We start from the raw sequence: 224,003 nt of genomic DNA, 5'->3' as shown, positions 1-224,003 counted from the left end.
ACGGAGTTCCCATGACCGCCACCCCCGACACGGCCCCCGGCATCGCCACCGTCCCCGGCGCCGCCTCGACCTTCGCCGACCGCCACATCGGACCGCGCACGTCCGACGCCGGGAAGATGCTCGAGGTCCTCGGGTACCCGAGCCTCGAGAAGCTCGTGGACATGGCCGTGCCCGCCAGCATCCGGCTGGACCGCGCACTCGACCTGCCGGCGGCCCTGAGCGAGACCGAGGTGCTGGCGCAGCTGCGGCGGATCGCCGGCCGCAACCGCACCGCCGTGCAGATGATCGGCCAGGGCTACTTCGACACCGTCACCCCGCCGGTCATCCGCCGCAACGTCCTCGAATCGCCCGCCTGGTACACCGCCTACACCCCCTACCAGCCGGAGATCTCCCAGGGCCGCCTCGAGGCCCTCCTGAACTTCCAGACCATGGTGCAGGACCTCACGGGCCTCGACATCGCCAACGCCTCGCTGCTCGACGAAGCCTCCGCCGTCGCCGAGGCCGTGCTCCTCATGCGCCGCTCCGGCAAGAACAAGGGGCGCACGGTCATCGACGCCGACGCCCTCCCGCAGACCGTCGCCGTGGTCCGTGGCCGCGCCGAGGCCCTCGGCTTCGACGTCGAGGTCGCCGACCTCTCCGCCGGCCTGCCCGACGGCGACATCAACGGCGTCGTCCTCCAGCAGCCCGGCGCGTCGGGCGCCCTGCGGAACCACGCCGCCGTCATCGGTGCGGCGAAGGAGCGCGGCGCACTCGTCACCGTCGCCGCCGATCTCCTGTCGCTCACGCTCATCACCGCCCCGGGTGAGCAGGGTGCGGACATCGCCGTCGGCTCCGCCCAGCGCTTCGGCGTGCCCCTCTTCTTCGGCGGCCCGCACGCCGCCTACATGGCGGTCCGCAAGGGCCTCGAGCGCATGCTGCCCGGCCGCCTCGTGGGAGTCTCGAAGGACGCCGACGGAGCACCCGCCTACCGCCTGGCCCTGCAGACCCGCGAACAGCACATCCGCCGCGAGAAGGCGACGAGCAACATCTGCACCGCGCAGGCGCTGCTCGCGATCGTCGCGTCCATGTACGCCGTGTACCACGGCCCCGAGGGCCTGACGGCGATCGCCCGCACCACGCACCAGCGGGCCGTCGCGCTCGCCGCGGCCCTCGAAGGGACCGGCGCCGCCGTCGTGCACGACGCGTTCTTCGACACCGTCCTGGTCCGCGTGCCCGGCCGCGCCGCCGAATACGCGGACGCCGCCGAGGCACAGGGCTACAACCTCCGCCGCGTGGACGCCGACCACCTGGGCATCTCCTGCGACGAGACGACCACGCCCGAGCACGTCGCGGCCGTCACCGCCGTATTCGGCGGCACCGTGGGCGCTTCCGGGACGCAGGGCGAGCGCATCCCCGAGGAGCTGCGGCGCACCTCCTCCTTTCTGACCCACCCCGTGTTCTCGCGGCACCGCTCCGAGACCGCGATGCTCCGGTACCTGCGCAGGCTCTCCGACAAGGACCTCGCCCTGGACCGCACCATGATCCCGCTGGGCTCCTGCACCATGAAGCTCAACGCGACGGTGGAGATGGAGTCCATCTCCTGGCCCGAGTTCGCCTCCATCCACCCGTTCGCGCCCGAGAGCCAGACCGAGGGCTGGCGTGAGCTGATCACCGACCTCGAGGACCGCCTCGCGGAGATCACGGGCTATGCGCGGGTGTCCCTGCAGCCCAATGCCGGGTCGCAGGGCGAACTCGCCGGGCTCCTCGCCATCCGCGGCTACCACCGCTCCCGCGGCGACGAGAACCGCACCATCTGCCTCATCCCGTCCTCGGCCCACGGCACCAACGCCGCGTCCGCCGTGCTGGCCGGCATGAAGGTCGTCGTCGTCGGCACCGCCCCCAACGGCAACATCGACCACGACGACCTGCTCGCGAAGATCGAGCAGCACGCCGGGAACCTCTCGGCCATCATGATCACCTACCCCTCGACGCACGGCGTGTTCGAGGAGGACGTGCGCTGGGTCTGCGAGAAGGTCCACGACGCCGGCGGCCAGGTCTACATCGACGGCGCCAACCTCAACGCGCTGGTGGGCCTCGCCCAGCCGGGCGAGTTCGGCGGAGACGTCTCCCACCTGAACCTCCACAAGACGTTCTGCATCCCGCACGGCGGCGGCGGACCCGGCGTCGGACCCGTGGCCGTGGCCGCGCATCTCGCGCCGTTCCTGCCGGGCGACGCGAACCGCGACATCGCCACCGACGGCGGCCCCGACGCCGAGGGCGGCACGCCCGTCTCCGGGTCGATGTACGGCTCGGCCGGCGTCCTGCCGATCTCCTGGGCCTACGTGGCGCTCATGGGCTCCGAAGGGCTCACGAGCGCCACGGCGCACGCCCTCCTCGCCGCCAACTACGTGGCCGCGCGCCTGACCGAGCACTTCCCCGTGCTCTACACCGGCGTGCAGGGCCTCGTGGCGCACGAGTGCATCCTGGACCTGCGACCCCTGACGGCTGCCACCGGCGTGACCGCCGAGGACGTCGCCAAGCGCCTGATCGACTACGGCTTCCACGCGCCCACGCTGTCCTTCCCCGTGGCGGGCACGCTCATGGTCGAGCCGACGGAGTCCGAGGACCTCGCCGAACTGGACCGGTTCGTCGACGCCATGATCGCCATCAAGGGTGAGATCGACCGCGTGGCGTCCGGCGAGTTCGGCATCGAGCAGAGCCCCCTGCGCCAGGCGCCCCACACGGCACAGGTGCTCATCGCGGACGAGTGGACGCAGGCCTACCCGCGCGAGCTCGCCGCCTACCCGCTGCGGTCCCTCCGCCACGACAAGTACTTCCCCCCGGTGCGCAGGATCGACGGCGCCCACGGCGACCGCAACCTCATCTGCTCCTGCCCGCCCATCGAAGCCTTCGAAGACTAGGAACCCCATGAGCGAGCAGAGCAAGCACACCGCCCTGTACACCCAGCACGAGGCCCACGGTGCGTCCTTCACCGACTTCGGCGGGTGGCAGATGCCCCTGAAGTACCGGAGCGAACTGGAGGAGCACCACACCGTCCGGAAGGCCGCGGGGCTGTTCGACCTGTCCCACATGGGCGAGGTCCTCGTCAGCGGACCCCAGGCCGGCGAGTTCCTCAACTACGCCCTCGTCGGCAACCTCGCGATCATCGCCGTCGGGAAGGCCAAGTACTCCCTGATCTGCAACGAGGCGGGAGGGGTGATCGACGACCTCATCACGTACCGGCTCGCCGAGGACACCTTCCTCGTGGTCCCGAACGCCTCCAACGCGGACGTCGTCGCCGAGGAGCTGCGGCAGCGGTCCAAGGGGTTCGACGTCGCCGTCGAGGATCAGTCCGAGGCCACCGCCCTCATCGCCGTGCAGGGCCCGACCGCCGAGGCGGTGCTCCTCGACCTGGCACGGCCCGAGGACGCGGAGGCCGTCCGCGGCCTGAAGTACTACGCCGCCGTCGAGCTCGAGCTGGCGGGACTGCCCGTCCTGCTGGCCCGCACCGGCTACACGGGTGAGGACGGCTTCGAGATCTTCATCGGCAGCAACCTCGCCGTGCGCCTGTGGGACGAAGCCCTGCGGGTCGGCGCCGTGCACGGGCTGCTGCCCTGCGGCCTCGCAGCCCGCGACTCCCTGCGGCTCGAAGCCGGCATGCCCCTCTACGGGCACGAGCTGGGCCTCGACACCAACCCCTTCGAAGCCGGCCTCGGACCCGTGGTCAGCACCAAGAAGACCGACGACTTCGTGGGACGCTCGGTGCTCGAGCCGCTCAAGGCCGTCGAGCCCGCGCGGCGCCTCGTGGGCCTCCGCGCGGTCGGCCGCCGGTCCGCGCGCGCCGGGTACGACGTCGTCGTCGACGGCACGCGCGTAGGGACCGTCACGTCCGGCCTGCCGAGCCCTACCCTCGGCTACCCGGTGGCGCTCGCCTACCTCGAGTCGCAGTACGCCGCGCCCGGCACCGAGGTGCAGGTGGACCTGCGCGGCCGTCCCGAACCCTTCACCGTCATCCCCACGCCGTTCTACCGGCGCGAGAAGCCCGCCGGTACCCCGCAGTGACCATCAGCGCCTTCGACCTCTTCAAGATCGGCATCGGTCCCTCCAGTTCGCACACCGGCGGACCGATGACCGCCGCCTACCTCTTCACCGAACTGCTCCGCGCCGACGGACTCCTCCCCGGGACACAGCGCGTCCAGGTGGACCTCTTCGGATCCCTCGGGGTGACCGGCCACGGGCACGGCACCGTCAAGGCGGTGCTGCTCGGCCTCGAGGGCGACCAGCCGCACCTCGTGGATCCGACGACGGCCGACGCACGCGTCGCCTCCATCGGCGAGGGCCGGTCCCTGCATCTCGCCGCGGAGCACCGGATTCCCTTCGATCCGGAGACCGATGTGGTGCTGCACCGCCGGCAGAGGCTCGAGTTCCACACGAATGGCATGCGCTTCTCGGCATATTCAGCCGACGGGGAACTTATACGAACAAGGGAATACTTCTCCGTCGGCGGCGGCTTCGTGCTCGACGAGGACCAGATCGGCGCCGAGATCGCCGATCTCACGCCCGTCCCCCTCTCGCATCCCTTCGATACCGCGGACCAGTTGCTCGGCATCTGCCGGACCAAGGGATGGTCCTTCTCGGACGTCGTCCTCGCCAACGAGCTGTCCTGGCGCTCCGAGGCCGAGGTGCGCGCAGGCCTGCTGGAGATCTGGTCCGTCATGCAGGACACCATCCGGCGCGGCACCACCACGGGCGGCATCCTGCCGGGCGGCCTCAGCGTGCGCCGTCGCGCCGAGCGGCAGCGCCAGCTGCTGGAGAAGGCCGACGACCCGACGGACCGGCTGGGCACCATGGAGTGGGTCACGCTCTTCGCCCTCGCGGTCAACGAGGAGAACGCCGCCGGCGGCCGTGTCGTCACGGCGCCGACCAACGGCGCCGCGGGGATCATCCCCGCGGTCCTGAAGTACTACGTGGACTTCGTCCCGGGTGCGGACGAGGACGGCGTGGTCCGCTTCCTGCTCGCAGCGACGGCGATCGGCTCGCTGTTCAAGCGCAACGCCTCCATCTCGGGTGCCGAGGTGGGCTGCCAGGGCGAGGTGGGCTCTGCGTGCGCCATGGCGGCCGGAGCGCTGGCCGAGGTGCTCGGCGGAACCCCCGAGCAGGTCGAGAACGCGGCCGAGATCGGGATCGAGCACAACCTCGGCCTGACGTGCGACCCGGTGGGCGGGCTCGTCCAGATCCCCTGCATCGAGCGGAACGCCGTCGGCGCCATGAAGGCGATCACCGCGGCCCGGATGGCGGTACGCGGGGACGGGCAGCACCACGTGTCCCTCGACGTCGCCATCAAGACCATGCGCGAGACCGGCGCGGACATGATGGACAAGTACAAGGAGACCGCCCGCGGTGGTCTGGCGCTGAACGTGGTGGAGTGCTGACGCGGCGTGGCTGATCTGCCGGTCCGCGTGGAGGTCGTCCCGGCAGACGGCCTCGCGCAACGGCTCCGTGCATCCCTTCCCGTCCCTGCCGTCCTGACGGTCACGTGCCTGCCGCACCACGGTCCGCGGGAAGCCGTGGAGGTCGCGGTGGACCTCGCGGCGGCCGGCTACACGGTGATCCCGCACCTCGCCGCGCGGTCCGTCCCGGACCGCGCGGAGCTCGCACGCTACGTGGCGCAGTGCCGGGACGCGGGGATCACCGACGTCTTCGTGATCGGCGGGGACGCCTCCACCGCTGCAGGGCCCTACGCGTGGAGCGGGGCGCTGATGGAGGACATCGCCGACCTCTCCGGGGGTGCCCTCCGCATGGGGATCGCGGTATACCCGGAGGGCCACCCGGGAACGGCGGAGGACGAGCTGGCGAGGACGCTGCGCGCGAAGCAGGAGCTCGCCTCCTGGTGCGTCACCCAGCTCTGCTTCTCCCCGGACACCCTGCACGCCTACCCGTCACGGCTCCTGCACGCGGGCATCACCCTGCCCGTCTGGGCCGGCGTCCCCGGACCGGTGCGCATGACGCGCCTGTTCCGGCTCGCCACCACGATCGGGGTGGGACAGTCCCTCGGATTCCTGCGGCGCTCGGCCGGTGGTACCGAGACCGGTTCGGTGGTCCGGCAGCTGATCTCCTCGGCGTCCTACGACCCGGCACCGCTCGTGGCGGCACTCGACGGCGCCGGCTACGCGGGGCTCCACCTGTACAGCTTCAACGACCTCGCGGCACTCGCCGCATCAGGCCTCACCCGGTCGGACGGGTAGCCCCGACGCCCTCCGGGCAGGACATGGAGCCCCCAACCCCGGTCTACCGCCGGGGGTCAGGCCCGCCCGGTGTGTCCGTCGATCGCCGAGACCACCAACGGCCAGAGGTCGGGTGGCGGCTGCTGATGCCCGACGCTGGGCAGCGGGAGCAGCTGCGCGCCGGGGATCTCGGCGGCCAGGGCCCTGCCGTGCTCGATGGGGAACAGCGGGTCCGTGGTGCCGTGCAGGACCAGGGTGGGGGCGGCGATCTCCTCGAGGCGGGCAACGGTCAGCGGCCCGTCGTCGAGGACGAAGTGGTTGGTCAGCAGGGCGGCCATGTCCCGGGTCCGGTCCACCTCCTGGGCGGCGAGCAGCCGGCAGCGCGGCTCGTCGAATCCGCGGCTGCCCGCATAGGGCCGTTCAGCCTCCACCCTGTACGCCACCACGGCGTCCCTGTCGCTCCAGTCGGGTGCGGGCGCGGGATCGGCGAGCACTGCACGCAGGCGGGGGATGGGCGGTGGCAGGTCCCGGGGGCGCCCGGCCGGGACTGCGGGGCTGGTGGAGGCCAGGCACAGGGTCAGCACCCGGTCGGGGTGGTCGAGGGCGAGGCGCTGTGCGATCGCGCCGCCCATCGACAGTCCCACCAGGTGCGCACGGCCGACCCGCAGGGCGTCCAGGATGCGCAACGGGTCGGTGACCAGTTCCCCGGCGGTGTACGAGGGGCGTCCTGGCAGTGAGTTGCTCGATCGACCGGTGTCGCGGTGGTCATAGCGCACCACGTGACGGCCGGCGCCGGCCAGCAGCCGGCAGAACCCGGTCTCCCACCAGACCATCGACTGGGCTCCGCCGGCGATCAGCAGTACCGTCGGATCGGCCGGATCGCCGAATGCCTCGATGCACAGGTCGACGCCGTCGGTGGTCACGATCCGCTCCGTCATGGGCCCTCCCGGTTCACTCCGAGGGTAGACGTGCCGCTGCCGGCGTTCTCATCGCGGGTGGTCGGCTCCGCCCCCGTCCGTTCACTGCCGCCGGGACTGTTCGCCCGCTGCCTCCGGACGCGACGTGGGAGTCACCGGGACCTGACGGGTTTCGTGGTGTATCGATGATTCCGGCGCAGTTCTCGCGTCTTCCTACCGGACGCACGGATCAGGCACCAGCATCGGCGACAGGAGTGTTTCGACATGGCTGCACCCCAGCTCTACATCAGCTTCCCCGGGACCGCGCGGGAGGCGCTCGGCTTCTACGCGCAGGTCTTCGGCGGTGAGCTGTCCCTTCACACGTATGCGGACTTCGACAGGCACGACGGTCCACCGACCGCCATCGCCCACGGCACACTGGACGGTCCCGTCGCCCTGGCAGGAGCGGATGCGGCCGCGGGCGAGAAGACGGTGCGGTTCGAAGGGGTGATGCTCTCGTTGCTGGGGACCGCCGAGCCAGCCGTCCTCCACGCCTGGTTCGCCGGACTCTCCGATGGCGCGACGGTGGTCGATCCCCTGGCCCCGAAGCCGTGGGGCGCCTCGGACGGGCAGGTCGTCGACCGCCACGGACTCCACTGGCTCATCGGGTACGAAGCCGCCACGTGAGCGCCCTGCGGCGGGCCTGCTTCCCGTCGCACGGCTTGCGCAGCGGTGAGGCATCGGGATCCCCGGAGCGCCGTGGCCAGCAGGGATCAGCCGGGTCGGCCGGGGTCAGACGACGGCGATGACCGGCTTCTGCCGCTGGGGCGCGAGCTCGCCGATGATGCCGCGCAGGAGGCTGCGCAGTTCGAAGGATTCGAGGCCTTCGCCGACCATCAGCGTGCGCTCGATGTCCTCGGCCCTGGCCAGGGCCTCGATACCGGACGGGGTGATGGTGATGCGCTGGCTGCGGCGGTCGATGCTGTCGCGGATCCGCGAGATGAATCCCTGCCGCTCGAGCTTCTCGAGCGTCTTGCCGATCGTCTGTGCCTGGACGTGCACGGCGAGCGCGAGCTTGGCGCCCGTCATCGTGCCCTCACGGGACAGCACACCGAGGGTGGTGTAGCCGGCATGGGTGATCCCGATGTCGAGGAGCCTCTCGTTCCACGCGTGGTCCACGAGGCGGGCGGCCGTGGTGAGCAGGCGACTGGTTGACCACTCTTCCAGTTCAGGCATGAGATTTTCCTTCCGGGGCTGAAACACCCGGCCGGTACTGCTGACCAGCTCCGGCCGGGTGTCATGTCCTTGCAGCTGATCGATGAAGCACGGGACGGGATCAGCCGCAACAACTCTATGATGCACTTGAAAATTCAAGTTTTCCCGGTGGCCCGTCCGAAGCTTGCGGCAAGACGACGGCCCGGAGACGGGGCGTCCGCACGGCGAAAGCGATGATCTGTGCGGCGACGACGCGCGCCGCGGAGTGCTGGACCACATGCGCCTGCCCGTCGACCTCCACCAGCACGCCGTCCCGCGCACGCGCTGCGAGCTCCCGGCTCCACCGTCCTCGCGCCACCGGATCGCGCCCGCCGCGCACCACCAGGACGGGGCAGCGGAGCTGCTCGACGGCGCGTTCGAGGGGGTACTGCATCATGGGGAGCAACTGGCGCACGTACCAGCGCAGGCCCGTCCGGAGGTAGTCGCCGTACACGATGACGTTGGCCGACGGGCTCTCGCGGAACGTGTCGTGCCCGAGGGAGACGGCCTGCTGCAGGATGGTGCGTCGCTGCCTGTCCACCACCGGACCGATCAGGACCACCCGCTCCGCGAGGGCCGGCGCCCTCAGCGCCGCCGCTGTGATGAACTGCACGCCCATCGAGTGCCCCACGAGCGTGCAGGAACCGACACGGAGGGCGGCCAGCGCCTCGACGATCAACCCGGCGTGGTCCTCGACGCCGAGGTGGGTGCGGGGGCGGGGCGAGGGACCGTACCCCGGGAGGTCCACCGCGTGGACGACGGCGTCGGCCGCGAGTTCCGCGCGGAGGCGGTCGAAGTAGCGGTGGGTCATGCCCAGTCCGTGGACCAGCACGTACGGGCTCCGTGGGGAGGTGGGGTTCTCCGGTCCGGGTGTCGTGCGGATACGGACGGTGAAGCCGTCCACCTGCACAGTCCGGAGGGTCGTCGATTGCATCCCGGCAGTCTACGGGTGCCGGGGAGCGGTTCCTCCGGATTCGTTGAGGGGAATCGGCATCTCGGGGCGACCTGCGGCCCTCGGATGTGGAACTCTTGTCTCATGTCCGTTCCCACGTCCCAGCGCACGGCGCTGATCATCGAGGACGATCCGGATATCAGCGAACTGCTCGCCACCACGCTGCGCATGAACGGCTTCACGACCGTCGAGGCCCGGTCCGGCTTCGAGGGCCTGGCGGCGCTCGCCGAGTACGCGCCCGATCTGATCACGCTCGACCTCAACCTGCCGGACCTCGACGGCGTCGAGGTGTGCCGGCAGTGCAGGGCCTCCAGCGACGCCTACATCGTGATGGTGACCGCCCGCCAGGACGAGATCGACCGGCTGATCGGCCTGGAGATCGGCGCCGACGACTTCATCGGCAAGCCCTTCAGCCCCCGGGAGCTCTCGGCGCGCGTCTCGGCGATGTTCCGCAGGCCCCGGACGGGTGCGGGTGCCGGCACCCCGCAGCTGACGGAACCGGACGGGAACGCCCTCCTGCGCCACAGCGATCTCACCATGGACGTGGAGGGGCGCGTGGTCGCCCTGAACGGGCAGGAACTCGCGCTGACGCGCATCGAGTTCGATCTCCTGGAGACCCTGCTGACGGGCGCCCAGCGGGTGTGGACGCGCGAGGCACTCCTGAACCGTGTGTGGGGCGACGGCTGGAGCCAGGACCACCACCTCGTGGAGGTGCATATCCGCAACCTGCGCAAGAAACTCGGCGAGGACACGAGCAACCCCCGTTACATCCGGACCGTGCGCGGCGTGGGGTACCGGATGATGCCGGGCGACACCGGGCGCTGACCGGGAGGGGGCTCCGGGTTTGCCCCCGGATGGAAGACTGGATGCGTGGCCCATCTCGACGTCTCCGGTATCGACTACTTCCTCTCCGACGGCAGGCAGCTGCTCAACGGCGTGGCCTTCAAGGTGGGCGACGGCCACAAGACGGCCCTGATAGGCCCGAACGGCACCGGCAAGACCACCCTCCTGCGCATTATCTCCGGAGATCTCGCCCCCGATGAGGGGGCGGTCAGCCGCTCCGGCTCCATGGGGATCATGCGGCAGTTCGTCGGGCAGGTGCGCGACGACACGACCGTCCGTGACCTCCTGGTCTCGGCCGCGCCGCCTGCGCTCGCCGCGGCCGCCACGCGGATCGACGACGCCGAACTCGCGATGATGGAGACCGACGACGAGCCCGCGCAGATGAAGTACGCCCAGGCCATCGCCGACTGGGGCGACGCCGGGGGCTACGAGCTCGAGACCACGTGGGACGAGGTCACCATGGCGGCCCTCGGTGTCCCGTTCGACCGCGCGCAGTACCGGGCGGCGTCGTCGCTCTCGGGCGGTGAACAGAAACGCCTCGTGCTGGAGGCGCTGTTCTCCGGCCCCGACGAGCTCCTGCTCCTCGACGAGCCGGACAACTACCTCGACGTCCCCGGCAAGCGCTGGCTGGAGGCGAAGCTGCGCGAGTCGAAGAAGTCCGTGCTCTTCGTCAGCCACGACCGTGAGCTGCTCGCCAACGCGGCAACGCGCATCGTGACCCTGGAGCCCGGGGCGCTCGGGGCGTCCTCGTGGACGCACGGCGGCGGCTTCGAGACCTATCTGAAGGCGCGTGAGGACCGCAACGCGCGGTTCGAGGAACTGCGCAAGCGCTGGGACGAGGAGCACCTCAAGCTCAAGGAACTCGTCAACATGTACAAGAACAAGGCAGCGTTCCGCTCCGACATGGCCAACCGGTACCACGCGGCGCAGACCCGTCTCGCGAAGTTCCTCGAGGCCGGTCCACCCGAGGCGATCCCCCTCGAGCAGAAGGTGTCGATGCGCCTGCAGGGCGGCCGGACCGCCAAGCGCGCCGTCGTCGCCCAGAAGCTCGAACTGACCGGACTGATGAAGCCGTTCAGCACCGAGATCTGGTTCGGGGACCGCGTGGGGGTGCTGGGCTCCAACGGCTCCGGGAAGTCGCACTTCCTGCGGCTGCTCGCCGCCGGCGGATCCGACCCGGACAAGGAGCACCAGCCGGTGTCCGACGTCGACATCGCCGCCGTGCCGCACGAGGGCTCCGTGAAGCTCGGGGCGCGCATCCGGCCCGGATTCTTCGCGCAGACGCACGCGCGGCCGGACCTCCTCGGCCGCACCCTCGTGGACATCCTCCACCGGGGCGACGAGCACCGGTCGGGGCTGGGCCGTGAGGCCGCATCCGCCGTCCTCGACCGCTACGGACTGGCCGCGCAGGCCGAACAGCCCTACGACTCCCTGTCGGGAGGTCAGCAGGCGCGGCTGCAGATCCTGCTCCTGGAGCTCTCCGGAGCCACCCTCCTGCTGCTCGACGAGCCGACGGACAACCTCGACCTGCACTCGGCGGAGGCGCTCGAGCGGGCCATCGGCGCCTTCGAGGGAACCGTCATGGCCGTCACCCACGACCGCTGGTTCGCCCGCAGCTTCGACCGGTTCCTCGTGTTCGGGTCCGACGGCAAGGTGTACGAGACGAAGGAACCCGTGTGGGACGAGAGCAGGGTGGTCCGGGCGCGCTGAGCCGCAGCCGCCCCGCACTCCCCAGTCCCTCCACAGGCCCTCCACAACGTCATCCACAGGGTTGTCCACAATTTGTGGACAACCCGTTGGCGGCGTCGGCTCCCGGTCGTGGAGCACGTCCGTGAACCACGTTTGTGGACCACGGCGGCTGCCGCCTACGGTGGCAGAGTGAAACCTGCCGTCCGAGCCGCCATGATCGCCACCTACGCCATCTTCGGGCTCAACGGTCTCGTCTTCGCGAGCTGGGCCGCACGCATCCCCGCCGCCTCGGACACGCTGGGGCTCGGAGCCGGCCAGATCGGCACCCTCCTCCTGGTCGGTGCCGTCGGCTCGATGCTGTCCCTCCCCCTCGCGGGAGTGATCTCGGCCCGCTTCGGCACCGGGAACACCGTGCGGATCGGAGGCACGGCCGCCGCTGTGGCTGCCACGTCCGTCGCGGTCGGCCTGGCCATCGTGTCCGTGCCGGTGGTCGCCGTCGGCCTGTTCCTGTTCGGGTGCGGGATCGCCCTGTGGGACGTGGGACAGAACATCGAGGGGGCCGACGTCGAGCGCCTCGTGGGCCGGACGATCATGCCGCGCTTCCACGCCGCGTTCAGCGGCGGCGCGTTCGTGGGCGCCCTCGTCGGCGCCGGGCTCTCGGCGATGGACGTGTCGCTGTCCGCGCATCTCGTCGCCGTAGCGGTGCTCAGCCTTGCCGTCTCCCTGTGGACGCCCCGCCACTTCCTGCCCGAGACGACGGCGGACGACGCCCCGACCGCACCGGAGCACGACGGCACCCGCCAGCGGGGGCTCGGTGCATGGGGCGAAGCCCGGACCCTGCTGATCGGCCTCGTGGTGCTGGGGGCAGCGCTGACCGAAGGCGCCGCGAACGACTGGGTGGCGAAGGCGAGCGTGGACGGGCTCGGCACCACCGAGAGCACCGGAGCGGTCATGTTCGCGGTCTTCGTCGCGGCGATGACGACGGTGCGGTTCCTGGGCGGCCCCCTGATCGACCGTTTCGGACGCGTGCGGGTCCTGCAGGCGAGCCTGGGGTCCTCCCTCGTGGGCCTCGTGATCTTCGTGGCCGCACCGAACGTGCCGCTGGCGGGCGTCGGGGCCATCCTGTGGGGCGCGGGCGCCGCACTCGGGTTCCCCATGGGGATGTCGGCGGCAGCGGATGATCCGACGCGTGCCGCCGCGCGCGTCTCGGTCGTCGCCACCATCGGCTACACCGCCTTCCTCGCCGGGCCGCCCCTCATCGGTTTCCTCGGCGACGTCGTCGGTATCCGCAACGCCCTGCTGGCCGTCGGTGTCGCCGTGCTCGCCTCCTTCCTCGTGGCCCCTGCAGCCCGTGAACGGCCGGTCGAGAGCGACGAGCCATTGCGGACAGCATCTGACCGAAGTCCCTAGGTTCGCCGAAGGGGCGGTCCTACCCTTTTGGAATGGCGATTATCGAGGCAGAAAGTCTGAAGAAGACCTATTCGTCGAAGAGCGGGCCCGTCCACGCGCTCGACGGCATGAACCTTTCCGTTCCCCAGGGAACAGTCAAGGCCCTGCTGGGCCCGAACGGTGCCGGCAAGACCACCGTGGTGAAGATCCTGACCACCCTCATCCAGCCGACCTCCGGCACGGCGCACATCGACGGCATCGACGTCCTGCGGGACCCGAAGGCAGCACGGCGCATCATCGGCGTCTCCGGGCAGTACGCGGCGGTCGACGAGGGACTGACCGGCTTCGAGAACCTCGAGATGGTCGGCAGGCTCTACCACCTGAGTGCCCGTGAGGCGAAGCACCGGGCGCAGCAGCTCATCGACCAGTTCGAGCTGACGGAAGCCGGCAACCGGCCGGTCAAGGGCTTCTCCGGCGGCATGCGGCGCAGGATCGACCTGGCCGGTGCACTGGTGATCAACCCGAAGATCCTCTTCCTGGACGAGCCGACCACCGGGCTGGACCCCCGGAGCCGCCTCGCACTCTGGGGCATCATCAAGGACCTCGTCCGCGACGGCACCACGCTGCTCCTCACCACGCAGTACCTCGAGGAAGCGGACCAGCTGTCGGACGACATCGCGGTGATCGACGGCGGCAGGACCATCGCCGAAGGGACCGCGGACGAGCTGAAGGCCCAGATCGGCGGACACCGGGTGGTGGTCTCGCTCGTCGAGGCCCCCGACGCCCCGCTCGCCCGCGAGATCCTCGGGCGCCACGGCGACGGCGAGCCGAGCGTCGGTGGGGACGGCCGCACCGTGGAGGTCGCGGTCACCGACGGCCCCCGCGCCCTGCAGTACATCCTGTCGGATCTCGGCGAGGCGGGCATCGAACTGCACGACGCCGGGATGAGGCGACCGAGCCTCGACGACGTCTTCCTCAAGCTCACCGGTCACCGGACCGAGGAGACACACGAGACGGCAACGCAGAAGGAGGCGGCGGCATGAGCGTCCTGGCACCCGAGGGCCGGCAGCCCGAGAACCAGCGGTCCAGGGCGCGCGACGCCGCGTCCGAGGCTCCGTCCGAACTGTCGATGTGGTTCTCCGACGGCTGGACCGTCACCAAACGCAACCTGACGAAGCTGAAGCGCTCACCGGACATGCTGATCTTCGCCGTCCTCCAGCCGATCATGTTCGTGCTGCTGTTCAGCCAGATCTACGGCGGGTCCATCCAGGTGGAGGGCAGTGACTACACGCAGTACCTCATGGCGGGCATCTTCGCGCAGACGGTGATCTTCGGCTCCACGTTCTCCGGCTCGGCGATGGCCCAGGACCTGAAGGACGGCATCATCGACCGGTTCCGCACCCTGCCGATGAGCTCCTCCGCGGTACTGATCGGGCGGACCAACAGCGACCTCGTACTCAATGCGCTGTCGGTGGTCATCATGATGGCCACCGGGTTCGTGGTCGGGTGGCGCGTCAACGCGTCCATGAGCAGCTTCTTCGCGGGCCTCGGGCTCCTGCTGCTCTTCTCGTACGCCTTCAGCTGGGTGATGGCCCTGCTCGGCATGTCCGTGAAGTCCCCGGAGGTCATCAACAACGCGTCCTTCATGATCCTGTTCCCGCTCACGTTCATCTCGAACGCATTCGTGCAGTCGCAGAACCTGCCCAGCGCCCTCGAGACCTTCGCCAACTGGAACCCGGTCTCGGCTCTCGTACAGGCCGCCCGCGAACTGTTCGGCAACACGGGTACCGTGCCGGCGCCCGACGTCTGGCCGATGCAGAACGCGGTGCTGACCGTGCTGATCGGTGCCGCCCTGATGCTGGTGGTCTTCATTCCACTGTGCATCCGCAAGTTCACCCTCATCAGCAGCCGCTGACCGGAGGCGTCGTCCGAAAGGGGTACGGCCCGTCCGCCCGTGATCATCCCTGGGGCCGGTGATACCCACCGGCCCCAGGCCTACTGTTGGAGGTACCGGTCCCGCAGCAGCGGGACCGCCCGAACCCCCTCCAGTCAAAGGACGCACCATGATCGAGGCTCAGGCCCTGTCGAAGCGGTACGGCGCGAAAACCGCCGTGGACGCCGTCTCCTTCACCGTGCAGCCCGGCAAGGTGACAGGCTTCCTCGGCCCGAACGGTGCCGGCAAATCCACCACGATGCGCATGATCGTCGGTCTCGACAACCCCAGCGGCGGCCGTGTGACCGTCAACGGGCGGCCCTACGCCCAGCACGGAGCACCGCTGCGCGAAGTCGGTGCACTGCTGGACGCCAAGGCCGTGCACACCAAGCGCTCCGCGTACAACCACCTCCGCGCCATGGCAGCCACCCACGGCATCCCGAACAGCCGGGTCAAGGAGGTCATCGAGCTCACGGGCCTCGGTCCCGTCGCGAAGAAGAGGGTGGGAGGCTTCTCCCTCGGCATGGGCCAGCGCCTCGGCATCGCCGCAGCGCTCCTCGGGGACCCCCACACCGTCATCCTGGACGAGCCCGTCAACGGCCTGGACCCGGAGGGCGTCCAGTGGGTGCGCCACCTCGCCAAGGGCCTCGCCTCCGAGGGCCGCACGGTCTTCCTGTCCTCCCACCTCATGTCCGAGATGGCCCTGACCGCCGATCACCTCATCGTGATCGGGCGCGGCCGCATCATCGCCGACGCCCCCATCCAGTCGATCATCGACGGACAGGGCAGGGCCCGCGTGCGGGTGCGGGCCGACCGGCCGCAGGATCTCCTCGGCAGCCTCGCCGGCGAGGGGGTCACCGCGCAGGTCCTCGAACCCGAGCTGATCGAGATCACCGGCGTCGACCCCCGCCGCATCGCGGAGACCGCGCTGCGGGAACGCGTCCTCGTGTACGAACTCACGCCCCTGCAGGTGTCCCTCGAGGACGCCTACATGGAACTCACCCAGACCGAAGTCGAGTACCACTCGCACGACCTGCCGACCGCCGACCAGGCTGCCGCACCAGTGGAAGGACGCTGACCATGGCAACGTCGACCTCGCCCGCCCCCGCCCAGCAGCGGCCCCGGCCGAACCGCGAGTCCGGACCGGGAGTGACATTCGGCCGGGTGCTGAAATCCGAGTGGATCAAGGTCACCACCGTCCCCTCGACCGTCATCCTCATCGTCTCGACCGTCATCGTGATGGTGGGACTCGCCGCACTCGCGGCCTGGGCCCTCTCGATGACACAGCAGGACTTCGACTCCGCCGGGGGCCCCCCGGGCGGCCCTCCCCAGGGCTTCGACCCCGCCGAGCAGGCCTTGATGATCCCCTCATCAGGGCTGATCTTCGGACAGCTGCTCTTCGCCTCGCTGGCCGTCGTCCTGATCGCGTCCGAGTGGGCGACGGGCATGATCCGCTCCACCATGGTCGCGGTGCCGAAGCGCGTGCCGGCACTGCTGGCAAAGAGCGTCATCGTGGCGCTGGTGGCCTTCGTCGTCGGCGCAGGATCCGCGTTCCTCTCCTATCTGGTGGCGCAGCCCATCCTCGGCTCTGACCTCGACTTCAGTCTGTCGACCGAGGGTGTCCTCCCGAGCATCCTCAACACGGGCACCTACCTCGCTTTCATCGCCATCATCTCGATGGCCATCGGCACCCTCCTGCGCAACACCGCCGGCGGCGTGGTCACGGCCGTCGCGTTGTTCTTCGTGGTCCCCCTGATCATCGTGAACCTCCTCTCCGGACTGGCCGACTGGATACCCGACGCAGCCCGCTTCCTGCCCACCAACGCGGGTGACCGGCTCGTCGCCATCACGACGGAGAGTGACGCCCTCACCCAGTGGGAGGGCGGCCTCGTGATGGGCGCCTGGGCGCTCGTGCTCCTCGTGGTGTCCCTCCTCGTTACCAAGAAGCGGGACGTCTAGGAACGCCTCACGCCCATGGACCCGACCCTTGAGTGAGAATCGCCCGATGAGGGAGACCGCGGACCGGACGCCCGCGGTCTCCTTCACGGAGCTCAACGCCCGACGCCTGGGTCCGTTCCGTCGGTTCTTCCGCAAGCATCCGAGGGCCATGGACACGGTGGTCATCATCGTGTTCGTCCTCTTCGCTTTTCCCGGCGCCCTCCTCCTCATCATCGACTCGGACAACTGGGTGGGTCTTCCCGGCGTGGTCCTGGCGGCCGCGGCGCTGGCCTTCCGGCGCGACCGGCCGCTGCTCGTCCTCGCCTTCGTCTCGGTCCTCGACGTCCCCGTCAGTGTCCTGACCGAGGGCGGGGGCAGCAGCGGCGTGGCGACGATGTTCGCCCTGTACACGGTGGCCGCCACCTACCCGCTGCGGCCGACGCTCGTGGCAGCGGTAGTGGCGACGGTCTGCTCGGTCAGCACCCTGTTCCTCATCCCGGTCAGCGCGTTCGAGGGCGCACCGGGTGTGGTGTGGCTGCTCAGCGGCTTCATCGCGATGTTCATGGGGATCGCGACCGGCGTAGGCATCACGGTGCGGCGGGACCGGGAACACGAGAGCGAGCTGCGCGAGTGGGCCGCCCGCAACGCCGAGCTGGCGTCCGCGGGGGAGCGCAACAGGATCGCACGGGAGATGCACGACGTCGTCGCGCATTCACTGACGGTCATGGTGGCGCTCTCCGACGGCGCCGCCGTCGTCATGAAGCGCGATCCAGACCGCGCCACCGCGGTCCTGGGGGAGCTGTCCGGCACGGGCCGTACCGCCCTGGCGGACATGCGACGGGTCCTCGGGGTCCTCCGTGCCGAGGCCGCGAACGAGACCCTCGGGCCACTGCCCTCGTCGAGTTCCCTCGCGCAGCTCCTCGACGGATTCCGGGCGGCCGGGCTGCCACTCAGGGTGACCACGAGCGGCCCGCGGCTGCCGGACGATCCCGCCTTCCAGCTGACGGTGTACCGGATCCTGCAGGAGTCGCTGACCAATGTCCTGCGGTACGGCAAGGGCGTTACTCTGGTGGACATCTCGATCGCCCGCACCGGGGACGAAGTCACCCTGCGCGTCGCCGACGACGGCCGGGGCGCCATGGGTCCGACCGTGTCCCTCGGCTCGGGCCAGGGCATCGCCGGGATGCGGGAGCGCGCCGCCATCTACGCCGGATCGGTGGAATGCGGACCCCGACCGTCGGGCGGCTGGATCGCGGAGGTGCACTTGACAGTTCCCGGCGCCGACAGCGGAACGGGAGACCAACGGGGGAGAGAGAACGATGACCACCGACCACAGCGCGCCCATCAGGGTTCTGCTCGCTGACGACCAGCCCCTGCTGAGGATGGGCTTCCGGCTGATCCTCGAGGGTGAGGCGGACCTCGAGATCGCCGGTGAGGCGTCCACAGGAGCCGAAGCCGTCCGTCTCGCGGCGGAGCTTCAGCCCGACGTGGTGCTGATGGACGTCCGGATGCCTTTCGGCGACGGGATCGAGGCCACCCGCCAGATCACCGCCTCGGGTTCCGGCTCGCGCATCATCATCCTGACCACCTTCGACCTGGACGAGTACGCGTTCTCGGGCCTGCAGGCGGGAGCGTCGGCGTTCCTGCTGAAGGACGTGGCACCCGAGGACCTGGTGCACGCGGTGCGGATCGTCGCGAGCGGAGACGCCGTCGTCGCACCGCGCGTCACCCAGCGGTTGCTCGAGACCTACGTCCGGTCGCTGCCGCCGGCACAGGCGACGGCGACCGTCCCCGACCGGCGGCTCGCGGAACTGACGCCGAGGGAGCGGGAAGTGCTCGAGGCGATCGCCGGGGGGCTCTCGAACGCCGAACTCGCAGCCCTGTTCTTCCTGTCGGAAGCCACGATCAAGACCCACGTGCGGCGCATCCTCACGAAACTGGACCTACGGGACCGCGTGCAGGCGGTCGTGTACGCCTACGAGAACGGGATCGTGGTGCCGGGTCCGGCGCACTGAGGGCCGATCAGCAGGAAAAATCCCTCACGAGGGATTGCTTGCCTGTCCATGCGCCGACGTTGGCACGAATGCTCAGTGTGTACGTGGGGTACTGCAGGAATCCTCTCGGCACGGTGAAGGTCGCCGTCCGGCCCACCTTCAGCTCCTGCGGCGGTGCGACATCCGTGGTCGTCCCAGGCTTCGTCAGTGTCAGCGTGTAGGACGTCGCCCGGTCCACCGCGCCGAAATCGGTGACTGCCACGGTCATCGTTCCCGAGAAGGGTGGACAGTTCGCCGAGGCGGTCATCCCCACCGGAGCCGGCACTGTATAGGCCGTGACCTTCATCGGAGCCGTCGCCGCACCGGAGAAGGCGGCCTGCGCGATCGTCGGGGCGCAGGTGAACACCACGACGGCGATCAGCACCCGCACGAGGAAGCGGACCCGCCGCAGTCGGCGTGGGGCGCGGTGCCGGCTCATGGTCGTCCTTCCTCGTGCTGGCTGCGGGTGTCCGGTGGAGACGCCGGTGCCCTGTCGTCCTGGACGTGGGGGTCCTGGGCGCCGGGGGTGGGGGGGGTTAGCGGCTGGTGGCTGCGCGCTGGGTGGCGGTGAAGGCGAGGTTCACGGTGCTGGCCAGGCCCTGGAAGGTGTTGCCGGCGGTGGTGGGCAGGGTGGCGGTGACGCGGAGGTTGTCGGCCTTGGTGCTGGTGACCGAGGCGAGGTTGTTGAGGACCACGTCGGTGCCGATGATCGGGCGGGTCGGCAGGACCGTGGTGGTGGTCCCGGCGCAGGTGTAGGTGTAGGCGGGGGCGGTGCCGGTCTCGGTCCAGGGCACGGTGCAGGCGTCGACGGTGACCTGGAGGCCGTTGAGGGCGTCGGTGGTGAGCAGGGTCGGGGTGCCGACGGCGGTGGTGCTGAGGGTGACGCCGCCGAAGTTCTGGTTGCCGGTGTTGGTGAGGGTCGCGGCACGCTGGATGGAGTCGCCCGGGACGATGCCGGTGGCGGCGACGGTGAGGCGGTTGGCGGCGGTGCCTTCGGCGCCGAGGGCGACGTTCACGGAGCCGGCGGTGACGTTCTCGCTGGCGGAGGTGGTGGAGGTGAAGGAACCATAGGTGCCAAGGCCTGCGACGGAGGCGGCGACACCGAGCAGGGCGACCGAGGCCAGGACCTTGCCGGAGGTGGACTTCAGGGTGATGCGGGAGATGCGTGCCATGGTGAGACCCTTTTCCTGGAATCTGGTGGTGTGCCGTCCGGCACCCCCAGTGGGTCCCGGTTCTTCTGGTATCCACTCTGATCGCGCAAGCTAAACCGCAGCCTGCGTTTCGCGTGCATCCTCGGCGAAGGAAATCCGAAGACCGCGTGAAAACCGAAGAAAGAGCGAAGCGGGGGTCGAAGACAGGCAGAGCCGGCCCCTCCAGCAGCCCATCCGCGCATATCTGGTTGAATCGGAGGATGACTTCAGCACCCGCGCACATCCAGGACCTCGGCGCCTACGTCGCGGCCTCGCCGTCGAGCTTCCACGCCGTGGCGGAGGGCGGGCGACGCCTCGCCGCGGCCGGTTTCCGTGAACTGCGGGAACAGGACGCCTGGGAGGGCGGTTCAGGACGGTACTTCGTGCTCCGCGACGGCGCGCTCATCGCCTGGGCCGTCCCCTCGGGCGCCGGTCCCACCACCGGGTTCCACATCCTCGGCGCCCACACGGATTCGCCGTCGTTCAAGCTCAAGCCCCGGCCCACCACGGGCAAGTACGGCTGGTTGCAGGCCGGCGTCGAGGTATACGGCGGACCGCTCCTGAACTCCTGGCTGGACCGCGAACTCGCCCTCGCGGGCCGGCTGACCCTGCGCGACGGCAGCGAGCACCTCGTCGCCACCGGGCCGCTGCTGCGCTTCCCGCAACTGGCCATCCACCTCGACCGCGCCGTCAATGACGGCCTGAGCCTCGACAAGCAACGCCACATGAACCCCGTCTGGGGCCTGGGCGACCCCGCGGACGCAGATCTCCTCGGGCTCCTCGCCGGCAGTGCCGGCATCGATCCGCGGGAGGTGGGCGGGTTCGACGTCGTCGTCGCCGACACGCAGGAACCCCGCGTCTTCGGGGCGCAGGGCGGATTCTTCGCGTCCGGCCGGCTCGACAACCTCTCCTCCGTGCACGCGGGTCTCACGGCGATCATCGCTGCGGCCTCGGACGAGCAGGCGGACGGGCCGATCGCGGTACTCGCCGCATTCGACCACGAGGAGGTCGGCAGCGGGTCCCGTTCCGGTGCGAGCGGGCCGTTCCTCGAGGACATGCTGCTGCGCATCTCGCTCGGCCTCGGTGCCGGGACGGAGGAGCGCCTGCGCGCGCTGGCGTCGTCGTTCTGCGTGTCCGCCGACGCCGGGCACGCCGTGCACCCCAACTACGCGGAGCGCCACGACCCCGCGAACCTGCCCGTCCTCAACGGGGGGCCGCTCCTGAAGATCAACGCCAACCAGCGGTACACCACGGATGCGCCCGGTGCCGCCTACTGGGCGGAGCTGTGCCGCGCGAGCGGCGTGCCCTACCAGGAGTTCGTCTCCAACAACGTCATGCCCTGCGGATCCACGATCGGACCGCTGACGGCCACGAGGCTGGGCATCCGCACGGTCGACGTCGGAACGCCCCTGCTGTCCATGCACTCGGCGCGCGAACTGTGCGGCGTCGACGACCCGGGACACCTCGCTGCGGCCACGGCCACCTTCTTCCGCGACGGCCGGTAGGGCAGGAGTTCGCCCCCGGTGGATCGTCCGGTAACATTGATACGTCTGTGCCAGAGCCCGTCGGCGGTAAATACCGCGGACGGCGGCCGGATCAACGCTAAAGAACCTCCTGTTGCGGAGAGACCGCGACCGCTTAGCCCAGAGGAGGTGGGTTCACACATGCGTGCATATGAATTGATGGTAATCATCGACCCCGATGTCGAGGAACGCTCCATCGACCCGACACTCGAGAAGTTCCTCAATGTCGTCCGCAACGGCGGCGGCACTGTGGACAAGGTGGATATCTGGGGACGCCGGCGCCTTGCGTACGAGATCCAGAAGAAGACCGAGGGCATCTACGCCGTCGTCAACTTCACCGCGACCCCGGCCGTGGCTTCCGAGCTCGACCGCCAGCTGAGCCTCAACGAGACGATCATGCGCACCAAGATCATCCGCCCCGAGGAGCAGAAGGTCTCCGCCGAGTAGTCTCGGCAGATCCCTCATCCATCCACCCCGCTCCGGCGGACAGGAACTCAAGGAGGCACCATGGCAGGCGAGACAGTCATCACGGTGATCGGCAACCTCACCAACGACCCCGAGCTGCGGTTCACGCCGTCGGGATCGGCGGTCGCCAACTTCACCATCGCGTCCACTCCTCGTACGTTCGACCGTCAGACCAACGACTGGAAGGACGGCGAAACGCTGTTCCTCCGTGCGTCGGTGTGGCGTGAAGCGGCCGAGAACGTCGCCGAGACCCTGACCAAGGGAACGCGTGTGGTGGCGCAGGGCCGACTCAAGTCGCGTTCGTACGACACCAAAGAAGGCGAAAAGCGCACCGTCATGGAGCTCGAGGTGGACGAGATCGGTCCGTCCCTGCGCTATGCGTCCGCGAAGGTCACCCGTACCCAGCGCTCCGGCGGCGGGAACGGCGGCGGCTTCGGCGGCAACTCCGGTGGCAACCAGGGCGGCGGCTTCGGCGGCAACTCCGGTGGCAACCAGGGCGGCGGCTCCGGCTGGAGCGGCGGCCAGCAGGCCCAGCCCGCGGATGACCCGTGGGGCGCGCCCTCCGGCGGAAATTCGCAGGGCTGGGGCAACGGCGCCGACTCCGAGCCTCCCTTCTAGCATCTCCCAGGCAGTGCGGTCCCGTTCCCGGAACCCCTGCCGCAGTTCCGCGAGGAACTGGCACCTCCCATCCCGCAGAATCGTTCTGCGGGCTCCAACAGTAAAAGGAGCACCACGATGGCTAAGGCTGAACTCCGTAAGCCCAAACCAAAGTCCAACCCCCTGAAGGCCGCTGACGTCACCGTCATCGACTACAAGGACGTAGCCCTGCTGCGTAAGTTCATTTCCGATCGCGGAAAGATCCGTGCCCGTCGCGTCACCGGCGTGACCGTGCAGGAGCAGCGCAAGATCGCCCAGGCAATCAAGAACGCCCGCGAAGTCGCGCTGCTGCCGTACTCCGGCGCTGGCCGCGGCTAGGGAAAGGGACCAACACAATGTCGAAGCTCATTCTGACCCAGGAAGTCACCGGACTCGGTGCAGCAGGCGACGTCGTCGAGGTGAAGAACGGTTACGCACGTAACTACCTTCTGCCCCGCGGTTTCGCCCTGACGTGGAGCAAGGGTGGCGAGAAGCAGGTCGAGTCGATCAAGGCTGCCCGCTCCGCCCGCGAGCACGCGTCGCTCGAGGACGCCCAGCGCCAGGCGGCCGCACTGTCGGCCAAGCCCGTCACCCTGACCGTGAAGGCCGGTGGCTCCGGCCGCCTGTTCGGCACCGTCAAGGCCGACGACGTCGCCAAGGCCGTCGAGGCCGCAGGTCTCGGCAAGATCGACAAGCGCAAGGTCGAACTCCCGGCTCACATCAAGTCGGTCGGCTCGTACCAGGCCAACGTCCGTCTCCACGAGGACGTAGCAGCAGTCATCGACCTGGACGTCGTCGCCAGCTAGTAGCTCGCGACCCAGGTCCACCAGGAAGCCCCCGCCCATGGCGGGGGCTTCCTGCGTTCAGGGGTGTCCTCGGACTCCTCGGGGAGCTATTCCCGGTGCGCTTCGGGCAGGTCGTCCGTTCCTGCGCACCGAGCGTGCCGGGTGTCCCGAGCGTCCCGTGCGTCCCGGGTGTTGCCGGCCACCGTCCTTCCCGGTCGCCGGCGTGGACGGCGGAGGAGGCCGGCGGGTCCAGCCGTGCCGTGCCGTCCCGCTGGAATATGTGCCTGCGGGTATGCAGTGCCGGAAAACATGCGCCGCGGAGACTGGTGCGGTGGTTTGACACCGGGCTGAGGAGTACCCCGGGGTTCATATGCCCTCGTCCGGGCTGACTGTGGCGCGAACCGTGAGGAACGGAAGGGTGGCGGCGCCGGAATATGGGCCGAAGGCGCACCTGCCGCACCCTCGCGGAGGGAGTTGTCAACAGTGTCCCTGTGGACGGAGCGCCCCGGAAAATAGATTCGATCCACACCCCGGGGATAACGTTTGCGCAGGTCAGAGCGGCTTTCAGCGGAAAGAAAGTTCACTGTCCACAAGGGTTGTCCCCATCCTGTGCACAAGATAGGGCCCACTATCCACAGCATCTATCCACTTACCCACACCCCCTGTTGGGATAGCGCTTGGCCGCCTCCATGCGGGGGGCTACCGTTGCCGGAGATTCCCAATAGTGAGGGCAGCGGGTGATAGGCCTGTCCTGTCAGACTCGCCCCGGGAATCCGGTGGACCGCCCTGGCGAGCACCGCTTCGACAGCAGGAGAAAGGCCCTTCAGTGTCCCTGGCACATGCAGATTCATCGACGGACACACGTAGCCCGGAGTTCTCGCGCACGCCTCCACAGGACCTCGTCGCGGAGCAGTCGGTGCTCGGGGGGATGATGCTCTCGAAGGATGCCATCGCCGACTGCGTCGAAGTCCTCCGGGGGCTCGACTTCTACCGGCCGGCCCACGAGAGCATCTACGAGGCCATCATCGACCTCTACGGGCGCGGCGAGCCGGCCGACGCCGTGACGGTCTCCGACGAGCTGACCAAGCGCGGGGAGATCTCCCGCATCGGGGGGCCCGCCTACCTCCATACGCTCATCCAGTCCGTGCCGACGGCGGCCAATGCGGGCTTCTACGCGGAGATCGTGCGTGAGCGTGCCGTGCTCCGCCGGTTGGTGGACGCGGGAACCAAGATCGTACAGCTCGGCTACTCCAACGACGGCGAGGTGGACGACCTCGTCAATGCCGCTCAGGCCGAGGTGTATGCGGTGGCGGAACGCCGTACCGCCGAGGACTATGTCGCCCTGAAGGACATCATCGAGGGGACCGTCGACGAGATCGAGTCCGCGGGTCATCGTGGGGAGGGCATGACCGGCGTGCCGACCGGTTTCTACGAACTCGACGAGCTGACCCAGGGCCTCCACGGTGGCCAGATGATCGTCGTCGCGGCACGTCCGGCCATGGGCAAGTCCACCTTCGCGCTCGACTGGGCGCGCTCCGCCGCCATCAAGCACAACATGGCCACGGTGTTCTTCTCCCTCGAGATGGGCCGCAACGAGATCGCGATGCGCCTGCTCTCGGCCGAAGCGACGATCGGTCTGCAGGACCTGCGCAAGGGCACGATCAAGGACGAGCAGTGGGGCAAGATCGCCACCACCATGGGACGCATGAACGACGCACCCCTGTTCATCGACGACAGCCCGAACATGTCACTCATGGAGATCAGGGCGAAGTGCCGCCGCCTCAAGCAGCGGCACGACCTCAAGCTCGTGGTGCTGGACTACCTGCAGCTGATGTCGTCCGGGAAGCGTGTGGAGTCCCGCCAGCAGGAGGTGTCGGAGTTCTCGCGCGCACTCAAACTGCTGGCCAAGGAGCTCAACGTCCCGGTGGTCGCGCTGTCACAGCTCAACCGTGGATCCGAGCAGCGGACGGACAAGCGCCCCCAGGTCTCCGATCTGCGCGAGTCCGGATCGATCGAACAGGATGCGGACATGGTGATCCTGCTGCATCGCGACGACGTCTACGACAAGGAGTCGGCGCGCGCGGGCGAGGCCGACGTGATCGTCGCGAAGCACCGTAATGGACCCACCAAGACCCTCGTGGTCGGCTTCCAGGGCCACTACTCGCGCTTCAACAACATGGCTGCGGACGGCGGCGGCTACTAGTCCTTCTTCGGACCGAGCTCGTTGATGACCGTCTTCAGCCGATCGCGCAGGTCTTCCGACGCGAGGCCGTCCTCGGCCATCAATTCGTTCTCGATGTTCTTCGCCCGCTCCAGGGCTTTCAAGCCGGCCGAGGTGATGGTGATGCGCTGGCTTCGGCGGTCGGCGGTGTTGCGGAGGCGGGTCACCAGGCCCCGCTTCTCCAGTCGGTCCAGGGTGCGTCCTACGGTCTGTGCCTGCACGTGGACGAGTTGCGCCAGGCGGACGCCGGTGAGGGTCCCTTCCCGCTCCAGCACTCCCAGCGTGGTCAATCCTGCGTGCGTGATGCCGATCCCCAGGAGTTTCTCGTTCCATGAGTGCTCGACGATGCGGGCCGCGGTCGTTAGCAGGCGGCTGGTCGACCAATCGTTCAACTCCGGCACGATGGCGTGTCCTTCCCCTTGGTTCATACGCGGTGAATCCTTTGTGTACCTACTACTTACTGTAGACAACTTTGGCCCAAATAGACAGCATGCTTATCATCGTGAGGCAGTGAGTCCTGGGCAACCCGGGGGTCCGTGGCCGGTGTGTCGGCCGGGAGCGGGCCCGGAAGCCGAGGAGGGCCCGGAGCGCAGCTCCGGGCCCTCCTCGCAGCGCAGCGCTACCTAGAGGTTCTTGCCGTGGCGGGTGTCATCCGCGCCCTCGACCTCGATTTCTTCCTTGCGTACTTCGCCGTTGACCGTCTCGTTGCTGGTCACCGTCTCCTTGTCGAGGCGTACGCGCTCGACGGGCACGGTTTCCTTCTCGACGACGGGGCGCTCGGCGTTGAGGACTACTTCGTGCTCCTCCTCGCTGATGGCCGGTCCGTCGTAGGCATCACCGCGGTTGGCGTCCGTGATGGGCTCGCGCTCCACGCGGACTTCCTCGCGGCTGACGGGAACCGTCTCGGTGACGTTCTCGGTCACGACGTACTTGCGCAGGCGCGCGCGGCCGGCTTCACGACGCTCGGTACCGACGTGGAGCTGCTCCTCCGAGCGGGTCATCGCCTCATCGGTCGTGGGACCGGAGGTGTCGTGACCCACCGCGTTGCGGCTCGTGTGGGTGTCGGTGCCCGAGTGGGTGCCCGTGAGGTCGGCGTCGCGGCCCGTGTGGGTGTCGGTGCCCGAGTGGGTGCCGGTCACGCCGGCGTGGCGGCCCGAGGTGGTGTCGATGTCGACGTCACGGTCGCCCTGTCCGACGGTGCCGGTGGTCGTCGTGGTGTCGGTGCCCGAGTGGGTGCGCGTCGTGTCGGTGTGCCCGCTGGTGCCGCCGCCGATCTCGTAGTGACGGTAGAGGCGGTCCTCTTCCTCCGGGCTGAGGTTCCCGTCGGATTCGATGCGGGGGGCGTCCTTCACCTGGTGCTTCGAGTAGGGCACGCGGACGTCATGGCCTTCGACGTCTGCACCCTGCAGGGGAACGAACGACTCCGACGTGCCGAACAGGCCCGTCTTGGCCGTGACCCAGCTGGGCTCGCCGGTCTGGTCGTCCAGGTAGACCTGTCCGATCGAGCCGATCTTCTCACCATCAGAACCGAGGACGTTGCCGCCGTTGCCGAGCAGGGTGTCGATGTGTTCCTGAGTAATCATTTCCTTCTCCTTCTGAGCCATCTCATGCGAGGGGTATGGAATTCCAGTTGCACCAGGGCCGAAGCCCCTGCGAGTCAACGGCCTCTAGAGTAAGCACACTTAGTAGTTAATTGGAAGCATGCTTAGCGTCTATCGGCCGATCCCGGAGTGGACCAGTGCCCGCCACTCACGCGGACCCGCGCCGGACAGCGGCCGAAGATCCGCGGTTTCCCGCGAGTTTCGTGCCGGCGCGTGCTTCCGTATGATGACAGGAAGGTCCAGCCACCGGCCGAAAATCCCCGAACCGAGCCAGTGCATGGATTCAGAGCGAAGCATCCGCTATGACGTCTCCCGAGACCGTCCAGCAGCGAAGCGGTCTTCGCCTCCTGGGCCACCGGCCGGCAGGTTCTGCAAGCCCCGGAAAGGGTAACCATGCCAACAGCACGGTCCCCACACATCAACAACGTCATGATCGCCGCAGCGGATCTCGAGGACGCGGAGTTCCAGCACGACCGGCTCGTGCTGGCCTGCGGAGAAGCGATCCGGCAGGCACTGGCCGCCGGTTCCACCTACCTGCAGATCGCCCAGGCGGCGAACATGACGGAGGCGGAAGTGCGGCGCCACGCCGAGGCACCCTCCGTCGGACCGGACGTCCTCGAGGAGCTCGTCGTGCCCTTCGTCGCCGAGCGCCCCGTCCCGGCTTTCGCGGAGGCGGCACGCCCGCAGGAGGACCCCACGGTGGTCGACCTGGCCGGCAGCGCCGCCCGCGAACCCGATGCCGCTCTCTGACGCCGTGTCCGATGTGCCCGGAGCAGGGGGCGCCACAGCCTTGCTGATCATCGACATGCAGAACGCCTTCTTCGAGGACGCCATGCTGGCCCGCGTGCAGCACGCGCTGGTCGGTGCCTGCAACCGACTGATCGACGCCGCACACCACGGGAACTCTCCCGTCCTCCTGGTGCGCACGGAGCACCTCAGGGACCGCTCCACGTGGACCCTCTCGATGCTGGACGACGACCAGGGCTTCATCTTCCATGGCTCGCGGCAGGCGGACCCGGTGGACGGTCTGCGGGTCGACGGGCTGGAGACCCTGACGAAGACCCGCGACAGTGCGTTCTTCGGGACCGACCTCGCCGAACGCCTGCGGGAGCAGGGCGTGGAGCGGCTCGTCCTCGCGGGGGTGTCCACACACAACTGTGTGGCGCACACAGGAGCGGACGCCTTCGCCGGCGACTTCCGAGTCAGCTATGCGCTCGACGCCATCGGCAGCACCAACCATCAGTACGCCGAGGCCATGCTCGAGATCCTGTCGGTCGAGTACCGGCAAGCCATCATCGGCCAGGAGGAGGCCGAGGCGCTCCTGCGCTGAACACCGTCTCGGGCGCCGAGCGTCTCCAGGGCGTGGCGGTGCCCTGGACGACGAAGACCATCGGGTGGAACCCGATGGTCTCCGTCGATCAGTGCCGGTGTGTCAGCGCTGCTGCACGTTGGACTTGGCGTCCTGAGCGCTGCCCTTGACGTCGCTGGCAGCGTGCTGGCCCTCGCTCTTGACGTCGCCGACGGCGTGCTGGCCCTCGTCCTTCACCGTCTGCACGGAATCGGCGGCCGACTCCTTGACGGCCTGGACGGCTTCCTGAGCCGGCTCCCGGACCTCCTCGACGACCTGCTTCGCTGCCTCCGCGACCTTCTCCTTCAGGGGGGCGGCCTGCTCCTTGAGCTGCGAGGCGGCCTGCTGCTCCTTCTGGCTGGCGGGGATGAGCGACGCCACCAGCAGTCCGGCGCCGAAGGCGATCAGCCCGGCGGCAAGGGGATTGCCTGCCGCCTTGCTGCTGATCTGCCGGGGCGCGCGCTGGACGGCCTGGCCCGCATGATGGGCCGTGTCCCTGGCCGCTCCGGTGGTCGACTGGGCGCTGCCGATTCCACTGTGGAGGCCGCTGCCTGCAGCGTCCCTCGCGTGCCCTGTCTTGTCCTTGACGGTGCCGGCCACGTCCTCTGCCTTGCCGACCACGGAATCCCTGACATCTTCTGCCTTGCCCATGACGGTCTCCTTCACATTGCTGAAGCTGTGCTTGACCTTCTCGGTCTGGCGATGCGCGATGTTCGCCGGGTTCACTTTGTCCGCGACGGCGTCGACGTCGGTTCCCAACTCCTGGCGGGTGCGTTCGATATCTGCGCGGATCTCGTCTGGTGTCTGGCTCATCGTGTCTGCTCACCTGGTTTCAGTGTCGGCGGGATCTCTTTGACGGTCTCCGCTGTCTGCGGGAGGCCCTTGACCTTCTTGACTTCCTTCTTGCCCTGCAGCGCCAGCACCGCGGCGATGATGCCCCAGATGACGGCCACGATCACGGCGGCCCAGCCCAGGGGCATGAGCGCTCCGAGTCCCCACATGAGGGCGAGGGACAGGAAGAGGAGGACGAAGTGACCGCCTACTGCGGCGCCGGCGAACATGCCCGCGCCCTTTCCGGCGTTCTTCGCGGATTCGGTGGCCTCGGCCTTCGCCAGGGCCACCTCCTGGCGCATGAGCTTGGAGAGGTCCTTCGTCACCTCCCCGAGGAGTTCGCCCACCGAGGCGTTGGCGGAGCGCTGCTCCGCCTCCGACGGCGGGGGTGCGGCGGCCTGGTGTGCGCCGCCCGTGTATGCCTCACTCATCAGCGCAGACCCCCGTCATTCGGGAGGGTACGCACGGGAGGGGTTCCCGGCGGGATGGTGGGGTAGTCGTCCGTCGGGTCCACGAAGGCGGGGTTGGACCCGGCGACGTGCTGCCCGTGCGTGGTCTCGTCGAAACCGGCGGTGGCGGGCGTGCCGCTGTAGGCGTCCGTGTCGACCTCGGTGTAGCCGGGGTAGGTGCCCGTGGAGGTGCCCGTCGAGGTGAATCCCTGGCTGCCGGTGCTGTTGTCCGAGGAGTGGTTGCCGGTGAAGCCTCGCGTCAGGCGTCCGACGATGAGCCCGGACCCTGCGGCGATGGCCAGGAACGTACCCGGCTTGCGCCGCGCGAAGGCCTTGACGTCCTCGAGGATGTCGGAGGCGTCACGGCCCTCCAGCCAGTCCGCGGCGGTCTCCGAGCGCTGCGAGGCCTGCCGGACGACGCCGGCCACCATGTGGTTGTCCGACTTCTCGGCCATCGACTTCAGCTCGTTCGCGATGCCGCGGATGCCCTCGGTGATCTTCTGCTGCTGCGAGCCGGCCTGGCTCTTCACCTCGGAGGTGACGGTGCCGAGCAGGTTCCTGGCCTGGGAGCCGGCTTCAGCCGCGACGCTCTTGGCCTCGGAGGCGGCGGTGCCGGCCACGTTCTTGGCCTCGGAGGCGGCGGTGCCGGCCACGTTCTTGGCGGCGGCCTTGCTGTCCTGGCCGACCTGCTTGGCCTGATCCTTGGCGACGGAGGTCTTGGAATCGTCAGAGCCGGAGTTCCCACCAGTGGTTCCCGTGGTGCCGAGCTCGGTTGCTCCGAGGTTCGACGTGGACGACTCGTTGCCGGTCGTGGAGGGAACCAGGGGATCCTGCGGCCAATTCTGCGTAGTCATGGTTCTTCCTAACGTTGATATTGCCGTTAAAGCGGACGCTCCATCGTGTTCTCGATACGACGGTCCGGCAGCTCGTGCTGGACGTATCACCAAAGCTAAGCATGCTTACATTCCCTGATGCAAGCCCTTTCTGGGGATTGTGCAAGCTCTAAATAAGTACGCTTAGTAACTTCCGAAAATCCTAGGGTCGTACTTACCGTCGATACAAGAGGACGCCTGCGGCCGCTTCCAGAAGGAGCGGGTCCAACCTCGGGTTGTCGCTACGTGGGAGGTAACATCAGTGTTTTTCCCACAAGCAGGAGCTCCAGTACAAGGCCAGCCCCGACAAGCCGGACGCCGTCTACGCCCGGAAGCTCCAGGAGGTTCTCGGCGGCCAGTACGGGGAGATCACCGTCGCCCTGCAGTACAGCTTCCAGGCCTGGAACGCGCATATCCCGGGTAAGTACCGTGATTTGCTCTTCGGGATCGGCGCGGAGGAGTTCGGCCACGTCGAGATGCTCGCGACGATGATCGCCCAGCTGCTCGAGAAGGCGCCCCTGGGTATCACCGAGGACGCCGTCCAGGCAGATCCGACCGTTGCGGCGGTGCTCGGTGGCACCGATCTGCAGCACGCGATCGTCGCCGGGGCCGGGGCCCGTCCCGTGGACAGTATGGGAAATCCGTGGCAGGGCAGCTACGTCACCGCCAGCGGGAATCTGCTCGCCGATTTCACGGCGAACGCGAACGCGGAGATGCAGGGCCGCCTGCAGGTGGCCCGCCTGTACCACATGACCGACGACCACGGGATCCGGGACATGCTGTCCTTCCTGCTGGCCCGGGACACGATGCACCAGAACCAGTGGACCGCCGCCGCCCGGGAACTCCAGGAAGCGAAGATCGAGGAGCTTCCCGTGCCGAGCAACTTCCCGCTCAAGAAGGAGGCCAGGGAGGTCTCCTACCAGTACCTCAACTTCTCCGACGGCAAGGCCGCAGCGGAGGGAAGCTGGGCTTCCGGGCCCACGCCCGATGGGAAGGGTGAGTTCACCTACCACGAGGGGCCAACGACGAGCGCGCCGATGCCGCCGGCCACCCACCCCGATTCCCGTTTCTACGGCACCACGGAGATCCCGAACACCGTCGAGAAGATGGCCGGCACCGTGCAGGACAAGCTCAACCGCGAATAACCGTTCGAGTCACCCCAAGAGAAGGAGATCCTGATGGCAAATCCGAACAACCGCACGGTGGAGGGTGGCCGGACCACCCTGCAGCGCGCTGCACAGGCAGTGGGGATCGTGTTCCTGCTGGTCGGGATCCTGGGGTTCATCCCGGGAATCACCTCGAACTACGACACGATGATGTTCGCCGGACACCAGTCGGAGGCCATGCTGCTCGGCATCTTCCAGGTCTCGATCCTGCACAACATCGTCCACCTGCTGTTCGGCATCGCCGGGCTCGCGATGGCGAGGACCGTTTCCGGAGCGCGCTCGTACCTGCTCGTCGGTGGCATCATCTACGCCGTCCTGTGGATCTACGGCCTCGTCATCGGTCAGGAATCGTCCGCCAACTTCGTCCCGGTGAACACCGCCGACAACTGGCTGCACTTCCTCCTGGCCGTCGGCATGATCGGGCTTGCCCTCGCCCTGAGCCGCGGTGCCCGTGACAGGTCCAGGCGTGCCTGATCGCGGCGCACCCTCTGAAGGGTGACCCGGTGCTTCCGGAGCCACCGTCCCGGAAGCAGCAATGATGACGCCGGATCGGCGGTACCCCTGGTGCCACCGGTCCGGCGTCGTCGTTCCCATCCCGGGTGGGGACCGGATGGGGCCGGGTGGGCGCTGTGTCGGAGAAGGGAAGTAGGCTTGCCTTCGATGTCCGGCCCGCCGGCCGAACCCGACAGAAGAGGTCCTCGATGAAGCAACCCTCACCACGCGGCGAAGCCAGTGCCCTGCTCCTGGCCGTCATGGCCGGCACCGTGGACCCGGCGGGGGACGCCCTGTCCCACCTCGAGACCGTCGTCGAGGCGGCTGTGTCCCGGACCCCCGACATCCTGCTGGACGACGACCTCCAGCTCACACTCTTCTGCCTGTACGAACTGCACTACAGCGGCATCGACGGCGTGAATGACGAGTGGGAGTGGAATACCCGCCTGCTCGGTGTGCGGCAGCGGATCGAAGCGGCCTTCGAGGCGCGGGTCCGCGCCGAGGCGGTCGTCGGTGCACTGCCCGACGCCACCAGCGAAGCAGTCTGCGCGGAGCTGTTCCGCATGACCGGTGAGGACACCGGGCCCAGCATGTCCCGCTTCGTGGCGAAGTCCGCGACGGCCGACCAGCTGCGCGAGTTCCTGGTGCACAGGTCCATCTCCCAACTCAGGGAGGCCGACCCGCACACCTGGGCCATTCCGCGACTGGCCGGGCGATCGAAGGCCGCGCTGGTGGAGATCCAGGCCGACGAGTACGGCAACGGCCTGCTGGCGCGCATGCACTCGGTGCTCTTCGCCCGGACCCTGCGGGAGCTGGGGATGGACGACACCTACGGTGCCTACCTCGACGCCGTGCCCGCCATCACGCTGGCCTCCAACAACCTCATGTCGCTCTTCGGGCTCAACCGCCGGCTGCGGGGCGCGATCGTGGGGCACCTCGCCGCCTACGAGATGACGTCCTCCCAGCCGAACCGCCTGTACTCGCGTGGTTTCACGCGGCATGGGTACGGCGAGCCCGCGACGGGGTACTTCGACGAGCATGTCGAGGCCGACGCCGTGCACGAGCAGATCGCCGGCCGCGACATGGCCGGTGGACTCGTCGAATCCGATCCCCTCCTCCTGCCGGACGTGCTGTTCGGTGCCGCAGCGGCGCTCGCCGTCGACACCCTCGTGACGGCACACATCATGGGCGCCTGGGAGGACGGTCGCTCGTCCCTGCGTCCCTCCGAAGCGATGGCCGCGTGAGCGGGGAGGTCCAGGGCGGGGCGGGAGAGGCGGCCGGGCCCGCGCGCGCGTTGAACTCCGGCGCCGCCAGTCCCGTGTCCGTCGTCGCATGTCCCAACGGACCCCTGCTGATCCGCGGCGACTTCGAGCTCCTCGGTGCCGACGGCAAGGAGCTGCCCCGGACGCGCCGTACGGTGGCGCTGTGCCGCTGCGGGGCGTCCGTCCTGAAGCCCTACTGCGACGGCTCGCACAAGCTCATCGGGTTCCGCTCGGAGCCCTGAGCCCACGGCAACGGGGGAACGGGTGCCGCGCCTCGAACGGTCCGCCGGTTGCCGGTGTCCTCGCCCTGTTGAACAACACACCTCCCTTGGACATGCTGGAGGCAACAGGATGGAGACCGGGTGGCGATCGACCTGAACAGCGACGTAGGAGAATCCTTCGGCAACTGGACGTTCGGCGATGACGCGGGCATCATCGCATCGGTCTCCAGTGCCAACGTGGCCTGCGGGTTCCACGCGGGAGACCCGACCGGCATCCGTGCCACCTGCGCCGCCGCCGCTGCCGCCGGCGTCACAGTGGGTGCACACCCCGGATACCGGGACCTCGCGGGCTTCGGCCGGCGGTTCATCGACGTCGACCCGGTCGAACTGACCGACGACGTCGTCTATCAGATCGGTGCGCTGCAGGCCCTGGCACGCGCCGCAGGCACCTCCGTCCGGTACGTGAAACCCCATGGTGCGCTGTACAACACGATCGCGGTCCACGAGCGGCAGGCCCGCGCGGTGGTCCGGGCGGTCCGCGAGGTCGACGACGCCCTGCCGCTCCTGGTGCTTCCCGGCACGGTCATCGAGGCCGAGGCGCGTGCCGCGGGGTTGCGGACCGTGGTGGAGGCCTTCGCGGACCGCGCCTACCTGCCCGACGGCGCCCTGGTGTCCCGGCGTGATCCCGGTGCCGTGCTGCACGCGGAGCCCGACGTCGTCGAGCACGTCCTGCGGATCGCGACGGACGGCGAGGTCGTGGCCATCGACGGGTCCCGCATCCGGATCGCCGCCGAGAGCATCTGCGTCCACGGGGACACGCCGGGTGCCGTCGCGATGGCCGCCGCCGTGCGCCGTGCACTGGTCTCCGCGGGCGTGGACGTCGGTGCCTTCGCCTAGCTCCGCCGGCTCCGGCGGCGACCGGGACGGCAGCGCCGGCAACGGTGGCATGGGCGGTCCGGGCAGCGCCGGCAACGGTGGCATGGGCGGTCCGGGCAGCGGCACAGCGGGCGACGGTGGCATGGGCGGTCCGGGGATCACGCTGCGGCCGGTCGGTGATCATGCGCTCCTCGTGGAACTGCCCGGTCTGCCGGAGGTGCTCAGCCTGCAGGCCCAGCTGCGGGAGCACCCGGTCGACGGGCAGGTGGACGTGGTGCCCGCGGCCAGGACCGTCCTCGTCACGCTCGAGGACGCCCGTCACGTCGAGGCCCTCGCGAACCGGCTCCGGACGCTCGATCTGTCTCGGTCCGCCGGGCAGGACGACACGCTCATCACCATCGAGGTGCACTACGACGGTGATGACCTGACCGACGTCGCTGCCCGGACCGGATTGAGCGAGGACGCCGTGATCGCGGCCCATACGGCCACACCCTGGGTCGCCGCCTTCGGAGGTTTCGCGCCGGGCTTCGCCTACCTGACCGGCGGCGATCCGCGCCTCGGGGTGCCCCGACGGGATTCCCCCCGCACGGTGGTCCCCGCCGGGTCCGTGGCACTGGCGGGCGAGTTCTCGGCGGTCTATCCACGGCGGTCGCCCGGAGGATGGCAGCTGATCGGGCGGACGGACGCGGCGCTGTGGGACATCCACCGCGCTCAGCCCGCACTGATCAGCCCCGGCAACAGGGTCCTGTTCACGGCGGTGCGGGAACTCGTCGAGGTCCGCTCCCGGGTGCTCCCGGCCCCGGTGGTGCCACCCGACCCGTCGTCCCCCCGGGCGGACGCGACACCGGCCCGCGTGGGGCTGACCGTCGTGCACCCGGGACTCTCCAGCACGCTCCAGGACCTGGGCAGACCCGGGCTCATGGCCCTCGGCGTCGCCGGGGCGGGCGCGCTCGACCGCGCCGCCCTCCGGCAGGCCAACAGGCTGGTCGGCAACGGCGCCGGAAGCGCCGTGATCGAGAGCCTCAACGGCGGGCTGGTGCTGGAGGCGGAGGAGGACCAGGTGCTGGCCGTGACCGGAGCCGACGTCCACCTGGCCATCTCCCGGCCCGACGGCGGAGAGCGCGAACCCGCACTGTGTGCCCCGTTCCTGCTGCGTGCGGGCGAGGTGCTGCGGCAGTCGCTGCCGGTGGCGGGCCTGCGGACCTACACGGCGGTGCGGGGCGGGTTCGAGGCCGACGAGGTGCTGGGCAGCCGGTCCACCGATTCGATGTCCGGGCTCGGGCCGCCCGCCCTCACGCCCGGGACGCGCGTGGCCGTGGGTCGGCCGGCGGCGGGCTCGGTGGTCGGGAACCCCGAGGAGCCGCGGCGTGCCGGCATGCCGGAGGTGCTGCGCGTGGTTCCCGGTCCGCGGGACGACTGGTTCGACGACGGGCTCGCCCGCCTGTGCGGGACCTCCTGGACAGTCACGGCCCAGTCGAACAGGATCGGGTTGCGGCTTGACGGTCCCGCCCTCGAGCGGACCCGGGAGGGAGAATTACCGAGCGAAGGCACGGTGCGTGGCGCCCTGCAGATCCCACCGTCGGGCCTGCCGGTGCTGTTCCTCGCCGATCATCCGGTCACGGGCGGGTATCCGGTGCTCGCCGTCGTGGCCGCCGCGGATCTGGACCGGGCAGCGCAACTCGCCCCGGGGTCCGTGGTGCGGTTCCGGATCTGACCCGACTCGATCGATCCATGCCCGCTCAGGATGCGGCCACGAACTGACCGCATCTCCCCATAGCGTGGTGGGACGACGCGAGGGAAGGAACCGCATGCGAATCGCCGTCACCACACCGCAGGGCAACGTGGGCCGCCACCTGGTACGCATGCTGATCCGGGCCGGGGTCAGGCCGGTGGTGCTCACCCGCCACCTCGGAGACGTCCCAAGGGACCTGGGTGAACACGTCGAGTCGGTCGAGGCGGACTCGCGAGAGCCGAGCCAGGTCATCTCCGCAACCGTCGGCGTCGATGCCATCTACTGGGTCGACCCGCCCGCCGAGTCGGCCGACCCGCTGGAGGACTACGGTCGCGCGACGGAGGCCATCGTGGCCGCAGTCGAGACGAACCGGATCGGGAGGGTCGTCTTCCAGAGCAGCATCGGAGCGGAGAAGCGTCACGGCGCGGGGGAGATCGACGGCCTCGCCGCAACAGAAGTCGCCCTCGACGCCTGCGGCGTGGATGTCACGCACTTGCGGTGCGGCTACTTCTTCACCAACCTGCTGTACGAGGCAGAGTCGGTGAAGTCCGGACAGCTGCAAACCGTCCAGCCTCTCGATGCTCGGATGAGCTGGGTCGCCCCGCGGGATATCGCCGAGGTGGCTGCGCTCATCCTGCTGAATCGCAAGTGGGGCGGGCGCCGCGTCCAGGCCGTTCATGGCCCGGAGGACCTGACGTGGGTCCAGGTCGCAGGGATCCTCACGGACGAACTCGAGCGGGACGTGCGCGTCGAGCGGATTCCCGTCGAGCAGATGCGCACGCAGTACATCCAGGTCGGTATGCCACCTACCATGGCGGATGCGGTGCTGGGGATGTCCACCGTGGTGCGGGATGGTTTCGTGCCCGAGCAGGCCCGTTCGATCGTCACCACCACACCCTCCACGCTGCGGAGCTGGATCCGCGAGGAGCTCATCCCCGGCCTCTGACGCCACCGCTCGACCGGATCGATGGCGGCCGCGGAGGGGTCGCGCATCGATCCGGGAACAGGGAGGGCATCCGCTGCGATCGATCGACGTCCCCGACCAGTGCATTCAGCGGGCAGGCTACTGGTGCCCGAGCCGGTGGACCAGCACCTCCAGGGCCGCCCGCCTGTACTCATCCCGGGCCTGGCTCGACGGAAAGGCGTCGAGGAAACGTAGGGCGCGCCGCTCCCGCTCCTCGAGGGCGAGGAGCTCGTCATCCGCGACGGACGTGCGGGAGGTCACTGATGGTCCCCTCGGTGCCGGTATCGGAGGCGCCTGCCCGCCCCACGGCCAGTCTAGGATGCCCGCGTTGCCGGCGCCTCCCCTGCCGGTGTCGGGAGGACTCCGTTGACCTGCGCCTCCGCCACGGGATCACGCTCGGCGTCCCGCCGCACCAGGAAGGTGAGAAGTGCGGCCACGGCGCACAGGGCCGCTGCTCCGAACCAGGCGATCGTGTACTCGCCGGTGGCGTCCCGGATGAGGCCGGCGCCCACGGCCGCGGCGGCCGCGCCGAACTGGTGTGCGGCGAAGACCCACCCGAAGACGAGCGCACCGTCGGCGCCGAAGGCGGAGCGGCAGAGCGCGACGGTGGGCGGCACCGTGGCCACCCAGTCGAGCCCGTAGATGACGATGAAGATGACCATCGGGGGCTGGACGGTCGCCGCGAGCAGGGCGGGCAGCACGAACAGGCTGACCCCGCGGAACAGGTAGTAGGCGGCGAGGAGCACCTTGGGGTCGAACCGGTCGGTGAGCCAGCCGGAGGCGATGGTCCCGACGATGTCGAAGACCCCGACGACGGCGAGCAGTCCTGCCGCCGTCGTCGTCGCCATGCCGTGGTCGTGGGCCGAGGGGATGAAGTGGGTGCCGATCAGCCCGTTGGTCGTTGCCCCGCAGATCGCGAAGCCGGCGGCCAGCGCCCAGAACGTGCGGTGGTGCGATGCGGCGCGGAGCGCTCGCAGCGCCCGAACGGCGGCGTTGGTCGGTGCGACCGGTGCGACCGGTGCGACCGGAGCGGGCGCGGACGCTGGGACGCCCGGTTGTTCGCCGTAGGGGCGGGCGCCGACGTCGGCCGGTGCATCGTGGAGCCACACGAGCACGAGAGGGATGACCGCGAACGCGCCGGCCGCGACGACCAGGGACGCGACGCGCCAGTTCGCGGACTCGACCAGGGCGGCCATCACCGGCAGGAAGACGAGCTGGCCCGCGGCGCTGCCCGCGGTCAGGATGCCGACCACGAGGCCGCGGCGCCGGACGAACCAGGTGGAGGCGACAGTCGCCGCGAACACGAGGGCGATGCTGCCCGTCCCCAGCCCGATCAACACACCCCAGGTGAGCAGGATCTGCCACGGGTCGCGCACGAGGACCGTGAGGGCACTGCCGGCACCGATGACCAGGAGTGCGAGCGAGGTCACCCGGCGGATGCCGAACCGCTCCATGAGCGCGGCGGCGAACGGCGCCGTGAGCCCGAAGAGGACGAGATTGATGCTGACGGCGAGGGACAGGACGCCGCGTGACCAGCCGAACTCCTCCTCGAGCGGCACCATCAGGACGGACGGGGCGGCGCGGAAACCCGCTGCTCCCACGAGGGTCAGGAAGGCCACGGCCGCCACGATCCAGGCGGGGTGGATCGGCCGTCGGCGCCGGGCGGGCGCGCCGACGGCGCTCACCGGGCGACCGCCGTCGCCAGGGGGGATCGCAGGGGCATGACGGTCAGGGTAAGCCGCTTCCGTCGGGGAAGCCAGAGTGCGGGTGATCCGGGCGCTGCCTCCGGGGAAGGGGTGCACGCGGAGTTTCGCGGCCTGAAATGCTGCCGAAACCACCGCTTCGTAGCGTTGGGGTGGACACCACTTCCACAGGGGCCGCCATGCAGACGTTGAGGGTCAGGTACGTGCCCTGGACCAACCCGGTGGCCGTGGGACTGCGGGAAGCACTCCGTGCGGAGAACGACCGCGGCCGGTCGCCCGCACTCCTTCCGGCAGCGGTGGACGACGGCACCGGCATCGCGGTCTTCCTCATCGCCTATGAGCTGGCCACAGGGCAGCCCGTGGGCTGCGGCGGCCTGCGGCTCCTCGACACGGCCCGTGCGGACGTCGACTCCATCTACGTGCTGCCGTACGCCCGCTGGTCGGGCGTCTCGCAGGCCATCACGGAGGAACTGGCGTCCTGGGCGCGGGCGCACGGCATCACAGCGGTGGGCCCGGGCGACGCCCTCGAGCGGTTGAACGCCCTGCGGCTCTAGGGTCGTACCGCACTCCGATCCGCGTCACACAGCAGAATGCCCGGGGTCCAGGGACCCCGGGCATTCTGCTGCGGTCCGGGAGCTACTTCCGGGGCGCTCCGAGGTCCACGGGATCCTCGTCGGTCAGGTAGGCGAACTCGGAGTGGGCGGAGATGTCGATGCCCCGCAGCTCGTCCTCCTGCTCGATCCGGAGGCCGATGGTGCGCTGGATGACCTGGGCGATCAGCCACGTGACCACGAAGGAGTAGGCGAGCACGGCGACGGTTGCGAGCGCCTGGATGCCGAGCAGCTCCAACCCGCCACCGTAGAATGCGCCGGCCACCCCGTTCGGTGCGTCCGGTGTCGCGAAGAGACCGATGAGCAGCGTCCCGAGGACACCGCCGATCAGGTGCACGCCGACGACGTCGAGCGAATCGTCGAACCCCAGGCGGAACTTCAGTTCGATCGCGAGCGAGCACACGGCTCCCGCGATCGCACCGATGGCCAGGGCTCCTACGGGGCTCACGGCGCCACAGGCGGGCGTGATGGCGACGAGGGCGGAGACGAGGCCGGAGGCGGCCCCCATGCTCGTGGCGGCGCCGTTACGGATCCGCTCCACCAGGGCCCAGGCGAGCAGCCCGGCCGATGCTGCGACGGCGGTGTTGAGGAACACCACGGAGGCCGACTGCCCTGCGGAGAGAGCCGACCCGGCATTGAAACCGAACCAGCCGACCCACAGCAGGCCGGCTCCCACGAGCACGAGTGGACGGCTGTGCGGCTTGGCGTGGTCCACCGTGGGCCAGCCGTGGCTGCGGCCGAGCACGAGCGAGAGGGCGAGGGCGGCAATGCCCGCATTCATGTGCACCGCCAGGCCGCCGGCGAAGTCGATCGCACCGAGGTTGTTGGCGATCCAGCCGCCGACCACGGAGCCGTCCTCCGAGCTGAAGGCGAAGACCCAGTGGGCGATCGGGAAGTAGACCAACGTGGCCCAGACGCCCGCGAAGATCATCCAGGCCCCGAACTTCATGCGGCCTGCCGCGGCGCCGGCCACGAGCGCCGTCGTGACGCAGGCGAAGAAGAGCTGGAAGGCGGCGAAGAGGATCGGCGGGATCGATGCGGCCGGGTCCTCGGCGAGCAGCTGGCCCATGCCGGCGTACTCGGCGACATCCCCGATCAGCCCGAGCCCGCCGACCGAGTCGCCGAAGGCCATCGAGTAGCCGAACAGGGCCCACAGCACCGCGACGAGGCTCGCCCCGCCGAAGCACATCATCATCATGTTGAGGATGCGGCGGGAGCCGACCATTCCTCCGTAGAACAGGGCCAGAGCCGGGATCATCAGACAGACGAGCGCGGAACTGGCGAGAATCCAGGCGACGTTTCCAGAGTCCATGGGAAGTCCTTTTCCGTGATGGCGCTTGCGCGTACCGGACGGGACTGAGCCCGGGACGGCACCTGGTGCGGTGCTGGACCGGGGATGGCACGCCGCGCTGAGTCATGGTAGGCAGCGCCACGTTTCGGCACCCGGCGGAAGCGGTTAACTCTGGGTTACGCGGTGTACCAGCACTAGCCTCCGGCGACCGACTGGATGATCATGACGGTCGCGCCTGCAGGGACGGCCGTGCCGAGCCCATCCAGTCGGCGCACGTCCTCACCGTCCACGTAGATGTTCACGTAGCGCCTCAGCGCTCCGGTCTCCTCGCGGATCCGCTGCTCGAGCAGCGGGCGTCCCTCGCCGAGGCTGTCCAGCAGCGACGAGACGTCGCCGGGACCGGGCAGGTTCATGCTGACCTCGCTGCGCCCGTCGACGTAGGGGCGCAGGAGGGTCGGGATCAGGACGGTCACCAGGGTCGTCGCAGCCATGGCACGAGCCGATCAGGCCGGCACGACGGCGGCGCGGACCGAGAGCACGTCCGGCAGGTTCCTCGCCACCTCCCGGAAGGTGCGGCCCTCGTCCGCGCTCGCATAGACGGTCCCGCCGCGCGTGCCGAAGTAGACCCCTGGTGTCTCCGCCGTATCGACGCACGCGGCGTCGCGCAGGACCGCGTTGTACTCCGCCTGCGGCAGGCCGGCGTCGCAGGCCTCCCAGGTGGCACCGCCGTCGTCCGTCCGGTGCACCTGCAGGTGGCCGTCGGGCGGGATGCGCTCGCCGTCGGCCTTCAGGGGGATGACCCACGCGGTGCCGCTGCGGTGGGGGTGGGCGAGCATCACGAAGCCGAAGTCCGCCGGCAGGCCCTCGGCGATGGACTGCCACGAATCCCCGCGGTCCGTGCTCGTGTACACGCCGTGGTGGTTCTGGGCGAACAGGCGGTCGGGGTCCACGGCGTCGCGGGCAACCTTGTGCACGCACTGCCCGAACTCCGGGTTCGGGTCGGGCATGAAGTAGGCGCTGATGCCCTTGTTCCGGGGCTGCCAGGACGTCCCACCGTCGTCGGAGCGGTACACGCCGCCGGTGCTCATCGCCACGTGGAGGGTCTCGTCCGCAGGACTGGGCAGCACCGTGTGGGCGGCCGCTCCGCCGAAACCGGCACCCCATTCGCTGCGGTGGGGGTGGTCCCAGAGGCCGCGGTTGAGCTCGAAGGTCTCGCCGTGATCGGTGGACTTCCACACCGAGATGGGCTGGCATCCGGCCCAGACGACGCCGGGACGGTGCTCTGCGTCGGGCTGGATCTGCCAGATGCGTTCGAGGGAGACACCCTCGTCCGCCCCGAAGCGGAGGCTGCCCTCCTGCGGCTCGGTCCAGGTCTCGCCGAGATCGTCCGAATGGGCGATGCAGGGCCCGAAGTGCCATGACATGCGGCCGGCGAAGAGGCGGGTGCGCCCGCCGCGCGTGTCGATGCCGACGCTCGGGATCTCCTCCATCAGGAATTTCGGTTCGGAGAGCGTCCAGGTCTCCCGGTCGGGACTCGAGGCGAGCCAGAGGCCTTTCTTCGTGCCGATGGCGAGGACGGTCGTCCCTGGTGTCTGCATGGTGGCCCCCGTTGGCGTCGAACCGGTTCCGGACCGGCGGTGTGGTGCGGATCACTCGGGATGATGTCACCGACCACTCGATTTGTACAGGCTCGACTACCCGCTTCTGTCCGTAATCGCCGGGCAGGTGTTCCGGCCGTGCCACAGTGAATCTATTCGGTCGCTGGGAGCGAAGATCCGTTCGTCCCTGGAGGCATCGAGTGAGTGAGATCGTCCTTGGGCGGGCCGCGCCGTCGCGGCTCTGTCCCGGCCCGCCGCACCTGCCCGGCACACGCCGGCACTGTGCGGGAAAGCACTGCATGGAGGACCGGGGAGGGCTGCTCGTCCTCTGGTGGGTGCCGGGCTCACGGCTGACCCCGGCCGACGTCCTCGGCTCCTACGAGGCGATCCGCGAATTGTCCGACGGCTACCTGGTGCCGCTCGTCGCCCACCTGCAGGGGCTGGTCGGGATCACCGCGCACGCACGCTCCCTCCTCCTCGAGGGGTCCCTGACCTCGCGCGTCGCTCTGGTGGGGACCGGCCCGGTGGACCAGGTCATCACCGGGTTCCTCGAGCAGGCCCTGACGGAGAGCCGGTACTTCACCAGCGTGTCCGACGCCGTGGCGTGGGCGAGGTGTTCTCGGCCCAGCTAGGCGCCGAAGAGCGGGCGGAGGCACGGAAGAGCGCCAGGTGCCGCCCGGACCTACCCGAACATGGGTGTCAGGAAACGGCGCTCGTACCGGCGGATGCATTTGCTGTCGCGGGCCAGATGATAGGCGTCGATGCACTCGGGGTCCGTTGCCGCCTCCTGACGGTACCGCTCATAATCAGCGAGTGAGGGAAAGGTGAAGAGCGCGTAGGCGATATCGCTGTCACCCCTCGCTGGGGAGGAAATACCCGTGGTGATTGCCACCCAGTCTCCCGACGAGACCGATCCAGCGCCGGCCGTATTCCTCGAAGTCGGCGAGCTTCTCGGGGTCGATCTCGTAACGGAGGTGGACGGTGATCATAGGCTCGTCTATCCGGTCAGCGGCTCTCGTTGTAGGCGTCGATGATCGATTGCGTGATCCGGCCTCGGGAGCTCGGGTTGTAGCCGTTGTCCTGGGCCCACCGGCGGATCTGCTGGGTCTCCTCGCGCTTCGAGCGTGACGACGCCTTGGGGGCGGCGGACGATTGCTTGCCGGAACCCGCCTTGCGTCCCTTGTCGACGTACCCGGAGAGGGTGGTGCGCAGGGACTGGGCATTCTGCTCGGTGAGATCTATTTCGTAGTTCGTGCCGTCGAGGCCGAATCGAACCGTTTCCTGTGCTTCTTCGCCATTGAGGTCGTCGACCAGATGGACCTGTACCCGCTGTGACATCTCATTCTCCTGCATTGTCCGGACGAATTCATGAGCCCCAGATTCCGACCTTATCGCGTATTCCTCGGCATTTCGACATAAAGCCGTACCGGTGGAGGATGAATGTGTTCCAGCGCACGAATGCGCGGGCCTCACTGCAGGAGGCGTGCCGTTGCCGCAGCGAATTCGGCGTCCGTGAGGAGCCCCTGTTCCCGGAGTCCGGTGAGCCGTGCGAGGCTCTCGACGAGGGGGGCCACGGGTTCCGCCCTGTCGCCGGCGTGGCCCGCCCGCAGCGGAGACGGCGCCCTGGAGTCCGGGATGGCCAGGGACCACGCGCGTGCGGTGGCGGGTGCCGGGGCGAGCAGTCCCGGGCGATGACGGCGTCTGGCGGGCATCGATGCCTCCGGTCGGGAATCGTCTCAGGTGGCCGCGGCGCCGTCCGCGAGGAAGGCCCTGACCACGGCGTCGTGGGGAACCCGGGCGTGGAGTGCGGTGGTCCCTCCGCTGTGGCGCACCTGCTCCGCGACCCGCTCGGCCCAGCGGTACTCGACGGCGGCCATGAGCGCCACTTCGCCGGCACCGACATGCCCTGACGCGAGCGCGATATCCGCCTCGCTCAGCAGGGTCATGGCCTCACCGTCGACCACGAGGTCCTTCCATGCGTCCCGCAGGCCCGAGTCGAGGTCGGCCACGGAGAGCACCCCGTCCGGGGCCCGGCTGAGCACCACCACGTCGATCAGCGCCACGGCACCGACGCGCACCGCGTCGCCGAAGGAGTCGAGGACGGCCGGTGCCACATCGGCACCCGGGAACGTATAGACGAAGACATCGACAGGCCCGACCCTCATGCTGCCCCTACCTTCCGCGCTGTGCCGTGTCCTACCCATGATCGGCTCACGGGATCGGCCTGATCCTCACCCGCACCGGGTGGTCCGGGCCGTCGTTGCGACCGGTGTACGCGGGGTGGGCACCGGCCGGTCCCGCACGCTGCCGGGCGACGCCAGGAGGGCGTCGCCCGGGTCTCACCCTGTACGGGTGATACTCCCCGGACGGGAAGGAGGCAAGTTGGTCTCGGGCCGGAAAGGCTCCGGCATCCCCGTGGGAAGGCAGAACGATGGCAACACTGTCCGTGTGGAAATTCAACGACGCCGACGGCGCGAGCGGAGCCGAGCAGGTGCTGCTCGACCTGCAGAGCAAGGAACTCATCCGGGTGCGCGACGCCGCCGTCGTGTCCTGGGCCCAGGACGCCAAGAAGCCGAAGACACGGCAACTCCACAACCTCACCGGCGCCGGGGCGCTCGGCGGATCCTTCTGGGGCTTCCTGTTCGGGATCCTCTTCTTCGTCCCGCTGCTGGGCGTTGCGATCGGAGCGGCGGTGGGTGCCCTCAGCGGCTCCCTGGCCGATGTCGGGATCGACGACTCGTTCATCAAACGGATCCGCGAGAAGGTCACCCCCGGCACCTCCGCGCTGTTCCTGCTGAGCTCGGACGCCGTGCCGGACCGCGTCGCGGAGGCGTTCCGGGGCGTGCAGGCCGAACTGCTCGAGACCAATCTGAGCCGCGAGGACGAGAACGCGCTGCGCGCTGCCTTCGCGCCCGAGTGAGGTCCCGTGGTGTCTGCTCCCGTGACCATCCCGGCGTCATACTGGGCCTGATCCCTTGGCCAACCCTCCACGGCGGGATCACACTTGATGCATTCCGGGATCACGTGGGCCGGGGGCGGCTCGAGACCGCGGGGAGGGGTGCGTGGACATGACCGGCGTGGTGCGACGCAAGACCCGCGTCCCCCCGCGCGACGAACGCGAGGTCCCCCGACCGCGGTTGACCGACCTCCTCGATGCCCTGCGGGGCGAGGGCGGCAGGATCCTCCTCGTCACGGCCGCCGCGGGCTTCGGCAAGACGGTCCTGGCCGCCGAGTGGGCCCGCCTGTGCGGCGAGGCGGGCGACGACGTGGCCTGGGTGACGCTCGATCCGTCCGATGACCGTCCGGGGCGCTTCTGGCACCTGCTCGACGCCGCCCTGGCGGGGGAGGAGACGGGGCGGCAGGGGGCCGACGACGATGTGCCCGCACGGACGGCGATGATCGATGCCCTGATCGACCGCTGGGCGGAGCACGGGAACGAGGTGGTCCTCGTGCTCGACAACTGCGAGCATCTGGGGCATCAAGGGCTGCTCACCGAACTGGACTACTTCATCGAGCGGACCCCGGCCTCGGTGACGGTCGTGCTGTGCGGACGCAGGATCCCCGACCTCCGCTCCCTGTACAAGCTGGACCTCGACGGGGCGGTCGGTCGGCTGGCGCAGGAGGACCTGGTGATGCGCCGACGCGAGATCAGGAAGCTCTTCGCCCCGGCCCGCACCGACGCGGAGCTGCTGCTCGACACCACGGAGGGCTGGGCGGCCGCCGTCGCCCAGGTGCACCGTGCCGCCACGCCCGACGCCCTCACCCGCGGCGACCCCCACAGCAGGGAGCAGCTCCTCGAGAAGCTGTGCGGACCGCTGTTCAGGGCCTACCCGCCGGAGATCCGCGAGACGCTCGCGGTCATGGCCCTGGTGGATCCCTTCACCGCGTCCGACCTCGAAGTGGCCCTCGACCGGACGGACGGGGCGCTGCTCGTGGCGCGGACCGCCCTCGAGACGGGGATGGTGGTGGCGGTCAGGGGGCCCGGACCACCCGACCGGTTCCGGTTGCACCGTCTGCTCGGCCGGTGGTTCGCCGGGTCCGGCCCCGGCAGCGGCACCGTGGACCCCGAAGTGATCCACGCACGGATGGCCCCGCACCGCCTGAGGCAGGGCCACCATGTGCTCGCGCTGCGCCATGCGGGCAGGGCGCACGACGAAGACCTCCTGCGGCGCATCGTGACGGACTCCGGGCTGCACCTGCTCTGGCAGAACGAGTTGCGGGCACTGGCTGCCGCGCTGAAGGACATCGGTCCGACCCCGTCCGCGGAAGTCGCGCTGCTCGAGTGCCTGGTGGCACTCGCCGAGGGCGACCCCGGGAAGGCCGCGCGGACCGCGGTCTGGCGGGAAGGATCCGGTGGCACGGACTGCCGGCTGGCGCCCCCGTTCGACACCCTGAACGTCGGGCTGGAAGCGCTGCTGCTGCTCCCGGAGGGCCGGGCGGCCGAGGCGGTCGCCCTGCTGCGCCGGCTGGATCTCGAGGACGTGCCCCCCGACGTCCGGCTGTTCGTGATGAACACCCACGTGGCGGCGCTCATCGCGGCAGCAAGAGTTCCCGAGGCCCGGGCACTGGCCCGCAAGACCCTCAAGGCAGCAGGCACCCGGGCCAACCCTGGTGCCGTGATCGACGCCGGCATGGCGAGTGCCTCACTGGCCACGATCAGCGAGGACTTCCCGGAGGCGGCAGCACAGGCGGACGCGGCGATCCGGCGCGGCGAGGACCACGGCCTCCGGTACAGCCCTCGGCTCCGACCCGCGCACCTGATCGCGGCGTGGGCCGCGTTCCACGTCCTCGACGACGATGCCGCCGGCCTCCACAACGCCTTCGTGTTCAAAGCCGTGACCGTCGCACCGATCGTCGCCCACTCGTCGGCGAAACTGGCCCTGATCCTCTCCTTCCCGACGTCCCGCCGACGGGAGGATGTCGCCGAGGAACTGCTCGACAGGGTGCGGTTCGACCTGACACAGGGTGCCTTCCCTGCCGACGTCGCGCTGTGCTCGCTGCAGGCGGCCGAGATGATGCTGGCCCTCCGCTGGTCCGATCACCTCACACGGCTCAAGGTGGACCTGCGCCGGACCCAGGGCATCAGCGGGGAGCTCCACACCATCTCGGCGTGGGAATTCGTGGTGTCCGGCCAGCTCGCCCGTGCCCGCCAGCTCCTGACGAGCGTCACCTCGGAGTTCGTCACCAGCCAGAGCCGGGTGGGACTCGTCGCGGCGTGGGCCATGCTCGGCCGCGTGGAACTCCTGGAGGAGCGCCCGTTCAAGGCCCGGGAGGCATTCGAGCATGCCCTGGCGATCGCCGCCCGGCACCGGACGGTGCGCGGTTTCACCTACGCGGGCGATACGGTGCGGCAGACCCTCGAGACGGACCGGCACCACTTCCCCCGTTACGGGCGCGAGATCGACCTGATCGGCCGGCACGCCGCGCCGCCGGAGTCGATCATCGGGCCACCGCTCACCCCTCGGGAGGAGGAGCTGCTGGCCCTGCTGCCGACGTTCGCCACCGTGGAGGAGCTCGCCCACGACCTCCAGATCTCGACGAACACCGTGAAGACCCATATCCGGGGGATCTACCGGAAGCTGGGCGTCCGCACCCGTCGGGAGGCGATCGCCGCGGCGGCACGGCTCGGCGTGGGAGCGCCTGCCGCCACTCCCACGCACGCCCTGCGCCCGACGATCGTCCGCTGACCAGGTCCGACCCGCCGGGCCCGGGCCGGCTCACCCGTTGCGGGTGAACGGCCCGCGCCGGTGCCCGAACACGGCAGGGCGTCAGTAGCATCGGCGGTATCGGTGGGAGGAAGGCGGCCCGGTGGCTCTCGACGGCATTCCGCGCGGTCGCCTCGACGAGGCACCGCCGCCGATCGCGCCGCAACTGCATCCTGCAGCCCGGCGCCCCACGCTGTTCGGCATCGGACTGCGGGTCACGCTCGGCATCCTCACCGCGCTGGTGCTGGCGTCCATCATCGTGTCACTGCGGGGCGTGGTGTTCTCGGTGTTCGCCGCCCTGTTCCTCGCACTCGGCCTCAATCCACTCGTCAGGGCACTGCGCCGCGCCGGACTGCCCCGTCTCCGCGCCGTGGGAGTCATCGGCGTCGCCGTCGCCGTCCTCGTCGCCGGGGTGCTGTCCCTCATGGTCCCCTTCGTCGTGGCGCAGGCGACCGCGTTCCTGCAGGCCCTGCCCGACACCGTGCGCGGGCTGGCCGACGAGGAATGGTTCCAGGGCGTCGACGCCCTGACGGGCGGCGCGGTCTCGGACGTCCTGCGCACCGCGGGGGAGGCCCTCACCCGGCCCGACGTCCTGACGGGCATCGCGGGCGGGGTGGTCAATGTCGGCGCGGGGATCGCGGGGTTCTTCTCGTCGGTGATCCTCATCGCCATCCTCACGCTGTACTTCCTCGCCGGGCTGCCCCGGATCAAGCGGGGCTTCTATGCGCTCGTTCCCGCGTCGCGTCGTCGGACGACCATCATGCTGACGGAGAGGATCGCGGACTCGGTGGGGAAGTACCTCAGCGGCATGGTGGTCCTGGCCCTGCTCAACGCCGTGTTCAGCTTCGTGCTCCTCACGGTCACGGGCGTCCCGTTCGCCGCGCTCATCTCCGTCGCCGCGTTCTTCGTCACCCTGATCCCGCTCATCGGGACCATCCTCACCACCATCGTCATGACCCTCGCGGCGCTGCTCGACTCGCTGGTGGCGGGTATCGTCGTGCTCGTCGCCATGCTGATCTACATGCAGCTCGAGGCGTATGTCCTCACACCGCGGGTGATGAGCAAGGCGGTCCAGGTGCCCGGTCCGTGGGTGCTCATCGCAGCCACGGCGGGCGGCTCCCTCCTGGGACTGCCCGGCGCCCTGGTCGCGATCCCGGTGGCCGCTGCCTGCCTGCTGCTGGTGAACCAGCTCATCGTCCCGCTCCGCCAGGTGCAATAGGCCCCCGGCCTACCGGAAAGGAGGCGACCCGTGATCCGGTTGCTTCGTGCCCTGATCCTCCAGTGGCTCGTGCTCATCGTGGTCCTGGCCATCACCGCGCTGCTCGTCCCGGGCATCCAGGTGTCGGGCGGGCTGTGGGGGCTCATCGTCACCGCCGCCGTCGTCGGGCTCGTGAACGCGCTGGTGGGACCGGTCCTCCGGCTGCTGGCGCTACCCATCACCGTGCTCACGCTCGGGCTCTTCTCCCTCGTGGTGAACGCGGTGCTGCTCTGGCTGTCGTCCCTCCTGAGCGGTTGGCTGCATCTGGGAGGCCTGTTCACGACCGTCCTGGCCGCGCTCGTCATCTCGGTCCTCAACGCCATCGGTACCCGGCTGGTCCTGCCGAGCCGTCCACACCGTGCTGCCGGTACCCGGTAGTACGGCTAGTCCGCGGCCGCCGTCTCCCGCTCGTCGATGACCGGGGGAAGCCCGAACGCCTCGAACATCTCCGGGTACAGGAAATTGTGGTGGCCCGTGATGCGCTCACCGTCCGTCTCGATGACCTGGATGGCCCACGGCTCCCAGAGCCCCGTCTCCACGAAGTGGTAGTTGGCGAACCCGCCGGCACCGTTGACGTGGAACGGGATGAGGCGCCCGTTCTCGCACACGCTCCCCTTGCCGACGAACCAGGCGATGACGTCGTCGGGCCCGCTGAGCCACAGGTCGAAGGGCGGCATGGAGAGCACCACGTCATCCCGCAGCAGGGACACGAGGACATCCATGTCGTACGACTCGAAGGCTTCGCAATACCGCGCCAGCAGGGCCTTGTGCGCCGGATCCTCGAGAGGCATGGGCGCCGCGGGCTCGTAGCCGGCCATCGTCTTGCGGGCCCGCTGCAGGGCGCTGTTGATCGACGCCGTGGTCACCTCGAGCAGCGCTGCGACCTCGGCGGCGGACCACCGGAGCACCTCGCACAGGATGAGGGCGCTGCGCTGGAGCGGCGGCAGGTGCTGCAGCGCGGCCACGAAGGCCAGGCGGATGGTGTCGCGGGCCTCCGCGACGACGGCGGGATCACTGGACAGGTCGACCACGCGGGCATCGGGGATGGGCTGCACGAAGACGTTCTCGGTGAGCGGTGCGCCCAGCATGGCATCGGCGGTCCGTGTGGACGGGCCGAGATCCATCGGCCGTGCGCGGCGCTGGGGGCTGCGGAGCATGTCCACGCAGACGTTGTGGGCTATCCGGAACAGCCAGGTACGGAGGGAGGACTGGCCGGCGAAGGACTCCCGCTTCGACCAGGCCTTGATCATGGTCTCCTGCACGGCGTCCTCGGCCTCGGCCGCAGCGCCGAGCATCCGGTAGCAGTAGCCCGTCAACTCACGCCGGGATGCCTCCAGGAGCTGCTCGAACGGTGCTGTGTCCTCGGTGCCCGGCGGTCTTCCCGGGGTGGTGGTGGCGGGCTGCATGCATCCGAGCGTAGCGACGGCCGTGCCGGCGCGGGGAGAGGATTGCCCGAAAATTTTCGCGGCGTCGATGATTCGGGGCCTTCGGTGTCGTCTACTGGGGACACCACCATCATCGGGAGCTTTCATGCGCAGACTTACAGCAGGCCTCTTCTCCTCCGTCGACGGAGTGGTCGAGTCCCCCCACCTGTGGCAGTTCGACAGTTTCGACGCCGAACTGGGCGCCGGGATGGGCGAGATGATCGACAGGGTGGACACCGTGCTCCTCGGGCGGCACGGGTACGAGGAATGGGCGGAGTACTGGCCGGCAGCGGACGCCGGCGACCCTTTCGGGCGTTTCATCAATCCGGTGCGCAAGTACGTCGCCTCCCGCACGCTCGAGGGTGAGCTGGGCTGGACGAACGCCACCCTCATGGACGCACCCCTCGAGGACTTCGTGCGGACGCTCAAGCAGACCGACGGCGGCGACATCGCCATCTGCGCGAGCATCTCCCTGGTGCGGCAGCTGCTGTTCGCCGGGCTACTGGACTCCCTCATGCTCATGGTCCACCCGGTGGTCGCGGGTGCCGGCCGCCACCTCTTCGAGCCCTCGGATCCCGTGACGAAACTGGAGCTGCAGGACCTCACCCGCACCAGCAGGGGCAACGTCCTGGCCACCTACGGCCTCCGCACGGACTAGGAAGGACCAAAAGCATGTCGTTTCAGGCATACCTCGACGCCGTCGAGGAGAAGACAGGGCTCACCCCGCGCCGGCTCGTCGACCAGGCTCGGGAGCGCGGCCTCGACAGCCCCACCACGAAGGCGGGGGAGATCGTCACCTGGCTGAAGGAGGACTACGGCCTCGGCCGTGGCCATGCCATGGCACTGGTGCACGTCATCAGGAACGGGACCGCCATCAGCGACAAGCACGTGGGAAGCGGCGGGACCCACAGGGACGCCTCGGCCGAGCTCTGGATCGACGGCAAGGCGACCAGGCCCGGACCGGCGGCCCCCCTGAGGGGACGCCACGCCTAGACTGCTGGGCATGGCCGTCCTCATCGATCCACCAGCGTGGCCCGCGCACGGCACCCTGTTCTCCCACCTGGTCTCGACGCAGTCGCTCGAGGAACTCCATCGGTTCGCGGAGGCCGCAGGGATCCCCCGCCGTGCCTTCGACGAGGACCACTACGACGTGCCCGCCCGGCGCTACCGCGAGCTTGTGGAGCGCGGAGCGCAGGAAGTGAGCGGAGCCGACCTCGTGAGGGCGCTCATCGGCAGCGGCCTCCGCGTCCCAGCGCGCCGTCGTGCTTCGAAGCTCCGCGCCGCGCTGTCGTCACGCTGGGCCGCCCTCCTGCCCGAGGACCCGGCCCTGGGTGAGGAACTGCTCGACCGCTGGGCCGAGCCGCACCGGAAGTACCACACGCCCTTCCACCTGCTGGCGCTGCTCGAGGCCCTCGACCTGCTGCTGCAACCGGCCGACCTCCCGCTGCGCCGGGCTGTGCTTATCGCCGCCTGGTTCCACGACGCCGTCCACGCGGGCGTGGCAGGGGAGGACGAACGGGCCTCCGCCGCCCTCGCCGTCGAGCGGCTCGGAGCGGACGGGCCGCTGGCACGGGAGGTGGAGCGGCTGGTCCTGCTGACGGCGGCGCATGACCCGGCACCCGGTGACCGGGCCGGCGAACTCCTGTGCGACGCCGACCTCTCCGTGCTGGGTGCGGCCGAGGATGACTATCTCCGCTACAGCCGGGCCGTGCGGGAGGAATACGCCCATATTCCGGATGAGGCATTCAGCAGGGGGCGGAGCGCGGTGCTGCAGCAGCTCCTCACCCTCGAGCCGCTGTTCAGGACGGCCGAGGGACGCACCCGCTGGGCGGACCGCGCGCGGACGAATATAGCTGCGGAGCTGGCGGGCCTGGGCTCGACCGCGCACTGAGCGCGGCCTACGTCCGACCAACGTCGTACCGGAACGAGTCCGCTCCTACTATGGACATCAACGGTATCCGATATCTAACATATCCATATGCGGATGGCACAACTCAGTGAAGCAAGCTCGATCCCAGTCGCAACGATCAAGCTCTACCTCCGGGAAGGGCTCCTCTCCCCGGGGGCACGGACCAGCCCCAATCAGGCCCAGTACGGGCTGTCCCACCTCCGGCGCCTGAAGCTGATCCAGGTGCTCGTCAAGCTCGGTCGGCTGAGCCTTGCGGCGGCCGGCGAGGTCCTCGACGCCATCGACTCCGATCTGCCGCTGATCGAGACCTTCGGCATCGCCCAGCGGGCCGCCACCCGGGTGGTCGACCGCGCATCGATCCACGACGAGGATCTCGGACGCATCGACGCGCTCATCGAAGACTGGCATGTCCACCCCGACGGCTGCGGACGCTATGACGCCGCCGCCGCACTCACCGCCTTCCGGGAATCCGGGCTGAAGGCCACGGACGACTGGTACCGGCGGTATGCCGACGCGGCGCTCGCCGTCGCGGAGGCCGATCTCGACCTGGTGGACGCCCAGGAGGGGCGGAGCGCGAAAGCCGAGACGGTCGTCGTCGGCACGGTGCTCGGGGACGCGGTGTTCGCCGGGCTGCGCCGCGCAGCCCAGGAGCACGTCTCGTACACCCGGTATGCGCAAGACGGCACAGGCTCCCCGCCCGCGCCGACATCCTGAGGAGAACCGATGTCCCACACCCCGACCGTGCGTCGACCACCCCTGGCCGGCGTCACCTGGCACAAACCGCTCCTGATCCTGGCCGCGCTGATGGCCGTCACCGGACTCGTGAGCGTGGTCGGCCTCGTCGCCGACCCCCGCGAGATCGTCGGTATGCCCGCATGGGCCAAGCCGCTGAAATTCTCGATCTCGATCCTCCTGTACGCCCTGACGCTGTCCTGGCTGATCGGCCAGGTGCGCTCTGCACCGCGGCTCGCCTGGTGGTCGGGGGTCGTGGCCGTCGCGGCCCTCGTCGCGGAGATGATCATCATCGTGGGCGCCGTCCTCGCCGGCACCACCAGCCATTTCAATGTCACCTCACCGCTCCACCAGGCCATGTGGGGCATCATGGCGATCTCGATCGTCGTCGTGTGGCTCGCCTCGCTGGTCATCGGCATCCTCCTGTTCCGGGTGCGGGGCGCCGACCCCGCACGCTCCAGCGCCATCCGGGCCGGCGTGGTCATCGGTCTCGTCGGCATGGCGCTCGGGTTCCTGATGACGAGCCCCACGGCCGCACAGCTGGACGACTGGCAGGGTATCTCCGGCGCGCACACGGTCGGGGCGGGGGATGGCGGCGCGGGTCTGTTCCTCCTCGGGTGGAGCACCGAGGCCGGGGATCTCCGCGTGCCGCACTTCGTCGGCATGCACGCGCTGCAGCTGCTGCCGATCGCTGCCATCCTCCTCGAGGCGGCAACGCGGCGCGTGGCCGTCCTGCGGGAGCCCCTGGTGCGGCGGCGGATCCTCCGGGTGCTCGCGGTGCTCTACACCGGCATCCTGGGGGTCCTCACGCTGCAGGCCCTCGCCGGGCAGTCCGTCATCCACCCGAGCGCCGGCATCATGCTGGGGTCGACGGCCCTGGTGCTCCTGGCCGCCCTCGCCATCGCGGTGATCATGATGCGGGGCCGGAGCCTCGACCGGAGCGCAGCCTCCTTCGGGCCCGCCGCCCGGCCGGTCGCCGGTGGTGCGTCATGAAGCCGCGCACCCGTCAGCCGCTGCCGGCCCGCTCCATCGCCGTCGTCGCCGCCTACGCGGTGCTGTCGGTCGCCGGGTTGCTCGGGACCTGGTACTTCAACCTGACGTACTCGGGCACCGACGGCACCTACGTCGAGGCCTGGTTCGCCAACCCGGCCAGTTCCTCCGCTGCCGTGGACGTCATCGTGACGGCGCTCGTGGCGTGCATCTTCTACGGCGTCGAGGGACGGCGGCTCGGCTGGCGCCTGCGGTGGCTGCTGTTCATCCCGCTCACCTTCGTGATCGCCCTCGCGTTCGCGCTGCCGTTGTTCCTGATGCTGCGTGAACTCCAGCTCGCCCAGGGGGCGCCCCACGAGCGGACCACCGGGCAGAGCCCGATGGGGCAGGCGGCGTGACCCGACGCCGGGGAGAGGAGAAGCCATGGGATCGGTCGACGACTCACTCGCCGCACTGCCGGCTGCGGACCGGGCGTGCCTGCAGCGCGTCATCGCCTGTGCCGGGGAAGTACGGCCCGATGCGCAGGACGGGGTGAGCTACGGCCTGCCGGCGCTCCTCCTCGGGGGGAAGCCGTTGCTCGGCGTCGCCGCCACCGCCAGGCACCTCGCCCTGTACCCGTTCTCGCCCGCCGTGATCGACGCCGTCGCACCGGCCCTCGACGGTTTCGCCCGATCCAGGGGCACCATCCGTTTCACGGCGGCACGGCCGCTGCCCGACGACGTCGTCCGCGAGATCGTCCGCCTCCGCAGCCTCGAGATCACCGGACCGTAGCGGCCAGGAAGGGTGCCCGGCCATCTCGGTTCGGTGGTCAATCCCACCGATCGGTGGCCACGGCTGGAGGAGAGTCCGATCATGGGTGCATGGCATGGTCAGCCCGTCCCGGTCTCGCCGCGCTCGCGGCGATCCTCCTCACCGCGTGCGCCACCCCGGGGTCTCCCGGAGGTCCGGGCGGCGATGCGCCCCGAGCAGCCGCCCCCGCGGCGGTGCAGGCCGACGGCACAGCCGCCGCTCCGGCCGCGGACGGTGAGGTGATCGGCCAGGGCACCGTGCGGCAGGACGGGGCCGACCAGCCCGAGTTCTGCCTGGGCGGCGTCATGGAATCCTATCCACCGCAGTGCAGCGGCCCGCCGATCATCGACTGGGACTGGCAGCTGGCCGGCGGGTTCGAGGAGGCCTTCGGAGTCACCTGGGGCGCCTACGCGGTGACCGGCACCTGGGACGGCCAAGCCTTCACGAGGACGGGCATGCCCATTCCCCTCTCGCTCTACGACGCGATGCCCTTCGACGACCCGCTGGCCGGCAGGCACGGGGCCACGGACCCGCTCGAGCTCGAGCGCATCCGGCAGGAGGTCCATCTCCACCTCCCGGGCCACATCCTGACGGCCGAGACGGAGAGGGGTTTCGTCGTGGTCACCGTCGTGTACGACGACGGCACCTTCCAGGCACAGCTGGACGCCGTCTACGGCACCGACGTCGTCGTCGTGCTGTCCGCCCTGCAGCCCTCCGGCTGATCGGGACGGCAGGCGGAAGGCCGGCCGCGGCTCACCGGAACCTGGACGATCGTGGCGAGGGAACGCCGAGGGAACGCCGAGGGAACGCCGAGGGAATGACGAGGGAACGACGAAGGGAACGCCGTGCAGATCATCCTGTGTGACTCCGAAGAGCAGGTGGGACAGCGTGCCGCCGACCTCATCGAGGCCCGCATCCGGCTGGGCCCGACCGTCCTCGGCCTCGCCACCGGCGGCTCGCCGGCGTCCACCTACACCGAGCTGATCCGGCGGCACCGGGAGGAGGGTCTCGGGTTCGGGGAGGTCACCGCCTTCACCCTCGATGAGTACGCGGGGCCTTCCCGCCGGCCACCCGCAGTCCTACCACTCCACCATCCGCCGTGAATTCGTGGACCACGTGGATCTCCCGCCGACCCGGCTGCATACGCCGAAGGGCGACGCCGCTGACCTCGTCGCGGAGGCGTCCCGGTACGACGCCTCCATCAGGGAAGCCGGAGGCATCGACGTCCAACTCCTCGGGCTGGGTGCCAACGGCCACATCGGATTCAACGAACCGACGTCGTCCCTTCGGTCCAGGACCCGCGTCAAGACCCTCTCCGGGACCACGCGCGCGGCGAACGCCCGCTTCTTCCAGGGTGACGACGAGGAGGTGCCCAAACTGTGCCTCACGCAGGGCCTCGGCACCATCTGCGAGTCCGGGCAGGGCGTCCTCGTGGCGCTCGGCGAGACCAAGGCGGCCGCCGTTCAGGCCATGGTGGAGGGACCGGTCAGTGCCTTCTGCCCCGCTTCGGTGCTGCAGCTGCACCCCAGGGCCGTTGTGGTGCTCGATCCCGGGGCCGCGGCCCACCTGACCATGCTCGAGTACTACCGCGAGGCCCAGGCACTGGACGACGAGCTGCAGTAACGGCACACGTCCTCGTTCGAACGGCATCGCGGTGATGCTGATCTGCTGCCGGGGCCCGGCGTCAGGCCGGTGACCGTCCGACCACCACGGTCGCGCCGATCTCCGGGCGGGTCCTCGACCAGGCCCGGAATCCGGCGGCGCCGAGCAGGCGGACGCAGTCCTGTTCCTGGTCCTCGCCCACCTCGAACAGCAGGTGGCCGCCGGGCACCAGCCACTCCCGGGCCTCGCGGGCCACCCGGCGCTGCAGCTCGAGTCCGTCCCACCCGCCGTCCAGGCTGATCAGGGGCTCATGCTCCCGCGCTTCGGGCGGCAGGGTGCCCACCCGCGACGACGGCACGTAGGGGGTGTTGCAGAGCAGGGTGTCGACCGTGCCCCGCAGCGCCACGGGCAGGGGGTCGAAAAGATCCCCCACATAGAGCTGCGCGCCCGGCGCGGCGAGGTTGCGCCGGGCGAGGTCGACGGCCGTGCCGGAGATGTCCGAGGCGTGCAGGGTCACCTCCCCGACCTCGTGCGCGAGCGCCGCGCCGAGCGCGCCGCACCCGCAGCAGAGGTCGAGGACGGTGGCTCCCGCCGTCGTCAGCGACGCTGCGCACTCGACGAGGAAAGCGGACCGCTGGCGCGGGACGAAGACGCCCGGTCCCACCGCGAGGCGCAGGCCGCAGAAGTCCACCCAGCCCAGGATGTGCTCGAGGGGGAGGCCCGCCACGCGCTGATCGACCATCACGGCCAGGGCGGCGGGGGAAGCTCCGCTCGCAACCAGCAGCCGGGCCTCGTCCTCGGCGAACACGCATCCGGCAGCACGCAGCCGGGACGTCAGCTCCGCTTCGGTGGGGTGGGGGAGGGCAACGGCGTCCGGCGGGTGGTGCGGCATGGATCGGCCCTTCGTCGAAGGCGGCCTGGCACCACGAGGATAGCGGCGATCGGGTCCCGTGTCGCCGCCCCCGTCCCCGTCACCGTCGTTGCCGTCCCTGCCGCTCACCGGTCCTGCAGGACCTCCCGGGCGGAGGTCCACGCGCGGAGACCGTACCTGTCGTTGTCCAGCGCGTGGAAGGCGCCGTCCCCGCTGAACATGTTGCCGAAGTACTGCATGCCCTGCCAGGCGGGGTACAGGTCGTCCGAGGTCCCCGAGAAGGCCTGTCCCACGCGAGCCATCAGGCGGAGGGCGCCGATGCCGCCGGCACGGAGCAGGCGGTACTGCTCGCCGCTGATGCCGGTCATGATCGTCGCCAGGTCCCGGGAGGAGACGGTGTCGCCGGCGATGCGCAGGAAACGCGGCGCGTCCGGGTCGAGGGCGGCGTGCGCGGTGTAGGCGGCGACGTCGTCCTTGGTGGTGAAGGCCATGGGCTGGTCTGCGTCACGCCAGTACAGGACCCTCTTCCGACCGAACAGGATCAGGGGCGCCACGCCCGTGAGCATGTCCGCGAAGGCGCCGTTGAGGACGGAGGTGGCGCGGATCGGCGCGGCGTCGAGGATGCTGCGGAAATCCCGCCGGAGCTGCAGGTTGCGGTTCGAGCGGTCCTTGATGGTGGTGTGGTCGAGGGAGTAGTCCGACGGGATGAACCGCGGGACACCGGTAGCCACGGCCGCCATCAGCAACCGGGTCTGGCGGTCGAGGATGACGGGCGCGAGTCCGCTGAGCGCCGAGACGACGGCGTTGGCCCCACCGACGGCGCCCTTCAGCTCGTCGGTATCCGCGTAGTCCACCGGCACGATCTTCGCCCCGAGGGAGCGTAGGGCGTCGGTGGCGGCGGAATCGCCCGTGGTCCTCGTGAGGACCCGGACTTCGGCGTCCTGGGCGATGAGGGCCCGGGCTATGCGCTCCCCGAGGTCCCCCGTGGCTCCTGCGACGGCGATGGTCTGTGGCATGGGACTTCCTTCGTGTGGAGCCGGGTAGGTCGATCGACCTGCGGCGGCCGGTCGCGTGGATCAGGGGCGACGTCGGCCCGCGTCTCGATTGTGGCATCGATGCAGCATCCGGCCGTGCGCTGCGTGGCGGCAGCCGCTCCCCGGACGGGAAGGGCGCTCCGGACCAGGCACTGCCCACAGGGTGGGTGCGCCGCGCAATCGACCGCTCGCAGGAGGGACGGGACCGCAGGACTCCGGGACCGGGATAGCCTGACGGGATGGAACGCGTCGCCGTGATCTCGGACCTGCACGGGAACGTCACCGCCTTCACGGCGGTGCTGGCGGACCTCCGACGCCGCGGTATCTCCACCGTCTACAACCTGGGTGACGTCGCCGGCAAGGGGCCCCGCGGCTCGGAATGCGTCCGCCTGAGCCGCCTGCACTGCGCGGTCACGGTGCGCGGGAACTGGGACGACTTCCTGCCCAGCGAGACCCCGGAGTGGCGCGACGACGCCGGCTGGTGGTGGCACAACGAACTGACCCCCGAGGACCGCCGGTGGTTGCAGTCGCTCCCGCTGTCGCACGACATCTCGCTGAGCGGTCGGCGCATCCGCATGTTCCACGCGTCGGCGAAGAGCGTCTACCACCGGGTGCACGCCCGGCACAGCGACGAGGAGTTCGACGGCATGTTCGCGGCCACGGAACTCACCGGTGACGGGCCGCCGCCGGACGTCGTCTGCTACGGCGACATCCATGACGCCTTCGTCTCCACCTACCGGAGCAGGACGCTCATGAACGTGGGCAGTGTGGGCAACCCGCTGGACGAACCGCAGGCCTCGTACGTGATCCTGGAGGGAGAGCCGGACGGCGATCGCTCGGCTCCCTTCGGTATCCAGTTCGTGCGGGTGGCGTACGACGTCGAGGCGGAGATCGCCGTCGCCGTCGAGCTGGGCATGCCCGCCCTCGAGCCCTACGCGATCGAACTGCGCACGGCCGTGTACCGGGGGCAGCACGCCGGGCTCGGGATGACCGACGCCGCGCGGACGTGAACTGCGGCCCAGGCAGTTGATCGGGAGCCGCTGCTTGACTCCCGATCAACGCCCCCTGTCCGTGCAAGCACATCGAGGTGGCTAACGTCAGTCCGCGGACAGGTCCGGGCCATTTGCTGCGTACACCCAGTGTGCGGCGCGGTCCCCGCTCCGAGGCCCGCACAGCGGGAAATCCCTCGCCTTGACAGCGGGTCCCTACGCCGCGGCCGGAGGCTCCTGACGCGGGGGTACCACGCTGGCGCCCGGGACCCTGCACATTGGGTAATATGCTCTAGGTCGTTTAGCAGCAGGCGGCCACCACCTTCTCCTCGCAGCATCGCGCGTGCCAGCAGGGAGTTGATGCAAAGGCACATCTGTTGGTACATCACGAGAGGGACAAGAGCCAGCCTGTCCCGGCCCTGCTGCAGGACATGGTCCTCGACAGCGACGACGTCGAGCAGTTCCTGACGAAGCTCGTCACCATGGCAGGGCACACCCTGTCCGCCGAGGACGACGAAGTCCTGTGCGGAGTCACCCTGCTGCGGGACCGGAGCAAGATCACGGTCGCCAGCAACAGCCCTGACGCCCAGAAGATGGACGAGGTCCAGTACGAGTACAACGACGGGCCGTGCCTGCGGGCAGCCCGCCTGGGCACCGTCCACTACGTCGGGGACTTCGAGACCGAGGAGCGTTTCCCCGAGTACAGCAGGGCGATCGCCGACCACGGCATGAAGTCCGCGCTCGGGGTGCCCATCCCGCTCGAGGGTGAGGCGAAGGCGGCGCTGAACTTCTACTCCCCGCTGACCCATGCCTTCACCGAGCAGGCCATCGAGGCGGCGCAGAAGTTCGCCGAGGAGGTCGGGGCATCGCTTCGGCTCGCGGTGCGCATCGCCGGGCTGGCGCAGGCCAGGGCCGACATGCGGGCGGCCATGGAGAGCCGGACCACGATCGACCTGGCCGCCGGCGTGATCATGGGACAGAACCGCTGCTCGCAGGACACCGCCATGTCGATCCTCAAGGCGGCCTCCAGCGCGAGGAACATCAAGCTCCGTGACGTCGCGGCCTCGGTGCTGCAGTCACTCGGCCAGGGGCCGGGGAAGACGCACTTCGAGTAGGCGTCAGCCCTGCGCCGCGGGCCGGTCGGTCAGTGCCACGTCCACCGTCCGCGTGTCCGAACCGCGGCGGGCCTCGACGGAGACGTTCTCCCCCGGGTCGCGCTGACGCAGCGCCGCCAGGAGGTCTTCGGGCGTCGACAGCTCGTCGTCCCCGATCTTCGTGATGATGTCCCCCGGCCGGATCCCGGCCTCATCCGCCGGACCGCCCCGCGACACCGACAGCACCACGACGCCCGTGGTGTCGCGGAGGTTCAGCTGCTCGGCGATCTGCGGTGTGATGGCGCCCGGAGCCAGGCCCATGAACGCGTGCTCGGCCGTGCCGTCCTCACGCAACTCCTCGGCCACCTCCGTGGCGGTAGGGGCGGGGATCGCGAAGCCGAGGGCCACTGCGCCTTGGGTGGGCGGGATGTAGGCCTCGCTGATGCCGATGATCTCGCCGCGCCCGTTCACGACGGCGCCCCCGGAGTTCCCCGGGCTGATCGCCGCGTCGGTCTGGATGAGGTCCACGAGAGACTGGCTCGAGGACGCGGACCCGGGGATCTCGCGGTGGAGGCCCGAGATGATGCCCGACGTCGCCGTGTTCTCGAAGCCGAGGGGCGAGCCGATGACGACGGCGAGCTCGCCGATGCGCGGCAGGCCGGACTGGAACGTGGCGGCGGGCAGGTCGGTGCGGTCGGCGCGCACGAGGGCCAGGTCGGAGACGGCGTCCGATGCCTCCACCGTGCCCGACACCCGCTGCCCGTCGGCGAAGGCGACCTCCACGTCCTGGTTCCCGTGGATCACGTGCTCGTTGGTGAGGACGAGGCCGTCCTCCGTGTAGATGACACCGCTGCCGAGCCCCTCCTCGGTGAAGATGGTGACGACGGAGGGCTGCACCGCATCGACGATGTCGGGGATGCTCATGTCGTCCTGCGAGCCCGACCCGGACGAGCCCGACGAGCCCGACCCCCCGGACGACGGCGAGGCCGACGAGCCGCCGTCCGCCTCGCCCTGTACCTGCGCGGGGGCACTGGTGGAGTTGTCGGTGGGCCCGGTGGCCGTGCAGCCGGTGGCCAGGAGCAGGAGTGCGAGGCCCGCGGCGGCGGGCGACGACGGGATACCGGTGCGGAACATGAGCGGGTCCTCCTGGGGTGGGCTGGTGCCCGGACGGCGGTACGACCGACAGCCACGGCGGTCTCCGGCCACTACCCCAGACTCTAGGAAGGTCCCGCCCCGGGTGACAAGCAGGAGTTGGCGGACCCGGCAGCACTGGACACACGGGATCTCCCGGTCCCGTGCAGGGGGAGCGGGGGCGGCGCCACGGACAGAGCCGAGGGCTTCAGGAGCGCCCGTCGGCGCCCCGGTCCGGTCTGCGGAGCGGGTGCTCGCGCCACGCGTCCCGCTCCGGGGTCTCGGGAGCGTAGCCCGGCCGGAGCAGCGGTTCGTCCGGATCGTCCTCGGGGTTCCGCTTCCGCGGGGCTCCTGTGCGGTGCGTGAGCCAGTAGCCCCAGCCGATGCACGCAGCGGCGGCCAGGACGATCACGATCCCCACGGCGAGCAGTACCGGCGCTTCGGCGGGAACCGTGCCGCCCGAGGACTCCGTGCGCGCGAAATCGGAGACCGCCTGCGGGATGAAGAGGGTGCTGAGGAACAGCAGGACGAGTCCTGCCAGGTACTGCTTGACGCCGACTTTCATGACTCCCCTGGATGTCCTCGCGAGCGGTTCGGGTTCGTTCCAGCTTAGGCCCTGCGTGCGGCGCCTAGGCTGGACGGGTGGATCAGACCCTGCCAGACAACCGCCGGCTCAGCCGAAGTATCCTCCGGCTGGCCGTGCCGGCCCTCGGTGCGCTCATCGCCGAGCCGCTCTTCCTGCTCGCGGACTCCGCGATCGTGGGGCACCTCGGCGTCGACCAGCTCGCCGGGGTGGGCCTCGCGTCCACGGTGCTGCAGACCGCCGTCGGGCTCATGGTCTTCCTCGCCTACTCCACGACCCCCGCCGTCGCCCGCCTGCTCGGGGCGGGCCGCCGGCCCGAGGCGCTCGCGGCCGGGCGTGACGGAGTGGGCCTCGCGGTCCTCCTCGGGGTCGTGCTCTCCGTCGCCGGGTGGACCGCCGCACCGCAGCTCGCCTCGCTCCTGGGTGCGGAGGGTGCGGTCCACGCGTTCGCCGTCGACTACCTGCGCTGGTCCATGCCCGGGCTCACAGCCATGCTCGTGGTCCTCGCCGCCACGGGGGTGCTGCGCGGACTGCAGGACACCCGGACGCCCCTGGTCGTCGCCGGCGCGGGGTTCGGCGTCAACATCGCGCTGAACTACCTCCTCGTCTACGGCGCCGGGATGTCGGTGGCCGGGTCCGCCCTCGGGACGAGCCTCGCGCAGTGGGGCATGGCGGCCGTCTACCTCGTGCTGATCGTGCGGTCCTCCCGGCGGGAGGGCGTGTCGCTGAAGCCGTCCCTCCGCGGCATCCGTAGTACCGCGAGCGTGGGCTCGTGGCTCATGCTGCGCACCCTGTCCCTCCGCGTGGCCATCCTCGCCACGGTGTTCGTGGCGACGGCGCAGGGCCCCCTGAGCCTCGCCTCCCACCAGCTCGTCATGACCGTCTTCACCTTCCTCGCCTTCGCGCTCGACGCCCTGGCCATCGCCGCCCAGGCGCTCATCGGCAAGGAACTCGGCTCCGGGAACCGGCCCCTGGCGCGGGCGCTCACGCGGCGGATGATCCTCTGGGGCGTGGGCTTCGGGGTCGTCACCGGCTGCCTGCTCGCCGCGGTGGTGCCCTTCGTCGGGTGGATCTTCACCACCGATCCCGCCGTCCAGGGCGCGTTCGCCGCCGGGCTGTGGGTGCTCGCCGCCTCCCAGCCGGTCTGCGGCTTCGTCTTCGTGCTCGACGGCGTCCTGATCGGCGCCGGGGACGCCCGCTACCTGGCGCTCGCCGGTGTCGTGAACCTCGTGGTCTACGTGCCGCTGCTGGTCCTCGTGGGCCGTGCGGACCTGACGGGAGGGGAGGGGATCGTGTGGCTGTGGCTGGCCTTCGGCGTCGGGTACATGCTGGCGCGTGCGGCGACCCTCGGGTGGCGTGTCCGGGACGACCGGTGGATGGTCACCGGCGCCACTCGGAGCACCGCGGACCGTAGGGCGTGACCCTTTCGGCGGAGGATACGCCGCCGGCATCCTCGGACATTTCCGCTGCGCATCCCCGATAATTCCTATTTCGTTGACAGTAAAAAAGTGCGGGGCTAGGATCGCCGACACAACCGCATTTCTTCGACATCGATTGCTATTCCCGCCCCGAACCAGGTGAGCCCGAAATAGCCTTTTCGTGTCGATATCCCACTCGTCGTATCGCGATGGAGCGAACATGAGCAGTGTCGGTCTGTTATACGTCGGAGCCGTTCTATTCCTCAATGGCCTCATGCTGATCGGTCTGGTCCCGGGCAAATCAGCGGCCATCCTCAATTTCTTCGTCGGGGCGATGCAGGTCGTGTTCCCGACGATCATCCTGATCCAGGCCGACAACGACCTCCCGACCATCTTCGGTGCCGCAGGCCTGTACCTCTTCGGCTTCACCTACCTGTACGTCGGGGTACTCCAGATGACCGGGATCAGCGGCGAGGGCCTTGGCTGGTTCTCGGTGTTCGTCGCCGCGTGCGCCGTCGTGATCGGCGCCCTCCAGTTCACCCTCGTGGGCGACCCCGTCTTCGGCGTCATCTGGTGGACCTGGGCCGTCCTGTGGCTGCTGTTCTTCCTCCTGCTGGGTCTCGGCAAGGAATCGCTCACCTACGTCACGGGCTGGTTCACGATCTTCGTCGCGCACCTCACCGGCACCATCCCGGCGTTCTTCCTGCTGGTGGGCAGGTACGAGACGAACACAGGCCTGGCGCTGCTGGTGGCCGTGGTGGCGGCAGCATCCCTGGGTGCAGCATTCTTCCTCGGCAGGAGAGGTATTCCGCGTGGCGATGCGTCCTCGCGGGAGGGCGTTGCGGTCTCGCCCGCCTGATCGTCGACTAGCGGAAAGAGGGTCCACTGAATGCCGATCTACGAGTATCGCTGCCCCCGGTGCGATGTCTTCGAGGTGGTCCGCGCCATGGGGGCGGCACCCGGGGTGGACGCCTGCCCCACCTGCGGTGAGCCGGCCCGGCGGAGGTTCACCGCCCCGCATCTCGCCAGGACGGGAACGGCAGCGTTCCAACTGATCGATGCGACCCACCGGAGCGCATCGGAACCGCAGGTCGTCTCCGGCCCGCTCCCGTCGGCGGGGGCACCGAGGACCCAGCCCTTCTCGTCCAATCCGCTCCACAGAAAACTGCCGCGGCCCTGATCCGCGGTACGGCGACAATCATCAAAGGAGATGAAATGCCTGACGTCATATTCCCGCTCGATTCGACCAGGAAATTCGAGGACCAGGAGAAAGTCGGACACAATCGATGGCACCCCGAGATCCCCCCGGTGGCGACCGTCAGGCCGGGCGATTCCTTCAGGGTCCACTGCCGTGAATGGTTCGACGGGGCGATCGTCAACGACGATTCCGCGGACGACATCCTCAACGCTCCCTTGCTCACCGTCCACAAGCTCAGCGGTCCCTTCGCCGTCGAAGGAGCGAAACCCGGCGATCTCCTCGTGGTGGATATCCTCGACGTCGGTCCCATCCCGCAGGAGGACTCGGGCCCGCTGGCAGGGCAGGGCTGGGGATATACGGGCATCTTCTCCCGGAACAACGGCGGCGGTTTCCTGACCGATCAGTTCCCCGACGCCTACAAGGCCATCTGGGATTTCACCGGGCAGGTGGCGACGTCGCGGCATGTGCCGGAGGTGTCCTACGTCGGGCTCATCCACCCGGGCCTGATGGGCACGGCGCCGTCGGCGGGGCTGCTGGCGAAGTGGAACAAGCGCGAGGGAGACCTGATCGCCACCGATCCCCACCGGGTACCGCCTCTCGCGTTGCCACCGGAGGCCGAACACGCCGTCCTCGGAAGCCTGGCTGCATCCGACTTCGACCGGGTGGCCGCGGAGGCCGCCCGTACGGCGCCACCCCGGGAGAACGGCGGCAACCAGGACATCAAGAACCTGTCGAAGGGTTCGCGGATCTTCTACCCGGTGTTCGTGGACGGCGCGAATCTGTCCCTGGGCGACCTGCACTTCTCCCAGGGGGACGGCGAGATCACCTTCTGCGGGGCCATCGAGATGGGTGGTTTCATCGACCTGCGGGTCGATGTCATCAAGGGTGGCATGGACACCTACGGGGTGAGCGAGAACGCCATCTTCATGCCCGGCATCGTGGACCCCCGGTACAGCGAGTGGATCGCCTTCTCCGGCACGTCCGTGACCCTGGACGGCAAGCAGCACTACCTCGACTCGCACCTGTCCTACCAGCGGGCCTGCCTGCACGCGATCGCCTACCTCACGAAGTTCGGCTACAGCCCCGAGCAGGCCTACCTGCTCCTGGGTTCGGCACCCATCGAGGGGAGGCTCTCCGGCGTGGTGGACATCCCCAACTCCTGCTCGACGGTCTACCTCCCCACCGCGATCTTCGACTTCGACATCCGGCCGTCGGCCGCCGGCCCGTACAGGGTGGACCCCGGCATGGGGGCGCCCAGATCGAGCAACGCGTAGGAGGCCTGCCGGGTGGCCCGGTGCCGGTGACCGGCATCGGGCCACCCGGCGGCGCCGTGCCGGCCGGGCTCTGGCGTACCGGTGCCGATGACGGCAGGATGTGGGGGAGGCCCGTGACCGAAGAGAGGTGAGCATGTCCACAGGTGTCGGTGTCCCTGCCGTCGACGAGGTGCTGGCGGAGCTGTCCGCTCTCGAGGATCCCCGGATGCGTGCGGTGAACGAGGCGCACGGAGACGATCACGGCGTGAACCTGTCCGCCCTGCGCGCGGTGGCGAAGCGGCTGAAGACCCAGCAGGACCTGGCGCGTGACCTGTGGGCGACGGGCGACACGGCGGCGCGGCTGCTCGCCCTGCTGATCTGCCGCCCGAAGGCCTTCGACCACGACGAGCTGGACACGATGCTCCGGCAGGCACGAGTCCCGAAGGTGCATGACTGGCTGGTCAACTACGTGGTGAAGAAGAGCGCGCACGCAGAGCAGCTGCGCATCGAATGGCTGGGGGACCCGGACCCCGTGGTGGCCAGCGCCGGCTGGGCGCTCACGACGGAGCGCGTCGGGAAGACACCGGCGGGGCTCGACCTCGCCGGGCTGCTGGACACGATCGAGGCCCGGATGAAGGACGCCCCGGACCGCCTGCAGTGGGCCATGAACCACACGCTGGCGCAGATCGGGATCGCCCACCAGACGCACCGGCAGCGGGCCATCGCCATCGGCGAGCGCCTGGAGGTCCTCAAGGACTACCCGACGCCGCCCAACTGCACGTCCCCGTTCGCACCGATCTGGATCAGGGAGATGGTGGGCCGGCAGCAGGGGGCGTAGGGCATGCCGCCCATGACCGTCGTCCACCCCCACAGCGCTCCCGTGCGGTCGATCCGGGTCGATGCTCGTCGGCCCCACCCGCCAGGCGGAGACCCGTCAGTCGGACACCAGCAGTGAGAACCCGAGATGCGGTACGGCGATCGGGATCAGGCGTCCCGCATCCGCAGGAGGGCGGACTCTCTCGCCGACCAGATGTGCCCCGGAATTCCCCACGACGACACGGCCGCCGGCATTGAGCAGCGCGGCGTTCCCAGGAATCGCCCGAAGCGTGGGCATGAGGATGGCCTCGAGCGTCCTGATCCTGATGTCACAGCCCGCTACTCCCGCGAACTTCCCTTCGAGCTGGATCGGCGCCGAGAAGGTGAGGATGTACTCGTCCATCCCGAGGTAGTCCACATACGGTCCCCACGCGGTCTGTTCGCCCGTCCGGTTCGCCGCGGCGAAGAACGGCATGTTCTGGTAGTCGTAGAAGCGCTCTCCGCCCGGCCTCAGGTCGAATTCCAGCTTCTCGATGCCGTGCTCGCGCCTGATCCACCACTCGAGACCGCCATCCTTGCTCCTGATGGCCTCGGTGGCGAAGATGGCGCCCGCTCCCACGACGAAATCGTGGGAGCCGAGGAATGCCTCCGCCAGGGCCTCCAGGCGTGTGATATCGCCGGGAGTGATCGACAGGGGATGAGGGTGGTCCGACCACAGCGCTGTCGAGTCCGCTGCGAACCTGTGGACATCGAGGCTCAGGGCGTTCATCCAGGCCGCGATCTCACCTGCGGCCTTGAGCGCCGGGATGGTGGCCGTCATCGGCTCTCCTCCTGGTTCGTGGGATACGCGAGGGTCAGTTTGGCGTCCACGAGATGGTGGATGTCGTGGCGGATGTGTTCCAGTATCAACCGCTGAGCCTCCTCGGGCGCGGCGTCCGCGATGGCGCGGGCCACGGCGAGATGTTCGGCGGCCACCCTCTCCGGATCACGCGTCAAGGACAGGGGCACCCACAGGGCCTGCACCGTCTCGGCCTGGAGCCGGATCTCCGCATTCATGAGCCGCGGCGACTGCGCCAGCACCGCCAGTTCGATGTGGAACCGGCTGTCGGCGTGGGCGCGGGCGTCGGAGGTGTCCGACATGACCAGGGCCCGAGCCAGGTCCAGGAGCCTGCCGACCTCGTGGGGTTCGGCCCGTTCACAGGCCAGGCGCACCGTGGCGGCCGCGATCGCCGCATGCTCGTCGCCGAGGTCCCGGATCTCGGCGATGGAGGTCTCCTGGAACCATTTCCTCATCGCCTCCGTCGACGTGAAGGGCTGCTTGACGATGAACGTCCCCCCGCTGCGTCCCCGCCGGGTAGCGACGATCCCCTGTTGCCGGAGATCCGACAGGGCTTCCCTGAGGGTGGAGGGCGCGACGCCGAACATCTCCGAGAGAGCCGTCTCCGAGGGAAGCCGCTCGCCGACCTTCAGCAGGCCCAGGGAGATCGCCTTGGAGATCCTGTTCACGATGGCCTCGGAGCGCTCGGTCTCCGGCAACGATCGGTAGACGTGGGCTTGAAAGGCCGGGGTGGGTGCCAAGAGGAGACTCCATGCGGTGGTAGGACAGCACTGACTCTAGCCGGGCGCCGATCCTCGACGCCGTACGACCGCCGGAGGCACTCGTCGTCGGCGGGCCTCCTCGCGGGCACGACGGCCGATCCGCCTGCGCCCTGTGGTGTCCCGAGTGTATCCGAGGAGATGCGTAATCCGGTGGAAACATAGGTTATGCCACTCTTGCTCCTACCACCAGGGCTCACAGTCCGCAGCAAGCAGCGTCTTCCGGCCTGCATTGCGGTCCTAAACATTTGAAACTATAGTTTTTAGAACGTGGCCCAGCTCACATGAGCCCTGAAGGATCCAGGAGAAGGAACCCGATGCGTGTAGATAGTGCGGAACCGCCCCAGCAGTCTGTGGCCGACGAGGACGCTGAGCATCTTGCCAGCCTCGGCTACTCCTACGAGCGCCAGTTCAAGCGGGAGATGACGTTCTGGGGGAACGTCTCGCTGGGGTTCACCTACCTGTCGCCGGTGGTGGCCGTGTACTCGCTGTTCGCGGCGTCGCTGGGGGTGGCCGGGCCCCCGATGTTCTGGTCCCTCGTCATCGTCGGCGTCGGCCAACTCCTGGTCGCCACCGTCTTCGGGGAGGTCGTCGCGGCGTACCCCGTGGCCGGCGGGGTCTATCCCTGGTCCCGCAGACTCTGGGGCCGCAAATGGGGCTGGATGAACGGTTGGGTCTACCTCGTGGCGCTCCTGACCACCATCGCCAGCGTCGCGTACGGGGCCGGGCCGTTCCTCAGCACCCTCGTCGGCATGGAGAACACCGTCGACTCCATCATCGTCTCAGGCCTGGTGGTCATAGCGCTGGCCACGATCCTGAACCTGGGCGGAACCAAGGTGCTGAACACCGTGGCGATGACCGGCCTTCTGGCGGAGCTCGGCGGTGCACTGGTGGTGGGAACCTGGCTGTTGCTGACGGCACGGCACCACGACCTCAGCGTCCTGTTCCACGCGTTCGGTGCAGGCGAGGGAAGCAACTACTTCGTGGCGTTCGCGGCCGCCGGGCTGATCGGCATCTTCCAGTACTACGGATTCGAAGCCTGCGGCGACGTGGCGGAAGAAGTCCCGAACCCCGGCCGCACCATCCCCAAGGCCATGAGGATGACCATCTACATCGGCGGGTTCGCGGCGATGTTCGTCTGCCTGTCCCTGATCCTCGCGGTCCCCGACTTCGCGGCCGTCATCTCGGGGGCCGACGCGGATCCCGTCGGCAACATCCTCCTCTCCGCGTTCGGGCCGATCGGCTTCAAGGTGGTCCTCGCGATCGTGCTCGTCTCCTTCCTCTCCTGCGTCCTGAGCCTGCAGGCGGCCACCTCGCGCCTCGCCTACTCGATGGCCCGCGACGGCATCCTCCCGGGGAGCAAGCTCCTGAGCACCTTCAGCGAATCGCGCCATGTACCTCCCTACGCCCTGCTTCTCGCAGGACTGGTACCCGCCCTCATCGTCATCGGATCGAAAGTCTCCGGTGACGCCCTGACCGTGATCATCTCCTTCGCGGCCATGGGGATGTACATGGGGTTCCAGATGGTCGTCCTCGCCTCGCTGCGGGCCCGCATCCTCGGCTGGAAGCCGAACGGGGCGTTCCGGCTGGGTGCCTGGGGCATCCCAGTGAATATCGCGGCCCTCGTCTGGGGTGTGCTCGGGATGGTCAACATGGCCTGGCCCCGGACACCGGAGGACGGTTGGTTCGCCAACTACGTCGTCCTGATCTCGGCGGTCTCCGTCGTGGTGCTGGGCCTGGTCTACATGGCGTGGAAGAAGCCGTACCTCAAGGGCGATGCTCCGGCAGCCGATGCCGTCCCGACCGGCGATCGCCGTCCCGTCCTCTCGACTCCCTCGGACGACCGGAGGTAGCAGAACCCATGTTGATCACTGGCATCAAGAGCCGGCCCGTCTACGACGAGCTCACACCGATGGGGACGGGCTCCAACCACATCGCCGCCGCACAGGGCAGCGGCGGAGAGCCGCTGGTACGGCTGCTCGGGGAGATGAGTCCTGAACAGCTGTCCTCGACCACCGTGCTGTACTCGACCGAGTCGTTCACCGGCAGGAACCACCTGGCCGACCTCCGCGCCTTCGCGGTGCGCGAGCTCATCGTGTTCCCGAGCAATGCCGACGCCGTGGGCGGGCTCGACGCGCTCCTCTCGACGGCCAGGATGGGCACCCGGCTGTACCTCTCCGGGTCCGAAGGGTTCATCGGCACGTCGATGCAGGTCGCCACCTCCTACGGCATGAACCGGGAAGAGGTCCTCCGCGAGCACGCCGGTTCCTTCGTGCGGCGCGTGTGGTGCGCACACTGCGGCCACTATTCCGAGAACGTGTCCCGGCGGATCTTCCGATGCCCGGGCTGCGAACGCGATCTGATCGTTCGGGACCACTACTCAGGAAGGCTCGCCGCGTTCCAGGGAGTGAAAGCGGACGGCGAAGTACCGGGCGAGCTCCCGGAGAACGAGGAGTTGGACACATGAGCGAAGCACACCACGGAGCCCTGCAGCTGAGGGTGAAGCAGATCGAGGCCGTCACACCCGAGATCAACCGGTACACGTTCTCCGCGGTGGACGGGTCCTGGCTCCCTCCCTTCTCGGGCGGCAGCCATATCAGGGTCGTCATCCCGTTCGAGGGGGAGACCAGGCGCAACGCCTACTCGCTCATGAGTTCGCCCTACGACACGAGCGAGTACCAGATCGCCGTCCGCCGGGTCGACGGAGGGAGGCGCGGCTCCATCGCCATGCACACGGACGTCCGCGAGGGAGACGTCCTCTCCGCCAGCATCCCGGCGAATCTCTTCCCCGTCTCCAAGCACGCGAGGCACCACGTCTTCATCGCCGGCGGCGTCGGGGTCACACCCATCTACGCACAGCTGGACGAACTCAGCCTCAAGGGAAGCTCGTTCGAACTCCACCTCGCCGTGCGTGGCCCGGAGCATGCCGCCCTGGGCCACGAACTGCAGGAACGCTACGGGGAGAGAGTGGTCCTGTACGGAGCGGGTGATGGGACCCGGCTGAACTCGCACGAGATCCTCGGCGGACTGCCACTGGGCACCCATGCCTACGTGTGCGGACCCTCGCGCATGGTCGACGACGTCATCCGGGCCGCCCACGCCCACGGCTGGACGGACTCGAACATCCACTTCGAGCGGTTCGAGGATCTCGGCTCGACCGGCGATCCTTTCTCCGTCACTCTGGCGCGGTCCGGCGCGGTGATCGAGGTGTCCCCCGAGCAGTCGTTGCTGGAGGCGGTCGAGGAGGCCGGGCACAAGCTCCCCTACCTCTGCCGGGGAGGTGCCTGTGGTGAGTGCGAGACCGAGGTCCTGGAACTCGAAGGCACCATCGACCACCGGGACGACTGGTTGTCCGAATCGGATCGATGCACGAACAAGCTCTTCATGCCCTGCGTCTCGCGGGCCACCTGTACAAAACTCGTTCTGAACGCCTAAGGAGAACACCGATGACAGCGGTATCCAACCCAGCCGGATTCACGCCGGAGGAAACATACACACCGGACGGAGACTACAGATTCACGAACTCCCGGGAGGCGGTTCGCCGCCTTCCCTTCCCGTTCCCGGATGACGAGTACATGTACTCGATGAATCTGGAACCGCATGTCCCGGCCGGTGACGGTGCCCTGAGGGCCGCGTTCGACGTCGATGAGCACTATGTGTCCGAGTGCGCGCACCGCGACCAGATGCTGCGGGAGATGCCGGGTGTCCACTACCTCGCGCTGCCGCACATGATGGAAGCGCAGTGGGACCTCCTGGAGCTCATCTTCGAGTCGTACGACAGGGATTTCCCCGAGCACTTCACCCTCACCAAGAACGGGAACGAGTGGCGGTGGCAGAACCGGCTCCTCGGCATCGATGATTCCTTCACGTTCGGCGATCCCGCCACCCTGCCCATGGACCCGATGGAGTACGCGACACGCCAGGCCCAGGGTGAGTTCGTCGTCCTCGAGGAGAGGGACAACACCCTCGTCATCGGTGCCGGCATGACGACGCAGCGCGCCGACTACTCCCTGCAGTTCAACCTCGGCATGAACTTCTCCGAGTTCCACGGTCCCGTGCCCAAACTGGACAAGATGGGGATCCTCGACCGGGCCCTCAAGTTCCTGCTCCGCATGAAGCCCGGTCACCCCGTCCGGCGGGTCAACTGGTCCCTGACCGTCCACCCGCGTCTCGAGACCTCCGTGGAGACGCTTCCGGACTGGGCGCCGGACCGTGCGGCGGTCACGGCCGAGAACGCGGGGGACATGGTGTACCTGCGCATCGAACTGCAGCCCCTGCATCGTCTGCCCCGGTCCAACGCCATCGTGTTCCCCGTCCGTACCTACCTCGTCAGCCTGGCCGAGCTGGTGGAGCACGCTCCTGACTGGGCGAAACGGGTCCATCGGGCACTCGCCTCCCTGGACCCCGAACTCGCCGACTACAAGGGCTTCCACCGCTACCACGGTGCTGCCGTCGAGTGGCTCTCGCAGCACGACGACGGTGCACCGCTGGCGACGGGTTACCCCTGGTACCCGGAGGGGATCCAGCCCGGAAGGACCCCGGCCGAGTAGCCGCCAGGCCCGGGGCCACCACGGCGTCCGGTGGCCCCGGGCCGGCACGCACCCGGATGCTACGCAATGCGACCTCCGTCGAAGCGCGCGTCGCTTCCGGCGTAGGGTGAAATCGATGAACATCGCTGCCCGATCCCGTTTCCCGGTTCTGCTCCTGCTGGGCATCGTGTTCATCGGTTTCATCCTCCGGGGTCCGATCGTGGCCGTCGCGCCCATCACCGGGCAGATCAGTGACGAGCTGGCCCTGAGCGCCGCCCAGGCGGGGCTGCTGACGACGCTGCCGGTGTTGTGCTTCGCCCTGATGACGCCCTTCGCGTCCCTGTTCGTCGGGAAAGCGGGTGCGAACTTCGCGACGACCACGGCCATCCTCGGTGTCGGGGTCGGCTCCATCGTGCGTTCAGCCGGCGGCCTGGACGCCACCGTCGCCGGCACCATCATCATGGGAGCCTTCATCACGGTCGGCAACGTGGTCATCCCGGTGATCATCCGGCGGGACATCGAGCCCACGCGTGTCGGTATCGTCACGGGGGCGTACACGTCGTCGCTCAATGTGGGGTCGATGATCACGACCCTCGCCACGGTCCCCCTTGCCGCCGCCGTCGGCTGGCGTGGAGCGCTCCTGACGTGGATCGGGTTCGTCGTCCTCGCGGCCGCGGTGTGGCTGACCGCCCTCGGGCCGGGCCGGGCCTTCCGCTGGGGGCCCCTGAAGCCCGCCGTCGAATCGGCCGCCGTCGACACCGTCGCACGCGCCACCGGCGCCACCCTGCGTCCGGTCGCGAAGCCGCGCACCTGGCTCAGCCTGTCGGCCGTCCTCCTCTCGCTGACGTTCGGTGCCCAGGCGTTCTCCTACTACGGACTCACCGCGTGGCTCCCGACCATCCTCGAGCAGGAGCTCGGGTACTCGGCCGGCCAGGCCGGGACCAGCTCGTCGATCTTCCAGATCGCCGCCGTCGTCGGCGCGCTCGGAGTGCCGCTGCTCTCCCAACGGCTGGGCGTCCCGAGGACCTTCGCCCTCGTCTCAGCACTGTGGATCAGCTGTCCTGCGGGACTCCTGCTCGCTCCTGCCGGCTGGCTGGCATGGGGTCTCCTCGGCGGAGTGGCCCAGGGGGGCGGCATCACGCTCGTCTTCATGCTCGTGGTGCAGCTCGCCCTGAGCGGCACCCACGCCCGGCAGCTGTCCGCGATGGTGCAGGGTGCCGGGTATGCCATCGGCGCCACCGCTCCGTCGCTCATCGGCGCCGTCCACGACGCCACCAGCACCTGGGCGCTGCCGATCATCGTCGTCCTGGTGGCCACGCTCGTGTTCGCCGTCGCCGGGCTCACCGGTTCCCGCCGCGCCAGTACCTCACGCACCTGACGTCCCCCTGAGTCTGTCCGGTGGCCCGCCGGAGCCCCGTCCGAGTCCCACCGGCGTCCCGGAGTCCCGCCGGATTCCTACCGGAGCTGACGCCGAGGGGGTGCGGCGCCGCCCGCACCCCGAAGGGCCAGGGCGGCGAGGAGTGCGGCGGAACCCGCCAGCGCTGCGGTGAACGCGACGACGCCGGACCAGCCGAAGTGCGCGAAGAAGATGCCCCCGGCCCAGCCCACGGCGCTGGATCCTGCGTAGTAGGCGAAATTGTAGAGTCCCGCTGCCTGGGCGCGGCCTTCGGCGGCGAGTACCGGGGTCCAGCCGGAAGCGACGGCATGGGCGGCGAAGAAGCCGCCGGTGAAGACGACGAGCCCGACGACGACGACGGGGAGTTGCCCGGCGAGTGTCACCACCAGTCCCGCCACCATGACGAGAATGGCGGAGAGGAGCACCGGGAGCCTGCCGTGCCTGACGCTCAGCCCACCGGCGAGACGGGACGTCCCCGTTCCTGCGAGGTAGGCGAGGAACAACAGGCTCACGAAGGACACGGGAAGTAGGAAGGGCGGGGCTTCGAGCCGGAACCCCAGGTAGTTGTAGACGGCGACGAAGGCACCCATGAGGAGGAACCCCTGCGCGTACACGGCCAGCAGTGAGGGCGACCGGACATTCATCAGGAGGCGCGCGAGAAGGGACGGGCCCTGTCCGCGGACCGTCGGGACGAAGCCGCGGGCCGCCGGGGCCAGGACCAGGAACGTGACGACCGCGCCGCCGGCCATCAGGCTGACCCCCAGCACGCCGGCCCGCCAGCCCAGCGCATCCCCGATGAAACCCGCGACGAGGCGCCCGGTGAGCCCCCCGAGTGTGGTTCCGGCGATGTAGGTGCCCGCCGCTACGGCCACGTGAAGTCTCTGCACCTCTTCGTGGAGGTAGACCAGCGCCGTCGCCGGCACGCCACCGAGCGCGATCCCCTCGAGAAGACGCAACGCGATCAGCACCGGGAACGACGGCGCCACCGCGGCCAGCAGGCCCAGGACGACTGCCGCGCTCATCGCCCAGGCGAGGCTGCGCCGGCGGCCGATCCGATCGGCGACAGCGGACCAGGGGATCACCGCCAGGGCCAGGCCGAGTGTCGCCGCGGAGACCGACAACGCGGCGTCGGAGGGCGACACCTCGTACTCGGCGGCCACGGCCGTCAGGAGACCCTGGAACGAATACAGTTGCGCGAACGTCGCCAGCCCGGCGAAGAGGAGGGCGAGCAGGATCCTGCGGTAGGCCCGGGAGCCCTTTGCATGGCCGTGCCAGGGACCATCACCCATCGTCGCTGGAACCGCCCGCCGCGGTCGCTCCGAGCGGCATCAGGCCGACCATGCGGCATCGTCCCCCGGCATGTCCTGCCGTCATCGGGCGGTGAAACGGCGGTGCAGGGAGGACGGGCAGATCCCGGCGGCTCCGATGACAGCGCGGGTGGAGGTCGTGGCGTCACCGTGGCCCGTGAGGGGCTCAGCGGCCGCACCGAGGATCTCCTCATGACCAGTGGATCTGCGGCGCACCGATGGTCGCGCACGGGGGCGTCCCGGTCCGGCTGATGTCACGCCCTCATTCTTGCACTGTCGAAACGGCGACCTGACGCGCACCATCGGCTCTGCAGGGTGGTGGACGACACCCTGCGCCGTCGTCCTGGCAACGATCACCCATGGTCAGCTCGGGGACGATCGGTCCCACGCCGGTGAGCGGAGGCGCCGACCGGCAGGACCGCGGGCTCCCGCCGGGGGGCGGTGGCCTTCGCGGCACCGTCACCTGCCGGTGTCGAGGCGAGGACTAAACTGGACAGGCCGGAGACCGACCGGCCCCGCTCCCAGAGAGGCCCTTGATGGCTGCTGCATCGTCCGCGCCGAGCGCCGGCCCCGATACCGTCGAGCTGCAGGCGTGGAAACCGTTCCTGGTCCGCGCCGCGGTGAGCGCGCTGTTCGGGCTGGTGACCATCTTCTGGCGTGAACCCTCCACGCTCGTGATGTCCCTGGCAGGAGGGCTGTACCTCCTCCTGAGTGGTGCCGCCTATCTCTGGACGCACCGCATGGCCCACTGGGGCCCGCAGTCGCGGTTACTGACCGACGTCGGTGGCGGACTGCTCCTCGGGGCCGGCATCGCCAGCCTCGTCTTCCTCGACGACCGCAGCTTTGCGTTCGCCGGCGCCGTCGCGCTGGTGATCGCGGGCCTGGCCGAACTGGTGCGCGGACTCGCTGCTCGCACCCACGCCGCGTCACGGGACCTCGTGGTCGTCGGCGTCGTGGGCATCGTCACGGGCGGTATCCTCCCGTTCGTCATGCACCTCGGCGCGCACGCCCTCCTCGGGGTCACGGGCGGCGGGGCCCTGCTCACCGCCGTCGTGCTCGGGATCGCCGGGCTCAGCTACCGGCACGATTCAGCGCTCAGCGCATCGTCCGGATCCGGTGCCCAGGGCGGATCGGACGCCGTAAACTAGAAGCTCTACGTCACGTAGAAACTATTCGGAACCGGAAGGAGTGCCCGTGGCCAACCGCCAGCCGGGGAAACCCACGCAGGGACGATTCCGTCACGGCATCAAGGCACCCCTCGTCTTCTCCGCCGTCCTGGCCGTGGTGGCCGGGGTCGCGACATCGATCTTCGCCACCGGGGGCGGCGCCAAGGAACTGCGGGTCGACCTCGGTCTCACGGCCGCCGGGATCGCCTTCATCGCCTCCCTCGTGATCTGCGCGATGCTCATGATGGCCGAGACGCCCAATGCCGAGCACCTCAGCAAGGGATCCGGCGTCAACCGCTCGTCCCGCACCCCGGACGGGGCCACCCCGGACCCGGCGGCCTCCGCCAAGCGGCCGGCGGGCGAGCCCGACGACGAACCGCGCTTCGGGGAGCGACTGCCGGGGCAGGACAGCTAGCCTCCTTGACGTCCCTGCTAGCCTCCCACCATGGGGGATGACGTAGCAGGATTCATGAGGGATTTCGGCGCGCTCGTGCGCATGGCACTGGAGGCGCAGCCGCGCTCGGCGCGTGGCCGGGAGCTCGTCGACACACTCTCGGCCCACCTCGGAGCCGAGCCCGGCAGCGTGCCGGTCGTCATCGAGGAAGTGGCTCCGCACCGTTTCGTGGATGCCGACATCGTCCTGGGGTCGCTCACGGCGGACGGGCGGTGCGTGGGCATCGGCGGCGGGGACCATCGCCACCACATGTCCTTCAGCGACATGGTCCAGCAGTCGGAGGTCCATCCGAACTTCCCGTTGTCCCAGCCCGACTACGCGAACCTCCCGGTCGGGCCGGACGAGCAGCGGCAGGCGGTGGCGTTGGGCCTCCGGTTGTTCGAGCGTGACGGCGTGCCCCTGGCGCTCCTGCAGCGCAACGCCGAGCCCCGCTACGGCCGGCAATCCGCGTCGCTCGAGGTGATGTGCGCGGACGCCGCCGTCGTCTCCGGGTTCCTGGCCGAATTCCGGCGGAGGATGCAGCGCGAGAGCGTGATGAAGGGGCAGGTGCTGTCCTTCACCGTCGAGGACTTCGGGCCGAGCAGCGCGGGCGTGACGTTCCATCACCGGCCCGCGCTGGACGCCGCCGACGTGATCCTCCCCGAAGGACTGCTGGAGCGGGTCGGCGAGCACGCCCTCGGTATCGCCGTGCATCGGCAGGCCCTTCTCGCGGCCGGCCAGCACCTCAAGCGCGGCATCCTCCTGTACGGCCCGCCCGGCACCGGCAAGACCCACACGGTCCGGTACCTGCTGAGTGCGAGCGCGGGGACGACGGCGATCATCCTCACGGGTGGGACGCTGCAGCATGTGGGCGAGGCGGCCAGGACGGCCCGTGCGCTCCAGCCGTCGATCGTGGTCCTCGAGGACTGCGACCTCATCGCCGAGGACCGCAGTCTCGGCCACGGGCCGCAGCCCCTCCTGTTCGAGGTGCTGGATGCCATGGACGGACTCGACGACGACGCCGACGTCACGTTCGTGCTGACCACGAACCGCGTGGACATGCTGGAGCGGGCCCTCGCGCAACGGCCCGGGCGGGTGGACCTGGCCGTGGAGGTGCCGCTTCCCGGTGAACACGAGCGTGCGGCCCTGCTGCGTCTCTACGCGCGCGGTCTCGCCTTCAGCGAGGACGCCGTCGGGGCCGCGTCCGGGCGCACCGGGGGCACGACGGCCTCCTTCATGCGTGAACTGGTGCGCCGCGCCGTCCTCGCGGCCGCGCTGCAGGGCACCTCGGTGGCGGACGGGCATCTGCTTGCCGCCGTGGACGAGCTGATGGCGGACGGCGCGTCGCTGACGCGGAGCCTGCTCGGGAGCAACGGCCCGGGCCAGGAGGAGGGCGTCCCCGCCGGCCCCGGCGGGTCCTTCGGGTGGGTGCCCGGGGCGCCGCCGTACTCCGGCGGTCATCCACCTGCGTACGGGTCGTCGCTGTCCCTGTCCTTCGACGGGGAGGGCTTCGCCGACGGCGGCTACTCCGAGGACGGTTTCCCGGACGACGGCGTCGAGATGATCGATGGCGCGGACGGCGGGCCGGACGTCCCTCCCGGCGACGCCGGGCGCTAGGGGCGCTGGTGGTGCTTCACGTTCGCGGTCCGGCCGGACGGTCGCTCCGGGTGGAACGACCGTCCGGCCGGTAGGTCCTGCGGCTCAGCGGCCGGTGCGGCGCTTGCTGTAGACGTCGAAGGCCACGGCGAGCAGGAGCACCAGGCCCTTGATGACCTGTTGCCATGCGGCGTCGACCGAGAGGATCGACAGCCCCTGGTTGAGGACGCCCATGACGAGGCCACCGATGACCGCACCGACCACCGTCCCGACGCCACCCTGCACGGCGGCTCCGCCGATGAAGACGGCCGCGATCGCGTCGAGTTCGAAGCTTCCGCCCGCGGACGCCACAGCACTGCCGGCACGGGCCGTGCTGACCACGCCGGCGAGGCCTGCGAGGAAGCCCATGTTCACGAAGATGAAGAAGTTGACCCACTTCGTCTTCACGCCGGACATCATGGCCGCGTAGAGGTTTCCACCCATCGCGTACACGTGCCGCCCGAAGACGGTGCGCGAGAGCAGGAACGAATAGAGCAGCACGAGCGTCGCGAGGATGACGAGGATGATCGGTGTGCCCCGGTTGTATGCGAGCAGGTAGCACAGGTACATGATCGCGACGACGGCGATGGCGATCTTGAGGACGAAGGACAGGGTCCGCTCGCGGGGCAGGTTGAGGCGGCGCAGATCCGCGCGTCCCTTGAGCTGCTGGACCACCAGGGCCAGCGAGGCCAGGGCACCGATGCCGAGCGTGATGAGGTCCGGTGTGCCGGTGGAGGGGAGCGTGCCGGACCCGATGGAGTTGAAGGCCCGCGGCAGTCCGCTGATGGTTCCACCGGTCAGCAGCACCAGGGCCACGCCGCGGAACACGAGCATGCCCGCCAGCGTCACGATGAAGGCCGGTATGCCCACGAAGGCGACCCAGAAGCCCTGCCACGCGCCGATCAGAGCACCCACGAGGAGCGACAGGGCGACGGCGGCACCCCACGGCAGGCCCCAGCTGTTCATCGAGAGTGCGGCCACGGCCCCGACCGTGGCGACGATCGACCCCACCGACAGGTCGATGTGCCCGGCGATGATGACGATCACCATGCCGATCGCGAGGATCAGCACGTAGGCGTTCTGCTGGATCAGGTTGCTGACGTTGCCCGGGTACAGGAGGCGGCCGCCGGTGAGGACCTGGAACAGGAGGATGATGACGGCGAGGGCGGCGAGGATGCCGTACTGGCGCATGTCGACCCGGCGTCGCTTCTTCTTCACGAGGTCGGGCCGGGGCGGGACGGGAGCAGTGGCCTGCTCGGGCGTGGTGGTGGTCATGAGGCCTGTGCTCCTTCGTTCCTGGCGGCGGTCATGTAGCGCATGAGCTCCTCCTGGCTGGCGTGGGCGCGATCCAGCTCGCCGGTCAGCTTGCCTTCCGCAATGGTGTAGATGCGGTCCGAGAGACCGATCAGTTCGGGTAGCTCGCTGGAGATGACGATCACCGCTTTGCCCTGGGCGGCCATCTCGTTGATGATTCCGTAGATCTCGTACTTGGCGCCGACGTCGATCCCGCGCGTGGGCTCATCGAGGATCAGCACGTCCGGTCCGGAGTAGATCCACTTGCTGAGGACGACCTTCTGCTGGTTCCCGCCGGAGAGGTTGCCCACCACGGAGGAGACACTCGGCGTCTTGATGTTCATCTGCTTGCGGTACTCGTCCGCGACGGTGTACTCCCTGTGCCGGTCGATGATCCCCAGGCGCGCGAGCTTGCCGAGCGCGGCAGCCGAGACGTTGACCGTGATGCTGCCGATCAGGTTCAGGCCGTAGCGCTTGCGGTCCTCGGTGACGTAGGCGATCCCGTTGCGGATCGCCTCACCGACGGTACGTGTGTGGATCTCCACGCCGTCCTTGTAGACCCGGCCCGAGATCCCGCTCCCGTAGGACCGCCCGAAGATGCTCATGGCGAGTTCCGTGCGGCCCGCGCCCATGAGACCTGCGAAACCGACGATCTCGCCGGCACGTACGTGGAAGGACGCACGGTCCACCACGACCCGCTCCACGTCGATGGGGTGGTGCACGGACCAGTCCTCGACCCGGAACTTCTCCTCGCCGATGTCCGGTTCACGCGGCGGGAACTGATGGTCCAGCGGACGCCCCACCATGGCGCGGATGATGCGGGTCTCGATGTCGTCGCTGTCCACCACAGGGAAGGACTCGATGGTCTGCCCGTCACGGATGACGGTGACGGTATCGGCGATCGCCCGGATCTCCTTGAGCTTGTGGGAGATGATGATCGACGTGATGCCCTGGGTCCGCAGCTGCTCGATCAGATCCAGCAGGTGCGCGGAGTCGTCGTCGTTCAGGGCAGCGGTCGGCTCGTCGAGGATGAGGATCTTGACCTCCTTGGACAGCGCCTTGGCGATCTCCACGAGCTGCTGCTTGCCCACACCCAGTTCGAGCACCCTGGTGGCGGCGTTCTCCTGCAGGCCTACCCGGGCGAGCAGTTCGGTGGCCTGGAGATTCGTCTTGTTCCAGTCGATCACCCCGCCGCGCTGCACCTCGTTGCCGAGGAAGATGTTCTCCGCGATCGAGAGGTACGGGCTGAGCGCCAGTTCCTGGTGGATGATGACGACGCCGTCGCGTTCGCTGTCGTTGATCGAGCCGTACGCGACCGGCTCTCCGTCGATCGTGATCGTCCCCCCGAAACTGCCGTGCGGGTAGACCCCGCTGAGCACCTTCATCAGGGTGGATTTGCCGGCGCCGTTCTCGCCGCAGATCGCATGGACCTCGCCGCGTTCCACGCTCACCGAGACCCCGTCGAGGGCCCTGATGCCGTTGAACTCCTTGACGATGCCGTCCATCTTGAGGATTACGTCACTCATGCTGTTCTCGCTTCGCTCCCGGGCAGGACGGGGCGCGGTTCATGACCGCACCCCGTCCTTCCCATTCGATGGTCAGAGACCGATGTCTGCTGCCTTGACGAAGCCGGACTCCACGAGCGTCGGCTCGACGTCGTCCTTGGCCACCACCACGGGGTCGAGGAGGTACGAGGGCACGACCTTGGTCCCGTTGTCGTAGGTCTCGGTGTCGTTGACCTCGACCTCGTCGCCGGCGACGATCGAGGCGATCATCGATTCGACCTGGCTGCCGAGCTCGCGGGTGTCCTTCCACACGGTCATCGACTGCTGGTCGGCGAGGATGGCCTTGACGTTGGCGACGTCCGCGTCCTGTCCCGTGATGATGGGCCAGTCGCTGCCCGGCTTGTAGCCCGCGGCGTCGAGGGACGCCTCGATGCCGAGCGCCAGGCTGTCGTTGGGGGAGAGCACGACGTCGACCTTGTCACCGCCGGTGTAGAACGACTGCAGGCGGTTGTCCATCTCGGCCTGCGCGTCGTCCGAGCCCCAGCCGAGGATCCCGATGGCCTTCCAGCCGTCGTTGTCCGCCGGCGACTTCCCGGAGGGGACGACCAGCTGGCCCGATTCGACGTAGGGCAGGAGGACGTCCCATGCGCCGGCGAAGAAGAACGCCGCGTTGTTGTCGTCCGGGCTGCCGGCGAAGGGCTCGAGGTTGAAGGGGCCCTTGCCGTCGGCGAGACCGAGCTGCTCCTCGATGAACTGGCCCTGGAGCTGACCCACCTTGTAGTTGTCGAACGTGGCGTAGTAGTCCACGGCCTCCGTGCCGTTGATCAGGCGGTCGTAGGCGATGACCTTGACGTCCTGCGAGGCGGCGTCCTCGAGGGCGGGGCCGAGGGTCTGGCCGTCGATGGCCGCGACGACGAGGATCTTCGCCCCGCCGGCCACCTGGTTCTGGATCTGGCTGATCTGCTGGTCCGTCTTGTTGTCCGCGTACTGGAGGTCGACGGTGCAGTCCGCGGCCTCGAGCTTCTCCTTGAGTCCCTCGCCGTCGTTGATCCAGCGCTCGAGGCTGCGGGTGGGCATGGAGATGCCGACGTTGCAGCTGCTGGTGGCGTCGTCGCCTCCGGCCTCCGGGGCGGTCGATCCCGCCGGCGCGCAGGCCGACATGCCTGCTGCGACACCGACTGCCAGCAGGAAGGCCGAGACATTCTTGATCGTGGTCATGGGTTGAGCCTTTGAAAAGGATCCGACCGGTGGCGGGCGAACCAGGCACGGGCCGGTGGTGACGGCGGGTGGCCCTGGTCCGCCTGGTGGCTGGATCGAGCTGATACAACGCTGTAGCGCCCGGTCGACGGGGCGTCGACAATATGTAGGCGAAGACAACTTATCCATGGGGCAAGCGTTACATCAAGGGAACCGGTGAACGTTATCGAAGTGAGACGTTCCTCGAGGGTCAGGCGCCCTGGGCCTTCCGGGCGCGGTAGGCCTTCACGTGGGTGCGGTTGGCACAGTTGCCGGTGTCGCAGAAGCGCCGGGACCGGTTGCGGCTCAGATCCAGCACCACGCCGTCGCAGTCCTCGCCCGCGCAGGAGCGCAGGCGGTCGAGTTCGTGCCCCCGGATGACGTCGGCGAGGGCCATGGCCGCCTCGGTGGCCATCCGCTCCTCGAGCGGCGCCTCCGGCGCGGTCGCGTGGAGGTGCCAGTCCCACTCGTCGTGGCGGACGAGCTGGGGCAGGGCGTTCGCCCTCCGCAGGATGCCGTTGACGAGCGCGACGGCGTCGTCCTCCGCCGCGGACCAGATGACTTCCAGCTCGGCCCGCAGGGCACGGACGGCCTCCAGCTCGGCCTGCGAGTGCGTCCGCGAGCCGGAGAACCGCTGCTCCTCGAGGAACCTGTCGAGGCCCTCGGGGGTACCGAGGGGGTCGATGTCCTCTTTCGCGGTGTTGATGAGTGCGGCTGCAGACGCGAGCGCCACTCCCGTGTCATATGTGAAAGGCATGTTGACTCCTGACATCACTCACCCTAGTGTCACGACCATAACCACTTCACACTCATGACACCAGTCATCGACCCGAAGGGAGCCGACGTGACCCTGCGCCCCGCCACCGGCCTCTGGATAGCACTGATCTCCGCGGCATCCTTCGGCGTCTCGGGCCCCTTCGCGAAGTCCCTCCTGGAGATCGGCTGGAGCCCGGGAGCCGCCGTCGGCCTCCGCATCGGCGGTGCCGCCGTCGTGCTCCTGGTGCCCGTGCTGATCGCACTGCGCGGCCGCTGGTCCACCGTGGGCGGCAACGCGCTCACCCTCACCATCTACGGGACGACGGCGATCGCCCTGTGCCAGCTCTTCTACTTCAATGCCGTCCAGCGCATGTCCGTCGGGGTCTCGCTGCTGCTGGAGTACCTGGCGCCCGTGCTGATCGTCGGCTTCCTCTGGCTGCGCTCGCGCAGGGCACCGCATGCCCTCACGATCATCGGGTCCGTCACCGCCGTCCTCGGGCTCCTGCTCGTCCTCGACCTCGCAGGGGATGCCCGGCTCGATCCGGTGGGCGTGCTGTTCGGTCTCGCGGCCGCCGTCTGCCTCGTGGTGTTCTTCCTGATGTCGGCGCGCGTCGACGACTCGCTGCCTCCGCTCGTCATGGCCGGCGGCGGCATGGTGGTGGGCGCTCTCACCATCCTGGTGCTGGGCGTCACGAACATCATGCCGTTCCGCTTCGTGTTCACGGATGTCCAGCTGGCAGGGCGGACGTACAGCTGGGTGGTACCCGTGGCCGTCCTCGTCCTCGTCGCCACGGTCGCGGCCTACGTGACGGGCATCGTGGCCGCGCAGCGCCTCGGGTCCAAGGTGGCGAGCTTCGTGGCGTTGACCGAGGTGATGTTCGCCGTGCTCGCGGCCTGGCTGATCCTGGGCGAACTGCCCGGTGCCGTGCAACTGCTGGGCGGACTCCTGATCGTCGCCGGCGTGGTGTGCGTCCGGCTGGACGAACTGCGGTCCGCGCCGGCCGACGAAGCCGCGACGGTGCTCGACCGCCCCAGTCCGGTGGAGCCGCTGCCGAAGCCGTGAGCGCCCCGGAGTCCCGTCGAAGGCCGTAGTCTCTCGTACACAGCACGACGGCGACGAGTACGAGCCGACGCGGCGGCTGCGGCAGGCCGCAGGCAGGTGCTGCCGTCGCAGGCCCGGCCGATGGGAGCAGGTGGAAGGGGCGTCATGGCGACCGAGCACCACGCGGTAGTCGTCGGTGGGGGTATCGCGGGTCTGACCGCTGCGGCCTCCCTCGTCCGTGAAGGCTGGACGGTGACTGTGCTCGAGCGGGCGCGGGCCTTCACGGAGGTCGGCGCAGGTCTGGCCATCACCCCTAATGGAATGTCGGCTCTCAGCTCTGTCGGCGTCGATGGCCCTGTCCGGGACGCGGGCCACCGGGTGCGCATGGCCGGCACCACCGATGAGCATGGACGATGGTTGATGCGTGTCCCTCCCGCCGGTGCATCCAGCCCGGACCAGGACATCCACGGTATCCACCGGCAGAAGCTCCATGGCCTGCTGTTGACTGCAGCGGGAGGAGCCGAGCTGGTCAGTGGCGCCCGGGTCACCGACATCACTCCCGGAACGCCGGACGGGGCCCGGGCACGCGTGGACTGCGTGGGCGTGAACGGTGACCTGTCCTACGAGGCCGACCTCGTCATCGGGGCGGACGGTCTTCGCAGCACTGTCAGGGGTCTCGTCGCCCCTGGAACGACGCCCCGGTTCAGTGGCAGATCGTCGTGGCGGGGCATAGTCCAGGACCGGGCGCTCGTCACGGACGACGTCACCATCAGGTGGGGCCTGGGAACGGAATTCGGGGCCGTGCGCATCGGAGCCGACCAGGTGTACTGGTACGGGTACGCCTCCTCGAAGGAAGGTCATCGCTGGCCCGACGAGAAAGCCGCGGCCATGCATCATTTCCGCGGCTGGGCCGATCCCGTCCAAGCTCTGATCGATCGCACCCCGGCCGACCGGGTGATACGGCACGACGTCTTCGCACTCGCCCCTGACCTCAGGACCTACACCTATGGACGGGTAGTGCTCATCGGCGACGCAGCACACGCCATGGTTCCCACGATGGGTCAGGGGGCGAACTCCTCACTGGAGGATGGCGCATGCATCGGACTCCTGGTCGGCCGGCCCGTCAACGAGGGAGTGTCCCTGCGATCGGCACTCGGCACCTTCGACGCACTCCGCCGCCCCCGTACCCAGAAGATCGCCCGCCGATCACGAACCGCCGGGCACGTCGGAGCCGACCTCGACGGCAGGATCAGGATCGCCGTCCGTAACACCCTGCTGAGAGTGGCCCCCGCCGGACCAGCAGCGAGAGCAGGAGCATCGATCCTCGCGTGGAGAGCCCCGACCTAGACCGGGACCGACACGGGGACGGTCCACGATGATCGAGGTGCCCTGAGGTCGGGTGCGTGCACCCCTCCGGCCTTGCGGCGCTGGTGCAGTGGATGACCACCACATGACAGGCGCGGCACGCCGGGTCCTGCCCGGCAGCGAGGCCTGTCTTCACTGGCCGGCCGTGAGAACGGATCGTCCGCATCAGCCGTGGTGAGCGGCTCGGGAGACGGGACCTCAGTCAGTCGATTCCAGTGTCCTCGCGGGCCAGACGCCGGTCTCGAAGAAATCGTCAAGAACTGTAAGAGCAGGAGACGGGTCCAGGCCATTGCGCATCAGCCAGGCGTGGTCGTCGTAGGTGGCCGCGTAGCGGTCGCCGGAATCGCACATGAGCGAGACGATACTTCCTGAGCGGCCGTCGGCGATGAGATCCGCGACCAGCTGCCATACGCCCCAGAGGTTGGTTCCCGTCGAGGGCCCGGCGTGCAGTCCGGTCAACGTCCGCAGGTGCTGTGCGGCGGCGACCGATGCGGCATCCGGCACCCGGATCATCGCGTCGATGACGGACGGCACGAAGCTCGGTTCCGAACGCGGCCGACCGATGCCCTCGATGCGGGAGGGCCGGCCGGTCGGGGTCGCGTCCGGCTGGGCCCAGGCCGGATAGAACGCCGAGTTCTCAGGGTCGACGACGGCGAGGCGCGTCGGGTGGCGGTGATAGCGCAGGTAGCGGCCGATCGTCGCGCTCGTGCCTCCGGTCCCAGCCCCCACGACGATCCAGGCAGGCAGCGGATGAGGTTCGAGAGCGAGCTGCCCGAAAATGGACTCGGCGATGTTGTTGTTGCCGCGCCAGTCGGTGGCGCGCTCGGCGTAGGTGAACTGGTCCATGTAGTGTCCTGCCGTCTCCCGCGCCACCTCCTCGGCGCAGGCGTAGACGTCGGAGGCGTGCTCGACGAACCGGCATTCGCCACCGTACTGCTGGATCAGCGCGACCTTCTCCGGGCTCGTCGTCGCCGTCATGACGGCGATGAACGGCAAACCCAGCAGTTGAGCGAAGTACGCCTCGGACACGGCCGTCGAGCCACTGGATGCCTCCACGATGGTGGTCCCTTCCGTGATCCAGCCGTTCACCAGGCCGAACAGGAACAGGGACCGTGCGAGCCTGTGTTTGAGGCTACCGGTCCGGTGTGTCGACTCGTCCTTGAGATATACCTGCACGCCCCAGTGTTCGGGGAGCGGTACGGCGAAGAGGTGGGTGTCCGCCGACCGGTTGCCTTCCGCTTCGATACGCCGAACGGCATCGTCGGACCACGATCTGTCGGGGGCGGTGAACCTGGGCATTCCGCCAGCCTACAAGTTGTCCTCACGGGGTGAGCGGGAGCGTTGCAAGCAGCGTGATGCCTCGCAGGAAGGGCCGGAGCCGTGCGCTCCGTCTGCGGCGTGATGTGGCAGTGCGGGTAGCGGGGTGCGGTTCGAGAACCGATACCTGATCTCCTGAAGACCCTTCTGCTCGGGGCGGCTACAGTGTCATTATGAGAAGAGTTTTCCAGCACGTGATATTTGGTCAGTTGGCCGGGAAGATCTGATGTCGTCGTGACATCGGCTGGCCTCTTCTACGTCTGGGACACCTGGCTCGATGATGCCGGGGCCGGAGTCCTGTGGATCGCGTGGGACGAGTGGCAGTGAGGGTGGCTCAGGTTGCGAGTGCGGCCCTGGTGCTGTTGCTGGTCTCCTGTTCGGACCCCGGCGGGTCCACGAACCCGCCGCCGACGTCGAATCCGTTTCCGTCGGAGAACAGCGGGCCCCGTTCCTCTGTACGGCAGACAACGCCGGCACCGGTGGCAGAACCGGCCCCGACAGAGGATCACCAGTCACGATCCTTGGTGCTGACGACCGAGGCCGGCAGTTCGACCGTGGCCGTTCTGGACCCTGCGGCGATCGGCCATGAACTCGTCGCGAGGATCGAGGTCGGAGCGGCCCCCTGGGACATTGCAGTGGCGGAATCCACGGGTCAAGCGATTGTCGCCACAGCTGTCGGCCTGACCGTGATCGACGTGCATCTGCTGGAGGCGACCAGGGTCATTCCTTACGCTTCCGGACCGGACCGGGTTCTCTATGGCGAGTATCGGCCGGGAGGAACGGGAGTCGCCATCTCGCCGGATGGGCGATTCGGCTACGTTGCGGTCATCAGCGGTGCCGGAGCGGCGGTGGTGGAGAAGGTCGATCTTCGTGATGGGTCACAGGTCGGCTGGGTCGAGGTGGGCCAGCGGCCTTTCGACATCCTCCTGTCCGCCGACGGGACGGAGCTGTACTCGATCAACCATGACGGCTTCTCGGTGCACGTCATCGACGCCTCCGCCATGAGCGCCGTGGAAGTCCCGATCGCTCCTTTCGGGACCGACGGGGGACTGGCTTCCTGGGAGAAGCCTCACTACGGAGCCCTGACGGCCGACGGTTCGCTGCTTCTACCGTTTCAGGGCAGGACACTCGCGATCCTCGACCCGGTGACCAGAGCGACGCGGTTCGAGCCCATGACCGCGAATTCACACCAGCACGGTGCCGCCCTCACCCACGGGAACACCAGTCTGCTCGTGGTAGGAACCGGATCCTTCGGCAACGCAACAGGGACCCCGAACCTGACAGTGCGGGATCTGGCTGCAGGATCCGAAGCGGTCATACCGTTACAGCGGCTCCACGAGAATGTCGTCTCCTGGTCGGCACCGGACGGCGGTCCCGAATACGCGCTTCTTTCCGGAGGCTACACGAGGGATGGATTCTGGGACGGTCTGACGATGATCGATCTGGCAACGCTCGAGCAGCACGAAGTTCTCGGCGTAAGGAGGCCTCAGGCCCTGGCCGTCTTCACGGAAGGGGCCCGGGACCGGTAGGGCAAGGGCTCCACGTAGGACCTGATGAGTTCTCGGTGCTCCCGGAGTGGATTGTCGCTCGCCGGCAGGACGAGGAATTCCGGGTCGATTCCGCGGGGTCCTCGAGGCCCGATGTCGTCCCGCACGCCGCCTCTACCGATCCGCGAGTATCGCCGGCCCCGTGTCAGGTCGGATCGTGGGTGATCAGCCTCTGCCGATGAACGGCATCCCGGAGGCGGTGATGGTCAACTGATTGATGTTCGCCTCTGCTGGCATGGTCGCCATCAGCGTGACGGCCCGTGCTGCCTGACAGACGTCGAAGGTGGGTTCGATCATGCGGGTCCCGTCTGCTTGCAGCGCTCCGCTTTCGACGCCCAGGGCGCCCATCATGCCCGTGGATGCGTTGCCGATGTCGATCTGGCCTGCGGTGATTCCAAACGCGCGGCCCTCGAGGTCGATACTTCTCGTCAGCGCGGTCACGGCGCTTTTCGTCATGGCATAGCCGGCGGCATGGGGGCGCGGTGAGTGGGCTGCGATGGATCCGTTGTTGATGATGCGCCCACCCGAGGGTCGCTGCTGTTTCATTGTTCGAATGGCTTCTGCGGCGCAGAGGAACGACCCTGTCTGATTGACCTGAAGGACCTGCTGCCATTCAGTCGTCGTGATGTCCTCCAGCGGCGCGGATGGTCCTGTGATACCGGCATTGTTGAAGAGCAGGTCCACCCTGCCCCAGTGGGTGCGTGCCGCTTCGAAGAGTGCCGCTACGTCGTCCTGTGAGGTGACGTCCGTGGGTACGCAGAAGGTGTTCTTGAGGGCGGTCGCGGTCTCTTGGAGCGCGGTGAGCGTGCGGCCCGCGAGGACGACGTTGAACCCCACCTCATGCAGCTGCTGTGCAACAGCGCGACCGATCCCGGAACCGGCACCGGTGACCACGGCGGTTCCCGGGCCACGTCCTGCACCGGATTCGTGCTCACCCTGCGTGTGTCGGGGCGGGAACGCTCGCGGGGAACTCATGGCAGGGAGGTGTAGAACGCTGTGGAGGTCAGCCGGCCGATCAGCGCCTGCAGGAAGCGGCCGGCATCGGCGCCGTCCACCAGGCGGTGATCATAGGTGAGCGACAGGTACATCATGGGACGAACGACTGTCGTCTCCAGGCCCGACGGGTCGGCCCGCACGACGAGGCGCTTGGTGACGGCACCCAGCGCCAGGATCGCTATCTGGGGCTGGACAATGATGGGCGATTCGAAGAGCGCCCCGACCGCGCCGATGTTCACGACGGTGAAGGTGGGCTCAGGCAGGGCGGTGGATGGCTCCGGACAATCAGGCTGTGTCCTGATCGCCGCTATGTGCGACGCCGCCTGAGCGACCGTGAGGGTACCCGCGAACGGAAGCAGGCCCGTCCTGTGATCGCCATGGGTGGCGAACGTGATGTGCTCCTGTGCGTGGTAGCTGATCTCACGTCGCCCCTGGTCGTACTGCGCGTTCAGTGTCGGGTGTTCCTGCAGAGTGGCCGCGACGGCGAGAATGACAAGCGCCTGGACGAGGGTGTCAGGGGCCTTCCCGACACCTCCCGGTGCGCCGCTGAGCTTCAGGGCCCACTCGGAAAGCCTGCCCGCGTCGACCTCGTGCACTTGCGTCAATTGGGCCGAGGTCGCCAGTGACGCGCGATGGTCGGTACGGGTGGGGACTGGTGTGGGGTGTCCGTCTTCTCCCCCCTGGGTCAGCGGGGACGTCCCAGCCCCGGGGAGACCAGTGGGCGCTGAAGCATCTGTCCGGTTGGTGACGGTTGCCCGGGTGCCGGCCCGCAGGATATCTGTGCGGCGCGGCCGGGTGCCGCTTGAGGCCATCAGCGCTGGAAGGTCCACCCGCATGGTTCTTGCAAGCTTCCGGAGTTGAGGCGGAACCGGATGCACGTCGAATCCGTGATGACGGGTGGCCGTACCTGACGTCTCCGAAGCGGTAGGGGAATCGCGGGTGTTCCGGGCGGGTGCAGCATGGGATGTGGGCTCTGGCATACCGGTCGTCCTTCGGGTACGGGTCTACAGGCATTGCCTGGCGTCTTGCTGTATCGCCGGGCAGCAATCACTGTATCTTGTATGACGGAATAATGTTTCCGACGGGCGAAAACTTCTGGTTAGGTTGCCCATAGTCTAGGAAGAGGTCCGAATGAGCGTCACTGACGATGTTTCAGATATTCTGAGTGGTTTGACTGTCGGTAAGCCCGATGGGGATCCTGAGGAGACCGCGGAGTGGATCGAGTCCCTCGATGAGTTGATTCGCACCCAGGGCACGGAGCGTGCGCAGTACATCATGCGTTCGCTTCTGCAGCGTGCCGGTGCGCAGTCCGTGGGTGTGCCCATGGTCACGACGACGGATTATGTGAATACGATCCCGGCGGATCAGGAGCCGGAGTTCCCGGGCGATGAGGAGATCGAACGGAAGTACCGTGCGTGGTTGCGCTGGAACGCGGCGGTCATGGTGCACCGGGCGCAGCGGCCGGAGATCGGGGTCGGCGGGCACATCTCGACGTACGCGGGCGCGGCGACGCTGTATGAGGTGGGTTTCAATCATTTCTTCAAGGGCAAGGACCATCCCAGTGGTGGTGACCAGGTGTTCTTCCAGGGTCATGCCTCCCCGGGGATGTATGCGCGGGCGTATCTGGAGGGCCGGCTGAGCGAGGAGGACCTGGACGGGTTCCGGCAGGAGAAGTCCAAGGAGGGCCACGCACTGTCCTCCTACCCGCATCCGCGTCTGATGCCGGAGTTCTGGGAGTTCCCCACGGTGTCGATGGGCATCGGCCCGATGAATGCGATCTATCAGGCGCAGTCCAACCGGTATCTGCACAACCGTGGGCTGAAGGACACCTCCGGGCAGCAGGTCTGGGCGTTCCTGGGTGACGGTGAGATGGACGAGCCGGAGTCGCGTGGCCTGCTCCAGCTGGCGGCGAACGAGAAGCTCGACAACCTGAACTTCGTGATCAACTGCAACCTGCAGCGCCTGGACGGGCCGGTGCGCGGTAACGGGAAGATCATGCAGGAACTCGAGGCGTTCTTCCGCGGTGCGGGCTGGAACGTCATCAAGGTCGTCTGGGGGCGCGAGTGGGACTCGCTGCTGGCCAAGGACACGGACGGCGCGCTGGTGGAGATCATGAACCAGACGCCGGACGGTGATTACCAGACGTACAAGGCCGAGTCCGGCGGGTTCGTGCGGGATCATTTCTTCGGGAAGTCCCCGGAGACCAAGGCGATGGTCGAGGACCTCTCCGACGACGAGATCTGGAAGCTCAAGCGCGGCGGGCACGACTACCGCAAGGTCTACGCGGCGTACAAGGCGGCCACGGAGTTCACGGGCAAGCCGACCGTGATCCTCGCCAAGACCGTCAAGGGGTACGGCCTGGGCCCGCACTTCGAGGGCCGCAACGCGACCCACCAGATGAAGAAGCTGACGAACGCCGACCTGAAGGCGTTCCGCGATCACCTGCGGATCCCGGTCACGGATGAGCAGATCGACGACGACCTCTACAACGCCCCGTACTACCACCCGGGCGCCGACGCACCGGAGATCAAGTACCTCATGGAGCGCCGGCGTGAGCTCGGCGGGTTCGTGCCCGAACGGCGCACCAAGCACGCCGAGGTCGTCCTGCCGGGCGAGAAGGCGTACGAGATGGGAAAGCGCGGCTCCGGCAAGCAGATGGCCGCGACCACGATGGCGTTCGTGCGGATCCTGAAGGACCTCATGCGCGACAAGGAGTTCGGTAAGCGCATCGCGCCGATCATCCCCGACGAGGCACGCACGTTCGGCATGGACTCGTTCTTCCCCACGGCGAAGATCTACAACCCCAACGGGCAGAACTACCTCTCCGTGGACCGCGACCTGGTCCTGGCGTACAAGGAGTCCGTGCAGGGCCAGATCCTCCACGCGGGCATCAACGAGGCCGGATCGATGGCGGCGTTCACCGCCGCGGGCACCGCCTACGCCACGCAGGGTGAGCCGCTGATCCCGATCTACGTGTTCTACTCGATGTTCGGGTTCCAGCGCACCGGGGACTCGATCTGGGCGGCAGCGGATCAGATGGCCCGCGGGTTCATCATCGGGGCGACCGCCGGGCGCACCACGCTCACCGGTGAGGGCCTGCAGCACGCCGACGGGCACTCCCCGATCCTGGCCTCCACGAACCCGGCCGTGATCACCTACGACCCGGCGTTCGGGTACGAGATCGGGCACATCATGCGCGACGGGCTGAACCGCATGTATGGGGACATCGGCGACAAGCCCGAGTCCTTCCGCAACGTCATGTACTACATCACCGTCTACAACGAGCCCTTCGTGCAACCCGCCGAACCCGAGGAACTCGACGTCCAGGGACTGCTCAAGGGCATCTACCTGCTCAAACCCGCCAAGGTCGACGGCCCCCGCACCCAAATCCTGGCCTCCGGCGTGGCCGTGCCCTGGGCGCTGGAGGCGCAGAAGATCCTCGCCAAGGACTGGGGCGTCTCCGCGGACGTCTGGTCGGTGACGTCCTGGAACGAGCTGCGCCGCGACGGCCTGGACGCCGAGGAAGAGGCCTTCCTCAACCCCGGCGCCGACGCCCGTAAACCCTTCATCACCCAGCAACTCGAAGGCGCCACGGGCCCCATCGTCGCCGTGTCGGACTTCATGAAGGCCGTGCCCGACCAGATCCGCCAGTTCCTCCCGAACGAGTTCGCGACCCTCGGAGCCGACGGCTTCGGCTTCTCCGACACCCGCGCAGCAGCACGCCGGTACTTCAAGATCGACAGCCACTCCGTCGTCGTCCGCGCCCTGGAGATGCTCGCCCGCCGCGGCGAAGTCGACCCGAACGCGCCCAAGGAAGCCATCGAGAAATACCGCCTCCTCGACGTCAACGCCGGAACCACCGGCAACACCGGCGGCGACAGCTAACCCCCACCCACCCAGGGCGAGACGCCACGAGGGACCGACCTGTTCAGGTCGGTCCCTCGTGGTGTACGGATGTTGTCCTGCTGCTCACGCCCGAGGGCCTTGTGCTGCTAGTCGCTTTCCCGCGGCGTGTGCTGCCGGCTCAATGCCCGGCGTAAGCGCACGTGAAGGGGCACACGGTCGAGGAAGGCCGCGGGGAAGAAGAAGTCGGGGTCATCCCCGCCGGGTTCGTAGGGCGTCCAGGATTCGCTGACAGGCTTACCGGGCTGATTCTGGTCACGCGACGCTGTACTCACGGTTTTCACCTTACGAAATAGAAGTTTCTTATGGTGGAAGTTTAGGTTTGGAGCAGGATCCCGTCAAGGAGTGGCAGAATGGGTGCCCAAGATCGCTTGACAGGCTCTGTGTGATGGGGCTTACACTGTTAACGAAATAAAGATTCCGTATTGCAGAAACATCGAATCAAGTCGGTTCCAGCCGATGGTCAAGGGTGTTCAGCGCTGCTGCGGAGAGTGCAACAAGAAAGCTGACACCCTTGATGACTTTGAGCGAGTTCAATTCGCTGACCCCCGAACAGGCCGCCGAGGCCCTGAGGCCCTGCGTCGACATCTCCCGCTGGGTGACCAGCCTCGTCGACGCCCGGCCGTTTCCCAGTCGGACCGCACTCTTGGATTGCGCGGCGGCTGCGGCCCCCGGCTGGACCGAGGCGGAGATCGACCGGGCCCTCGGGCATCACCCTCGCATCGGTGAGCAACCAGCCGGTCCGTCTGCCGAGGCCCGGCATTCCCGCAGCGAGCAGGCCGGCCTCACGGCGTCCGACGGCACCACTGCGCTCATCGCGGCAGGCAACAGAGCCTACGAACACAAGTTCGGCAGGGTCTTCCTCATCCGCGCCAAAGGACGGACCGCAGAGGACATCCTTCGGGCCCTGAGGCAGCGCCTGGAGAACCACCCGGCGCAGGAAACCCCCATCATCGCGCACGAGCTGCGGAACATCGCGTTGCTCCGGCTGGAAGGAATCGTCACATCATGACAGTCAGCCACGTCACCACACACGTCCTGGACACCGGCAACGGACTACCGGCACGAGGGGTGCACATCGTCCTGGCACAACGGAACAACGATGCATGGGTCGTTGTCGCCACAGGTATCACCGACGCCGACGGTCGTGTTCGAACCCTGGGACCCGAGCAGCTTCCCTCCGGCATCTACCGCCTCGAGTTCGACGTCGGCACCTACTTCACCACAGCCGGGGTCGACGCCTTCTTCCCCGAGGTGGCCATCACGTTCCACCTCGACGGATCGACCGAGCACTACCACGTACCCCTACTCCTGAGCCCATACGCATATTCGACCTATCGAGGAAGCTGATCATGACTGCAACGACGCAAGAGAACCAGACCACCACTTCGGGTGCTGCGGGAAGCGACACCGGCACGAACATCGTGCTGGGGCGCAACCAGTACGGAAAAGCGGAAGTACGACTGGTCAAGGTCACCCGCGACACGGCCCGGCACTCCCTCGAGGACCTCAATGTCACCTCCCAGCTCCACGGTGATTTCGAATCCGCGCACACTGCGGGCGACAACTCCAGGGTGGTCGCCACCGACACGCAGAAGAACACGGTCTACGCCTTCGCCAAGGACGGGGTCGGCTCGCCGGAGGACTTCCTCCTCCGCCTGGGTCGGCACTTCACCGAAAGCTTCGACTGGGTCACCGGCGGGCGCTGGGCAGCGGAGCAGTACTTCTGGGATCGGATCAACGACCACGATCACGCATTCTCGAGGAACAAGTCCGAAACCCGCACTGCCGTGCTTCTCGTCAACGGGTCCGACCAGCAGCTCATTGCCGGCATCGAGGATCTCACCGTCCTGAAATCGACGGGATCCGAGTTCCATGGATTCCCCCGTGACAAGTACACGACGTTGACGGAGACCAACGACAGGATCCTTGCCACCGACGTGACAGCCAAATGGCGCTATAACACCCTGGACGTCGACTTCAACGCGGTCTACGCCGACGTCCGGGCCATCCTGCTCGACGCCTTCGCGTCCACCCACTCGCTGGCACTGCAGCAGTCCATGTTCCAGATGGGCAAGCAGGTCCTGGAAGCCCACCCGGAGATCCAGGAGATCAAGTTCTCGCTCCCCAACAAGCACCACTTCCTCGTCGACCTGTCACCTTTCGACCTGGAGAACAACAACGAGGTGTTCTTCGCTGCGGACCGTCCCTACGGACTCATCGAAGCCACCATCGAGCGCGAAGGCAACCCGACCGAGGCAGCGATCTGGGCGAACATCCCCGGTTTCTGCTGATCGACCCAAGGGGCCGGAGTCCACTCCGGCCCCTTCGACCCCCCCCCCCTCACAAGCCGACAAGGAAGTCTGCTATGAAATCAGTCAAACCAGGCAGGAAATCAGCACGGCACACCCCATCGACTACCCAGCGCCCCGAGGACGAACGACTGCCACTCGGAAAAACGGTCGCCTACGGGTTCCAGCACGTCCTCACCATGTATGGCGGCATCATCGCGCCCCCGCTCATCATCGGCTCCGCTGCAGGGCTCGAGCCCAGCGACCTCGGCGTCCTGGTCGCATCCTGCCTGTTCATCGGAGGCCTCGCCACCATCCTGCAGACCTACGGGATCAAGTTCTTCGGCTGCCAGCTCCCCCTGGTCCAGGGAACATCCTTCGCATCCGTCGCGACCCTGGTGGCGATCGTCAACGGGGGAGGAGGGCTTCCGGCCGTCTTCGGTTCCGTCCTGGCGGCATCGGTCATCGGCTTCTGCGTTGCCCCGTTCTTCGCCAAGATCGTCCGCTTCTTCCCCCCGGTCGTCACCGGCGTCGTCATCACCACCATCGGCCTGACCCTGATGCCCGTGGCGGCGAACTGGGCCATGGGCGGGAACAACAAGGCAGAAAACTATGGGAGCCTGGCCAACATCGGCCTCGCCGCCCTGACCCTGGCGATCGTCCTGCTGCTCAGCAAGGTCGGGAATGCCGCAATCTCGAGGCTCTCGATCCTGCTCGCTATCGTTCTCGGAACGATCTTCGCCGCCGCGACGGGCATGGCCGACTTCTCGAAGGTGGGTGACGGGCCGATCTTCGCGTTCCCGCAGCCTTTCGCTTTCGGCTTCCCGGTCTTCGAAATCGCCGGCATCGTCTCCATGACGATCGTCGTCATGGTCATCCTGACGGAGACGACAGCCGACATCCTCGCAGTCGGTGAGATCACCGGCAGCAAGGTGGACTCGCGCCGCATCGCTGACGGGCTGAGGGCCGACATGGCCGCCAGCATCGTCGCGCCCGTTTTCAACACCTTCACGCAGAGCGCCTTCGCGCAGAACGTCGGGCTCGTGGCGATCACCGGTATCAAGAGCCGTTTCGCCGTCACGGCCGGCGGCGGTATCCTCGTCGTCCTCGGCCTCCTGCCTGTCCTCGGCCGGCTCGTTGCAGCAGTGCCGACACCAGTGCTCGGAGGCGCCGGAGTCGTGTTGTTCGGCACGGTCGCGGCCAGCGGGATCCGCACCCTGTCGAAGGTCGAATACAAGAACAACATGAACCTCATCATCGTCGCGGCCGCACTGGCCTTCGGCATGATTCCCATCGTCGCCCCGACGTTCTACGACGCGTTCCCGACCTGGTTCGCCACGATCTTCCACTCAGGGATCAGCTCCTCCGCGGTCATGGCGGTCCTGCTCAACCTGCTGTTCAACCACTTCAAGCGCGGCAACTCCGCGCAATCATCGGTTTTCGTCGCCAGTCCGCCCCGCATGGTCAGGGAAGATGAGCTCCAGGCGCTGCGGGACGGGGATCACTTCGAAGCAGGGAAGCTCGTTGACGCCGATGGCACCGAGATCCCGGTCGTCAGTGCCGCGCACTATCCCATCGTCAAGGAAAAGCTGGACAAGGGTGAGATCAGTCATGCCGATGACATCAGGCGTATCTGTGAAACGCATCCATCAGCAGGCAGCGGCGCCCACTAACCCGCTGCCCGCGCTCACGCTGACCCACGGGCATCACGAAAGGCCGGGGACTCACCAGCCAGCAGGCCAGATGAGTCCCCGGTCCTCGCACACCGCATGCACACTGCGCGACGGTTCTCAGGCAGTGACGTTGAGTTCCGTGGAGATGGTCTGCGCGGCTCTGGTCAGCAACGGCACGGCCCTCTTGGCAAAGTGGTCGTCCACGCGCGACACCGGGCCCGACACGGATATGGCTGTCGGGGTCGGGGAATTCGGGACCGCCATGGCGAAGCACCGGACACCCAGTTCCTGCTCGCCGTCGTCGATCGAGTATCCCCTCTCGCGGATCACCGCCAGGTCCGCCAGCAGGTCATCGATGGAGCCGATACTTTTCTCCGTGGGTGTGGGCATGCCGGCACGGGACACGATACGGCGCACCGTTTCATCATCGAGCTGGGCGAGGATGGCCTTGCCCACACCTGTGTCATGCGTATGTGCCCGACGGCCGACCTCGGTGAACATGCGCATCGAGTGCAGTGACGGGACCTGCGCGATATAGACCACCATGTCCGAGTCCAGAACAGCCATGTTCGCCGTCTCACCGAGGGCGTCGACCAACTGCTTGAGCTGCGGACGGGCCAGGGCCCCGAGCTGCTTGTTCGCACCCTCGCCCAGACGGATCAGACGCGGACCCAGCGCATAGCGACGATTCGGCAACTGCCGAACGTAGCCCTTGGTCACCAGCGTCCGGAGAAGGCGGTGAATGGTCGGCAGCGGAAGGTCCGTCGAAGCAGCGAGCTCACTGAGGGTGACCTCACCGCCTGCATCATTGATCAACTCCAGAAGCTCGAAGACGCGCTCCACGGACTGCACGCCTCCACTTCTTGCCGGCGTCTCCGTCATCCCTGCTCCTGACATCGTTCGGAACTCTGCTATCTGAATCAAGCATATCCGCATCGTGGAAGTTCTATCCCAACCAACGGCATTCGCTTGTGTTTCCACAATACAAATATTATTATCCATCATACGAAAACATCGACGTTTACCGACACGAAGGAAGTCTCATGGCCAATCCCAGCCCCGGATATTCGATCACCCTGCGCGTTGAGGCTCCCTCCGCCTTCTCCACCACTGCGGAGCTCGCGGCAGCGGTAGGAGCTGCGGGAGCGTCCATCACTGCCCTGGACGTCACGGAATCACACCACGAGCACATCGTCGTCGACGTCAGCTGCAACACAACGGACGCGGAGCACGGCGAAAAGGTCCGGGAGGCCCTCAACGAGCTTCAGGGCGTCACCGTCCGGCAACTCAGCGACAGGACGTTCCTGATGCACCTCGGGGGCAAGCTCGAAGTCGTCCCGAAGGTCGCTCTTCGCAATCGTGACGACCTGTCCCGTGCCTACACCCCCGGTGTCGCCCGAGTGTGCCTGGCCATCGCGGAGAATCCTGAGGACGCACGCCGGCTGACCGTCAAGCGCAACACGATCGCCGTCGTCACCGACGGTTCAGCAGTCCTCGGGCTGGGCAACATCGGGCCGGCCGCTGCTCTGCCCGTCATGGAGGGCAAGGCAGCCCTGTTCAAGCAGTTCGCCAACGTCGATGCCTGGCCTGTCTGCCTCGACACCCAGGACACCGAACAGATCATCAGCATCGTCAAGGCGCTCGCGCCCGTATACGGAGGGGTGAACCTCGAGGACATCGCCGCTCCGCGGTGCTTCGAGATCGAGAACAGGCTCCGTGAGGAGCTGGACATCCCGGTCTTCCACGATGACCAGCACGGAACGGCCATCGTCACCCTGGCCGCGCTCACCAACGCACTGAGGGTCGTCACGAAGGATCTGGCCGACGTGCGGATCGTCGTCTCCGGTGTTGGTGCTGCCGGATCGGCCATCATCCAGCTCCTGGTCGCACAGGGAGCCCGGCACATCGTCGCCTGCGACCGCAAGGGCGCGATCAACAGCGACCAGCAGCACGCCGACCCCCACCGGGCCTGGATCGCGCAGAACACGAACACGGAGGCTTTCTCTGGGTCCCTGCATGAGGCCCTCGTCGGAGCGGACGTCTTCATCGGGGTCAGCGCGCCGAACGTCCTCTCCGAGGAGCATGTGGCCTCCATGGCCGATCAGGCCATCGTGTTCGCCATGGCGAACCCGGATCCGGAGATCGATCCGCTGATCGCCGCCAAGCACGCCGCCGTTGTCGCAACGGGACGTTCCGACTTCCCGAACCAGATCAACAACGTGCTCGCCTTCCCAGGATTCTTCCGAGGCCTCCTCGATGCCCAGGTCTCCGACATCACGCCGGAGATGCTTGTCGCAGCAGCAGAGGCCATCGCGGCGCGCGTCAGCGAGGCGGAACTGAACGCGAGCTTCATCATCCCCAGCGTCTTCGACCCCCAGGTCGCTGCCGATGTTGCTGCAGCAGTGGCAGCAGCTGCCGTCACCGAGCCTGCCCTCGCTCACTGAGCTACCCGAAAGGCTACGCAATGACCATCGAACTCACCTCCCCGATGCCGTTCCCGGCAGCCGGAACCATCCTCACTCCCAAAGCGCTCACCTTCATCGAGCAGCTCCACCAGAAATTCGCGAACCAGCGCGAGGAACGCCTGACCGACCGCGCCCTGCGGCGGCAGCACGTGTCGGAAACGGGACGGCTGGACTTCCTGCCCGAGACGCGTGCTGTCCGCGACGACACCTGGAGCGTCGCCGCCGCCCCGCCCCAGCTGCAGGACCGCAGGGTGGAAATGACAGGACCGGCCACGCCGGCGAAGATGGCGATCAACGCCCTCAATTCCGGGGCCAAGGTCTGGCTCGCCGACCTCGAGGACGCCAGCACACCCACCTGGCACAACGTCGTCGACGCCCAGCTGAACCTCCTGCAGGCAGCCCGGGGCGAGCTGAGCTATACCTCGCCGGAGGGCAAGGAATACGCCCTGCGGACGGATGCACCGCTGGCAGTCGTCGTGGCACGGCCGCGCGGGTGGCACCTCCCCGAGAAGAACATCTCCGTCGACGGGCAGGCTGCGATCGGCGCCCTGGTCGACTTCGGCCTGCATTTCTTCCACAACGCCCGCCAGCTCCTCGGCAACGGCAGCGGACCCTACTACTACCTCCCCAAGCTCGAAAGCCACCTCGAGGCACGACTGTGGAACGACGTCTTCGTCTTCGCGCAGGACTATGTGGGCATCCCGCAGGGCACCATCAGGGCGACCGTGCTCATCGAGACCATCCCCGCCGCGTTCGAGATGGACGAAATCCTCTATGAACTGCGCGATCACGCGTCCGGCCTGAACGCGGGACGCTGGGACTACCTGTTCAGCATCGTGAAGTACTTCCGCGATGGCGGGACGGACTTCGTCCTGCCGGATCGGGCCACCGTCTCCATGACGGCGCCCTTCATGCGCGCCTACACCGAACTGCTGGTCCAGACATGCCACCGCCGGGGTGCATTCGCCATGGGAGGGATGGCAGCGGTGATCCCCAACCGACGCGAACCGGCCGTCACCGAGGAAGCTTTCAACAAGGTCCGCGCCGACAAGACGCGTGAAGCCAACGACGGCTTCGACGGATCCTGGGTGGCCCATCCTGATCTCGTGCCCATCTGCCGCGAAGTTTTCGACAGCGTCCTGGGAGCCAAGCCCAACCAGGTCGATCGGCAGCGTACCGACGTCAGCGTCAGCGCAGAAGACCTGCTGGATGTTGGATCCGCGGACGGGAGCGTCACCGAAGCGGGCCTGCGGTCGAACCTGTACGTCGCCATGGCGTATGTGGCTGTCTGGCTTTCCGGTAACGGGGCTGTCGCCATCCACAACCTGATGGAGGACGCTGCAACCGCCGAGATCTCCCGGTCCCAGGTCTGGCAGCAGATCAGGAACCAGGTCACCCTCGCGGACACGGGCCGCACCGTGACGGCAGAACTGGTGCAAAGACTGCTGGAGGAGGAATCTCAGGCCCTCAGAGCGGAAGTCAGCGCCGAACTCTTCGAGAAGTACTATGTGCCGGCCCAGGCACTTGTGGCGGACATCTGCCTGTCCGAGACCTACACGGACTTCCTCACGCTGCCCGCGTATGAGCTGGTGAAGTGACGGTGGTCCGCTCGCGGCTGTCCGACGCGGTGCACGCCCACATCGATGACACCCTGGCAGCAACCGACCGTTCCCTCGAGCACGACTATCCGGGAGACAGCGGTTCCCGGCAGCCGATCCACACCGTTTACCTGCCGGCCGACCGCTTCGACACGTCGACCCTCACCGCATGGGGCGCCCAGGCTCTCGAGGCAGTCGGGACGCGCGGCATGAACCATGTCTGTGAGCTCGTCGGCGCACCGGAGGGTCTCCGCCGCCAGATCGCGGACAAGGTCAACGTGAAGCTCCTGGCCGAACCGATCGAGGACCTGCGACTGGATTTCGAGGACGGTTATGGGCCGAGAGGAGATGACGAGGAGGACTTCCACGCAGCGCAGGCCGCGCAGCGGGTCAGTGATGCCGTCTCCGCACAGAAATGCTCCGACTTCGTCGGTATCCGGTTCAAGAGCTTCGAGCAGGACACCCGGGCCCGCGGTCTGCGGACCCTGGACGTGTTCGTCTCGGAACTGCTCGCCCACGGCGCCTTGCCCGCCGGCCTTGTCCTCACCTTGCCGAAGGTCAGCACCACCGCTCAGGTCCAGGCAATGGTGTATGCGTGCGAGGAGCTCGAACGGGCACATGGTTTGGAGCCGGGCCGTCTTCGGTTCGAAGTGCAGATGGAGACCCCCCAGCTGATCATGGGGGCGGACGGCACCATCCCTGTCGCCCATCTCCTGCACCGCAGCGACAAGCGGGTCACGGCCCTGCATTACGGGACGTATGACTACAGTGCGTCCCTGGAGATCGCCGCCGCGTACCAGTCGATGGAGCACCCGGCGGCCGACTTCGCGAAGCAGGTCATGCAGGTGGCCGTCGCAGGAACCGGCGTCCGTCTCTCCGACGGGTCCACCAACGTGCTTCCGCTCGGATCCGAGGACAACGTGGATGCCGCGTGGGCGCTGCACGGGCGTCTTGTCCGACGGTCCCTGGAGCGCGGCTATTACCAGGGGTGGGACCTGCACCCCGCGCAGTTGCCCTCCCGGTTCGCCGCAACCTACCTGTTCTATCTGGAAGGGTTCGACCAGGCGGCGACGCGGCTGAAGAACTACGTCCATCAGCTTCAGAGCACCATCATGGATGAGCCCGCGACCGCACGCGCGCTGGCACGTTTCATCGACCGGGGCTTCGCCTGCGGGGCGTTGAGCTCACAGGAGATCGAAACGCACAGTGGCGTATCCATTGCCGAGCTCAAGGCCCTCGCCTATCCGAAACAACATCTCACCCGAAGGGGCACCAATGACTGACACCTCCTACTACGCTCCGCAGAGCGCACTCCCGCCGCAGACCGATCTGCTGAGCGACCGCGCCATCGTCACCGAGGCGTACACGGTGATTCCTCGCGGAGTCCTCCGCGACATCGTCACCAGCGTGCTGCCGGAATGGAACGGGACCCGGGCGTGGGTCCTCAACCGTCCGGTTGCAGGCGGTGCGACAACTTTCGCCCAGTACCTGATGGAGGTAAGCCCCGGTGGCGGGTCAGGCAACCCGGAACCGCAGAAGGAGGTCGAGTCATTCATCTTCCTCCTCGAAGGTGCTCTGACGGTGCGCATCGAAGGAGAAAGCCACTCTCTGACGCCTGGCGGCTTTGCGTACCTGCCGGCGGGCTCGGAGTGGTCCACCGCCAACGAGGCCGGCGGGTTGGCTAAATTCCAGTGGATCCGCAAGCGGTACGAGCCCCTCGAGGGCTATACGGCGAAGGCCGTCACCGGCAACGAGCAGGACCTCACGCCCGGTGCGATGCCGGATACGAACAACAAGTGGCGCACCACCCGCATGCTTCCCGTCGATGACCTCGCCTATGACATGCACATCAACGTCGTCACCTTCGAGCCCGGTGCGTCCATCCCCTTCGCAGAGACCCACGTCATGGAACACGGGCTGTATGTCCTGGAAGGCAAGGCCGTGTATCGCCTGAACGAGGACTGGGTCGAAGTGCAGGAGGGCGACTACATGTCCCTACGGGCGTTCTGCCCCCAGGCCTGCTACGCCGGTGGGCCCTCCAACTTCCGCTACCTGCTGTACAAGGACGTGAACCGCCAGATCACCCTGTAGTCCAGCCCCCACAGGACCAGCTCCGCCCCCAGGTGTGTCGAAGGCCTGGGGGCGGAGCTGTTCCACTTTCCCGACCACCCCCGGCACGTCCCACCGGGCGCCTCCACGGCCCTGCCCCTCCCGAGCCGCGTGCGTCGACCCGCGGGAAGCGTGACGCTTGACACTTCACGAAAAACCCGCCTACAGTTCCAACATAAGAAAGTTAAATTTCACACAGCGGAATACCCGAAGTGTGGTTCGAGCCCTCTACCAGCGTCAAGGACCAGCCATGGCATACACAGTGAACTGTTCGATCCTCCTGACGGAGCTGCCGCTGCTCGAGCGCCCGGCGGCCGCGAAAGCCGCCGGATTCGATTTCGTCGAGTTCTGGTGGCCGTTCCAGTCATCGGTTCCCTCCGACGCCGAGGTCACAGCCTTCGAGCGCTCCATCACTGACGCCGGCGTGCAGCTTTCCGGGTTGAACTTCAACGCCGGGAACATGCCGGAGGGGGAGCGCGGGCTGGTCTCCCTGCCTGCCCGTAGCAAGGAGTTCCGCGACAACCTGGAGGTTGCCGCGGGTATCGGTGAGCGCCTCGGCTGCACGGCATTCAACGCGCTCTACGGCAACCGCACCTCGGAATCGACGCCTGAGGAGCAGGACGCCATCGCCATCGAGAACCTTGTCCTCGCCGCGCGGGCTGTCGCCCGCATCGGTGGGACGGTCCTGCTCGAACCCGTGAGCGGCGCCGAGCACTACCCGGTCCGGACCGCGCGACAGGCCCTGGACATCATCGGGAAGGTACAGGCTGAAGGAGCATCCAATATCGCTCTCCTCGCCGACTTCTACCACCTGTCGGTCAACGGCGACGATGTCGCCGAGCTGATCCGCACGCACGCCGCATCGTTCGGCCACGTCCAGATTGCTGATGCCCCCGGTCGCGGGGCTCCCGGCAGCGGCGCGCTGCCACTGGGTACCTGGGTCGATAGCGCCCGGGCCGGCGGCTATACGGGATTCGTCGGCCTCGAATACAAGGCCCCCGCCGGGTCGGCCTTCTCCTGGCTGATCCGCGAACGCCGGGCATAGACGCAGCGCAACCACAGCCTCGAATCAAAGGACTAGGAACATGAGCACAGTAGCAATCATCGGCCTCGGTATCATGGGGCTGCCCATGGCGGTCAACCTCGTGAAAGCCGGCCACGACGTCATCGGCTACAACCGAAGCCAGGACAAGACCGACCAGCTCGTCGAAGCCGGCGGCCGGGGTGCCTCGAGTGTCGCCGATGCCGTCCGCAACGCCGAGTTCATCATCACGATGGTGCCGGACTCACCTGATGTCGAGGCAGTCCTCACGGGCGAAGACGGTGTCCTCGCCCACGCACAGCAGGGGGCCTACTGGATCGACGCCAGCACCATCCGGCCCGATGTCAGCACCCGCCTGGCGGCGGCAGCCGAAGAATCCGGCCTGAAGGCTCTTGACGCTCCGGTTTCCGGCGGCGAGCAGGGCGCCATCGAGGCAACCCTGTCGATCATGGTCGGCGGCGCCGAGGGCGACTTCGCCGCAGCGCTGCCGATCCTCGAAGCCGTGGGAAAGACCATCGTCCACGTAGGTCCCGCGGGCTCCGGACAGACAGTCAAGGCCGCCAATCAACTCATCGTGGCCGGAACGATCCAGCTCGTTGCCGAGGCGCTGGTCTTCCTGGAGGCCCACAGGGTCGACACCGCCGCCGCGGTGAAGGTCCTTGCCGGTGGTCTTGCCGGAAACCGCATTCTGGACCGGAAGGCCGAAGGGATGCTCGCGCGCACCTTCGAACCGGGTTTCCGCGTCGATCTGCACCACAAGGACCTCGGGATCGTCGTCGCAGCAGCACGCGAAGCAGGCGTCGCCATTCCTCTTGGAGCCCACACCGCCCAGCTCATGGGCTCACTGCGGGCCCAGGGACACGGGTCCCTGGACCACTCCGCACTCCTGCTCCTCGTAGAGCAGCTCTCCGGCATCGCACCCACCGACCCCTCCTCGCGTTAGGAACACCCCATGCCACAGATGCGTGCAGCAGACGCAGCAGTTCTCATCCTGGAGAAGGAAGGCGCAACCCAGGCCTTCGGTCTTCCCGGAGCAGCCATCAACCCCTTCTACTCGGCGATGCGTGCACACGGAGGAATCCGTCACGTCCTGGCCCGCCACGTCGAGGGCGCCTCCCACATGGCGGAGGGATTCACCCGAGCCAAAGCCGGCAACATCGGTATCTGCATCGGAACGTCCGGCCCAGCCGGCACCGACATGATCACCGGCCTGTACTCGGCGTGGGCAGACTCCATCCCCATCCTGTGCATCACCGGTCAGGCCCCGGTGGCGAAGCTTCATAAGGAGGACTTCCAGGCCGTGGACATCGCTTCCATCGCCAAGCCGGTCACGAAGATGGCCATGACGGTCCTTGAGGCCGCACAGGTACCCGGTGCCTTCCAGAAGGCGTTCTACGAGATGCGGTCCGGGCGCCCGGGTCCCGTACTGATCGATCTTCCCATCGACGTCCAGCAGACCATGATCGAATTCGACCCCGACACCTACGAGCCGCTGCAGGTCCACAGGCCTGCCGCCACCACCCGGCAGCTCGAGAAGGCCCTCGACATGCTCATTGCAGCCGAGCGCCCACTCATCGTCGCCGGCGGCGGCATCATCAACGCCAACGCCTCCGATGACCTGGTCGAACTGGCCGAGCTCCTGAACATCCCCGTGATCCCGACGCTCATGGGATGGGGATCCATCCCCGACGACCACGAACTGATGGCCGGCATGGTGGGCCTGCAGACCTCCCACCGGTACGGCAATGCGACCATGCTGGAATCCGACGTGGTGATCGGTATCGGCAACCGGTGGGCGAACCGCCACACCGGTGCCCTCGATGTGTACACCAAGGGGCGGAAGTTCATTCACGTCGACATCGAGCCCACTCAGATCGGCCGTGTCTTCGCGCCCGACTTCGGGATCGTCTCCGACGCAGGAGCAGCCCTGCGCGGCCTCGTGGAACTGGCGCGGGCCCGACGTGAGCAGCAGGGACTGCCCGACTGGAACGCGTGGGTGAAGGACTGCGCCCAGCGGAAGTCCTTGCTGCAGCGCAAAACCCACTTCGACCACGTGCCCATGAAGCCGCAGCGCGTGTACGAGGAGATGAACAGGGCCTTCGGTCGCGACACGCGCTACGTTTCGACGATCGGTCTGTCACAGATCGCCGGAGCGCAGTTCCTGCACGTCTACAACCCGAGGAACTGGATCAACTGCGGACAGGCCGGGCCCCTGGGCTGGACCGGTCCGGCAGCACTCGGTGTCGCCCAGGCAAGTCCCGGCGAGCCCGTTGTCGCCCTTTCGGGTGACTACGATTTCCAGTTCATGATCGAGGAACTGGCTGTGGGTGCGCAGTTCAAGCTCCCCTACATCCATGTGGTGGTCAACAACTCCTACCTCGGCCTCATTCGGCAGGCCCAGCGGGGATTCGAGATGGACTACCACGTGTCGCTGGCGTTCGAGAACATCAATGCACCCGACCTGGAAGGCTACGGTGTCGACCACCTCAAGGTCGCTGAAGGCCTCGGCTGCAAAGCCATCCGGGTACGCGAAGCGGACGATCTGCAGGCCGCCTTCGACGAGGCGCGTAGGCTCATGGCCGAGCACCAGGTGCCGGTCGTCGTCGAGGTGATCCTCGAGCGTGTGACGAACATTTCGATGGGAGCCGCAGGCATCGACCAGATCAACGAATTCGAGGATCTGGCCGAATCCGCCGACGACGCTCCTACAGCCATCTCGCTCCTGGTCTGATCGATGCGCATCGTCGTCGCGCCCGACAAGTTCAAGGGCTCCCTGTCTGCCGCTGCTGTGGCCGGCAGGCTCGCCGCCGGCCTCCGGAAGCAGCTACCGGATCTCGAGATCGTGGAAGTTCCGGTGGCGGACGGCGGCGAGGGGACCCTCGAAGCGGCCTTCGCAGCAGGGTATGAAGAGGTCGGTCATACCGTGACCGGCCCGACAGGCCACGCCGTGTCGGCGTCTGTCGGTATCCGGGGGCGGCAAGCCGTCATCGAGATGGCTGCCGCCTCGGGGTTGGCCCTCCTGCCGGAGGGCCGGCTGATGGCACTGACGGCCTCGAGCAAAGGGACCGGCGAACTCATCCGCCATGCGCTGGATGCCGGTTGCACGGAAATTGTCGTCGGCGTCGGCGGCAGCGCCTGCACCGACGGGGGAGCGGGCCTTCTCGTCGGCCTCGGCGCCCGGCTGCTGGACGTGAACGGCAATGATTTGCCCCCTGGGGGTGCAGCGCTGCAGCACCTGTACCGAGTCGACCTGTCCGGTCTCGATACCCGGCTCCGGAACACCGACATCATCCTCGCCAGTGATGTCGACAACGGTTTGCTGGGACCCTTCGGAGCCGCCGCGGTATTTGCTCCGCAGAAGGGCGCCACGGCCCACGACGTCGTCCAACTCGAATCCGGTCTGGCGCGGCTGGTCCACGTCCTCGCCCTCGAACTGGGGCCGCGGGCCATCTCGCTCTCGGAAGCGGCAGGGGCAGGTGCTGCCGGCGGAACCGGTTATGCCGCGCTCGCGGTCCTGGATGCAGTCAGGAAGCCGGGCATCGACGTTGTTCTAGGCTTCACACAGCTAGCGGAACAGCTCGCCGGGGCCTCGCTCGTGGTGACGGGGGAGGGGAGCCTGGATGAGCAGACGCTCATGGGGAAGACACCCCTGGGTGTGGCGCGCCTGGCCGCTTCCCTCCGCCTTCCCGTCGTGGCTGTATGCGGGCGCACCCCCCTGACGCGAGAAGCATTGCGTGCCGCAGGATTCGACAGGGTCTATGCCCTCGCCGACCTCGAACCCGACACGAACCGGTGCATGACAGAGGCCGGCCCGCTGGTGGAGCGGCTGGGAGAAATCGTCGCCGACGACGTCGCGAAGCAGATACAGGCTGAACTATTGAGTGAAAACACGTGAGGTGGACGCAGTGACGGACAACGTACCGGCAACCCCGGAGGAAAAGATTTTCGACCTGGTGATCAGGGGCCGGCGGATCATGACGACCGCCGGTGTCAGGGCGCGCGAGGTCGGTGTGCTGAACGGGTCGATCACCGCCATCGTGCCCCTGGGTACGAACCTCAGCGGCGGGGTCGAACTGGATCTGGCTGACGATGAAACCCTCCTTCCCGGGCTCGTGGACAGTCATGTACACGTCAATGAGCCGGGCCGGACGGAGTGGGAAGGGTTCGCCTCCGCGACCAAGGCGGCAGCCGCAGGCGGTGTGACGACCATTATCGACATGCCGCTGAACAGCGTCCCACCGACGGTCACCGTCGATGCGCTGCGCCAGAAACGAGCTGTTGCCGCTGATCAGGTCTTCGTGGATGTCGGGTTCTGGGGCGGTGCGATCCCTGGGAACATCGCCGATCTCCGCGGTCTCCACGATGAAGGAGTCTTTGGCTTCAAGTGCTTCCTGCTGCACTCGGGCGTGGATGAATTTCCGCACCTGGAAGCCGACGAGATGGAAGCCGACATGGCGGAGCTGTCGAGTTTCGACTCCATCATGATCGTCCATGCCGAAGATTCCCGATCGATCGACCGGGCACCGACCGCTGAAGGCGACCAGTACTCCCGCTTCCTCGCCTCACGCCCCCGCGGTGCTGAGAATGTCGCGATCGCCGAGGTCATCGAACGGGCCCGATGGACAGGATCCCGAGCGCACATCCTTCACCTGTCCTCCTCGGATGCCTTGCCCATGATCGCAACAGCCAAGCGGGACGGTGTCCGCCTGACGGTGGAAACCTGTCCGCACTACCTGACCCTGCTGTCCGAGGAAATCCCCAACGGAGCCACCGCCTTCAAGTGCTGCCCGCCCATCCGCGAAGCCTCGAACCGGGAACTACTGTGGCAGGGCCTGATCGACGGGACGATCGACTGCATCGTCTCGGATCACTCACCCAGCACCTTGGATCTGAAGGACCTCGAGAACGGTGACTTCGGCGTCGCCTGGGGCGGCGTGTCATCGCTCCAGCTCGGGCTCTCCCTCATCTGGACCGAGGCACGGCAGCGAGGCATACCCCTCGAGAAAGTGGTCGAATGGATGTCCAAGCGTCCAGCCGAGCTCGCTCGGCTGACCAGGAAGGGGCAGCTCGCACTCGGCTACGACGCGGACTTCGCTGTGTTCGCCGCCGACGACAGCTTCATCGTCGATGTCGAGAAGCTGCACCACAAGAACCCCATCAGCCCCTACGACCGCAAGCCGCTGACAGGGGTCGTCCGTCGGACCTATCTCCGCGGTGAACCCGTCAGCGTAGAGCACCCGCGTGGCCAGCTCATCCGCAGGGGCGCCAGCTGACGTAGCCGGCACGCTGACGCGAACGCGTCAGGACCCGCAAACAGCCAGGGAGGGGCACTGCTCCTACAGCACCCCTCCCTGGTCAGCTCTACTGCGCAGCGTTGACGCTCTCCAGCAGGCGGGCAACATGGCCCTGAGCATCGACGCCGTACTCGGCACTGATGACGGATCCCGTTGCATCCACAAGGACGGTCGACCGGAGGACGCCCGTCGTCACCTGCCCGTTGACGGTTTTCTCCCCGTAAGCGCCCCACGCACGCGCGACCGTCGCGTCAGGGTCGGAGAGCAGCGGATACGTCAGCTGCTCGGTCTCGGCGAAGGTCTGAAGCGCTTCGACGGGGTCCGGGGACACTCCGACGACGGAGAAGCCGAGAGCCTGGAACCGGGCGAGATTGTCCCTGAAGTCACATGCTTCTGTCGTGCATCCGGGGGTAGCTGCCTTCGGGTAGAAGTAGATCACTGCCCGTTGTCCCTGCAGATCAGTCAGGGCCACGTCCGGGCCGGATGCCTGGTGCAGCTTGAAAGGCGGTGCCTGATCGCCGTGAACCAACTTTTCCACTACATACCTCCGTTGTCTCGCTTGGCGGAACTTTTATTCCGTCTTGTGATATTACACAACCCTGTTCAGGAGCCACCATGCCCAAGGACCTGCACCTCATCCGCGAGGAGGTCTACCGCCGCAATCCGGGCGAGGCCGAGTTCCATCAGGCTGTCGACGAAGTGTTCGGCTGCCTGAGTCCAGTCCTTGAGAAGCACCCCGAATTCGCCGAGGCTGCCATCCTCGAGCGCCTCTGCGAGCCCGAGCGCCAGATCATCTTCCGTGTCCCCTGGGTCGATGACGCCGGTCAGGTACGCATCAACCGTGGTTTCCGCGTCGAGTTCAACTCGGCTCTCGGCCCCTACAAGGGGGGCCTGCGCTTCCATCCTTCCGTCTACCTGGGGATCGTGAAGTTCCTCGGCTTCGAGCAGATCTTCAAGAACGCCCTTACCGGCATGCCGATCGGCGGTGGCAAGGGGGGATCGGATTTCGACCCCCGGGGTAGGAGCAACGCCGAGATCATGCGCTTCTGCCAGTCCTTCATGACCGAGCTCTACCGGCACATCGGTGAATACACGGACGTCCCTGCGGGCGACATCGGGGTGGGAACACGCGAGATCGGCTACCTTTTCGGCCAGTACAAGCGCATCACCAATCGATACGAATCGGGGGTGCTGACCGGCAAGGGCAGGGGTTGGGGTGGTTCGCTCGTCCGCCCGGAAGCCACGGGCTATGGCACCGTCCTGTTCGTCCGCGAGATGCTGGCAACACGCAACCTCCGACTCGAGGACCAGCGGGTGGCCGTGTCCGGGTCCGGGAACGTTGCCCTGCACGCCATCGAAAAGGCCCAGGCACTCGGCGCGCACGTCGTCACCTGTTCGGATTCGACCGGCTACGTCGTCGACGAAGGCGGCATTGACGTCCGGCTGCTCAAGGAGATCAAGGAACAGCAGCGGGGCCGGGTGAGCGACTATGCCGCCCAGCGCGGTCGCGCCGCCCGCTTTGTTGCTGATGGTTCCGTCTGGGAGGTGGACGCGACTGTTGCCCTGCCCTGCGCGACCCAGAACGAGCTGGGCGAAGCTGCCGTGAAGCGACTCGTGGGGTCGGGACTTGTCGCCGTCGCGGAGGGAGCGAATATGCCCACCACGCCGGCAGCCATCACCCACCTCCAGAATTCGGGTGTCCTCTTCGGGCCGGGGAAGGCCGCGAATGCGGGCGGAGTCGCGACATCCGCCCTGGAGATGCAGCAGAACGCCAGCCGTGACGCCTGGTCGTTCAGTCACACGGAACGGAGGCTCGAAGCCATCATGACCGACATCCACCAGCGCTGCGCTGCCACCGCGGACGAATACGGCCTCCCGGGTAACTACGTCGCAGGAGCCAATATCGCCGGCTTCGTCCAGGTTGCCGACGCCATGCTGTCCCTCGGCGTCATCTGACCAGAAGTGCGCCATCCCATGAGGTGCTGGCAGGGCTGGTCCGAGGCGCTCATGACGTGAACCCCATGCCTTGACGCTTCGTGTCTCAAGTTCTACCGTTGTTCCATTCCTCAGAAGTTTTATTCCACATCGTGAAATGGGTAACTGCAATGACGCAAGTTGACCGCACACCAACCTCCGAGCAGCGCACGACAGCTCTCACCAATGTCAGCCCCCAGCTCTACAACACCGACCTGGCTCCCACGCAGCGCGAGGGCCGGCGGTGGAGCGCGTACAGCATCTTCACCCTGTGGGCGAACGATGTGCACAGCCTCGGGAACTACGCCTTCGCGATCGGGCTCTTCGCACTGGGACTGGGTGCCTGGCAGATCATGCTGTCCTTCCTGATCGGTGCCGTGCTGTTGTTCCTACTCCTGAACCTCTCGGGGTTCATGGGGGAAAAGACCGGCGTGCCCTTTCCAGTGATGAGCCGTATCGCGTTCGGTATCAAAGGAGCACAGATCCCGGCGATCGTCCGCGGGGGCGTCGCCATCGTCTGGTTCGGGGTTCAGACCTACCTCGCCTCCGTCGTCCTTCGCGTCCTGATCCTCGCCCTGGCCCCGAACCTTGCACCACTCGACGAGAATTCGATCCTCGGACTGTCGACGCTCGGGTGGATCAGCTTCATGGCTCTCTGGGTCCTCCAGGTCATCGTCGTCAGCTACGGCATGGAAATGATCCGCAAGTACGAAGCCTTCGCGGGCCCCGTCATCCTCGCCACCATGCTTGCCATCGCCATCTGGATGTTCAGCGAGGCAGGCGGATCCATCGCACTGTCGACACGCGAAAGCCTCACCGGAACACAGATGTGGCTGCAGATCTTCGCGGGCGGTGCCCTCTGGATCGCGATCTACGGAACCTTCGTCCTGAACTTCTGCGACTTCACCCGCGGCGCCACCTCCAAGCGCAGCATCACCCGAGGCAACTTCATCGGCATCCCGGTGAACATGCTGTTCTTCGGAGCCATCGTGGCCGTCCTCGCAGGCGCCCAGTACAAGCTCAACGGGCAGATCATCCACAGCCCTGCCGACATCGTCCAGACCATCCCCAACACGCTGTTCCTCGTCCTCGCGTGCCTGGCGCTGATCATCCTGACCGTCGCCGTGAACCTGATGGCGAACTTCGTCGCACCGATCTACATGCTGGCCAACCTTTTCCCCCGGACGCTCAACTTCAAGAGGGCCGGCTTCGTCAGCGCAGTCATCGGCGTCGTGATTCTTCCCTGGAATCTTTACAACTCGCCGGCCATCATCGTCTACTTCCTCGGCGGACTCGGCGCGATCCTCGGACCCCTGTTCGGGGTGATCATGGTCGATTACTGGATCATCCGGAAAGCCCAGATCAACGTCCCCGACCTGTTCACGACGAACCCGCTGGCAGACTACTTCTACTCCTCCGGCGTGAACCCCCGGGCGATTGCAGCCCTCATTCCCGCCGCCGTCGTCGCCATCCTCGTCGCCGTACTGCCCGTGTTCTCGGCGGCAGCAGGCTTCTCCTGGTTCATCGGTGCCGGTCTCGGCGCCGTCCTCTACTACCTCGTGGCAGACAAGAACCGTCTTCACCGCGACGTCTCCGCGGGAAGCCATCAGCGTTCCCTGCGCCCACTGAACCCGAATACGACGAAGGACAAGCCCATGCGCATTCTGGTGTTGAACGTCAACACAACGAAGTCCATGACGAAATCCATCGGAGAAGAAGCGGCGGCCGCCGCATCCCCCGGCACGGAAATCATCCCACTGACCCCGCTGTTCGGCGCGGAATCGGTCGAGGGCAACTTCGAGAGCTACCTCGCAGCGATCGCCGTCATGGAAACGGTGAAGCGGTATGACGGTCCCTACGACGCGGTCATCCAGGCCGGGTACGGGGAACACGGCCGTGAAGGGCTCCAGGAAATCCTGACGGTCCCTGTCGTTGACATCACCGAGGCCGCAGCAAGTACCGCGATGTTCCTCGGTCACCGCTACTCGGTGGTCACCACCCTGGACCGCACCGTCCCACTCATCGAAGACCGCCTCAAACTCGCAGGACTCACTGACCATTGCGCATCTGTGCGGGCAAGCGGCATGAGCGTGCTGGAACTCGAATCCGAACCAGAGCGAGCAGTCGAAGCAATCCTGCAGCAATCGCTTGCTGCCATCGAGCACGACCGAGCCGAAGTCATCTGCCTCGGCTGCGGCGGCATGGCAGGGCTGAAGGAGAAGGTCGCCGAACGCACCGGGGTGCCCGTCGTCGATGGCGTCGCGGCTGCCGTGAAAATAGCGGAAAGCCTTGTGTCGCTCGGACTCTCCACCTCCAAAATCCGTACCTATGCTCCGCCCCGGCCCAAGTTCATCAAGAACTGGCCCCCGAAAATCCCCCTCACCTGACCCCGTTACCCGCCGGCCGGCGGGCGTGACGCAAGAGCAGGACGACATCTGTCCCAGGCCGTCCTGCCACCACTTCATGAGTGCCGACGCCATCGGCAAGTAAGGTCCTCCATTGACTATCCACGCAAACGCAACGCACCTCGCCATGTGGCTCGAGCGGGAGGCGTTGGCGGAGGCCATGATCCCGCTGATCGGGCGCCTCTACCGCACCAATAACGTGGTGACGAGCATCCACGGGCGCAGCCTGATCAACAAATCCACGATGAACATCCTCAAGGCCCACCGGTTCGCCCGCCGCATCACCACCGAGGAACTCCGGCTCGAGGACACCGCCCCGCTGCTGGCGATCCTCGCGGACCTCGACCTCGGCGCCGCGGCGATCGACATCGGACGCCTGCGCAACGCCTACGACCACGCCGCCGCCGCCGGGGACACCCGGACCCTGGAGGAGTTCCTCCGCGCGGAGCTCGCCGACATCGTGGGCAAGGGCGGCCACGACGAGCGCACCAGCACCGACGTCGTCCTCTACGGCTTCGGCCGGATCGGCCGGCTCGTGGCCCGCCTGCTCATCGAGAAAGCCGGCGGCGGCCACGGCCTGCGCCTGCGCGCCGTCGTGGTCCGCCGCGGCGCCGACAACGACCTCGTCAAACGCGCCAGCCTGCTGCGCCGGGACTCCGTGCACGGCTCCTTCGACGGCACCATCCAGGTCGACGAGGCCACCAACACCATCACCGCCAACGGCATCCGCATCCAGGTCATCTACTCCGAGAACCCCGCCACCATCGACTACACCGCCTACGGCATCCGGGACGCCCTCGTCGTGGACAACACCGGCCGCTGGCGCGACGAGGCCGGCCTGTCCCAACACCTCATGAGCACCGGCGTCGGAAAGGTCCTGCTCACCGCACCCGGCAAGGGCGCCCTGAAGAACATCGTCCACGGCATCAACCACGACACCATCGAAGACAGCGACCGGATCATCACCGCCGCGTCCTGCACCACCAACGCCATCACCCCGGTCCTGAAAGCCATCCACGACCGCTACGGCGTCGCCCACGGCCACGTCGAGACCGTGCACTCCTTCACCAACGACCAGAACCTCATCGACAACTTCCACCGCGGCGACCGCCGCGGCCGCTCCGCGGCCCTGAACATGGTCCTCACCGAAACCGGGGCCGCGACCGCCGTCGCCAAAGCCCTCCCGGAACTGGCCGGCAAACTCACCGGCAGCAGCATCCGCGTCCCCACCCCGGACGTGTCCATCGCCATCCTGAACCTCACCCTGGACCAGGCCACCACCAAGGACGAGATCAACACCTACCTCCGGGAAGTCTCCCTCCACTCCGGGATGCGCAAACAGATCGACTACATCGACAGCCCCGAAGTCGTCTCCACCGACTTCGTCGGCTCCCGCCGCGCCGGCATCGTCGACGGCCTCGCGACCATCGCCGACGGCCACCACGCCGTGCTCTACATCTGGTACGACAACGAATTCGGCTACAGCTGCCAGGTCGTCCGCGTCCTCGAGGAAATGGCCGCCGTCCACCCACCCACCTACCCCACCACCCACACCGACACCGACACCGACACCGACATCACTGCCGGGGCACTCCTTGCCACTCACACGGCATAACACCATGGAGCAATCAGGCACCGACGACGGGAGGACAAGGATGCCGCAACCTCGACGACGAAGAGTGAGAGCCATGCCTCTCCCGCCGGCCGCTCGTCCATCAGCCCCGAGCGCACAGGACGTCTGGGAGGATCTACACCCCCATGACCAGGTCCTGGTCCGTGAGTGTGGGCGGACCCCCTATCGAGCAGTCGTCGATGCGCTGACCCCAGACGCGAGTGTCGTATGGGTTCTCCCGTTGACTGCCGGCTCACGACGCGCGTTCCATTGTGCTGATGAGGTGGAGATCCTGTCGGTGCGCCCACCCGCGCGGGATGGCGCACCGGAGCGATAGGGCGTCGACGATCCGCGAACCCTCGTAGCTCTTCAAGCCCTGATACCTACCTCGGCGATGATTGTGCGCCCTCGGATCCGTCAGATGGGTGGAACCGGAAAATCACTCGAGAGACGGGAAGCAGCACATGGGACGGATCAGTGTCACCGAGAGCATCACGCTGGACGGCGTCATGCAGGGCCCCGGCCGGCCGGACGAGGACAGGCGCGGCGGATTCACCCGGGGTGGGTGGGGCGACGGCTACCAGGACCACGTCTCCCTGCAGTTCATGGGTGAAGGCATGGCCGGCGGGGGGATGATGCTGTTCGGCCGACGGACCTACGAGGACGTGCTCGGCTACTGGACGGCGATGACCGGACCCAACCCGTTCACGGACTACCTGACGCAGGTGCGGAAGTACGTCGTGTCCCGCTCGTCCACTGCCGCGTTGCAGCATCCGAATTCGATCCTGCTCGGTGGCGACGCCCGCGAGACGGTCCGCCGCCTGAAGGAGGACACGGACGGCGCCATCACGATCATCGGGAGCGGCGAGCTGGTCCGGGCCCTGCAGGAGGCTGGGCTCGTGGACGAGTACATCCTGCAGATCCATCCCATCGTGCTCGGATCAGGAGCCACGCTGTTCGGGGCGTCCGACCGCAGGGACCTGACGCTCCGGCGGTCGGTCACCACGACCACGGGCGTCATCGTCGCGCACTACGCCGTCGCCCCGCCCTCGTAGGGAGGGCGCCGGGCGCTGCCACTACCGGCCGAAGCCCCGCAGCCGCAGCGAGTTGGCGACGACGAGCACCGAGCTCGCCGCCATCGCGGCGCCGGCGAGCATCGGGTTGAGCAGCCCGAAGGCCGCGACCGGGATGCCGACGGCGTTGTAGAAGAACGCCCAGAAGAGGTTCCCCTTGATGGTGCCGAGCGTCCGGCGCGAGAGCTCGATGGCCTGGGCCACCTGCTCCAGGCTGTTGCCCATCACCGTGAGGTCGGCCGCCTCGATGGCCACGTCCGTCCCCGAGCCCATCGCGATACCGAGGTCCGCCTGGGCCAGGGCCGCGGCGTCGTTGACGCCGTCGCCCGCCATGGCGACGGTGGCCCCCGCGGCCTGGAGGTCCCGGATGGCCTCCACCTTGCCTGCCGGCGTCACGCCCGCGCGCACGTCCGCCGCGTCGATGCCCACAGACTCGGCGACGCGCAGCGCCACGGCGCGGTTGTCGCCCGTGAGCAGAACGGGCCGCAGCCCGAGCCGGCGCAGGCGCTCGACGGCGGTCGCCGAACCGTCCTTCACGGTGTCGGACAGTGTGATGAAGCCCGCGACGGTGTCGTCGAGCGCCACCCACACCGCGGTCGTCCCGGCCTCCTGGGCGGCACCGAAGGCTGCGGCCCCGGCGTCCGTGGGACGGATGCCGTGGTGCTCCAGCCAGCCGGCCTGCCCGGCCGTGACCGTCACGCCGTCGACGTCCCCGCGCACGCCTCCGCCCGGGGCACTCGAGAATCCGCGCACCTCTGGCAATGGCCCGAACCCCTCGGCGTGCTGCGCGATCGCCCGGGCGATCGGGTGTTCGCTCGCTGCCTCGACCGCACCTGCGAGGCGGAGCACCTCGGCCGCGGAGAAGGCGGGGGCGCCCGGCGTACCTGCCAGGGCGACGACGTCGCCGACGGCCATGACGCCGGTGGTGACAGTGCCTGTCTTGTCGAGCACGATGGTGTCCACGGTGCGTGTGTCCTCGAGGACCTGGGGTCCGCGGATGAGGATGCCGAGCTGGGCGCCGCGGCCCGTGCCGGTCAGGAGCGCCGTCGGTGTCGCGAGGCCGAGCGCGCAGGGGCAGGCGATGACCAGGACTGTCACGGACGCCGTGAAGGCGGCATCGAGATCCCCGGTGAGCACGAGCCACAGCACGAAGGTGAGGACCGCGAGCACCAGGACCACGGGGACGAAGACCGCGCTGATGCGGTCCGCGAGCCGGGCGATCCGCGCCTTGCCGCTCTGCGCCTGGCTGACCAGGCGGCCCATGGAGGAGAGCACGGTGTCGGAGCCGACACGTGTCGCCCGGACCACGAGCCTGCCGGACGTGTTGATGGTGGCTCCCGTGACGGCGTCGCCCGGGGTGACCTCGACGGGGATGCTCTCACCCGTCAGCAGGGCGGTGTCGACGGCGCTGTGGCCGTCGGTGACGATGCCATCGGTCGCGATCTTCTCCCCGGGACGCACCACGAACTCGTCGCCCGGGATGAGCGTGTCGGCGGGGATGGTGACCTCGGTGCGCCGGCCGTCCACAGTGCGCAGCACGCGCGCCTCCTTGGCTCCGAGGCTCAGGAGCGATTTCAGCGCGTTCCCCGCCCGCCGCTTGGCGGACGCTTCGAGGAAACGGCCGAGCAGCAGGAACGTCACGACGACGGCGGCGACCTCGAAGTAGAGGGAGGGGGCATCCATCGTCATCCCCTCGACGCCCCCGTGCTTCGTCAGGGCAGGATCGCTGAAGAGTTGCCAGGCCGAGAACAGGAACGCCGCCGTGACGCCGATCGAGACGAGCGTGTCCATGGTGGAGGACAGGTGCCGCGCATTGACCGCGGCCGCGCGGTGGAACGGCCAGGCGGACCACGTCACGACGGGCAGGGCCAGGGCGAACACCACCCAGCCCCAGTCCGGGAACTGCAGGCCCGGCACCATGGAGATCAGCAGGACCGGGACGGACAGGACGGCGGCGAGGGCCAGGCGCGCTCCGAGGAGCGAGGGCGTGTGGTCGTGCGTGTCCCCGGGGTGGTCGGGGTGCACCACGTGCGCGCCGTACCCGGTGGCGACGACCGTGTCGATCAGGTCCTGGTCGCTGACGGAGGCGGGCACGCGGACCACGGCGCTCTCCAGGGGCAGGTTCACGCTCGCCTCCACGCCGTCGAGCTTGCCGAGCTTGCGTTCGACCCGGCTCACGCAGGAGGCGCACGTCATCCCCTGGATGGCGAGCTCGACCACGCGCTGCTCCTGTCCCGTGCCCGGGATCTGCTGGGTGGTCATGTCAGGATGCGACCGGCACCACGGTGTACCCGGCCTCGGCGACGGCTCCGTCGATCGACGCGGCGTCCAGCGGTGCGGAGGACGAGATGGTGGCGGTCGATGTACCGCCGTTGACGAGCTCGACGTCGACGGCCTCGACGCCGGGCAGCTCCGACAGCTCGCTCTGCACGGCGCTGACGCAGTGGCCGCAGGTCATGCCGGTGATGCCGATCGTGGTGGTGGTCATGGTTCTTCTCCTTGATGGGTGATGGGGTTTCCTAGCGCAGGAGCCGGCCGATCGCCGCCGTCGCTTCCTGGACCTTCTCCTGCACGGCGTCGTCGCTGCCGGAGGCCTGCGATTCCTGGGCCGCACCCACGACGCAGTGCGAGATGTGCTCCTCGAGCAGTCCCATGGAGACCGCGTGGAGGGCCTTGTTGACGGCCGCGACCTGGGTGAGGATGTCGATGCAGTACTGGTCCTCCTCGACCATGCGGGCGATCCCGCGGACCTGTCCCTCGATGCGGCGAAGCCGCTTGAGGTAGGCGTCCTTGTCCGCCGTGTAGCCGTAGGGCGCTGCGTGCTCGGTGCCGGCATTGCTCATTGTTGGGCTCCTCTCCTGCCTCCACTATACCCTTGGGGGGTATAACGCGCCACAGCGCTGTGTTCTTCCCACCGGAGGATCCGTGCGTTGAGGGAACACCCAGCGCGATGCCGTACGTTGGTTGACGGCATATCCCCGATCCAAGGACGTCCATGACCCTCTCGCTGTCAGGCTGGCAGAAGCGCGTCCTCCTGGCGCTCGCCGGAATCGCGGTGCTCGCTCTCTTCGCGTTGGCCTTCACCGCCGGGCGCGTCTCCTCGGGCCCCTCCTTCCCCGGCACCACCAGCGCCGATGCGGGCTTCGCCCGCGACATGCAGGTGCACCACAACCAGGCCGTCGAGATGTCCATGATCGTCCGCGACAACATCACCGATGAGACGCTCCGCGCGATCGCCTACGACATCGCCCTCACCCAGCAGCAGCAGGCGGGGCAGATGTACGCGTGGCTCGAGGAGTGGGGCCTGGACCAGAGCAGTCCGCAGCCGCGCATGGAGTGGATGGCGGCCGGGACCGGGGGCCACGACGGCATGGAGATGGGAACAGGCTCCGCCTCCATGCTCACGCCCGAGGGGCTCATGCCCGGCATGGCGACGGACGCCCAGCTCGACGAGCTGCGCGCCGCGCGCGGCGAGGACGCGGAGCGGCTGTACCTGAACCTCATGATCAACCATCACCGGGCGGGCGTGGACATGGCCCGCGCCGGCGCCGAACTGGCCGGGACGGACCAGGTCCGCACCCTCGCCACGAAGATCCAGTCCGGCCAGCAGGCCGAGATCACGCTGATGCAGAACATGCTCGACGCCCTGTAGGCCGCCGCAGTCCAGGACCCGCCCGCCGGGCGTCCGAGGACTGCCGCGCCCCGCCGGTAGATTGGTCTCCGGCGCTATCCGATCCGCGGTGAACGCCGCAGCCGCCCCAGCACGAAGGACACCCGTTGAACAAGAAGCGATCCCAGGAGAACCAGGACCGCCAGGCGCGCCTGGCCGCCATCCAGGCCCAGCAGCGGGCCGGTGAGCGCAAGCGCAACGCCCTGATCTTCGGTGGGATCGGCGCCGTGATCCTCGCCATCATCATCGCGGTGACCCTCGTGATCGTGAACCAGGTCCAGATGAACCGGGACCGTGAGCAGGCGGCGGCGCAAGGGATCGAGGGCGTCCAGGAGTACTCGGACCTCACGTTCGACCACGTCGACGGAACCGTCGAGTACGAGCAGTCGCCGCCCGTCGGGGGGAACCACAACCCGGTCTGGACCAACTGCGGTGTCTACACCGAGCCCGTCCCCAACGAGAACTCGGTGCACTCCATGGAGCACGGTGCCGTCTGGATCACGTACAACCCGGACATCGGCCAGGCGGAGATCGACAAGCTCACCGAACTGGTGGGAACGCGCTCCTACGTACTGCTCAGCCCGTACCCGGATCTCGACACCCCGATCGCTGCCAGCGCGTGGGGCCTGCAGCTGAAGGTCGACTCCGCCGACGACGCGCGACTCGGGACCTTCCTCGACAAGTACATCCAGGGCGAGCAGACCCGCGAGCCCGGTGCGGCCTGCTCCGGCGGGATCACTCCCGCCGGGCGCGCCTCCTAGCTCCTCGTGCCCGACGGCGCGGCGGACCGGCGTCCGGTCCGGGGACCGTGGTGACCCCCGACGTCGTCGTCGACCTCACGGTCCTCGAACGGAACATCGCCACGATGGCCCGCTCCACGCGGGAGCGCGGGCTCTCCCTGCGACCCCACGCCAAGACCCACAAGATGCCGCAGATCGCCCGCCGGCAGATCGCTGCCGGTGCGGTCGGACTGACGGTGGCGACCATCGGCGAGGCCGAGGTCTTCGCCGAGCACGGCGCCACCGACCTCTTCATCGCCTATCCGTTGTGGGTGGACCAGCAGGCCGCCACGCGCCTGCTCGCCCTGGCCGAGCGTGCGCGGCTGACCGTCGGTGCGGACTCGGTGGACGGCGCTCGGCAGCTCGCGCGCGCCTTGGGTGCCTCCGCCTCCCGCATCGCCGTCCGCGTGGAGCTGGACAGCGGACACCATCGCAGCGGTGCGTGCGCCACCGAGGCCGTCGACATCGCCCGGGCCGCCACGGAGGCGGGGCTCGCGGTCACCGGCCTGTTCACCTTCCCGGGGCACAGCTACGGGCCGGACGCCGCGTCCTCGGCCGTCGCGGACGAGCAGGAGACCCTCCGCCGGGCCGCGGACTCCCTGCGGGAGGCGGGCTACGCGGACCTCGAACTCAGCGGCGGATCGACGCCGTCGGCGTCGCTGGCGACGGGCGCGACCCTGACGGAGCTGCGTCCGGGTGTCTACGTCTTCGGCGACGCCCAGCAGTGGGAGCTCGGCCACTGCGCTCCGGAGGACATCGCCCTCACCGTCCACAGCACCGTGGTGAGCCGCCGCCCAGGGACCGCCGGACAGGCGGATCGCCTCGTCCTCGACGCGGGCAGCAAGGTCCTCGGCAGCGACAGGGCGGCGTGGGCCACGGGATACGGCCGCCTGCCGGACCACCCCGAGGCCCGGGTCGTCGCCCTCTCGGAACATCACGCCACCGTCGAGTGGTCCGGTGCACGGATGCCCCCGCTGGGTACGCGGCTGCGCGTGGTCCCGAACCACGTGTGCCTCACCGTCAACCTCGTGGACGAGGTGCAGGTGGTACGCGACGGCGTCGTCGAGGACCGGTGGCCCGTTGCGGCGCGGGGCAGGAACAGCTAGACGATCCCGCACCGTCCGCCCGGCGCGCCACCGGTCCATCGGGGCCCCTAGACTGTCCGTGAACGGGACACCACGACCGGTCCCGCGCCGCCGTCGATGCAGGGGAGCAGCCATGACGAACCATCGTGCAGCAGTCGCCACGGCGAGCGTCTCCCTCCTGCTGATCGCCCTCACGGGGTGCGGTGGTGGCGGCACGGCGGCGGTTCCCGAGCCGCCGGCCGAAGGCAATGTGCTCGATGCAGCCGACGTCCTGACCGCTGCTCAGGAGCAGGAGCTCGACGCGCTCATCGACGAGCAGAACAGCCGCACCGATGCCGCCCGCGTGGCCGTCCTGACCGTGGAGGACGCGAGCGGCTCCATCGAGGACTACGCCCGGTCCGTCGCGGCGGAGTGGGGCGTGGGCGACGACGGCGCGGACAACGGCGTGCTCGTGGTCGCGGACACCGGGGAGCGCGAGCTGCGCATCGAGACCGCCGACGGGGCCCGCGAGACCTTCTCGGACGACGACGCCGAGCAGGTCATCGAGGACGTCCTCGAACCGGCCTTCGCCGACGAGGAGTACGCCCGGGGCCTGACGGAGGCCGTCGGCCAGATCTACGGCTACGCGCAGGGCCAGGATCCGGTGAAGGAGCCCTTCGACTGGGGCCTCCTCGCGGGAGTGGCCGGTGGTGCTGCCGCCGTCATCGGAGCCTTCATCTGGTGGGCCGTGGCGCACTCCCGACGCCGTCGCCGCGAGGCCGACGAGGAGATCCGCGCGGCCGAGGACGCCGACCCGGACCTGCGCCTGACCGAGAAGCAGCGCGAGGCGTACCGGAAATACCGGTACAGCCACCGCGGTGGCGACGCCGTCTCCAACCCGGCCGTGTGGCTTCCCCTCTACATCGCCAACCCGGCGCTCTATTCCGGCGGCACCGGGGCCACCGCCTCGGGATCCTCCTTCAACGGGGGCGGAGGGTTCAGCGGCGGCGGGGCGTCGGGCAGCTACTGACCCGGGGTCCCGGACCGGGGGTCCGGTCCTGACACGACGTACCCGTGGGGACGCAGCGCATCGGTACCGACGGGCGGCACCGAGCTGCCGCTACTGGTCGACGGCGGCGCCGATCGGCTCGAGCACGACGTCGGGGTAGTCCTTCCGGAAGTGCCCCACCTTCCACTTGTCACCGAACACGGCGACGATCTCGCCGTCGGCCCGGAACAGGATCTCGCCGCCACGGAACGTCTCGGGTACGCCCTGGCTCTCCGGGGCCACGCGCATGGCGAGCGTGTAGGAGAGGTGGTCGAGTGATGTCGGAGCATTGAACTCGGTGCCGAGACGCTCGGCCGCGACCTCGAACTGCAGGGCTCCGACGGCGGCGAGCACGGGCGCCTGGTCGCCGCGGAGGTCCGAACGCAGCACCTGCACCACGCCCTCGTGCTCGAGCTGCTCGATACCGCGGCGGAACTGCTTGTAGCGGCCCGGATCCTTGGCCCGCGCGACGGCGAAGAGCTCGGGGGAGAAGCGCGGGATGTCGGGGAACTGCACGGGCTGTTCGGCGAAGAGGCTGTCACCCACGCGGAGGCTCGTCGCGTTCACGAGGCCCACGACGTCGCCCGGCCAGGCCGTGTCCACCACCTCGCGGCTGCGCCCGAGGACGCGGTGCGCGTACTTGGTGGCGAAGGGCTTGCCCGTGCGCTGGTTGGTGATGACCATGCCGCGCTCGAAGGTCCCCGAACAGATGCGGAGGTAGGCGATGTGGTCGCGGTGGGCGCTGTCCTGGCCGGCCTGCACCTTGAACACGAAGCCGGACATGGGCGCATCGATGGGGCGGGGCTCCTGCTCCTTGGACGGGCGCGGCGACGGGGAGGGGGCTACGTCCACGAGGATGTCGAGGAGCTGGGAGACCCCGAAGTTCTTCGCCGCGGCCGCGAACAGGACGGGCGTCTGGCGTGCGGCCTCGAACTCCTCGCGGTCGAAGGTGCCGTTCGAGGACTCGACGAGGCCCGACTCCTCGCGCGCGTCGAGCCAGGCACCGGCATCCCGGGGATCGAGGGCGTCGATGTCCACCTCGGTCTCCGCGGCGGCCTGGGCGCCGGCCTCCACGGCCTCGAGCGCGATGGCCCGCTCCGCGCGCAGGTCGATCAGGCCCTGGAAGTCACCGGCGATGCCGGCCGGCCAGGTCAGCGGCACCGGGGTCATGCCGGTGCGCTCGCCGACGTCGTCGATCAGGCCGAGGGCATCGAGGCCCGGACGGTCCCACTTGTTGATGACGGTGATGATGGGGATGTTGCGGGCCTTGCACACGGCCAGCAGCTTGACGGTCTGCGGTTCGAAGCCCTTGGCGGCGTCGATGAGCATGACGGCGGAGTCGACGGCGGCGAGGACCCGGTAGGTGTCCTCCGAGAAGTCCGCGTGCCCGGGGGTGTCCACGACGTTGAGGATGGTGTCGCGGTAGGTCAGCTGCAGGGCGGCCGAACTGATCGAGATACCGCGCTCCTGCTCGATGCCCATCCAGTCCGAGACGGTGGCATGGCGGCTCGACTTGCCGTGCGTGACACCGGCGTCCTGGATGGCGCGCGCGAGGAGTGCGAGTGCCTCCGTCAGGGTCGACTTCCCAGCATCGGGGTGCGAGATGACGGCGAACGTCCGGCGGCGTCCGGCCTCACGGCGGACGGCGTCTGCGTCAAGGACAGGGGATTCGGTAAGCAGGGCCACCCTTCCATTGTCCCCGATGACCGGGAGGCGTCCGGCGGGAAGGGCGCCTGTTCGCTGTACGCATGGAAGACGGGCCGGGAATCCCCCGAAGCTATTGACAATAGCTTTAAAGCTAACTATATTAGCCACATGACCCGACACCAGTTCTTCGCCCGAGCGGACACCCTCCACCTGGCGGTTCCGGGCGGCACGATCGCCTACGACCTCCAGGGCGCCGGCCCCCTCGTCCTCCTGGTCCCCGGGATGGGGGAGCTGCGCTCCTCGTACCGCCTCCTCGCTCCGGCACTGGTCGAGGCCGGTTACCGGGTCGCGATGGTCGATCTGCGCGGACACGGCGACAGCAGTGCGTCCTTCACGTCCTACGGCGACGTCGAGACGGCCTCTGACATCGCCCTGCTGCTGCGCGAGCTCGCGGTCCCCGCCGTGATCGTCGGGAACTCCATGGCGGCCGGAGCGGCCGTGATCGCCGCAGCCGAGCAGCCCGCCCTCGTCACCGGCCTGGTGCTCGTCGGTCCCTTCGTGCGCAACCCGCCCTCGAGCGGCCCCCTGCAGCGCCTGCTGTTCCGGGTTCTGATGGCCCGCCCCTGGGCCGCCCCGGTGTGGAACGCCTACCTGCCGATGCTGTACGCGGGCCGGAAGCCCGCGGACTTCCCGGAGTACCGGAAGGCGGTCCTCGCCGCGCTCAGGCGCCCGGGGTACACGAGGGCGTTCAGCCTCACCACCCGCACCGACCACGGACCGGCCGCCGAGAGCCTGCCGGCAGTGCAGGCGCCGACGCTCGTGATCATGGGGGAGAAGGACCCGGACTTCAAGGATCCGCAGGCCGAGGCCCGGTGGATCACCGGGGCGCTCGGCGGGTCGATGGTCATGATCCCGGACGCCGGGCACTACCCGCAGTCGCAGCAGCCGGAGCCGACCGCGGCAGCCGTCGTCGGATTCCTCCGGACGCTCGGGCACCATGCCTAGGGCCGGGCTGAGCACCGCCGCCGTCGTCGAACGCGCAGCGCGCCTGATCGACGATCAGGGGCCCGGCGCCCTGAGCCTGGCGGCGCTCGCGGAGAGCCTGGGCGTCCGGGCGCCGTCCCTCTACAAGCACGTCGACGGCATGCCCGGGCTCGAACGCGCCCTCATGATCCGTGCGAAGGAGGATCTGGCCCTGGCCCTCGGTCAGGCCGCCGTCGGACGCTCCCGCGACGACGCGATCGCGGGAGTCTCAGCGGCCTATCGCACCTGGGCGCTCGAGCACCCCGGGCAGTACCCGCTGACCATCCGCGCCCCCGCCCCGGGAGACGCCGCGGACGAGGCGGCGTCCTCCGCCGTCGTCGACATCGTGTTCAGCGTGCTCGCCGGCTACGACCTGCACGAGAGTGACGCCGTCGACGCCACGCGCTTCCTGCGGTCCGCCCTGCACGGCTTCGTCGCCCTCGAGACGGGCGGCGCCTTCGCCCTCCCCGTCGATACGGAGCGCAGCTTCACCCGCCTCGTCGGGAGCGTCACCACTGCCCTGTCCGAATGGTCACGGGCGTGGTCACGGCCGTGATCGCGGTCCGTCGCCGACGATGCCGCCGGCCGACCGCCGGCATCCATCGACCCCGCAGCCACCACGTCAGGGCAGCTCGAGCCGCATGAGGACACGGGGGAAGCCGTTCACCACCGACGTGGTGTCGGCCGCCTTCGTGAAGCCGGCCCGGTCGAAGAGACTCCGCGTGCCGACGTACGCCATGGTCAGGTCCACCTTCCGGTCCCCGTTGTCGACGGGGTACCCCTCGATGGCGGGCGCGCCGTAGGAACGCGCGAAGTCGACGGCGCCGTCCAGCAGCCGATGCGAGAGGCCCTTGCCGCGATGGCCGGGCCGTACCCGGATGCACCACACCGACCAGACGTCGAGATCGTCGACGTGCGGGATCCTGCGGTTGCGGGCGAAGCCCGTGTCGGCGCGCGGGTGGATGGCGGCCCAGCCGACCACGTCCCCGTCCTCGTACGCGAGGACGCCCGGCGGCGGATCCTGCGCGCACAGGTCCTGCACGAGGGCGCCGCGGTCCCGCCCGGCCAGCGCGGCGTTCTGTTTGGCCGGGATGCGGTAGCTGAGGCACCAGCAGACGTTCGCATCCGGGCGTCTCGGTCCCACCATTGCTGCGACGTCGGCGAAGACCGTCGCGGCTCGCACCTCGATCACCATGGACCCACTGTTCCACCCCACCGCCCCGGCGGACAACGGCCCCGGGTGCGCAGCAGCGGGAAAGGGCCCGTTCCTTCCGGAACGGACCCTTCCGCGCGTGGTCGCGGGCGTCGAGGCCTAGTGGTCGACGCGCTCCGCCGTCGTGCTGCGCAGGCTCCACGCCGCGAGGACCGAGGCGCCGACCATGAGCAGGGCCGCGATGCCGGACGTGACAGTGACGCCGCTGTCGAAGGCGTGGAACGCCGAGTCCCGGAGGAGTGACGCGCTGGTGGGGCCGAGCTGGGTGGCCACCTCGACGGCGCCGCCGAGCGTCTCGGTGGAGGACTCCGCCTGGGCGCTGCTGAGGCCGGAGGGCAGCAGCAGGTTCCGCTGGTAGGACGCCAGCAGGATGCTCCCGAGCACGGCGGTACCGAGGACGGAACCCACCTCGTAGGCGGTCTCCGAGACGGCGGACGCGGCGCCGGCCTTGTCGGCCGGGACGGTGGACAGGATGAGGTCGTTGGACACGGTCTCCGATGCGCCCACGCCCACGCCGAGCACCACGAACGCGACCATGAGGAAGCCGGCGGACCCACCCTCCCCGAGCAGCGCGATCATGGAGTACGCCACGGCGGAGAAGAGCAGTGACACCGAGACGACGGCGTGCGGCGGCAGGCGCCGGGCGAGCGGCACGACGGCGAGGCCCGCGACGATCGTCATCACCAGCCCCGGCAGCAGCACGAGCCCGGCATCGAGCGGGGTGAAGCCGAGCACCAGCTGCAGGTGCTGCGACACGAAGAACAGGAACCCCACGAGCGAGAAGATCGCGAGCAGGTTCACCAGGACGGCGCCCGTGAAGGCGCGCACCGTGAAGAGGCGCACGTCGAGCATGGGGTCGCGCCGCTGCAACTGGCGCGTCACGAAGACGGTGCCGGCGGCGAGGCCGATGAACGCGGCCGTCACGGAGACGAGCAGCGGGCCGCCCTTCGCGAGGTTCTTGATGGCGTAGACCACCGGCAGCATGGTCCCGATGGACAGGACGATGCTCGCGTAGTCGACACGCCCCGGGTTGGAGTCCTTCGATTCGGGAACGACGACGGGGGTCAGGACGAGCATGAGCACGAGCACGGGGACCGCGAGGAGGAAGACGGAACCCCACCAGAAGTGTTCGAGCAGTACGCCGCCGAGCAGGGGGCCGAGGGCCGCGCCGGCCGAGAAGCCTGCGGCCCAGACGGCGATGGCGATGCGGCGCTGGTTGCGGTCGGTGAAGATGTTGCGGATCAGCGAGAGCGTCGAGGGCATGAGCATGGCACCGAAGACGCCGAGTCCCACGCGGGAGGCGACGAGGAAGCCTGCGGTGGGGGCGAAAGCGGCGGCGACGGAGAACAGGGCGAAGCCCGCCGCACCGATGATGAGCAGGCGACGTCGGCCGAAACGGTCACCGAAGCTGCCCATCGCGACCAAAAGTCCCGCCAGGACGAGCGGGTAGCTGTCCACGATCCAGAGCAGGGTGGTGCCGCTCGTGGCGAAATGGCGGGAGATCTCCGGCAGGGCGAAGCTCAGCACGGTGTTGTCCACCGAGACGAGCAACACCGGCAGCATCAGCACGGCGAGGGCGAACCACTCGCGGCGGCCGGCAAGGACGGGGGTGGGGATCTGAACGGCACGCGGGTTCACCTCGGACACACGTGCGGAAGCGGAGGGTGTTGTTGTCATCCCTCAAGGCTATACCGTCCAGCCGGTACAGTACAAGAAAAGTGACCGGTATCATGAGCGGGTGTCCAGTTCCCGCGAGCGCATCCTCGACAGCTTCGAAAACGCGTTGATCCGCGACGGGGAGCGGGCCGCGACCATGGAGGCGGTGGCCGCTGCGGCGGACGTCTCCAAGGGCGGGCTGCTCTACCACTTCCCCTCGAAGGAGGCCCTGGTGGACGGTCTTGCAGACCGCCTCCGCGGACTCGCCGAGAAGGACCGAGAGGCCATGGCCTCGGCCGTGGATGGCGCGGCGCGCTACTACGTCCGTACCTCGGTCTTCGAGGACAGTGCGCTCGACCGGGCCCTCGTGTCCATGGCACGGCTCGCCCAGCAGGGCCACCCGACGGCGAAATCCTCCCTGGCCGAGATCCAGGAGGGGTGGCTCGACGCGCTCCAGGCGCAGCTCGGCGACCGCACGGCCGCGCGCGCCGTCAAGCTGCTCGGCGACGGGCTCTACTACGACGCGGCGTTCTTCGCCACGGACGGCGCCGGGCGCACCAGCCGCGGCAAGATCGAGGAACTGCTCGACGTCGTCGACCTGATCGTCTCCCGCCGGGGCGACCCGCACGCGGGCTCCTGAGCGCACCTATCGCGACCGCCCGGGTGCGCGCGCTGATCGCCCACCCCGTCCACGACCCCGAGAGGACCCCATGATCAAGGGCTTCCGCGACTTCATCCTGCGCGGCAACGTCATCGAACTGTCGATCGCCGTCGTCATCGGCAGTGCCTTCACGGCACTCGTCGGCGCCTTCACGGCGAACATCGTCAACCCGATCGTGGCCTCCGCGGGCGGGATCGACGCGACGGGCCTCGGCTTCCGCATCCGGCCCGGCAACGACGCGACGTTCGTCGACATCGGCGCGGTCATCACCGCACTGGTCACCTTCCTCATCACGGCCGCCGTCGTCTACTTCCTCTTCGTCGTGCCGATGAACCGCGCCAACGCGCGCCTGCGGGCCCACGCTGCGGCGCAGGATGCCGTGGAGGAGCCCATGCCCGTCGACACAGCCCTCCTCACCGAGCTGCGCGACCTGCTGAAGGAGATGGCAGCGCGCGACGCACGGCGCTGACCCGCGCCGTACACCGCCCCGCACTCTCCAGGCATCAACCCCGCAGAACCCGCCCTCCTCTCTTCTTTGACCCACAAGATGAGCGCGTGCTTACATAGTGAGTAAGTTGGAGTGACGCACGGCACATCACCAGGTGGGTCGGCGTTCGGGACAAGGAGGGCCGATGGCAGACTGGATGATTTTGACCATCACGGCGGTGGCGATCCTGGCAATCGTTTTCATGATCGTCAGACTCCGCCTCAACCCTGCGGTCTCCCTGGTCGTGGGCGCGGCCGGTCTGGGCCTGGCGACGGGCATGGGGCCCGGCGGGACGACCGACACGATCATGCAGGGCTTCGGCGACATCATGCTTGAAGTCGGACTGCTCATCGCCTGGGGCGTCCTGATGGGTTCCATCCTCAACGAGATGGGCGCCATCCGGCGGCTCGTCGACAGCCTCCTGCGGGTGTTCGGGCCGCGCGGTGTCCCGTACGCCTTCGGACTGACGATCGGCACTGTCCTTCAGTCGATCTTCCTGGACGTCCTCCTGGTGATGAGCGCTCCGCTGGCACGACGGATAGCACCCGCCCTCGGCAAGTACGGCACGGCGAAGATGGCGACCGCCATGGCGATCAGCCTGGAATGCGGCATCGTCCTGATGGTGCCCGGCGTCGCGGCGGTCGCCCTCGCCGGCCTGCTGAGCGTGCCCCTGGGGGAGATGCTGATCTTCGGCCTGATCGTGATCGTCCCGACGATCCTCATCTCCCTCTTCATCATGAACCTGCTCATCACCCGTGGCCTGTGGAAGGTCGACTCGGACGAGCAGACCGATGAAGAATTCGCTGCGGCCGGGGCGGAATCCGCCGAGCTCGAAGGCGCTGCCGCCCCGCGCTCGTCGCAGCTGTCCGGCAACGAGAAGGCGGGCACGCTGGTGGACGGACGCGGCACGCGGGTCGGCCTGCTGCCCCACGACGCCCGCACCTCGGGCGGTCGTGCGCCCAACGAGCCCAGCCTCGTCCTGCTCTTCGCACCGATGCTGCTCGCACTGGCGCTGATCGCCATCGGATCCATCCTGAAAATGGTGGACTTCTCCAGCCCCGTGGTCGACTTCGTCTCCGCCCCGGTCATCGCCCTGCTCATCGGGCTGCTGGGTACGAGCTACGTGGGTCGTTTCACGATCGGCCGGAAGCGTGTCGAGGCGGCGGTCGTCAACGGGTTCCGGGAGTCGGGCCAGATCCTCATCCTGACGGGTGCCGGTGGATCGCTCGCGGCCATCGTCGCCACCAGCGGCATGGGGGACATCCTGGGCAAGTACTTCACGGCCAACTCCTTCGCCCCCCTGATCACGGTGTGGATCATCGCCGCGGCACTCCACATCGCTGTCGGCTCGGTGTCCATCTCCGCCATCACCGCGGCGGGCATCCTCGCACCGGTTGCAGGTCAGATCGGCCTGAACCCGGTACTGATTGCACTGGCAGCCGGCGCCGGCTCACTGTTCGTCGTCCACGTCACGTCGAACACCTTCTGGCTGCTGCAGTCGATGCTGGGCCAGACCACCAAGGGAACGCTGAAATCCTGCACCCTCGGCGTCTCCCTGGCCTCGGTGGTGGCCCTGGGCTGCACCCTGGTGCTCGGCATCTTCATCTGACACCGCAGGCCGAAACAGCAGAACCATCCGTCGTTGGACCAGGAAGAGGAAAGCTCATGACCACACCGTCGATCAAGCCGCTGGACGGCATCCGAGTCCTGGAGTTGGGCAACTACATCGCCGCACCCACAGCAGGGCGCCTGCTCGCCGATTTCGGAGCCGAGGTCATCAAGGTGGAGCGCCCCGGCACGGGCGACGAGCTCCGGAACTGGCGCCTGATCAAGGGCTCGACGTCGATGCTGTACCGCACGATCAACCGGAACAAGAAGTCCGTCGTCCTGGACCTCCGGTCCGAGGCCGGACGCGAGGCCGTCAAAGCCCTCGTCCGTGAGTGCGACGTGGTGCTGGAGAACTTCCGCCCCGGCACGCTGGAGAAGTGGGGAATCGGGCCGGAGGTGCTCAACGAGATCAATCCCCGCCTGATCATCAGCCGGATCTCCGCGTTCGGGCAGACGGGCCCACTGTCCCGCCGGCCCGGATTCGCGGCCGTCGCCGAGGCGTTCAGCGGCTTCCGCAACCTCGTCGGCGACCCCGACCGCGCCCCGGTCCGCGTCGGCGTGTCCATCGGGGATTCCATCGCCGGGCTGTATGCCGCCTTCGGCGTCGTCATGAGCCTGTACCAGCGTGAAGTCCGGACGGGCGCCGGCACGGAGCCGGTCGCCCTGCGGGAACGCGTCATCGACGTCGCCCTGCACGAGGCGATGTTCTCCATGATGGAATCCCTCATCCCCGACTACCAGGCCTACGGCGTCGAGCGCGAACGCGTCGGCGGCCGCATGGAAGGGATCGCGCCCTCCAACGCGTACCTGTGCTCCGACGGGGCGAGCATCGTCGTCGCCGGCAACGGGGACTCGATCTACCAGCGCTACATGGAGACCATCGGCAGACCCGACCTGGCCTCGGATCCGGCCCTCCAGACGAACGCCGACCGCTGGGCGCGCCGTGAGGAACTGGACGAAGCCATCGGCCGGTGGTGCATGCAGCGATCCTCCGCGGAGGCGCTCGCAGCACTGGGGAAGGCCGGGGTGCCCGCCGGGCCCATCTACACGGCAGCCGACATCAGTACCGACGAGCAATACCTCGCCCGGGACATGATCCAGACCTTCGAGGTGTCCACGGGGGAGGAGGAACCGACGCGGGTCGGTTTCCCGGGCATCGTCCCGGTCATCGGCGAGCACTCCCTGCCCATCCGTCATCTCGGTCCCGAGCTCGGCCAGAACACCAGCGAGGTCCTCACCGGGCTGCTGGGGATGGACGAGACGCAGATCGCCGAAGCCACCGCATCCAAGGAGCACCTGCCCGCATGACACACACCTTCACGCCCCACGCAGAACTGCGCGACGTCACCCTGCGGGACGGACTCCAGCTCACCGGCAAGATCCTGCCCACGGAGCGCAAGGTCGAGGTGGTCCGTGCCCTGCTGGAGGCAGGAGTGCCCTCCATCGAGCTCGGCTCCATGGCCCGGCCCGACAAGGTGCCGCCCATGGCGAACACCCTCGACGTCGTCCGCGCACTGACACCCGAGGAGTTGGAGAAGTGCTGGATCTGGGTGGCCACACCGGGCCATGTCGCCCGGGCCACCGAAGCAGGCGCACGCAACATCCAGTACTGCCTGTCCGTCAGCGACGCGCACAACCAGGCGAACATCGGGCGCAGCACCGACGCGAGCCTCGAGGCCCTTCCGGAAGCCGTCCACCGGACGCTCTCCGTCGACGGCCGGATCCAGCTCTGCCTGGCCACGTCCTTCACCTGCCCCTTCGACGGCCCGGTCGATCCCCAACGGGTCCTGGAGATCGCCAACGACGCGCGCGCCGACGGGACAGAGGACATCGTCATCTGCGACACGCTCGGTCAGGCGGTACCCCAGCAGGTCGAGGACCTCGTCTCACTGGTCCGGACCGAATCCCCCGCACGGCGCATCGCGTTCCACGGGCACGACACCTGGGGCCTCGGCGTCGCGAACACCCTCGCCGCCATCCGCGCGGGCGCCACCATGGTCGACGGCGCCCTCGGCGGCCTCGGCGGATGCCCCTTCGCCCCCGGGGCCAGCGGGAACACCTCGAGCGAGGACCTCCTCTTCGCGACCCGGCCGTCCTGGCTGACGCCGGCCCTCTTCGGGGATCTCGTCAGGCTCGGCGAGGGACTGCTGGCGGACCTCGGCGAACCGAACCGCTCCCGGGCCGGCCAGGGCGCGCACTCCACGGCCCGCGCCTTCGACTGGGTGCTCCCTTCGCCGGCGTTCGACACCGCGAGCCGCACCGCTTGACCCCGCGCAACCGCTTCCTCGTCACCACGGCCCGGTCGTGGACCGATCCGAGGACGCGGATCGGCCCGGCAGGGCCTCAGGCCGGGATCTCGTCGGGGAACCGGCCGCCGTAGAGCCTCGTCATCCGTTCCGCCACCGAGAGGAGCTCCTCGACCCACCCTTCGCAGACCGCGTAGGGCATCCTCAGGGTCGGGCCACTGATCAGCACCGCACCCACCAGGCCGCCCACCGAGTCGAACACCGGCGCGGACAACCCGGATGCTGCGTCGTCGCGCTGTCCCACGGTGATGGAGAATCCGTTCCGCCGGGTCTGTTCCACGGCGGCGAGCAGGTCGGCGGGATCGGTGAGGGTGTTCTCGGTCAGGGTCGCCAGAGGAGCAGCGAGCGTCCGCTCCAGGAGGTCGGCGTTCCAGGCCAGGAGGACCTGCCCCGGAGAGCCGGCATGGAGCGGGAGGATCTTCCCGACGTGCATCTCGCGGCGTAGCGCGTGGTGTGTCTCGGCCATCGCCACGCACACCCGGTACGTCTGCTCGGCCTGGAAGAAGCAGGCCGTCTCGCCCGTGCGGTCCCGCAGCTCCTTGAGCAAGGGCATGAAAAGGTCGACCATGGGGACGCCGCGGGTGGCCGGGGCAGCCCAGTACGCCAGCTTCATCCCGATGCGGAAGGCGTCCTCCTCCCGGTCGAGCAGGCCCTGCGCGACGAGGTTGGTGACCAGCCGTTGGACCGTCGAGGTGGGCATCGACGTCGCCTCCCGGATCTCCCCGAGGGTCAGGGTCGGCCGGGAGAGGCTGAACGCGTCCAGGATCGCCGTGATCTTGCCCAGCACCAGGAGGGGGTTGTTCGGGTTGGACCGTCCTGCGTCGTTCGACACCATGCACCTGACGCTATGCGCAGGGGGAGCCGGGATCAATTCGGCCCGACGGCCCCGAAACCCGGGCGCGGCGGGCGGCCCACGGTCGACCAGGCCGCCGGGCGCATGACCCACACTGGATGTGGCTGCTCGTCGGCGGGCGGGGCGTGCCGCGGGGGTGCGCCTTCGCTGCGGCGGGACGGTACGCGGGGAGGAGGGGCGCGGTTCGGCGTCCACGCACCGTGCGGTCGACCAGGGAACGGAGTAGGAGGAGGAGCGCATGGCCGTCGCAGCGGGCGCCGATGGCGTGCAGTTGGCGTGGACGGCGGAAGGCCGGGGTGAGCCCCTCCTGCTGATCGCGGGCCAGGCGACGGGTGCCGATGGCTGGAATCCCGTCGTCCAGGAGCTGGCGCGGACGTTCCGGGTGATCCGGTTCGACCACCGCGGTGTCGGTCGCAGCGCCGAAGGGGACCCTGGCGCCTACTCCACCCGGCTGTTCGCCGCGGACGCTGCAGCCGTCCTGGACGCGGCCGGAGCCGACCGGGCGCATGTGTACGGGCATTCGATGGGCGGCCGGGTCGCCCAATGGGTGGCGATCGACCATCCGCACCGGGTGGGCGCCCTCGTCCTGGCCGCCACGGCGGCCGGCGGACCGGCAGGTCATCAGCGCTCGCGGGAGGCGACGGACGCCCTGTACAGCGGCGACCCCGCCCGGATGGAGCCCTACTTCTTCGACCCCGCGTGGGCGCGGCACCACCCGGACGATGTCCGGGCGTTCTTCACCTCCCGTGCCTCGACGGCTGCGAAGCGCGGACATTTCAGGGCCAGCAGGGACCACGACGCGCGCGAGGGCCTCGCGGCCATCGCGGCAAGGACTCTCGTCCTGCATGGGACGGAGGATGCACTGACGCCGTCCGGCCATGCGAAGGACCTGTTCCACGCGATCCCGCGCGCCACGCTGGTGAAGGTGCCCGGCGGTCGCCACGGCTTCCACCTGGACCGGGCCGAGACCACGCGATGGGTCGGGGACTTCATCGGGCGCGTTCGTTAGACCGGCACGGCAGACAGCACGCTCTGCGGTGCAGTCATGCAGTCATGCAGTTCTTGCAGTTGTGCAAGAATATCTGGATGAGCTCGGACCTCCCCTCCCTCCGCGATCGCCAGAAGGCGGAGACACGCCTGGCCCTGCATCAGGCCGCGGTCGCCCTCGTCCTGGAACGGGGGCTGGACTCCGCCACGGTCGAGCTGATCACCGACCGCGCAGGGGTGTCGCAGCGCACCTTCTTCAATTACTTCCCCTCCAAGGAGGACGCGGTGCTGGGCCTGCGGACGCCGGTGATGGACCCGGCCCTGCTCGAGGATTTCTCCTTCCGGCAGGACGTCCTCGGCCAGGTCTCACGGCTCCTGCTGGTGGTTGCCAGCAGCGCCCACGAGGGTGTGGACCAGGTGCGGCGCCGCGAGCTGACGCGCATGTACCCCCACATGATCCACCGTCTCATCGAGCGCATGAACGAGGCCGAGGACCTGGTGCGCGGGGCCCTGGCCGGACTCCTGGCCGAGAACCCGCACTGGGCGGCGGAGATCAGGGAGGAAGGCATGCCGGGCGATGTGGACGACATCGTGCGTCTCGTCGTCATGACGGCCAGCATCCCCCTGCGCTTCACCATCGCGTCAGGCCGCTACAGTCCCGCTGCCGGTCTTGCGCCCGAGGATCTCGCACCCGCTCTCTCCCTCTTCCACTCCGTACAAAGGAAACTCCTGTGAAAACCGAAGCCGTTCCCGCCGCGGCGCCGGCCGAAGGGAAACAGCACATGGTGCTGCTCTTCATCGGCCTGATGCTCTCGATGCTCCTCGCCTCGCTCAACCAGACCGTGCTCAGCACGGCACTGCCCACGATCGTGGGTGAGCTCAACGGCGTCGACAACATGCTGTGGGTCATCACCGCCTTCATCCTCACCTCGACCATCACCATGCCGATCTACGGCAAGCTCGGGGACCTGATGGGGCGCAAGGCGCTGCTCATGGCCGCCATCGTGCTGTTCATGATCGGGTCGGTCGTCGGTGCACTGGCCAACGGCATGGGCGTGCTCATCGCAGCGCGTGTCATCCAGGGACTGGGCGGCGGCGGTCTGATGATCCTCTCCCAGGCGGTCATCGCCGACGTCGTCCCCGCACGCGAACGCGGCAAGTACATGGGGATGATGGGTGGGGTCTTCGCCATTGCCTCGGTCGCCGGCCCCCTGCTCGGTGGCTGGTTCACCGAGGGTCCCGGCTGGCGCTGGGTGTTCTGGATCAACATCCCGCTCGGGCTGCTGGCGCTGGCCGGAGCCGTGTTCTTCCTCAAACTGCCCCGGCACGCCGGACGGCCGCGCCTGGACCTGGGCGGCATGGTGCTGCTGGCCGTTGCAACGACGGCCCTGGTCCTCTTCGCCACCTGGGGCGGGAGCAAGTACGAGTGGGGCGATCCGGTCATCCTGGGCCTCATCGCGGTCACCCTGGTGAGTGCTGCCGCGTTCGTCCTCGTCGAACGCCGGACGGCCGAGCCGATCATCCCGCTGCACCTATTCAAGGACCTCAACTTCAACCTCGCAACCGTCGCCGGCCTGTTCATCGGCGTGGCCATGTTCGGGGCGATCGGCTACCTGCCGACGTACCTCCAGATGGCCTTCAGTGTCGACGCCACCACGTCGGGCCTCCTCATGATCCCCATGATGGGCGCACTCCTGATCGCCTCGGTCGTCTCGGGCCAGCTGGTCAGCCGCACCGGTCGCTACAAGTGGATGCCCATCGCCGGCGGCGTGCTGGTCGCGGTGGCCCTCGGGCTGCTGTCCACCCTGGACCCCGGATCGCCGCTGTGGGATATCTGCGTGTATCTGGCGGTGATGGGCCTCGGTCTGGGGCTGAGCATGCAGATCATGGTGCTCATCGTCCAGAACTCCTTCCCTCTGCGCGAGGTCGGGACCGCCACCGCGTCGAACAACTTCTTCCGCCAGATCGGCGCCACGCTCGGATCAGCGGTGGTCGGGAGCCTCTTCGCCAGCCGGCTCACCGAACTGCTCACCGATCGGCTGCCCGCCGCGGCGACCGGAGGAGGGTCGGCCGGGGCGAACTCGCTGACGCCCGCTTTGGTCGCCGGATTCCCGGCGCCGATCAAGGACGCCGTCATCTCGTCCTACAACGACGCCCTGACCCCGATCTTCATCTGGATGGTCCCGCTGGCACTGATCGCCACCGTGCTGATGTGCTTCGTCAAGGAGAAGCCGCTCGCCACCGCCGTGGAACACGATGTGCTGTCCGAGTCCATCTCGGAGGGCAACATCCTCATCACGGCGGACGACGACGAGCCCTCGGTGACCGGCTCCGCCCGCTGACCCGTTCGCGGCGGGCGCGAGGCGGAGGCGTGGCTCGGGGGCGGGTGGTCGAAGCGATCGCGTCGCGGCTCCGGGATGCAAGCAGAAAGCGGTGAGGTGATCCCGGCTCCACCGGAGCGTCCTGCACCTGTCGGTCGTGATAGCACTTGAAGCGATGAAAGCGCCCACCCCGCGTCCCGCCCCGTGAGCGGCCGGACCCCGGCCAGGAACCCCGGCAGCCGTGTCCTGCTGGCGTGCATCGGGCTGGTGGCCCTCAACCTGAGGGGGCCGTTCGTGGCCGTCGCCCCGGTGGCGGACCTGATCCAGGCGGACCTGCAGTTCCCGCCCGCCGTGCTGGGGCTGCTCACCAGCATCCCCGTGCTGTGCTTCGCCCTCGCCGCACCGCTCGCGTCCTCGGCGGCCCGACGATTCGGCGTCGAGTTCGCCGTGACGCTGACCCTCCTCGGGGTGATGGCGGGGGTGGTGGTGCGTTCGGCGGGCGGTTCCCTGCTGGTGATGGTCGGCACCGTGCTGATCGGACTGGCCATCACGGTGGGCAACATCGCGGTGCCGCTGATCATCCGCCGTGATGTCCCCCTGGCGCGGCAGGGTTTCGCCATGGGGATCTACACGGCCGCGCTGAACATCGGGGCCTTCCTGACGTCGGCGGCGACCGCGCCTCTGGCAGAGGCGGCCGGGTGGCGGGTTGCGCTCGCCGCCGCCGCAATCCTCGCCGCGGTGGCCGTCTCCTCCTGGACCCTGGCCGTCGGCCCGGGGAAGGCGTTCCGTGTCTCCCCCGAGCGCTCGGGCGACACCGCGCTTCCGCCCGTCCGCGGATCCGGCTGGATCACCGCGGGCCTGGCCGTGGCCTTCGCCATGCAGGCGTTCTCCTACTACGGCGTCACGGCATGGCTGCCCAGCTATCTGCACGACGAGCTGGGGATGTCCGTGACCGGAGCCGGTGCCGCGTCCTCCATCTTCCAGGTCCTCGCCATCGTGGGGGCCCTCGGAGTGCCCGTGGCCACCAGGTTCATGAGCACGACGGCAGTGGCCGTCACCCTGGGGGCGTTATGGATCACCGTCCCGCTCGGTCTGCTCCTGGCCCCCGGGCTCTGGTGGCTCTGGTCCATCAGCGGCGGCATCGCCCAGGGCGGCGGCGCCACGGTGATCTTCCTCACCACCATCCGCCTGGCCCGGGACCAGATCTCGGCGGGCCGCATGTCCGCCGTCGTCCAGGGGTCGGGCTATCGCCTGGCCGCGACGGCGCCTCCGCTGCTGGGTCTCGTCCACGAGGCCTCCGGATCCTGGACGCCGGCGCTGCTCGTCCTCCTGGCGTCCGTGGTGATCTTCGTCGTCAGCACCACGGCGTCGGTACGGCGGATCCCGCGGGATCGCTGAACCGGCCCTGCCGGTGCACCGGGTCAGCCCCCCGGCCGGTCGTCGACGGGAGGGGACTGCGCGACCCCGGATGCCACGAATTCCTCGAGGAGCCGGAATCCCTGCCGGTCGACGGACCGGTGGACCGCCGCAAGCACCACGACTCCTGTGCCCGCGGCCCTGTCGAGCCCGATCCAGCTGCTGAAGCCGCCGGTACTGCCGTTGTGCCAGGTGATGGTCCGGCCGTGGTGCTCGAGGGTGATCCATCCCGCGCCGATGCCGACCCGGGGCGCGAAGTCCACGACGGGATCGAGCGCCGACATGCCGGGGGGTGTCCCGTCGAGGAGCGCCTGGAGGAAGCCGCGCATCGTGCCGATGGTCGCGCGGACGCCCCCCGCGGGAGCGACGGCTTCACCGACCCACGCGTGCATGGGACGCCCCAGGCGATCGGATCCCGTGAGGTCCGCGGGCCCGAGGTCCTGCCGGGAAGCGGGAGTCGAGAACCCCGGCCCCAGCACGTCCCGCAGGAGCTGTGCGTAGCTGCTGCCGGCCGCCGCCGCCACGGCGTGCCCGAGCAACTGGAACCCCAGGTTGGAGTACCTGGGTCGAGGGGCGCCGACGCGCACGTCCCGCGCCTGGTCCAGCAGTTCGGCGAGCGAGTCGCCGTAGGGATTCTCACCGCTGACCCAGAGCCCGAGGGTGCGCCGGAGCGGGTGCATCCCCGGTGGCAGGCCCGGAAGCCCGGACCGGTGGGTGGCCAGGGACTCCAGGCTCACGGAGCCGATTCCTGCGTGCTCCTCGAGGGTCAGCAGGTCGCGAAGGACGGTCGTCGGTGCGACGAGGCCGCGCTCCACGGCATCGCGGTACAGCATCCCGGTGAGCGCCTTCGAGATCGACCCGATCTCGAAGGTGGAGCGGTGGTCGGATTCCGCTGCGGCAGTCATCCCGCCCTCGGGGGTGACCACTGCCACGGCTGCAGGAGTCGAGCGGAGACCCCGGCCGACGGCGTGCACGAGGTGCGGATCTCCCGCCCATCCAGTCGTCATCGCACGCTCCCTCCCAGAACCGGTACAACGTCAACCTATATTGACGATGGTCCTGTGCGCCAGAGCCCGCTCCCAGCCGCGGCGGAATCGGTGCCGGCCGCCGTCAGCGCTCGGACGGATCAAGGACGGGTCCGGCTTCCGCCGTCGCGCCCGGAGGGCCGACCGGCTTCAGCGCGATCCGTCGAGGTGCTCGGTCGGGATGCGGTCCCGCTCGTAGGTGATGGCGTGGTATCCGTGCGGCGTGGGCTTGCCGTCGTCACCGAGGTTCACGAAGACGATCTCGTCGATCTTCAGGATGGTCTGCCGGGTGATCATGTTGCGGACCTCGGCACGCATGGAGAGCGACGTCCTGCCGAACCTCGTGGCAGCGAGGCCCATCTCGACCAGGTCCCCCTGGGTCGCCGAGCTCACGAAGTTTATCTCCGAGATGTATTTGGTGACGACACGCCGGTTACCCAGCTGGATGATCGCGTAGATCGCCGCTTCCTCGTCGATCCATTTGAGCAGGCTCCCACCGAACAGTGTGCCGTTCGCGTTCAGGTCCTCGGGCCGGACCCATTTGCGCGTCCGGAAGCTGATGTCCGCCTGTTCCATCCATCGAGAGTACGCCGACACCCCGGGGCAGCGTCCGTGACGATCCGTCTGGACATCCGCCGCCCGGCCACCCCGTCCCGTCCTCCTCGGGCCGGTCCCGGTGGGATCGGCCCGAGGAGGACGGGGTGCACATCCGTCAGGCGGCCTCGCCGGTTGCCGGGTCGATGATCCCGCTCACCTCGTTGACCGCGTCCGCCGGGAACCCGCCCCGCCGGGCATGCTCCCGGACGGCCTCGGCGTCAGGGGCGAGGTAGACGCAGTACATCTTCTCGCCGGTGACGTAGCTGTGCTGCCACTGGACGGCGGGAGCCATCGAGGCGAGCACGCTGTTGGAATGGGCGGCAGTCGCAGCCAGCTCGTCCGGGGACATCAGCCCCAGGCCCGGCAGGTCCCGCTCGATCAGGTACTTCGGCATTGCATTCTCCTCCGCTGATGTGCCGTCGGGATTCGACGGCGCCCCCAGCTTCTTCGAGCGCCCGGTGACGCGGCGTGTGCCGGCGGGATCCCGCAGCCGGGGTTCGGTCACACGGGACGTCACACGGAGAAGGCGAAGAGTAGGGGCCGGAGACAGGTACTCGACAGATGGTGGCTGCCGTGGAGATTCGACTCATCGGGCGTCCCGTGATCCTGGACGCCTCCGGTGCGGAGAGGCCGGTGCGCGGTCATCAGTCCTGGGCGCTGCTCGCCCGCATCCTGATGGCCGATCGCCCCCTGACCCGCCGGGAGCTGAGTGCCGAGCTCTTCCCGTCGGCCGATGACCCCCTGGGTGCACTGCGCTGGTGCCTCGCCGGACTGCGACGCGCCCTCGGCAGCGCGGAGTCGTTCACCGGTGACCCCGTCGTACCCGGACTGCCTGCCGACACCGTGGTGGACCTGCACGAACTGGACTCCGGCACCGTCGACCTGTCGTATGCGACCGGGCTGCTCGCCGGCGTCGACCCCCGGTGTTCACCGGAGTTCGACACCTGGCTCATGATCCAGCGGCACCGGGTCGCCGGTCAGGTCGATACCGCGCTGCGGGCCGAGGTCAGGCGCCGGCTGACCGGCGGCGCGTTCTCCCGGGCGGTGGATCTTGCCACCCTGGGCGTGCAGCGCGCCGTCTTCGACGAGGGCACGCATGTGCTGCTCCTTCAGGGCCTCGTCGCGATGGGTGCCGACGACGTCGCCGCCGCGCATGTCACGGCCACCACCGAGCTCTTCCGGCGGGAACTGGGACACGAGCCCACCACGGCGCTGAGGGATGCCGCCAGGCCGCGGCTCGCCGCCCCACCTCCGGGGGTGTCGCGTCGGGCCGTGGTCGTCTCCTCGCTGGAATCCGGGCGTGCGGCCCTGGCGGCGGGTGCGGCGGAGGCGGGCGTCGAGCTCCTGCGCAGGGCGTCCCAGGACGGCGAGGACGTCGGTGATCAGCAGCTCGCCGCCGCGTGCCTCCTCGAGCTCGGGTCGGCGCTGGTCCACTCGGTCCGCAGCCACGATGACGAGGGGGTCACGCTGCTGCACCGGAGCGCCACGATCGCGGCGTCGATCGGCGACGACCGGGTGGCTGCCCAGGCGCTGCGCGAACTGGGATACGTCGACGCCCTTGCCGGCCGGCGGCCCTCCGCGGCGGAGCACCTGCAGCGCGCGGAGGTCCATGCGGGCGATGATCCCTCCCTGCTCGCCGGGATCCTCTCGATCCGCGGCTTCAACCTGGGCGACTGGGGGAAGTTCGACGAGGCGGGCCAGGCCTACACGCGGGCCCTGGACCTCGCCCGACGCGCGCGGAGCGCCCGCCGGGAAGCCTGGACGCTCGGAACCGGCGCGTGGGTGCTCCTCGCGGCCGGGGACATCGCCCGGGCGCAGGCCTGGGCGGACGCCTCCCTCGTCCGGGCCGAGACCCTCCAGTGGGTGGCGTTCCGGCCCTGGCCCACAGCGGTGCTGGCGGAGACCGAACTCGCCGACGGGGGCATCACCCCGACGACGCGCACCCGGCTCGACGAGGCCTACGCCCTGAGTTGCAGCCTGGGCGACCCCTGCTGGGAGGGAGCCACAGCACGAGCCATCTCCCTGACCCATGCAGCGCACGGCAGGCGCACCGAGGCCCGCGCATGGATCGACCAGGCCCTCACCCGTAGCCGGCGGGCCACGGACACGTACGCGGCGGTCCAGGCGGCGATCCTCACCACCTCGGCCGAGCAGGCGGGCGCAGCCGGTGACGGTCCCCGGGCCGAGTTCTTCGCCCGCTCGCTGCTGGCCCTGAGCGCCCGCGCCCACCTCGACCATTACCTGCCGCGGGCCATCGCACTGCTCGACGCGGCCCGATGACGTCGGCTCCGCACCATCCCGCCGCTGCCGCGCGGTTCCAGGGGCCCTGCGCCGTCTCGGACAGCCGCGGGTCCGTCGGTGCGACCACCGCGCAACCGGGTGAGGAGATGTTCCTGCAGGTCAGCCGGCAGGTCCCGGACCAGGACGCCGTGCACGATGCCGAACGCCCGTAGTCGTGCCACTTCGGGGCCGTCCCAATCGACGAGGGCCGCCGAGGCACCGGGATTCAACGCCCGGGCGGCCTCCGCCATCGCCTGGAGGGTGCGCGCTTCGGCACGCGTCCCGTCCTCGAGGATCCGATCGACACTGCGGTCGAGGTACTCGTGCAGTTCCTGGGTTCCACTCTTCTTCGTCGTCATCGTCGAAGCGTGCGCCGCCGACGTGTGACGCGCCGTGGGTTCTCCGCCTCCTGGCGCAGAGGGCCCTCACCCGTTCGGTCACACGGGTGTCTCCCGCTCTCCGCCAGGGCGGCGGCGGGCTACCGGGTCACCTCCGGGTGTCCGCCAGGTCCGACGTCGACGGCCCCTCCAGCAGCTTCCCGTCCGCGGTGAACCGCGACCCGTGCAGCGGGCAGTCCCACGAGCGCTCGGCGTCGTTCCAGGTGAGGATGCCCTTCAGGTGCGGGCATACCGCGGAGACGCGGTGCTGCACGCCGTCGACCGTGCAGACGCCGATGGGGCGTGCTCCCTCGCGGATCACGCGCCCCTCGCCCTCGGCCGGCGCGGACGTCGACGACGTTGCGAGGCCGGAGAGCCAGCCGGTCACCAGATCCATGCCGACGACGGCGTTCGCCTGTGCTGTCTGCAGGGCGTCGGCCGGGCTGACCTTCGTGCGGTAGAGCGTCTCGGCCCACGGCATGTTGCCGCCGAGGATCTCGCCGGCGAGCGCGAGGGACGCGGCGACGGCGTTCGTCATGCCCCACTTGTTGTAGCCGGTCGCCGCGTAGATGTGGCCGCCGCCGGCGGGGACCTTGCCGACGTACGGCACGGCAGCGGCGGGGGTGTAGTCCTGGGCGGACCAGGCGTAGGCGGGCCGCACTGTGGGGAAGTACTCCTGTGCCCAGCGCGTGAGATCGTCCACCCTGGCCTGGGTGTTGGAGCTATGGCCCACCCGGTGGCCGTTGCCGCCGACGATCAGGTACTTCGTGCCGTCCACCGTGGCCGTGCGGAGGGAGCGGGTGGGGGAGTCCGCGCTGAGGTACATGTCCTCGGGGACGTCGTCGTGCACGGTGAGTGCCACACAGTAGGAGCGCATGGGCTGCAGCACGGCGAAGTACCCGCCCCGGTCCAGGATCGGGATGCCCGTGGCGAGCACCACGTTCGACGCCGTCACAGCCCCCGCGCTGGTCTTCAGCTCGACGCCGTCGGCCCCGGTCTTCGCGACACCCTCGACGCGGACGCCCTCGATCAGCGCGCCGCCGTGCCGCCGGAACTCCGAGGCCAGGCCGGCGAGGACCTCGAGGGGGTGGAACTGCGCCTGGTCCTTCAGGCGCAGCGTCTTCCGCACGGGGAAGGGAAGCGTTGCGGCGTTGCCGAGCTCGGTCTCGAGGCCGGCCTCGATGCACGCCTCATGTTCCGAGGTGAGTTTGCGGGCGCCGGTGTCGGTGGTCGCGTAGTCCACGGCGTCGCGCCGCTCGTAGCCGATCCCGTGCTCGTCGCAGAAGCGCAGCAGCCAGCTCTGGCCCTCGCGGTTACCGACCACATAGGCGCGCGCGAGCTCGGCGTCGTGGTGCTTGAGGATGGTGGAGATGCTGGTGCCCTGAAGGAGCGAGAGTTTAGCCGTGGTGTTGCCGGTGGTCACCGCCCCGGCGGTGCGCGCCTCGAGGATCGCCACGCGGTGCCCGGCCCGGGCGAGCAGGAGTGCCGTCGTCAGGCCCGTCAGACCGGCCCCCACCACCACGGAGTCGTACGCGGCGCCGTCCTGCAGTGCGTCGGTCGGGATGGACGGGGCGGTGTCGAGCCAGAGTGATCTCACGGTGGTCCTCTCAGGAGCCGAACGGTGCTCCCACGGAACCACTAAGCGTGCTTACAGTCAAGCGTCGGACGAGGTGTCCGGGACGGGCGCTAGGGTGGCGATCGACGACTGTTCCCCTCCAGGAAGGCGGCCCCGGTGCACGTCCGACTCGTCCTGCCGCACCAGCTGTTCGAGGAGCATCTCGAGGCCTCCCGGGACACGCGTTTCGTGTTCCTCGAGGACGACCTCCTGTTCCGCAGCCTGCGGTTCCACCAGCAGAAACTCGTGCTGCACCGCGCGGCGATGACCATCTTCGCGCGCCGGGTCCAGGACGCGGGCTATGCCGTGGACTATGTGGAGACGTCGGCCGAGCACACCAGCCAGGAACGGCTGTCCGCCGTGCTCGCCGTGCTCGCCGACCGCGAGGCGACCGTGGTGACCTACTACGACGTCGTGGACGACTGGCTCGAGCGCCGGCTCACGCGCACGCTCGCCGACGCCGGCGTCGAGGCCCGCGTCCTGGAGACGCCGCAGTTCCTCACGTCGCGGGACGTCCTCGGCGCCTACTTCTCCTCGCACAGCTGGCGCATGCAGACCTTCTACGAATGGCAGCGCAGGCGGCTCGGCATCCTGGTGGAGTCCGACGGCTCCCCGTCGGGTGGGAAGTGGAGCTTCGACACGGAGAACCGCAGGAAGCTCCCGAAGAAGATCGCGGTGCCGGACCTGCCCGAGTTCGAGCGGCCCGCCGAGGTGGAGGACGCGATCGCCTGGGTCCGGTCCGCCTTCCCCGGCAACCCCGGCAACGCGGAATCCTTCAACTGGCCGGTCACGCACCGCCAGGCCTCCGACGCCCTGGAGGCGTTCCTCACCGAGCGCTTCGAGCTCTTCGGCCCCTACGAGGACTCGATCGCCGTCGGTCAGGCGTACCTGTTCCACTCGGCCCTGAGCTCCAGCATGAACACCGGGCTCCTCCGCCCCGCCGACGTGGTGGATCTCGCGCTCGACGTCGCGGAACGCCACGGCACGCCGATCGCCAGCGTGGAGGGCTTCCTCCGGCAGGTCATCGGCTGGCGGGAGTACATGCGGGCGTCCTACGTGCTCCGGGGCCGGGAGATGCGGACGGGCAACACGCTCGGTCTCACCGCGGACCTCGACCCCGGGTGGTGGACCGCCGACACCGGGCTCGAACCGGTGGACACCGTGATCACGCGCATCCTCGACACCGCGTACGCCCATCACATCGAACGCCTCATGATCCTCGGGAACGCGGCCCTGCTGCTGCGGGCCAGGCCCGACGCCGTCTATGCGTGGTTCATGGAGATGTTCATCGACGCGTACGACTGGGTGATGGTGCCCAACGTCTACGCCATGAGCCAGTACGCGGCGGGCACCATGATCACCACCAAGCCGTACGTCAGCGGCAGCAACTACATCAGGAAGATGAGCGACTTCGGGGACGGCCCCTGGCGGTTCACCTGGGACGCGCTCTACTGGGAGTTCGTCGGTGACCACCGTGATCTCTTCGCCCGCAATCCCCGGTCCCGCATGAGCGTGATGCTCCTCGACCGGATGGAGGCCGACCGCCGGTCCGAGCTGCGGCACGAGGCGGCGCAGTGGATCCCCGGCACGGGGGCGACGACGGCGGAGGGGGCCCGACCGGCTCGCACCCGCACACCGACCGGTGCCCGGGCACCGCTGGAGGAGCGGTCGCCGGCGGCGGCGCCGGCGACCCAGGCCGCACTGCCCGGCCTATAGTCTTCAAGCATGGAACAGCGAACCCTTGGAAGAACCGGCCGTCCCGTCTCCGTGGTCGGCCTCGGCACCTGGCAGCTCGGCGCGGACTGGGGAGAGGTGGAGGACAGGGACGCCGTCGCCGTCCTCGACGCGGCCGTCGAAGCGGGCGTGACCTTCTTCGACACGGCCGACGTCTACGGTGACGGGAGGAGCGAGACGACGATCGGGCGGTTCCTCGCGGACAACCCGGGGACCGACATCCTCGTGGGCACCAAGATGGGCCGCCGGGTGGACCAGACTCCCGAGAACTACTCGCTCGCCAACTTCCGCCAGTGGATCGACCGGTCACGGACCAACCTCGGCGTCGACGCCCTCGACCTGGTGCAGCTGCACTGCCCGCCGACCTCCGTCTACAGCTCCGACGAGGTGTACGACGCCCTGGACACGCTCGTCAGCGACGGCGTCATCAGGAACTACGGCGTCAGCGTCGAGCGCACCGACGAGGCGCTCGCCGCCATCTCCCGCGGCAACACCGCCAGCGTGCAGATCATCCTGAACGCCTTCCGCCTCAAGCCGCTCGACGAGGTCCTTCCCGCGGCGAAGGCCGCCGGCGTCGGCATCATCGCGCGCGTCCCCCTCGCATCCGGCCTCCTCTCCGGCAAGTACACGAAGGACACGGCCTTCGCGGAGAACGACCACCGCAACTACAACCGGAACGGCGCCGCGTTCGACGTCGGCGAGACCTTCTCCGGGGTCGACTACGAGACCGGCCTGCAGGCCGCTCGGGAGTTCGCCGACCTGGTGCCGGAAGGCGTCACCACGGCCCAGGCAGCCCTCGCCTGGATCATCGCGCAGGACGGCGTCAGCACTGTCATCCCCGGAGCGCGCAATCCCGAGCAGGCACGCGCCAACGCCGCCGCAGCCGGGCACGCGGGCCTCGGAGCCGACATCAGCGCCGACGTCGCCGGTATCTACGACCGCCACTTCAGGAGCACCGTCCACCCGAAGTGGTGACTCCCCGCACCGGAACCCGCCCGCCCGCCGCGGGTGGGTTCCCGTGGCCCGGGGCCTCGACTATCGTGGGCGGTACCCACGTCAGACGGAGTCAGAGGTCGTCTGTCATTGTTGAATCACCGATGAAGGAATCGACATGACCGAGAACACCTCAAGCGTCACCACCGGCGAATCCCACACCATCCGCGACTGGACGGACCTCGCCGAGGAGATGTGGTCCTACCTGACCGGTCGGGGCGCCGCGATCAACTACACGCTCCAGGACATGACCATCGAGGTCCCGCGCGACATCGGCCCCGATGCCCCGCGCGCCACCTGGAAGTTCGACGGGACGCTGCGCATCACCACGAGCGACAACGCTGCCGGCTCCGGCACCTCCCAGGGCTGAGCTGCTCCGACGGACATGGCCTCGTCCCTCAGGCTCGACATCGACATCGACTTCTCGCTGGCGGAGCCGGCCACCGACGGCAAGCCGGAGGCGCGGCTGACCGGCACCGTCAATGCGGCCGGCACCGTCGTCGAGATCTTCATCGATGACCCGGCGGCGTTCCGCGGGAACAACCTGCCGGGCATCGGTCAGGTGCGTGCCTTCGCCGGTACGCTGGCGCGGCGCGGACTCGCGGTATCGGTCAGCGGCCCCAAAGGGCTGCTGGTCGGCCTCGGCGCCGTGGAGACCTCCATGGCGCAGCGGCTGATCACCCGCTCACCGCACATCCGGCTCGGCTCGCCGGGGACGCTCGCCCCGCTGCTCGGCATCGGGCGGCGGGCGCTCGAGAAGGGCTCCGCGCCGTCGCTCCTCCCGCCGTCCACGCCGTTCCCCCTCGTGCCGACGGTGAACCGCCGCATCCGGCGGACCATCACGACGACGCACTACGTGCGCGGAGGCGGCCGTCCGCGGCTGATCTTCGTGCAGAACTCGCAGGTCTGGAACGGGCAGGTGCCGCGGGAGTTCGAACTCGTCGCCGAGCGCACCACGATCGGCAGCGCCGAGGACGCCATGCTGAACCTCGACGGACTGGAGGGCCTCCATGCCGAGGTCCTCCACACCGAGGACGACGAGTACATGCTGGTTCCCCACGGCGCGATCACGGGCAGCGTGAACGGCCGGGAACCCTCGGTCCTCCGGACGGGCGCCCGGATTCAGCTCGGCGGGTGGGCGCTGGCCTTCTTCCGTGAGGAGTATGCGGATCACGGCAGGCCGTTCGGTGGCCGCAACGGCGGGGAGCTGGCCTACCAGCGCCCGCAGCGCAACCCCCGCACCGGCGCCACCGAGGTGGACGGCTCGGAGGGCGTCGGCGACTTCCGGCGGCAGCCACGCTGATCCCGCTGCAGGTGGGGATCCCGCCGTCCTGGTCGCCCTCGGAGCGGCCAGGACGGGCAGGAGGGCGCGCACGGCGTGGCCGATAGCGTCGAACTCCTGCTGGGACCGGCGTCGGAGTCCTTCCTCCTCGAGGACTGGGCCGCGCTGGAGGCCGCAGGCCTGCCCAACCAGTCGCAGCACCAGTCCTTCAGCAACGCCCCGCACATCACGCTCGCCGCTGCCGCGCGCATCGACGACCGCTACGACGCCGGCCTCGCCTCCGCCGCCGAGGGGGACGCGCTGCAGCTGGTGACGGCGGGTTTCCTCGTCTTCCCGACCCGGCGGAAGTTCGTGCTCGCGCGGCAGGTCGTGGCCGACACCGTGCTGACCGACCTGCACCACCGCGTCTGGCTCGCCCTCGACGGCGTGCCGGACGCCGTGCCCACCACCGTCCGTGGGGCGTGGACACCGCACATCACCCTCGGGCACGGGCTCACCGCGGACCAGCTGACCTCGGCCCTCGGGATCCTGCGGAACGGCCCGCCCGAGCAGCTCCACACGGGGATCGTCCGGCGCTGGGACGCTCAGGCGAAGCGCCTCGTCCTGCTCGGCGGCGGCGAGCCGTGACAGATCGGTCCGTCCGTCCGATGACCTGACCGCCGGCCGCGGCCGGAGGTTGTGCAACGCGAGTCCTGTCCCCTACAGTAGGCCGAAATAAATGAACGTCATTCATTTTATGGCGTAGGTCATGGTCGGAAGGACAGCATGCGCAACATCGACAGCGACGTCGTCATCATCGGAGCGGGTCCCTGTGGCCTGATGGCAGCCCGGGAGCTCACCCGCGCCGGACACACCGTGGCCGTGCTCGAGGCCCGTGACAGGGTGGGTGGCCGCACCCACACGGACATCATCGACGGGGCGATGCTCGAGGTCGGCGGGCAATGGGTGTCCCCCGATCAGACGGCCCTGATCGCCCTGCTGGAGGAGCTCGGCCTGGGGACCTACCCGCGGTACCGCGAGGGCGAGTCGCTGTACATCGGCTCCGACGGGAAGGCCACACGCTACACCGGCGACATGTTCCCGGCTCTTCCCGAGACCCAGGCGGAGATGGGCCGCCTCGTCGGGATCCTCGACGAACTGGCCGCCCAGATGGACCCTGCGGCACCCTGGGAGCACCCCCAGGCACGCGAGCTGGACACCATCTCGTTCCATCACTGGCTCCGGCAGCAATCCGGTGACGAAGAGGCCTGCAACAACATCGGTCTGTTCATCGCCGGGGGGATGCTGACCAAACCCGCCCACGCCTTCTCTGCCCTGCAGGCGCTCCTCATGGCGTCGTCGGCCGGATCGTTCTCGCACCTGGTGGACGAGGACTTCATCCTGGACAAGCGCGTGATCGGCGGGATGCAGTCCGTCTCGGAGCGCATGGCCGCCGAGCTCGGTGATTCCGTGTTCCTCGACAGCCCGGTCCGCACGGTGCGCTACTCCTCCGAGAACGGTTCCTCCCGGGTGGAGGTGGTGGCGGACGGCATCACCGTGACCTCCAGGTACGCCGTCGTCGCGGTGCCGCCCAACCTGTATTCACGGATCTCCTACGAGCCGCCCCTGCCGCGCCGACAGCACCAGATGCACCAGCATCAATCCCTCGGCCTGGTGATCAAGGTCCACGCCGTCTATTCCACGCCGTTCTGGCGGGCGCACGGGCTCAATGGAACAGGCTTCGGCGCCGGTTCCATCGTGCAGGAGGTGTACGACAACACCAACCACGATGATCCCCGTGGCACCCTCGTCGGCTTCGTGTCCGACGAGAAGGCAGACGCCATGTTCGAGCTCGAACCGGCAGAACGGCGGCAGCGCATCCTCGAGTCCATCGCCGAGTTCCTCGGCGCCGAGGCACTCACCCCGGAGGTGTACTACGAGTCCGACTGGGCATCCGAGGAATGGACCCGGGGGGCCTATGCCGCCAGCTACGATCTCGGCGGCCTCCATCGCTATGGCCGCCACCAGCTGACCCCTGTCGGCCCACTCCACTGGGCCAGCTCCGACCTCGCCGCGGAAGGCTACCAGCACGTCGACGGAGCCATCCGGATGGGACGGCAGACGGCCCAGGACATTCTGGCGGCGATGGCGGCGCAGGCCGTCAGCACCACGGCCTGAAACGTGGTCCGGGGTGCGGTGACCGACCCGTCGTCCAGAACGCGCCCACCAGGCAGATGCAGGAGAGCACCCATGACCTTCTTCCCCCGTTCCGATCCCCGCCGTGCCTCGACCGTGTCCCACGGAACACCGACGGCCCGTGCCGTACGGGACCGCATCAGGGATGCGGATCATCCCTGCCCGCCGCGCTGCGAGTACTGTTCCGGTCCGGAAACGGACTAGCACCGCGGGTCCGCCCGCATCGACCAACGCCCCCAGTCTGAGAGTCAGCCCGTGAATCACCCTGAAGCAACCCACCATCCGTCCGACACCGCATCCCCCCGTCGGAGTGCGCAGGCGCCGGCAACCCTCACGATGCCGCCGGAATGGGCACCGCACGCCCGCTCCTGGATGGCTTTCCCGCCGGCGAACGACACCTTCGGCGCGCAGGGCAGCGACACGCTCAGCCGGGCCCGTCACGCCTGGGTGCAGGTTGCCCGGACGATCGCCCGGTACGAGGCCGTCGTGGTGCTGGCCGACCCTGCCGACGCAGGTCTCGCCCAGGCGATGCTCGGGTCCCACATCACCGTTCACGGCGTTCCCCTCGATGATGCGTGGATCCGTGACTCAGGGCCGACCTTCGTCCACGGGAGCGACGGCCGCGTGGAGGCCGTGGACTGGATCTTCAACGGGTGGGGCGCACAGGACTGGGCACAATGGTCCAACGACGAGCACGTCGGGGAACGGGTCGCCGAGTTCGCCGGAACACCCCTGCACGCCAGTGCGCTGGTCAACGAGGGCGGGGGGTTCCACATCGACGGACGGGGCACCCTCCTGCTCACCGAGACCGTGCAGCTCGATCCGGGCCGCAATCCCACGGCGACGAGACGGAGCGTCGAGGCCGAGATGCACGACCGCCTGGGGACCACGCACGCGGTGTGGCTCCCCCGGGGGCTGAGCCGTGACTACGAGGAATTCGGGACACGCGGCCACGTCGACATCGTCGCCGCGTTCACGGCAGCAGGATCGGTCCTCGTGCACCGCCAGGACGACCGGCACCACCCCGACTACGAGGTCACACGCCTGATCAGGGCATCGATCGAGGCGGCGGTCGACGCCGACGGCAACGACTTCACCATCATCGACGTCCCGGCGCCCACCGTGATCCGCCACGACGACGAATTCGTCGACTGGTCCTACATCAACCACTACGTCGCGAACAACGTCGTCATCCTGTGTGCCTTCGACGACCCGAACGACGCCGTCGCAGCAGAGATCCTCGCTGACGCCTACCCGGGCCGCACGATCGAACTCGTCGATGCCCGGGACATCTTCGCCTTCGGCGGCGGGATCCACTGCATCACCCAGCAGCAGCCGACTACGGGGCCGGGCCTGGTGCACTGATGATCGACGTCGTCGAAGCGACCATCGCCGGGCTCCGGAGTGCGCTTGTCAGCGGCGCCGCGAGCAGCGAGGACCTGGTCACGGCCTATCTGCGGCGTATCGCCACGTACGATCACGCCGGGATCCGCCTCAACTCCGTGATCATCATGAATCCGACCGCGCTGGATGAGGCGCGCGCGTCCGATGCCCGCCGGGCCCGTGGAGAAACCCTGGGGCCGCTGGACGGCATCCCCTATACGGCCAAGGACAGTTACAAGGTCAAGGGCCTCACCGTGGCCGCCGGTTCGCCGGCCTTCGAGCATCTCGTCGCGCAAGACGACGCCTTCACCATCGAACGGCTCCGGGCCGGGGGTGCTGTGCTGATCGGCCTGACGAACATGCCGCCGATGGCCAACGGCGGCATGCAGCGCGGCGTGTACGGTCGTGCGCACAGTCCGTACAACGCCGGCTACCTCACTGCCGCCTTCGCCTCCGGATCATCCAACGGCTCCGGAACCGCGACCGCGGCGAGCTTCGCCGCCTTCGGACTCGCCGAGGAGACCTGGTCGTCAGGCCGCGCACCCGCCTCCAACAACGGCCTCTGTGCCTACACGCCGTCCTGGGGTGTCATCTCCGTCCGCGGCAACTGGCCCCTGGTGCCCACCATGGATGTCGTCGTGCCGCATACCCGCACCATGGCCGATCTGCTGGAAGTACTCGACGTCATCGTCGCCGACGACCCGCAGACGCGCGGCGACTTCTGGCGCCACCAACCCTGGATCCCCATCCCGCCGGCCTCGACGCTCCGCCCCGACTCCTACACCTCCCTGGAACCCCGCGATCCCGCTGCCGCCGGCGCATACCTCGCCGGGAAGCGGCTGGGCGTGCCCCGCATGTACATCAATGAGGATCCGGCAGCCGGGACGTCCTCTTCGCCGGGCATCGGTGGTCCGACAGGGCAGCGTATCGTCACGCGGGACTCGATCATCGCACTGTGGCAGCAGGCCCGGGGCGAGCTCGAGCAGGCGGGCGCCGAGGTCGTGGACGTCGAGTTCCCGGTCGTCTCCAACTACGAGGGAGACCGGCCGGGCGCACCGACCATCAGGACGAGGGGACTCGTCAGCCCCGAGTACCTGCACCACGAGATCGTGGATCTCGCTGCGTGGGCATGGCACGACTTCCTCCAGGCCAACGCCGATCCCGACCTCGCATCCCTGGCCGATGTCGACGGACAGCAGATCTTCCCCGCGGACCCTCGGGCGCTACCCGATCGGTACACGGGATTCGACGACGACATTGCCGAGTACCCCGACCACATTCGTCGGCACGGCACCCGCGACCTCCACGCCATCCCGTATCTCGAGGAGGGCCTGCACGGCCTGCAGGCGACCCGGCGCCTGGATCTGGAGGATTGGATGCGGGATCAGGGGCTCGACGCGATCGTCTTCCCGGCCGCCGCGGACATCGGGCCGGCCGACAGCGACTCCGATCCGGCATCCGCCGACATCGCCTGGCGCAACGGCGTCTGGGTCTCCAACGGAAACCTCGTTCCTCGACACCTCGGGATCCCTACCGTCACCGTTCCGATGGGTATCACCGCCGACCTCGGCATGCCGGTGGGACTCACCTTCGCCGGCACCGCCTACAGCGACACCGACCTGCTGCGCCTCGCCGCGGCCTTCGAACGCCGTGGAGCTCCGCGACGGGCCGCGCCTCCGCGAACCCCTCCCCTGAGGGACGCTGCCCGCAGCGTGGCCCCCGTCCTCCCGGAAGGGCACGTGGCACCGGGGGCCGACGTACTCACCCCCTGATCTGCTGCCCGGCGCCGGGCATCCCTGCGATCTCCTGCTGGTGCGGCGCGCGGGCGGTGACCAGGAGGGCCACGAGAAGCGCGGCGGCGGCGAGGATGAGCGCTCCGCTGCTCAGGGCCGTGGAGTATCCGTCGACGATGGCCTGGCTGGCGTTCGCCACGGCGTCGGTATCGCCGGCGGTGCGGGCCGTGTGGAGGGCCGCGAGGGCGTTCGGTAGCCGGCTCTCGGTGGTGGTGACGCTGATGGTGGACAGCGCTGCGATGCCGAGGGCGACGCCGATCTGCTGGGCTGCATTGAGCAGCGCCGAGGCGATGCCCGAGTCCTCCGGCCGGACGCCGGTGACCGCGGTGAGGGTCAGGGGCACGAAACTCAGGCCGAATCCGACGGCGACGGCGAAGATCCCGACCATGAGGTGCTGTACGTACCCGGAGGACGGGGTGATCGTCGACAGCCACAGGATCGCGGCGGTGGAGATGAGGATCCCTGCGACGGCGACGACGCGCGGAGCGAACCGGACGACGAGTTTCGAGGCGATGCCGGCGGAAACGACGATGCCGGCGCCGAAGGGCAGCCAGGCCAGTCCGGTGCGGACCGGGTCGTACAAGAGGATGTGCTGCATGAAGAGGGTCAGCAGGTAGAAGGTGCCCATGGGCCCGAAACTGACCAACAGCATGCCGAGGTAGGAGCCGATGCGGTTGCGGTCCCGGAACAGGCGCAGTGGCAGCATCGGATCCGTGCTGCGGGATTCGATGATGACGAACGCAGGCAGCAGGACACCGGCCAGGCCGAAGGCGATCAGCGTCATCGGGCCACCCCAGCCCTGTTCACCGCCCTGGATGATGGCGAAGACCAGGGCTGCGATCCCGCCCGTGCCGGCAGCCGCCCCAGGTAGATCGAGCCTGCCCGTGTGCCGCCGTGCGTCGACGAGGATCCGGGTGCCGGCGAGGAGGGCGAGCCCGACGGGGATGTTGATGAAGAACACCCACCGCCAGCCGAGCGTCCCTGTCAGCACGCCTCCCAGCAGCAGGCCCACGGTCACACCGAGGCCCGACATCGCGCCGTACAGGGCCAGTGCCTTGTTCCGGGCCTCGCCGGCAGGGAAGGTCGTGGTGATCAGCGCCAGGGCATTCGGCGCGGTCAGCGCGGCGCCGAGCCCCTGGGCCGTCCGCGCCGCGACGAGAACCGGGCCGGCGGGTGCGAGGCCCGCGACGACGGACGAGAGCGTGAACAGGCCGATGCCGATCTGCAGGATCCGCTGCCGGCCGAAGAGGTCACCGAGTCTTCCGCCGAAGAGCAGCAGACCTCCGAACGCCAGGATGTAGGCGTTGATCACCCAGGGCAGGCTCGCGGGAGAGATCCCGAGCTCGTTCTGGATCGAGGGCAGCGCGATGTTCGCGATCGAATCATCGAGCACCAGCATCAGCTGGGCGCCGGCAACCACCAGCAACGCCAGGCCAAGACGCCGGCTCTTCGCGGTAGGGGGTGCGGCTGTCGGACGTGGGGCGGGCGACGTCATGGGCATCGGGACTCCTCGGACAACGGGTGGCAGGTCTTGATACCCCTAGGGGGTATGCGCTACTCTTTATACCCCTGGGGGGTAATGGAAGCAAGCAAGAGCACCTCGGCGGATCCGATGAGTGGTCCGGCGGGCCGGCGAAGGAGAAGCAGATGAGTGAGAACATGCAGACGGCCCACCGTCACGGTGGGCCGTCGACGACGTCCTGGTCCATGGCGGCGACAGCGACCCTGCACTGCCTCACCGGGTGCGCGATCGGCGAGGTGCTGGGGATGGTGATCGGCACGAGCCTGGGCCTGCACAACCTGGCGACTGTCGTCCTGTCCGTCGCGCTGGCCTTCGTCTTCGGGTACGCGCTGACGATGCGCGGGGTGCTCCGGGTCGGCGTCCCCTGGCGCAGCGCCCTGAAGGTCGCCCTCGCGGCGGACACCGTCTCCATCGCCGTGATGGAGATCATCGACAACACCGCCATGCTCACCATTCCGGGCGCCATGGATGCCGGGATCTCTTCCGCCTTGTTCTGGGGTGCGCTTGCCGCCTCGCTGGCACTGGCCTTCGTCATCACGACACCCGTGAACCGCTGGCTCATCAGCCGCGGCAAGGGCCACGCCGTCGTCCACCAGCATCACCACTGATGCGGGCCGGGCTGCCGGACCGGGTGCGCGCTCGCGCCTGGTGTCAGTCGAGGGGTGGCGTGGCGGGTCGGGCGTCGAAGCGTCGCCTGTAACCGGTCGGCGTGGTGGAGAAGGCGGCTGCGAAGCCCTGGCGGAGGGTGACGGCGTTGCCGAACCCGCAGTCCGTGGCGATCTGATCGATCGACCGGTCCGTGGTCTCCAGCAGGCGACGGGCGGCGTCGAGCCGCCGCGACCGTAGCCAGGCGGAGGGTGTCGTCCCCGTGGAGGCCCGGAAGGCGCGGACGAACGTGCGGCGGCTCATGTGCGCCTGTTCCGCGAGGCGGTCGACGGTGAGCGGCTCGCGCAGATTGCCCAGTGTCCACTCGAGCAGGGTCGCGATCGGGTCGTCGGTGGACCGCTGGGACACCGGCTGCTCGATGTACTGTGCCTGTCCGCCCTCGCGGTGGGGTGCGATGACGAGACTGCGGGCCACCGTGTTCGCCGCGTCGGCCCCGAGGCGGTCCCTGACAACATGCAGGCAGGCATCCAGGCCCGAGGCAGTGCCCGCCGACGTCATGACGTCCCCGTGGTCGATGTACAGGACGGAGCGGTCGAGGAGGATGTCCGGGTGCCGCTCCGCCAGGGCGGGAAAGGCCTGCCAGTGCGTGACGGCCTGCCGGCCGGTCAACAGGCCGGCGTCCGCCAGGGCGATCGCACCAAGACACAGGCCCAGGACTGTCACCTTCTGCTGGTGCGCAGCCTGCAGCACGGCCCGCAGGGTGTCGCCCGGCTCGCGCCCGTCCTCGAACCAGGAGGGGACCACCACGACATCCGCCTCCGCCGCGATCCCGGGACCTTCGATCCCGGCCAGCCGGTAGCCCTCGGCCGTGCGGATCGAGCCGGGACGGTCGGAGAACAGCCTGGTCGTCCACTCTCCGAGACCCTGCCGCGTGACTTCGTCGAAGACCATCTGCGGGACCGCCAGGTGGAACATGGTCACGCCGTCGAAGGCATACACCGCTATCTGCACGATTCATCCTCCCGTGTGGCCCGGATCCATCGTACAGAGGCATGCGTGCCACTGGTGGCGCGGTGCTGCTCCCGGGAGGATGGAAGCAGCGCCAACCCGACGTGTGTCACCCATCGATCCAGGAGAAGCCCCATGAGCAACCCCCGCCGCGCCCTCGTTCTCGTCGACGTCCAGCAGCAGTATTTCGATGGTCTCCTCGAGATCCAGTACCCCCCGCACGAGCAGTCCCTGCCGCGGATCACGGCGGCCATCGACGCCGCCACCGCCGCCGGCATCCCCATCGCCGTCATCCAGCACACCGCAGGCGAAGGCGCTCCCGTCTTCGCTCCGGGCAGCCCCGAATTCGAGCTCCACCCCGAGGTCGAGACCCGGCGCACCGGAGCGTGGAAGAGCGTCGTCAAGCAGTACGGGTCCGTCTACGCGGGCACCGACCTCGCAGGGTGGCTGCACCAGAACGAGGTCGACACCGTCACCCTGGTGGGCTACATGACCAACAACTGCATCCTCGGATCAGCCGTCGAGGCGGAAGGCCTCGGATTCGCCACGGAAGTCCTCTCCGACGCCACCGGCGCGATCAACATCGCGAACGACGCCGGTTTCGCCGACGCCAGGACGGTCCACACGACCCTGCTCGCACTGCTCAACTCCAACTGGGCCTCCGTCGGCACCACCGAGGCCTGGACCGCGGCCCTGACCGCCGACCGGGCACTTCCCGGCAGCGACCTGGGCACCTCGGCGGCGGCCGGAGCGGCACAGGCCGTCCCCGCCTGACGGTCGGCCGCACCCCGTGCATCGCCGACCCGGTCCGACAGGGCAGGGCGAGGCCTCAGGGGACCTCGGCCCGCAGTGACGCGGGGTGGACGAGCATGCCCTGCGGTTCGCGGATCCACCACAGCCCTGTCTGCCGCTTCTCCTCCCGCGTCGCGAAGCGGTAGAGGAAGATCCGTGCCCGCACATAGCGGGGCCGTGCGCCGTCGAACGGGTTCTTCCGCAGCAGTTTCAGGATCAGCGGGTCCGCCCGGAGGAGCCTGACGAGGAACGGCGTGAACCAGCCGCCGTCGGACCCGAGGGCGAGGAACCACATCATCCAGTCCAGCCGCAGGTGGTAGGGCGCGAACTGGCGCGGCATGCGCGACGGGTCCCCCGGTTTGCCCTTGAACTCGTACTCGCGCCACTGCGCCCCGGGGCCGACGTCGTCGAGCGTGCCCTCCACGATCACCTCGTAGCGGGCCTGCGTGACGCTGCCGAACGCGCCGTACGCGTTGCCGAGGTGCCAGCGGTTGAAGGATGCGTTCATCAGTTGCCGGCGGGCGAACAGGTTCACCAGCGACGGCCAGCTCAGGTAGGCCAGGAGCAGCATCGCGAGGACGACGACGACCGTGAACCACAGCGGCGTCGGCGTGTAGGCGCCGGACATGTCCAGCGCCGGGAACACCGCCTCGTAGAAGGCATCGGGCACGGCGCCGAACGCCAGGATGATGGTCAGCGTATTGAGCCACGCGAAGTTGCCGGACAGCACCAGCCAGCCCTGGGTGATGATCATCACCAGTGCCGCGAAGCCCGCGACCGGCTGCGGGGTGAACAGGAGGAACGGCACGGCGAGTTGCGTGACGTGGTTCCCGGCGACCTCGATGCGGTGGAGCGGCTTGGGCAGGAGGTGGAAGAACCGGCTGGCAGGGTTCGGCATGGGCTGCGTCTCGTGGTGGTAGTACAGGGCCGTCAGGTCGCGCCAGGAGCGGTCGCCGCGCATCTTGATCATCCCCGCACCGAATTCGAGGCGGAACACGAGCCAGCGGATCATCAGCAGGACGAGGAAGGGCGGTGCCACCTCTTCGGACCCGAGGAACGCGACGATGAAGCCTGCCTCGAGGAGCAGGCTCTCCCAGCCGAACCCGTAGAACGTCTGGCCCACGTTCACGATCGAGGTGTAGAGCCACCAGATGGTGAGGAACGCCACGAGCGGCACCCAGGGCGGTCCGGCCTGCGGGAGCCCGAGGACCAGCAGGGCGGAGACGGCCGCGCCCGCCCAGGCGACGGTGAGCAGCAGGCGGTCGGAGTAGTGCCGGTGGAACAGCGAGGGGCCGGCCCGCTTGCCGGCCCGCTCGAGGAACACCGGGACGGGCATCAGCCCCTTCTCGCCGAGGAGCGCGGGGAACTGCGCCACGGCGGACAGGAAGGCGATCAGGTACACGGCGGCCACGCCGCGCTGCACGATCTGACGGCCCACCTCGTAGTCCTCCGCCGTCAGGACACCGGTCCACCACTCCATCCATCCAGCGTTCTATCCGCGGCGAGACGGCGTCAAGGAGGTACGGGCAGTCCGCGGGCGGCCGCGGCGTGCTAGCGGTCCGGCCGCTCTTCGGCGCCGGCGCGGTGCCCGTTCCGGGCCCGGGTCGGGTCAGCCGAGGTGGTCCACGAGGCGGGCCGCGATGCCGGTGTAGCGTGCGGGCGACAGGGCGAGCAGGCGCTGCTCCGCCTCGTCGCTGAGGCCGAGGCTGCCGACGAACTCCCGCATACGGTCCGCGTCCACCCGGTGGCCGCGGGTCAGTTCCTTGAGCCGCTCGTACGGGTCGTCGAGGCCGGGCACGCCCGCGATCGCCTCTGCCCGCATGACCATCTGCACGGCCTCACCGAGGACCTCCCAGTTCCCGTCGAGGTCGGCCGCGAGGACGTCCTCCGCCACGTCGAGCCGGGCGAGGCCCTTCGCGACGTTCGAGATGGCGAGCAGCGAGTGCCCGAGGGCCACGCCGATGTTGCGCTGGCTCGACGAGTCCGTCAGGTCCCGCTGCCAGCGCGAGGTCACGAGGGTGGATGCCAGGACGTCGAGGAGGGCCGAGGAGATCTCGAGGTTGGCCTCCGCGTTCTCGAAGCGGATGGGGTTGACCTTGTGGGGCATCGTCGAGGAGCCCGTCGCCCCCGCCACGGGGATCTGGGCGAAGTACCCGATGGAGATGTAGCTCCACACGTCGGTGCAGAAGTTGTGCAGGATCCGGTTGAAACGGGCGACGTCGGAGTACAGCTCCGCCTGCCAGTCGTGCGATTCGATCTGGGTGGTCAGGGGGTTCCAGGACAGACCGAGGCCCTCCACGAAGGACCGGGAGACGTCCTGCCAGTCGGCCTGGGGGGCCGAGGCGTAGTGGGCGGCGTACGTCCCGGTGGCCCCGTTGATCTTGCCGAGGAACTCCGTCGCGGCGACGCGCTCGAGCTGCCGGGTCAGGCGGTGCGCGACGACGGCCATCTCCTTGCCCAGCGTGGTGGGCGTGGCGGGCTGACCGTGGGTGCGGGACAGCATCGGGGTGTCCCTCGTGGACCGGGCCAGGTCCCCGATGGCGGCGACGAGGCTGCGTGCGGCAGGGAGCCAGGTGTCGAGGACGGCGCCCTTGATCCCGAGGGCGTAGGAGAGGTTGTTGATGTCCTCGGAGGTGCAGCCGAAGTGGACGAGGGGCTTCAGGCGGGCGATGCCCAGGCCCTCCAGGCGCCGCCCGATGTAGTACTCCACAGCTTTCACGTCGTGGACGGTGACGGCCTCGATCTCACCGAGTTCGGCCACGGAACCGGCGTCGAAGGACGTGACGACGGCCCTGAGGCCCGCCTCCTGCTCCGCGGTGAGCGGTTCCGTCCCGGGGAGGACGGCGTTGCGCGTGAGGTGGATCAGCCACTCGACCTCGACGTGCACGCGGTCCCGGTTGAGCGCCGCCTCGGACAGGAAATCGATGAGCGGGGCGACCGCCTCCCGGTACCGGCCGTCGAGCGGGCCGAGGGTCAGCGCCGTCCCCTCTTCTCGGGACAGTGCAGCGAATTCAACCCGGGGGAGTGCGGAGTCAGCCATGCCCCCATCCTTTCACGGCATCGGGGGCCGCCGCTGTCCACATACCGGCCGGCCCCGCCGCCCCGAGCGCGTCCCCTTCCTAGCGTGGAGGGACGCCAGGAAGGGGGACGGACATGGACGGCGGACCAGGCGGTGCAGGGCCCGGTGCTCCGAGCCTGCAGGTCGCGGCGATGGAGGCCGCCCTCCGGGGGCACGCGGAGCAGCTCGACGGTGTCCGCCGGCACGCGCTGGCGGTGTCCCTGCTCTCCTGGGAGTCGCCCGCCGGCTCGGCCTTCAGGGCCTACCTCTCCGAGCGCTGCACAGAGCTGTCCCGGACCATCGACCTGCTCGACGCGGCGGCGGCCGACCTCGGCGTCTACGGTCGGCTCCTCGGTGAGGCGGAGTTCCTGCCGGGGTGGGCGGGCTCCTGATGGACGGCCTCCGCCCGGTGGAGGGCGACGACGGCCCGCTGACCATCCGCGGCGGCGTGGGCGGCATACGGTTCCAGTGGGAGGAACTCGACGAGGCGGTGCGGGTGCTGGCGCTCCTCGCCGCCGACACCGGGGGACATCGCCGTCGCCCTCACCTACCTCGACCGCGACCTCGCCGAGCTGCCCTGGCGGATCCTCCACCTCCAGCCGCCCGGGGGTGTGGCGGGACCGTCCTACCAGGCGGCCCTCGCGCACCTCGACGCCGCCTGGGCGTCGGCACTGGCCGACGGGCGGGCCCTGTCCTCCACCCGGGACCGGTTGAGTGCGAGCCTGCGGGCCTACCAGGTGGCCGACGGCGTGGCCGTCGCGGCCACCGAGGCCGCCCGCACCCGGAATGCGGTGCTGGCGCGGGCCCTCGCCCGGGAAGCCGTCGCCAGGGGACTGCTGGACGTCGGTCCTGTCCAGGTGCGGGCCGGAGACGTGGGCGCGGTGGTCGCCTTCGACGGCACGGTCGCGGGAGTCCTCGATCGCCTCGCCACCGTCGAGGCCGAGGACCCGGGGACGTTCGAGGTGCTCCGGGCGGGTACGCCCGCGGACCCCGTCTTCGTCGTCGCCCTCCCTGGCACGCAGGCGGGAGGCGGCCGCGGGCCCGGCAGCAATCCGTTCGACGCGGGCGGGATCGCGGAGGCCGTCGGGGAGGACAGCCGGTACACCGATGCCGCCGTGCTGGAGGCCCTCGACCGGGCGGGCGCCCGGGACGGGGACGCCCTCATCGTCGCGGGGTACAGCCAGGGCGGTCTCCACGCCGTGAACCTGGCCGGTTCGGGCGCAGTGGGGGAGCGGTTCGACGTCCAGCTGGTCCTGACCGTCGGCTCGCCCACGGGGATGCAGGCAGCGGGGGCGGGCGAATACCTCTATCTCGAGCACCACGACGACATGGTGCCGCGGCTCGACGCGCTGCCCAACGGCGACGGCCGTCACCGGACCACCGTCGTGCTCGACACCCCGGTACCGGGCCCCGGTCGCCGGGATGACGGCCCGCCCGCGCCCGGGGGCCCCGGACCCGCCCACGCACTGGACAACTACGCGGTCGGGGCGCGGCTCGTGGACGCGAGCGATGCCCCGTCCCTGGCGCCGGCGGCGGCCCTGCTGGCCACGGCGGCGGCGTCCGGGACGGCCCGCCGCTACTCCTTCACGGCCAGCCGGCGCCCTGCCCAGGCCCGGACCGGGGAGCCGGGGAGCCCCCGCAGGCCCGGGGCGGCGGGTCTAGGCTAAGCCCATGACGTCGATCGATGACCTTCCGGCAACGCCTTCAGACCCCGCACACGCGGACCCCCGCAACGAACCCGGCATCCGGCCGCGCGGTGTCCTCGGGAAGCTCCCGCGCTACGCGGCCGGCAAGCCTCCCGTCGTGGTCGAGGGGTTGGAGAGCTTCAAGCTCTCCTCCAACGAGAATCCGTTGCCGCCCCTTCCCGCGGTACTCGAGGCGATCGCTGCCGAGACCTCGATCAACCGCTACCCGGACCCCCTGACGACGGCCCTGCGGACCGAACTGGCCGCGTACCTGGGCGTGCCCCCCACCGACATCGTGACCGGGGCGGGCAGCCTCGGCGCCCTGAACCAGATCCTCGCCACCTTCGCCGGGCAGAACGACTTCGACGCACCCGACGAGGTGGTCTACGCCTGGCGTTCCTTCGAGGCCTATCCCATCAGCGTGGGCCTCGCCGGTGCCGCAGGCGTGCAGGTCCCGGTCCGGGCCGACGGGCGGCACGACCTCGAGGCCATGGCACGGGCCATCACGGACCGCACACGCGTGGTCCTGCTCTGCACGCCCAACAACCCCACGGGCCCGATCCTCACGCGGGACGAGGTGGTCGGCTTCCTCGCGAACGTGCCTGCGCATGTCGTCGTCGTGATCGACGAGGCCTACCAGGAGTTCGTCCGGGACGCCGACGCCGTCGACGGGATCGCGCTCTACCGGGACCACCCGAACGTGATCGTCCTCCGCACCTTCTCGAAGGCCCACGGACTCGCAGGCCTGCGGGTGGGGTATTCCGTGGCCCAGCAGGGGCTCACCGAGCACCTGAGGGTCAGCGCGGTGCCGTTCGCCGTGTCCCAGGTCGCCGAGCACGCCGCCGTGACATCGCTCCGGCACATCGACGAGGTCGAGGCCAGGGTGCAGTCCATCGTCGATGAGCGGACCCGGGTGGTCGACGGCCTGCGGGACCTGGGCTGGACCATCCCCGAGGCGCAGGGGAACTTCGTGTGGCTGTCCCTCGGCGAGCACACCCAGGACTTCGCCGCGAAGGCCGGGGAGCGTGCCCTGTCGGTCAGGGCCTTCGGTACCGAGGGGGTCCGCGTCTCCATCGGGGAGGAGGCGGCGAACAGCCGGTTTCTCGAGTTGTGCGGAGAGTACAGCCACCGTCCCGCGGCGTGGTGACGCGGGCTGATGCCGTCTTAAATAGGCCCACGCGTGCGCGCTGACTAGGCTTGGTCAAGATGCCGCCGGGAGATATGTTCCCCGGTGTATGACTTACGCAAAACATTCTTCTTGCGGAATGTATAGTGCCGGGTGAGGAGCAGGGATGAACAGCAGTCGATTGCCGGCAGCGGAATTCGAGGTCGAGGAAGTCGTGCGCGCCACGCATCCCGTGGATCCCGACCGCCCGGAACCCGGTGTGACGGCACTGCAGGTCCTCGCCCCCGACGGGACGATGGCCCGCGGCCTCAGCGCGCGGATCGCCGGCGAGCAGGTTGACTTCTCGCCGTACCTCGCCGTCGACGACGCCGACCACCTGCGATCGCTGTACCGCGACATGTTCCTGATCCGCCGCTTCGACCAGGAATCCACGGCCCTGCAGCGCCAGGGCCAACTCGCCCTCTGGGTCCCGCTCACCGGGCAGGAGGCCGCGCAGATCGGCTCCGGCCGTGCGCTCGCCCCGCAGGACTACGCGTTCCCCACCTACCGGGAGCACGGCGTGGCCCTGACCCGCGGCGTCGAGCTCTCCGAGATCCTCCGCCTGTTCAGGGGCGTGACGAACGGCGGCTGGGATCCCCGCGAGCGGAACTTCCACCTGTACACGCTCGTGCTCGCCGCGCAGTCCCTGCACGCCGTCGGCTACGCCATGGGCCTGCAGCGCGACCAGCTCGCCGACCCGTCGCTGCCCCCGGGCGCGTCCGTCGCGTACTTCGGCGACGGTGCGAGCTCGGAGGGCGACGTCCACGAGTCGATGGTGTTCGCCGCGTCCTTCAACGCCCCCGTGGTGTTCTTCTGCCAGAACAACCAGTGGGCCATCTCGGTCCCGTCGAGCGTGCAGGCGAAGGTGCCCCTCGCCCAGCGGGCCGAGGGCTACGGCTTCCCCGGTGTCCGCGTGGACGGCAATGACGTCGTCGCCGTCGAGGCCGTCACGCGCTGGGCGCTCGAGCACGCCCGCTCCGGCAGGGGCCCGGTGCTGATCGAGGCCTACACGTACCGGATGAGCGCCCACACCACGGCCGACGACCCCACCAAGTACCGCCTCTCCCAGGACGAGCAGGAGTGGCAGCCCCGCGATCCGCTGGCCCGCCTCGAGACCTATCTCCGGTCGGCGGGCCTGGCCGACGACGCGTTCTTCGACGGCCTCGGCGCCGAGGCCGCCACCATGGCCACGGACCTCCGCCGGGCCGTCCTGGCCATGACGTCCCCCGACCTCGCCGACCGCTTCGCCGCGGTCTACGCCGAACCGCACCCGCTGATCCAGGAGGAGCTGCGGTTCTTCCAGCAGTACGAAGCCGGGTTCGCCGATGAAGGGAAGCACGCCTGATGGCGACGATGACCATTGCCAGGGCGATCAACGAAGGGCTGCGGGCGTCGCTGGAGAACGACCCGAAGACGCTGCTGATGGGCGAGGACATCGGTGAGCTCGGTGGCGTCTACCGCGTCACGGACGGCCTGAAGAAGGACTTCGGCGCCCTCCGGGTGGTGGACTCGCCGCTCGCGGAGTCCGGGATCATCGGTACCGCGATCGGGCTCGCCCTGCGCGGCTACCGCCCCATCTGCGAGATCCAGTTCGACGGCTTCGTGTTCCCCGGGTTCAACCAGATCACGACGCAGCTCGCGAAACTCCGGACCCGCAGCGACGGCATGCTGAGCGCGCCCGTCGTCATCCGCATCCCCTACGGAGGCGGGATCGGCAGCGTGGAGCACCACTCGGAGTCACCCGAGGCGCTCTTCGCGCACACCGCCGGCCTGCGCATCATCACGCCCTCGAACGCCCAGGATGCCTACTGGATGATCCAGCAGGCCGTCACCTGCGAGGACCCCGTCATCGTCTTCGAGCCCAAGCGCCGCTACTGGCTGAAGGGCGAGGTGGACACGTCGGCCCCGGCCGGGGACCCGTTCGCCGCCCACGTCCTGCGGTCGGGGACGGACGCCACCATCGTCGCGTACGGTCCCCTGGTGCCCGTGGCGCTCGCCGCGGCCGCGGCCGCGGAGGAGGACGGGCGCAGCGTCGAGGTGATCGACCTCCGCTCCATCTCGCCGATCGACTTCGACACCGTCACCGAGTCGGTGACCCGCACGGGCCGCCTGATCGTGGCCCATGAGGCACCGACCTTCGGCGGGATCGGCGGGGAGATCGCCGCACGCATCTCCGAGCGCGCGTTCCTCTCGCTCGAAGCGCCCGTCATCCGCGTGGGCGGCTTCCACATGCCCTACCCCGTGGCCCGCGTGGAGGAGCAGTACCTGCCGGACATCGACCGCATCCTCGAGGCACTCGACCGTGCCTTCGCATACTGAAGGACCCCCATGACGCTCAATACGTTCAACCTGCCCGACGTCGGTGAGGGGCTCACCGAGGCGGAGATCGTTCAGTGGAAGGTGGCACCCGGTGCCACGGTGGCCGTCAACGACATCATCTGCGAGATCGAGACCGCGAAATCGCTCGTCGAGCTCTCCTCGCCCTACGCGGGCACCGTCGCCGAGCTGCTCGTCGCCGAGGGCGAGACCATCGAGGTGGGCACGCCCATCATCTCCGTCGACGACGCAGCCTCGGTTCCGGCCGGCGGCCAGGGCGACGGCCAGGGCGCTAACGCCTCGCAGGACACGACAGCGCACGACGGCGGTTCCGGCACGAACGACGGCCAGGTCCTCACGGCGGACGCCGAGACGACAGAGGACCGCACCGGATACCGGGGGGCCGCCGACGACGCTCCGGTGCCCGTGCCGGAGATGCCGGGAGAATACGCGAGCCCCCGGGTAGGCACGGCCGCGGCGCCGGGCGCCGCCCCGGCCGCCTCGGAGACCGCTCCCGGACCACTCGTCGGCACGGGACCGAAGGCGGACGCCGTCAAGCGCCGCCCCCGCAAGCCGCAGGCAGCGCCCGGTGGAACGGAGGGTGCGACACCCGGAGCGGCGAGCACCCCTCCGCCCGAGGCACCGGTCCGTCCCGGAAGCACACCCCAGGACGCCCCTGCCCAGGCATCGGCCGGCCGGCAGGCCTCCCCGCCGGCGGACGCGGAGCAGCCCGCCCGGGTCAATCCGCTGAACCAGCTCATCAACCGCGTGCTGGCCAAGCCCCCCGTCCGCAAGGCCGCCCGGGACCTCGGCATCAACCTGGCGGACGTCCCGGCCACCGGGTCCGCCGGCGAGGTCACGAAGCAGGACCTCATGAGCTACCAGTCCCAGCGCGACGCCGAACAGGACGGCGCCGATTCGTTCTGGGCGGACCGGAAGCTGCTCGGCGGCGGACGGATCGAGCGCATCCCCGTGAAGGGCGTGCGCAAGGCGACGGCCCGGGCGATGGTGCAGAGCGCCTTCACGGCCCCGCACGTCAGCATCTTCGTGGACGTCGACGCCTCCCGGACCATGGAGTTCGTCAAGCGGCTCAAGGCCTCCCGCGACTTCGAGGGCATCAAGGTCTCACCCCTGCTGATCCTCGCGAAGGCGGTCATCTGGGCGGCCGCACGCAATCCGTCGGTCAACGCGACCTGGGCGGACGACGAGATCCTCGTGAAGCACTTCATGAATCTCGGCATCGCCGCGGCGACACCGCGTGGGCTCATGGTCCCCAACATCAAGGACGCCCAGGACCTCTCCCTCAAGGAGCTGGCGCTGGCACTGAACGATCTCGCGACGACGGCGCGGGCCGGCAAGACGCAGCCTGCCCAGATGCAGGGCGGGACGCTGACCATCACCAACATCGGGGCCCTCGGCATCGACACCGGGACGCCGATCATCAACCCGGGCGAGGTGGCGATCGTGGCGTTCGGCACGATCAAGCAGAAGCCCTGGGTGCTCGACGGCGAGGTGATCCCGCGCTGGATCACGACGCTGGGCGGTTCCTTCGACCACCGTGTGGTCGACGGTGACCTGAGCGCCCGCTTCATGGCCGACGTCGCGTCGATCCTTGAGGAGCCCGCGCTGCTCCTCGACTAGGGTGGGGTCATGAACCAGCCCCTTCCCGGCAAGGGCCCGCCGCGTCCGCGCTACCCGCTGAGCAGGCTCCTGCTCGTGGTGCTGATCGGGTTCGTCGCGTCGATCGCCCTGCAGGCGGCCTTCCCGGGGCTGGGCACGGTCGCGAGGCTGTCCATCCTGCTGATCGTGGCGGCGCTCATCTCCATCGTCGTGACGCTGCGCCAGCAGAAACGTCCGCCGCGGTGACGATCAGGCGGACGGGGCGCCGTTCTCCTCGATGGCCGTCCGGAGAATCGGTGCGAGGCGCCGCACTCCCTCGACGATGTCCTCGGGGGACACGGCGCTGAAGGCCAGCCGGAGCTTGTTGGACGGCTCGTCGGACGGCGTGAACGCGGCGCCGGGGATGAACACGACACCGGCGTCGATCGCCGTGTACAGCAGGGGATAGGTGTCGATGCCCTCCGGGAGGGTGACCCAGACGAAGAACCCGCCGTCGGGGGTGGTCCAGTGCACGCCGTCGGGCAGTTCTTCCGCGAGGGCGCCGAGCATCGCGTCGCAGCGCTCCCGGTAGAGGTCGCGCATCGAGTGCAGGTGGCCGCGCCAGTCGTACTCCGTGAGGTAGGCGGTCACGAGCATCTGGGTGAGCGGTGACGGGCAGAGCACCACGGCCTCGCAGGCGAGGTAGAACCGCCGGTAGAGGTGCTTTGGCACCAGGGCCCAGCCGAGCCGCACGCCCGGTGCGAAGATCTTCGAGAAGGAGCCCAGGTAGATGACGTCGTCGGGGTTGCCCGCCCGCATGGGCTTCAGCGGCTCGCCGTCGAAACGCAGCATGCCGTAGGGGTTGTCCTCGAGGACGAGGATGTTGTGCGCACGGCAGATGTCGACGACGCGCTGGCGGCGGTCGGTGGCCATCGTGATCCCGCTCGGGTTGTTGAAGCTGGGGATCGTGTAGAGCAGCTTGATGGCGCGGCCCTGCGCCGCGAGTTCGGTGATGGTGCGCTCGAGCTCGTCGGGGATCAACCCGGCGTCGTCCATGGGGATGGTGACGACGTCCACCTCGTAGGCCTCGAACGTGTTGAGGGCGCCCACGTAGGTGGGGTCCTCGCAGAGGATCACGTCGCCCGGATCGCAGAACACCTTGGCCGCGACGTCCTGCGCCGACTGCGAGCCGGTGGTGATCACGACGTCGTCGGGGCTGGCACCCTCGATCCCCTCGGCCGCCATGACGTCGCACACCAGCCGGCGGAGCTCCTCCATGCCCTGGCCGCCGCCGTACTGGAGGGCCTCGAGGCCGTGCTCGGCGATGATCTTCTGGGCGGTGCGCCCGAGGTCCTCCAGCGGGAGGGATTTCAGGTAGGGGCTGCCGCCGGCGAGGGAGACGAGCCCCGGGCGGATGGAGATGTCGAAGACGTCCCGCACCGCGGACTGCTTGATGTTGGCCGCCCGCACCGAGAACAGTGCGTCGTGGCGGTTGGCGGAATCGACTGCCCGTTCGAGAGCTGCTTCGGTCTCGGCGGGCAGGAGGTCGGCGGGGGCTTCGCTGGAGGACGTCACGCCCAGAGTCTAGGCGGGGGTTCACCGACAGGCAACAGGTGTTGCACAGCAGTGCGCCACCGACGGCCTAGACCCAGCCCGCCTCCCGCGCCTTCAGGGCGGCCTGGAAGCGGCTCTCCGCCCGCAGGGTGTCCAGCATCCACGCGATGTGCCGCCGGCAGGTCCTGACGTTGATGTCCAGGCGACGGGCGATCGACTCGTCGGACAGGCCGTTGGCGAGTCCCTGGATGATGGAGCGCTGCAGGCTGCTCAGGGGGGATTCGACCCGCTCGGGGGCGAGGAAGGACTCGCTGATCTCCCAGGCGACGTCGAACAGGAGGGTGAAGATGTTGATCAGGCTGGAGTCCCTGATGACCAGGGCGGCCTTGTCGTCGCGCGTGAGCTGCCGCCCCACGAGCGCGAGTTTCTCGTCGAAGATCAGCATGCGCAGGGGGATGAAGGGCAGGACGCCGAACTCGCCGCCACCGGCCACGATCGCCTCGACGGCCCTGCGGGTCGGCACGTGGTCGCGCAGGCTCGTGTCGTACAGGGTCCGCCGTCGCACACCGTTCTCCAGCAGTTCGAGGTCCTTGCGCACGCTCTCCTCGTGCACGTCCGCCGTCGAACCCTGGCCGGGCTGGGCGATGTACACCTTCTCCGTGACATCGCGCCCGTAGTCGATGAGCACCCGGTGGATGAGGTGGGGGTCCTCGAGCGTCTCCACGGAGGTGCTGGCGAGGACGCTCTTGCGCGCTTCGAGGAAGGTCGGCAGGAGGCTGGAGAGCTCGCGTCGCCGGCTGCTGATGCGCGCCTTGAGGTCCTGCAGGGAGCGTTCGTCCGCGTCGACGAGGTCCGCGAGGGCGACGTCGGGTGACACCGCGACGAGGCCCTCGGGCTTGCCTGCCTCGGCGCTGAGCAGCCGGCGGTCGGAGAGCTCGGCGATCGCGGCCTCGATGCGGCGCAGGGTCAGACCGAGGGCTTCCGAGGCCTCGGCGCGCGTCCAGCCGGGATGCCCGACGGCGTACCGGTACACCTCGAGCGATGTCGCATCCAGCATGAGCAGTCCTTGTCCGGGCCACCGGGTCGCTAGCGGCATCCTTCACGAAGCGAAAAACATGACATGTCCAGTTAATGACAGATCAGGGTGGCTGGCAATTTCGCGAGACCGAAGGCGCCGTCCAGGCCCGCGATTCCGCGGATTTCCCGACTGCGAAGCAGCGTATCAGCCGCACGCGCGGTGTGTCCGAGTCCTGTTTGCGCCATGTCCACAACCGGCCACCCGTACGGCTGGACACTGCCTCCCGCCGCCAGAGATTCTGGGTGAGCCGGTCCACAGGGAAGCCCGAGAGGGGCGACCCTCGGGAAGCCCGGGCACTGCGGACGGCAGTGCGGAAACAGCTCGACCTCCCGGAGAACGGGTCAGGAAGGATTGCCATGAAGAAGGTATTCAGCGTAACTGCGGGCCTGTTGATCGTGGTGGGAGCTGTGGCGCCGGCAGGGCAGTCGATCAGCGCGGCAAGTTGGGACTGGCCCAAGGGCCAGATCACGGCAGGCAGCTGGGACTGGCCGAAGTAAACAGGGAGATCCCGGACTAGAGCCCGGGATCCCCACCCAGAGCCCGCCCCAGCGGGGGTGATCACAGACCCTGAAGGAGAGAGCCATGAGCCAGGTGACTGCCGTTCGAACCGCCTCACGAACGGTCGTCAGCACTCAGTGGTGGCATCTCTCCCTCTCGACGGGTGGCTTCGATGTAGCGGACGGCATCATCGAAGAGCTGGTCACCCCGCTGGTGGCGCAGGCCCAGGCGCTCGGCGCCAAACGCTGGTACTTCAACCGGTGCGAGGACGCATCGACGGGGGTCGTCAGCCAGATCAGGCTGAGCATCCATGCCCACCCCCGGGTCCTCGAACGCCTCCGGGCCTTCCAGCGGGTCCTCCAGGCCCGTAGCGCCCGCACGCTGCCCCTGCTCGCCGTGCGCCAGCAGATCACTGCTCCGGCCAGCAACACCTACTATTCCGGCGGCCAGGAGCCGGCCGATCCCCAGTTGGAGGCCAACCTCGTGAAGTACGGCGGCGTGGAGGGACTCCATCTCGCCGAGGAGGTCTTCGAACTCAGCTCCGAGCTGGCCATCTGGGCCAACCAGCGCTTCCCCCGCATGCAGAGCCGCTCCGCGCTCGGCTCCCTCGTGCTGTTCGACGCGGCCCAGAGCATGATGCGCGGTCCCCGGTCCGCGGTGTGGCCGGACCGCCGCCGGCTCTCCTGGGACTTCTACTGGGACAGCCACCTGCGCACCTGCACGGTCGACGTCGGCCCGCGCGCCGCGGGCGTCCGTGAGGCGATGACGGCGCAGGTCGCCTCCAAGGCGACCGGGTTCCATGCCCTGATGGCGGCCACCGCCTCGGAATCCGCCGTGCAGAACTGGCGACGCCGCTGGTTCCGTGCCCTCGACACCTACCTCTACCGCGCGGACAAGGTCCGCGTCAGCCGCAGCGCGCAGCACCTCACCGTGTACCAGGCGCACATGGCCCTCAACCGGCTCGGATTCGTGGCCCGGGAAGAGGCGGCACTGGGGCTGTACGCGCGGACCTGGAAGCCCGGGCCCACCGCATGACGAGTGCCCCGGATCCCCTGTAGGACGGCCCTGTCAGACCCCTTAGAGCGAAGGACGCATCATGAACGCAAGGAATACTGTCGTGCTCGCCCTCGACGAGGCGGACCTCTCCGAGGCCCTCGGCTGCTCGTCGGAGGACATCGAGTCCATGCAGAACGACGGCGTGCTGGAGTCGCAGGGCCAGCTCTGGGAGGTCGGGCCGGCGCGGGACTACCTGCGGGACGCCGTGTGGGCGGACAGCCTCTGGCGCTGAGCGAGACTGAGCGGCGCCGAGCGGGACTGAGCGGAACCGAGCGGGACTGACTGGCGGCCGGTCCGCACCGAAGGCGAACAGCACGATGCCGGCGCGGGAGGCGCCGGCATCGTGCTGTCCCGGTCATGCTGTCCGGGGTCGAGCCCCCGATGCTGTCGGGACGTCCCCGGCAGGCATCAGGCGGCGACGGGTGCCACGGCTCCTGCGAGGGTGTTCAGCACGTCGGTGACCGCTCCGGCAACCTCCGCGTCGTCCTTCGGGTGCACCTCGGCGAAGCGCGTGATCGAGCCGCCGATGGAGAGCTTGGCGTCGTCGACCACGGACGCGCCGGCGACACCGAGCGCGCGGCGTGCCTCGTCGTGGGCCCAGACTCCGCCGTACTGGCCGAAGGCGGACCCGATGACGGCGGCGGGCTTGCTCGAGATGGCGCCTGCGCCGTACGGCCGGGACAGCCAGTCGATGGCGTTCTTGAGCACGGCGGGCATGGTGCCGTTGTACTCGGGCGAGACGAGGAGGACGGCGTCGGCCCTGGCGGCGGCGGCGCGGAGGTCGTCAGCGGCCTGCGGGCGGTCGGTGTCGTTGTCGATGTCCTCGTTGTAGAACGGGATCTCGCTCAGCGCGTCGAACGTGACGACGTCGACGGCGTCGGGAGCGTGCTCCGCGGCGGCCTCGGCGAGCTGGCGGTTGATGGAGCCCTCCCGCAGGCTGCCGACGAGGGTGAGGATCGTGGTGGACATGGGTACTCCCGGGGTTGGGTGACCGCGTGGTCAGGGCTGGCAGGGAACGCGGCGGCCGCGTCTGCACAGAACAAGCGGACCACGGTCCGTTTTATTCCGCAGCTATAGTTGCGGCATGCAGGGCGAGGGATTGCTCCGGGTCACGGGCGACGACGGAGAGCGCACGGACGCGGCGCGCAACAGGCGTCTCCTGCTCGACGCCGCCGCCGAGATCGTCGCCGCCTGCGGGCCGGACAGGTTGACCACCGATGCTGTGGCGCGCCGCGCAGGGGTCGGCAAGGGGACGGTCTTCCGACGCTTCGGCAGCCGCGCCGGCCTGCTGCACGCCCTGGCCGACGAGGCCGGGCGCTCCTTCCAGCAGGCGTTCATGGCGGGGCCGCCCCCGCTCGGTCCCGGAGCGGCTCCGCTGGAGCGGCTCATCGCCTTCGGGGAGGCGAGTATCGGCAGGATGCTCCTCGACGGGCAGATCCTGCGAGCCGCCGAGCAGCGGGGCGGACCGGACCCCGAACATCCGACGCAGCAGCTCATCCGGCTGCACCTGGCCATGCTGCTGCGCGAACTGGAGGTCCAGGACCCGGAGCTCGCGTCCTACCAGCTGGCCGCCTTCCTGAACGCCGGGCTCCTGCTCCATCTCCAGGAGCACCGGGGCATGTCCGACGCCCGTCTCGCCGCTTCCTGGCGCGTCCTCGTCGTGGGCCTGGCGGCGGCGCGGGGCCGCGCATAGCAGTGTCCGAGCCCCCTTGTACACTGGCAAAAAACACCGGCATCCCGCGCGGTGCTGACGTGAGGCTGGTGTGGGCATGGAGGAGATACCCGAAGAGATGTCCGGGTTCTTCGGGGCGGTCGGCGGCAGTGTGCCCGGCCCCCACCTGCACATGGTCGCGCAGGAGGTCCAGGCCCTTCCGCCCTCGGAGGCCGCGGCCCGGCTCCAGGATCTCCTGGTGGACCACCCCGACGTGCAGGCGTTCCTCCAGGAGCTCGCCGAATTCGCCGCGGCCACGCTCGGCCGGGACGGTGACACCTACTGCGGCGTCACCCTGCAGCGCTCGGTGCACGAGCAGCTGACCGTCGCCAGCAGCGACGCGAAGGCCCGGTCGATGGACGAGGTCCAGTACGAGCACGACGACGGTCCATGCCTGCATGCCCTGCGCGTCCACGACGAGGTCTTCATCCCGGACGTCCGCTCCGAGGGCCGATGGTCCGGATTCATGGAGCACGTCGCCACGCGCGGCGTCGGCGCCATGTTCTGCCTGCCGCTGGATCTCGAAGGGTCGGCGCGTGCCGCCCTCAACCTGTACGCCGAGGACGCCTCCGTGTTCAGCGACGACTACCGGCGGGTGGCGCGCGCCTTCGCGCTGCAGGCGTCCCAGGCCCTGAAGCTGGCCGTGCGCGTCGCCCAGCAGGCCGCGACGGCGGAGGACCTCCACTCCGTGCTGCAGTCCCGCACGGAGATCGACCTCGCCGTCGGCATCATCATGGGCCAGGACCGCTGTACGCAGAAGGAGGCCTTCGACAAGCTGCGCCGCGCGTCCAACGCCCGCAACGTCAAGGTCCGCGTGCTCGCCGCCGGAATGGTCGCCGGGTTCAACGGCTCCATCCCGCGCGCCCACTTCGAGCCTTCCTGACGGTATGGGACCGACGCCGGGCACGGTGGCGACCGTGCTCGTCGGATTCGGCCACGGCGGCCGCGTCTTCCACGCCCCGCTGATCGCCCATGAACCCGGCCTCGAACTCGCCGCCATCGTCACGCGGAGCCCCGACCGCCGGGCGGAGGCCCGCGCCGCCCATCCGGGCGCCGTCGTCACCGCGACGCTGGAGGAGGCGCTGCGGGCCGTGCCGGAGGTGGGGCTTGCGGTGATCTCCACGCCTCCGAGGACGCACGCGCCCCTGGCTGCCGCGGCGATCGGCAGGGGACTGCATGTCGTGGTGGACAAGCCCTTCGTGGTGCGTGCCGCGGACGGCGAGCGCCTCGCCGATGCGGCACGGGCAGCGGGCCGGCTGCTCGTCCCGTTCCACAACCGGCGCTGGGACGGCGATTTCCTGACCGTGCAGTCGCTGGTCTCCTCGGGTGCCCTGGGCCGTGTACGGGCCTTCGAGTCGGCGATGGAGTCCTGGAAGGCGTCCGTCACGAAGCCGTGGAAGCGGGACGCGACGGCGGACGAGGGCGGGGGAGTCCTGTACGACCTCGGCCCGCACCTCATCGACCAGGCGCTGGTGCTCTTCGGTCCTGCTGTCCCGGTCTACGCGGAGCTGGGAACGGAGCGCGAGGGCGCCGCCGCGGAGGACTCGCTGTTCCTCGTGCTCGATCACGAGGGCGGCGTCAGGAGCCACCTCCACGCCGGGACGCTCGTCCCCCTGGCCCGGCCCCGGTTCCGCGTCACGGGCACTGCCGCGGGTCTGACCATCACGGGCTCCGACCCGCAGGAGGATCTGCTGGCGGCGGGCGTCCGCCCGGACGACCTTCCCGCCGCGGTCGGCACTCCCGGCGCAGGCGGCGGTCGGGGGCAGCTGGCGCACGCCGGCCGAGCCGAGCCGCTGCCGGTCGGCCCGGGCGCCTATCCGTTCTTCTACGCCCGTCTTGCCGCCGCTGTCAGGGGTGAGGGCCCTCCGCCGGTGGAGGCGGAGGACGCCCTCGCGGTCACGCGCATCATCGAGCAGGTCCACGCGTCCTTCCCGGCCCGGAGCAGCTCCGAGTAGATCCGGGCCCCGGCCGAACCGGACGCGTGCGGAACCGGATGAGTGCGAAACCGGATGAGCGCCGACTAGACGAGTGCCGCCCAGTCCGCCGCCAGCTCGAGGCCGTGCGCCTGCGACACCGAGTGGTGGGCCACCTGGCCCGCGGCGACATTCAGTCCGCGGGCGAGTGCCGGGTCCGCCTCGAAGGCTGCCCTGACGCCCCTGTCCGCCAGTGCGACGGCGTAGCGGAGCGTCACGTTGGTCAGCGCGTAGGTCGAGGTGTTCGGGACGGCGCCCGGCATATTGCCCACGCAGTAGAAGAGTGAGCCGTGGACGGTGAACGTCGGGTCCTCGTGCGTGGTCACGCGGGAGTCCTCGAAGCACCCGCCCTGGTCCACGGCGATGTCCACCAGGACACTGCCGGGCTTCATGCGGGCCACGAGGGAGTTCGTCACGAGCTTCGGGGCCCGGGCGCCGGGGATGAGCACCGACCCGATGACGAGGTCCGCCTCCAGCACCGACTTCTCGATCTCCAGCGAGTTCGACGCGACGGTCTTCACGCGGCCGGAGTAGAGGGCGTCGATCTCGCGCAGGCGGGCGATGTTGATGTCCAGGATGGTCACCTCGGCGCCGGTGCCCACGGCCATCGCCGTCGCATTGGTGCCTGCGACGCCCGCTCCCAGGACGACGACCTTCGCCGGGCGGACGCCGGCGACGCCGCCGAGCAGCAGGCCGGGGCCCCCGGCGGGAGCGGTCATGACCTGTGCGCCGACCTGGACGGAGAGGCGTCCGGCCACCTCGGACATCGGCGCGAGCAGGGGCAGGGAGCGCCCGTCCTGCACGGTCTCGTAGGCGATCGCGGTGACCCCGGCCTCGAGGAGCGCCCGCGTCAGCTCGGGCTCCGCGGCGAGGTGGAGGTAGGTGAACAGGATGAGCCCCTTGCGGAACCGGTGGTACTCGGCGGCGACCGGCTCCTTGACCTTCAGGACCATGTCCGCGCGTGCCCACACGTCGTCCGCGGCGTCGACGAGCTCCGCGCCCGCGGCCTCGTACTCGGCGTCCGTGATGCTCGAGCCCACGCCCGCCCCGCGCTCCACGAGCACGGTGTGCCCGTGGGCCCGGAACTCATGGACGCCGGAGGCCGTGATGGCGACGCGGAACTCGTTGTTCTTCACTTCTTTGGGGACGCCGATGATCATTGGGTTCTCCAGGGTGCGATCGGGCGGACGGGGATGATCCCAGCATAGGGACCCCCTCGACCATGCCGCCGTCCGGTTTCGCCACGGTTCGCGGGGTCGACGGCGGGCGCTGTGCTGTCCCCTGCCGCCGGTCCGCGGGACGACGGGCCCGGCGCCCACTGTGACCCAGGGCACTAGCAGGCGTAGCCGTGCGTCGCCATCGACAGATGTCGAGTCCCGGGGCGGCAATTGTCGTCCCCGGTGATCGGCCCGCCTATGGTGGAAGGGTGCAGAACCAGGCCATCGACGAGGTCGTCGAGTCGATCGCGCAGTCGCTCGGACGCGATCTCTCCCTCGAGGACCCGGACGGCGTCCTCCTCGCCTACAGCAGCCACCATGGCACGGCGGACCGCGTGCGGGTCAATTTCCTGCTGAGCAAGCGGGTTCCCGCCGACGTCAGCGAATGGCAGCTCCTGCACGGCATCGCCCAGGCGGTGCGCGCCGTCGCCGTGCCCGCGAACGAGGACCTCGGGATGCTCGCGCGGGTCTGCGTGCCCCTGCTCGTCCGGGGCTTCCGGGTGGGCTACCTCTGGGTGCAGCAGCAGTCCAGTGAGGATCCCGCCTCCGGGATCCTTGCCGCGCTGCCCGCGGTGCGCCCGATGATCGACCGCCTCGCCGAACTCCTCCTCGAGACGGACACGGCGTCCTCCGAGCGCCGGACACGGCGGGAAGCGACCTTCCTCGCCGCCTGCCGCGGGGTCGCGGCCGCGGTCGAGGAGTTGCGCGACTGGCGTGAGCTCGGCGGGAACGGCCCCTGGCGTCTGGCGGTGGTGCACGAACCGTCGGCCTCGGCCACGCCCACCGACGGCGACGATCCACTCGAGGCGGCGCTCCTGCAGCGGACCCTGGCGCTCCAGGCGACGGTCGGCGTCGCACCCGTACTCTTCAGCGCCGGTGCCTCCGGCTTCTCGGTGCTCCTGTGCGCGGCCGGGATCGGTCCGGCGGCGCTGCAGCAGGTCCTCGACCGGTGCCGGACCGTGACCGCCAAACGGGCAGGGCGGCCGGCGGGCCGGATCGTGCTCGGGCTGAGTGGGCCCGTCGCCGACCCCCGCGATCTCGCCGAGGCGTTCCACCAGGCCCGGCACACCGTACAGGCGGCGGCGGTGGACCCGCAGCTCGGCGACGTGACCTCCTACGCGGACATCGGCGTCTACCAGTTCCTCGGGGCCGTGGGATGGCAGGCTCCCGCGCACGGCAGCGTCCACTTCGCCGAGCTGGGCGAGGCCGACCACGTGGACGAACTGCTGCCGGTCCTGGAACTGCTCTATGACAAGAACGGCTCGGTGCAGGACGTCGCCGCCCAGCTCCACCTGCACCGGAGCAGCGTCTACAACCGGCTGACGAGGATCCGGTCCGTGATCGGCGTCGACCCGCTCGCCGGGATGGTGCGGCTGGAGCTGCACCTCGCCCTCAAGGCCCGCCGGTGGAGGGCCCGTCCACGGTTCGAGCTCACCTAGGTGGAGCCCCTGCCCGGCAGCGCTCTAGCGTGCCGCGCCCGAATCCGTCCCGGGGACTCCCTCGTCGCCTGCGGGGGCGGACAGGGGTTCCCTGCGGCGCAGCTGCCCGCGGAGCCATTCCTCGACGTCGGACCGCCGGAGGCGACGGTGCGATCCGCGGTACTCGACCGGCAGGGTGCCCGCGTCCGTGAGCTTGCGCAGATAGCTGTGCGAGATCCCGGCGAGCTCGGCCGCCTGGGACGTGGTCAGCAGTTCGGCCACGGAGGTCACCTGCACGGAGTCGCCGTCGGACAGGCGCGCGAGGAGGTCGACGACGGCGGCCTGCGCCTCGTCCGGGAGCCGGTGCGCCGTGCCGTCCACGAAGACCGTCACGTCGGCGCTGTCGGTGAGCGCGCGGCGTAGGGGTCCCGCCTGCTCGGGTGGAAGTGCTGCTGCGGATCGTGGGGCCCTGGCCGTCATGGGGCCATTGTGCCAGCAGGAGTACTCCGCCAGTAGTCGGGCGACCTGCGATGCGGTGTCCACCCTTCCGCAATGAGTACTGCGGAGCTATCCTGTGAGTATAAGTTCCCTTACTACTTGCACCCAATGTCGGTTGCAAGACGGAAACGGTGAATCCCATGACAACTCTTGATCACGGGCGTAGCCTACGCCTGAGCGAATCCCCCTCCATCCTCGGCGAAAAGGGTGAGATTCCTTTCTGCCCCACCTGCCGCACCGATGACTACCTGATCTTCGAAGAGTTCGTGCCTGCACGCCAGGCCGGACACTCCACCAGGCTCCTCCCGGCCAGCGCGAGCTACACCTGCTCCGAATGCGGCACCTTCAACGCCCACGCGGTCCCGCCGTCGTGGCGTCCGCCGCAGTGGTTCTGGTACAGCTGACCGTTGCCCCGCCCGACCCCCCCCGCCCCTTCGACGCGCCCTCGAAACCGCCCTGTCCTGACGCTTGACCTTGACGCGACGTCAATTCATAGGCTGAAGGTCTCCCGGCGCCGATCGTCGGGAGAGGGAGGAAGAGGTGGACTATCCGATCAGCACCGTCGCCCGCCTGACCGGCACCACGAGCCGGACGCTGCGCCACTACGGTGATATCGGCCTGCTCGCACCATCCCGGGTGGGTACCAACGGCTACCGGTACTACGACTCGGCAGCGCTCGTGCGCCTCCAGCGCATCCTGCTGCTGAGGTCCCTGGGGTTGCCGTTGCCGGCTATCGGCGAGGTCATGGCAGACACCCGCGCGGAAGCACCGGCGTCGGCCCTGCGTGCCCACCTCCAGGTCCTCCGCGGCGAGCAGGAACGGCTCGACCGGCAGATCACTGCGGTCCTCACCACGGTGGAGGCCCTCGAACGGGGAGAAGAACCCATGCCAGAAGACATGTTCAACGGATTCGACCACACGCGCTACCGGGAGGAGGTCGAGGAGCGGTGGGGCCGTGACGCCTACGCCGACGGTGATTCCTGGTGGCGCAGCAAGACGCAGGAGGAAAAGGACGCCTTCGGGAAGGAGGTCGCGGACCTCAACGCCGACTGGACGGCCGCCGCGACGAGGAACATCGCGCCCACGGGTGAGGAGGCGCTGGCGCTCGCCGGCCGGCATATCGCCTGGCTCGCAGGCATCCCCGGGACTCCGCGCGGAGCGGACGGCTCACTGGCCCGCGAGTACATCCGAGGGCTGGGGGAGATGTACGTCGGCGATCCGCGCTTCGCCGCGAACTACGGCGGCCGGCAGGGCGCCGAGCTCGTGCAGGCAGCGCTCGGGGCGTGGCTGGAGCGCCAGGACTGACCCGAGAAGCACCGTGCCGTGCCGGGAGGCGTGGCACGGTGCCGCCGGTCGCCGGGTGTACGGGCTACCAGAGTCCGACGGCGCGGTCGCGTCCTGCCCGTTTGGCCCTGTAGAGGTTCCGGTCGGCTTCGCGCAGGAGGGTGTCCGACGTCGAGCCCGGCACGCATGCGGCGAAACCGAGGCTCGCCGTGAGGCGCAGTCCGGAATGGATGTGCGGCCACCGGAGCCCTCGGACGGCGGACAGCACCTGCTGCGCCACCTGTTCCTGATCGGCGTGCTGGCGCAGCACGAGGAGGAACTCCTCGCCGCCGATCCGGGCCACATGCCGCACCCCGGGGCATGCCTCGAGGCAGGAGGCGACGGCGACCAGGACGTCGTCGCCCGCCGGATGCCCGAAGCGGTCGTTGACCTGCTTGAAGTGGTCGAGGTCGAGGAGCGCCAGTGAACCCGTCGACGGTTCGCTGCTCTGCCATGTGAGGACGACGTCGGGCAGCGAGTCCTCCACCCAGCGCCGGTTGCGCACCTTGGTGAGGGGGTCCACCGCGACGGCGGCTTCGGCCTGCTCGGCCCGCGCGAGGGCCTCGGTGACGTTCTGCTCGGCGAAGAGATGATCCACCTGGGAGCGTCGGGCCTCGATCCACCGGCTCCGCGCCGCCTGGTGGAACTGGCGGTGCAGCTCGTAGGCGAGGCGGAAGTCCGCGCCGGAGGCCGCGATGGCAGCCCGTTCCTCGAGGATCATGGAGGCGACTTCCTCGAGTGCGTGACGCGCGGTGATGCGCTCCGCCCTGTCGAGCGCAGAACGCGCGGCGGGGAGATCGCCGACCCCGTGATGCGCCTGCGCCAGCAGGAGCATCCTGATGGCGCGCGTCTCGGGCTGCAGGTTCACGGGGTCGTCGTCCGCGGACCGCTCGAGCACATCGAGGGCGTCCCAGGGGCGCGTGTCGGCCAGATGGCCGCGGGCGAGGACGTCGGCCAGCTCGGACTCGAGGTCGGGGGAGGCGGCGATCGCCGCCTCCAGCCGTCGCATCCAGAAGCGTGCTTCGTCGGGCATGGCCTCGTCGAGTGCGGCGTGGAACGCGTTGGACGCCAACTGGCCGAGGAGCACATGATCGTCCAGCTGCTCGGCGAGGGTGAGTGCCCTGCGGGACACGTCGAAGCCGTGCTGCAGGAGGCCCGCGCCCAGGAGGCCGAGGGCCTGGCGCGTCAGCAACTTCGCCCGAAGGCGGGGCAGCTCGGAGCCGTCCAGCAGGGAGACGGCGATCGTCGCCTGTTCGGCCCCGGACCCCGAGTGCCCGGCGACGAGGTCCATCATCGCGATCAGGGCATGGCAGCGGCTTGCCAGCCGCGCGTCGCCCTGTTCACGCGCCCACTCGAGGATCTCCTGCCCACGCGTCCGCGCCCCGGGGGCACCCTCGGTGCGGGCCAGCGCATCGAGGCCGGTCACCTCCGCCCAGAAGGCCACATCGAGTCGCCCGAGGTCTTCGGCGATACCGCGGATCTCGGTGGCTTCACCCACCACGCGGGGGAGGTCCGCGCTGATCTCCATTGCTTCCAGCAGGGCGGTGAGGTCCCGTTCCTGTGCAAGACGAAGGGAACCGCCTTCGATCACGGCGTCGTCGTTGGGCATGCATGCTCCTGGTCGTCGAGGCAGCGCTGAAGAACCGACCTTGGAGGAGTGCTGAGACCATGGTGCGCGCTGACGTGCCGGTGATGCCGGCGAGTCCAGTCTGCCGTGGCACGACCCTTCACTCAAGGGTTACGGCCGCTGTCTTCGTAACGAAGTGCAACTATCCTGCGCCGCGTAGAACGTCCGGCGCCGGACGCCCGCATCACCTATGCTCCTATCCTGGAGCAACCACCGGAGAGTTCTGCCCGACGACGGGAGGAGCTCCGGGTGACACCGGGAGGACGGGTGACCACGGACAGCAGTGCCGACCAGCAGGGGCTGGTGGGCCGGGCCGCCGATGCCGTCGAGCAGGCGACCGATACCCGCGCTCTCGATGTGGTCGCGCGGCTCGGCTTCGCCGCGCTCGCTGTGGTCCACATCCTGATCGGTTTCATCGCGGTGCGCCTCGCCTTCGGCGGCAACGGCGAGGCCGAGCCGACCGGGGCCCTGGAGGAAGTGGCCGAAGGGCAGCTCGGCACACCGGCCCTGTGGATCTGCGCCGTGGGATGTGCGGGCCTGGCCCTGTGGCAGCTCAGCGAGGCCACCCTCCGGGCGCGGCACCTGCCCACCGGCAAACGCATCGGCAAGCACATCTCGTCCGGCGCGCTCGCCGTCATCTACGGATCGATGGCGGGGACCTTCGCCCGGTTCGCCCTCGGCGACGGACCCGATTCGTCCGAGTCGACGGTGGACTTCACGCGGACCCTCCTGGCCTCCGGCATCGGGATCCTCCTCGTGTTCGCCACCGCCGCGGTGGTCCTCGGCATCGGCGTGCACTTCGTGGTCAAGGGGCTCCGCCGCGGATTCCGGCCGGAGCTCCGGAAGTTCGAGGACACCCGCCGCGGACGCCTGATCGAGGTGATCGGCGTCGTCGGCCATGTTGCAAAGGGGCTGGCGCTGCTCCTCGTGGGTGGGCTGTTCGTCCTCGCCGGCCTGCACCGCAATCCGCAGGAGTCCACGGGACTCGACGGCAGCCTCAAGGCGCTCCAGTACCACCCGATGGGCGTGTACGTGCTGACGATCATCGCGATAGGGCTCATCTGCTACGGCGTCTTCGCCGTCGTCCGCGCCATGTTCGGCCGCATGTGAGCGGTGCGGGGCGCGAGCCGAGGACCTGCCGCTCCTGCGGCCGCCGCATCGAGTGGCGGAAGAAGTGGGAGCGGAACTGGGAGTCGATCGCCTACTGCAGCGACTCCTGCCGCGCACGGAAGGTCAAGCCCATCGACGCCGCCCTCGAGGAGTGGCTGCTCGCACGCCTGGACGGGGCGCCAGGCGGGACGACGGTCGACCCGGCGGACGCCGCCGCGGCCGTCGCCACCGGTACCAGCACCGGCACCACGGGTCTCGGTGAGCCGGCCCGCAGCGCCGCCCGCCGCCTCGTCAACCGTGGCCTCGCGGAGATGGTGCAGCGCGGCGTCGTCGTCGATCCCTCGACGGCGAAGGGCCCGGTGACCCTGCGGGCACCCCGCTGAGGATTCCGCCGGCCCACCGGCACGTCCAGCGATGACGAGGGAGCCCCTCACCCCGGCGGGAGGATGCCGAGGGGGCTGGGAGCCGGTGCTAGGTCCGGAGGGGAGTCCACCCGGAGGGCAGCGCTCCGCGGATGGCCCCACGCTCGGTGTCCGCCGTGGCCGACCAGCCCTGTGCCGCCTGCCCGGTCCCGGCGGCGCCCCGTGCCAGCCTCAAGCCGACGTCCGGGTGGCTCATCCCCGGTGCTCCGCCCCGTCGCGTCGACGCGCGGACACTCCATGCCCTGTCCGCGAACCCTCCTCCGCGGAACACCCGGTAGTCCCCGTACCGGGCCGGATCGAGGAGGTCCCAGCACCACTCCCAGACGTTCCCGAGGGTGTCGTGGAGGCCGAACGCGTTGGCTTGCTTCGACCCCACCGGTCGGGGGGCCTCCACGTCGTCGTCGGCCGTCCACGCGATCCGGTCCAGGGGTCCGTAGTGCGGTCCGCTGCTGCCGGCCCGGCACGCGTACTCCCATTCGGCCTCGGTCGGCAGCCGGAACCCGGAGGCGCCCGTCTCCCAGCGCGGGCCGCTCCCATCCAGCGTGTAGGCGGGTTCGAGTCCCTCGCGGGCCGACGCCTCGTTGCAGAACCTGAGCGCATCCCGCCAGCTCACGTCCGTCACGGGGGACCGGCGGTGAGCACCACCGCCCCTCACCGCCTGGTACTGGGCCAGGGTCACGGGAACCACGCCGATCTCGAAGGGCTCCAGGTCGACGGTCCACCGCCGCCGACGCCGCGCGTCATGCAACTCCACCTGCCCGGCCGGCAGCGCACGGAGGTCGAAAGCAGTCACAGGGCAATGCTCCCACCGGTCATGACGGCTCGACGGCAGGACCGCCGTCGACGGACTCCTCGATTCCCTCCGGGCCGGATCTAGGCCAGGGCGCCGCGCAGCTCCTGGCACAGCTCGCCGAGGGCCTGTGGAACGGCCCTGCTGATCCGTGGGAACGCCATGAAGCCGTGGGGCATCCCGAAGTAGGTCGTCGTCCGCACGGCGGACCCCGCCTCCCGGAGGGCCGCGGCGTACCGGAGACCGTCGTCGCGGAGGGGGTCGTGTTCGGCCACCTGCACCAGGGCGGGCGGCAGCCCGGTCAGGTCGTCGGCCAGCAGGGGCGATACATAGGGGTGTCGCGGGTCCTGATCCTTGAGGTAGTGGGCGCGGAACGCCAGCATGTCCGCCTTCGTGAGGATCGGGGCGTCCGCGTTCTGCTCGATCGACGGGCTGGCCATGGTCATGTCGGTCGCGGGGTACACCAGCCCCTGGAACGCGATGGCAGGGCCTGACCGGTCCCGTGCCATGAGGGCGACGACGGCGGCCAGGTTTCCTCCCGCGCTGTCGCCCACGACGGCGACGCGGGACGTGTCGGCACCGAGCTCGGCCCCGCGGCCGACTAGGTCGACGGTCGCCGCGTACGCATCTTCTGCTGCGGCCGGCCACCGATGGCCGGGCGCCAGCCGATAGTCCAGGGACGCGACGACGGCGTGTGCGTCCCGGGCGATGCTGCTCGCGAACCAGTCGTACGTGTCGAGGCTCCCCGAGGTCCAGCCTCCACCATGGATGAACACGACCAGCGGGGGAGTCCCGCTCGACGTGGGCGGGTGGTAGATCCGGACCCCGATGGTGCCGTCGGCCCCGGCGGCCGTGGTGTCCCGAACGTCCACGCCCCGGGCGAACCCGCCGAGCAGGAGGTCGGTCAGCGGATTGTGGCCGATCACCCGGCGCTGGTCCGCCAGGATCTGCTCCTCGGACCGCCTGGTGACGGATGCCAGACCGATGAGCCGCCCCAGGAGCCTTGTTCGCAGGTCGATCTTCGTCATTCCTTACCCTTCCCGATTGTTGATACCCGGCACAGCAGGCAGGCCGCCGACAGGAGGTCCGTCGGCTTCGCGTCCGTCCGGTCAGACGGCCGACCAGCCGCCGTCGGAGGGCAGGATCGCCCCGTTGATGTTCACACCGTCGTCGCTCAGCAGGAACGAGATCGTGGCCGCGAGGTGCGCCGGGTCGGCGATGCTGGGAATGTTGACGCGGGCGCCCTCCAGGCGGGAGGAGCCGTACGCCGAGGGCGTTCCCGGCATGGGGATGCCGGTGGCGACGCCACCCGGGGCGACGGCGTTGATGCGCAGGCCTTCCTTCGCGTACATGAAGGCGGCGCTGCGGGTGATACCCACGACGGCGTGCTTGGACGCCGTGTAGGCGACGCCCGATGCGGAACCGCGCAGGCCCGCTTCCGAGGCGACATTGACGATCGACCCGCGACCGGCGTCGAGCATGACCGGCAGGACCGCCCGGGTGAGGCGCATGAGTCCCTCGACGTTGACGGCGAAGACCCGTGCCCACATCGCGTCGGACACCTCGTGCAGCGGACTGAAGTCGTCATTGATCCCTGCCACGTTGGCCAGGGCGTCGATGCGCCCGTCGGCGCCCGCGATGATCCGCGCTACGGCCGCCGTGTCCGTGAGGTCGGCCGCGATGGGGACGACCTGGTGCCCGGACAGGGAGGTGGCGAGATCGTCGACGCGGTCCGCGGCGATGTCGACGGCGAGCACGCGTCCACCCTCACGGGCCACCCGGGACGCGGTGGCGCGGCCGATGCCCGATCCGGCGCCGGTGACGATCATGGTGCGTCCCTCGAAGCGTCCCGGGACGATGCGTTCCTGCCAGACGGAAGCATCCAGGTCCGGGATCACGCCCCCGTTGACCTGCTTCACCAGCCCGTCGACGGCGGTCTGGGGCAGGGCACCCTGGCTCAGGGCGACCAGCTGCTGCAGGGGCATGGACCGCGCCGGGCCGAGCGCGGCCTCATCGGTGCCGGCCTGCGCCAGGAATCCCCGCAGGACCGGTCCGCCCTCGGGGTGGCCGAGCCACTGCTCGATCGTGCTGTGGGCGGTCAGGGTGACAGGCGTCTGCGCCATTGCTGGTCCTTCCGACGGTCCGCTAGGAGGGGTACTCGTTCCAGCAGGCTACATTCAACAGCGTTGAATGCCTAGGGTCCCGCCGCGGGGATCGTTCCTTGAAGCCGTTGCCGGGAGCGGCCCTGGCTCCGGAGCGAAGCCCTGGAGCTAGGGTTGGAGCATGATCGAGGGCAGGGCCGAGACGCGCACGGCGATCCTCCATGCCGCGCGTTCCCTGTTCCTCGAGAAGGGCTATGCGGGCGCCTCGGTGAGGTCGGTCGCGTCCGCCGCCGGCGTGGATGCCGCCCTCCCCATCCACTACTTCGGGACGAAGGAGGCCCTGTTCCTCGAGGCCCTGCCGTCGATGCCCGACCACCAGCCCCTCCTCGACGGGGACCCGGACGGCCTGGGCGAGCGCTTCATCCGGTACGTGCTGGAGGAGGACGGGCACCTGCGGCCCCTCTATCTCACGCTCCTGCGCGCCAGCGACGCCGGAGCCGTCGGCGAGCAGCTGCGACACCTCCACGAGACGACCTTCGTCGCCCCGCTGGAGACACGGCTGGCCGGCCCCGACGCCGACCTCCGTGCCCGGCTGGCCGCAGCCCTCGTCGGTGGGCTGATGTACGCGCTGTGGGTCGTGGGGGACGAGCGGCTGCTCGCCGAGGGGGAGGACGTCATCATCCGCCGGTACGGAGCCCTCCTGCAGCAGCTGATCGACCCGGCGTAGCCTTCCGCTCCAGCAGGACCGGGCCCGTCCATGGCAGAGTTCTTCCACCTGCTCTGATGGGCGGTGGGTGAGAGGACGAAGGGGTTTCCATGCGCACGAGCATCGGCCGAGCAACACAGGCAGCCATCTATCGTGCCGGGGCGATGGGGCGCGTGCCCGTGGTTCCCTCGTCACCGGCAGCCCTCGAGGCAGCAGCGCGCAGGCGCATGTCGGCGAAGGCGTTCGCCTATGTCGCCGGATCCGCGGGCGGTGAATCCACCGCCCGCGCCAACAGGGAAGCGTTCGAGCGGGTCCGCATCATCCCGTCGATGCTCAAGGACGTCGGCGAACGGGACCTCAGCGTCGACCTGTTCGGGCGGACGCTGCCACACCCCGTCATCGCGGCCCCTGTCGGCGTGCTCGAGCTCGCACACCGGGACGCCGATCTCGGTATCGCCCGGGCCGCCGCGTCCCTCGGCATCCCGTATGTCGCCTCCAACCAGGCGTCGATCCCGCTCGAGCAGGCCTTCGCAGCGACACCGGGGGCGCCGCACTGGTTCCAGTTGTACTGGAGCAGCTCCGACGAACTCGTCGAAAGCCTGATCGGCAGGGCGGAAGCAGCCGGAGCCGAAGCAATCGTCATCACGCTCGACACGCATATCCTCGGGTGGCGGCCCCCGCGATCTCGACCTCGCCTATCTTCCTTTCGCCCAGGGACTGGGCATCGCCCAGTACACCAGCGACCCCGTCTTCCGCCGACTGGTCGCCGATCGCATCGCCGCGCCCGACGCCCGGAGGCCGTCACGGTCGGTACGCCGCCCGGATCCGCGGATCAATGCCGCCATGGTCCGGACCCTGGTCAGCATGACCCGTCACCACCCCGGGGATTTCAGGGCCAACCTGCGCTCGCCCGAACCGCGGGCAGCAGTCGAGACCTTCCTGGACGTCTTCTCCAGATCCTCGCTGACGTGGGACGACCTGGCTTTCGTGCGTGATCGCACGACGCTTCCCATCATCCTCAAGGGGATCCAGCGCCCCGAGGACGCCGAACGGGCGGTCGCATCCGGAGCGGACGGGATCGTGGTGAGCAATCACGGCGGCCGGCAGATCGACGGTGCGATCGGAGCCCTGGACACGTTGCCCGGCATCGTGCGGCAGGTCGACGGGCGGGTGCCCGTCCTGTTCGACAGCGGCATCCGCACCGGCAGCGATATCCTCATCGCCCTGGCACTCGGTGCAACCGCCGTCCTCATCGGCAGACCGTGGGTGTACGGGCTCGCCCTGGCCGGGACCGCGGGTGCCGAGACCGTTCTCCGGAACCTCCTTGCGGAACTCGACATAGCCCTCGGACTCAGTGGACACGCTTCCCTTGCCGAGCTGGGATCCGGCAGCGTCGCGCGGGACCAGACGCTCCACGGCTTCTGAGAGGCGGCCGCACAGCCTCGATAGGGTGATGGGATGGAGCTGGCGGTAGCGGGTGTGGTGGCGGTCGTCCTGATGGTGGCGGTCGCGAGTAGTTCGAAGAAGCTCGGTGTGGCGGCTCCGCTGATCCTCGTCGTCGTGGGGTTGGCGCTTTCCTACGCCCCCGGCGTGCCGTCCGTCGCCGTACCCCATGAATGGATCCTGGCGGGGGTGCTCCCACCCCTGCTCTATGCGGCCGCGATCAAGGTCCCGGTCATCGACTTCAGGCGCAACCTCGGGGCGATCACGAGCCTGTCCGTGGTGCTGGTGCTCGTCTCCGCGTTCATCACGGGACTGGTGCTGTACGCGCTGTTGCCGGAACTGGACTTCGCTGCCGCTGTCGCGCTGGGTGCAGTGGTCAGCCCCCCGGACGCGGTGGCGGCGACGTCGATCGGCAAGCGGTTGGGCCTGCCGCCACGGTTGGTGACGGTGCTCGAGGGCGAGGGCCTGGTGAACGACGCCACGGCACTGGTCCTGCTGCGAAGCGCGCTCGCGGTGGCGGCCGGGAGCATGTCCGGGGTGTGGGGCGGAATCGGGGACTTCGGCTACGCCGTGAGCGTGGCCGTCGTCTTCGGCCTGGTGATCGGCGTCGTCACCGTCTATGTCCGCTCGAAACTCCACGACCCGGTGCTGGACACGGCGATCTCCTTCATCGTGCCCTTCCTGGCCTTCATCCCGGCAGAGGAACTGGGGGCTTCCGGGGTGCTGGCCGTGGTCGTTGCCGGGCTCTACAGCGGCCACCGTAGCGCCAGCTCCCTGAATGCGCAGGCGAGGATCAGCGACAACGTCAACTGGCGTACGGTGCAGTTCCTGCTCGAGAACGCCGTGTTCCTGCTCATGGGCCTGGAACTGCGGCACCTGATCGAGAACATCGATGAGGACCTGCTGGGCATTCCGCAGGCGGTGCTGATCGGCCTCCTGGTCACCGCCGTCCTGGTCGTCATCCGATGCGCGTGGGTGTTCCCGATGGTCTTCATCCTGCGGCGCCGTGCAGCCCGTGCCGAGCACAGGACCCTGCTCCTGTGGCTCAGCCTCGACCGGGCACGCGGCAACGCACCGGGTAGTGCCCGCCAGGAGCGGCGGCGCCGGCTGCGTCAGCGCATCTACGACAAACGGCGGGCCGACCTGGAGCAGGAGCGCCGGGAAGGACTGGGCTGGAAGGGAGCGCTCGTCCTGGGCTGGTCGGGAATGCGCGGGGTGGTGACACTGGCGGCGGGCCCAGTCCCTGCCCGATTCGGTCCCCTATCGGGAACAACTCGTCCTGATCGCCTTCACCGTGGCGATCACCACGCTGCTCCTGCAGGGCGGCACCCTACCCGCGCTCATCCGCGTCCTCGGCATCCGCGGCGTCGACGCGACGGCGGACCTCCGTGAATCCGCGACCCTGTTCGACGACCTCGCCGACACGGGGCTGCGGGTCCTCGAGACACCGGATTCGATCCTGGGTGCCGGCACGATCGTGGAGCCCGACGTCATCGAACGGGTCCGCCAGGACACGTTCCTGCGCAGCGAGTCCAGCTGGGAACGAGCCCATGTCCTGGAGGAGAAGGACGCACCATCACCCCACCGCCAGTACCGGCAACTGCGCCTCGCAGTGGTGCAGGCGGAACGGGAAGCCCTGCTCACCGCGCGTCGCGAGGGTAGATACCCCTCGAGGATCCTGGCCGAGGCACAGAGGATCCTCGACATCGAGGAGACCCGCCTGCGACCGCGAACAGCCGGTCACTGACCGGACCGGGCGCCGACCGCGCCCGCGCCCTCCGTGTCATCGCAGGAGCGGCCGGCTCCGGTCAGGAGAACGCCGGAACCGTTCCTGGGTCGCTGGAATAGCGCAGACCCATCTGGCGGCGTGCTTCATCCAGCAGTTCCATCATCATGATCGATTCCGCGGGAGTCATGTGCGGGCTCTCGGTCAGGCCGGCCTGGAGGCATCGGGTGACTTCGCGCAGTTCATAGCTGAAGCCGTTGCCGACCACCTCGAAGCGTTCCGTCCTCAGGGTGCCCCGGCGGGGCTGGACGATGAGCTCGGCCGGGTTGAAGAGGGGTGCCGAGGATCGCAGCCAGCCGCCGGCGCCTCCGATGGTGACCACGCTCGGACACGCGGCACCGATCGAGGTGATGACTTGCGCGTGGGCGCCGCTGTCGTAGGTGAGGGTGAGGGCGTCGTGCAGATCGATCCCCTCGGGGGTCAGCGTTCCGGTGGCCAGCATGCTGTCGGGCTCCCCCAGAGCTCCGAGCGCCCAGGTCAGCGGGTACACCGCGAGGTCCAGCAGTGCCCCGCCTCCCGCAGCAGGGTCCCAGGTCCGCGATGCCGGGTCGAACGCAGGTGCGAATCCGAGGTCGGCCTGCAGCCAGCGCGGCTCGCCGATCTCTCCTGCCCGAAGGATCTCGATCGCGCGGCAGAAGCTCGGCAGGAAGCGCGTCCAGACGGCTTCCATCAGGAAGAGCCCTCGTTCCTGCGCGAGCTCGGCCAGTTCACGGGCCTGCGCCGCGTTCATGGTGATGGGTTTCTCGCAGAGCACATGCTTGCCCGCGGTGAGTGCAGCCAGGGCGATGACGTGGTGCTGTGCGTGGGGAGTGGCGATGTAGACCACGTCGACGGCAGGATCGGCGAGCAGGCGTTCGTAGCCCAGGGCCCCGTCGGTGTCCGCATAGGCTCTCGCGAACCCGAACTTCCGGGCGAAAGCGCTGACAGATGCTTCGCTGCGGGAACTGACGGCATGGAGGATCGCGTCCTCGAGGAGCGTGAGGTCCTGCACCACCCGGGCGGCGATGGAACCTGTGGCGATGACGCCCCAGCGGATCGGGTGGCCGGTCGCGGTGGACGGGGAGAGCGTACTGACGGGAGCAGGAAGCATCGGACGGCCTTTCGTGGGCACGATGACGGTGGAAGACGCGGGGTACTCGGAGGACGCCCTGCAGGCAGGGCAGGGCAGGGCAGGGCAGGGCAGGGCAGGGCAGGGCAGGGCGGGGCAGGAGGACGCGATGCCCGGGCGGGGCTACACGGAGTCGCGGATCACGAGGGACGTGGGCATCCTGGTGGCGTGTTCCGTGGGGACGCCCTCGATGAGGTTCACCAGGATCTCCGCCATCTTCTTGCCGAGCTCGACGATCGGATGATGCACGGTGGTCAGGGTCGGGGTGACGGAGGTGGCGAAGGAGTCGTCGTCGAACCCCACGACGGCGATGTCCTCCGGGATGCGCAGGCCCCTGCCCTGGATCGCGGTGTAGGCGCCCGCGGCCATCTGGTCGTTCCCGGCGAAGACGGCATCGATGGGTGTACCGCGGTCCAGCAGCCGGTGCATCGCCCGTGCGCCGGAGGTGAGGGTGAAGTCCCCCATCTCCACCAGGCCCTCGCCGAGGCCCGCCTCGCGCACCGCGGTGCGCCACCCCGCGAGGCGGTCGAGCCCCGGAGGCATGTCCTGCGGTCCCGCGATGGTGGCCACATGCTTCCGGCCGCTGTCGATCAGGAGGCGGGTGGCGTTGTAGGCCGCCTGCTCGTTGTCCGCCTCCACGTAGTAGCTGTCCCTCCCGCCCACCAGCGGCCGCCCGGCGAACACCATGGGAAGCGACCCGGACAGGTGCGTCCAGGAATGATCGCCACTGTGGTGGGAGACCACCAGCACCCCGTCCACGTTGCCGCCGAGGAGGAAGCCGCGCGTCTTCTCCGGTTTCGCCTCCGACGAGATCACCATGTTCAGCGTGTACTCGGTGTCCGTGAGGTACAGGGCTATGCCCTGCACCACGGAAGCGAAGAACGGATCCGCGAAGACCTTCGACGTCGACTCCGGGACGATCAGCGTCACCGCGTTCGCGCGGCGCTTCGCGAGCGAACGCGCCGCGCGGTTGGGGGTGTAGTCGAGCGCGAGGATCGCCTTCTTCACCGACTGCGCCAGCTCCGGATCCACGCTGGGGGAGTCGTTGACGACGCGTGACACGGTCGCCCGCGACACCCCGGCCAGGGCTGCCACCATCTCGAGGGTGGGAACCGGCCGGGGGCCGCTCAGATCCTGCGTCATCGTCATCTCCGGAACCTCGAACAGTATGGCCTGAAGGTTACTTTAGGCGTTCACCGCAGCGAGGGAGGGTGCCTTCGCTGCCGCGATGAGCCTGGCATAGGCGAGCCCGCTGTCCTTGATCGTCCGCTCGAAGGTGTCGTAGTCGACCCGGACCACGCCGAAGCGCTTGCCGTATCCCCAGGACCACTCGAAGTTGTCGAGCAGCGACCAGACGAAGTAGCCCCGCACATCGGCGCCCTCGTCGATCGCCCGGCCGACGGCACCGATGTGGTCGAGGACGAACTGCGTGCGCTCGCCGTCGTGCACTGCGCCGTCGGGTGCGACGACGTCGTCGTAGGCGGCGCCGTTCTCGGTGATGTAGAGGGGCGGCAGCGAGGGGTATTCCTCGCCCAGGCGGACCAGGAGCTTCCGCAGACCGTCCGGGTTGACCTCCCAGTTCATCGCCGTCCGCGGCAGTCCGCGGCTCGGGAACGCGATGTCCTCGGAGCCGATCCAGCACGACGACGTCGGGCGCGTCGCACCACCGGAGTGGCCGTCGCCGCCCTCGTCGGCAGGGTGTCCGCTGATGAGGTCGTCGTGGTAGTGGTTGACGCCCAGGAAATCGATCGGAGCGCCGATGATGTCCAGGTCTCCTGCGCGGATGACGTCCCGGATGCCGAACTGCCCGAGGTCGGCGAGGGTGTCCTCGGGGTAAGCCCCGCGCAGGATCGGATCGAGGAAGATCCGGTTCTGCAGCGCATCGAACCGGCGGGCGGCGTCGAGGTCGATCGGGTCGGACGCGTCGCGTGGGATCGCGTTGCTCAGGTTGAGCGTGATCCCGAGGTGCTGGGCCCCGCGGGCCCGGAGCTCGTTGACCACGAGGCCGTGGGCGAGGTGCTGGTGGTGGATGGCGGCGACGGCTGCAGCCGGCTCCTGCCGGCCCGGGGCGTGGACCCCGGCTGCGTAACCGAGAAGGGAGGAGCAGAACGGTTCGTTGAACGTCGTCCAGTGCTCCACGCGGTCCCCGAGTGCCGAGTAGACGTCGTTGGCGTAGTCCACGAAGCGGTAGGCGGTATCCCGGTTGGCCCAGCCGCCCTTCCCCTCGAGCGCCTGTGGCAGATCCCAGTGGTACAGGGTCAGCCACGGAAGGATCCCGGCACCGAGCAGTTCGTCCACGAGGCGTGAGTAGAAGTCGAGGCCTGCCGGATTCGGACCGGTATCGCCCGGGCGGACGCGGGACCAGCTGGTCGAGAAACGGTAGGAGCCGAGCCCCAGCTCCTTCATGATCGCGACGTCCTGGGGCATCCGGTGGTAGTGCTGGACGGCATCCTCGAGGGTGTCCCCGTGCGCGATCGCGCCGGGTACCCGGGCGAAGGCGTCCCAGACGGAGTCCTCCTTGCCGTCCTCGTGGCCGGCGCCCTCGACCTGCGCCGCGGCGGTCGCCGACCCCCAGAGGAAGCCCTCGGGCCAGGTCCTGGGCATGAGGTCCTTGTTCGGGTGGGATGGTGCGTCGAGTGGCATTAGCCCTTCACTGCTCCTTGCATGATTCCGGATATGAGTTGACGTCCCGCGATGACGAAGAGCACCAGCAGCGGGAGGGTGGCCAGGACGGCGCCGGCCAGGACGATCGAGTAGTCCACGTACCGTGCCGACTGCAGTTGGCTGAGCGCCGTCTGCAGGGTCGGATTGCTGGGACCGAGCACCAGCAGCGGCCAGAGGAAATCGGTCCACGCGGTCATGAACGTGAACAGGCCGAGGATCGCCATGGCGGGACGGGCGGCAGGGAGGGCGACGTGCCAGAAGGTGGAGATCATGGAGGCGCCGTCCATCCTCGCGGATTCGATGAGCTCGTCGGGAATGACGTCCACGAGGTACTGGCGCATGAAGAAGACACCGAACGCCGTGACGAGCGTGGGGATGATGACGGCACCGATCTCACCGGTCCAGCCGAGCGTGCGCATCATCATGAACAGCGGGATGATGCCGAGCTGGGTCGGGATGGCCATGGTGGCGATCACCGCGACCATGAGGCCGTTGCGCCCCCGGAAGCGGAGCTTCGCGAACGAGTACCCGGCCAGGGTCGAGAATCCGACGACCGACACCGTGATGATCCCCGACACCAGCACGCTGTTGCCGAGGGCGAGCCAGAACGGGATGGTGTCGAAGACCTCGCCGACGTTCGTCCAGAAGTTGCCGCCCGGGAACAGCGGCGGCCAGGTCCGGCCGAGCGCCTCGTTGGACCGGCTTCCGATGATGACCGACCACCACAGCGGGTAGGCGGAGGCGAGGAAGAAGGCCATCAGCAGTCCGTAGGTCAGGAACCCCGGCCGCCGCCCGTTGCCGAACAGGCCCTTGCGGAGGGAACGGCTGCGGTCGTTCGGGACGCGGGTCTGCCGCGGCCTCGTCTCGGTGACGGTCATTGCCCACTCCTCGGTGTCGTGTCGTCTGGTGTCCCGGCCGGTCCTGCCGCGGGGTCCGGTGCCGGTCCGGCAGCGGGTGCCGGCGGTTGGGGCCCCGCTCCGGGGAGGACGACGGCGGGGGCGGTGGAGCGTCTGCGCCGGCGGCTGCCGGCACTCCTGCGCGGTCCACGCCTGTCGCCGGTGGTGGCGATCCTCTGTGAGATCAGGTAGTTCACGAGGCCGAACAGGACGATGATGAGGAACAGGAGCCATGCGATGGTGGACGCCTTGCCGAAGTTCGACCGGTCGAAGGCCATCTCCCAGAGGTAGAGCACGGTCGTCTGGAACTGCTTCGCCGTTCCCCCTGACGTCCTCGGATCGAAGAGGCGGGGCTCGGTGAAGATCTGCAGCCCGCCGATGGTGGCCGTGATGACCACGAAGATCATGGTCGGCCGGATGCTCGGCAACGTGATGCTGAAGAAGCGGCGGAAGACACCGGCGCCGTCGATCGCGGCGGACTCGTAGATGTCGCGGGGCACCGACTGCATGGCTGCCAGCAGGATCAGGGCGTTGTAGCCCGTCCAGCGCCAGTTCACCATCGTGGCGATCGCGATGTGGCTCGGCAGCGTATCGTTCGTCCACAGGATCCTGTCGATCCCGAAGCTCTCCAGGATGTTGTTGATCAGCCCGTACTGCTCGCCGAACAGGTTGGCGAAGATCAGGGCGACCGCGACGGGGGTCACGATGTAGGGCAGCAGGACGCTCATGCGCCAGAACGTCCTGGCACGGAGGTTCTGGTCCAGCACGGCCGCTATGGCAGTAGCGACGATCAGCTGCGGGATGGTCGAGAGCAGGAAGATGCTCATCGTGTTGAACAGCGAGTTCCAGAAGAAGCGGTCCTGGAGGATCTCCTGGAAATTCCGCAGGCCCACGAACTCGCCCTGCCCCTTGAGCAGGTGCCAGTCGAAGAGCGAGACGAAGAAGGTGTACCCGAGAGGGAACAGCCCTACCAGGGCGAACAGGATGAAGAACGGGGCGATGTAGAGGTAGGGGGACGCCTTCATGTCGAGGACGTTCAGTCGCTGACGGAAGGTGAGGGTCGGTTTCGCAGGCGCAGCACTGCTGGCCGGCGGGCGGTTCAGTGTCGTGGTCATGAGGGTTCCAGACTCCATGGGGGCCTCCGGTGGTGCCGGAGGCCCCGCGGCCGGTTCTGCTAGTTGTTCACGATGCGGTCGTTGAGAAGCCGGACGGCTTCGTTCCAGGCCTCGTCGGCTGTGCCTTCACCGGAGTCGAGGATCTTCAGGGCAGGCCTGAAGACGTTCTCCTGGATCTCCGAATCCTGCGGGCCCTTGAACTGGGCCACCACGCCTTCGGCGCGCGACGCGAAGATCTCGCCGTACGGGGCGTCGTTGAAGAGCTCGTTGGGGACGGCTGCCTCGACGATCTCCGCCTGGGCGTCCAGCGTGCTGGGGAAGTTGTTCGCGGCTGCGGACTGCTTGACCATCTGTTCGGGGTCCGTCAGCCACGCGGCCAGCTTCGCAGCCTCGGCGGGGTGCTCGGAGCTCTCGGGGACGGAGAGGAAGGCGCCTCCCCAGTTGGAGCTGCCACCGGGGAAGACATCGGCGACATCCCAACCGGTCTCGGGGCCGCCACCGGCGGCTTCCAGCTGCTCCTTGATGGTGCCGAGCATCCAGGCGGGGCAGACGTGAACCGCGAAGGAGCCGTCCACGAATGCCTTGCCGTTGCCCCAGTCGAAAGGCTCCTGGTTGGCGGACAGTCCGTCGGCCGTGCCGGCGGCGAGGAGGTCGAACTGGGCGCGCATGGCCTCGTTGCCCTCGACGTTCAGTTCGCCGTCGGCCGTGTAGTAGCCCTCGTCCATCTGGTTCACCATCGAGTTCCAGACGAACGCCGACTGGTCGTACCAGGCCTTGCCGGTGGCCTCGTTGTACTGGCGGCCGAGGTCGAAGTACGTCTCCCAGGTCGCCTCGTCGCCACCGAAGAGCGCAGCGACCTCCTCGCGGTCGGTCGGCAGCCCCGCTGCCTCGAACAGGTCCTGGTTGAAGCACAGCGCCTGGGGCCCGATATCCGTGCCGAGGCCGATCACACGGCCCTCGGGATCGGTGCCCTGCTCGAACTTCCAGTCGACCCAGTTGTCCTTGGTGTCCGCGGCGCCGTACTCATTGAGGTCCACGAACTGGTCGGACACCTCCATGATGGAACCGAGCCAGCCCTCCTCGACGGCGACGACGTCACTCAGGCCGGACCCTGCGGCGAGTTTGGTGAACGCGTCGGTGCGGGCGTTGGCACTCCCGTCGATGTTCGTCGCCTCGATGGTCACACCGGGGTTCTGCTCCTCGTATTCGGCGTACAGATCGTCGTAGCCGAACTGCCCGAACGTGGTGACGGTCAGGGTGACGGGGTTGTCGGCGCTGGCCGGCTCATCACTGCCGCCACCACCACCCCCGCAGCCTGACGCCACGATGGCGAGGGATGCAACGCCGGCGAGGGCGGTGATTTTCCTGAGTCGCGAGAATTCCACGATCACTCCTTTGTGTGTGTAGCGAAGGGCGCCGACGGTGTGAGAGCGCTCTCTCGAATGTGGGCTCACCCTATGTGACAACAGTCACAGGCGTCAAGAGAGCGCTCTCTCACATGCGCTGGTCATTGAGGCTGGAGCTGAGCCGGGGGGAACGAGGGCGAGCCCGAGAAGCGAACGCACGACGACTTCGACGGCAACGCCGGTTCGCGGCCGCCGGCTCACTCCAGCCGGCGGCGGCCCCGGACGGCGGATGCTCGAGGCCTGGCCGCTGCGGGAGTCAGCGGGATCGAGCGCCCGGCGCCCGGAAGATCGCGGTGACGCCGAGTACGAGCACTGCGGCGACCCCCGCAGCAACAGCCACGACCACGGACTGCGGTTGGTCGGTGAGTCGGGCTACCGATATCCAGGCCAATCCCCAGGAAGCGGCTGCAGCCACCGCCCACCTGCCGCCGATCCTGGACTGCAGGAAGGTCAGGGAGCCCGCGAGGAACAGGACCAGTGCGGCCGTGGCCCATTCCGGCGCCGTCCCCGTCGTGGCGACACCCGAAGAGGCAAGGGCGGCAGCTATGTTCGCAGCGGTGGCGACACATACCCATCCGGCATACAGGCCGAAGGTGCCGTCCACCACGATGGATTCACCCGCTCCGTGCCGCGCACCGTGACGAGCCAGCCGCAGCATGAGCAGGACAAGGGTCACCAACAGCGCGATGATGACCACGACGCTTGCCCAGATCCAACCCTGCTGTGTCACGACGAGCCATGCCGCGTTGAGCACCATGGAGAGGGAGGCGAGCCAGCCGGTAGCTCGCAGCCGGGTGTCAGTGGTCCGCGAGGGCAGCCACTGCCAGATCGTGTAGGCGAACAATCCCAGGTAGATCACGGACCAGATCGAGAACGCGGGCCCGCCTGGTGCCACCAGTGTCGCGTCGGAGGAGAGATCCCCGCCGGGCGACTCCTCGACCCGGGAGCCGATGATTCCTGCGCCGATGAGCGGTCCGAGGAGGCTGAGGACCTCGCTCGCGGTGACGGTGATCTGCCGCAGCCGATCGGTCGCGACGGGCACCCGATCGGCCGAACGGGCCGGAGATGATGAGCGGGGGGACGTCATGCTTCAAGTATCTCCATGATGGAGATACTTGCCAAGCGCTCCCGCTCTCCTCGCGACCCGGCTGCCTTCCGTCACGGCGTGCTCGGGACGGCAGGACTGCTGCCGGCCAGACCTACCCCGCTCTCGGACGAGGCACGGCTCATGGCGGTGGGGGTCCGGTCGTTGCGCGCACGATCAGCTGCACCGGTTCCCGGTGGTCTGCCGTCGTCGTTCCGGTCAGGCGGGCATATATCTCCCGCCCCAGCTGGCGGCGATCCACGCGCAGGGTCGTCATAGGCGGATCGAAGAGGCGGGACGTGTCCAGGTCGTCGTGGCCGACGAGGGACAGATCGCGGCCCAGGACCAGGCCGAGCTTCCGTGCGACGACGTAGACGTATTGGGCGGAGAAGTCGGAATTGGTGATGATCGCAGTAGGGGGTTCGGGTCTCGACAGCGCCTGCTCGATGTTGTGTGCGATTCCTCCCGCTTCCAGCGGGGTGAAGATGGCGCGTGGAACCACACCGTGTGTTCTGCAGAGTTCTTCATAGGCGAAATATCGGTCCGCGTCGGACATGATGCCCGGCGGGGCCGAGAGGAAAGCGATCCGTTCGTGACCGAATTCCCGCAGGTGCTCGAAAGCCTGCGTGACGGCGGAGACAGCATCGGGCGACACATGAGCCACATTCGCTGCCGATTCGATCGAGGAATTCACCAGGACGAGACGTGACTGGGCGGTCGACTCGGACCAGGGCAGGACGGACTCCGCCGCGCCGACGGGCGCGATCGCCAGATTGGTGATGCGGCGCGATGACAACTTGCGGATGTGGCTGACCTCGCGATCCTGGGAGTAGTGCGAGTCCATGGCGATGATGGTGATGTCGTCCTGGACAGCTGCCTCCTGCATCCCGGTCAGCACGTCGTTGAAGAAGGGATTCGCGAAGTTCCGGACGATGAATCCGAACATCTGCGCCTTGCCGGTCCGCAGCTCCCGGGCCAGGGGATCGGGCTGGTAGCCCAGTTCTCCCGCGATCCGGAGAATCTCGGCGCGGTTCCTCGCGGAGACACCCGCCTTGTCGTTGAGGGCGAAACTGGCCAGGGTGGGGGACACCCCGGCGGCCGATGCGACCATCTTCAGCGTCACGCGCGGCTTGCGGTTCCGGTCCGTCATGGTTCAACCGTCATGGCCTTCATTCTGCCGTAGACCGATCGGGGCGGCGGCCCTGCCTCCTCGCATCACGCATTCCCGTACTCCTGCTCCGAGTCCCGGGTGTTCGTCCCCCGGATCGCGACGCTCTCGACGCCCGGGAGTTCCATCAGGGGTGGGATCAGGTTGTTCAGGGGGTGCTTGCCGAGGAAGCGGACCTCGATCAGCACCTGCGGCTTGTCCTCGCCGAAGCGACGGCTCCGCAGGACCGTGGAGGTGAACCCCATGGATGATGCGACGGCGAGCACTTGGCGAAGGACCCCGCAGCCGTCGAGGTACGTGATGCGCAGGGTGCGCTTCCGATCCGCAGTAGGAATCTTCCGGATGAGCGGGGCCACGAAGAACAGGGTGAAAAGATGGATGACGGTGAGGGCGATGCCGAGGGAGGTCATGCCCGCTCCGCACGCCACGCCCACCGCGGCTGCCTCCCAGACGGTGGCCGCCGTCGTCAGGCCACGCACCACGTCCCGTCCCTTGAAGATGACGCCCGCGCCGAGAAAGCCGATGCCACTGACGATCTGCGCAGCTATCCGGGAGGGGTCCAGGCTCACGTCCGAACCGAGGACGCCTGCGAATCCGTAGGCGGAAACGAGTGTGAAGGCGCAGGAGCCCAGGCCGACCAGGACGTGCGTCCTGTACCCGGCGCTCTTCTGCCAGATCTGTCGCTCGATGCCGATGAGGGAACACAGGACGAAGGTCGAAAGGAGCAGTGTCACTTCGATGCCGGTCGTGCCGCTGAACAAGCCGATGCGCGGGTCCATGGATCTATCGCCTCGTGGTTCCTACGGCATCACTGGTTCGTGCCCAGGGACACGTCGGCTGAGCGGACGAGCCCGGAGAGTCCGAGGAGCGTCGACGCCGGCAGCGGAACCAGGAGATCGACGTTCCTGTCCTCGGGCTCACCCTCGGCGTCGAGGCCTCCCACCGAGCCTGCGTCATTGGCTGCGGCTTCCCGGTGCAGGGCTGCGAGGTCGCCGAGGTCCGTTCCTCCCGTGGGGGTGACGGGGACGGCGGAGTCGATCATCGTGGTGCGGATCCGCACTCCCGCGTTCTCCACCACGGTGAAGTGGACGGTGCGGAGTTGCACCGGCCATTCCGCGACCGAGCTGGTGGACACTTCCCAGAACCCCCCTCCTCGGGCGTCGGGGCGTGGCGTGATCCGGTTCACGTGCGTGTGGCCGGAGAGCCAGAGCACGACGTTGGGGTAGCGGTGGAGCAGGCGTTCCACGTCGGCCGCCAGGTACAGGCGCTCACCGTCCGGTTGGGGGGTGTCGTTGGTCATCGTGGACATCCCGTGGTGTGAGCAGATCATCACGAGGCGGTCGTCATTGCCGGAACGCTCCGCGGTGCCGTCGTCGGCGAGATACTCCGAATGCACCTCCTGGAGCCGGTCTTCCAGCCAGCGGTACTGCTGCTCGTTGACGCAGCCGTCGACGTGTCCTGCCGGGTTGGTGGTGTCGAGGCTGATGACCCGCAGCCCGGGGACGTCGTCGTAGGCGTAGTAGGCCGTCCCGGAGCTGAGGTTCTCGGCCGTGAACCCGTGGCCTTCGGGGGCTCCGGTGCTTCGGAAGTGGTGCTCGATGTATTCCTTCTTGCTGACCATCCGTCGCGCCGGGCTGGCCTCGATGTACATCGTGGGGCCCTGGGACACCCACAGCGGGTCTTCGCAGTAGTCGTCCAGGGCGTCCGCACCCGTGTAGGGCTCCGCCGGGAGTGCCACCGGTTTGCGGTTGCCGGTCAGGAAATCGTCATAGCCGGACCGGGATCGGGCCCGCCCCTGGACGAGGCAGTCGTGGTTGCCGAAGCACGTCAACCACGGAGTTCCCAGGCCGACGCCGGTGAACTTCCGGGCGGCGGCTGCGACGGCTCCCGGGTAGCTCGGATAGCCGTGCTCCTGCTTCCAGATGTCTGCCGCAGCGGGTTCGGGATTCCAATACGCGGGATCTCCGGAGCAGGTGACGGTCTCCGCCAGTCCGCCGTTGTCGAGTCCTGGGTCGACGTCCCCGCCGTTCATGAGGGTCAGGTACGCAGCGACTTCGTTCTCCTGAGCCGAGTCCGTGTTGTCGCCGGTGGTGACGACGAAGTCGACACCAGCCTTCCCGCTCTCCCGCCGGACCGTCCGGACGACAGCTTCGATCGCCTGCGTCAGCATGAATTCCTGCGGCCTGTAGGCCGGAAGCATCCTCCGCCATGCGGGCTGCCCTGTGAGGCGCTGCAGGAACTCGACCCGGCTCGGTGAGGCGAGGTCGGCCAGCTGGAAGTCGGTGATGTGGATCAGTCGGGCGAGTGTGTCGCCCGGCCCGGTCCACGTCCCGTCGGCGTCCTCGCCGACCAGTTCGTAGCGTTCGATGTGGGGTTCGCCGGGGCCGAGTTCGAGTTGGCGGTACGAGTGGTTCCGGGGCGGTGACTTCACGATGGTCGCTTCGGTCGTGTCACCGGCTGGAAGATCGCGGCGCTGAGCGTCAGGGACGTTAGACAAGGGAGGACTCACTTTCGCGGTTGATTTCTTCGAGGCTCTTGTTCTTGGTCTCCGGAGCCAGTGCCAGGCAGATCACCAGGCCGCAGAGGCCCACCGCGGCGAAGAACCAGAGCGCGGCGTTGTTGCCCCAGGCGGCGACGAAGTTGGGGAAGACCAGGACCCCGAGGATGGAGCCGATACGGCTGACGGAGGTGGCGAGACCGGCTCCCGTCGCCCGGACCGAGGTGGGAAAGAGTTCGGTGGGGTAGACGAAGTTCAGGATGCCGCCGCCGGAATTCGCGAAGAGGACCGCAATGCTGAACAGGGTCACCAGGAAGACGAGCGTCGGCTGCTGCACGAGGGCCAGGATCACGAGCGCCGTTGTCAGGCCGGCGAACGACATGATGATCAGGGGGCGGCGTCCCCACCGATCCACGAGGTTCATGCCGATGATCGCGCCTGCGAGGCCGAGCAGCGCCACACACCCGGAGCCGACGATGACGATGGTCCGGTTCCCGTTGGCGAGCGGCGCCAGGATGGTCGGCGTGTACATCGAGATCCCGTAGTAGGCGGTCGCGTAGCAGAACCAGAAGCCGCAGACGAAGAAGGTCCGCTTGCGGAGGGACGGGGAGAACAAGGTGCCGGCTCGGACCTTCGGTGCAGGGGTGACGCGAAGGTCCTCGTCGTCGGGCTCTTCGCCGGTGATCGCCCTCAGTACGGCCCGCGCGTCGTCGGTCCTGCCTTTCGACATCAGCCAGCGCGGCGACTCGGGCAGCTTTGCCCGAAGGACGAACACGACGAGGGCGAAGACGGCGCCGGTCAGAAGAAGGGTGCGCCATGCCCAGTCGCCCAGGGGTGCGACAGCCAGTCCGATGACGTACGCGGCGACGGCGCCCACGAACCACATGGCACCGAGGGACGTGCTGTGCATCCCCCGGCGTTTGGTGGATGCGAACTCCGACACCAGCGTCGCGGAGATGGGATAGTCGGCGCCGATGCCGACTCCGAGGAGGAACCGCAGCACGATGAGCTGCCAGACGTCCTGGCTGAAGGCAGTAAGGGCTGCGAAGACGACGAAGGCCAGCAGGTCGATCACGTACATCGCCTTGCGGCCGAACTTGTCCGTCAGATTGCCGAGCCAACTCGCTCCGACGAAGGAACCGATGATGGCGGACGATACGACCAGGCTCTGCTCCAGCGCGCTGATCTCCCAGTGCTGGGCGATCAGCGGAAGCGCCACGGCAATGACGGTCAGGTCGAAGCCGTCCAGGAATGTGCCGCCCGCCGACAGCAGGGTCACTTTACGCTGGAACCGCTTGACGCGTGGGCTGTCGGATGTAGCGAGCGACATTTCCAGTACCTCTCTGTAGGTGGAAATCTGTGGGTGTGTCTACATCGATTTAGTTCGACTCATCGAGCGTAGGATTAAATCGATTTAGGTGTCAACGGTATTTCAGGAGCCAAACAGGTTGCGGGAGGTCGGGCGGATGGGTTACGAACGAGGAGCCGGGGACGTGGCGTGGCGCAACTGCTACGTGGCCATGCGGCACGGGGAGAGCTTCGCGAACGTCCGCGGCATCATCGCCAGCAGCATCGAAGCTGATGCGGAGCACACGGCGGGACTGACCGAGCGGGGCAGGAGACAGGTTCTGGCAGCTGCCGAGAGTTCCGGCCTGGGGGCCGACGCCCTGCTGGTCTGTTCGGATTTCGTCCGTGCCCGCCAGAGTGCGGACATCCTCGCAGGAGTCCTCGGGAGTGGGGCCCCAACGATCGATCCGCGCCTGCGGGAGCGGCACTTCGGCGGGTTCGACGGCACCGGAGTGGAGAACTATGCGCGGGTCTGGGCCGCCGACCTTCGGGGCGAGCCCACTCCAGGGGTGGAGAGTGTGGAGCGCGTGCGCGCGAGGGTCCGGGATCTTCTCACCGAGATCGAGGCCCTGCACGCGGGGCAGGTTGTGGTGCTGGTTGCTCACGGTGACACGCTCCAGATCCTGGAGACGATCTTCGCCGGCATCCCACCCACGGAGCATCGCAGCCTGGAGCCGTTGCTGAACGCCGAGATCCGGCGGCTTGCCGGCCCGCGAGGTGTTCCAGAAGGTTGAGCCCCGGGACCGGCTCAGCCCGGTCCGACACGTGGGGCCGTCACGTCCCTTCCGTGGAGGTGGCGGGCCAGGGGATGCTCTGCCAGGGGACGTCGTCCGGACGCCCTGGCGCGACCCGCACCAGCGGCGGCACGGTGAGGAGGAACTCTCCCGCGCAGAATGTCCCGACCTGCCGGGCGGCCGTCGGCGACACGCAGAGACCACCATCGGTGGAGCTGAGGAGCTTTTGCAGGTCCCCGAAGGCAGTCACCCGGCCCAGGCCTTCCTGCAGTCCGGCCAGTCGCGTGTGCGTGCCATGCTGTTCGAAGGCGTCCGGCCGTTCGCCGGCCTCGTCCTGATACGGCGCCCACAGAACGTGGTTGGTGTGGAGGAGGTCCCTGCCGACGGGGCCCTGCACACATCCTTCCGCCGAGCATTCATATCCTCGGATCCCCTCCGGGTCGCCCAGGGCGTAATGCTGCCCTGAGGCGTGAGGAACCGACACGAGATACTCCGAAGCGGCGGCGGCGCTCGTGCGCCGCAGCAGTTCCCGCACGATGAAGGCGACCGGGAGCCCTTCCGCCGCGGCAGGAAGTGCACGCAGTGTGTTGACGCAGACAGCCAGTCCGGCGGCATTCACTCCCAGCAGTCCGATCATGCCCGCACCCGTCAGGACGATCTGGTCAGGGCCGTCCTGGCCGTCGATCTGCAGGACGATCTGCGACCCGTCCATGGAGGCGGGCAGGTCCATGTTCTGTCCGAGGACGAAATCCCCCTCCGACGTGCTGCCGTGTCGTAGGAACGTCCCGATCGTGCTGCAGCCGACATCGGGGTCCCGTTCATGGCGCCACTCCTCGTCCATCAGGTTGTACACGAGGACGTCCTCGAACGGCTGGCCACTGCCGGCCGCGATTCCTTCGACCTCGGCGAACAGATCCGGGCTCGAGGTCCTTGCGCTGACGGCAAATCCGGTGGAGGAGAGGAATCCGTCGATGTACCGCTGCGCCGGGATACCCTCCCGCTCTCCCACGACGTCACGCCACCGCTGCATCGCGTCGGCGATGAGGCCCCGGAACTCCTCCCCGTGCGCGTTGCCGCGGGCGGTCCCGTTGCCGGTCACGTGCAGGAGGCGCACACCGGAACTGCTTGCCGCGCCGGAGGAGGATGGGCGGGGGAGTGCCGGGCCGTCCGAGTGCATGCTGTCCTTCGGGTTCGAGACCGATGATCACATCGACGGACACCTTACGTGCCCGGCAGGCATCGGTGCAGCCCCGCGCCCCTCGATGTCCGCCCTTGTCGTTGCAGGGGATCGATGAGATGCGGACGCGCTTCCCGGGTCGGCTCGCCGACGCTTCCAGGGCTTCACGGCCGCCCGGCACACCAGAAACCCGGCACACCAACCACCAGTGCACCACCTGCCCGGATTCCTTGGCGGGACGCAGTCTTGTCGAGGAGGCGTCCACGAAGGAACGCGGCATGACGCCTGAGTGGACCGCTCGACCCGCTCCCGCGGTCCGCACCAGCCCACGGTGCGAGGCACCACCGACCCAGAAAGGTTCATCATGCCTTCACGTATCCAGCCCGATGCATCACCTGACCGGCCGCACGCAGCCGAACGGCGGAGATCCGGTCCCGTCGCTGCATACCTGGCCGCACCGCTGTGGACCTTGCAGGCCCCCATCTGGCTTCTTGCGCCGAAGGTGCAGGAGGCAACGGCGCCGTTCGCGATCACGAAGCCGCTGCTCTTCGTCCTGTTCTGGTTGTCGATCGCCGGCGCCGTCGCGTTCTCGGCTGCAAGCGCCGCGGAAGCACCGAGGGCGATCGACGGGCTCGGTTCGCGGATGGCGTGGTGGGCGAGACTGCTCGCGACGATTGCGGCGTGCCTTGCCACAGTGGCGACCATCTCCATCGTCACCGCACTCCTTCCGGGCTTTCAGGGGCTCGCGATCGGCCTGATGACGAGCACGTTGAACGGCGCCCTGCTGGTCCTGGCCCTCAGTGTCTGTCTCTCCGCCTTTCTCGGCTGGCGGCTCGACCACGCTCCACGGTCGACGAACATCCTCCTCACCGCTGTGGCCGTCGCCACCATCGCCATGATCGCCGTCATCGTTGCCGGCGGATCCGACTCGGTGGTCAGTCTGTTCGTCGCCGTCGCCGTGGCGGTGCTCAACGGGATCGTCTGGTGCGGTTGGGGGAGATCATCCACGACTCGCCGGCATCGCCCGTAGGTCCCGGCATCCGTCCGCTGCCCCGTCAGCGGACGGATGCCGCGGCTCTCTAGCGGGGCTCCGTTGCAACGGGGGAGGTCCGGCGGCCCGGCTGGACGACCGCCGGTGGGCTGGTCCAGAATCTGCGGTCGACGACCAGGAGGGCCAGGGCGACCAGGCACCAGACCAGGCCGTACAGCCACGTCATCCTGGAGGTGTCGTCCGTGGCCTGCCACAGGGTGCTCGTTTCGACGGTGCCTTCGGTGGCGTGGGCGATCAACGTGATCAGCGAGCTGCCCGAGGCGTGATTGAACAGCCACGCGTACCAGAACGTCACCGCGACCGTGGCGGCGGCCTCGACCGGACTCGACCCGAACTGTGGCATCAGGAAGAACGGGATATGCCAGACGGTCACCCCGACGGCCATGAGCACGGTTGCGGCAAGCGGGGTGCGGGTGGTCTGCAGCTTCGGCTGGGCCCAGCCGCGGAAGCTCGACTCCTCCGGCAACTGCGCGTTGAGGGGGTTGACGATGTTGATCGCGATGGCCATCGGCAGGCTGTACCAGACACCGAATTCCGCGATGTTCACCCCGGGGGCGCCCAACGCGCCGTTGAGGCCGATGGACGCGAACTTGACCGCCAGCGGGACGGCGATGGCCAAGGCGTACCAGGCCCAGCCGACCCGCCAGCGGATCAACCGTGACCCCATCGCCTTCAATCCGTCGACGCCCTCGGTGAGGTACACGACGATCAGGGCCGCGACCAGGACACCGGGGGCGAAGAAGCTCTGCCAGGGAATGGCACCCCAGCAGAGGACGTAGGCGAGGAGGAAGAAGGTGAGCACGGGATGTCGCCGGATGACGGACATGACAAGCCTTTCGATCCATAGGCCCTTGGCGACCTGACCCCAGAATCGCGGAGTCGGATGACGCGGCCCAGCCGGATTACCCGCCAATACCCTGTTCGGGTTTTTCCCCTGTCCGCGCGCGGGAACCGCCGGCGCCGGTTGCCTCCCTGGTCACTTCCTCAGGAAGAGGAGCACGGCCAGCACGCGGCGGGACTCGCTTCCCGTCGAGGGCAGGCCGAGCTTGTCGAACACGCTGGAGACGTACTTCTCCACGGCGCGCTGCGTGATCACCAACCGCTCGGCGATGCCGGCATTGGAGTTGCCCGCTGCCATCAGTTCGAGGACCTGGCGTTCCCGGGGGGTGAGCCTTCCCAGCGGATCGTCGCTTCGCCGCCGTCGGAGCAGCGTCGTGACGATGTGCGGATCGATCGCCGATCCGCCCCCGGCGACACGTCGTACGGCGTCCACGAACTGATCGATCTCGCTGATCCGGTCCTTGAGGAGGTACCCCACCTTGTCCGCCGACTCCGACAGCAGCTGCATGGCCAGGCCGAGCTCGACGTACTGGGACAACACGAGGACGCCGATGCCGGGGTGGTCCCGGCGGATACGGAGAGCTGCCTGCATCCCCTCGTCGGTGTGCGTGGGTGGCAGGCGGATGTCCAGGATGACGATGTCCGGCGGCGCAACACGGATCCGAGCCAGCAGGTCGTCGGCGTTGTCGTAGGCGTCGCTGACGTGCAGGCCGGATCCGACGAGGATGCGCGTCAGACCCTCGCGCAACAGCACGCTGTCCTCCGCGATGGCAACGGTCAGTGGGGTCAGGGACATGGGATCTCCGCCCGAACCTGCACGCCCCCCGCGGTGGCCCTCCCGACCTGGAAGCGACCTCCGAGAGCCTCGACCCGGTCGGTCAGTCCCTGCAGTCCCGCCCCCTGGGGTGTCCTGAGGAAACCGACACCGTCATCGCTGATCTCCACCGCGATCACCCGGCCCGACGTCCCGACGCACACCTGCGCCTCGGTGGCGGATGCGTGCTTGCCGATATTGGCGAGTGCTTCGCTGACCACGTAGTAGACCGCGACCTCGACGGACTCGGGCAGACGATCGGGCAGGCGGACGTCGAGGTGGACGGGCACTGGGGCGCGGGCGGCCAGGGATTCGAGCGCCACCCCCAGCCCGTGACCGCTCAGCACGGCCGGATAGATGCCGTGGGCGACTTCGCGGAGTTCCTGGAGGGACGCGGAGACCGACGCCCGGGCCTCGTGCAGCCGCACCTTCACCGACGGGTCGATGTCGGGTTCCTCACCCAACAGCCCCAGGTCGAGCGAGAGCGCGACCAGGCGGACTTGCGCCCCGTCGTGGAGGTCGCGTTCGAGGCGCTGCCGCTCCTGCCGGCCGGCCTCGAGCACCCGGGTGCGTGAGCCCTGCAGATCCTGCAGCCGGGCGCGGAGTTCGGAGCGCAACCGGCCGTTCTCGAGGGCGATGCCGGCGGTGGCCAGCACGGTATCGAGAAGTTCGTGTTCGTCCTCCAGGGACCGGTCGAAGCTCACGGCGGCCATGGGCTCCTTGTCCCGCAACAGGATCCGCAGCGCGTGATCGTCGTCCGGGTGAGGGTCCGCGGTCGGTTCGCCGTGCTGATCGGCCCACGTGCCCAGTTCCGGAAGCCAGTAGTGCAGGCGCACGGACGGGTCACGGAGGGCGCGGGCCAGGGGCGCCTGCAGGTCGGTCGTCGGGTCGTCGCGCAACTCGACCAGCAGCCCTGCGGCGTCGCCACGGGCGAGCCGCATGTCCAGCAGGGCGTAGAGGAAGGCGACCGGGGCAAGGCCCAGGGCAGCAAAGGTGATCAGCCTCAGGACCTCCACGAAGGGCAGGGCGAATGCGCCGGCGAGGTACAGGACGGCGAGCATGATCAGGGAGATGCTGAAGGCGTCCACGACCAGCGTCGCTGGTCGTCGCGCAGACCCGGACGGGCTGCGGCGGCGGTGGAGCAGAACCAGCCCGGCCAGCAGGCAGACGGCGACCAGGTTCAGCTGCACCCACTCGACGACATCCCCCAGCGCACCCTGATCGGTCATCGCGAAGACACTGTCCGGGTTGACCCCCACGATGATCTTGATCAGTTGCACGCCCAGCGTGACGGCGTAACAGCCGCCGACGATCCACCGCTCCGACCTGCTGATCAGCCGTCCAGCAGGGAAGGCCAGGAAGACGTGCAGGAACATGGCCGCCGGCACCATGTCGAAGAGTTGCCCGATGCTGTGCACGAGCGGTTGGGTCGACCACTGCAGGGGGGTCAGAGCCATCGTGAAGCCGAGCAGCAACATCAAGGGGCCCAACCGACTGGCCGGACGTCGCCACCATGCCACCACGCCGCTCAGTACGTACGGTACGACGATCCAGCCGACGAAGAAGGCGCGCAGTGCGGGCTGATCCAGCCTGCTGCTCGCAAGGCCGAGGATCAGGACGCCGGCGAGTACACCGATGCCTGCGACCGCGACGGCCCACAACAGCCAGGACCGAGGAGCAGTCGCACTTTCGGCCACCGGACTCCTCCCTCCCCGACGTCCCGCCTCGTCACGCCCTCCGCGCGACCCCGGCCATTCCGGCTGGTTCGACGACCGCGACCTCGGTACGGCACAGGCCTCGGACCTCGCGTTCCCGGCGATGACGACTCCGGGGTCTGCTGCACGTCCTGCGACCGGGCCGGGCACTCCCCTCCTCCCGGGCGCGGAGTCCGAACCCGGGTGATCGGCAGCGTCAGGAACCCGACGATGTGCGCGATTCCGGTGACGGATCAGGTGGTCCTCGATGTTCGGAACCGGCCGGCCGCGCGCCCTTGTCGGGCAGACTGTCCTCCCGTCGGTCGTCGCTGTCAAGGTCGACGTGAGGAGAAACCCGCGGCAGGGAATTCCCGCGGAAGGTGGCATCGCGTCCGGCCTCGCCGTCTCGGCTGTGGATTCACGGGGGCTCCTTCAGCGGTCCACCGCTGTCCGCCCGAACGCCCGCCCTGCGCGGTGGCTATCGGGCGGGCGTGACCGTGTAGAGCAGACCGTTGTCGTCTCCGGCCACCACCACGGAATAGTCGGCGTTGCTGAGGGCGACGACGCCGGCGGAATCCGTGCCCGACCGCGAAGCGTCGACGACGAATGCGGCCGATTCGAGCACCGCCTGCGCCTCAGCGATGGGATCGGCGCCATCCGACGCGGTCGTGACCGCCCAGCCCTCCTCGTTCTCGCCGTCGGATGCACCGCCGACGCCGAACCGGATGTCACCGTCTATGATCTCGACCTCGGCGGGCCACCCTTCAGGCAACTCGCCCACGCTCATCTCCCCGTCCCTAGCGCCTTCGATCACCCGTTCGACTCCACCGCCGACGGTCCCGCCCAGCGGACTACCGAAACAACCGGTGAGGAGGGGCAGGCCGAGTGCGGTGATCGCCAGCGCGAGGGGGACGTGAGCACCGGACCGGTTCCGGGGCATGCGCGGCGCCCTACCGGATCCGCCGGGACCGTCCGGTCGGGTTGCGGAGGAGGGATTGCTCGAGGCGTCGGGCCGGGTACGGGCGGACATCATGGACCTTTCTGGTGTGGTGGTCGTTCGGACCGTGAACTGGTGCAGACCGCGGGAGCGCTTCGAGCGGTCCTGCCGGGCGTCGTGTCACGGTCCTTCCTGGACGCCTCGATCAGTCTGCTTCCCGCCCGGGGAATTGTGCAGGTGGGGTGCTGGTGGTTGGTGTGCCGGGTTTCTGGTGTGCCCTGGACGCCTGAAATCCGCCCCGGCGGTCGGCCTGCGTCGATCCCGGGACGACCGCCGGCCGCTGCCCACCCGATGGCGCAGGACCTGCGATCATGGGCGGATGCGTGTCCGAGGCGCGCGATACCGACGAAGCGGCGGGAGCCGGCAGGGCAGGGGCGATTCCCGCGTCAACCAGGGGCATCCGTACCTCTTCCGGCATGGACGGTGCCACATGCGGTTATGGTTAGGCGTCCCGGCATCGGTCTCATCCGGAGGATGCCGAGGCGCTGGAAGGGAGAGGGAAGCGGCGTGGAGCAGTACGGGAGTGCGGGCGCGGAAGACGCGGTCGATCAGATCAGGGCTCATGCCCGGGGCGTCTTCGAGGCAACGGCATCTGCGTATTCGCTGATGGATCCCGACTACGTGATCCTCGCCGTGAATCCGGCGTTCGCCGATCTGGTCGGGATGTCCGCCGCCGATCTCTTGGGCCGCCAGGCTTTCGAGGTCTTCGCCGAGAGCCCGTCACAGTCCGAGCAGGAACCGGCCAGGGTGATGCGCGATTCGCTCGAACGCGTGAAGCGCACCGGGCAGCGGGACAGCATGCTCCTGCATCGTTTCGACATCCCTGATCCTGCCCGCCCCGGCGCCTTCCTGGAGCGGTACTGGAGCCCGGTCAACAACCCCGTCCTGGACGACGAGGGTCGCGTGGTCGCGCTCCTGCAGGAGGTGCACGACGTCACCGAGCACCGCGATGACCTCGTCCGTCTCCTCGGGTACCTCAGTGCTGATCCGGACGCATCGGACGCGGACCGGGACCAGCGTTTCGCCGAGTACTCGGCGGCGACCATGGTGACCTCCAGCCTGTATCGCTCCGCGCGACGGGAGGTGGAGCAACTGCAGGAAGCGATGAGCTCCCGGGCCGGCATCGAGCAGGCCAAGGGCATCCTCATGGGTCGGCATCACTGCACCAGCGCAGAGGCTTTCCTCCGGCTGCAGAAGATGTCCAACGACACCAACGTCAGGCTGACGGACGTCGCAGCCGCCATCGTCTACCAGGTGACAGCACCGCCCAGTGGGGGATAGTCACCTCGCGCCGTCCGCGGTGATGCCTGGGTGCAGTGTCAGTCGACGCGTTGCGCGAGCTGAAGCAGGTTCCCGACGGTGTCGTCGAGGACTGCCACGACGACTGGGCCCATGGCGGTCGGCGGTTGGGTGAAGGTGACGCCGAGGGCCGTGAGCCTGGTGTATTCGGCCTCCACGTCGGCGACCCCGAGGACGCAGAACGGTATGCCGTCGGCGATCAGTGCATCGGTGAACGGCCCGGTGGCCGGGTGGCCCTTCGGCTCGAGGGACAGCTGCGTGCCGTCGGGGCGGTCGGGATCGATCACTGTGAGCCAGCGGTGCTCGCCCAGCGGGACATCCGCCGACACCGTGAAGCCGAGGCGGCGCGTGTAGAAGTCGAGGGCCCGCTGCTGGTCGTCGACGAAGATGCTCACGACGTCGAGTTTCATTGTTCTGCCTTTCGGGGAGGCCATCGGTCAAGGATCCCGACCAGGGGCGATGTGTCGATCGTGTGGAACCGGTAGCGGCCGCTGCGCTCCGAGTGCACGAGCCCGGCTGCCTCCAGGACGTCGAGATGCTGCGCCACCGCCTGGCGTGACGGGGTGAGGTCGTGGTGCATGGCGAGCTTCGAACAGAGCTCGAACAGGGTCTGCCGGTCCCGCTGCAGGAGTTCGTCCAGGAGCGCCCGCCGGGTCTCGTCGGCCAACGCCCGATAGATGTCCGCCACCCCTCCATGATAGGTAAGTCCCTGGTTACCTGTAAAGGGGTGGGCCACCGAGGTCGGCACGGGACGCGGGACTCAGGGCGAGGTCAGGGCGTCCCGGTGCATCTGTGCCACTGGTGCGAGTCGGGTGAGTTGGGTGACGTGGTGGGGTTGGAGTTCGGCGAGGTGGGAGACGCCGAGCAGGCGCATGGTGCGTTCGATCTCGTCGCGGAGGATGGCGATGGTCTTGTCGACGCCTTCGCGGCCGCCGGCCATGAGGCCGTAGAGGTAGGCGCGGCCGATGAGGGTGAATTTGGCGCCCAGGGCGAGGGAGGCGACGATGTCGGCGCCGTTCATGATGCCGGTGTCGATCATGATCGTGGCGTCGGCTCCGACTTCGCGGACGACCTGCGGTAGGAGGTGGAATGGGATGGGTGCGCGGTCGAGTTGGCGGCCGCCGTGGTTGGAGAGGATGATGCCGTCCACGCCGAGGTTCACGAGGCGCACGGAGTCCTCGACGTTCTGGACGCCCTTGATGAGGATCTTGCCGGGCCACAGGTCGCGGATGATGGCCAGGTCGTCGTAGCTGATGGTGGGGTCCATGGCGGCGTTGAGGAGGTCTCCGACGGTGCCGCCGGTGTCGGTCAGGGACGCGAATTCCAGTTTGGGGGTGGTGAGGAAGTCGATCCACCACCAGGGCCGGGGGACGGCGTTGAGGATGGTGCCCAGGGACAGCTGGGGTGGGATGGAGAAGCCGTTGCGTTTGTCGCGCAGGCGGGCTCCGGCGACGGGGGTGTCGACGGTGAACATGAGGGTGTCGAAGCCGGCTTCGCCGGCGCGTTTGACGAGGTCGTAGGAGATTTCCCGCTGCCGCATGACGTAGAGCTGGAACCAGTTGCGGCCGGTGGGGTTGGCTGCTTTCACGCCCTCGATGGAGGTGGTGCCGAGGGTGGAGAGGGTGAAGGGGATGCCGGCGGCGGCGGCGGCGCCTGCGCCGGCTGTTTCTCCTTCGGTCTGCATGAGCCGGGTGAAGCCGGTGGGGGCGATGCCGAAGGGTAGGGCGCTGGGTCCGCCGAGGATCTCGACCGAGGTGTCGACGTGTTCGGCCGGGCGCAGGATCGAGGGGTGGAACTCGATGTCCTCGAATGCCTGGCGGGCGCGGCTCAGTGACAGTTCGCCCTCGGCGGCGCCGTCGGTGTAGTCGAAGGCGGCTTTGGGGGTGCGGCGCTTGGCGATCGTGCGCAGGTCGGCGATGGTGAGCGCCGCGTCCAGGCGCCGCTTCTTGCCGTTGAGCTCGATCTTCTTGAACTGCATCAGCTCGAGCATCTCCGCGGGAACGGGGAGTTGGCGCTTGGTCACTGGATGATCCTTTCAACGGCTGGAACTGTGCTGAGGCTGTAGGGGCGGCTCGGTTCGTAGAGCACGGGCGTGACCCCCGCCGCGACGAGCTGCCGGAGCTCCGGCAGGCCGCCGTCGAGCGACCCGTCCGCCCGCGCCTGGACGAGGATGTTCCCGAGTGCCGTGGCTTCGACAGGACCCGCCAGGACCCGACGGCCGGCAGCATCGGCGGTCAGCCGGCACAGCAGTGCGTTCTGCGAGCCGCCGCCGACGATGTGGATGACCTCGGCCGTCGTCCCGGTGAGCCTCTCCGCGTCGGCGATGGTACGGGCGTACCCGACGGCGAGACTGTCGAGGATGCAGCGGACGATCGCGGCCGGCTCGCCGGGCAGGACGGAACCGGTGCGCGCGACGGCGGACACCAGTCGCCCCGGCATGGAGTCGGGCGCGATGAACGAGGAGTCGTCCGGGTTGATGGTGGGTCCACCGGCCGGCAGGGCCGCGGCGTCCGCCAGCAGGGCGGCGAAATCCGGGGCCGGTCCCTCGATGCTCCATTCCCGCAGGCACTCCTGCAGCAGCCAGAGGCCACCGGTGTTGCGGAGGTAGCGGATGGTCCCGTCCACGCCGCGCTCGTTGGTGAAGTTCGCGGCGCGGCTCTCCTCCGTGAGGATCGGCGCGTCCAGCTCGACGCCGACGAGCGACCAGGTCCCGGAGGAGATGTAGGCGAAGGAGGCCGACGTGGCGGGGACGGCTGCGACGGCCGACGCGGTGTCGTGCGAGCCGACGGCCACGACCGCCGTCGCCTCCGCCAGCCCCGTGGCCCGGGCGATCCCGGGCAGCAGCCGGCCGATGACGGCGCCCGGTTCGACGAGCGGCGGGAACAGGTCCGGTGCCAGGCCGAGCGGGCCGAAGAGATCCACCGCCCACGTGCCGGTGGCGGCGTCGAGCAGTCCCGTGGTGGAGGCGTTCGTGGCCTCCGTGCGCCGCTCGCCGGTGAGCCGGTAGGCGAGCAGGTCGGGGATGAGCAGGGCCTGCACGCCGTCCAGCGACCGCTCCGCGGCCAGCTGGTACACCGTGTTGAACGGCAGGAACTGCAGCCCGGTGCGCGCGTAGAGCCGCTCCGGCGGCACGGCCCGGTGCACGGTGTCGACCACCGCGTCCGTGCGCCCGTCCCGGTAGCTGAACGGCAGGTGCCGGAGCGTGCCGGCGTCGTCGACCAGTCCGTAGTCCACGGCCCAGGTGTCGATCCCGATGCTCGCGACGGTGTCGCCGGTGCGGGCCGCGGCCTCACCCGCGAGCCGCAGACCGGTCAGCACCTCGGCGAGAAGGGCCTCCACATCCCACCGCAGGGCGCCTCCGAGGAACTGCACCCCGTTGGGGAAACGGTGCACGGTGGTGAGGTCGGGCCCGGCGTCCGTCAGCTTCCCGAGGATCACCCGGCCCGACGACGCGCCGATGTCGATGGCGGCATACACCCGCCCGTGATTCCCGGTCATGTCAGCGCAGGAACGCGGCGGCGACGCCCGCGTCCACGGGGATGTGCAGGCCCGTGGTGTGCGAGAGCTCGGCGGACGTCAGGACGGCGACGGCGTTGGCGACGTTCTCCGGCAGCACCTCACGCTTCAGGAGGGTGCGCTGGGCGTAGTACTCGCCCAGCTTCTCCTCCTCGACGCCGTAGACCGCGGCCCGCTTGGCGCCCCAGCCGCCGGCGAAGATCCCGGATCCGCGGACCACCCCGTCGGGGTTGATGCCGTTGACCCGGACGCCGTATTCGCCGAGTTCGGCGGCGAGGAGCCGGACCTGGTGCGCCTGGTCGGCCTTCGTGGCGCTGTAGGCGATGTTGTTGGGGCCGGCGAACACGGAGTTCTTGGAGGAGATGTAGATGATGTCCCCGCCCATGTCCTGCTCGATCAGTACCTTCGCGGCGGCCTGTGACATGAGGAACGAGCCCTTCGCCATGACGTTGTGCTGCAGGTCCCAGTCCTTCTCGGTGGTCTCCAGGAGCGGCTTGGAGATGGACAGCCCGGCGTTGTTGACCACGAGGTCGAGCCCGCCGAAGGCCAGGACGGCGGCCTGCACGGCCCGGAGCACCTGCGCCGGGTCCGTCACGTCCGCCTGGACGCCGATCGCGACGTCGGAGCCGCCGAGTTCCTCGGCGACAGCGCTCGCGCTGTCGATGTTGAGGTCGGCGATGACCACGCACGCGCCTTCCGCGGCCAGGCGCGTGGCGATGGCCTTGCCGATGCCCGACGCCGCCCCCGTCACCAGGGCGATGCGCCCGGCGTGGGATTTCGGCTTCGGCATGCGCGCGAGCTTGGCCTCCTCGAGCGCCCAGTACTCGATGCGGAACTTCTCCGCCTCGTCGATGGGGGAGTAGGTGGAGATGGCCTCGGCGCCACGCATCACGTTGATGGCGTTGAGGTAGAACTCACCGGCGACCCGCGCCGTCTGCTTGTTGGCGCCGAAGGAGAACATGCCGACCCCGGGCACCAGCACGATCGCGGGATCCGCGCCGCGCATGGCGGGGGATTCCGGCGTCGCGTGCCGGTCGTAGTACGCGGCGTAGTCCGCCCGGTACTCGGTGTGCAGTTCGCGCAGGCGCAGCAGGCAGCTCTCGACGTCGGCGTCGGCCGGGAGGTCGAGGATCAGCGGCTTGACCTTGGTGCGGAGGAAGTGGTCCGGGCAGCTCGTGCCGAGCGCGCCGAGGCGCCGGTGCCCTGTGGAGGCGAGGAAGTCGAGCACGCGGGGGTCGTCGGTGAAGTGGCCCACCTGCGCCCTGTCGGTGGAGGCGAGGCCGCGGATGGTGGGGGCGAGGGCCGCGGCCTTGGCCCGGCGCTCCTCGTCCGGCAGCGCCGCGTAGCCCTCGAGGGCCGGCCCGAAGGGTTCCGGGCGGCCGTGCTCGGCGATGTGGCGTTCGGCCGTCTCGATGATCCACAGGGAGTTCGCCTCGGCCTCCGCGGAGGTCTCGCCCCACGCGGTGATGCCGTGGCCGCCGAGGATCGTGCCGATGGCCTCGGGGTGGGCCTCCTTGATCGCGGCGATGTCGAGTCCGAGCTGGAAGCCGGGCCGGCGCCAGGGCACCCACACGACCTTCGGCCCGAAGATGGTGGAGGTCAGCGCCTCGCCGTCGGCCGCCGTCGCCACGGCGATCCCCGAGTCCGGGTGCAGGTGGTCCACGTGGGCGGCGTCGACGAGGCCGTGCATGGCCGTGTCGATCGAGGGTGCCGCCCCGCCCTTGCCGTGCAGCGTGTAGTCGAAGGCCGCGACCATCTCGTCCTCACGGTCCACGCCCGGGTAGACGCCCTGGAGGGCGCGCATCCGGTCCAGGCGCAGGACCGCGAGCCCGGACTCCTTCAGCGTGCCCAGATCACCGCCGGACCCCTTGACCCAGAGGAGTTCGACGTCCTCGCCGGTCACGGGGTCGGTCCCCGTGCCCTTCGCCGAGGTGTTCCCGCCGGCGTAGTTCGTGTTCCGCTTGTCCGCGCCGAGCCTGTTGGAGCGCTCGATCAGTTCGGTGACGGTCGGGTTCGTGGGGGCGGTGATCGGCCCCGTCGTCGTGGTCACTGTCATGCTCCCCATCCGGCCTGCCGGCCGCCCTGTCGTTCGTTGTTGATCCTGTCCTGGTAGCCGCTCTCGCGGAACGCCGTCATGGGATCCGCGGGGAGGCCCTTCGACTCGCGCCAGGAGGCCAGGCCCGGGCGGACGTCCGTGTAGAAGGCGTCCATCAGGATGGCGTTGGCCCCCAGGACGTCCCCGGATTCCTGTGCCGCGGCCAGCGCGGTGCGATCGATGAGCAGGGCGCGGGCCGTCATCTCCTGCACGTTCAGCACCGAGCGGATCTGGCCGGGGATCTTCTCCTCGAGGTTGTGGCACTGGTCGAGCATGAGCGCTATCCCGCTCGCCGGATCGAGGCCGCCACCGCGGACCACCTCGGCCATGATGCGGAAGAGCTGGAACGGGTCCGCGGCACCCACGATGAGGTCGTCGTCGGCGTAGAAGCGGGAGTTGAAGTCGAACGAGCCGAGCTTCCCGAGGCGGATCAGCTGGGCCACGATGAACTCGATGTTGGTCCCCGGCGCATGGTGGCCGGTGTCGAGGCAGACGAGGGCCTTCTCGCCGAGCTGCAGGCAGTGGGCGTAGGAGGTACCCCAGTCGGGGACGTCGGTGTGGTAGAACGCCGGCTCGAAGAACTTGTACTCGAGCACGAGCCGCTGGTCCTCGCCGAGGCGGTCGTAGACCTTCCGCAGCGACTCCTGGAGCCAGTCCTGGCGGGAGCGCATGTCCGCCTGGCCGGGGTAGTTGGAGCCGTCCGCCAGCCAGATCTTCAGGTCCCGGGAGCCCGTGACGTTCATGACCTCGATGCACTCGTACATGTGGTCGATGGCCTTGTTCCGCACGGCGGCGTCGCTGTGGGTGAGGCTGCCGAACTTGTAGTCGTCGTCCTGGAACGTGTTGCTGTTGATGGTGCCCAGCTTCACGCCGTGGTCCGCCGCGTGGTCGGCGAGGACGCCGTAGTCGTCCACCTTGTCCCACGGGATGTGCAGGGCCACGCTCGGGGCGAGGCCGGTCAGCCTGTTGACCATGCCCGCATCCGCGATCTTCTCCTCGACGGTGCGGGGGGTGCCGGGTGTCGCGAACACCTTGAAGCGCGTTCCGGAATTGCCGTAGGCCCAGGAGGGCACTTCGATGGCGAGCTGGTCCAGCTCCGCAGCGATGTCGTCGATGACAGTCATGTACTCTCTCCAGCGTTGAAGGGTGAGCGGCCACTGGGTGCTCCATGCACCGGCGGCGGGAGTTTCGGGTGTCTTCGCCTGCCCGGAACGGACCGGGAAGGGAGTCGGGAATCGGCGCACCTTTGAATCGTTTCATTGGTACGTTTCAAAGCTATCCTTGCTTCAGACCGAGTGTCAACAGCCCGGCCGGCCACCCATGCGGCGGCCGGACGCGAGTTTCGAGGTAGCCATGGAGAGCCGAACCGTCAGCATCAAGGACGTCGCGGACCGCGCAGGAGTGGCGGTCGGCACCGTGTCCAACGTGCTGAACCACCCCGCGCGTGTCTCCGCCGCCACCCGGGAGCGCGTGCAGGAAGCGATCGACGACCTCGGGTTCGTCCGCAACGACGCCGCACGGCAACTGCGCGCGGGCCAGAGCCGCACCATCGGGCTGATCGTGCTCGACGTCGGCAACCCGTTCTTCTCCTCGCTCGCCCGCGCCGCGGAGGACTGCGCGGCCGAGAACGGCAGCACCGTGGTCCTCGGCGACAGTGGCCAGGATGCGGATCGCGAGGCCCGCTACATCGACGTCTTCGAGCAGCAGCGTGTCCAGGGCATGCTCATCTCGCCCGTCGGCGACGTCGGGTCCCGGGTCGAGGCCCTGCGTACGCGCGGCATGCCCGTGGTGCTGGTGGACCGGACCGATGCGCAGCGGCGCTGCAGCTCGGTGTCGGTGGACGACGTCGCCGGAGGCTACATGGCGGTACGCCATCTCCTCGATGCCGGGCGCCGGCGCATCGTGTTCGTCGGGACCCGCGCCGACTACCGCCAGGTGGCCGACCGGCTCGCGGGAGCACGCCAGGCGGTCGAGGAGCACGACGGCGCGGTCCTCGAGGTCGTCGAGGCCGAGGCGATGACGGTCCTCGCCGGCAGAGACGTCGGCGACGAGATCGCGCAGCGCCGCAGGGAGGAACTGCCCGACGGCATCTTCTGCGCCAACGACCTGCTCGCGATCGGCGTCATGCAGGCCGTGCTGCTGATCCGCGGCCTGCGGATCCCGGAGGACATCGCCCTCATCGGCTACGACGACATCGACTTCTCGGCCTCCGCGGTGGTGCCGCTGTCGAGTGTCCGGAAACCGACCACGCTCATGGGGCGCACCGCCGTGGAGCTCCTCCTCGAGGAGATCGAAGGGCCCGCATCACGACGCCGGCAGGTCATCTTCGACCCGGAACTCGTGGAGCGCGGCAGCACGCAGGTCCCGGTCCGCGCGGTCGGCTGACCGCTCCCGACGCTCGAGGACCCGAGGTAACAGGTCCGTCTCGGGCTGTTGACGGTGATGTGGGTCACGCCTACTATTCGAGATGAACCGTTGCTCTGAAACGATTCATTTCATCCTGAGGAGCCGCAGTGACGCACTTTGCAGGTGGCAGTGAGGCCACCGACCAGACGGACCCGGAGCGGACCTCCGTGCTGACCCTCCGGGGGGCGCTGAAGACGTTCGGCCCGGTCGTCGCCCTCGCGGACGGCACCATCGACCTCGCGGCCGGTGAGATCCACGCGCTGGTGGGAGAGAACGGCGCGGGCAAGTCCACGCTCGTGAAGATCCTCGCAGGGGTGCACCAGCCCGACGCCGGCGAGTTCGTCGTCGCGGGACAGGCCGTCAGCTTCCGCAACGTGGCCGACAGCAAGGCCGCGGGCATCTCGGTCATCTACCAGGAGCCCACGCTGTTCCCCGACCTCACGGTGGCCGAGAACATCTTCATCGGACGCCAGCCGAAGGGCCGGTTCGGCCTGATCAGCCGCATCGAGATGCGCCGGCGCGCCAAGGAGCTGTTCGACCAGCTCGGCGTCCCGATCGATCCGGACCGCGTGGCGGAGGGACTCTCCATCGCCGACCAGCAGATCATCGAGATCGCCAAGGCCATCTCCCTCGACGCCCGCGTGCTGGTCATGGACGAGCCCACGGCGGCGCTCAGCGGCGTCGAGGTGGAGCGGCTGTTCACCGTCGCCCGCCGCCTGCGGGACGCCGGCAGCGGCATCCTCTTCATCTCCCACCGCTTCGACGAGGTCTTCGGCCTCTGCGACCGCATCACCGTCATGCGCGACGGCACCTACATCGCCACCCACGAGACGGGCGCGACATCCGTCGAGGCGATCGTCCGCGAGATGGTGGGCCGCGACATCGACGCCCTGTTCCCCAAGACCGAGACGGAAGCGGGCGACGTCGTCCTGCGGGTCAGCGGGCTGACCCGTCCCGGGGTCTTCCACGACATCGACTTCGAGGTGCGGGCCGGCGAGATCGTGGCCCTCTCGGGGCTGGTCGGCGCCGGGCGCACCGAGGTGGCCCGGGCGGTCTTCGGCATCGACCGCTACGAGTCGGGCACCGTCGAGATGGCCGGACGGCCGCTGCGTGCCAAGGACCCCCGCGCCGCGATCGACGCAGGCATCGGCTTCGTGCCCGAGGACCGGCGCAAGCAGGGGCTCGTCATGGACCTCTCGGTCGAGCGCAACGCGACCCTCACGCTCCGGCACTCGCTCGCCCGCTTCGGCATCATCAGCGGCCGCGCCGAACGCGAGGCCGCCGAGAGCTGGGGGAAGCGCCTGCAGGTCAAGGCCGGCTCGCCCGAACACGCCGTCTCCACCCTGTCCGGCGGCAACCAGCAGAAGGTGGTCCTCGCCAAGTGGCTCGCCGCGGACCCCAGGCTGCTCATCGTCGACGAGCCCACCCGTGGCATCGACGTCGGGACCAAGGCCGAGGTGCACCGCCTCCTGTCCGAACTCGCCGGACGGGGGATCGCGATCCTCATGATCTCCTCCGAACTCCCCGAGGTCCTCGGCATGGCGGACCGCGTGCTCGTCATGCGGGAGGGCCGGATCACCGGCCGCCTCGACCGCGCCGAGGCCACAGCAGAGACCGTCATGCACGCCGCCACCGCATCCCTGGAGTCCTCGCGATGAGCCTCGACAGCAAGAGCGCGGCCCCCGCGCACCCCACTCCCGGGCACCACCGCCCCTCGG

216 protein-coding genes and 5 pseudogenes (1 of these 221 cut by a window edge) are annotated in these 224,003 nt (G+C 68.9%); 136 read left to right on the top strand and 85 right to left on the bottom strand.

Going from position 1 to position 224,003, the window contains the following annotated elements; all coding sequences use genetic code 11:
• Positions 1-11: 11 nt before the first annotated feature.
• Genes gcvP through QFZ50_RS15505 form a run of 4 tightly spaced genes read left to right on the top strand, consistent with a single transcriptional unit; the run spans position 12 to position 6,224 of the window.
• Positions 12-2,900, top strand: coding sequence for an aminomethyl-transferring glycine dehydrogenase (gene gcvP / locus QFZ50_RS15520; protein WP_307085664.1), 2,889 nt, complete (start codon positions 12-14; stop codon positions 2,898-2,900).
• A gap of 7 nt (positions 2,901-2,907) precedes the next feature.
• Positions 2,908-4,041 carry a glycine cleavage system aminomethyltransferase GcvT gene (gene gcvT, locus QFZ50_RS15515; protein WP_307085662.1) on the top strand — a complete coding sequence of 378 codons (1,134 nt, stop codon included), beginning with the start codon at positions 2,908-2,910 and terminating at the stop codon, positions 4,039-4,041.
• Positions 4,038-5,411 carry an L-serine ammonia-lyase gene (locus QFZ50_RS15510; RefSeq protein ID WP_307085660.1) on the top strand — a complete coding sequence of 458 codons (1,374 nt, stop codon included), beginning with the start codon at positions 4,038-4,040 and terminating at the stop codon, positions 5,409-5,411. Before gcvT ends, QFZ50_RS15510 begins: the two co-directional genes overlap by 4 nt.
• Before the next feature lie 6 nt (positions 5,412-5,417).
• The gene (locus QFZ50_RS15505) at positions 5,418-6,224 is read left to right on the top strand and encodes a methylenetetrahydrofolate reductase (RefSeq protein ID WP_307085659.1); all 807 of its coding nucleotides are present in this window, start codon (positions 5,418-5,420) and stop codon (positions 6,222-6,224) included.
• A gap of 56 nt (positions 6,225-6,280) precedes the next feature.
• On the opposite strand, the gene QFZ50_RS15500 is transcribed toward QFZ50_RS15505, so the two are convergent.
• The gene (locus tag QFZ50_RS15500) at positions 6,281-7,141 is read right to left on the bottom strand and encodes an alpha/beta fold hydrolase (protein ID WP_307085658.1); all 861 of its coding nucleotides are present in this window, start codon (positions 7,139-7,141) and stop codon (positions 6,281-6,283) included.
• 243 nt (positions 7,142-7,384) lie between these two features.
• Here QFZ50_RS15500 and QFZ50_RS15495 point away from each other — a divergent pair, with 243 nt between their 5' ends.
• Entirely contained in the window at positions 7,385-7,786 is a 402-nt protein-coding gene (locus QFZ50_RS15495) for a VOC family protein (protein ID WP_307085657.1), read from the top strand.
• A 105-nt stretch (positions 7,787-7,891) separates the two neighbouring features.
• Here QFZ50_RS15495 and QFZ50_RS15490 read toward each other — a convergent pair whose 3' ends face one another.
• Together QFZ50_RS15490 and QFZ50_RS15485 are read right to left on the bottom strand one after the other, a co-directional pair.
• Positions 7,892-8,335 carry a MarR family winged helix-turn-helix transcriptional regulator gene (locus QFZ50_RS15490; RefSeq protein WP_307085656.1) on the bottom strand — a complete coding sequence of 148 codons (444 nt, stop codon included), beginning with the start codon at positions 8,333-8,335 and terminating at the stop codon, positions 7,892-7,894.
• Between the two features lie 115 nt (positions 8,336-8,450).
• Positions 8,451-9,287, bottom strand: a complete 837-nt coding sequence (locus tag QFZ50_RS15485) for an alpha/beta fold hydrolase (protein WP_307085655.1) — start codon at positions 9,285-9,287, stop codon at positions 8,451-8,453.
• A gap of 102 nt (positions 9,288-9,389) precedes the next feature.
• Here QFZ50_RS15485 and QFZ50_RS15480 point away from each other — a divergent pair, with 102 nt between their 5' ends.
• The 9 genes from QFZ50_RS15480 to QFZ50_RS15440 all read left to right on the top strand — a co-directional run bounded on the left by QFZ50_RS15480 (position 9,390) and on the right by QFZ50_RS15440 (position 19,112).
• Positions 9,390-10,130 carry a response regulator transcription factor gene (locus tag QFZ50_RS15480; RefSeq protein ID WP_307085654.1) on the top strand — a complete coding sequence of 247 codons (741 nt, stop codon included), beginning with the start codon at positions 9,390-9,392 and terminating at the stop codon, positions 10,128-10,130.
• A 45-nt stretch (positions 10,131-10,175) separates the two neighbouring features.
• Complete coding sequence (locus tag QFZ50_RS15475; protein WP_307085653.1) at positions 10,176-11,858, top strand: ABC-F family ATP-binding cassette domain-containing protein; 1,683 nt, start codon at positions 10,176-10,178, stop codon at positions 11,856-11,858.
• 168 nt (positions 11,859-12,026) lie between these two features.
• On the top strand, positions 12,027-13,247 hold the full coding sequence (locus tag QFZ50_RS15470; protein WP_373462282.1) for an MFS transporter: 1,221 nt from the start codon (positions 12,027-12,029) through the stop codon (positions 13,245-13,247).
• Between the two features lie 32 nt (positions 13,248-13,279).
• The gene (locus QFZ50_RS15465) at positions 13,280-14,269 is read left to right on the top strand and encodes an ATP-binding cassette domain-containing protein (protein ID WP_307085652.1); all 990 of its coding nucleotides are present in this window, start codon (positions 13,280-13,282) and stop codon (positions 14,267-14,269) included.
• Between the two features lie 86 nt (positions 14,270-14,355).
• A complete protein-coding gene (locus tag QFZ50_RS15460; RefSeq protein ID WP_307086843.1) occupies positions 14,356-15,141 on the top strand; it encodes an ABC transporter permease in 786 nt (261 codons plus the stop codon).
• Between the two features lie 148 nt (positions 15,142-15,289).
• The gene (locus tag QFZ50_RS15455) at positions 15,290-16,237 is read left to right on the top strand and encodes an ABC transporter ATP-binding protein (protein ID WP_307085650.1); all 948 of its coding nucleotides are present in this window, start codon (positions 15,290-15,292) and stop codon (positions 16,235-16,237) included.
• A gap of 2 nt (positions 16,238-16,239) precedes the next feature.
• A complete protein-coding gene (locus tag QFZ50_RS15450; protein ID WP_307085648.1) occupies positions 16,240-17,118 on the top strand; it encodes an ABC transporter permease in 879 nt (292 codons plus the stop codon).
• A 46-nt stretch (positions 17,119-17,164) separates the two neighbouring features.
• Positions 17,165-18,460 carry a sensor histidine kinase gene (locus tag QFZ50_RS15445; protein WP_307085646.1) on the top strand — a complete coding sequence of 432 codons (1,296 nt, stop codon included), beginning with the start codon at positions 17,165-17,167 and terminating at the stop codon, positions 18,458-18,460.
• On the top strand, positions 18,417-19,112 hold the full coding sequence (locus QFZ50_RS15440) for a response regulator (protein WP_307085645.1): 696 nt from the start codon (positions 18,417-18,419) through the stop codon (positions 19,110-19,112). Before QFZ50_RS15445 ends, QFZ50_RS15440 begins: the two co-directional genes overlap by 44 nt.
• Positions 19,113-19,119: 7 nt before the next feature.
• Here QFZ50_RS15440 and QFZ50_RS15435 read toward each other — a convergent pair whose 3' ends face one another.
• Together QFZ50_RS15435 and QFZ50_RS15430 are read right to left on the bottom strand one after the other, a co-directional pair.
• A complete protein-coding gene (locus tag QFZ50_RS15435; protein WP_307085644.1) occupies positions 19,120-19,569 on the bottom strand; it encodes a hypothetical protein in 450 nt (149 codons plus the stop codon).
• 97 nt (positions 19,570-19,666) lie between these two features.
• The gene (locus QFZ50_RS15430) at positions 19,667-20,302 is read right to left on the bottom strand and encodes a TasA family protein (protein WP_307085641.1); all 636 of its coding nucleotides are present in this window, start codon (positions 20,300-20,302) and stop codon (positions 19,667-19,669) included.
• 239 nt (positions 20,303-20,541) lie between these two features.
• On the opposite strand from QFZ50_RS15430, the gene QFZ50_RS15425 reads away from it, so the two are divergent.
• From QFZ50_RS15425 to dnaB, 6 genes are all read left to right on the top strand, one after another.
• Positions 20,542-21,825 carry a M18 family aminopeptidase gene (locus tag QFZ50_RS15425; RefSeq protein WP_307085640.1) on the top strand — a complete coding sequence of 428 codons (1,284 nt, stop codon included), beginning with the start codon at positions 20,542-20,544 and terminating at the stop codon, positions 21,823-21,825.
• A gap of 159 nt (positions 21,826-21,984) precedes the next feature.
• Complete coding sequence (rpsF, locus tag QFZ50_RS15420) at positions 21,985-22,290, top strand: 30S ribosomal protein S6 (protein ID WP_043442549.1); 306 nt, start codon at positions 21,985-21,987, stop codon at positions 22,288-22,290.
• Between the two features lie 60 nt (positions 22,291-22,350).
• Positions 22,351-22,926, top strand: coding sequence for a single-stranded DNA-binding protein (locus QFZ50_RS15415; RefSeq protein WP_307085639.1), 576 nt, complete (start codon positions 22,351-22,353; stop codon positions 22,924-22,926).
• A gap of 117 nt (positions 22,927-23,043) precedes the next feature.
• On the top strand, positions 23,044-23,283 hold the full coding sequence (rpsR, locus tag QFZ50_RS15410) for a 30S ribosomal protein S18 (RefSeq protein ID WP_005273147.1): 240 nt from the start codon (positions 23,044-23,046) through the stop codon (positions 23,281-23,283).
• A gap of 17 nt (positions 23,284-23,300) precedes the next feature.
• Entirely contained in the window at positions 23,301-23,750 is a 450-nt protein-coding gene (gene rplI / locus QFZ50_RS15405) for a 50S ribosomal protein L9 (protein ID WP_104051916.1), read from the top strand.
• Positions 23,751-24,555: 805 nt separating this feature from the next.
• Positions 24,556-25,932 (top strand): replicative DNA helicase, encoded by a 1,377-nt coding sequence (gene dnaB / locus QFZ50_RS15400; RefSeq protein WP_104051917.1) that lies wholly within the window; start codon positions 24,556-24,558, stop codon positions 25,930-25,932.
• Here the strand turns inward: dnaB and QFZ50_RS15395 are convergent.
• Complete coding sequence (locus QFZ50_RS15395; RefSeq protein ID WP_307085638.1) at positions 25,929-26,378, bottom strand: MarR family winged helix-turn-helix transcriptional regulator; 450 nt, start codon at positions 26,376-26,378, stop codon at positions 25,929-25,931. The two genes, dnaB and QFZ50_RS15395, sit on opposite strands and share 4 nt — an antisense overlap.
• A 195-nt stretch (positions 26,379-26,573) precedes the next feature.
• Positions 26,574-27,533, bottom strand: coding sequence for a PRC and DUF2382 domain-containing protein (locus tag QFZ50_RS15390; RefSeq protein WP_307085635.1), 960 nt, complete (start codon positions 27,531-27,533; stop codon positions 26,574-26,576).
• A 411-nt stretch (positions 27,534-27,944) separates the two neighbouring features.
• Here QFZ50_RS15390 and QFZ50_RS15385 point away from each other — a divergent pair, with 411 nt between their 5' ends.
• Positions 27,945-28,301: a hypothetical protein gene (locus QFZ50_RS15385; protein WP_307085633.1), complete on the top strand. Its 357-nt coding sequence runs from the start codon at positions 27,945-27,947 to the stop codon at positions 28,299-28,301.
• A gap of 40 nt (positions 28,302-28,341) precedes the next feature.
• Positions 28,342-28,881 (top strand): cysteine hydrolase family protein, encoded by a 540-nt coding sequence (locus tag QFZ50_RS15380; protein ID WP_307085632.1) that lies wholly within the window; start codon positions 28,342-28,344, stop codon positions 28,879-28,881.
• A 102-nt stretch (positions 28,882-28,983) separates the two neighbouring features.
• Here the strand turns inward: QFZ50_RS15380 and QFZ50_RS15375 are convergent, their stop codons facing one another.
• From QFZ50_RS15375 to QFZ50_RS15365, 3 genes are read right to left on the bottom strand one after another with little or no spacing between them, the layout of a single operon-like run.
• Positions 28,984-29,712: a DUF3618 domain-containing protein gene (locus QFZ50_RS15375; protein WP_307085630.1), complete on the bottom strand. Its 729-nt coding sequence runs from the start codon at positions 29,710-29,712 to the stop codon at positions 28,984-28,986.
• Positions 29,709-30,161 carry a phage holin family protein gene (locus QFZ50_RS15370; RefSeq protein WP_307085628.1) on the bottom strand — a complete coding sequence of 151 codons (453 nt, stop codon included), beginning with the start codon at positions 30,159-30,161 and terminating at the stop codon, positions 29,709-29,711. The genes QFZ50_RS15375 and QFZ50_RS15370 overlap by 4 nt, the downstream gene beginning before the upstream one ends.
• A complete protein-coding gene (locus QFZ50_RS15365; RefSeq protein WP_307085626.1) occupies positions 30,161-31,033 on the bottom strand; it encodes a hypothetical protein in 873 nt (290 codons plus the stop codon). Before QFZ50_RS15365 ends, QFZ50_RS15370 begins: the two co-directional genes overlap by 1 nt.
• 284 nt (positions 31,034-31,317) lie before the next feature.
• Here QFZ50_RS15365 and QFZ50_RS15360 point away from each other — a divergent pair.
• The 7 genes and pseudogenes from QFZ50_RS15360 to QFZ50_RS15330 all read left to right on the top strand — a co-directional run.
• Positions 31,318-32,196: pseudogene (locus QFZ50_RS15360) on the top strand (manganese catalase family protein); the annotation flags it as partial.
• 33 nt (positions 32,197-32,229) lie between these two features.
• Complete coding sequence (locus QFZ50_RS15355) at positions 32,230-32,691, top strand: DUF4383 domain-containing protein (protein ID WP_307085624.1); 462 nt, start codon at positions 32,230-32,232, stop codon at positions 32,689-32,691.
• Positions 32,692-32,918: 227 nt separating this feature from the next.
• Entirely contained in the window at positions 32,919-33,953 is a 1,035-nt protein-coding gene (locus tag QFZ50_RS15350) for an iron-containing redox enzyme family protein (RefSeq protein ID WP_307085623.1), read from the top strand.
• A complete protein-coding gene (locus QFZ50_RS15345) occupies positions 33,950-34,213 on the top strand; it encodes a CDGSH iron-sulfur domain-containing protein (protein ID WP_307085621.1) in 264 nt (87 codons plus the stop codon). Before QFZ50_RS15350 ends, QFZ50_RS15345 begins: the two co-directional genes overlap by 4 nt.
• A 120-nt stretch (positions 34,214-34,333) precedes the next feature.
• On the top strand, positions 34,334-35,089 hold the full coding sequence (locus QFZ50_RS15340; protein ID WP_307085618.1) for a LamB/YcsF family protein: 756 nt from the start codon (positions 34,334-34,336) through the stop codon (positions 35,087-35,089).
• Between the two features lie 121 nt (positions 35,090-35,210).
• Positions 35,211-36,782, top strand: coding sequence for a carboxyltransferase domain-containing protein (locus tag QFZ50_RS15335; RefSeq protein ID WP_444875961.1), 1,572 nt, complete (start codon positions 35,211-35,213; stop codon positions 36,780-36,782).
• A gap of 94 nt (positions 36,783-36,876) precedes the next feature.
• Positions 36,877-37,746, top strand: a complete 870-nt coding sequence (locus QFZ50_RS15330; RefSeq protein ID WP_307085615.1) for an NAD(P)H-binding protein — start codon at positions 36,877-36,879, stop codon at positions 37,744-37,746.
• Between the two features lie 117 nt (positions 37,747-37,863).
• On the opposite strand, the gene QFZ50_RS15325 is transcribed toward QFZ50_RS15330, so the two are convergent.
• Together QFZ50_RS15325 and QFZ50_RS15320 are read right to left on the bottom strand one after the other, a co-directional pair.
• Positions 37,864-38,025, bottom strand: a complete 162-nt coding sequence (locus tag QFZ50_RS15325) for a hypothetical protein (protein WP_307085613.1) — start codon at positions 38,023-38,025, stop codon at positions 37,864-37,866.
• A 53-nt stretch (positions 38,026-38,078) separates the two neighbouring features.
• Positions 38,079-39,449, bottom strand: a complete 1,371-nt coding sequence (locus tag QFZ50_RS15320) for an MFS transporter (protein ID WP_307085611.1) — start codon at positions 39,447-39,449, stop codon at positions 38,079-38,081.
• Positions 39,450-39,646: 197 nt separating this feature from the next.
• Here QFZ50_RS15320 and QFZ50_RS15315 point away from each other — a divergent pair, with 197 nt between their 5' ends.
• Positions 39,647-40,021, top strand: coding sequence for a GNAT family N-acetyltransferase (locus QFZ50_RS15315; protein ID WP_307085610.1), 375 nt, complete (start codon positions 39,647-39,649; stop codon positions 40,019-40,021).
• Positions 40,022-40,103: 82 nt separating this feature from the next.
• On the opposite strand, the gene QFZ50_RS15310 is transcribed toward QFZ50_RS15315, so the two are convergent.
• The 3 genes from QFZ50_RS15310 to QFZ50_RS15300 all read right to left on the bottom strand — a co-directional run bounded on the left by QFZ50_RS15310 (position 40,104) and on the right by QFZ50_RS15300 (position 42,967).
• Positions 40,104-41,390 carry an ammonium transporter gene (locus tag QFZ50_RS15310; protein ID WP_307085608.1) on the bottom strand — a complete coding sequence of 429 codons (1,287 nt, stop codon included), beginning with the start codon at positions 41,388-41,390 and terminating at the stop codon, positions 40,104-40,106.
• A 173-nt stretch (positions 41,391-41,563) separates the two neighbouring features.
• Positions 41,564-41,860, bottom strand: coding sequence for a MoaD/ThiS family protein (locus QFZ50_RS15305; RefSeq protein WP_307085607.1), 297 nt, complete (start codon positions 41,858-41,860; stop codon positions 41,564-41,566).
• A 12-nt stretch (positions 41,861-41,872) separates the two neighbouring features.
• Positions 41,873-42,967 carry a WD40/YVTN/BNR-like repeat-containing protein gene (locus QFZ50_RS15300; protein WP_307085605.1) on the bottom strand — a complete coding sequence of 365 codons (1,095 nt, stop codon included), beginning with the start codon at positions 42,965-42,967 and terminating at the stop codon, positions 41,873-41,875.
• Between the two features lie 299 nt (positions 42,968-43,266).
• Here QFZ50_RS15300 and QFZ50_RS15295 point away from each other — a divergent pair, with 299 nt between their 5' ends.
• Positions 43,267-43,599: a hypothetical protein gene (locus tag QFZ50_RS15295; protein ID WP_307085602.1), complete on the top strand. Its 333-nt coding sequence runs from the start codon at positions 43,267-43,269 to the stop codon at positions 43,597-43,599.
• 50 nt (positions 43,600-43,649) lie between these two features.
• Here QFZ50_RS15295 and QFZ50_RS15290 read toward each other — a convergent pair whose 3' ends face one another.
• The 5 genes from QFZ50_RS15290 to QFZ50_RS15270 all read right to left on the bottom strand — a co-directional run bounded on the left by QFZ50_RS15290 (position 43,650) and on the right by QFZ50_RS15270 (position 45,132).
• Positions 43,650-43,859: an NIPSNAP family protein gene (locus QFZ50_RS15290; protein ID WP_307085600.1), complete on the bottom strand. Its 210-nt coding sequence runs from the start codon at positions 43,857-43,859 to the stop codon at positions 43,650-43,652.
• Positions 43,819-43,956, bottom strand: coding sequence for an NIPSNAP family protein (locus QFZ50_RS15285; RefSeq protein WP_307085598.1), 138 nt, complete (start codon positions 43,954-43,956; stop codon positions 43,819-43,821). The genes QFZ50_RS15290 and QFZ50_RS15285 overlap by 41 nt, the downstream gene beginning before the upstream one ends.
• A 16-nt stretch (positions 43,957-43,972) precedes the next feature.
• Positions 43,973-44,305: a histone-like nucleoid-structuring protein Lsr2 gene (locus tag QFZ50_RS15280; RefSeq protein WP_307085596.1), complete on the bottom strand. Its 333-nt coding sequence runs from the start codon at positions 44,303-44,305 to the stop codon at positions 43,973-43,975.
• A 131-nt stretch (positions 44,306-44,436) separates the two neighbouring features.
• A complete protein-coding gene (locus QFZ50_RS15275; RefSeq protein ID WP_307085594.1) occupies positions 44,437-44,679 on the bottom strand; it encodes a hypothetical protein in 243 nt (80 codons plus the stop codon).
• A 24-nt stretch (positions 44,680-44,703) separates the two neighbouring features.
• On the bottom strand, positions 44,704-45,132 hold the full coding sequence (locus QFZ50_RS15270) for a DUF6325 family protein (protein ID WP_307085592.1): 429 nt from the start codon (positions 45,130-45,132) through the stop codon (positions 44,704-44,706).
• 266 nt (positions 45,133-45,398) lie between these two features.
• On the opposite strand from QFZ50_RS15270, the gene QFZ50_RS15265 reads away from it, so the two are divergent.
• From QFZ50_RS15265 to QFZ50_RS15250, 4 genes are all read left to right on the top strand, one after another.
• Complete coding sequence (locus QFZ50_RS15265; protein WP_307085590.1) at positions 45,399-45,887, top strand: DUF1269 domain-containing protein; 489 nt, start codon at positions 45,399-45,401, stop codon at positions 45,885-45,887.
• Between the two features lie 148 nt (positions 45,888-46,035).
• Positions 46,036-48,654, top strand: a complete 2,619-nt coding sequence (locus QFZ50_RS15260) for a LuxR C-terminal-related transcriptional regulator (protein ID WP_307086842.1) — start codon at positions 46,036-46,038, stop codon at positions 48,652-48,654.
• 121 nt (positions 48,655-48,775) lie between these two features.
• Positions 48,776-49,891, top strand: coding sequence for an AI-2E family transporter (locus QFZ50_RS15255; protein ID WP_307085588.1), 1,116 nt, complete (start codon positions 48,776-48,778; stop codon positions 49,889-49,891).
• A gap of 30 nt (positions 49,892-49,921) precedes the next feature.
• Positions 49,922-50,308, top strand: a complete 387-nt coding sequence (locus QFZ50_RS15250; RefSeq protein ID WP_307085586.1) for a phage holin family protein — start codon at positions 49,922-49,924, stop codon at positions 50,306-50,308.
• Positions 50,309-50,313: 5 nt separating this feature from the next.
• Here the strand turns inward: QFZ50_RS15250 and QFZ50_RS15245 are convergent, their stop codons facing one another.
• Complete coding sequence (locus QFZ50_RS15245) at positions 50,314-51,336, bottom strand: sigma-70 family RNA polymerase sigma factor (RefSeq protein ID WP_307085585.1); 1,023 nt, start codon at positions 51,334-51,336, stop codon at positions 50,314-50,316.
• A 124-nt stretch (positions 51,337-51,460) separates the two neighbouring features.
• Here QFZ50_RS15245 and QFZ50_RS15240 point away from each other — a divergent pair, with 124 nt between their 5' ends.
• From QFZ50_RS15240 to nagB, 9 genes and pseudogenes are all read left to right on the top strand, one after another.
• The gene (locus tag QFZ50_RS15240) at positions 51,461-52,012 is read left to right on the top strand and encodes a dihydrofolate reductase family protein (RefSeq protein WP_307085583.1); all 552 of its coding nucleotides are present in this window, start codon (positions 51,461-51,463) and stop codon (positions 52,010-52,012) included.
• 14 nt (positions 52,013-52,026) lie between these two features.
• A complete protein-coding gene (locus QFZ50_RS15235) occupies positions 52,027-52,347 on the top strand; it encodes a DUF4287 domain-containing protein (protein WP_307085581.1) in 321 nt (106 codons plus the stop codon).
• A gap of 10 nt (positions 52,348-52,357) precedes the next feature.
• On the top strand, positions 52,358-53,245 hold the full coding sequence (locus QFZ50_RS15230) for a DUF4031 domain-containing protein (RefSeq protein WP_307085579.1): 888 nt from the start codon (positions 52,358-52,360) through the stop codon (positions 53,243-53,245).
• Between the two features lie 93 nt (positions 53,246-53,338).
• Positions 53,339-53,977: a MerR family transcriptional regulator gene (locus tag QFZ50_RS15225; protein ID WP_307085577.1), complete on the top strand. Its 639-nt coding sequence runs from the start codon at positions 53,339-53,341 to the stop codon at positions 53,975-53,977.
• A 9-nt stretch (positions 53,978-53,986) separates the two neighbouring features.
• Positions 53,987-54,988, top strand: a complete 1,002-nt coding sequence (locus QFZ50_RS15220) for a hypothetical protein (protein WP_307085575.1) — start codon at positions 53,987-53,989, stop codon at positions 54,986-54,988.
• Positions 54,985-55,383 carry a DUF2834 domain-containing protein gene (locus tag QFZ50_RS15215; protein ID WP_307085573.1) on the top strand — a complete coding sequence of 133 codons (399 nt, stop codon included), beginning with the start codon at positions 54,985-54,987 and terminating at the stop codon, positions 55,381-55,383. The genes QFZ50_RS15220 and QFZ50_RS15215 overlap by 4 nt, the downstream gene beginning before the upstream one ends.
• 25 nt (positions 55,384-55,408) lie before the next feature.
• Complete coding sequence (locus QFZ50_RS15210) at positions 55,409-55,756, top strand: iron chaperone (protein ID WP_307085572.1); 348 nt, start codon at positions 55,409-55,411, stop codon at positions 55,754-55,756.
• 89 nt (positions 55,757-55,845) lie between these two features.
• Entirely contained in the window at positions 55,846-56,496 is a 651-nt protein-coding gene (locus QFZ50_RS15205; protein ID WP_307085571.1) for a hypothetical protein, read from the top strand.
• A 123-nt stretch (positions 56,497-56,619) separates the two neighbouring features.
• Positions 56,620-57,397, top strand: a pseudogene (nagB, locus tag QFZ50_RS15200) (glucosamine-6-phosphate deaminase).
• 61 nt (positions 57,398-57,458) lie between these two features.
• Here nagB and QFZ50_RS15195 read toward each other — a convergent pair.
• Together QFZ50_RS15195 and QFZ50_RS15190 are read right to left on the bottom strand one after the other, a co-directional pair.
• Positions 57,459-58,268, bottom strand: coding sequence for a putative protein N(5)-glutamine methyltransferase (locus QFZ50_RS15195; RefSeq protein ID WP_307085570.1), 810 nt, complete (start codon positions 58,266-58,268; stop codon positions 57,459-57,461).
• Between the two features lie 104 nt (positions 58,269-58,372).
• Entirely contained in the window at positions 58,373-59,263 is an 891-nt protein-coding gene (locus tag QFZ50_RS15190; RefSeq protein ID WP_307085569.1) for an NmrA family NAD(P)-binding protein, read from the bottom strand.
• Positions 59,264-59,520: 257 nt separating this feature from the next.
• Between QFZ50_RS15190 and QFZ50_RS15185 the strand changes: the two genes are divergently transcribed.
• Together QFZ50_RS15185 and QFZ50_RS15180 are read left to right on the top strand one after the other, a co-directional pair.
• Positions 59,521-60,291, top strand: a complete 771-nt coding sequence (locus QFZ50_RS15185) for a metallophosphoesterase family protein (protein ID WP_307085568.1) — start codon at positions 59,521-59,523, stop codon at positions 60,289-60,291.
• Positions 60,292-60,647: 356 nt separating this feature from the next.
• The gene (locus QFZ50_RS15180) at positions 60,648-61,385 is read left to right on the top strand and encodes a GAF and ANTAR domain-containing protein (protein WP_307085566.1); all 738 of its coding nucleotides are present in this window, start codon (positions 60,648-60,650) and stop codon (positions 61,383-61,385) included.
• Between the two features lie 3 nt (positions 61,386-61,388).
• On the opposite strand, the gene QFZ50_RS15175 is transcribed toward QFZ50_RS15180, so the two are convergent.
• Complete coding sequence (locus QFZ50_RS15175; protein WP_307085564.1) at positions 61,389-62,498, bottom strand: S1C family serine protease; 1,110 nt, start codon at positions 62,496-62,498, stop codon at positions 61,389-61,391.
• 205 nt (positions 62,499-62,703) lie between these two features.
• The gene (locus QFZ50_RS15170) at positions 62,704-63,060 is read right to left on the bottom strand and encodes a hypothetical protein (protein WP_307085562.1); all 357 of its coding nucleotides are present in this window, start codon (positions 63,058-63,060) and stop codon (positions 62,704-62,706) included.
• 77 nt (positions 63,061-63,137) lie between these two features.
• Between QFZ50_RS15170 and QFZ50_RS15165 the strand changes: the two genes are divergently transcribed.
• From QFZ50_RS15165 to QFZ50_RS15145, 5 genes are all read left to right on the top strand, one after another.
• Positions 63,138-64,499: an MATE family efflux transporter gene (locus QFZ50_RS15165; RefSeq protein WP_307085560.1), complete on the top strand. Its 1,362-nt coding sequence runs from the start codon at positions 63,138-63,140 to the stop codon at positions 64,497-64,499.
• 217 nt (positions 64,500-64,716) lie between these two features.
• Positions 64,717-65,355: an AmiS/UreI family transporter gene (locus QFZ50_RS15160; protein WP_307085558.1), complete on the top strand. Its 639-nt coding sequence runs from the start codon at positions 64,717-64,719 to the stop codon at positions 65,353-65,355.
• Between the two features lie 30 nt (positions 65,356-65,385).
• Positions 65,386-65,676 (top strand): FmdB family zinc ribbon protein, encoded by a 291-nt coding sequence (locus tag QFZ50_RS15155; RefSeq protein ID WP_307085556.1) that lies wholly within the window; start codon positions 65,386-65,388, stop codon positions 65,674-65,676.
• 35 nt (positions 65,677-65,711) lie between these two features.
• Positions 65,712-66,968 carry a formamidase gene (fmdA, locus tag QFZ50_RS15150; RefSeq protein ID WP_307085555.1) on the top strand — a complete coding sequence of 419 codons (1,257 nt, stop codon included), beginning with the start codon at positions 65,712-65,714 and terminating at the stop codon, positions 66,966-66,968.
• Positions 66,969-67,101: 133 nt separating this feature from the next.
• Complete coding sequence (locus tag QFZ50_RS15145) at positions 67,102-67,785, top strand: DNA alkylation repair protein (RefSeq protein WP_307085553.1); 684 nt, start codon at positions 67,102-67,104, stop codon at positions 67,783-67,785.
• Between the two features lie 96 nt (positions 67,786-67,881).
• On the opposite strand, the gene QFZ50_RS15140 is transcribed toward QFZ50_RS15145, so the two are convergent.
• Together QFZ50_RS15140 and QFZ50_RS15135 are read right to left on the bottom strand one after the other, a co-directional pair.
• Positions 67,882-68,583: a cache domain-containing protein gene (locus tag QFZ50_RS15140; protein ID WP_307085551.1), complete on the bottom strand. Its 702-nt coding sequence runs from the start codon at positions 68,581-68,583 to the stop codon at positions 67,882-67,884.
• Positions 68,580-69,341, bottom strand: a complete 762-nt coding sequence (locus tag QFZ50_RS15135) for a FadR/GntR family transcriptional regulator (RefSeq protein ID WP_307085548.1) — start codon at positions 69,339-69,341, stop codon at positions 68,580-68,582. Before QFZ50_RS15135 ends, QFZ50_RS15140 begins: the two co-directional genes overlap by 4 nt.
• Positions 69,342-69,676: 335 nt before the next feature.
• On the opposite strand from QFZ50_RS15135, the gene QFZ50_RS15130 reads away from it, so the two are divergent.
• The 5 genes from QFZ50_RS15130 (at position 69,677) to QFZ50_RS15110 (ending at position 75,266) form a co-directional block, all read left to right on the top strand.
• Entirely contained in the window at positions 69,677-71,212 is a 1,536-nt protein-coding gene (locus QFZ50_RS15130; protein ID WP_307085546.1) for an APC family permease, read from the top strand.
• An 8-nt stretch (positions 71,213-71,220) separates the two neighbouring features.
• Positions 71,221-71,826, top strand: a complete 606-nt coding sequence (locus QFZ50_RS15125; RefSeq protein WP_307085544.1) for a dimethylamine monooxygenase subunit DmmA family protein — start codon at positions 71,221-71,223, stop codon at positions 71,824-71,826.
• On the top strand, positions 71,823-72,794 hold the full coding sequence (locus tag QFZ50_RS15120) for a PDR/VanB family oxidoreductase (protein WP_307085542.1): 972 nt from the start codon (positions 71,823-71,825) through the stop codon (positions 72,792-72,794). Before QFZ50_RS15125 ends, QFZ50_RS15120 begins: the two co-directional genes overlap by 4 nt.
• Before the next feature lie 149 nt (positions 72,795-72,943).
• Complete coding sequence (locus QFZ50_RS15115; RefSeq protein WP_307085540.1) at positions 72,944-73,909, top strand: heme-dependent oxidative N-demethylase family protein; 966 nt, start codon at positions 72,944-72,946, stop codon at positions 73,907-73,909.
• A 115-nt stretch (positions 73,910-74,024) separates the two neighbouring features.
• A complete protein-coding gene (locus QFZ50_RS15110) occupies positions 74,025-75,266 on the top strand; it encodes an MFS transporter (RefSeq protein WP_307085538.1) in 1,242 nt (413 codons plus the stop codon).
• 77 nt (positions 75,267-75,343) lie between these two features.
• On the opposite strand, the gene QFZ50_RS15105 is transcribed toward QFZ50_RS15110, so the two are convergent.
• Entirely contained in the window at positions 75,344-76,573 is a 1,230-nt protein-coding gene (locus QFZ50_RS15105) for an MFS transporter (protein WP_307085536.1), read from the bottom strand.
• Between the two features lie 81 nt (positions 76,574-76,654).
• Positions 76,655-76,849, bottom strand: a complete 195-nt coding sequence (locus QFZ50_RS15100; RefSeq protein WP_307085534.1) for a hypothetical protein — start codon at positions 76,847-76,849, stop codon at positions 76,655-76,657.
• Positions 76,850-77,127: 278 nt separating this feature from the next.
• On the opposite strand from QFZ50_RS15100, the gene QFZ50_RS15095 reads away from it, so the two are divergent.
• The 3 genes from QFZ50_RS15095 to QFZ50_RS15085 are packed head-to-tail and all read left to right on the top strand — an operon-like array spanning position 77,128 to position 79,807.
• On the top strand, positions 77,128-77,739 hold the full coding sequence (locus QFZ50_RS15095; protein WP_307085532.1) for a hypothetical protein: 612 nt from the start codon (positions 77,128-77,130) through the stop codon (positions 77,737-77,739).
• Positions 77,740-77,785: 46 nt separating this feature from the next.
• Complete coding sequence (locus QFZ50_RS15090; RefSeq protein WP_307085530.1) at positions 77,786-78,172, top strand: hypothetical protein; 387 nt, start codon at positions 77,786-77,788, stop codon at positions 78,170-78,172.
• A gap of 30 nt (positions 78,173-78,202) precedes the next feature.
• Positions 78,203-79,807, top strand: a complete 1,605-nt coding sequence (locus tag QFZ50_RS15085) for an AAA family ATPase (protein ID WP_307085529.1) — start codon at positions 78,203-78,205, stop codon at positions 79,805-79,807.
• A gap of 84 nt (positions 79,808-79,891) precedes the next feature.
• Here the strand turns inward: QFZ50_RS15085 and mmsB are convergent, their stop codons facing one another.
• The 4 genes from mmsB to QFZ50_RS15065 form a co-directional block, all read right to left on the bottom strand.
• Positions 79,892-81,100: a multiple monosaccharide ABC transporter permease gene (gene mmsB / locus QFZ50_RS15080; RefSeq protein ID WP_307085527.1), complete on the bottom strand. Its 1,209-nt coding sequence runs from the start codon at positions 81,098-81,100 to the stop codon at positions 79,892-79,894.
• Positions 81,097-82,644 (bottom strand): multiple monosaccharide ABC transporter ATP-binding protein, encoded by a 1,548-nt coding sequence (gene mmsA / locus QFZ50_RS15075; RefSeq protein WP_307085525.1) that lies wholly within the window; start codon positions 82,642-82,644, stop codon positions 81,097-81,099. The genes mmsB and mmsA overlap by 4 nt, the downstream gene beginning before the upstream one ends.
• A gap of 72 nt (positions 82,645-82,716) precedes the next feature.
• Entirely contained in the window at positions 82,717-83,841 is a 1,125-nt protein-coding gene (chvE, locus tag QFZ50_RS15070; RefSeq protein ID WP_307085523.1) for a multiple monosaccharide ABC transporter substrate-binding protein, read from the bottom strand.
• A gap of 229 nt (positions 83,842-84,070) precedes the next feature.
• Positions 84,071-84,616, bottom strand: a complete 546-nt coding sequence (locus QFZ50_RS15065) for a CGNR zinc finger domain-containing protein (RefSeq protein WP_307085521.1) — start codon at positions 84,614-84,616, stop codon at positions 84,071-84,073.
• A 54-nt stretch (positions 84,617-84,670) separates the two neighbouring features.
• Between QFZ50_RS15065 and QFZ50_RS15060 the strand changes: the two genes are divergently transcribed.
• Entirely contained in the window at positions 84,671-85,678 is a 1,008-nt protein-coding gene (locus tag QFZ50_RS15060) for an EamA family transporter (RefSeq protein WP_307085519.1), read from the top strand.
• A gap of 144 nt (positions 85,679-85,822) precedes the next feature.
• Complete coding sequence (locus QFZ50_RS15055; protein WP_307085517.1) at positions 85,823-87,004, top strand: FAD-dependent oxidoreductase; 1,182 nt, start codon at positions 85,823-85,825, stop codon at positions 87,002-87,004.
• 216 nt (positions 87,005-87,220) lie between these two features.
• Here the strand turns inward: QFZ50_RS15055 and QFZ50_RS15050 are convergent, their stop codons facing one another.
• Positions 87,221-88,321 carry a PLP-dependent cysteine synthase family protein gene (locus QFZ50_RS15050; RefSeq protein WP_307085515.1) on the bottom strand — a complete coding sequence of 367 codons (1,101 nt, stop codon included), beginning with the start codon at positions 88,319-88,321 and terminating at the stop codon, positions 87,221-87,223.
• Between the two features lie 539 nt (positions 88,322-88,860).
• On the opposite strand from QFZ50_RS15050, the gene QFZ50_RS15045 reads away from it, so the two are divergent.
• Complete coding sequence (locus tag QFZ50_RS15045; RefSeq protein WP_307085514.1) at positions 88,861-89,868, top strand: YncE family protein; 1,008 nt, start codon at positions 88,861-88,863, stop codon at positions 89,866-89,868.
• A gap of 183 nt (positions 89,869-90,051) precedes the next feature.
• Here the strand turns inward: QFZ50_RS15045 and QFZ50_RS15040 are convergent, their stop codons facing one another.
• Together QFZ50_RS15040 and QFZ50_RS15035 are read right to left on the bottom strand one after the other, a co-directional pair.
• Entirely contained in the window at positions 90,052-90,780 is a 729-nt protein-coding gene (locus QFZ50_RS15040; RefSeq protein ID WP_307085512.1) for an SDR family oxidoreductase, read from the bottom strand.
• 77 nt (positions 90,781-90,857) lie between these two features.
• The gene (locus QFZ50_RS15035) at positions 90,858-91,694 is read right to left on the bottom strand and encodes a 2-oxo acid dehydrogenase subunit E2 (RefSeq protein WP_307086841.1); all 837 of its coding nucleotides are present in this window, start codon (positions 91,692-91,694) and stop codon (positions 90,858-90,860) included.
• A 319-nt stretch (positions 91,695-92,013) separates the two neighbouring features.
• On the opposite strand from QFZ50_RS15035, the gene aceE reads away from it, so the two are divergent.
• The 5 genes from aceE to QFZ50_RS15010 all read left to right on the top strand — a co-directional run bounded on the left by aceE (position 92,014) and on the right by QFZ50_RS15010 (position 98,749).
• Entirely contained in the window at positions 92,014-94,767 is a 2,754-nt protein-coding gene (aceE, locus tag QFZ50_RS15030) for a pyruvate dehydrogenase (acetyl-transferring), homodimeric type (protein ID WP_307085510.1), read from the top strand.
• A gap of 487 nt (positions 94,768-95,254) precedes the next feature.
• The gene (gene uraD / locus QFZ50_RS15025) at positions 95,255-95,797 is read left to right on the top strand and encodes a 2-oxo-4-hydroxy-4-carboxy-5-ureidoimidazoline decarboxylase (RefSeq protein WP_307085508.1); all 543 of its coding nucleotides are present in this window, start codon (positions 95,255-95,257) and stop codon (positions 95,795-95,797) included.
• Positions 95,794-96,135: a hydroxyisourate hydrolase gene (gene uraH, locus QFZ50_RS15020; protein WP_307085505.1), complete on the top strand. Its 342-nt coding sequence runs from the start codon at positions 95,794-95,796 to the stop codon at positions 96,133-96,135. The genes uraD and uraH overlap by 4 nt, the downstream gene beginning before the upstream one ends.
• 2 nt (positions 96,136-96,137) lie before the next feature.
• Positions 96,138-97,079 carry a factor-independent urate hydroxylase gene (gene pucL, locus QFZ50_RS15015; RefSeq protein ID WP_307085504.1) on the top strand — a complete coding sequence of 314 codons (942 nt, stop codon included), beginning with the start codon at positions 96,138-96,140 and terminating at the stop codon, positions 97,077-97,079.
• 74 nt (positions 97,080-97,153) lie between these two features.
• Positions 97,154-98,749 (top strand): nucleobase:cation symporter-2 family protein, encoded by a 1,596-nt coding sequence (locus QFZ50_RS15010; RefSeq protein WP_307085502.1) that lies wholly within the window; start codon positions 97,154-97,156, stop codon positions 98,747-98,749.
• A gap of 117 nt (positions 98,750-98,866) precedes the next feature.
• Here QFZ50_RS15010 and QFZ50_RS15005 read toward each other — a convergent pair whose 3' ends face one another.
• On the bottom strand, positions 98,867-99,631 hold the full coding sequence (locus QFZ50_RS15005) for an IclR family transcriptional regulator (RefSeq protein ID WP_307085500.1): 765 nt from the start codon (positions 99,629-99,631) through the stop codon (positions 98,867-98,869).
• A gap of 161 nt (positions 99,632-99,792) precedes the next feature.
• Between QFZ50_RS15005 and QFZ50_RS15000 the strand changes: the two genes are divergently transcribed.
• The 9 genes and pseudogenes from QFZ50_RS15000 to allB all read left to right on the top strand — a co-directional run bounded on the left by QFZ50_RS15000 (position 99,793) and on the right by allB (position 111,236).
• Positions 99,793-101,193, top strand: a complete 1,401-nt coding sequence (locus tag QFZ50_RS15000; protein WP_307085498.1) for an NAD-dependent malic enzyme — start codon at positions 99,793-99,795, stop codon at positions 101,191-101,193.
• A 20-nt stretch (positions 101,194-101,213) separates the two neighbouring features.
• Positions 101,214-102,812 (top strand): malate synthase A, encoded by a 1,599-nt coding sequence (gene aceB, locus QFZ50_RS14995; RefSeq protein ID WP_307085497.1) that lies wholly within the window; start codon positions 101,214-101,216, stop codon positions 102,810-102,812.
• Positions 102,809-104,095 carry a DUF6986 family protein gene (locus QFZ50_RS14990; protein ID WP_307085496.1) on the top strand — a complete coding sequence of 429 codons (1,287 nt, stop codon included), beginning with the start codon at positions 102,809-102,811 and terminating at the stop codon, positions 104,093-104,095. The genes aceB and QFZ50_RS14990 overlap by 4 nt, the downstream gene beginning before the upstream one ends.
• Positions 104,088-104,903, top strand: a complete 816-nt coding sequence (locus QFZ50_RS14985) for a bifunctional allantoicase/(S)-ureidoglycine aminohydrolase (protein ID WP_307085495.1) — start codon at positions 104,088-104,090, stop codon at positions 104,901-104,903. Before QFZ50_RS14990 ends, QFZ50_RS14985 begins: the two co-directional genes overlap by 8 nt.
• Positions 104,904-105,171: 268 nt before the next feature.
• Positions 105,172-105,966, top strand: a complete 795-nt coding sequence (locus QFZ50_RS14980) for a hydroxypyruvate isomerase family protein (RefSeq protein ID WP_307085493.1) — start codon at positions 105,172-105,174, stop codon at positions 105,964-105,966.
• Positions 105,967-105,997: 31 nt separating this feature from the next.
• Positions 105,998-106,906, top strand: a pseudogene (locus QFZ50_RS14975) (2-hydroxy-3-oxopropionate reductase); the annotation flags it as partial.
• A 9-nt stretch (positions 106,907-106,915) separates the two neighbouring features.
• Positions 106,916-108,694, top strand: coding sequence for a glyoxylate carboligase (gene gcl / locus QFZ50_RS14970; protein WP_307085491.1), 1,779 nt, complete (start codon positions 106,916-106,918; stop codon positions 108,692-108,694).
• A gap of 3 nt (positions 108,695-108,697) precedes the next feature.
• Complete coding sequence (locus tag QFZ50_RS14965) at positions 108,698-109,858, top strand: glycerate kinase (RefSeq protein ID WP_307085489.1); 1,161 nt, start codon at positions 108,698-108,700, stop codon at positions 109,856-109,858.
• A gap of 10 nt (positions 109,859-109,868) precedes the next feature.
• Positions 109,869-111,236, top strand: a complete 1,368-nt coding sequence (gene allB, locus QFZ50_RS14960; protein ID WP_307085487.1) for an allantoinase AllB — start codon at positions 109,869-109,871, stop codon at positions 111,234-111,236.
• A gap of 88 nt (positions 111,237-111,324) precedes the next feature.
• Here the strand turns inward: allB and QFZ50_RS14955 are convergent, their stop codons facing one another.
• A complete protein-coding gene (locus QFZ50_RS14955; protein ID WP_307085485.1) occupies positions 111,325-111,795 on the bottom strand; it encodes a peroxiredoxin in 471 nt (156 codons plus the stop codon).
• A gap of 77 nt (positions 111,796-111,872) precedes the next feature.
• Between QFZ50_RS14955 and gdhA the strand changes: the two genes are divergently transcribed.
• The 5 genes and pseudogenes from gdhA (at position 111,873) to QFZ50_RS14930 (ending at position 118,303) form a co-directional block, all read left to right on the top strand.
• Entirely contained in the window at positions 111,873-113,213 is a 1,341-nt protein-coding gene (gene gdhA / locus QFZ50_RS14950; protein ID WP_307085484.1) for an NADP-specific glutamate dehydrogenase, read from the top strand.
• Positions 113,214-113,362: 149 nt separating this feature from the next.
• Positions 113,363-114,860 (top strand): annotated as a pseudogene (locus tag QFZ50_RS14945) (NCS1 family nucleobase:cation symporter-1).
• A gap of 26 nt (positions 114,861-114,886) precedes the next feature.
• Positions 114,887-115,618 (top strand): aspartate/glutamate racemase family protein, encoded by a 732-nt coding sequence (locus QFZ50_RS14940; RefSeq protein ID WP_307086839.1) that lies wholly within the window; start codon positions 114,887-114,889, stop codon positions 115,616-115,618.
• 118 nt (positions 115,619-115,736) lie between these two features.
• Entirely contained in the window at positions 115,737-117,251 is a 1,515-nt protein-coding gene (locus tag QFZ50_RS14935) for a glyceraldehyde-3-phosphate dehydrogenase (protein WP_307086837.1), read from the top strand.
• 461 nt (positions 117,252-117,712) lie between these two features.
• Positions 117,713-118,303: a dihydrofolate reductase family protein gene (locus tag QFZ50_RS14930; protein ID WP_307085482.1), complete on the top strand. Its 591-nt coding sequence runs from the start codon at positions 117,713-117,715 to the stop codon at positions 118,301-118,303.
• 21 nt (positions 118,304-118,324) lie between these two features.
• Here the strand turns inward: QFZ50_RS14930 and QFZ50_RS14925 are convergent, their stop codons facing one another.
• Genes QFZ50_RS14925 through QFZ50_RS14915 form a run of 3 tightly spaced genes read right to left on the bottom strand, consistent with a single transcriptional unit; the run spans position 118,325 to position 121,164 of the window.
• Positions 118,325-120,583, bottom strand: a complete 2,259-nt coding sequence (locus QFZ50_RS14925) for a heavy metal translocating P-type ATPase (RefSeq protein ID WP_307085480.1) — start codon at positions 120,581-120,583, stop codon at positions 118,325-118,327.
• A gap of 1 nt (position 120,584) precedes the next feature.
• Positions 120,585-120,809, bottom strand: a complete 225-nt coding sequence (locus tag QFZ50_RS14920) for a heavy-metal-associated domain-containing protein (RefSeq protein ID WP_307085479.1) — start codon at positions 120,807-120,809, stop codon at positions 120,585-120,587.
• A 31-nt stretch (positions 120,810-120,840) separates the two neighbouring features.
• Positions 120,841-121,164 carry a metal-sensitive transcriptional regulator gene (locus QFZ50_RS14915; protein WP_307085477.1) on the bottom strand — a complete coding sequence of 108 codons (324 nt, stop codon included), beginning with the start codon at positions 121,162-121,164 and terminating at the stop codon, positions 120,841-120,843.
• A gap of 152 nt (positions 121,165-121,316) precedes the next feature.
• Here QFZ50_RS14915 and QFZ50_RS14910 point away from each other — a divergent pair, with 152 nt between their 5' ends.
• The 4 genes from QFZ50_RS14910 to QFZ50_RS14895 all read left to right on the top strand — a co-directional run bounded on the left by QFZ50_RS14910 (position 121,317) and on the right by QFZ50_RS14895 (position 124,864).
• Positions 121,317-121,973: a DUF305 domain-containing protein gene (locus tag QFZ50_RS14910; protein ID WP_307085475.1), complete on the top strand. Its 657-nt coding sequence runs from the start codon at positions 121,317-121,319 to the stop codon at positions 121,971-121,973.
• Positions 121,974-122,098: 125 nt separating this feature from the next.
• Positions 122,099-122,752: a DUF3105 domain-containing protein gene (locus QFZ50_RS14905; protein ID WP_307085473.1), complete on the top strand. Its 654-nt coding sequence runs from the start codon at positions 122,099-122,101 to the stop codon at positions 122,750-122,752.
• Between the two features lie 47 nt (positions 122,753-122,799).
• Positions 122,800-123,876, top strand: coding sequence for an alanine racemase (locus tag QFZ50_RS14900; RefSeq protein ID WP_307085471.1), 1,077 nt, complete (start codon positions 122,800-122,802; stop codon positions 123,874-123,876).
• A 112-nt stretch (positions 123,877-123,988) separates the two neighbouring features.
• Positions 123,989-124,864, top strand: coding sequence for a TPM domain-containing protein (locus tag QFZ50_RS14895; RefSeq protein ID WP_307085469.1), 876 nt, complete (start codon positions 123,989-123,991; stop codon positions 124,862-124,864).
• A 90-nt stretch (positions 124,865-124,954) separates the two neighbouring features.
• On the opposite strand, the gene QFZ50_RS14890 is transcribed toward QFZ50_RS14895, so the two are convergent.
• Entirely contained in the window at positions 124,955-126,568 is a 1,614-nt protein-coding gene (locus tag QFZ50_RS14890) for a peptide chain release factor 3 (protein WP_307085467.1), read from the bottom strand.
• A gap of 129 nt (positions 126,569-126,697) precedes the next feature.
• Between QFZ50_RS14890 and QFZ50_RS14885 the strand changes: the two genes are divergently transcribed.
• Together QFZ50_RS14885 and QFZ50_RS14880 are read left to right on the top strand one after the other, a co-directional pair.
• Positions 126,698-127,534 (top strand): alpha/beta fold hydrolase, encoded by an 837-nt coding sequence (locus QFZ50_RS14885; protein WP_307085466.1) that lies wholly within the window; start codon positions 126,698-126,700, stop codon positions 127,532-127,534.
• Entirely contained in the window at positions 127,527-128,108 is a 582-nt protein-coding gene (locus tag QFZ50_RS14880) for a TetR/AcrR family transcriptional regulator (protein ID WP_307085464.1), read from the top strand. The genes QFZ50_RS14885 and QFZ50_RS14880 overlap by 8 nt, the downstream gene beginning before the upstream one ends.
• 66 nt (positions 128,109-128,174) lie before the next feature.
• Here QFZ50_RS14880 and QFZ50_RS14875 read toward each other — a convergent pair whose 3' ends face one another.
• Together QFZ50_RS14875 and QFZ50_RS14870 are read right to left on the bottom strand one after the other, a co-directional pair.
• On the bottom strand, positions 128,175-128,747 hold the full coding sequence (locus QFZ50_RS14875; protein ID WP_307085462.1) for a GNAT family N-acetyltransferase: 573 nt from the start codon (positions 128,745-128,747) through the stop codon (positions 128,175-128,177).
• 117 nt (positions 128,748-128,864) lie between these two features.
• Positions 128,865-130,442: an MFS transporter gene (locus QFZ50_RS14870; RefSeq protein WP_307085460.1), complete on the bottom strand. Its 1,578-nt coding sequence runs from the start codon at positions 130,440-130,442 to the stop codon at positions 128,865-128,867.
• Positions 130,443-130,503: 61 nt separating this feature from the next.
• Here QFZ50_RS14870 and QFZ50_RS14865 point away from each other — a divergent pair, with 61 nt between their 5' ends.
• The 5 genes from QFZ50_RS14865 to QFZ50_RS14845 all read left to right on the top strand — a co-directional run bounded on the left by QFZ50_RS14865 (position 130,504) and on the right by QFZ50_RS14845 (position 135,444).
• Positions 130,504-131,061, top strand: a complete 558-nt coding sequence (locus QFZ50_RS14865) for a TetR/AcrR family transcriptional regulator (protein WP_307085458.1) — start codon at positions 130,504-130,506, stop codon at positions 131,059-131,061.
• A 70-nt stretch (positions 131,062-131,131) separates the two neighbouring features.
• A complete protein-coding gene (mscL, locus tag QFZ50_RS14860) occupies positions 131,132-131,551 on the top strand; it encodes a large conductance mechanosensitive channel protein MscL (RefSeq protein ID WP_307085456.1) in 420 nt (139 codons plus the stop codon).
• A 163-nt stretch (positions 131,552-131,714) separates the two neighbouring features.
• A complete protein-coding gene (locus tag QFZ50_RS14855; RefSeq protein ID WP_307085455.1) occupies positions 131,715-133,178 on the top strand; it encodes a GntP family permease in 1,464 nt (487 codons plus the stop codon).
• A gap of 56 nt (positions 133,179-133,234) precedes the next feature.
• Entirely contained in the window at positions 133,235-134,485 is a 1,251-nt protein-coding gene (locus tag QFZ50_RS14850) for a CaiB/BaiF CoA transferase family protein (RefSeq protein WP_307085454.1), read from the top strand.
• A complete protein-coding gene (locus tag QFZ50_RS14845) occupies positions 134,482-135,444 on the top strand; it encodes a hydroxymethylglutaryl-CoA lyase (protein WP_307085452.1) in 963 nt (320 codons plus the stop codon). The genes QFZ50_RS14850 and QFZ50_RS14845 overlap by 4 nt, the downstream gene beginning before the upstream one ends.
• 76 nt (positions 135,445-135,520) lie before the next feature.
• Here QFZ50_RS14845 and QFZ50_RS14840 read toward each other — a convergent pair whose 3' ends face one another.
• The gene (locus QFZ50_RS14840; RefSeq protein WP_307085451.1) at positions 135,521-136,318 is read right to left on the bottom strand and encodes an IclR family transcriptional regulator; all 798 of its coding nucleotides are present in this window, start codon (positions 136,316-136,318) and stop codon (positions 135,521-135,523) included.
• A gap of 256 nt (positions 136,319-136,574) precedes the next feature.
• On the opposite strand from QFZ50_RS14840, the gene QFZ50_RS14835 reads away from it, so the two are divergent.
• The 4 genes from QFZ50_RS14835 to QFZ50_RS14820 all read left to right on the top strand — a co-directional run bounded on the left by QFZ50_RS14835 (position 136,575) and on the right by QFZ50_RS14820 (position 141,042).
• On the top strand, positions 136,575-137,345 hold the full coding sequence (locus tag QFZ50_RS14835; RefSeq protein WP_307085449.1) for an alpha/beta fold hydrolase: 771 nt from the start codon (positions 136,575-136,577) through the stop codon (positions 137,343-137,345).
• A gap of 77 nt (positions 137,346-137,422) precedes the next feature.
• On the top strand, positions 137,423-138,058 hold the full coding sequence (locus QFZ50_RS14830; protein ID WP_307085447.1) for a TetR/AcrR family transcriptional regulator: 636 nt from the start codon (positions 137,423-137,425) through the stop codon (positions 138,056-138,058).
• 47 nt (positions 138,059-138,105) lie between these two features.
• The gene (locus tag QFZ50_RS14825) at positions 138,106-139,665 is read left to right on the top strand and encodes an MDR family MFS transporter (protein ID WP_307086836.1); all 1,560 of its coding nucleotides are present in this window, start codon (positions 138,106-138,108) and stop codon (positions 139,663-139,665) included.
• 183 nt (positions 139,666-139,848) lie between these two features.
• Positions 139,849-141,042: an MFS transporter gene (locus QFZ50_RS14820; RefSeq protein WP_307085445.1), complete on the top strand. Its 1,194-nt coding sequence runs from the start codon at positions 139,849-139,851 to the stop codon at positions 141,040-141,042.
• Between the two features lie 23 nt (positions 141,043-141,065).
• On the opposite strand, the gene QFZ50_RS14815 is transcribed toward QFZ50_RS14820, so the two are convergent.
• The 3 genes from QFZ50_RS14815 to QFZ50_RS14805 form a co-directional block, all read right to left on the bottom strand.
• Entirely contained in the window at positions 141,066-142,067 is a 1,002-nt protein-coding gene (locus QFZ50_RS14815; protein ID WP_307085444.1) for a serine hydrolase domain-containing protein, read from the bottom strand.
• Positions 142,068-142,235: 168 nt separating this feature from the next.
• Positions 142,236-142,661, bottom strand: coding sequence for an acyl-CoA thioesterase (locus tag QFZ50_RS14810; protein WP_307085441.1), 426 nt, complete (start codon positions 142,659-142,661; stop codon positions 142,236-142,238).
• 136 nt (positions 142,662-142,797) lie between these two features.
• Positions 142,798-143,076, bottom strand: a complete 279-nt coding sequence (locus tag QFZ50_RS14805; RefSeq protein ID WP_307085439.1) for a DUF4242 domain-containing protein — start codon at positions 143,074-143,076, stop codon at positions 142,798-142,800.
• A 179-nt stretch (positions 143,077-143,255) separates the two neighbouring features.
• Between QFZ50_RS14805 and QFZ50_RS14800 the strand changes: the two genes are divergently transcribed.
• On the top strand, positions 143,256-144,962 hold the full coding sequence (locus QFZ50_RS14800) for a hypothetical protein (protein ID WP_307085437.1): 1,707 nt from the start codon (positions 143,256-143,258) through the stop codon (positions 144,960-144,962).
• Here the strand turns inward: QFZ50_RS14800 and QFZ50_RS14795 are convergent.
• Both QFZ50_RS14795 and QFZ50_RS14790 read right to left on the bottom strand, forming a co-directional pair.
• Positions 144,920-145,321, bottom strand: coding sequence for a hypothetical protein (locus tag QFZ50_RS14795; protein WP_307085435.1), 402 nt, complete (start codon positions 145,319-145,321; stop codon positions 144,920-144,922). The two genes, QFZ50_RS14800 and QFZ50_RS14795, sit on opposite strands and share 43 nt — an antisense overlap.
• A 127-nt stretch (positions 145,322-145,448) precedes the next feature.
• Complete coding sequence (locus QFZ50_RS14790; protein WP_307085433.1) at positions 145,449-146,936, bottom strand: FAD-dependent oxidoreductase; 1,488 nt, start codon at positions 146,934-146,936, stop codon at positions 145,449-145,451.
• Positions 146,937-147,071: 135 nt separating this feature from the next.
• Here QFZ50_RS14790 and QFZ50_RS14785 point away from each other — a divergent pair, with 135 nt between their 5' ends.
• The 8 genes from QFZ50_RS14785 to QFZ50_RS14750 all read left to right on the top strand — a co-directional run bounded on the left by QFZ50_RS14785 (position 147,072) and on the right by QFZ50_RS14750 (position 156,293).
• The gene (locus tag QFZ50_RS14785) at positions 147,072-148,670 is read left to right on the top strand and encodes a cryptochrome/photolyase family protein (protein WP_307085431.1); all 1,599 of its coding nucleotides are present in this window, start codon (positions 147,072-147,074) and stop codon (positions 148,668-148,670) included.
• 9 nt (positions 148,671-148,679) lie between these two features.
• Positions 148,680-149,663 carry an aldo/keto reductase gene (locus tag QFZ50_RS14780; protein ID WP_307085429.1) on the top strand — a complete coding sequence of 328 codons (984 nt, stop codon included), beginning with the start codon at positions 148,680-148,682 and terminating at the stop codon, positions 149,661-149,663.
• 136 nt (positions 149,664-149,799) lie between these two features.
• The gene (locus QFZ50_RS14775; protein WP_307085427.1) at positions 149,800-150,051 is read left to right on the top strand and encodes a hypothetical protein; all 252 of its coding nucleotides are present in this window, start codon (positions 149,800-149,802) and stop codon (positions 150,049-150,051) included.
• Between the two features lie 15 nt (positions 150,052-150,066).
• A complete protein-coding gene (locus QFZ50_RS14770; RefSeq protein WP_307085426.1) occupies positions 150,067-150,984 on the top strand; it encodes an FHA domain-containing protein in 918 nt (305 codons plus the stop codon).
• Between the two features lie 75 nt (positions 150,985-151,059).
• On the top strand, positions 151,060-151,590 hold the full coding sequence (locus tag QFZ50_RS14765) for a 2'-5' RNA ligase family protein (RefSeq protein WP_307085424.1): 531 nt from the start codon (positions 151,060-151,062) through the stop codon (positions 151,588-151,590).
• A 138-nt stretch (positions 151,591-151,728) separates the two neighbouring features.
• Positions 151,729-153,120 carry a flavin monoamine oxidase family protein gene (locus tag QFZ50_RS14760; protein ID WP_307085423.1) on the top strand — a complete coding sequence of 464 codons (1,392 nt, stop codon included), beginning with the start codon at positions 151,729-151,731 and terminating at the stop codon, positions 153,118-153,120.
• Between the two features lie 354 nt (positions 153,121-153,474).
• On the top strand, positions 153,475-154,503 hold the full coding sequence (locus tag QFZ50_RS14755) for an agmatine deiminase family protein (protein WP_373462281.1): 1,029 nt from the start codon (positions 153,475-153,477) through the stop codon (positions 154,501-154,503).
• Positions 154,503-156,293 carry an amidase gene (locus QFZ50_RS14750; RefSeq protein ID WP_307085419.1) on the top strand — a complete coding sequence of 597 codons (1,791 nt, stop codon included), beginning with the start codon at positions 154,503-154,505 and terminating at the stop codon, positions 156,291-156,293. Before QFZ50_RS14755 ends, QFZ50_RS14750 begins: the two co-directional genes overlap by 1 nt.
• Here the strand turns inward: QFZ50_RS14750 and QFZ50_RS14745 are convergent.
• On the bottom strand, positions 156,283-157,815 hold the full coding sequence (locus QFZ50_RS14745; RefSeq protein WP_307085417.1) for an MFS transporter: 1,533 nt from the start codon (positions 157,813-157,815) through the stop codon (positions 156,283-156,285). The two genes, QFZ50_RS14750 and QFZ50_RS14745, sit on opposite strands and share 11 nt — an antisense overlap.
• Before the next feature lie 146 nt (positions 157,816-157,961).
• Here QFZ50_RS14745 and QFZ50_RS14740 point away from each other — a divergent pair, with 146 nt between their 5' ends.
• Positions 157,962-158,444: a DUF4396 domain-containing protein gene (locus tag QFZ50_RS14740; RefSeq protein WP_307085416.1), complete on the top strand. Its 483-nt coding sequence runs from the start codon at positions 157,962-157,964 to the stop codon at positions 158,442-158,444.
• Positions 158,445-158,487: 43 nt separating this feature from the next.
• Here the strand turns inward: QFZ50_RS14740 and QFZ50_RS14735 are convergent, their stop codons facing one another.
• On the bottom strand, positions 158,488-159,453 hold the full coding sequence (locus QFZ50_RS14735) for a GlxA family transcriptional regulator (RefSeq protein ID WP_307085414.1): 966 nt from the start codon (positions 159,451-159,453) through the stop codon (positions 158,488-158,490).
• Between the two features lie 132 nt (positions 159,454-159,585).
• Between QFZ50_RS14735 and QFZ50_RS14730 the strand changes: the two genes are divergently transcribed.
• A complete protein-coding gene (locus tag QFZ50_RS14730; RefSeq protein ID WP_307085412.1) occupies positions 159,586-160,224 on the top strand; it encodes an isochorismatase family protein in 639 nt (212 codons plus the stop codon).
• A gap of 55 nt (positions 160,225-160,279) precedes the next feature.
• Here QFZ50_RS14730 and QFZ50_RS14725 read toward each other — a convergent pair whose 3' ends face one another.
• Positions 160,280-161,722 (bottom strand): lipase maturation factor family protein, encoded by a 1,443-nt coding sequence (locus QFZ50_RS14725; RefSeq protein ID WP_307085409.1) that lies wholly within the window; start codon positions 161,720-161,722, stop codon positions 160,280-160,282.
• A gap of 129 nt (positions 161,723-161,851) precedes the next feature.
• Positions 161,852-163,282 (bottom strand): adenylosuccinate lyase, encoded by a 1,431-nt coding sequence (gene purB / locus QFZ50_RS14720; protein WP_307085407.1) that lies wholly within the window; start codon positions 163,280-163,282, stop codon positions 161,852-161,854.
• Between the two features lie 113 nt (positions 163,283-163,395).
• Between purB and QFZ50_RS14715 the strand changes: the two genes are divergently transcribed.
• From QFZ50_RS14715 to QFZ50_RS14685, 7 genes are all read left to right on the top strand, one after another.
• Positions 163,396-163,692, top strand: coding sequence for a hypothetical protein (locus tag QFZ50_RS14715; RefSeq protein ID WP_307085405.1), 297 nt, complete (start codon positions 163,396-163,398; stop codon positions 163,690-163,692).
• 219 nt (positions 163,693-163,911) lie between these two features.
• A complete protein-coding gene (locus tag QFZ50_RS14710; protein WP_307085403.1) occupies positions 163,912-164,967 on the top strand; it encodes a hypothetical protein in 1,056 nt (351 codons plus the stop codon).
• 4 nt (positions 164,968-164,971) lie between these two features.
• Positions 164,972-166,132 carry a histidinol-phosphate transaminase gene (locus tag QFZ50_RS14705; protein ID WP_307085400.1) on the top strand — a complete coding sequence of 387 codons (1,161 nt, stop codon included), beginning with the start codon at positions 164,972-164,974 and terminating at the stop codon, positions 166,130-166,132.
• Positions 166,133-166,277: 145 nt separating this feature from the next.
• Positions 166,278-167,495 (top strand): pyruvate dehydrogenase (acetyl-transferring) E1 component subunit alpha, encoded by a 1,218-nt coding sequence (gene pdhA, locus QFZ50_RS14700; RefSeq protein WP_307085398.1) that lies wholly within the window; start codon positions 166,278-166,280, stop codon positions 167,493-167,495.
• Positions 167,495-168,469, top strand: a complete 975-nt coding sequence (locus QFZ50_RS14695; RefSeq protein ID WP_307085396.1) for an alpha-ketoacid dehydrogenase subunit beta — start codon at positions 167,495-167,497, stop codon at positions 168,467-168,469. The genes pdhA and QFZ50_RS14695 overlap by 1 nt, the downstream gene beginning before the upstream one ends.
• Positions 168,470-168,478: 9 nt before the next feature.
• Positions 168,479-170,107: a dihydrolipoamide acetyltransferase family protein gene (locus tag QFZ50_RS14690; protein WP_307085395.1), complete on the top strand. Its 1,629-nt coding sequence runs from the start codon at positions 168,479-168,481 to the stop codon at positions 170,105-170,107.
• A gap of 9 nt (positions 170,108-170,116) precedes the next feature.
• Positions 170,117-170,332: a hypothetical protein gene (locus QFZ50_RS14685; RefSeq protein ID WP_307085394.1), complete on the top strand. Its 216-nt coding sequence runs from the start codon at positions 170,117-170,119 to the stop codon at positions 170,330-170,332.
• A gap of 3 nt (positions 170,333-170,335) precedes the next feature.
• On the opposite strand, the gene QFZ50_RS14680 is transcribed toward QFZ50_RS14685, so the two are convergent.
• Together QFZ50_RS14680 and QFZ50_RS14675 are read right to left on the bottom strand one after the other, a co-directional pair.
• Positions 170,336-171,640 (bottom strand): aminotransferase-like domain-containing protein, encoded by a 1,305-nt coding sequence (locus QFZ50_RS14680; RefSeq protein ID WP_307085393.1) that lies wholly within the window; start codon positions 171,638-171,640, stop codon positions 170,336-170,338.
• A 67-nt stretch (positions 171,641-171,707) separates the two neighbouring features.
• Positions 171,708-172,676 carry a LuxR C-terminal-related transcriptional regulator gene (locus tag QFZ50_RS14675; protein ID WP_307085392.1) on the bottom strand — a complete coding sequence of 323 codons (969 nt, stop codon included), beginning with the start codon at positions 172,674-172,676 and terminating at the stop codon, positions 171,708-171,710.
• A gap of 377 nt (positions 172,677-173,053) precedes the next feature.
• On the opposite strand from QFZ50_RS14675, the gene QFZ50_RS14670 reads away from it, so the two are divergent.
• The 3 genes from QFZ50_RS14670 to QFZ50_RS14660 all read left to right on the top strand — a co-directional run bounded on the left by QFZ50_RS14670 (position 173,054) and on the right by QFZ50_RS14660 (position 174,483).
• On the top strand, positions 173,054-173,194 hold the full coding sequence (locus QFZ50_RS14670) for a hypothetical protein (RefSeq protein WP_307085391.1): 141 nt from the start codon (positions 173,054-173,056) through the stop codon (positions 173,192-173,194).
• An 85-nt stretch (positions 173,195-173,279) separates the two neighbouring features.
• Positions 173,280-174,230, top strand: coding sequence for a lantibiotic dehydratase C-terminal domain-containing protein (locus QFZ50_RS14665; protein ID WP_307085390.1), 951 nt, complete (start codon positions 173,280-173,282; stop codon positions 174,228-174,230).
• A gap of 61 nt (positions 174,231-174,291) precedes the next feature.
• Positions 174,292-174,483, top strand: coding sequence for a hypothetical protein (locus QFZ50_RS14660; RefSeq protein ID WP_307085389.1), 192 nt, complete (start codon positions 174,292-174,294; stop codon positions 174,481-174,483).
• Between the two features lie 176 nt (positions 174,484-174,659).
• On the opposite strand, the gene QFZ50_RS14655 is transcribed toward QFZ50_RS14660, so the two are convergent.
• Complete coding sequence (locus tag QFZ50_RS14655) at positions 174,660-175,220, bottom strand: NAD(P)H-dependent oxidoreductase (RefSeq protein ID WP_307085388.1); 561 nt, start codon at positions 175,218-175,220, stop codon at positions 174,660-174,662.
• 115 nt (positions 175,221-175,335) lie between these two features.
• On the opposite strand from QFZ50_RS14655, the gene QFZ50_RS14650 reads away from it, so the two are divergent.
• The 3 genes from QFZ50_RS14650 to QFZ50_RS14640 all read left to right on the top strand — a co-directional run bounded on the left by QFZ50_RS14650 (position 175,336) and on the right by QFZ50_RS14640 (position 177,917).
• A complete protein-coding gene (locus QFZ50_RS14650; protein ID WP_307085387.1) occupies positions 175,336-175,944 on the top strand; it encodes a TetR/AcrR family transcriptional regulator in 609 nt (202 codons plus the stop codon).
• A gap of 76 nt (positions 175,945-176,020) precedes the next feature.
• Positions 176,021-176,845, top strand: a complete 825-nt coding sequence (locus QFZ50_RS14645; RefSeq protein WP_307085385.1) for a GAF and ANTAR domain-containing protein — start codon at positions 176,021-176,023, stop codon at positions 176,843-176,845.
• A 4-nt stretch (positions 176,846-176,849) separates the two neighbouring features.
• Positions 176,850-177,917 (top strand): Gfo/Idh/MocA family protein, encoded by a 1,068-nt coding sequence (locus tag QFZ50_RS14640; protein WP_307085382.1) that lies wholly within the window; start codon positions 176,850-176,852, stop codon positions 177,915-177,917.
• 65 nt (positions 177,918-177,982) lie between these two features.
• Here the strand turns inward: QFZ50_RS14640 and ald are convergent, their stop codons facing one another.
• Positions 177,983-179,095, bottom strand: a complete 1,113-nt coding sequence (gene ald / locus QFZ50_RS14635) for an alanine dehydrogenase (protein WP_307085380.1) — start codon at positions 179,093-179,095, stop codon at positions 177,983-177,985.
• 266 nt (positions 179,096-179,361) lie between these two features.
• On the opposite strand from ald, the gene QFZ50_RS14630 reads away from it, so the two are divergent.
• Positions 179,362-180,591 (top strand): PucR family transcriptional regulator, encoded by a 1,230-nt coding sequence (locus tag QFZ50_RS14630; protein WP_307085379.1) that lies wholly within the window; start codon positions 179,362-179,364, stop codon positions 180,589-180,591.
• A gap of 24 nt (positions 180,592-180,615) precedes the next feature.
• Here the strand turns inward: QFZ50_RS14630 and QFZ50_RS14625 are convergent, their stop codons facing one another.
• Positions 180,616-181,050, bottom strand: coding sequence for a helix-turn-helix domain-containing protein (locus QFZ50_RS14625; RefSeq protein ID WP_307085377.1), 435 nt, complete (start codon positions 181,048-181,050; stop codon positions 180,616-180,618).
• Positions 181,051-181,208: 158 nt separating this feature from the next.
• On the opposite strand from QFZ50_RS14625, the gene QFZ50_RS14620 reads away from it, so the two are divergent.
• Positions 181,209-181,472: a hypothetical protein gene (locus tag QFZ50_RS14620; protein WP_307085375.1), complete on the top strand. Its 264-nt coding sequence runs from the start codon at positions 181,209-181,211 to the stop codon at positions 181,470-181,472.
• 136 nt (positions 181,473-181,608) lie between these two features.
• On the top strand, positions 181,609-182,373 hold the full coding sequence (locus QFZ50_RS14615) for a MerR family transcriptional regulator (RefSeq protein WP_307085373.1): 765 nt from the start codon (positions 181,609-181,611) through the stop codon (positions 182,371-182,373).
• A gap of 64 nt (positions 182,374-182,437) precedes the next feature.
• On the opposite strand, the gene QFZ50_RS14610 is transcribed toward QFZ50_RS14615, so the two are convergent.
• Positions 182,438-184,000: a GGDEF domain-containing protein gene (locus QFZ50_RS14610; protein WP_307085372.1), complete on the bottom strand. Its 1,563-nt coding sequence runs from the start codon at positions 183,998-184,000 to the stop codon at positions 182,438-182,440.
• 267 nt (positions 184,001-184,267) lie between these two features.
• On the opposite strand from QFZ50_RS14610, the gene QFZ50_RS14605 reads away from it, so the two are divergent.
• Positions 184,268-185,128, top strand: a complete 861-nt coding sequence (locus tag QFZ50_RS14605) for a DUF1206 domain-containing protein (RefSeq protein ID WP_307085369.1) — start codon at positions 184,268-184,270, stop codon at positions 185,126-185,128.
• Positions 185,125-185,511, top strand: coding sequence for a DUF2256 domain-containing protein (locus QFZ50_RS14600; protein ID WP_307085367.1), 387 nt, complete (start codon positions 185,125-185,127; stop codon positions 185,509-185,511). Before QFZ50_RS14605 ends, QFZ50_RS14600 begins: the two co-directional genes overlap by 4 nt.
• 88 nt (positions 185,512-185,599) lie before the next feature.
• On the opposite strand, the gene QFZ50_RS14595 is transcribed toward QFZ50_RS14600, so the two are convergent.
• The 3 genes from QFZ50_RS14595 to QFZ50_RS14585 all read right to left on the bottom strand — a co-directional run bounded on the left by QFZ50_RS14595 (position 185,600) and on the right by QFZ50_RS14585 (position 188,463).
• Complete coding sequence (locus tag QFZ50_RS14595) at positions 185,600-186,343, bottom strand: formylglycine-generating enzyme family protein (RefSeq protein WP_307085364.1); 744 nt, start codon at positions 186,341-186,343, stop codon at positions 185,600-185,602.
• Between the two features lie 80 nt (positions 186,344-186,423).
• Positions 186,424-187,368, bottom strand: coding sequence for an alpha/beta hydrolase (locus tag QFZ50_RS14590; RefSeq protein WP_307085362.1), 945 nt, complete (start codon positions 187,366-187,368; stop codon positions 186,424-186,426).
• An 81-nt stretch (positions 187,369-187,449) separates the two neighbouring features.
• A complete protein-coding gene (locus QFZ50_RS14585; RefSeq protein WP_307085360.1) occupies positions 187,450-188,463 on the bottom strand; it encodes an SDR family NAD(P)-dependent oxidoreductase in 1,014 nt (337 codons plus the stop codon).
• A 160-nt stretch (positions 188,464-188,623) separates the two neighbouring features.
• On the opposite strand from QFZ50_RS14585, the gene QFZ50_RS14580 reads away from it, so the two are divergent.
• The 5 genes and pseudogenes from QFZ50_RS14580 to QFZ50_RS14565 all read left to right on the top strand — a co-directional run bounded on the left by QFZ50_RS14580 (position 188,624) and on the right by QFZ50_RS14565 (position 192,338).
• The gene (locus tag QFZ50_RS14580; protein ID WP_307085358.1) at positions 188,624-189,169 is read left to right on the top strand and encodes a TetR/AcrR family transcriptional regulator; all 546 of its coding nucleotides are present in this window, start codon (positions 188,624-188,626) and stop codon (positions 189,167-189,169) included.
• 89 nt (positions 189,170-189,258) lie between these two features.
• Positions 189,259-189,789 (top strand): annotated as a pseudogene (locus QFZ50_RS18260) (alpha-hydroxy-acid oxidizing protein); the annotation flags it as partial.
• A 202-nt stretch (positions 189,790-189,991) separates the two neighbouring features.
• Positions 189,992-190,573 carry an alpha-hydroxy-acid oxidizing protein gene (locus QFZ50_RS14575; RefSeq protein ID WP_307085356.1) on the top strand — a complete coding sequence of 194 codons (582 nt, stop codon included), beginning with the start codon at positions 189,992-189,994 and terminating at the stop codon, positions 190,571-190,573.
• Positions 190,574-190,606: 33 nt separating this feature from the next.
• A complete protein-coding gene (locus tag QFZ50_RS14570; protein ID WP_307085354.1) occupies positions 190,607-191,983 on the top strand; it encodes a cation:proton antiporter in 1,377 nt (458 codons plus the stop codon).
• Complete coding sequence (locus QFZ50_RS14565) at positions 191,886-192,338, top strand: hypothetical protein (RefSeq protein ID WP_307085352.1); 453 nt, start codon at positions 191,886-191,888, stop codon at positions 192,336-192,338. The genes QFZ50_RS14570 and QFZ50_RS14565 overlap by 98 nt, the downstream gene beginning before the upstream one ends.
• 61 nt (positions 192,339-192,399) lie before the next feature.
• Here QFZ50_RS14565 and QFZ50_RS14560 read toward each other — a convergent pair whose 3' ends face one another.
• The 11 genes from QFZ50_RS14560 to QFZ50_RS14510 form a co-directional block, all read right to left on the bottom strand.
• A complete protein-coding gene (locus QFZ50_RS14560; RefSeq protein WP_307085347.1) occupies positions 192,400-193,467 on the bottom strand; it encodes a Gfo/Idh/MocA family protein in 1,068 nt (355 codons plus the stop codon).
• 141 nt (positions 193,468-193,608) lie between these two features.
• Entirely contained in the window at positions 193,609-194,628 is a 1,020-nt protein-coding gene (locus QFZ50_RS14555) for a LacI family DNA-binding transcriptional regulator (RefSeq protein WP_307086835.1), read from the bottom strand.
• Between the two features lie 42 nt (positions 194,629-194,670).
• Positions 194,671-196,128 (bottom strand): GH1 family beta-glucosidase, encoded by a 1,458-nt coding sequence (locus tag QFZ50_RS14550; RefSeq protein ID WP_307085346.1) that lies wholly within the window; start codon positions 196,126-196,128, stop codon positions 194,671-194,673.
• Complete coding sequence (locus QFZ50_RS14545; protein ID WP_307085343.1) at positions 196,128-197,027, bottom strand: carbohydrate ABC transporter permease; 900 nt, start codon at positions 197,025-197,027, stop codon at positions 196,128-196,130. Before QFZ50_RS14545 ends, QFZ50_RS14550 begins: the two co-directional genes overlap by 1 nt.
• Positions 197,024-198,160: a carbohydrate ABC transporter permease gene (locus QFZ50_RS14540; protein ID WP_307085341.1), complete on the bottom strand. Its 1,137-nt coding sequence runs from the start codon at positions 198,158-198,160 to the stop codon at positions 197,024-197,026. The genes QFZ50_RS14545 and QFZ50_RS14540 overlap by 4 nt, the downstream gene beginning before the upstream one ends.
• Positions 198,161-198,219: 59 nt before the next feature.
• Entirely contained in the window at positions 198,220-199,545 is a 1,326-nt protein-coding gene (locus tag QFZ50_RS14535; RefSeq protein ID WP_307085338.1) for an ABC transporter substrate-binding protein, read from the bottom strand.
• Positions 199,546-199,822: 277 nt separating this feature from the next.
• The gene (locus QFZ50_RS14530; RefSeq protein WP_307085337.1) at positions 199,823-200,653 is read right to left on the bottom strand and encodes a tryptophan-rich sensory protein; all 831 of its coding nucleotides are present in this window, start codon (positions 200,651-200,653) and stop codon (positions 199,823-199,825) included.
• Between the two features lie 139 nt (positions 200,654-200,792).
• On the bottom strand, positions 200,793-201,800 hold the full coding sequence (locus QFZ50_RS14525) for a LacI family DNA-binding transcriptional regulator (protein WP_307085335.1): 1,008 nt from the start codon (positions 201,798-201,800) through the stop codon (positions 200,793-200,795).
• Positions 201,801-201,865: 65 nt separating this feature from the next.
• Entirely contained in the window at positions 201,866-202,597 is a 732-nt protein-coding gene (locus QFZ50_RS14520) for an MgtC/SapB family protein (RefSeq protein WP_307085333.1), read from the bottom strand.
• Positions 202,598-202,626: 29 nt separating this feature from the next.
• The gene (locus tag QFZ50_RS14515) at positions 202,627-204,249 is read right to left on the bottom strand and encodes a TIGR03767 family metallophosphoesterase (RefSeq protein WP_307085331.1); all 1,623 of its coding nucleotides are present in this window, start codon (positions 204,247-204,249) and stop codon (positions 202,627-202,629) included.
• A 58-nt stretch (positions 204,250-204,307) separates the two neighbouring features.
• A complete protein-coding gene (locus QFZ50_RS14510; protein ID WP_307085329.1) occupies positions 204,308-205,645 on the bottom strand; it encodes an MFS transporter in 1,338 nt (445 codons plus the stop codon).
• A 136-nt stretch (positions 205,646-205,781) separates the two neighbouring features.
• Between QFZ50_RS14510 and QFZ50_RS14505 the strand changes: the two genes are divergently transcribed.
• Positions 205,782-206,396 (top strand): histidine phosphatase family protein, encoded by a 615-nt coding sequence (locus QFZ50_RS14505; RefSeq protein ID WP_307085328.1) that lies wholly within the window; start codon positions 205,782-205,784, stop codon positions 206,394-206,396.
• A gap of 40 nt (positions 206,397-206,436) precedes the next feature.
• Here the strand turns inward: QFZ50_RS14505 and QFZ50_RS14500 are convergent, their stop codons facing one another.
• Entirely contained in the window at positions 206,437-207,573 is a 1,137-nt protein-coding gene (locus QFZ50_RS14500) for a C45 family autoproteolytic acyltransferase/hydolase (protein WP_307085326.1), read from the bottom strand.
• A 364-nt stretch (positions 207,574-207,937) separates the two neighbouring features.
• Between QFZ50_RS14500 and QFZ50_RS14495 the strand changes: the two genes are divergently transcribed.
• Entirely contained in the window at positions 207,938-208,603 is a 666-nt protein-coding gene (locus QFZ50_RS14495; protein ID WP_307085324.1) for a hypothetical protein, read from the top strand.
• A gap of 49 nt (positions 208,604-208,652) precedes the next feature.
• On the opposite strand, the gene QFZ50_RS14490 is transcribed toward QFZ50_RS14495, so the two are convergent.
• The 4 genes from QFZ50_RS14490 to QFZ50_RS14475 form a co-directional block, all read right to left on the bottom strand.
• Positions 208,653-209,450 carry a CPBP family glutamic-type intramembrane protease gene (locus QFZ50_RS14490; RefSeq protein WP_307085322.1) on the bottom strand — a complete coding sequence of 266 codons (798 nt, stop codon included), beginning with the start codon at positions 209,448-209,450 and terminating at the stop codon, positions 208,653-208,655.
• Positions 209,451-209,600: 150 nt separating this feature from the next.
• Positions 209,601-210,260 (bottom strand): response regulator transcription factor, encoded by a 660-nt coding sequence (locus tag QFZ50_RS14485; RefSeq protein ID WP_307085320.1) that lies wholly within the window; start codon positions 210,258-210,260, stop codon positions 209,601-209,603.
• A complete protein-coding gene (locus QFZ50_RS14480; protein WP_307085318.1) occupies positions 210,251-211,975 on the bottom strand; it encodes a sensor histidine kinase in 1,725 nt (574 codons plus the stop codon). Before QFZ50_RS14480 ends, QFZ50_RS14485 begins: the two co-directional genes overlap by 10 nt.
• A gap of 475 nt (positions 211,976-212,450) precedes the next feature.
• Positions 212,451-212,759, bottom strand: a complete 309-nt coding sequence (locus tag QFZ50_RS14475) for a hypothetical protein (protein ID WP_307085316.1) — start codon at positions 212,757-212,759, stop codon at positions 212,451-212,453.
• A gap of 501 nt (positions 212,760-213,260) precedes the next feature.
• Here QFZ50_RS14475 and QFZ50_RS14470 point away from each other — a divergent pair.
• Positions 213,261-214,250 carry an ANTAR domain-containing protein gene (locus QFZ50_RS14470; protein WP_307086834.1) on the top strand — a complete coding sequence of 330 codons (990 nt, stop codon included), beginning with the start codon at positions 213,261-213,263 and terminating at the stop codon, positions 214,248-214,250.
• Between the two features lie 38 nt (positions 214,251-214,288).
• Here QFZ50_RS14470 and QFZ50_RS14465 read toward each other — a convergent pair whose 3' ends face one another.
• From QFZ50_RS14465 to rhaI, 6 genes are all read right to left on the bottom strand, one after another.
• Complete coding sequence (locus QFZ50_RS14465) at positions 214,289-214,678, bottom strand: VOC family protein (RefSeq protein WP_307085314.1); 390 nt, start codon at positions 214,676-214,678, stop codon at positions 214,289-214,291.
• Positions 214,675-214,956, bottom strand: a complete 282-nt coding sequence (locus QFZ50_RS14460; protein ID WP_307085312.1) for an ArsR/SmtB family transcription factor — start codon at positions 214,954-214,956, stop codon at positions 214,675-214,677. Before QFZ50_RS14460 ends, QFZ50_RS14465 begins: the two co-directional genes overlap by 4 nt.
• Before the next feature lie 72 nt (positions 214,957-215,028).
• The gene (locus tag QFZ50_RS14455) at positions 215,029-216,291 is read right to left on the bottom strand and encodes an alpha-hydroxy acid oxidase (protein ID WP_307085310.1); all 1,263 of its coding nucleotides are present in this window, start codon (positions 216,289-216,291) and stop codon (positions 215,029-215,031) included.
• The gene (locus tag QFZ50_RS14450; RefSeq protein ID WP_307085309.1) at positions 216,288-217,766 is read right to left on the bottom strand and encodes a rhamnulokinase; all 1,479 of its coding nucleotides are present in this window, start codon (positions 217,764-217,766) and stop codon (positions 216,288-216,290) included. The genes QFZ50_RS14455 and QFZ50_RS14450 overlap by 4 nt, the downstream gene beginning before the upstream one ends.
• A gap of 1 nt (position 217,767) precedes the next feature.
• Positions 217,768-219,840 (bottom strand): bifunctional aldolase/short-chain dehydrogenase, encoded by a 2,073-nt coding sequence (locus QFZ50_RS14445; protein ID WP_307085307.1) that lies wholly within the window; start codon positions 219,838-219,840, stop codon positions 217,768-217,770.
• The gene (rhaI, locus tag QFZ50_RS14440; RefSeq protein ID WP_307085305.1) at positions 219,837-221,003 is read right to left on the bottom strand and encodes an L-rhamnose isomerase; all 1,167 of its coding nucleotides are present in this window, start codon (positions 221,001-221,003) and stop codon (positions 219,837-219,839) included. The genes QFZ50_RS14445 and rhaI overlap by 4 nt, the downstream gene beginning before the upstream one ends.
• A 229-nt stretch (positions 221,004-221,232) precedes the next feature.
• Here rhaI and QFZ50_RS14435 point away from each other — a divergent pair, with 229 nt between their 5' ends.
• From QFZ50_RS14435 to QFZ50_RS14425, 3 genes are all read left to right on the top strand, one after another.
• Positions 221,233-222,264: a LacI family DNA-binding transcriptional regulator gene (locus QFZ50_RS14435; RefSeq protein WP_307085303.1), complete on the top strand. Its 1,032-nt coding sequence runs from the start codon at positions 221,233-221,235 to the stop codon at positions 222,262-222,264.
• Positions 222,265-222,392: 128 nt separating this feature from the next.
• A complete protein-coding gene (locus QFZ50_RS14430; protein ID WP_307085301.1) occupies positions 222,393-223,943 on the top strand; it encodes a sugar ABC transporter ATP-binding protein in 1,551 nt (516 codons plus the stop codon).
• A protein-coding gene (locus tag QFZ50_RS14425; protein WP_307085299.1) for an ABC transporter permease crosses the window boundary here: on the top strand, positions 223,940-224,003 show its beginning. Its footprint extends 983 nt past the window's final position; the window shows 64 of its 1,047 coding nt (coding positions 1-64); its start codon is at positions 223,940-223,942; the stop codon falls past the right edge of the window. Before QFZ50_RS14430 ends, QFZ50_RS14425 begins: the two co-directional genes overlap by 4 nt.

This window comes from Arthrobacter agilis, assembly GCF_030816075.1.
In the GTDB taxonomy this organism is placed as follows: domain Bacteria; phylum Actinomycetota; class Actinomycetes; order Actinomycetales; family Micrococcaceae; genus Arthrobacter_D; species Arthrobacter_D agilis_E.
This window is presented reverse-complemented; position numbering and strand designations above follow the sequence as displayed.

Excerpts from the sequence above, each read along its gene's own strand:
- gcvP (WP_307085664.1), top strand. The coding sequence starts at position 12 with ATGACCGCCACCCCCGACACGGCCCCCGGCATCGCCACCGTCCCCGGC.
- gcvT (WP_307085662.1), top strand. The coding sequence starts at position 2,908 with ATGAGCGAGCAGAGCAAGCACACCGCCCTGTACACCCAGCACGAGGCC.
- QFZ50_RS15500 (WP_307085658.1), bottom strand. The coding sequence starts at position 7,141 with ATGACGGAGCGGATCGTGACCACCGACGGCGTCGACCTGTGCATCGAG.
- QFZ50_RS15495 (WP_307085657.1), top strand. The coding sequence starts at position 7,385 with ATGGCTGCACCCCAGCTCTACATCAGCTTCCCCGGGACCGCGCGGGAG.
- QFZ50_RS15490 (WP_307085656.1), bottom strand. The coding sequence starts at position 8,335 with ATGCCTGAACTGGAAGAGTGGTCAACCAGTCGCCTGCTCACCACGGCC.
- QFZ50_RS15485 (WP_307085655.1), bottom strand. The coding sequence starts at position 9,287 with ATGCAATCGACGACCCTCCGGACTGTGCAGGTGGACGGCTTCACCGTC.
- QFZ50_RS15480 (WP_307085654.1), top strand. The coding sequence starts at position 9,390 with ATGTCCGTTCCCACGTCCCAGCGCACGGCGCTGATCATCGAGGACGAT.
- QFZ50_RS15465 (WP_307085652.1), top strand. The coding sequence starts at position 13,280 with ATGGCGATTATCGAGGCAGAAAGTCTGAAGAAGACCTATTCGTCGAAG.
- QFZ50_RS15460 (WP_307086843.1), top strand. The coding sequence starts at position 14,356 with ATGTGGTTCTCCGACGGCTGGACCGTCACCAAACGCAACCTGACGAAG.
- QFZ50_RS15455 (WP_307085650.1), top strand. The coding sequence starts at position 15,290 with ATGATCGAGGCTCAGGCCCTGTCGAAGCGGTACGGCGCGAAAACCGCC.
- QFZ50_RS15450 (WP_307085648.1), top strand. The coding sequence starts at position 16,240 with ATGGCAACGTCGACCTCGCCCGCCCCCGCCCAGCAGCGGCCCCGGCCG.
- QFZ50_RS15445 (WP_307085646.1), top strand. The coding sequence starts at position 17,165 with ATGAGGGAGACCGCGGACCGGACGCCCGCGGTCTCCTTCACGGAGCTC.
- QFZ50_RS15440 (WP_307085645.1), top strand. The coding sequence starts at position 18,417 with ATGACCACCGACCACAGCGCGCCCATCAGGGTTCTGCTCGCTGACGAC.
- QFZ50_RS15435 (WP_307085644.1), bottom strand. The coding sequence starts at position 19,569 with ATGAGCCGGCACCGCGCCCCACGCCGACTGCGGCGGGTCCGCTTCCTC.
- QFZ50_RS15430 (WP_307085641.1), bottom strand. The coding sequence starts at position 20,302 with ATGGCACGCATCTCCCGCATCACCCTGAAGTCCACCTCCGGCAAGGTC.
- QFZ50_RS15425 (WP_307085640.1), top strand. The coding sequence starts at position 20,542 with ATGACTTCAGCACCCGCGCACATCCAGGACCTCGGCGCCTACGTCGCG.
- rpsF (WP_043442549.1), top strand. The coding sequence starts at position 21,985 with ATGCGTGCATATGAATTGATGGTAATCATCGACCCCGATGTCGAGGAA.
- QFZ50_RS15415 (WP_307085639.1), top strand. The coding sequence starts at position 22,351 with ATGGCAGGCGAGACAGTCATCACGGTGATCGGCAACCTCACCAACGAC.
- rpsR (WP_005273147.1), top strand. The coding sequence starts at position 23,044 with ATGGCTAAGGCTGAACTCCGTAAGCCCAAACCAAAGTCCAACCCCCTG.
- rplI (WP_104051916.1), top strand. The coding sequence starts at position 23,301 with ATGTCGAAGCTCATTCTGACCCAGGAAGTCACCGGACTCGGTGCAGCA.
- QFZ50_RS15395 (WP_307085638.1), bottom strand. The coding sequence starts at position 26,378 with ATGAACCAAGGGGAAGGACACGCCATCGTGCCGGAGTTGAACGATTGG.
- QFZ50_RS15390 (WP_307085635.1), bottom strand. The coding sequence starts at position 27,533 with ATGATTACTCAGGAACACATCGACACCCTGCTCGGCAACGGCGGCAAC.
- QFZ50_RS15385 (WP_307085633.1), top strand. The coding sequence starts at position 27,945 with ATGCCAACAGCACGGTCCCCACACATCAACAACGTCATGATCGCCGCA.
- QFZ50_RS15375 (WP_307085630.1), bottom strand. The coding sequence starts at position 29,712 with ATGAGCCAGACACCAGACGAGATCCGCGCAGATATCGAACGCACCCGC.
- QFZ50_RS15370 (WP_307085628.1), bottom strand. The coding sequence starts at position 30,161 with ATGAGTGAGGCATACACGGGCGGCGCACACCAGGCCGCCGCACCCCCG.
- QFZ50_RS15365 (WP_307085626.1), bottom strand. The coding sequence starts at position 31,033 with ATGACTACGCAGAATTGGCCGCAGGATCCCCTGGTTCCCTCCACGACC.
- QFZ50_RS15355 (WP_307085624.1), top strand. The coding sequence starts at position 32,230 with ATGGCAAATCCGAACAACCGCACGGTGGAGGGTGGCCGGACCACCCTG.
- QFZ50_RS15350 (WP_307085623.1), top strand. The coding sequence starts at position 32,919 with ATGAAGCAACCCTCACCACGCGGCGAAGCCAGTGCCCTGCTCCTGGCC.
- QFZ50_RS15335 (WP_444875961.1), top strand. The coding sequence starts at position 35,211 with ATGGGCGGTCCGGGGATCACGCTGCGGCCGGTCGGTGATCATGCGCTC.
- QFZ50_RS15330 (WP_307085615.1), top strand. The coding sequence starts at position 36,877 with ATGCGAATCGCCGTCACCACACCGCAGGGCAACGTGGGCCGCCACCTG.
- QFZ50_RS15315 (WP_307085610.1), top strand. The coding sequence starts at position 39,647 with ATGCAGACGTTGAGGGTCAGGTACGTGCCCTGGACCAACCCGGTGGCC.
- QFZ50_RS15310 (WP_307085608.1), bottom strand. The coding sequence starts at position 41,390 with ATGGACTCTGGAAACGTCGCCTGGATTCTCGCCAGTTCCGCGCTCGTC.
- QFZ50_RS15305 (WP_307085607.1), bottom strand. The coding sequence starts at position 41,860 with ATGGCTGCGACGACCCTGGTGACCGTCCTGATCCCGACCCTCCTGCGC.
- QFZ50_RS15300 (WP_307085605.1), bottom strand. The coding sequence starts at position 42,967 with ATGCAGACACCAGGGACGACCGTCCTCGCCATCGGCACGAAGAAAGGC.
- QFZ50_RS15295 (WP_307085602.1), top strand. The coding sequence starts at position 43,267 with ATGGAGGACCGGGGAGGGCTGCTCGTCCTCTGGTGGGTGCCGGGCTCA.
- QFZ50_RS15285 (WP_307085598.1), bottom strand. The coding sequence starts at position 43,956 with ATGATCACCGTCCACCTCCGTTACGAGATCGACCCCGAGAAGCTCGCC.
- QFZ50_RS15280 (WP_307085596.1), bottom strand. The coding sequence starts at position 44,305 with ATGTCACAGCGGGTACAGGTCCATCTGGTCGACGACCTCAATGGCGAA.
- QFZ50_RS15275 (WP_307085594.1), bottom strand. The coding sequence starts at position 44,679 with ATGCCCGCCAGACGCCGTCATCGCCCGGGACTGCTCGCCCCGGCACCC.
- QFZ50_RS15270 (WP_307085592.1), bottom strand. The coding sequence starts at position 45,132 with ATGAGGGTCGGGCCTGTCGATGTCTTCGTCTATACGTTCCCGGGTGCC.
- QFZ50_RS15265 (WP_307085590.1), top strand. The coding sequence starts at position 45,399 with ATGGCAACACTGTCCGTGTGGAAATTCAACGACGCCGACGGCGCGAGC.
- QFZ50_RS15260 (WP_307086842.1), top strand. The coding sequence starts at position 46,036 with ATGACCGGCGTGGTGCGACGCAAGACCCGCGTCCCCCCGCGCGACGAA.
- QFZ50_RS15245 (WP_307085585.1), bottom strand. The coding sequence starts at position 51,336 with ATGCAGCCCGCCACCACCACCCCGGGAAGACCGCCGGGCACCGAGGAC.
- QFZ50_RS15240 (WP_307085583.1), top strand. The coding sequence starts at position 51,461 with ATGCGCAGACTTACAGCAGGCCTCTTCTCCTCCGTCGACGGAGTGGTC.
- QFZ50_RS15235 (WP_307085581.1), top strand. The coding sequence starts at position 52,027 with ATGTCGTTTCAGGCATACCTCGACGCCGTCGAGGAGAAGACAGGGCTC.
- QFZ50_RS15230 (WP_307085579.1), top strand. The coding sequence starts at position 52,358 with ATGGCCGTCCTCATCGATCCACCAGCGTGGCCCGCGCACGGCACCCTG.
- QFZ50_RS15225 (WP_307085577.1), top strand. The coding sequence starts at position 53,339 with ATGGCACAACTCAGTGAAGCAAGCTCGATCCCAGTCGCAACGATCAAG.
- QFZ50_RS15220 (WP_307085575.1), top strand. The coding sequence starts at position 53,987 with ATGTCCCACACCCCGACCGTGCGTCGACCACCCCTGGCCGGCGTCACC.
- QFZ50_RS15215 (WP_307085573.1), top strand. The coding sequence starts at position 54,985 with ATGAAGCCGCGCACCCGTCAGCCGCTGCCGGCCCGCTCCATCGCCGTC.
- QFZ50_RS15210 (WP_307085572.1), top strand. The coding sequence starts at position 55,409 with ATGGGATCGGTCGACGACTCACTCGCCGCACTGCCGGCTGCGGACCGG.
- QFZ50_RS15205 (WP_307085571.1), top strand. The coding sequence starts at position 55,846 with ATGGCATGGTCAGCCCGTCCCGGTCTCGCCGCGCTCGCGGCGATCCTC.
- QFZ50_RS15195 (WP_307085570.1), bottom strand. The coding sequence starts at position 58,268 with ATGCCGCACCACCCGCCGGACGCCGTTGCCCTCCCCCACCCCACCGAA.
- QFZ50_RS15190 (WP_307085569.1), bottom strand. The coding sequence starts at position 59,263 with ATGCCACAGACCATCGCCGTCGCAGGAGCCACGGGGGACCTCGGGGAG.
- QFZ50_RS15185 (WP_307085568.1), top strand. The coding sequence starts at position 59,521 with ATGGAACGCGTCGCCGTGATCTCGGACCTGCACGGGAACGTCACCGCC.
- QFZ50_RS15175 (WP_307085564.1), bottom strand. The coding sequence starts at position 62,498 with ATGTTCCGCACCGGTATCCCGTCGTCGCCCGCCGCCGCGGGCCTCGCA.
- QFZ50_RS15170 (WP_307085562.1), bottom strand. The coding sequence starts at position 63,060 with ATGAAAGTCGGCGTCAAGCAGTACCTGGCAGGACTCGTCCTGCTGTTC.
- QFZ50_RS15160 (WP_307085558.1), top strand. The coding sequence starts at position 64,717 with ATGAGCAGTGTCGGTCTGTTATACGTCGGAGCCGTTCTATTCCTCAAT.
- QFZ50_RS15155 (WP_307085556.1), top strand. The coding sequence starts at position 65,386 with ATGCCGATCTACGAGTATCGCTGCCCCCGGTGCGATGTCTTCGAGGTG.
- fmdA (WP_307085555.1), top strand. The coding sequence starts at position 65,712 with ATGCCTGACGTCATATTCCCGCTCGATTCGACCAGGAAATTCGAGGAC.
- QFZ50_RS15145 (WP_307085553.1), top strand. The coding sequence starts at position 67,102 with ATGTCCACAGGTGTCGGTGTCCCTGCCGTCGACGAGGTGCTGGCGGAG.
- QFZ50_RS15140 (WP_307085551.1), bottom strand. The coding sequence starts at position 68,583 with ATGACGGCCACCATCCCGGCGCTCAAGGCCGCAGGTGAGATCGCGGCC.
- QFZ50_RS15130 (WP_307085546.1), top strand. The coding sequence starts at position 69,677 with ATGCGTGTAGATAGTGCGGAACCGCCCCAGCAGTCTGTGGCCGACGAG.
- QFZ50_RS15125 (WP_307085544.1), top strand. The coding sequence starts at position 71,221 with ATGTTGATCACTGGCATCAAGAGCCGGCCCGTCTACGACGAGCTCACA.
- QFZ50_RS15120 (WP_307085542.1), top strand. The coding sequence starts at position 71,823 with ATGAGCGAAGCACACCACGGAGCCCTGCAGCTGAGGGTGAAGCAGATC.
- QFZ50_RS15115 (WP_307085540.1), top strand. The coding sequence starts at position 72,944 with ATGAATCTGGAACCGCATGTCCCGGCCGGTGACGGTGCCCTGAGGGCC.
- QFZ50_RS15110 (WP_307085538.1), top strand. The coding sequence starts at position 74,025 with ATGAACATCGCTGCCCGATCCCGTTTCCCGGTTCTGCTCCTGCTGGGC.
- QFZ50_RS15105 (WP_307085536.1), bottom strand. The coding sequence starts at position 76,573 with ATGGGTGATGGTCCCTGGCACGGCCATGCAAAGGGCTCCCGGGCCTAC.
- QFZ50_RS15095 (WP_307085532.1), top strand. The coding sequence starts at position 77,128 with ATGGCTGCTGCATCGTCCGCGCCGAGCGCCGGCCCCGATACCGTCGAG.
- QFZ50_RS15085 (WP_307085529.1), top strand. The coding sequence starts at position 78,203 with ATGGGGGATGACGTAGCAGGATTCATGAGGGATTTCGGCGCGCTCGTG.
- mmsB (WP_307085527.1), bottom strand. The coding sequence starts at position 81,100 with ATGACCACCACCACGCCCGAGCAGGCCACTGCTCCCGTCCCGCCCCGG.
- mmsA (WP_307085525.1), bottom strand. The coding sequence starts at position 82,644 with ATGAGTGACGTAATCCTCAAGATGGACGGCATCGTCAAGGAGTTCAAC.
- chvE (WP_307085523.1), bottom strand. The coding sequence starts at position 83,841 with ATGACCACGATCAAGAATGTCTCGGCCTTCCTGCTGGCAGTCGGTGTC.
- QFZ50_RS15065 (WP_307085521.1), bottom strand. The coding sequence starts at position 84,616 with ATGCCTTTCACATATGACACGGGAGTGGCGCTCGCGTCTGCAGCCGCA.
- QFZ50_RS15060 (WP_307085519.1), top strand. The coding sequence starts at position 84,671 with ATGACACCAGTCATCGACCCGAAGGGAGCCGACGTGACCCTGCGCCCC.
- QFZ50_RS15055 (WP_307085517.1), top strand. The coding sequence starts at position 85,823 with ATGGCGACCGAGCACCACGCGGTAGTCGTCGGTGGGGGTATCGCGGGT.
- QFZ50_RS15050 (WP_307085515.1), bottom strand. The coding sequence starts at position 88,321 with ATGCCCAGGTTCACCGCCCCCGACAGATCGTGGTCCGACGATGCCGTT.
- QFZ50_RS15035 (WP_307086841.1), bottom strand. The coding sequence starts at position 91,694 with ATGGCCTCAAGCGGCACCCGGCCGCGCCGCACAGATATCCTGCGGGCC.
- aceE (WP_307085510.1), top strand. The coding sequence starts at position 92,014 with ATGAGCGTCACTGACGATGTTTCAGATATTCTGAGTGGTTTGACTGTC.
- uraH (WP_307085505.1), top strand. The coding sequence starts at position 95,794 with ATGACAGTCAGCCACGTCACCACACACGTCCTGGACACCGGCAACGGA.
- pucL (WP_307085504.1), top strand. The coding sequence starts at position 96,138 with ATGACTGCAACGACGCAAGAGAACCAGACCACCACTTCGGGTGCTGCG.
- QFZ50_RS15010 (WP_307085502.1), top strand. The coding sequence starts at position 97,154 with ATGAAATCAGTCAAACCAGGCAGGAAATCAGCACGGCACACCCCATCG.
- QFZ50_RS15005 (WP_307085500.1), bottom strand. The coding sequence starts at position 99,631 with ATGACGGAGACGCCGGCAAGAAGTGGAGGCGTGCAGTCCGTGGAGCGC.
- QFZ50_RS15000 (WP_307085498.1), top strand. The coding sequence starts at position 99,793 with ATGGCCAATCCCAGCCCCGGATATTCGATCACCCTGCGCGTTGAGGCT.
- aceB (WP_307085497.1), top strand. The coding sequence starts at position 101,214 with ATGACCATCGAACTCACCTCCCCGATGCCGTTCCCGGCAGCCGGAACC.
- QFZ50_RS14985 (WP_307085495.1), top strand. The coding sequence starts at position 104,088 with ATGACTGACACCTCCTACTACGCTCCGCAGAGCGCACTCCCGCCGCAG.
- QFZ50_RS14980 (WP_307085493.1), top strand. The coding sequence starts at position 105,172 with ATGGCATACACAGTGAACTGTTCGATCCTCCTGACGGAGCTGCCGCTG.
- gcl (WP_307085491.1), top strand. The coding sequence starts at position 106,916 with ATGCCACAGATGCGTGCAGCAGACGCAGCAGTTCTCATCCTGGAGAAG.
- QFZ50_RS14965 (WP_307085489.1), top strand. The coding sequence starts at position 108,698 with ATGCGCATCGTCGTCGCGCCCGACAAGTTCAAGGGCTCCCTGTCTGCC.
- gdhA (WP_307085484.1), top strand. The coding sequence starts at position 111,873 with ATGCCCAAGGACCTGCACCTCATCCGCGAGGAGGTCTACCGCCGCAAT.
- QFZ50_RS14940 (WP_307086839.1), top strand. The coding sequence starts at position 114,887 with ATGCGCATTCTGGTGTTGAACGTCAACACAACGAAGTCCATGACGAAA.
- QFZ50_RS14930 (WP_307085482.1), top strand. The coding sequence starts at position 117,713 with ATGGGACGGATCAGTGTCACCGAGAGCATCACGCTGGACGGCGTCATG.
- QFZ50_RS14925 (WP_307085480.1), bottom strand. The coding sequence starts at position 120,583 with ATGACCACCCAGCAGATCCCGGGCACGGGACAGGAGCAGCGCGTGGTC.
- QFZ50_RS14920 (WP_307085479.1), bottom strand. The coding sequence starts at position 120,809 with ATGACCACCACCACGATCGGCATCACCGGCATGACCTGCGGCCACTGC.
- QFZ50_RS14915 (WP_307085477.1), bottom strand. The coding sequence starts at position 121,164 with ATGAGCAATGCCGGCACCGAGCACGCAGCGCCCTACGGCTACACGGCG.
- QFZ50_RS14910 (WP_307085475.1), top strand. The coding sequence starts at position 121,317 with ATGACCCTCTCGCTGTCAGGCTGGCAGAAGCGCGTCCTCCTGGCGCTC.
- QFZ50_RS14895 (WP_307085469.1), top strand. The coding sequence starts at position 123,989 with ATGACGAACCATCGTGCAGCAGTCGCCACGGCGAGCGTCTCCCTCCTG.
- QFZ50_RS14885 (WP_307085466.1), top strand. The coding sequence starts at position 126,698 with ATGACCCGACACCAGTTCTTCGCCCGAGCGGACACCCTCCACCTGGCG.
- QFZ50_RS14880 (WP_307085464.1), top strand. The coding sequence starts at position 127,527 with ATGCCTAGGGCCGGGCTGAGCACCGCCGCCGTCGTCGAACGCGCAGCG.
- QFZ50_RS14875 (WP_307085462.1), bottom strand. The coding sequence starts at position 128,747 with ATGGTGATCGAGGTGCGAGCCGCGACGGTCTTCGCCGACGTCGCAGCA.
- QFZ50_RS14870 (WP_307085460.1), bottom strand. The coding sequence starts at position 130,442 with ATGACAACAACACCCTCCGCTTCCGCACGTGTGTCCGAGGTGAACCCG.
- mscL (WP_307085456.1), top strand. The coding sequence starts at position 131,132 with ATGATCAAGGGCTTCCGCGACTTCATCCTGCGCGGCAACGTCATCGAA.
- QFZ50_RS14855 (WP_307085455.1), top strand. The coding sequence starts at position 131,715 with ATGGCAGACTGGATGATTTTGACCATCACGGCGGTGGCGATCCTGGCA.
- QFZ50_RS14850 (WP_307085454.1), top strand. The coding sequence starts at position 133,235 with ATGACCACACCGTCGATCAAGCCGCTGGACGGCATCCGAGTCCTGGAG.
- QFZ50_RS14845 (WP_307085452.1), top strand. The coding sequence starts at position 134,482 with ATGACACACACCTTCACGCCCCACGCAGAACTGCGCGACGTCACCCTG.
- QFZ50_RS14840 (WP_307085451.1), bottom strand. The coding sequence starts at position 136,318 with ATGGTGTCGAACGACGCAGGACGGTCCAACCCGAACAACCCCCTCCTG.
- QFZ50_RS14835 (WP_307085449.1), top strand. The coding sequence starts at position 136,575 with ATGGCCGTCGCAGCGGGCGCCGATGGCGTGCAGTTGGCGTGGACGGCG.
- QFZ50_RS14830 (WP_307085447.1), top strand. The coding sequence starts at position 137,423 with ATGAGCTCGGACCTCCCCTCCCTCCGCGATCGCCAGAAGGCGGAGACA.
- QFZ50_RS14825 (WP_307086836.1), top strand. The coding sequence starts at position 138,106 with ATGGTGCTGCTCTTCATCGGCCTGATGCTCTCGATGCTCCTCGCCTCG.
- QFZ50_RS14815 (WP_307085444.1), bottom strand. The coding sequence starts at position 142,067 with ATGACGACTGGATGGGCGGGAGATCCGCACCTCGTGCACGCCGTCGGC.
- QFZ50_RS14810 (WP_307085441.1), bottom strand. The coding sequence starts at position 142,661 with ATGGAACAGGCGGACATCAGCTTCCGGACGCGCAAATGGGTCCGGCCC.
- QFZ50_RS14805 (WP_307085439.1), bottom strand. The coding sequence starts at position 143,076 with ATGCCGAAGTACCTGATCGAGCGGGACCTGCCGGGCCTGGGGCTGATG.
- QFZ50_RS14795 (WP_307085435.1), bottom strand. The coding sequence starts at position 145,321 with ATGACGACGAAGAAGAGTGGAACCCAGGAACTGCACGAGTACCTCGAC.
- QFZ50_RS14780 (WP_307085429.1), top strand. The coding sequence starts at position 148,680 with ATGGAACAGCGAACCCTTGGAAGAACCGGCCGTCCCGTCTCCGTGGTC.
- QFZ50_RS14775 (WP_307085427.1), top strand. The coding sequence starts at position 149,800 with ATGACCGAGAACACCTCAAGCGTCACCACCGGCGAATCCCACACCATC.
- QFZ50_RS14770 (WP_307085426.1), top strand. The coding sequence starts at position 150,067 with ATGGCCTCGTCCCTCAGGCTCGACATCGACATCGACTTCTCGCTGGCG.
- QFZ50_RS14760 (WP_307085423.1), top strand. The coding sequence starts at position 151,729 with ATGCGCAACATCGACAGCGACGTCGTCATCATCGGAGCGGGTCCCTGT.
- QFZ50_RS14755 (WP_373462281.1), top strand. The coding sequence starts at position 153,475 with ATGCCGCCGGAATGGGCACCGCACGCCCGCTCCTGGATGGCTTTCCCG.
- QFZ50_RS14750 (WP_307085419.1), top strand. The coding sequence starts at position 154,503 with ATGATCGACGTCGTCGAAGCGACCATCGCCGGGCTCCGGAGTGCGCTT.
- QFZ50_RS14745 (WP_307085417.1), bottom strand. The coding sequence starts at position 157,815 with ATGCCCATGACGTCGCCCGCCCCACGTCCGACAGCCGCACCCCCTACC.
- QFZ50_RS14740 (WP_307085416.1), top strand. The coding sequence starts at position 157,962 with ATGAGTGAGAACATGCAGACGGCCCACCGTCACGGTGGGCCGTCGACG.
- QFZ50_RS14730 (WP_307085412.1), top strand. The coding sequence starts at position 159,586 with ATGAGCAACCCCCGCCGCGCCCTCGTTCTCGTCGACGTCCAGCAGCAG.
- QFZ50_RS14725 (WP_307085409.1), bottom strand. The coding sequence starts at position 161,722 with ATGGAGTGGTGGACCGGTGTCCTGACGGCGGAGGACTACGAGGTGGGC.
- purB (WP_307085407.1), bottom strand. The coding sequence starts at position 163,282 with ATGGCTGACTCCGCACTCCCCCGGGTTGAATTCGCTGCACTGTCCCGA.
- QFZ50_RS14715 (WP_307085405.1), top strand. The coding sequence starts at position 163,396 with ATGGACGGCGGACCAGGCGGTGCAGGGCCCGGTGCTCCGAGCCTGCAG.
- QFZ50_RS14705 (WP_307085400.1), top strand. The coding sequence starts at position 164,972 with ATGACGTCGATCGATGACCTTCCGGCAACGCCTTCAGACCCCGCACAC.
- pdhA (WP_307085398.1), top strand. The coding sequence starts at position 166,278 with ATGAACAGCAGTCGATTGCCGGCAGCGGAATTCGAGGTCGAGGAAGTC.
- QFZ50_RS14695 (WP_307085396.1), top strand. The coding sequence starts at position 167,495 with ATGGCGACGATGACCATTGCCAGGGCGATCAACGAAGGGCTGCGGGCG.
- QFZ50_RS14690 (WP_307085395.1), top strand. The coding sequence starts at position 168,479 with ATGACGCTCAATACGTTCAACCTGCCCGACGTCGGTGAGGGGCTCACC.
- QFZ50_RS14685 (WP_307085394.1), top strand. The coding sequence starts at position 170,117 with ATGAACCAGCCCCTTCCCGGCAAGGGCCCGCCGCGTCCGCGCTACCCG.
- QFZ50_RS14675 (WP_307085392.1), bottom strand. The coding sequence starts at position 172,676 with ATGCTGGATGCGACATCGCTCGAGGTGTACCGGTACGCCGTCGGGCAT.
- QFZ50_RS14670 (WP_307085391.1), top strand. The coding sequence starts at position 173,054 with ATGAAGAAGGTATTCAGCGTAACTGCGGGCCTGTTGATCGTGGTGGGA.
- QFZ50_RS14665 (WP_307085390.1), top strand. The coding sequence starts at position 173,280 with ATGAGCCAGGTGACTGCCGTTCGAACCGCCTCACGAACGGTCGTCAGC.
- QFZ50_RS14660 (WP_307085389.1), top strand. The coding sequence starts at position 174,292 with ATGAACGCAAGGAATACTGTCGTGCTCGCCCTCGACGAGGCGGACCTC.
- QFZ50_RS14655 (WP_307085388.1), bottom strand. The coding sequence starts at position 175,220 with ATGTCCACCACGATCCTCACCCTCGTCGGCAGCCTGCGGGAGGGCTCC.
- QFZ50_RS14650 (WP_307085387.1), top strand. The coding sequence starts at position 175,336 with ATGCAGGGCGAGGGATTGCTCCGGGTCACGGGCGACGACGGAGAGCGC.
- QFZ50_RS14645 (WP_307085385.1), top strand. The coding sequence starts at position 176,021 with ATGGAGGAGATACCCGAAGAGATGTCCGGGTTCTTCGGGGCGGTCGGC.
- QFZ50_RS14640 (WP_307085382.1), top strand. The coding sequence starts at position 176,850 with ATGGGACCGACGCCGGGCACGGTGGCGACCGTGCTCGTCGGATTCGGC.
- ald (WP_307085380.1), bottom strand. The coding sequence starts at position 179,095 with ATGATCATCGGCGTCCCCAAAGAAGTGAAGAACAACGAGTTCCGCGTC.
- QFZ50_RS14625 (WP_307085377.1), bottom strand. The coding sequence starts at position 181,050 with ATGACGGCCAGGGCCCCACGATCCGCAGCAGCACTTCCACCCGAGCAG.
- QFZ50_RS14620 (WP_307085375.1), top strand. The coding sequence starts at position 181,209 with ATGACAACTCTTGATCACGGGCGTAGCCTACGCCTGAGCGAATCCCCC.
- QFZ50_RS14610 (WP_307085372.1), bottom strand. The coding sequence starts at position 184,000 with ATGCCCAACGACGACGCCGTGATCGAAGGCGGTTCCCTTCGTCTTGCA.
- QFZ50_RS14590 (WP_307085362.1), bottom strand. The coding sequence starts at position 187,368 with ATGACGAAGATCGACCTGCGAACAAGGCTCCTGGGGCGGCTCATCGGT.
- QFZ50_RS14585 (WP_307085360.1), bottom strand. The coding sequence starts at position 188,463 with ATGGCGCAGACGCCTGTCACCCTGACCGCCCACAGCACGATCGAGCAG.
- QFZ50_RS14580 (WP_307085358.1), top strand. The coding sequence starts at position 188,624 with ATGATCGAGGGCAGGGCCGAGACGCGCACGGCGATCCTCCATGCCGCG.
- QFZ50_RS14575 (WP_307085356.1), top strand. The coding sequence starts at position 189,992 with ATGGTCCGGACCCTGGTCAGCATGACCCGTCACCACCCCGGGGATTTC.
- QFZ50_RS14570 (WP_307085354.1), top strand. The coding sequence starts at position 190,607 with ATGGAGCTGGCGGTAGCGGGTGTGGTGGCGGTCGTCCTGATGGTGGCG.
- QFZ50_RS14560 (WP_307085347.1), bottom strand. The coding sequence starts at position 193,467 with ATGCTTCCTGCTCCCGTCAGTACGCTCTCCCCGTCCACCGCGACCGGC.
- QFZ50_RS14555 (WP_307086835.1), bottom strand. The coding sequence starts at position 194,628 with ATGACGCAGGATCTGAGCGGCCCCCGGCCGGTTCCCACCCTCGAGATG.
- QFZ50_RS14550 (WP_307085346.1), bottom strand. The coding sequence starts at position 196,128 with ATGCCACTCGACGCACCATCCCACCCGAACAAGGACCTCATGCCCAGG.
- QFZ50_RS14545 (WP_307085343.1), bottom strand. The coding sequence starts at position 197,027 with ATGACCGTCACCGAGACGAGGCCGCGGCAGACCCGCGTCCCGAACGAC.
- QFZ50_RS14540 (WP_307085341.1), bottom strand. The coding sequence starts at position 198,160 with ATGACCACGACACTGAACCGCCCGCCGGCCAGCAGTGCTGCGCCTGCG.
- QFZ50_RS14530 (WP_307085337.1), bottom strand. The coding sequence starts at position 200,653 with ATGACGTCCCCCCGCTCATCATCTCCGGCCCGTTCGGCCGATCGGGTG.
- QFZ50_RS14525 (WP_307085335.1), bottom strand. The coding sequence starts at position 201,800 with ATGACGGACCGGAACCGCAAGCCGCGCGTGACGCTGAAGATGGTCGCA.
- QFZ50_RS14520 (WP_307085333.1), bottom strand. The coding sequence starts at position 202,597 with ATGGACCCGCGCATCGGCTTGTTCAGCGGCACGACCGGCATCGAAGTG.
- QFZ50_RS14510 (WP_307085329.1), bottom strand. The coding sequence starts at position 205,645 with ATGTCGCTCGCTACATCCGACAGCCCACGCGTCAAGCGGTTCCAGCGT.
- QFZ50_RS14505 (WP_307085328.1), top strand. The coding sequence starts at position 205,782 with ATGGGTTACGAACGAGGAGCCGGGGACGTGGCGTGGCGCAACTGCTAC.
- QFZ50_RS14500 (WP_307085326.1), bottom strand. The coding sequence starts at position 207,573 with ATGCACTCGGACGGCCCGGCACTCCCCCGCCCATCCTCCTCCGGCGCG.
- QFZ50_RS14495 (WP_307085324.1), top strand. The coding sequence starts at position 207,938 with ATGCCTTCACGTATCCAGCCCGATGCATCACCTGACCGGCCGCACGCA.
- QFZ50_RS14490 (WP_307085322.1), bottom strand. The coding sequence starts at position 209,450 with ATGTCCGTCATCCGGCGACATCCCGTGCTCACCTTCTTCCTCCTCGCC.
- QFZ50_RS14485 (WP_307085320.1), bottom strand. The coding sequence starts at position 210,260 with ATGTCCCTGACCCCACTGACCGTTGCCATCGCGGAGGACAGCGTGCTG.
- QFZ50_RS14475 (WP_307085316.1), bottom strand. The coding sequence starts at position 212,759 with ATGAGCGTGGGCGAGTTGCCTGAAGGGTGGCCCGCCGAGGTCGAGATC.
- QFZ50_RS14470 (WP_307086834.1), top strand. The coding sequence starts at position 213,261 with ATGGCGCAGGACCTGCGATCATGGGCGGATGCGTGTCCGAGGCGCGCG.
- QFZ50_RS14465 (WP_307085314.1), bottom strand. The coding sequence starts at position 214,678 with ATGAAACTCGACGTCGTGAGCATCTTCGTCGACGACCAGCAGCGGGCC.
- QFZ50_RS14450 (WP_307085309.1), bottom strand. The coding sequence starts at position 217,766 with ATGACCGGGAATCACGGGCGGGTGTATGCCGCCATCGACATCGGCGCG.
- QFZ50_RS14445 (WP_307085307.1), bottom strand. The coding sequence starts at position 219,840 with ATGACAGTGACCACGACGACGGGGCCGATCACCGCCCCCACGAACCCG.
- rhaI (WP_307085305.1), bottom strand. The coding sequence starts at position 221,003 with ATGACTGTCATCGACGACATCGCTGCGGAGCTGGACCAGCTCGCCATC.
- QFZ50_RS14435 (WP_307085303.1), top strand. The coding sequence starts at position 221,233 with ATGGAGAGCCGAACCGTCAGCATCAAGGACGTCGCGGACCGCGCAGGA.